General features: G+C 63.5%; 205 protein-coding genes (1 of these 205 cut by a window edge). 107 read left to right on the top strand and 98 right to left on the bottom strand.

Features of this window, described 5'->3' with window-relative positions; translation table 11 throughout:
• Nucleotides 1-118, bottom strand: partial view of a LysR family transcriptional regulator gene (locus tag QEN71_RS30705; protein WP_201646917.1) — the 5' end (the start) only. It extends 740 nt beyond the left edge of the window; the window shows 118 of its 858 coding nt (coding positions 1-118); it begins with the start codon at nt 116-118; its stop codon lies off the left edge, out of view.
• Nucleotides 119-222: 104 nt separating this feature from the next.
• Between QEN71_RS30705 and QEN71_RS30700 the strand changes: the two genes are divergently transcribed.
• On the top strand, nt 223-1524 hold the full coding sequence (locus QEN71_RS30700) for an aspartate aminotransferase family protein (RefSeq protein ID WP_201646916.1): 1302 nt from the start codon (nt 223-225) through the stop codon (nt 1522-1524).
• 212 nt (nt 1525-1736) lie between these two features.
• Entirely contained in the window at nt 1737-2657 is a 921-nt protein-coding gene (locus QEN71_RS30695; protein WP_201646915.1) for an AEC family transporter, read from the top strand.
• Between the two features lie 6 nt (nt 2658-2663).
• Here the strand turns inward: QEN71_RS30695 and QEN71_RS30690 are convergent, their stop codons facing one another.
• Both QEN71_RS30690 and QEN71_RS30685 read right to left on the bottom strand, forming a co-directional pair.
• Nucleotides 2664-3296 carry a DsbA family protein gene (locus QEN71_RS30690; RefSeq protein ID WP_201646914.1) on the bottom strand — a complete coding sequence of 211 codons (633 nt, stop codon included), beginning with the start codon at nt 3294-3296 and terminating at the stop codon, nt 2664-2666.
• 159 nt (nt 3297-3455) lie between these two features.
• Nucleotides 3456-4187: a FadR/GntR family transcriptional regulator gene (locus QEN71_RS30685; RefSeq protein ID WP_201646913.1), complete on the bottom strand. Its 732-nt coding sequence runs from the start codon at nt 4185-4187 to the stop codon at nt 3456-3458.
• Nucleotides 4188-4455: 268 nt separating this feature from the next.
• Here QEN71_RS30685 and QEN71_RS30680 point away from each other — a divergent pair, with 268 nt between their 5' ends.
• Both QEN71_RS30680 and QEN71_RS30675 read left to right on the top strand, forming a co-directional pair.
• Nucleotides 4456-5562 carry a mandelate racemase/muconate lactonizing enzyme family protein gene (locus QEN71_RS30680; protein WP_201646912.1) on the top strand — a complete coding sequence of 369 codons (1107 nt, stop codon included), beginning with the start codon at nt 4456-4458 and terminating at the stop codon, nt 5560-5562.
• 54 nt (nt 5563-5616) lie between these two features.
• The gene (locus tag QEN71_RS30675; RefSeq protein WP_201646911.1) at nt 5617-6558 is read left to right on the top strand and encodes an AEC family transporter; all 942 of its coding nucleotides are present in this window, start codon (nt 5617-5619) and stop codon (nt 6556-6558) included.
• 8 nt (nt 6559-6566) lie between these two features.
• Here the strand turns inward: QEN71_RS30675 and QEN71_RS30670 are convergent, their stop codons facing one another.
• From QEN71_RS30670 to QEN71_RS30640, 7 genes are all read right to left on the bottom strand, one after another.
• Complete coding sequence (locus QEN71_RS30670) at nt 6567-7097, bottom strand: GlcG/HbpS family heme-binding protein (protein WP_201646910.1); 531 nt, start codon at nt 7095-7097, stop codon at nt 6567-6569.
• 84 nt (nt 7098-7181) lie between these two features.
• Nucleotides 7182-7436 (bottom strand): hypothetical protein, encoded by a 255-nt coding sequence (locus QEN71_RS30665; RefSeq protein WP_201646909.1) that lies wholly within the window; start codon nt 7434-7436, stop codon nt 7182-7184.
• A gap of 162 nt (nt 7437-7598) precedes the next feature.
• Nucleotides 7599-8297 (bottom strand): response regulator transcription factor, encoded by a 699-nt coding sequence (locus QEN71_RS30660; RefSeq protein WP_233471602.1) that lies wholly within the window; start codon nt 8295-8297, stop codon nt 7599-7601.
• 327 nt (nt 8298-8624) lie between these two features.
• Nucleotides 8625-9527 (bottom strand): LysR family transcriptional regulator, encoded by a 903-nt coding sequence (locus tag QEN71_RS30655; protein WP_201648010.1) that lies wholly within the window; start codon nt 9525-9527, stop codon nt 8625-8627.
• Nucleotides 9528-9702: 175 nt separating this feature from the next.
• Nucleotides 9703-15657, bottom strand: a complete 5955-nt coding sequence (locus tag QEN71_RS30650; RefSeq protein ID WP_201646908.1) for a trifunctional serine/threonine-protein kinase/ATP-binding protein/sensor histidine kinase — start codon at nt 15655-15657, stop codon at nt 9703-9705.
• Nucleotides 15658-15835: 178 nt separating this feature from the next.
• Nucleotides 15836-16675: an enoyl-CoA hydratase/isomerase family protein gene (locus QEN71_RS30645; RefSeq protein ID WP_201646907.1), complete on the bottom strand. Its 840-nt coding sequence runs from the start codon at nt 16673-16675 to the stop codon at nt 15836-15838.
• A 31-nt stretch (nt 16676-16706) separates the two neighbouring features.
• Nucleotides 16707-17399, bottom strand: coding sequence for a type 1 glutamine amidotransferase domain-containing protein (locus tag QEN71_RS30640; RefSeq protein WP_201646906.1), 693 nt, complete (start codon nt 17397-17399; stop codon nt 16707-16709).
• A 216-nt stretch (nt 17400-17615) separates the two neighbouring features.
• Here QEN71_RS30640 and QEN71_RS30635 point away from each other — a divergent pair, with 216 nt between their 5' ends.
• Nucleotides 17616-17945, top strand: a complete 330-nt coding sequence (locus QEN71_RS30635) for a winged helix-turn-helix domain-containing protein (RefSeq protein WP_201646905.1) — start codon at nt 17616-17618, stop codon at nt 17943-17945.
• A 62-nt stretch (nt 17946-18007) separates the two neighbouring features.
• Here QEN71_RS30635 and QEN71_RS30630 read toward each other — a convergent pair whose 3' ends face one another.
• Complete coding sequence (locus QEN71_RS30630; protein WP_201646904.1) at nt 18008-18985, bottom strand: SDR family NAD(P)-dependent oxidoreductase; 978 nt, start codon at nt 18983-18985, stop codon at nt 18008-18010.
• Between the two features lie 117 nt (nt 18986-19102).
• Between QEN71_RS30630 and QEN71_RS30625 the strand changes: the two genes are divergently transcribed.
• The 4 genes from QEN71_RS30625 (at nt 19103) to QEN71_RS30610 (ending at nt 24073) form a co-directional block, all read left to right on the top strand.
• Complete coding sequence (locus tag QEN71_RS30625; RefSeq protein WP_201646903.1) at nt 19103-19681, top strand: TetR/AcrR family transcriptional regulator; 579 nt, start codon at nt 19103-19105, stop codon at nt 19679-19681.
• Nucleotides 19682-19793: 112 nt separating this feature from the next.
• Nucleotides 19794-20501 carry a GNAT family N-acetyltransferase gene (locus tag QEN71_RS30620; protein ID WP_201646902.1) on the top strand — a complete coding sequence of 236 codons (708 nt, stop codon included), beginning with the start codon at nt 19794-19796 and terminating at the stop codon, nt 20499-20501.
• Between the two features lie 218 nt (nt 20502-20719).
• Entirely contained in the window at nt 20720-22288 is a 1569-nt protein-coding gene (locus QEN71_RS30615) for a methyl-accepting chemotaxis protein (RefSeq protein WP_201646901.1), read from the top strand.
• Between the two features lie 390 nt (nt 22289-22678).
• Complete coding sequence (locus QEN71_RS30610; protein ID WP_201646900.1) at nt 22679-24073, top strand: TIGR00366 family protein; 1395 nt, start codon at nt 22679-22681, stop codon at nt 24071-24073.
• Nucleotides 24074-24165: 92 nt separating this feature from the next.
• Here QEN71_RS30610 and QEN71_RS30605 read toward each other — a convergent pair whose 3' ends face one another.
• Entirely contained in the window at nt 24166-25341 is a 1176-nt protein-coding gene (locus tag QEN71_RS30605) for a GGDEF domain-containing protein (protein ID WP_201646899.1), read from the bottom strand.
• A gap of 205 nt (nt 25342-25546) precedes the next feature.
• On the opposite strand from QEN71_RS30605, the gene QEN71_RS30600 reads away from it, so the two are divergent.
• The 4 genes from QEN71_RS30600 (at nt 25547) to QEN71_RS30585 (ending at nt 31208) form a co-directional block, all read left to right on the top strand.
• Nucleotides 25547-28213: a ligase-associated DNA damage response DEXH box helicase gene (locus QEN71_RS30600; RefSeq protein ID WP_201646898.1), complete on the top strand. Its 2667-nt coding sequence runs from the start codon at nt 25547-25549 to the stop codon at nt 28211-28213.
• The gene (gene pdeM / locus QEN71_RS30595; protein ID WP_201646897.1) at nt 28213-28881 is read left to right on the top strand and encodes a ligase-associated DNA damage response endonuclease PdeM; all 669 of its coding nucleotides are present in this window, start codon (nt 28213-28215) and stop codon (nt 28879-28881) included. The genes QEN71_RS30600 and pdeM overlap by 1 nt, the downstream gene beginning before the upstream one ends.
• 135 nt (nt 28882-29016) lie before the next feature.
• Complete coding sequence (locus tag QEN71_RS30590; protein ID WP_201646896.1) at nt 29017-29487, top strand: MaoC family dehydratase; 471 nt, start codon at nt 29017-29019, stop codon at nt 29485-29487.
• A gap of 14 nt (nt 29488-29501) precedes the next feature.
• Nucleotides 29502-31208 carry a PHA/PHB synthase family protein gene (locus tag QEN71_RS30585; protein WP_201646895.1) on the top strand — a complete coding sequence of 569 codons (1707 nt, stop codon included), beginning with the start codon at nt 29502-29504 and terminating at the stop codon, nt 31206-31208.
• A 12-nt stretch (nt 31209-31220) separates the two neighbouring features.
• Here the strand turns inward: QEN71_RS30585 and QEN71_RS30580 are convergent, their stop codons facing one another.
• The 6 genes from QEN71_RS30580 to QEN71_RS30555 form a co-directional block, all read right to left on the bottom strand.
• Nucleotides 31221-32843, bottom strand: coding sequence for an AAA family ATPase (locus QEN71_RS30580; RefSeq protein WP_201646894.1), 1623 nt, complete (start codon nt 32841-32843; stop codon nt 31221-31223).
• A gap of 54 nt (nt 32844-32897) precedes the next feature.
• Complete coding sequence (locus QEN71_RS30575; protein WP_201646893.1) at nt 32898-33575, bottom strand: alpha/beta hydrolase; 678 nt, start codon at nt 33573-33575, stop codon at nt 32898-32900.
• Between the two features lie 299 nt (nt 33576-33874).
• Nucleotides 33875-34093 (bottom strand): hypervirulence associated TUDOR domain-containing protein, encoded by a 219-nt coding sequence (locus QEN71_RS30570; protein WP_201646892.1) that lies wholly within the window; start codon nt 34091-34093, stop codon nt 33875-33877.
• Between the two features lie 68 nt (nt 34094-34161).
• Nucleotides 34162-34713, bottom strand: a complete 552-nt coding sequence (locus QEN71_RS30565) for a MarR family winged helix-turn-helix transcriptional regulator (RefSeq protein ID WP_201646891.1) — start codon at nt 34711-34713, stop codon at nt 34162-34164.
• A gap of 104 nt (nt 34714-34817) precedes the next feature.
• Nucleotides 34818-35204 carry a PaaI family thioesterase gene (locus QEN71_RS30560; protein WP_201646890.1) on the bottom strand — a complete coding sequence of 129 codons (387 nt, stop codon included), beginning with the start codon at nt 35202-35204 and terminating at the stop codon, nt 34818-34820.
• The gene (locus QEN71_RS30555) at nt 35201-36151 is read right to left on the bottom strand and encodes a hydroxymethylglutaryl-CoA lyase (RefSeq protein WP_201646889.1); all 951 of its coding nucleotides are present in this window, start codon (nt 36149-36151) and stop codon (nt 35201-35203) included. Before QEN71_RS30555 ends, QEN71_RS30560 begins: the two co-directional genes overlap by 4 nt.
• A gap of 344 nt (nt 36152-36495) precedes the next feature.
• Between QEN71_RS30555 and QEN71_RS30550 the strand changes: the two genes are divergently transcribed.
• From QEN71_RS30550 to QEN71_RS30520, 7 genes are all read left to right on the top strand, one after another.
• Nucleotides 36496-37260, top strand: coding sequence for an enoyl-CoA hydratase/isomerase family protein (locus QEN71_RS30550; protein WP_201646888.1), 765 nt, complete (start codon nt 36496-36498; stop codon nt 37258-37260).
• Nucleotides 37257-38456, top strand: a complete 1200-nt coding sequence (locus QEN71_RS30545; protein ID WP_233471600.1) for a CaiB/BaiF CoA transferase family protein — start codon at nt 37257-37259, stop codon at nt 38454-38456. Before QEN71_RS30550 ends, QEN71_RS30545 begins: the two co-directional genes overlap by 4 nt.
• 36 nt (nt 38457-38492) lie before the next feature.
• Nucleotides 38493-39266: an enoyl-CoA hydratase/isomerase family protein gene (locus QEN71_RS30540; protein ID WP_201646887.1), complete on the top strand. Its 774-nt coding sequence runs from the start codon at nt 38493-38495 to the stop codon at nt 39264-39266.
• Entirely contained in the window at nt 39259-40929 is a 1671-nt protein-coding gene (locus QEN71_RS30535; RefSeq protein ID WP_201646886.1) for an AMP-binding protein, read from the top strand. Before QEN71_RS30540 ends, QEN71_RS30535 begins: the two co-directional genes overlap by 8 nt.
• 60 nt (nt 40930-40989) lie before the next feature.
• Complete coding sequence (locus QEN71_RS30530; protein WP_201646885.1) at nt 40990-42327, top strand: MFS transporter; 1338 nt, start codon at nt 40990-40992, stop codon at nt 42325-42327.
• A 71-nt stretch (nt 42328-42398) separates the two neighbouring features.
• Nucleotides 42399-43349, top strand: a complete 951-nt coding sequence (locus QEN71_RS30525; RefSeq protein WP_201646884.1) for an NAD(P)H-dependent flavin oxidoreductase — start codon at nt 42399-42401, stop codon at nt 43347-43349.
• Between the two features lie 96 nt (nt 43350-43445).
• Complete coding sequence (locus QEN71_RS30520) at nt 43446-44570, top strand: porin (protein ID WP_201646883.1); 1125 nt, start codon at nt 43446-43448, stop codon at nt 44568-44570.
• Nucleotides 44571-44614: 44 nt separating this feature from the next.
• Here QEN71_RS30520 and flgM read toward each other — a convergent pair whose 3' ends face one another.
• The 3 genes from flgM to flhD all read right to left on the bottom strand — a co-directional run bounded on the left by flgM (nt 44615) and on the right by flhD (nt 46116).
• Nucleotides 44615-44917: a flagellar biosynthesis anti-sigma factor FlgM gene (gene flgM / locus QEN71_RS30515; RefSeq protein ID WP_201646882.1), complete on the bottom strand. Its 303-nt coding sequence runs from the start codon at nt 44915-44917 to the stop codon at nt 44615-44617.
• 208 nt (nt 44918-45125) lie between these two features.
• Nucleotides 45126-45782, bottom strand: coding sequence for a flagellar transcriptional regulator FlhC (gene flhC / locus QEN71_RS30510; RefSeq protein ID WP_201646881.1), 657 nt, complete (start codon nt 45780-45782; stop codon nt 45126-45128).
• Between the two features lie 13 nt (nt 45783-45795).
• A complete protein-coding gene (gene flhD, locus QEN71_RS30505; protein ID WP_201646880.1) occupies nt 45796-46116 on the bottom strand; it encodes a flagellar transcriptional regulator FlhD in 321 nt (106 codons plus the stop codon).
• A 379-nt stretch (nt 46117-46495) separates the two neighbouring features.
• Between flhD and QEN71_RS30500 the strand changes: the two genes are divergently transcribed.
• Nucleotides 46496-46822 carry a hypothetical protein gene (locus QEN71_RS30500; protein WP_201646879.1) on the top strand — a complete coding sequence of 109 codons (327 nt, stop codon included), beginning with the start codon at nt 46496-46498 and terminating at the stop codon, nt 46820-46822.
• Between the two features lie 12 nt (nt 46823-46834).
• Nucleotides 46835-47716 (top strand): 4-hydroxy-tetrahydrodipicolinate synthase, encoded by an 882-nt coding sequence (gene dapA / locus QEN71_RS30495; protein ID WP_201646878.1) that lies wholly within the window; start codon nt 46835-46837, stop codon nt 47714-47716.
• A gap of 25 nt (nt 47717-47741) precedes the next feature.
• On the opposite strand, the gene QEN71_RS30490 is transcribed toward dapA, so the two are convergent.
• Complete coding sequence (locus tag QEN71_RS30490; RefSeq protein WP_201646877.1) at nt 47742-48629, bottom strand: LysR family transcriptional regulator; 888 nt, start codon at nt 48627-48629, stop codon at nt 47742-47744.
• Between the two features lie 117 nt (nt 48630-48746).
• On the opposite strand from QEN71_RS30490, the gene QEN71_RS30485 reads away from it, so the two are divergent.
• Nucleotides 48747-49913 (top strand): MFS transporter, encoded by a 1167-nt coding sequence (locus QEN71_RS30485; protein WP_201646876.1) that lies wholly within the window; start codon nt 48747-48749, stop codon nt 49911-49913.
• An 18-nt stretch (nt 49914-49931) separates the two neighbouring features.
• On the opposite strand, the gene QEN71_RS30480 is transcribed toward QEN71_RS30485, so the two are convergent.
• Nucleotides 49932-50300 carry a DUF2784 domain-containing protein gene (locus QEN71_RS30480; protein WP_201646875.1) on the bottom strand — a complete coding sequence of 123 codons (369 nt, stop codon included), beginning with the start codon at nt 50298-50300 and terminating at the stop codon, nt 49932-49934.
• Nucleotides 50301-50472: 172 nt separating this feature from the next.
• Here QEN71_RS30480 and QEN71_RS30475 point away from each other — a divergent pair, with 172 nt between their 5' ends.
• Nucleotides 50473-51420, top strand: coding sequence for a LysR substrate-binding domain-containing protein (locus QEN71_RS30475; RefSeq protein ID WP_233471599.1), 948 nt, complete (start codon nt 50473-50475; stop codon nt 51418-51420).
• 70 nt (nt 51421-51490) lie between these two features.
• On the opposite strand, the gene QEN71_RS30470 is transcribed toward QEN71_RS30475, so the two are convergent.
• The 4 genes from QEN71_RS30470 to QEN71_RS30455 are packed head-to-tail and all read right to left on the bottom strand — an operon-like array spanning nt 51491 to nt 55103.
• Nucleotides 51491-52480, bottom strand: coding sequence for an NAD(P)H-dependent flavin oxidoreductase (locus QEN71_RS30470; protein ID WP_201646874.1), 990 nt, complete (start codon nt 52478-52480; stop codon nt 51491-51493).
• Between the two features lie 3 nt (nt 52481-52483).
• On the bottom strand, nt 52484-53068 hold the full coding sequence (locus tag QEN71_RS30465; RefSeq protein ID WP_377789309.1) for a cytochrome b: 585 nt from the start codon (nt 53066-53068) through the stop codon (nt 52484-52486).
• Between the two features lie 53 nt (nt 53069-53121).
• Entirely contained in the window at nt 53122-54792 is a 1671-nt protein-coding gene (gene actP, locus QEN71_RS30460) for a cation/acetate symporter ActP (RefSeq protein WP_201646872.1), read from the bottom strand.
• Nucleotides 54789-55103 carry a DUF485 domain-containing protein gene (locus QEN71_RS30455; protein WP_201646871.1) on the bottom strand — a complete coding sequence of 105 codons (315 nt, stop codon included), beginning with the start codon at nt 55101-55103 and terminating at the stop codon, nt 54789-54791. The genes actP and QEN71_RS30455 overlap by 4 nt, the downstream gene beginning before the upstream one ends.
• 272 nt (nt 55104-55375) lie before the next feature.
• Here QEN71_RS30455 and QEN71_RS30450 point away from each other — a divergent pair, with 272 nt between their 5' ends.
• From QEN71_RS30450 to QEN71_RS30440, 3 genes are all read left to right on the top strand, one after another.
• Nucleotides 55376-56398, top strand: a complete 1023-nt coding sequence (locus tag QEN71_RS30450) for a TIGR03571 family LLM class oxidoreductase (RefSeq protein WP_201646870.1) — start codon at nt 55376-55378, stop codon at nt 56396-56398.
• A 245-nt stretch (nt 56399-56643) separates the two neighbouring features.
• Nucleotides 56644-57354, top strand: coding sequence for an SDR family NAD(P)-dependent oxidoreductase (locus tag QEN71_RS30445; RefSeq protein ID WP_201646869.1), 711 nt, complete (start codon nt 56644-56646; stop codon nt 57352-57354).
• 70 nt (nt 57355-57424) lie between these two features.
• Nucleotides 57425-57661 carry a tautomerase family protein gene (locus QEN71_RS30440; RefSeq protein WP_201646868.1) on the top strand — a complete coding sequence of 79 codons (237 nt, stop codon included), beginning with the start codon at nt 57425-57427 and terminating at the stop codon, nt 57659-57661.
• A gap of 66 nt (nt 57662-57727) precedes the next feature.
• Here the strand turns inward: QEN71_RS30440 and QEN71_RS30435 are convergent, their stop codons facing one another.
• The 3 genes from QEN71_RS30435 to QEN71_RS30425 form a co-directional block, all read right to left on the bottom strand.
• Entirely contained in the window at nt 57728-58393 is a 666-nt protein-coding gene (locus QEN71_RS30435) for an MOSC domain-containing protein (RefSeq protein WP_201646867.1), read from the bottom strand.
• A gap of 22 nt (nt 58394-58415) precedes the next feature.
• Nucleotides 58416-59516 carry an NAD(P)H-dependent flavin oxidoreductase gene (locus QEN71_RS30430; RefSeq protein WP_201646866.1) on the bottom strand — a complete coding sequence of 367 codons (1101 nt, stop codon included), beginning with the start codon at nt 59514-59516 and terminating at the stop codon, nt 58416-58418.
• Nucleotides 59517-59676: 160 nt separating this feature from the next.
• Nucleotides 59677-60426, bottom strand: a complete 750-nt coding sequence (locus QEN71_RS30425; protein ID WP_201646865.1) for a creatininase family protein — start codon at nt 60424-60426, stop codon at nt 59677-59679.
• Nucleotides 60427-60794: 368 nt separating this feature from the next.
• Here QEN71_RS30425 and QEN71_RS30420 point away from each other — a divergent pair, with 368 nt between their 5' ends.
• The 4 genes from QEN71_RS30420 (at nt 60795) to QEN71_RS30405 (ending at nt 64553) form a co-directional block, all read left to right on the top strand.
• The gene (locus QEN71_RS30420) at nt 60795-62147 is read left to right on the top strand and encodes an acetamidase/formamidase family protein (protein WP_201646864.1); all 1353 of its coding nucleotides are present in this window, start codon (nt 60795-60797) and stop codon (nt 62145-62147) included.
• Between the two features lie 91 nt (nt 62148-62238).
• The gene (locus QEN71_RS30415) at nt 62239-63150 is read left to right on the top strand and encodes a LysR family transcriptional regulator (protein ID WP_201646863.1); all 912 of its coding nucleotides are present in this window, start codon (nt 62239-62241) and stop codon (nt 63148-63150) included.
• A gap of 53 nt (nt 63151-63203) precedes the next feature.
• The gene (locus tag QEN71_RS30410) at nt 63204-64121 is read left to right on the top strand and encodes a LysR family transcriptional regulator (protein WP_201648004.1); all 918 of its coding nucleotides are present in this window, start codon (nt 63204-63206) and stop codon (nt 64119-64121) included.
• Nucleotides 64122-64241: 120 nt separating this feature from the next.
• The gene (locus QEN71_RS30405) at nt 64242-64553 is read left to right on the top strand and encodes a hypothetical protein (protein WP_201646862.1); all 312 of its coding nucleotides are present in this window, start codon (nt 64242-64244) and stop codon (nt 64551-64553) included.
• Between the two features lie 12 nt (nt 64554-64565).
• Here QEN71_RS30405 and QEN71_RS30400 read toward each other — a convergent pair whose 3' ends face one another.
• On the bottom strand, nt 64566-64988 hold the full coding sequence (locus tag QEN71_RS30400) for a BspC domain-containing protein (RefSeq protein ID WP_201646861.1): 423 nt from the start codon (nt 64986-64988) through the stop codon (nt 64566-64568).
• Nucleotides 64989-65138: 150 nt separating this feature from the next.
• Between QEN71_RS30400 and QEN71_RS30395 the strand changes: the two genes are divergently transcribed.
• The gene (locus QEN71_RS30395) at nt 65139-65486 is read left to right on the top strand and encodes a hypothetical protein (RefSeq protein WP_201646860.1); all 348 of its coding nucleotides are present in this window, start codon (nt 65139-65141) and stop codon (nt 65484-65486) included.
• A 14-nt stretch (nt 65487-65500) separates the two neighbouring features.
• On the opposite strand, the gene QEN71_RS30390 is transcribed toward QEN71_RS30395, so the two are convergent.
• The 3 genes from QEN71_RS30390 to QEN71_RS30380 all read right to left on the bottom strand — a co-directional run bounded on the left by QEN71_RS30390 (nt 65501) and on the right by QEN71_RS30380 (nt 67861).
• On the bottom strand, nt 65501-65923 hold the full coding sequence (locus QEN71_RS30390) for a rubredoxin (protein ID WP_233471597.1): 423 nt from the start codon (nt 65921-65923) through the stop codon (nt 65501-65503).
• A 560-nt stretch (nt 65924-66483) separates the two neighbouring features.
• Nucleotides 66484-66684, bottom strand: a complete 201-nt coding sequence (locus QEN71_RS30385; RefSeq protein ID WP_201646859.1) for a hypothetical protein — start codon at nt 66682-66684, stop codon at nt 66484-66486.
• 124 nt (nt 66685-66808) lie between these two features.
• The gene (locus QEN71_RS30380; protein ID WP_201646858.1) at nt 66809-67861 is read right to left on the bottom strand and encodes an FUSC family protein; all 1053 of its coding nucleotides are present in this window, start codon (nt 67859-67861) and stop codon (nt 66809-66811) included.
• Between the two features lie 109 nt (nt 67862-67970).
• On the opposite strand from QEN71_RS30380, the gene treF reads away from it, so the two are divergent.
• The 3 genes from treF (at nt 67971) to QEN71_RS30365 (ending at nt 70899) form a co-directional block, all read left to right on the top strand.
• Complete coding sequence (treF, locus tag QEN71_RS30375) at nt 67971-69800, top strand: alpha,alpha-trehalase TreF (RefSeq protein WP_201646857.1); 1830 nt, start codon at nt 67971-67973, stop codon at nt 69798-69800.
• Between the two features lie 188 nt (nt 69801-69988).
• Nucleotides 69989-70228: a hypothetical protein gene (locus tag QEN71_RS30370; RefSeq protein WP_201646856.1), complete on the top strand. Its 240-nt coding sequence runs from the start codon at nt 69989-69991 to the stop codon at nt 70226-70228.
• A 194-nt stretch (nt 70229-70422) separates the two neighbouring features.
• Nucleotides 70423-70899, top strand: coding sequence for a hypothetical protein (locus tag QEN71_RS30365; RefSeq protein WP_201646855.1), 477 nt, complete (start codon nt 70423-70425; stop codon nt 70897-70899).
• A 42-nt stretch (nt 70900-70941) separates the two neighbouring features.
• On the opposite strand, the gene QEN71_RS30360 is transcribed toward QEN71_RS30365, so the two are convergent.
• The 3 genes from QEN71_RS30360 to QEN71_RS30350 form a co-directional block, all read right to left on the bottom strand.
• On the bottom strand, nt 70942-71652 hold the full coding sequence (locus QEN71_RS30360; RefSeq protein ID WP_201646854.1) for a lysophospholipid acyltransferase family protein: 711 nt from the start codon (nt 71650-71652) through the stop codon (nt 70942-70944).
• A 421-nt stretch (nt 71653-72073) separates the two neighbouring features.
• Nucleotides 72074-74161 carry a putative bifunctional diguanylate cyclase/phosphodiesterase gene (locus QEN71_RS30355; protein WP_201646853.1) on the bottom strand — a complete coding sequence of 696 codons (2088 nt, stop codon included), beginning with the start codon at nt 74159-74161 and terminating at the stop codon, nt 72074-72076.
• Between the two features lie 274 nt (nt 74162-74435).
• Nucleotides 74436-74669: a hypothetical protein gene (locus QEN71_RS30350; RefSeq protein WP_201646852.1), complete on the bottom strand. Its 234-nt coding sequence runs from the start codon at nt 74667-74669 to the stop codon at nt 74436-74438.
• A gap of 338 nt (nt 74670-75007) precedes the next feature.
• On the opposite strand from QEN71_RS30350, the gene QEN71_RS30345 reads away from it, so the two are divergent.
• Nucleotides 75008-75151, top strand: coding sequence for a hypothetical protein (locus QEN71_RS30345; RefSeq protein ID WP_201646851.1), 144 nt, complete (start codon nt 75008-75010; stop codon nt 75149-75151).
• Between the two features lie 89 nt (nt 75152-75240).
• On the opposite strand, the gene QEN71_RS30340 is transcribed toward QEN71_RS30345, so the two are convergent.
• Both QEN71_RS30340 and QEN71_RS30335 read right to left on the bottom strand, forming a co-directional pair.
• Nucleotides 75241-77220, bottom strand: a complete 1980-nt coding sequence (locus tag QEN71_RS30340) for a PhoX family protein (protein WP_201646850.1) — start codon at nt 77218-77220, stop codon at nt 75241-75243.
• A gap of 162 nt (nt 77221-77382) precedes the next feature.
• Nucleotides 77383-78084, bottom strand: a complete 702-nt coding sequence (locus tag QEN71_RS30335; protein WP_201646849.1) for an SDR family NAD(P)-dependent oxidoreductase — start codon at nt 78082-78084, stop codon at nt 77383-77385.
• A gap of 458 nt (nt 78085-78542) precedes the next feature.
• Here QEN71_RS30335 and QEN71_RS30330 point away from each other — a divergent pair, with 458 nt between their 5' ends.
• Complete coding sequence (locus QEN71_RS30330) at nt 78543-79049, top strand: hypothetical protein (protein ID WP_201646848.1); 507 nt, start codon at nt 78543-78545, stop codon at nt 79047-79049.
• Here the strand turns inward: QEN71_RS30330 and QEN71_RS30325 are convergent.
• From QEN71_RS30325 to QEN71_RS30310, 4 genes are all read right to left on the bottom strand, one after another.
• Nucleotides 79004-80011, bottom strand: a complete 1008-nt coding sequence (locus QEN71_RS30325; protein WP_201646847.1) for an AraC family transcriptional regulator — start codon at nt 80009-80011, stop codon at nt 79004-79006. The two genes, QEN71_RS30330 and QEN71_RS30325, sit on opposite strands and share 46 nt — an antisense overlap.
• Before the next feature lie 136 nt (nt 80012-80147).
• On the bottom strand, nt 80148-81275 hold the full coding sequence (locus QEN71_RS30320; protein WP_201646846.1) for a porin: 1128 nt from the start codon (nt 81273-81275) through the stop codon (nt 80148-80150).
• Between the two features lie 52 nt (nt 81276-81327).
• Complete coding sequence (locus tag QEN71_RS30315; RefSeq protein WP_201646845.1) at nt 81328-82989, bottom strand: fatty acid--CoA ligase; 1662 nt, start codon at nt 82987-82989, stop codon at nt 81328-81330.
• 155 nt (nt 82990-83144) lie between these two features.
• Entirely contained in the window at nt 83145-85850 is a 2706-nt protein-coding gene (locus QEN71_RS30310) for a LuxR C-terminal-related transcriptional regulator (protein WP_201646844.1), read from the bottom strand.
• Nucleotides 85851-86091: 241 nt separating this feature from the next.
• Between QEN71_RS30310 and QEN71_RS30305 the strand changes: the two genes are divergently transcribed.
• From QEN71_RS30305 to QEN71_RS30270, 8 genes are all read left to right on the top strand, one after another.
• Nucleotides 86092-87018 (top strand): hemerythrin domain-containing protein, encoded by a 927-nt coding sequence (locus tag QEN71_RS30305; protein WP_201646843.1) that lies wholly within the window; start codon nt 86092-86094, stop codon nt 87016-87018.
• A 12-nt stretch (nt 87019-87030) separates the two neighbouring features.
• Nucleotides 87031-88014, top strand: coding sequence for a quinone oxidoreductase family protein (locus tag QEN71_RS30300; protein ID WP_201646842.1), 984 nt, complete (start codon nt 87031-87033; stop codon nt 88012-88014).
• A gap of 1 nt (nt 88015) precedes the next feature.
• Complete coding sequence (locus QEN71_RS30295) at nt 88016-88864, top strand: TauD/TfdA dioxygenase family protein (RefSeq protein ID WP_201646841.1); 849 nt, start codon at nt 88016-88018, stop codon at nt 88862-88864.
• Nucleotides 88865-88952: 88 nt separating this feature from the next.
• On the top strand, nt 88953-90005 hold the full coding sequence (locus tag QEN71_RS30290) for a BKACE family enzyme (protein ID WP_201646840.1): 1053 nt from the start codon (nt 88953-88955) through the stop codon (nt 90003-90005).
• A gap of 169 nt (nt 90006-90174) precedes the next feature.
• Nucleotides 90175-91503: an MFS transporter gene (locus QEN71_RS30285; RefSeq protein WP_201646839.1), complete on the top strand. Its 1329-nt coding sequence runs from the start codon at nt 90175-90177 to the stop codon at nt 91501-91503.
• Nucleotides 91504-91515: 12 nt separating this feature from the next.
• Nucleotides 91516-92100 carry an RBBP9/YdeN family alpha/beta hydrolase gene (locus tag QEN71_RS30280; protein WP_201646838.1) on the top strand — a complete coding sequence of 195 codons (585 nt, stop codon included), beginning with the start codon at nt 91516-91518 and terminating at the stop codon, nt 92098-92100.
• Nucleotides 92094-92438 carry a Rieske (2Fe-2S) protein gene (locus QEN71_RS30275; protein WP_233471595.1) on the top strand — a complete coding sequence of 115 codons (345 nt, stop codon included), beginning with the start codon at nt 92094-92096 and terminating at the stop codon, nt 92436-92438. The genes QEN71_RS30280 and QEN71_RS30275 overlap by 7 nt, the downstream gene beginning before the upstream one ends.
• Nucleotides 92439-92511: 73 nt before the next feature.
• Nucleotides 92512-93114 (top strand): phosphatase PAP2 family protein, encoded by a 603-nt coding sequence (locus QEN71_RS30270; protein WP_201646837.1) that lies wholly within the window; start codon nt 92512-92514, stop codon nt 93112-93114.
• Between the two features lie 102 nt (nt 93115-93216).
• Here the strand turns inward: QEN71_RS30270 and QEN71_RS30265 are convergent, their stop codons facing one another.
• Together QEN71_RS30265 and QEN71_RS30260 are read right to left on the bottom strand one after the other, a co-directional pair.
• Entirely contained in the window at nt 93217-93528 is a 312-nt protein-coding gene (locus tag QEN71_RS30265; protein WP_201646836.1) for a DUF4148 domain-containing protein, read from the bottom strand.
• 196 nt (nt 93529-93724) lie between these two features.
• Complete coding sequence (locus QEN71_RS30260) at nt 93725-94513, bottom strand: transposase (RefSeq protein WP_201646835.1); 789 nt, start codon at nt 94511-94513, stop codon at nt 93725-93727.
• A gap of 171 nt (nt 94514-94684) precedes the next feature.
• Between QEN71_RS30260 and QEN71_RS30255 the strand changes: the two genes are divergently transcribed.
• From QEN71_RS30255 to QEN71_RS30240, 4 genes are all read left to right on the top strand, one after another.
• A complete protein-coding gene (locus QEN71_RS30255) occupies nt 94685-95029 on the top strand; it encodes a cupin domain-containing protein (RefSeq protein WP_201646834.1) in 345 nt (114 codons plus the stop codon).
• Nucleotides 95030-95154: 125 nt separating this feature from the next.
• Nucleotides 95155-95928 (top strand): glycine zipper 2TM domain-containing protein, encoded by a 774-nt coding sequence (locus tag QEN71_RS30250; RefSeq protein WP_201646833.1) that lies wholly within the window; start codon nt 95155-95157, stop codon nt 95926-95928.
• A 153-nt stretch (nt 95929-96081) separates the two neighbouring features.
• Nucleotides 96082-96363 (top strand): hypothetical protein, encoded by a 282-nt coding sequence (locus QEN71_RS30245; RefSeq protein WP_201646832.1) that lies wholly within the window; start codon nt 96082-96084, stop codon nt 96361-96363.
• A 154-nt stretch (nt 96364-96517) separates the two neighbouring features.
• Complete coding sequence (locus tag QEN71_RS30240) at nt 96518-96793, top strand: hypothetical protein (RefSeq protein WP_201646831.1); 276 nt, start codon at nt 96518-96520, stop codon at nt 96791-96793.
• Here the strand turns inward: QEN71_RS30240 and QEN71_RS30235 are convergent.
• Nucleotides 96762-97730 (bottom strand): alpha/beta fold hydrolase, encoded by a 969-nt coding sequence (locus QEN71_RS30235; RefSeq protein WP_201646830.1) that lies wholly within the window; start codon nt 97728-97730, stop codon nt 96762-96764. The two genes, QEN71_RS30240 and QEN71_RS30235, sit on opposite strands and share 32 nt — an antisense overlap.
• A 151-nt stretch (nt 97731-97881) precedes the next feature.
• On the opposite strand from QEN71_RS30235, the gene QEN71_RS30230 reads away from it, so the two are divergent.
• The gene (locus QEN71_RS30230) at nt 97882-99873 is read left to right on the top strand and encodes a sigma-54-dependent Fis family transcriptional regulator (protein WP_201646829.1); all 1992 of its coding nucleotides are present in this window, start codon (nt 97882-97884) and stop codon (nt 99871-99873) included.
• A gap of 295 nt (nt 99874-100168) precedes the next feature.
• Here the strand turns inward: QEN71_RS30230 and QEN71_RS30225 are convergent, their stop codons facing one another.
• Nucleotides 100169-100309 carry a hypothetical protein gene (locus tag QEN71_RS30225; RefSeq protein WP_201646828.1) on the bottom strand — a complete coding sequence of 47 codons (141 nt, stop codon included), beginning with the start codon at nt 100307-100309 and terminating at the stop codon, nt 100169-100171.
• Between the two features lie 1324 nt (nt 100310-101633).
• Between QEN71_RS30225 and QEN71_RS30220 the strand changes: the two genes are divergently transcribed.
• Nucleotides 101634-102161, top strand: coding sequence for a hypothetical protein (locus QEN71_RS30220; protein ID WP_290468268.1), 528 nt, complete (start codon nt 101634-101636; stop codon nt 102159-102161).
• 83 nt (nt 102162-102244) lie between these two features.
• On the opposite strand, the gene QEN71_RS30215 is transcribed toward QEN71_RS30220, so the two are convergent.
• On the bottom strand, nt 102245-103129 hold the full coding sequence (locus QEN71_RS30215) for a LysR family transcriptional regulator (protein WP_201662337.1): 885 nt from the start codon (nt 103127-103129) through the stop codon (nt 102245-102247).
• Nucleotides 103130-103345: 216 nt separating this feature from the next.
• Between QEN71_RS30215 and QEN71_RS30210 the strand changes: the two genes are divergently transcribed.
• The 6 genes from QEN71_RS30210 to pqqD all read left to right on the top strand — a co-directional run bounded on the left by QEN71_RS30210 (nt 103346) and on the right by pqqD (nt 106763).
• Nucleotides 103346-104092 carry an SDR family NAD(P)-dependent oxidoreductase gene (locus QEN71_RS30210; RefSeq protein ID WP_201662340.1) on the top strand — a complete coding sequence of 249 codons (747 nt, stop codon included), beginning with the start codon at nt 103346-103348 and terminating at the stop codon, nt 104090-104092.
• A gap of 75 nt (nt 104093-104167) precedes the next feature.
• On the top strand, nt 104168-104566 hold the full coding sequence (locus QEN71_RS30205) for a DUF427 domain-containing protein (protein WP_201662343.1): 399 nt from the start codon (nt 104168-104170) through the stop codon (nt 104564-104566).
• 9 nt (nt 104567-104575) lie between these two features.
• Nucleotides 104576-105319 carry an SDR family NAD(P)-dependent oxidoreductase gene (locus tag QEN71_RS30200; protein ID WP_201662346.1) on the top strand — a complete coding sequence of 248 codons (744 nt, stop codon included), beginning with the start codon at nt 104576-104578 and terminating at the stop codon, nt 105317-105319.
• Between the two features lie 40 nt (nt 105320-105359).
• Complete coding sequence (locus QEN71_RS30195; RefSeq protein ID WP_201662349.1) at nt 105360-106106, top strand: SDR family NAD(P)-dependent oxidoreductase; 747 nt, start codon at nt 105360-105362, stop codon at nt 106104-106106.
• Between the two features lie 224 nt (nt 106107-106330).
• Complete coding sequence (pqqA, locus tag QEN71_RS30190; protein ID WP_033379411.1) at nt 106331-106405, top strand: pyrroloquinoline quinone precursor peptide PqqA; 75 nt, start codon at nt 106331-106333, stop codon at nt 106403-106405.
• 76 nt (nt 106406-106481) lie between these two features.
• The gene (gene pqqD, locus QEN71_RS30185) at nt 106482-106763 is read left to right on the top strand and encodes a pyrroloquinoline quinone biosynthesis peptide chaperone PqqD (protein ID WP_201662352.1); all 282 of its coding nucleotides are present in this window, start codon (nt 106482-106484) and stop codon (nt 106761-106763) included.
• A gap of 28 nt (nt 106764-106791) precedes the next feature.
• Here the strand turns inward: pqqD and QEN71_RS30180 are convergent, their stop codons facing one another.
• On the bottom strand, nt 106792-107034 hold the full coding sequence (locus QEN71_RS30180; RefSeq protein ID WP_201662355.1) for a hypothetical protein: 243 nt from the start codon (nt 107032-107034) through the stop codon (nt 106792-106794).
• Nucleotides 107035-107414: 380 nt separating this feature from the next.
• Between QEN71_RS30180 and QEN71_RS30175 the strand changes: the two genes are divergently transcribed.
• The 6 genes from QEN71_RS30175 to QEN71_RS30150 all read left to right on the top strand — a co-directional run bounded on the left by QEN71_RS30175 (nt 107415) and on the right by QEN71_RS30150 (nt 114542).
• Nucleotides 107415-109142, top strand: coding sequence for a methanol/ethanol family PQQ-dependent dehydrogenase (locus tag QEN71_RS30175; RefSeq protein WP_201662358.1), 1728 nt, complete (start codon nt 107415-107417; stop codon nt 109140-109142).
• A 58-nt stretch (nt 109143-109200) separates the two neighbouring features.
• Nucleotides 109201-110427, top strand: a complete 1227-nt coding sequence (locus QEN71_RS30170; RefSeq protein ID WP_201662361.1) for a c-type cytochrome — start codon at nt 109201-109203, stop codon at nt 110425-110427.
• A gap of 327 nt (nt 110428-110754) precedes the next feature.
• Nucleotides 110755-112125 (top strand): DUF3300 domain-containing protein, encoded by a 1371-nt coding sequence (locus tag QEN71_RS30165; protein ID WP_201662364.1) that lies wholly within the window; start codon nt 110755-110757, stop codon nt 112123-112125.
• An 11-nt stretch (nt 112126-112136) separates the two neighbouring features.
• A complete protein-coding gene (locus tag QEN71_RS30160) occupies nt 112137-113057 on the top strand; it encodes a DUF2950 domain-containing protein (protein ID WP_201662367.1) in 921 nt (306 codons plus the stop codon).
• Between the two features lie 167 nt (nt 113058-113224).
• Nucleotides 113225-113986 carry a hypothetical protein gene (locus tag QEN71_RS30155; RefSeq protein ID WP_233472204.1) on the top strand — a complete coding sequence of 254 codons (762 nt, stop codon included), beginning with the start codon at nt 113225-113227 and terminating at the stop codon, nt 113984-113986.
• A gap of 115 nt (nt 113987-114101) precedes the next feature.
• Nucleotides 114102-114542: a zinc-finger-containing protein gene (locus tag QEN71_RS30150; RefSeq protein ID WP_201662373.1), complete on the top strand. Its 441-nt coding sequence runs from the start codon at nt 114102-114104 to the stop codon at nt 114540-114542.
• 3 nt (nt 114543-114545) lie between these two features.
• Here the strand turns inward: QEN71_RS30150 and QEN71_RS30145 are convergent, their stop codons facing one another.
• Complete coding sequence (locus QEN71_RS30145; protein ID WP_201662376.1) at nt 114546-115241, bottom strand: DNA-3-methyladenine glycosylase I; 696 nt, start codon at nt 115239-115241, stop codon at nt 114546-114548.
• A 320-nt stretch (nt 115242-115561) separates the two neighbouring features.
• On the opposite strand from QEN71_RS30145, the gene msrB reads away from it, so the two are divergent.
• On the top strand, nt 115562-116014 hold the full coding sequence (gene msrB / locus QEN71_RS30140; RefSeq protein ID WP_201662379.1) for a peptide-methionine (R)-S-oxide reductase MsrB: 453 nt from the start codon (nt 115562-115564) through the stop codon (nt 116012-116014).
• Between the two features lie 23 nt (nt 116015-116037).
• Here msrB and QEN71_RS30135 read toward each other — a convergent pair whose 3' ends face one another.
• Nucleotides 116038-116541 carry an MOSC domain-containing protein gene (locus QEN71_RS30135; protein ID WP_201662382.1) on the bottom strand — a complete coding sequence of 168 codons (504 nt, stop codon included), beginning with the start codon at nt 116539-116541 and terminating at the stop codon, nt 116038-116040.
• 112 nt (nt 116542-116653) lie between these two features.
• Here QEN71_RS30135 and QEN71_RS30130 point away from each other — a divergent pair, with 112 nt between their 5' ends.
• Nucleotides 116654-116977 carry a hypothetical protein gene (locus QEN71_RS30130; RefSeq protein ID WP_201662384.1) on the top strand — a complete coding sequence of 108 codons (324 nt, stop codon included), beginning with the start codon at nt 116654-116656 and terminating at the stop codon, nt 116975-116977.
• 7 nt (nt 116978-116984) lie between these two features.
• Here QEN71_RS30130 and QEN71_RS30125 read toward each other — a convergent pair whose 3' ends face one another.
• Nucleotides 116985-118265 carry a DUF445 domain-containing protein gene (locus tag QEN71_RS30125; RefSeq protein ID WP_201662387.1) on the bottom strand — a complete coding sequence of 427 codons (1281 nt, stop codon included), beginning with the start codon at nt 118263-118265 and terminating at the stop codon, nt 116985-116987.
• Between the two features lie 1030 nt (nt 118266-119295).
• Between QEN71_RS30125 and QEN71_RS30120 the strand changes: the two genes are divergently transcribed.
• Nucleotides 119296-120432 carry a hypothetical protein gene (locus QEN71_RS30120; RefSeq protein WP_290468267.1) on the top strand — a complete coding sequence of 379 codons (1137 nt, stop codon included), beginning with the start codon at nt 119296-119298 and terminating at the stop codon, nt 120430-120432.
• A 638-nt stretch (nt 120433-121070) separates the two neighbouring features.
• Here QEN71_RS30120 and QEN71_RS30115 read toward each other — a convergent pair.
• From QEN71_RS30115 to QEN71_RS30100, 4 genes are all read right to left on the bottom strand, one after another.
• Nucleotides 121071-122036, bottom strand: a complete 966-nt coding sequence (locus QEN71_RS30115) for a ParB/RepB/Spo0J family partition protein (protein ID WP_201649363.1) — start codon at nt 122034-122036, stop codon at nt 121071-121073.
• A gap of 13 nt (nt 122037-122049) precedes the next feature.
• The gene (locus QEN71_RS30110) at nt 122050-123201 is read right to left on the bottom strand and encodes a ParA family protein (RefSeq protein ID WP_201649364.1); all 1152 of its coding nucleotides are present in this window, start codon (nt 123199-123201) and stop codon (nt 122050-122052) included.
• 87 nt (nt 123202-123288) lie between these two features.
• A complete protein-coding gene (locus QEN71_RS30105) occupies nt 123289-124821 on the bottom strand; it encodes a replication initiation protein (RefSeq protein ID WP_233471740.1) in 1533 nt (510 codons plus the stop codon).
• 833 nt (nt 124822-125654) lie between these two features.
• Complete coding sequence (locus tag QEN71_RS30100) at nt 125655-126494, bottom strand: MipA/OmpV family protein (protein WP_201649365.1); 840 nt, start codon at nt 126492-126494, stop codon at nt 125655-125657.
• 205 nt (nt 126495-126699) lie between these two features.
• Between QEN71_RS30100 and QEN71_RS30095 the strand changes: the two genes are divergently transcribed.
• Both QEN71_RS30095 and QEN71_RS30090 read left to right on the top strand, forming a co-directional pair.
• Nucleotides 126700-127116, top strand: coding sequence for a MarR family winged helix-turn-helix transcriptional regulator (locus QEN71_RS30095; protein ID WP_201649366.1), 417 nt, complete (start codon nt 126700-126702; stop codon nt 127114-127116).
• Nucleotides 127117-127296: 180 nt separating this feature from the next.
• The gene (locus QEN71_RS30090) at nt 127297-128238 is read left to right on the top strand and encodes a LysR family transcriptional regulator (protein WP_201649367.1); all 942 of its coding nucleotides are present in this window, start codon (nt 127297-127299) and stop codon (nt 128236-128238) included.
• Nucleotides 128239-128248: 10 nt separating this feature from the next.
• Here the strand turns inward: QEN71_RS30090 and QEN71_RS30085 are convergent, their stop codons facing one another.
• The 5 genes from QEN71_RS30085 to QEN71_RS30065 all read right to left on the bottom strand — a co-directional run bounded on the left by QEN71_RS30085 (nt 128249) and on the right by QEN71_RS30065 (nt 137009).
• Nucleotides 128249-130132: an ABC transporter ATP-binding protein/permease gene (locus tag QEN71_RS30085; protein ID WP_201649368.1), complete on the bottom strand. Its 1884-nt coding sequence runs from the start codon at nt 130130-130132 to the stop codon at nt 128249-128251.
• Nucleotides 130129-131001 carry an extracellular solute-binding protein gene (locus QEN71_RS30080; RefSeq protein ID WP_377790409.1) on the bottom strand — a complete coding sequence of 291 codons (873 nt, stop codon included), beginning with the start codon at nt 130999-131001 and terminating at the stop codon, nt 130129-130131. Before QEN71_RS30080 ends, QEN71_RS30085 begins: the two co-directional genes overlap by 4 nt.
• Before the next feature lie 89 nt (nt 131002-131090).
• Nucleotides 131091-132551, bottom strand: a complete 1461-nt coding sequence (locus tag QEN71_RS30075; RefSeq protein ID WP_201649370.1) for an efflux transporter outer membrane subunit — start codon at nt 132549-132551, stop codon at nt 131091-131093.
• A 12-nt stretch (nt 132552-132563) separates the two neighbouring features.
• Nucleotides 132564-133802, bottom strand: a complete 1239-nt coding sequence (locus QEN71_RS30070) for an efflux RND transporter periplasmic adaptor subunit (protein WP_201649371.1) — start codon at nt 133800-133802, stop codon at nt 132564-132566.
• Nucleotides 133803-133811: 9 nt separating this feature from the next.
• Nucleotides 133812-137009, bottom strand: coding sequence for an efflux RND transporter permease subunit (locus QEN71_RS30065; protein WP_201649372.1), 3198 nt, complete (start codon nt 137007-137009; stop codon nt 133812-133814).
• Nucleotides 137010-137370: 361 nt separating this feature from the next.
• On the opposite strand from QEN71_RS30065, the gene QEN71_RS30060 reads away from it, so the two are divergent.
• The gene (locus QEN71_RS30060) at nt 137371-137694 is read left to right on the top strand and encodes a DUF4148 domain-containing protein (RefSeq protein WP_201649373.1); all 324 of its coding nucleotides are present in this window, start codon (nt 137371-137373) and stop codon (nt 137692-137694) included.
• A 67-nt stretch (nt 137695-137761) separates the two neighbouring features.
• Here QEN71_RS30060 and QEN71_RS30055 read toward each other — a convergent pair whose 3' ends face one another.
• Both QEN71_RS30055 and QEN71_RS30050 read right to left on the bottom strand, forming a co-directional pair.
• Nucleotides 137762-139954 carry a xanthine dehydrogenase family protein molybdopterin-binding subunit gene (locus QEN71_RS30055; protein WP_201649374.1) on the bottom strand — a complete coding sequence of 731 codons (2193 nt, stop codon included), beginning with the start codon at nt 139952-139954 and terminating at the stop codon, nt 137762-137764.
• Nucleotides 139955-139957: 3 nt separating this feature from the next.
• Nucleotides 139958-140419 (bottom strand): (2Fe-2S)-binding protein, encoded by a 462-nt coding sequence (locus QEN71_RS30050; protein ID WP_201649375.1) that lies wholly within the window; start codon nt 140417-140419, stop codon nt 139958-139960.
• Nucleotides 140420-140648: 229 nt separating this feature from the next.
• Here QEN71_RS30050 and QEN71_RS30045 point away from each other — a divergent pair, with 229 nt between their 5' ends.
• On the top strand, nt 140649-141305 hold the full coding sequence (locus QEN71_RS30045) for a DUF4410 domain-containing protein (protein ID WP_201649376.1): 657 nt from the start codon (nt 140649-140651) through the stop codon (nt 141303-141305).
• A gap of 24 nt (nt 141306-141329) precedes the next feature.
• On the opposite strand, the gene QEN71_RS30040 is transcribed toward QEN71_RS30045, so the two are convergent.
• The 3 genes from QEN71_RS30040 to QEN71_RS30030 all read right to left on the bottom strand — a co-directional run bounded on the left by QEN71_RS30040 (nt 141330) and on the right by QEN71_RS30030 (nt 147483).
• The gene (locus QEN71_RS30040) at nt 141330-144266 is read right to left on the bottom strand and encodes a bifunctional diguanylate cyclase/phosphodiesterase (RefSeq protein WP_201649377.1); all 2937 of its coding nucleotides are present in this window, start codon (nt 144264-144266) and stop codon (nt 141330-141332) included.
• A complete protein-coding gene (locus QEN71_RS30035) occupies nt 144263-145522 on the bottom strand; it encodes an extracellular solute-binding protein (RefSeq protein WP_233471742.1) in 1260 nt (419 codons plus the stop codon). The genes QEN71_RS30040 and QEN71_RS30035 overlap by 4 nt, the downstream gene beginning before the upstream one ends.
• Nucleotides 145523-145899: 377 nt before the next feature.
• Nucleotides 145900-147483, bottom strand: coding sequence for a Na+/H+ antiporter (locus QEN71_RS30030; RefSeq protein ID WP_201649378.1), 1584 nt, complete (start codon nt 147481-147483; stop codon nt 145900-145902).
• 196 nt (nt 147484-147679) lie between these two features.
• Between QEN71_RS30030 and QEN71_RS30025 the strand changes: the two genes are divergently transcribed.
• Nucleotides 147680-148102, top strand: a complete 423-nt coding sequence (locus QEN71_RS30025) for an ester cyclase (protein ID WP_201649379.1) — start codon at nt 147680-147682, stop codon at nt 148100-148102.
• A 1-nt stretch (nt 148103) separates the two neighbouring features.
• Nucleotides 148104-148724, top strand: coding sequence for a TetR/AcrR family transcriptional regulator (locus QEN71_RS30020; RefSeq protein WP_201649380.1), 621 nt, complete (start codon nt 148104-148106; stop codon nt 148722-148724).
• A 23-nt stretch (nt 148725-148747) separates the two neighbouring features.
• Here QEN71_RS30020 and QEN71_RS30015 read toward each other — a convergent pair whose 3' ends face one another.
• The 7 genes from QEN71_RS30015 to QEN71_RS29985 all read right to left on the bottom strand — a co-directional run bounded on the left by QEN71_RS30015 (nt 148748) and on the right by QEN71_RS29985 (nt 157576).
• On the bottom strand, nt 148748-149164 hold the full coding sequence (locus QEN71_RS30015) for an organic hydroperoxide resistance protein (RefSeq protein ID WP_201649381.1): 417 nt from the start codon (nt 149162-149164) through the stop codon (nt 148748-148750).
• A gap of 188 nt (nt 149165-149352) precedes the next feature.
• Nucleotides 149353-151122, bottom strand: coding sequence for an FAD-binding protein (locus QEN71_RS30010; protein WP_201649382.1), 1770 nt, complete (start codon nt 151120-151122; stop codon nt 149353-149355).
• 48 nt (nt 151123-151170) lie between these two features.
• Nucleotides 151171-151911 (bottom strand): SDR family oxidoreductase, encoded by a 741-nt coding sequence (locus tag QEN71_RS30005; RefSeq protein WP_201649383.1) that lies wholly within the window; start codon nt 151909-151911, stop codon nt 151171-151173.
• Nucleotides 151908-152750 (bottom strand): shikimate dehydrogenase family protein, encoded by an 843-nt coding sequence (locus tag QEN71_RS30000; protein ID WP_201649384.1) that lies wholly within the window; start codon nt 152748-152750, stop codon nt 151908-151910. Before QEN71_RS30000 ends, QEN71_RS30005 begins: the two co-directional genes overlap by 4 nt.
• Entirely contained in the window at nt 152747-155299 is a 2553-nt protein-coding gene (locus tag QEN71_RS29995) for a branched-chain amino acid ABC transporter ATP-binding protein/permease (protein ID WP_201649385.1), read from the bottom strand. Before QEN71_RS29995 ends, QEN71_RS30000 begins: the two co-directional genes overlap by 4 nt.
• Nucleotides 155296-156165: a branched-chain amino acid ABC transporter permease gene (locus QEN71_RS29990; protein WP_201649386.1), complete on the bottom strand. Its 870-nt coding sequence runs from the start codon at nt 156163-156165 to the stop codon at nt 155296-155298. The genes QEN71_RS29995 and QEN71_RS29990 overlap by 4 nt, the downstream gene beginning before the upstream one ends.
• A 91-nt stretch (nt 156166-156256) precedes the next feature.
• The gene (locus QEN71_RS29985; protein WP_201649387.1) at nt 156257-157576 is read right to left on the bottom strand and encodes an ABC transporter substrate-binding protein; all 1320 of its coding nucleotides are present in this window, start codon (nt 157574-157576) and stop codon (nt 156257-156259) included.
• A gap of 186 nt (nt 157577-157762) precedes the next feature.
• Here QEN71_RS29985 and QEN71_RS29980 point away from each other — a divergent pair, with 186 nt between their 5' ends.
• Nucleotides 157763-158800 (top strand): Gfo/Idh/MocA family protein, encoded by a 1038-nt coding sequence (locus QEN71_RS29980; RefSeq protein WP_201649388.1) that lies wholly within the window; start codon nt 157763-157765, stop codon nt 158798-158800.
• A gap of 7 nt (nt 158801-158807) precedes the next feature.
• On the opposite strand, the gene QEN71_RS29975 is transcribed toward QEN71_RS29980, so the two are convergent.
• On the bottom strand, nt 158808-159713 hold the full coding sequence (locus tag QEN71_RS29975; protein ID WP_201649389.1) for an NAD-dependent epimerase/dehydratase family protein: 906 nt from the start codon (nt 159711-159713) through the stop codon (nt 158808-158810).
• Between the two features lie 114 nt (nt 159714-159827).
• On the opposite strand from QEN71_RS29975, the gene QEN71_RS29970 reads away from it, so the two are divergent.
• From QEN71_RS29970 to QEN71_RS29955, 4 genes are all read left to right on the top strand, one after another.
• Nucleotides 159828-161579 carry an FAD-dependent oxidoreductase gene (locus QEN71_RS29970; protein ID WP_201649390.1) on the top strand — a complete coding sequence of 584 codons (1752 nt, stop codon included), beginning with the start codon at nt 159828-159830 and terminating at the stop codon, nt 161577-161579.
• Complete coding sequence (locus tag QEN71_RS29965; RefSeq protein ID WP_201649391.1) at nt 161576-162187, top strand: NIPSNAP family protein; 612 nt, start codon at nt 161576-161578, stop codon at nt 162185-162187. The genes QEN71_RS29970 and QEN71_RS29965 overlap by 4 nt, the downstream gene beginning before the upstream one ends.
• 49 nt (nt 162188-162236) lie before the next feature.
• Entirely contained in the window at nt 162237-163070 is an 834-nt protein-coding gene (locus tag QEN71_RS29960; RefSeq protein ID WP_201649392.1) for a sugar phosphate isomerase/epimerase family protein, read from the top strand.
• A gap of 129 nt (nt 163071-163199) precedes the next feature.
• On the top strand, nt 163200-164066 hold the full coding sequence (locus QEN71_RS29955) for an IclR family transcriptional regulator (protein ID WP_233471743.1): 867 nt from the start codon (nt 163200-163202) through the stop codon (nt 164064-164066).
• A 12-nt stretch (nt 164067-164078) separates the two neighbouring features.
• Here the strand turns inward: QEN71_RS29955 and QEN71_RS29950 are convergent, their stop codons facing one another.
• Entirely contained in the window at nt 164079-164996 is a 918-nt protein-coding gene (locus QEN71_RS29950; protein ID WP_201649393.1) for a LysR family transcriptional regulator, read from the bottom strand.
• A 123-nt stretch (nt 164997-165119) separates the two neighbouring features.
• Between QEN71_RS29950 and QEN71_RS29945 the strand changes: the two genes are divergently transcribed.
• Nucleotides 165120-167240 (top strand): 3-hydroxyacyl-CoA dehydrogenase NAD-binding domain-containing protein, encoded by a 2121-nt coding sequence (locus QEN71_RS29945; RefSeq protein ID WP_201649394.1) that lies wholly within the window; start codon nt 165120-165122, stop codon nt 167238-167240.
• A 183-nt stretch (nt 167241-167423) separates the two neighbouring features.
• On the opposite strand, the gene QEN71_RS29940 is transcribed toward QEN71_RS29945, so the two are convergent.
• Complete coding sequence (locus tag QEN71_RS29940; RefSeq protein WP_201649395.1) at nt 167424-167696, bottom strand: hypothetical protein; 273 nt, start codon at nt 167694-167696, stop codon at nt 167424-167426.
• A gap of 620 nt (nt 167697-168316) precedes the next feature.
• Between QEN71_RS29940 and QEN71_RS29935 the strand changes: the two genes are divergently transcribed.
• From QEN71_RS29935 to QEN71_RS29920, 4 genes are read left to right on the top strand one after another with little or no spacing between them, the layout of a single operon-like run.
• Nucleotides 168317-169015 (top strand): response regulator transcription factor, encoded by a 699-nt coding sequence (locus QEN71_RS29935; RefSeq protein ID WP_201649396.1) that lies wholly within the window; start codon nt 168317-168319, stop codon nt 169013-169015.
• Nucleotides 169012-170400: a FecR domain-containing protein gene (locus QEN71_RS29930; RefSeq protein ID WP_233471744.1), complete on the top strand. Its 1389-nt coding sequence runs from the start codon at nt 169012-169014 to the stop codon at nt 170398-170400. Before QEN71_RS29935 ends, QEN71_RS29930 begins: the two co-directional genes overlap by 4 nt.
• A complete protein-coding gene (locus QEN71_RS29925; protein ID WP_201649397.1) occupies nt 170400-172841 on the top strand; it encodes a CHASE2 domain-containing protein in 2442 nt (813 codons plus the stop codon). The genes QEN71_RS29930 and QEN71_RS29925 overlap by 1 nt, the downstream gene beginning before the upstream one ends.
• A gap of 40 nt (nt 172842-172881) precedes the next feature.
• Entirely contained in the window at nt 172882-173475 is a 594-nt protein-coding gene (locus QEN71_RS29920) for a DUF4136 domain-containing protein (RefSeq protein WP_233471763.1), read from the top strand.
• A gap of 27 nt (nt 173476-173502) precedes the next feature.
• Here QEN71_RS29920 and QEN71_RS29915 read toward each other — a convergent pair whose 3' ends face one another.
• Together QEN71_RS29915 and QEN71_RS29910 are read right to left on the bottom strand one after the other, a co-directional pair.
• Nucleotides 173503-174288 carry a DUF899 domain-containing protein gene (locus tag QEN71_RS29915; protein WP_201649399.1) on the bottom strand — a complete coding sequence of 262 codons (786 nt, stop codon included), beginning with the start codon at nt 174286-174288 and terminating at the stop codon, nt 173503-173505.
• Between the two features lie 203 nt (nt 174289-174491).
• Nucleotides 174492-175016 (bottom strand): DUF6622 family protein, encoded by a 525-nt coding sequence (locus QEN71_RS29910; protein WP_201649400.1) that lies wholly within the window; start codon nt 175014-175016, stop codon nt 174492-174494.
• Nucleotides 175017-175362: 346 nt separating this feature from the next.
• Between QEN71_RS29910 and QEN71_RS29905 the strand changes: the two genes are divergently transcribed.
• The 4 genes from QEN71_RS29905 to QEN71_RS29890 all read left to right on the top strand — a co-directional run bounded on the left by QEN71_RS29905 (nt 175363) and on the right by QEN71_RS29890 (nt 178017).
• Complete coding sequence (locus tag QEN71_RS29905; RefSeq protein ID WP_201649401.1) at nt 175363-175914, top strand: PAAR domain-containing protein; 552 nt, start codon at nt 175363-175365, stop codon at nt 175912-175914.
• Nucleotides 175911-176840, top strand: coding sequence for a glycine zipper family protein (locus QEN71_RS29900; RefSeq protein WP_201649402.1), 930 nt, complete (start codon nt 175911-175913; stop codon nt 176838-176840). Before QEN71_RS29905 ends, QEN71_RS29900 begins: the two co-directional genes overlap by 4 nt.
• Before the next feature lie 8 nt (nt 176841-176848).
• On the top strand, nt 176849-177511 hold the full coding sequence (locus QEN71_RS29895; RefSeq protein ID WP_201649403.1) for a hypothetical protein: 663 nt from the start codon (nt 176849-176851) through the stop codon (nt 177509-177511).
• Between the two features lie 101 nt (nt 177512-177612).
• Nucleotides 177613-178017, top strand: coding sequence for an RcnB family protein (locus tag QEN71_RS29890; protein WP_201649404.1), 405 nt, complete (start codon nt 177613-177615; stop codon nt 178015-178017).
• A 60-nt stretch (nt 178018-178077) separates the two neighbouring features.
• On the opposite strand, the gene QEN71_RS29885 is transcribed toward QEN71_RS29890, so the two are convergent.
• The 3 genes from QEN71_RS29885 to QEN71_RS29875 form a co-directional block, all read right to left on the bottom strand.
• Complete coding sequence (locus tag QEN71_RS29885) at nt 178078-179331, bottom strand: ATP-binding protein (RefSeq protein ID WP_201649405.1); 1254 nt, start codon at nt 179329-179331, stop codon at nt 178078-178080.
• Entirely contained in the window at nt 179328-180095 is a 768-nt protein-coding gene (locus tag QEN71_RS29880) for a response regulator (protein WP_201649406.1), read from the bottom strand. The genes QEN71_RS29885 and QEN71_RS29880 overlap by 4 nt, the downstream gene beginning before the upstream one ends.
• Before the next feature lie 184 nt (nt 180096-180279).
• Nucleotides 180280-180915 (bottom strand): TetR family transcriptional regulator, encoded by a 636-nt coding sequence (locus QEN71_RS29875; RefSeq protein ID WP_201649407.1) that lies wholly within the window; start codon nt 180913-180915, stop codon nt 180280-180282.
• A gap of 230 nt (nt 180916-181145) precedes the next feature.
• Here QEN71_RS29875 and QEN71_RS29870 point away from each other — a divergent pair, with 230 nt between their 5' ends.
• From QEN71_RS29870 to QEN71_RS29815, 12 genes are all read left to right on the top strand, one after another.
• Nucleotides 181146-182345, top strand: a complete 1200-nt coding sequence (locus QEN71_RS29870) for an efflux RND transporter periplasmic adaptor subunit (protein ID WP_290370818.1) — start codon at nt 181146-181148, stop codon at nt 182343-182345.
• 14 nt (nt 182346-182359) lie between these two features.
• Nucleotides 182360-185518 carry an efflux RND transporter permease subunit gene (locus QEN71_RS29865; protein WP_201649409.1) on the top strand — a complete coding sequence of 1053 codons (3159 nt, stop codon included), beginning with the start codon at nt 182360-182362 and terminating at the stop codon, nt 185516-185518.
• 14 nt (nt 185519-185532) lie between these two features.
• On the top strand, nt 185533-187044 hold the full coding sequence (locus QEN71_RS29860) for an efflux transporter outer membrane subunit (RefSeq protein WP_201649410.1): 1512 nt from the start codon (nt 185533-185535) through the stop codon (nt 187042-187044).
• Between the two features lie 189 nt (nt 187045-187233).
• Nucleotides 187234-188379: an efflux RND transporter periplasmic adaptor subunit gene (locus QEN71_RS29855; RefSeq protein ID WP_201649411.1), complete on the top strand. Its 1146-nt coding sequence runs from the start codon at nt 187234-187236 to the stop codon at nt 188377-188379.
• 24 nt (nt 188380-188403) lie between these two features.
• Nucleotides 188404-191517: an efflux RND transporter permease subunit gene (locus tag QEN71_RS29850; RefSeq protein ID WP_201649412.1), complete on the top strand. Its 3114-nt coding sequence runs from the start codon at nt 188404-188406 to the stop codon at nt 191515-191517.
• Nucleotides 191514-194606: an efflux RND transporter permease subunit gene (locus QEN71_RS29845; protein WP_201649413.1), complete on the top strand. Its 3093-nt coding sequence runs from the start codon at nt 191514-191516 to the stop codon at nt 194604-194606. Before QEN71_RS29850 ends, QEN71_RS29845 begins: the two co-directional genes overlap by 4 nt.
• Nucleotides 194603-196096, top strand: a complete 1494-nt coding sequence (locus tag QEN71_RS29840) for an efflux transporter outer membrane subunit (RefSeq protein WP_201649414.1) — start codon at nt 194603-194605, stop codon at nt 196094-196096. The genes QEN71_RS29845 and QEN71_RS29840 overlap by 4 nt, the downstream gene beginning before the upstream one ends.
• 128 nt (nt 196097-196224) lie before the next feature.
• Nucleotides 196225-197043 (top strand): ABC transporter substrate-binding protein, encoded by an 819-nt coding sequence (locus QEN71_RS29835; RefSeq protein WP_201649415.1) that lies wholly within the window; start codon nt 196225-196227, stop codon nt 197041-197043.
• Between the two features lie 7 nt (nt 197044-197050).
• On the top strand, nt 197051-197782 hold the full coding sequence (locus tag QEN71_RS29830) for an amino acid ABC transporter permease (protein ID WP_201649416.1): 732 nt from the start codon (nt 197051-197053) through the stop codon (nt 197780-197782).
• A complete protein-coding gene (locus QEN71_RS29825; protein WP_201649704.1) occupies nt 197779-198519 on the top strand; it encodes an amino acid ABC transporter permease in 741 nt (246 codons plus the stop codon). The genes QEN71_RS29830 and QEN71_RS29825 overlap by 4 nt, the downstream gene beginning before the upstream one ends.
• Nucleotides 198497-199774 carry a sulfite dehydrogenase gene (gene soxC / locus QEN71_RS29820; protein ID WP_201649417.1) on the top strand — a complete coding sequence of 426 codons (1278 nt, stop codon included), beginning with the start codon at nt 198497-198499 and terminating at the stop codon, nt 199772-199774. Before QEN71_RS29825 ends, soxC begins: the two co-directional genes overlap by 23 nt.
• Nucleotides 199767-200369 (top strand): c-type cytochrome, encoded by a 603-nt coding sequence (locus QEN71_RS29815; RefSeq protein WP_201649418.1) that lies wholly within the window; start codon nt 199767-199769, stop codon nt 200367-200369. The genes soxC and QEN71_RS29815 overlap by 8 nt, the downstream gene beginning before the upstream one ends.
• Before the next feature lie 61 nt (nt 200370-200430).
• Here the strand turns inward: QEN71_RS29815 and QEN71_RS29810 are convergent, their stop codons facing one another.
• The 8 genes from QEN71_RS29810 to phoU all read right to left on the bottom strand — a co-directional run bounded on the left by QEN71_RS29810 (nt 200431) and on the right by phoU (nt 208183).
• Nucleotides 200431-201801, bottom strand: a complete 1371-nt coding sequence (locus QEN71_RS29810) for an LLM class flavin-dependent oxidoreductase (RefSeq protein ID WP_267909480.1) — start codon at nt 201799-201801, stop codon at nt 200431-200433.
• Between the two features lie 37 nt (nt 201802-201838).
• Complete coding sequence (locus QEN71_RS29805) at nt 201839-202696, bottom strand: ABC transporter ATP-binding protein (protein ID WP_201649419.1); 858 nt, start codon at nt 202694-202696, stop codon at nt 201839-201841.
• Between the two features lie 26 nt (nt 202697-202722).
• Nucleotides 202723-203622 carry an ABC transporter permease gene (locus tag QEN71_RS29800; protein WP_201649421.1) on the bottom strand — a complete coding sequence of 300 codons (900 nt, stop codon included), beginning with the start codon at nt 203620-203622 and terminating at the stop codon, nt 202723-202725.
• Between the two features lie 23 nt (nt 203623-203645).
• Nucleotides 203646-204503: an ABC transporter permease gene (locus QEN71_RS29795; protein ID WP_201649422.1), complete on the bottom strand. Its 858-nt coding sequence runs from the start codon at nt 204501-204503 to the stop codon at nt 203646-203648.
• An 11-nt stretch (nt 204504-204514) separates the two neighbouring features.
• Nucleotides 204515-205597 (bottom strand): ABC transporter substrate-binding protein, encoded by a 1083-nt coding sequence (locus tag QEN71_RS29790; protein WP_201649424.1) that lies wholly within the window; start codon nt 205595-205597, stop codon nt 204515-204517.
• Between the two features lie 51 nt (nt 205598-205648).
• On the bottom strand, nt 205649-206458 hold the full coding sequence (locus QEN71_RS29785) for a class I SAM-dependent methyltransferase (RefSeq protein ID WP_201649425.1): 810 nt from the start codon (nt 206456-206458) through the stop codon (nt 205649-205651).
• A gap of 188 nt (nt 206459-206646) precedes the next feature.
• Nucleotides 206647-207273 (bottom strand): response regulator, encoded by a 627-nt coding sequence (locus QEN71_RS29780; protein WP_201649426.1) that lies wholly within the window; start codon nt 207271-207273, stop codon nt 206647-206649.
• A gap of 202 nt (nt 207274-207475) precedes the next feature.
• Complete coding sequence (gene phoU, locus QEN71_RS29775; protein WP_201649427.1) at nt 207476-208183, bottom strand: phosphate signaling complex protein PhoU; 708 nt, start codon at nt 208181-208183, stop codon at nt 207476-207478.
• A 329-nt stretch (nt 208184-208512) separates the two neighbouring features.
• Here phoU and QEN71_RS29770 point away from each other — a divergent pair, with 329 nt between their 5' ends.
• On the top strand, nt 208513-208788 hold the full coding sequence (locus tag QEN71_RS29770) for a hypothetical protein (RefSeq protein WP_223957208.1): 276 nt from the start codon (nt 208513-208515) through the stop codon (nt 208786-208788).
• Between the two features lie 20 nt (nt 208789-208808).
• On the opposite strand, the gene QEN71_RS29765 is transcribed toward QEN71_RS29770, so the two are convergent.
• The 6 genes from QEN71_RS29765 to katG form a co-directional block, all read right to left on the bottom strand.
• A complete protein-coding gene (locus tag QEN71_RS29765) occupies nt 208809-209825 on the bottom strand; it encodes an SDR family oxidoreductase (protein ID WP_233471745.1) in 1017 nt (338 codons plus the stop codon).
• Nucleotides 209826-209870: 45 nt separating this feature from the next.
• A complete protein-coding gene (locus QEN71_RS29760; protein WP_201649428.1) occupies nt 209871-211514 on the bottom strand; it encodes a GMC family oxidoreductase in 1644 nt (547 codons plus the stop codon).
• Complete coding sequence (locus tag QEN71_RS29755; RefSeq protein ID WP_201649429.1) at nt 211504-212160, bottom strand: gluconate 2-dehydrogenase subunit 3 family protein; 657 nt, start codon at nt 212158-212160, stop codon at nt 211504-211506. The genes QEN71_RS29760 and QEN71_RS29755 overlap by 11 nt, the downstream gene beginning before the upstream one ends.
• Nucleotides 212153-213094: a hypothetical protein gene (locus QEN71_RS29750; RefSeq protein ID WP_223957211.1), complete on the bottom strand. Its 942-nt coding sequence runs from the start codon at nt 213092-213094 to the stop codon at nt 212153-212155. The genes QEN71_RS29755 and QEN71_RS29750 overlap by 8 nt, the downstream gene beginning before the upstream one ends.
• Before the next feature lie 76 nt (nt 213095-213170).
• Nucleotides 213171-214316, bottom strand: a complete 1146-nt coding sequence (locus tag QEN71_RS29745) for an enolase C-terminal domain-like protein (RefSeq protein ID WP_201649432.1) — start codon at nt 214314-214316, stop codon at nt 213171-213173.
• A gap of 250 nt (nt 214317-214566) precedes the next feature.
• Nucleotides 214567-216831, bottom strand: a complete 2265-nt coding sequence (gene katG / locus QEN71_RS29740; protein ID WP_201649434.1) for a catalase/peroxidase HPI — start codon at nt 216829-216831, stop codon at nt 214567-214569.
• 333 nt (nt 216832-217164) lie between these two features.
• Between katG and QEN71_RS29735 the strand changes: the two genes are divergently transcribed.
• From QEN71_RS29735 to QEN71_RS29700, 8 genes are all read left to right on the top strand, one after another.
• Nucleotides 217165-218754 carry an FAD-dependent monooxygenase gene (locus QEN71_RS29735; RefSeq protein WP_201649436.1) on the top strand — a complete coding sequence of 530 codons (1590 nt, stop codon included), beginning with the start codon at nt 217165-217167 and terminating at the stop codon, nt 218752-218754.
• 133 nt (nt 218755-218887) lie between these two features.
• Complete coding sequence (locus QEN71_RS29730; protein ID WP_201649438.1) at nt 218888-220216, top strand: MFS transporter; 1329 nt, start codon at nt 218888-218890, stop codon at nt 220214-220216.
• A 30-nt stretch (nt 220217-220246) separates the two neighbouring features.
• Nucleotides 220247-221017, top strand: a complete 771-nt coding sequence (locus QEN71_RS29725) for an aldolase (RefSeq protein WP_201649440.1) — start codon at nt 220247-220249, stop codon at nt 221015-221017.
• Nucleotides 221018-221103: 86 nt separating this feature from the next.
• Nucleotides 221104-221640, top strand: coding sequence for an AraC-like ligand-binding domain-containing protein (locus QEN71_RS29720; RefSeq protein WP_233471746.1), 537 nt, complete (start codon nt 221104-221106; stop codon nt 221638-221640).
• Between the two features lie 83 nt (nt 221641-221723).
• The gene (locus tag QEN71_RS29715) at nt 221724-221951 is read left to right on the top strand and encodes a helix-turn-helix domain-containing protein (RefSeq protein ID WP_233471747.1); all 228 of its coding nucleotides are present in this window, start codon (nt 221724-221726) and stop codon (nt 221949-221951) included.
• Between the two features lie 90 nt (nt 221952-222041).
• Complete coding sequence (locus QEN71_RS29710) at nt 222042-222314, top strand: hypothetical protein (protein WP_201649442.1); 273 nt, start codon at nt 222042-222044, stop codon at nt 222312-222314.
• Nucleotides 222311-222625 carry a hypothetical protein gene (locus QEN71_RS29705; protein ID WP_233471748.1) on the top strand — a complete coding sequence of 105 codons (315 nt, stop codon included), beginning with the start codon at nt 222311-222313 and terminating at the stop codon, nt 222623-222625. Before QEN71_RS29710 ends, QEN71_RS29705 begins: the two co-directional genes overlap by 4 nt.
• A 4-nt stretch (nt 222626-222629) precedes the next feature.
• Nucleotides 222630-224264: a PepSY-associated TM helix domain-containing protein gene (locus tag QEN71_RS29700; protein ID WP_201649444.1), complete on the top strand. Its 1635-nt coding sequence runs from the start codon at nt 222630-222632 to the stop codon at nt 224262-224264.
• On the opposite strand, the gene QEN71_RS29695 is transcribed toward QEN71_RS29700, so the two are convergent.
• From QEN71_RS29695 to QEN71_RS29685, 3 genes are all read right to left on the bottom strand, one after another.
• On the bottom strand, nt 224216-226429 hold the full coding sequence (locus tag QEN71_RS29695) for a TonB-dependent receptor (RefSeq protein WP_201649446.1): 2214 nt from the start codon (nt 226427-226429) through the stop codon (nt 224216-224218). The genes QEN71_RS29700 and QEN71_RS29695 overlap by 49 nt on opposite strands.
• Before the next feature lie 415 nt (nt 226430-226844).
• Complete coding sequence (locus tag QEN71_RS29690; protein WP_201649447.1) at nt 226845-226988, bottom strand: hypothetical protein; 144 nt, start codon at nt 226986-226988, stop codon at nt 226845-226847.
• Nucleotides 226989-227092: 104 nt separating this feature from the next.
• Nucleotides 227093-230686: an indolepyruvate ferredoxin oxidoreductase family protein gene (locus QEN71_RS29685; RefSeq protein ID WP_201649449.1), complete on the bottom strand. Its 3594-nt coding sequence runs from the start codon at nt 230684-230686 to the stop codon at nt 227093-227095.

Raw genomic sequence — 230686 nt, 5'->3', positions numbered from 1 at the left:
TCTGCTGGCTCAGCGCCGATTGCGTCCGTCCTACGCGGCTCGCCGCGCGGCTCAGCGCCCGCACCTCGGCGATTACGGCGAACGACCGCAACAGATCGATTTCGAGCGACAGACTCAAGATATTAGATCCTCTTCTATCTCACATTAATACTATTCGTTTCTATAAAACCAGAGAGCCGCCTAGACTGCAAGCTGATCCGATCAATCGCGAGGAGAATCACGGTGTCCCGAAACAACGACGCAGCGTTCTGGCAGAACGCACGGCAGCACCTGATCCGCTACGGCGGCACGTTCGAGCCGATGATCATCGAGCGCGCGCAGGGCAGTTTCGTCTACGACGCGGATGGCCGCGCGATCCTCGACTTCACGTCCGGGCAGATGAGCGCCGTGCTGGGCCACAGCCACCCGGAAATCGTCTCGGTTATCAACGAATACGCGGGCAAGCTCGATCATCTGTTCAGCGGCATGCTCTCGCGCCCCGTCGTCGATCTCGCGACGCGCCTCGCCGACATCACGCCCGAAGGCCTCGACCGCGCGCTGCTGCTGAGCACGGGCGCGGAATCGAACGAGGCCGCGATTCGCATGGCTAAGCTCGTCACCGGGAAGTATGAAATTGTCGGCTTTGCGCAGTCATGGCACGGCATGACGGGCGCGGCAGCGTCGGCGACTTACAGCGCGGGCCGCAAAGGTGTCGGTCCCGCAGCCGTCGGCTCGTTCGCCATTCCCGCGCCGTTCACGTACCGGCCGCGTTTCGAGCGCAGCGGTCACTACGATTACCTCGCCGAACTCGACTACGCGTTCGATCTGATCGATCGCCAGTCGAGCGGCAATCTCGCCGCATTCATCGCGGAGCCGATCCTGAGTTCGGGCGGCATCATCGAGTTGCCGGAAGGCTATATGGCCGCGCTCAAGCGCAAATGCGAAGAGCGCGGCATGCTGCTGATTCTCGACGAAGCGCAAACGGGTGTTGGCCGCACAGGAACGATGTTCGCGTGCCAGCGCGACGGCGTCACGCCCGACATCCTCACGCTATCGAAGACGCTCGGCGCCGGCTTGCCGCTCGCCGCCATCGTCACGTCGGCAGAGATCGAGGAGCGCGCGCACGAACTCGGCTACCTGTTCTACACGACGCACGTGTCCGATCCGTTGCCCGCTGCGGTCGGTCTGCGTGTGCTCGATGTCGTCGAGCGCGAAGGACTCGTTGCGCGGGCAAACGTGATGGGCGACCGGCTCCGGCGCGGCTTGCTGGATCTGATGGAGCGCTTCGAGTGCATCGGCGATGTGCGCGGGCGCGGCCTGCTGCTCGGCATGGAGATCGTCAAGGATCGCCGCACGAAGGAACCCGCCGACGGACTCGGCGCGAAGATCACCCGCGAGTGCATGAATCTCGGCCTGAGCATGAACATCGTGCAGTTGCCCGGCATGGGCGGCGTGTTCCGGATCGCGCCGCCGTTGACGGTGAGCGAAGAGGAAATCGATCTCGGCCTGGAACTGCTTGGGCAGGCGATCCAGCGTTCGCTGTAAAGCGCCTGCATCGTTTCGACATGCTGCATGACGCGAGCGTCCCGCAGGGGACGCTCGCAGTCGAACGCCACGGATAACAACGCATTCGCGCGCATATCGGCTACTCTTTACTGGCGAGACCGCTTCTTCCGGCCGAAAGCCGGCCCGCCACACCACTCGCGAAACCTCACACAGCTGCATCCGGACGTCCCATCTGCCGACGGAGCGCCATCATGCATGTCGCGAGTCTGATTTTGCCGATCTTCGCCATCATCCTGACGGGCTGGCTGGCGGGCACAACGGGTTATCTCGCGCGCAGCGTCGCCGGGCCGCTGATGCAGTTCGCCTACTACGTCGCGATGCCCGCGCTCGTGTTCCTGACCGTCGCTAAAGAGCCGCTCGATTCGCTGCTGGAGTGGCGCTTTCTGGCCGCATTCGGCGGCGGCTCGATTCTCTGCTTCGTCGCCGTGCTGCTGGCCGCGCGCCTCGGGTTGCAGGCGAGCCTCGGGAAAAGCGCGATGCTCGGCGCCGTCGTGTCGATGACCAACACGGGTTTCGTCGCGCTGCCGATTCTCAGAGCGCTGCAAGGTCAGCATGGCGTGCTCGCCGCCGCCGTCGCGACGGTGTTTGTCGGCGCAATCATGTTTCCGGCGCTCGTCATCCTGCTCGAAGTCGATCAGCAGAGCGGCACGCACAAGATGCGTGCAAGCGCGCTCGCGCGGCAGATCGGCACGAACCCCGTGATTCTCGCGACGATTCTCGGCTTGCTGTGGTCCGTCAGCGGCGCGGCGCTGCCCGCGCCCGCCGCGACGTATCTCGGCATACTCGGCGAAGCACTGACGCCCTGTGCGTTGTTCGCCATCGGACTCGATCTTTCGATCGGCGAGTTGCGAGGTCATCTGAGCCGCTATGCGCTGCTGGCTGCGCTCAAGCTGGTGGCGATGCCGTTCGTCGTGTACGGGCTGTGCGTCGCGGCGGGACTGAACCGCACGCTCACACTCGCCGCCGTGATCTGCGCCGCCGTGCCGACGGCCAAAAGCGCCTACGTGCTGGCAAGCGAGTACGACGTCGAAAAGACCTCAACGGGCGCCGCCATTTCGATGACGACGCTCTTCTCTATCGTGACGCTGCTCGCGTGGCTCTACTGGATCTAGCTGCCTTTATGCGGCGAGCGGCTTGAGCGCCTGCGTGACCTGCTCGGCCGTCGTATAGCCCGAACTGAGCTGGCCGATCTTTCCGTCGATCTCGACGAACAGCGACGGAAAGCCTCGCACGCCCAACCGCCGCGTCAGTTCGAAATCACGCTGCGTGGCATCGATGACTTCATCGGACGTGAAGGCTTCGAAGAAGGCATCGGCCGTCGTCGCGATGCCTTGCTCCGCGATCGCCTTCGCGCCGACTTCGGCGAGCACGCTGCCGTCCGTCGTATCGAGTCCGTCGACATAAAAGGCCCGCTGGAAGGCGCGAAACACCTTCAGCACGTCGACGCCCGGCGCGATCGTGCGCGCAGTCACGACCGCGCGACATACGGGCTCGGTGTCGTACACGAAGTTCTCGCGCGCCATCAGCGCTTCGCGGTTGAACTCCGCGCCGCTCATCTGTTCGACGCGCGCCCAATGCGTGAGCCTGAACTGCTTGCCTGCGTCGTCGAGCACCTGCGTCGATCCCGCGGCCATGCCGCCCACGACGATCTGCACTTCGAGATCCGGCAGGCTCTGCGCAATCGCGCTCATTTCCTTACCGAAGCCATAGCACCACGAACACATCGGGTCGCCGACAAATATCAGTTTCATACGCTGTTCCATCTTCGTCTGAGAAGCGCGGCCCGGCGGGACGCGCGAATCAGCCGACTATACGTTCGACGCGCAGACGCATGAACGACGTGCGCGGCACATCAGTCGTTACACCGTGTAAAGCAGGCGTTGGACGAAGACACAGCGACTCAAAAGCGCTCAGAAAAACGAAATGTCGTAGCCGAAGCGCGACGCAGCGCTGACGATATGCTTGCCCATCAGTACGCGCGCAGCAGCGGCGTCCTTGTCGATGAAGGCCTGAATCAGCGTTTCGTGCTCCGCGCGCGCGGCGTTGGGAATGTTGCCGAACATCGGACCTTGCCGCGCGAAGTTCGCCGCGATCAGCGGACGCATCGGTTCGAGCACGGTGCGAATCATCGCGGCGAGATAGTCGTTGCCCGCCGCGGCCGCGACGGCGCGATGAAAGTCGAGATCGGCGTTGACGGTGTCGGCCGTCGGCGCGCCTTCGTAGCGCATCCGTTCGACGGCGTCCTGAATCGGCTTGAGCCTGCGCGGCGTCATGTGTGCTGCCGCGAGCGCAGCGGCCTGGCTTTCGAGCACGGCCCGCACTTCGAACATGTTGCGGATCGTGTTGTCGCCCTCCAGCCATTGCGAGTTCACTTGCCGCAGCGGCTCCGATGGCTGCGGCGTCGCCGCAACAAACGCGCCGATGCCCTGGCGCGACTCGATCAGCCCTTGCGCGCGCAAGCTCGCAATCGCCTCCCGCACGACATTGCGGCTGACGCCGAAGTTCTCGGAGAGAAAGTGTTCGGTGGGCAGACGATCGCCGGGCTTCAATCGTCCGGACGCGATCTCTTCGCTCAGCGACGCGGTGATGTGCTCCGCGAGATGGGGCCGCCGTTCGACGCGCCGCACATTCATTTCGCTCATGGTCGTTTCAGGGCAGTGGCTTGTCTTCTTATTCTACATCTGGACGGCCCCACGGCTCGGCCGCGCGCGCACGAATCTTCAGCCGATCCGACTCGAAATCGCAAGCGGAGCGTGGCTATCGAGCGTCGATGTTGCACGCGGCGCTCAACTCATTTGCACAAAAGGAACAAGTTGTTCACTTGAAGGACAACAGGATGTCTCCTACGATTCGGAGCATACGGCGGCCTTTCGTCCGTGCTCGTTGCAATCCGAATTGAGGTAGATCCAGATGAACATTGCCAGCATCGAAACCATCCCACTGCGCATTCCCTTCACGACGGGCGGACCGTCGGCGGGCGGTGTGTGGGGCCCTAAAGACCTGCAGGTGGTCGACTCGCTCGTCGTCAAAATTACGACCGACGACGGCACCGTCGGCTGGGGCGAAACCTTCGGCTTCACCGCGATTCCTTCCGTGAAGCTGGTGATCGACAGGATTCTTGCGCCTGAACTGATCGGCCGCGATATCGGGCTGCGCGAGAAGACGATGCTCGATCTGCAAAAGAAATTCCATGTGTTCGGCCGAAGCGGCGCGTTCATCTACGGACTGTCGGCGATCGACATCGCGCTGTGGGACATCGCAGGAAAGCAAGCGAACCAGTCTGTTCATCAGTTGCTTGGCGGCGCGGAGGCCACATCGCTGGCGTGTTACGCGAGCCTGATCCGCTACGCCGATCCCGAACTGGTCGCCGTCAACGTGCGGCGCGCGGTGGAAAGCGGCTACCGGCATCTGAAGCTGCATGAGATCACGGTGGAAACCGTGCGCGCCGCACGCGAAGCGGCGGGCCCCGACATCGAGATCACGCTCGACGTCAATTGCCCGTGGACGGTCCGCGAAGCGCTCGACATGACGGAACGGCTGCGTGAATTCAATCTGCGCTGGATCGAAGAACCCGTGTGGCCGCCCGAGAATTACGCGGGTCTCGCGACCGTGCGCAAGCAAGGCGGCATTCCCGTCGCGGCAGGCGAAAACGCATCGACGCTGATGGACTTCCAGCACTTGCTCGAAGCTGGTTCCGTCGATTTCATCCAGCCCAGCCCCGCAAAGATGGGCGGCATCACGGAACTGCAAAAGGTCTTCGCTCTTGCTAACGCGCACAACGTCACCGTCATGGTCCACACGTTCTACGACGGCCCCGGCCTGCTCGCGAGCGTGCATGCGAGCGCGGCGCTCGGCGGTCCGAAGGCGCTCGTCGAATGGCGTTACTTCGACCTCGAAGCGCAGCTCTACGGCGACGCGATCATTCCGCGCCATGGACGCATCGACGTGCCGCAAGGCCCCGGCCTCGGCCTCGAACCGAACCCCGATGTGATCCGCGACTATCGCATCGAGCTTTAAGCAGACACCTCTTCGGCATTGCATACGCATAACAAAACCTGGAGTCAGGAGAACATGTTAGACAGGATCGTTGGACCTCTTTTACCCGTGGCGTTCGTGATAGTGCTCGGTTTCATTGCGGGCAAGCGCGGACGTCTGAATCATTCGGACAGCCTGCTGATCAGCCGCCTCGTGCTCGGCTGGATTTTTCCGGCGCTGCTGCTGGTCGGCATGGCGAGCACGCCCCGTTCGCAGCTGTTCGACTTCCGGCTGATCGTCGCGACGTTCATCGGCATCATGGGGATGTACACGTTCGCGCTGCTGATCGGCTGGTGGCGCTATCGCGAACTCCGGGCAGCGACGCTCAAGGGCTTCGTCAACGGTTACCCCGACGCGGCCTTCATGGGCATCCCCATCCTGCAGGCGATGTTCGGTCCGGGCAGCATCTATTCCGTGCTGATCCTCAACCTGATCGCGAGCCTCTTCATGATTCCGCTGACAACCATGCTGCTCACGGTCGCAAGCGGTCAAGGAAGCGGCACGCAGGCGTTCCTGACGAGCATCAAGAGCGCCGTGCGGCGTCCGTTGATGTGGGCACCCGCGCTCGGCATCCTGTGTTCGCTGCTGCAGATCAAGTTTCCGCCTGTGCTCGCCGAAGCGTTCAATCTGCTCGGCAAGGCGACGCCCGGCGTGTCGCTGCTTTGTCTCGGGCTGATCATGTCGTCCGTCAAGCTGAAGCTGTCGAACGAAGTGTGGGCGAACCTCGGGCTCAAGCTGCTGATTCATCCGCTGCTGATGTTCGCGGCGACGGTCTTGCTCGGCGTTCATGGGCTCTACGCACAACAGATGATCCTGCTTTGCGCGCTGCCGTCGGCGACCATTCCCGCGATGTTCGCCAACGAAGCGGGCGCGTATCAGAGCGAAGCCGCAACGTCGATTCTCGTCAGCACGGTCCTGTCGATCATCACGTTCTCCGCGGCCATCTATCTCGTCGACGGCGGCCTCGCAGCCGCTTGAGATTTCGACTAGTGCGGCAGCCGGTTCACCACCTTCGCGACACCGGCCGCTGCACAGACTTCGTCCTTGTCGCCGCCCGGCGCGCCGCCGATCCCCAGCGCGCCCACCATCTCGTTCCCCGCCTTGAACGCAACAGCGCCCGGCAAAGCCATCACGTTATGAACCGTCGCGAGTTGCGGCGCGTAAGGACTGGTCTTGACCAGTTCGAAGAATCCGCTCGAACGGTCGAAGCCGAATTCAGGCCCGAGCGTCACGACGGTAAAGGCTTTTCTGAAACTGGATTCGCCCGTGTGCACCGTCGCGTGATCGCCGCGCATGACGACCTGCGGCACACCGTCCATATCGACGACTGTCGCCGTCACCCAGTAGCGCTTGTCTTCGCACACGCGAATCGCTTCTTCCGCCGCTTCGACGGCGAGATTGAGCGGCAGCGTGTAGTGATAACCGGGTGCCGGGGCCTGTTGTGCGTGAGCGGGAACGAACGCGACGGACATGCCGCACAGCAACGCAGCCGATGCGTGGAGCTTCGGGAATTTCATAGCACCTCCAGAACGAGATCAGTGAAAGACTGCTGAACGTCGAGCGCGGCACCAGCCGCGCTTCCAGTGCACAACCAGGCACAACTAGGCGAGTCGGAACACGTTGATGGTTGACTTGAGATCGCCCGCCTGCGATTCGAGCGCGCTCGCAGCAGACGCCTGATCGGCGAACGTCTTGATCACTGCGATGGCGAGTTCAGTCGTATGGACGAGACCGTCCTTGCGTTCCTGCACGCTGATTTCACGGATGCGCCAGGCATCGGAGACGGATAACGCAACCACACACAACAGGCTCAGAATCAAAGGGAGCCACAACTTTTGAGCGAAAGACAGCTTCATTCTTTTTTCAACCTCTTTATTTGCCGATCGGATGCAACTCAACGGAGTGCCAACTTGTTGCTCCGTTTACGGCATATATAGGATGAGATTTGACGAAAGAGATGAAACTGTCTTTTGAACGAATGGAAAAACGTAGCGGCGCGGTGTGGCTCGCGCCGCCAGTCAGTTCGAACTCGGCTGCTTCTGATCGATGCCGAGCGCTTCTGCCTTTCTGACGAGATCGGGCAACGAACGCGAACCCATCTTCTTCATCACCTGTCCGCGATGAATCTTCACGGTGATTTCACTCAGATGCAGTTCGTAGGCAATCTGCTTGTTCAGCATGCCCGCCACCACTAACTTCATCACTTCGCGCTCACGTTGCGTGAGCGTGTCATAGGCTTCGCGCAGCGTGGCCAGTGCATGCTCCGATTCGCGACGCTCGGCGTCGCGCTTCAAAGCATGAGCGATCGCATCGAGCATGTCCTGATCGCGGAAAGGCTTCGCGAAGAAATCGAGTGCGCCCGCCTTCATTGCCTTGACGGTCATCTCGATGTCGCCATGCGCCGTGATGAAGAGGATCGGCATGCGCACGCCACATTGCTGTGCTTCCTGCTGGAAGGCAAGGCCGCTCTCGCCGCGCAGCCTGACGTCGAGTATCAGACAGCTTGGCGCGTCATACTTTGGGAACGCCAGAAAATCTTTGGGTGACTCGAATGTCTCCACATGAAGACCGACCGAACGCACGAGGCCGTTCAGTACAAAACGGATCGATTCGTCGTCGTCGATGACATACACGACGGAACGTCCGCCGGGGAGCTTGCCGGGATGCATACCTTCTTCACTTCTTGTCGTCGACGTCGAACTCGGTCCTGAGACCATTCCGCCTCCTTGTGAACGAGTGAGAGATGCCTGTGCAAACCGTGGAGTGTGTGATGCAGATTCAGCAATACATACATTGTTGTACCAAACGGCGGCGAGCGCAAAGCAAAGTCGCGTGTTGAATGCCAGGAGAGGTGCTGAAATGAGGAACGCTTCAGGCAAAAGACGATCAGATGCTATCGCGTCACAAGCGCCGATTGCGGCCGATGACACGCATCGATAAACCGATATTTCATCGATTGGTTTTTAGCGGCGAACAAGACGCGCAAACCAGGCGATTTGTTCTCGCCTGGCGTTCCAGCGGAATGAGCAAACGCTCAGAAAAAATCAGGCCGGAAAGCGTGCATCTGCACTGTCCGAAATGAGTGCTTCGGAACTCGACACATCCAGAAAGGCGCGCATCGCATTCGACAGATACGCGTCGCGCCGCCGAATGAAAAGCGTCTCCATGCGCGCAGTGTCGGACGCCAGCGGATGCACCCCGACGCAATGCCTGTGCGCCGCGTTCGACACGACGCCTCGCGGCAACAAGGTAATGCCGATGCCCGCCGCGACGCACGAGAGTATCGCGTCGATCGATCCGAACGCCAGCGCCGTCACGGAGAGAATGCCCATTTCGGCAAGCAGCAGATCGAGGCGCTCGCGATACGAGCAACCCGGACTAAAGACAATCGCCTTGAGGTTTTCAATCGATCCGAGTTCCTTGAGCGAGCGCATGGTCGTCGGTGCGACGAGTACGAGTTCCTCGCTGAAAATGGTCTGAACGTCGAGGCCGGGATCGCTCTGCGGGCCGGCGACGAACGCGCCGTCCAGACGACAGTCCGCGACGGCCGCCGTCAGTCCGCTGCTCGTATCCGTCGTCAACGACAAGCCGACCTGCGGATACAGACCCGCGAAATGACTGAGCACGCGGCTCAACTGCAACGCGCCCGTCGTCCATAACGCGCCGATGGCGAGCGTGCCGCTCGGCGGACCATCGTCGAGCGCGGCAAGCCGCGCGTCGGCAACGAGGCGGGCAGCGCGCGCCGCATACGGTAGCATGCGCTGTCCGGCGGGCGTCATCTTCACGCCGCGCACGTGCCGCTCGAACAGCGCGACGCCCACTTCGCCTTCGAGCGAACGGATTCGCCCGGTGACGTTCGACTGCACCGTATGCAACTCGAGCGCTGCGCGGCTCATGCTTCCGAGGCGAGCGACTGCGTCGAATACTTTCAGATCCGCCACGTCCATGATGTGCACCCCGATGTCCGATGTCTTTCCCGACTTCACGCGACTAGCCTATCGGGCGCGCGGCGGGCGCACCAGCCTACTATTGCTTGCGATTTCACCCACCATCGCATGACGGCTTCATACCGTCGTATGTTCGATGCAGGCACGATCCCCGCTTGTCACTCTGCCCGTCGTTCTAGCGTGCGGCTTCGGCAGACGGCAGCGTGAACGAGAAACGCGCGCCGCCGTGCACCGAGCCGTTGTCGGCGCAGATGCGTCCGCCATGCGCCTCGATGATCGAGCGGCAGATCGGCAAGCCCATTCCCATGCCGTTTTCCTTGGTCGTGTAGAAGCTCTGGAACAGGCGGCTGATGGCTTCGGGCGCGATGCCGGGACCGCTGTCTTCCAGTGCGCAATTGACCGTCGCGCCATCGGGCGTCTGCGTGCGGATCGTGATCTTGCGTTCGGAACTGGCCGCCTGCTCCATCGCCTGCATCGCGTTGACGACGAGGTTGACGATCACCTGCTGAAGCTGGACGCGATCGGCGAGCACCATCGGAGCGACAACGGCGCGTTGGCGTAACACGATCACGCCGCGCGAGCGCACTTCGTGCTGCAGAAAAATCAGCGCCTCGTCGATCAGTTCGTCGAGTTGCGCGACAGCGCGCTTCGGGTCGCGGCGCAGCGCCATGCTCCGGATGCGATCGACGATATCGACCGCGCGCCGTGCATCGGCGGCCACGCGCTGGTTGATCAGCCGCGCTTCGGCAACGTCGGGGACGGCGCGGTCGAGCCAGCGGTTGCTGATCGCACTGTTCATCGCGATCGCAGAGAGCGGCTGGTTCAGTTCATGTGCGACGGACGCCGTCAGCTCGCCCAGCATCGAAATACGCGCCGCGTGCGCGAAGTCGGCCTGCAGCCGTTGCAGCATGTCCTGCGCGCGCACGCGCTCCGTCAGATCGACGAGACTGATCAGCGCAATGCCGAGATCTTCGGTCGAACTCGGACGCGCGATCGTAAAGAGAACGTCGATAATCCGCCCGTCGAGCGTAGGCAGCTTGGTGGTTTCCTGAAAAATCGCTTCCCCGCTATAGCGGCTTTCGAGCGCGCGCCGGAACGTGCCAGGACTTTCTCGCCAGACCCACGGCAGCGGACCGAGCAACGCGCTGCGGTCCGTCGCGCCGAACATCTGCGCCGCGTGGTGATTGATCTCTTCGACCACCAGCATCTCCATCGCGCGATTCAGCCAGCCCGGGTGATCGTCGATATACGCAGACAGATCGTCGACGCCTTGCGCACGCAGCTCCGTCAGCAAGGTCATCAACGGCTGCGCCTCGATCTGCCAGAGGCCAACGGGCATGTCGAAGAACAGGCTGCGGTAGCGATGTTCGCTGCGTTCGAGCGCCGCGTGCGCCTGCTTGCGCACGGTGATGTCTTTCAGCGCGCCGAGCACGCGCATCCGGCTCTCTTCATCGACCACGACATGCGCCAGCACTTGCAGATGGCGAATCGTTCCATCGGGCATCCACAGCCGGTGTTCGATGTCGAACGGTTGACGGTCGTGTGTCGCGCGATCGAAGGCGAGACGCACGAAGGTCACGTCGTCGGGATGCACGCGGCCGAACATCATGTCGACCGTCGGCGTGGTGTCGACGTCGTAACCGAAGATGCGGAAGCTCTCTTTCGACCAGACCAGCTCGCCGCTCGACACATGCCAGTCGAAGCTGCCTGTATGGCTCAGGCGCTGCGCGTCGGCGAGCAGCGCTTCCGCGTCCTGCAGGTCGGCGTAGAGGCGGGCCGTTTCGAGCGAGAGCGCCGCCTGCGATGCGAGCAGCCGCAGCAAGGCCGTGCGGGCAGGCGTGAACGCGTCGGTGGTCAGATTGTTTTCGAGGTACAGCACGCCGATCAGCCGCGTCTGCTTGACGAGCGGCAGGCACAGGATGGAGCGGCAATCGTGACGGCGAATGTACTCGTCCGACGAAAACGGACTGCGCGCCGATGCGTCGTCGAGCAGCAGACTGTCGCCCGTGCGGATCACGTAGCGCAGCACCGATTCGGGAAGCTCGTTGCCCGTCGCGCGCATTTTCGGCAAACGGACGTCCACGCCGTTCTGCGCCGTCGATGCTTCCGCTTCCACGCGCAAGTCGTTGCCGCGCCTGAAGATCAACAGGCCGCGGTTCGCGCCCGCATGTTCCAGCGCGAGCACCATCAGCGTATGAATCAGTTCGTTCAGGTCGATGCCGCTGAAGATCGCGCGCGACACCTGCACCACGGTCGCGAGGTCCAGTTGCTCGTTCGACGTGGCGATCGTGCCGTCGAGGCTCGCGGGATCGTGCCGCAATTGAGCGTACGTTCGTGCCAGTTGCCGCACCTTGCCTTTCGCACCCCAACGCTCGTAGCAGGAACGCGCGTTGAACAGGTACGTATCGGCGATGGTTTCGAGGCCGCGCGCGGCATGAAACTGTGCGGCGAGTTCGTGCGCCATCGCCTGATACTGGATGAAGCCGTGTTCACGCGCCGCGCGGATCGCTTCTTCGTAGAAATGCATCGCGTCGGAATCGCGCCCTTCGATGCGTGCGATTTCCGCCGCAAGCAGCGCATGCCGATGACGGAAATTCTCCGGGCAGTGCGTGCTCCACGACTCGAACCTGTCGAGCGTCTGCGCGAGTGTGCTTCGCCACGCCTGCTGCATTTCAATTCCGGCGCCGGGATAGCGCGCCGCGAGCGTCAACGCGTTGAAGAAGTGATACGTCGATTCGATCGGCAACGCCATGACTGCGCCCAGCATCGGTGCGGCATCGCTCGCGGCCTTCGACGCGTCCGCATGGCGGCCATCGAGATACGCGAGAATCATCTGCATGATGTGATGAAACACGATGCCGCAACCGAAGTTCGCTGTTTCGATGGCGTCGAAACAGGCGGCATCGTCGAACAGTGCGTCGCCGAGCTTGAGCGGCTCGGTCGTTATGCCGCGCAGACTCGCGATGAACTGCTGCTCCAGGCGGATCGTTTCGAACACGGCATCGTTGTGGCTCTGCCGCGCAAACGCAGCATGCTTCTCCGATACGGCCTGCACGTCGTCGAGCGCCGAGCCTTTTTCGATCGTCTGCCAGACGGTCGTAAAGGCGAGATAGCCGGCGAACACGAGGTCACCCACTTCGAGACACGCGGCGCTCGCGCGCTCCAGTATCGGCAGATCGGTCACGATGTGCCTCCGCCAGAAGTTGATGTGATTGCCGTGCAGATGCAGCAGTTTTCCGTAGAAGCGACGGTTGTCGAACTTCTCGTTCAGGCGCAGCGACATCTCGGAGAACTGCACGGCAGAAGGAATATCGCCGATGCTCGATACCAGCATCAGTGCGTAATTGCCGTACGCGAAACTCGAGTTGTCGGTATTGCCGTGCTGCAGCGACAGAAGGACCGCCTTCAGCGTGATGAGCGGATAGTACGCAGGCCGCGCGATAAACGCGCAAGGCATCGCCTCGACGAGCAGATCGATCACCGCGCGTATCGCCGGGTCTTGCGCGACGGGTGCATCGACCAGATCGCCGATGGCACGTCCCGCAAGACGATAAGGAATCTCCTGCAATGCCGCTGCGACGGCGGACTCGACTTCGCCATCGGTGTCGGGCAGAAGCAGGCCGAAATCGCGCAGCGCGAGCCGCGCGACCGCGAAGCTTTCGTCGAACCGCCCTGCCACCTGATACAGCGACATGCGCAAGCCGAACACCTTCGCGCGATCCAGACTCGAACGTGCGCGTTCGAGCAGCATGTCGAACAACGCGTCGGCGTCCGTGAAGTCGCCGGCCAGGTATTCGCATTCGCTGTAAGCCAGATACAGATCGAACGTGCTTTCGTAGCGTCGCGTCCACGCATCCGGTGACAGCAGCGCGACGCCTTGCGCCAGATAGCTGCGCGCCGCTGCATAGGCCGTCGAACGCATCGCGCGTCGACCTGCGATCAGATTCAATGCGACCGTCCGCTCACGTTCTTCGTCGGTATCGATCAGTTCCGCGCCACGATTCAGTTGATTGACGATGTCGAAAATGGATTCTTCGAGCGCATCGGGCGAAGTCCGCGACGCAAGCGCCCTGCCGATGCGCACATGCGTGGCTGCGCGGCGGTCTGCCGGAATCAGCGCGTAGGCGGCTTCCTGCACGCGGTCGTGCGCGAACCCGTAGGCTGCTTCCACTCGGAACACGAGTCCCGCGCGCACGGCGAGCCACAGCTTCGCGTGAATCGACGCTTCCGGTTCGCCGTGGACGAGCGTGAGCGTCGCGACGTCCGCGACGTTGCCGAGACTCGCGAGCTGGCCGAGCGCTTCGCGCGTCGCGTCGGGCAGACGCGTCAGCTTGGCCGCCATCAGATCGGCGACGTTCTCGGTGAAACCCTTCGCGCAGATGCGGGGCAAATCCCACGTCCAGCGCGACGTATCGCGATCGAAGGTCAGCAACGCTTCGTCGGCGAGCGCGCTCAGGAACTGGATCGCGAAGAACGGATTGCCGCCCGTCTTCTCGTGCACCAGTTGCGCGAGCGGCACGGCCGTCGTGGCCGGACAGTGCAAAGCATCGGCGACGAGTTGCGCGACGCTGTCCGCCGTCAACGGCGCGAGTTCGATCTGATGCACGGTTGCTTCCGTCTGCGCGATCGCGTCGAGCGTGCGCGCGAGCGGATGCGCGTCGTCGACTTCATTGCTGCGATACGCGCCGACCAGCAGCACATGCTGCACATCGGGATGCGTGACGAGATGTTGGAGCAGATCGAGTGTCGCAGCATCGAGCCATTGCAGATCGTCGATAAAGAGCGCGAGCGGATGCTCGCGCCGCGCGAATACGCCGAGGAAGCTGCGAAACACGAGCTGAAAGCGGTTTTGCGATTCCTGCGGCGGCAACGTCGGCACGGCCGGCTGCTCGCCGATGATCAGCGCAAGCTCGGGAATCAGATTGACGATCACCTGGCCGTTCGGCGCCAGCGCGTCCTGCAGCGCGCGGCGCCACGGTTCGATTTCTGCGTCGCTCTTGCTCAGCAGCTCGCGCACGAGCGACTGAAACGCCTGCGCGAGCGGCACATACGGAATGTCCCGTTTGTACTGATCGAATTTGCCGGACGCGAACAGGCCGCGCGGCGGCACCAGCACCTTGTGCAGCTCGTTCACCACCGACGATTTACCGATGCCAGCGTAACCCGAAATCAGCACAAGCTCGCTGCGCCCGCCGCCGACGATGCGATTGAACGCGGCCACGATCTCACCGATCTGCGCATCGCGGCCGTACAGTTTTTCAGGGATCAGCAGCCGGTCCGACGCGTCGCGCTCGCCGAGTGACAACGGTGCGATCGCACGCGTCGTTTCCCATGCCGCGAGGCACGCACGCAGATCGGCCTCGACGCCCGCCGCCGTCTGATAACGGCTTTCCGCAGTCTTCTCGAGGAGCTTGAGCACGATCTGTCCAACCGTCGGCGGAATGCTTTCGTTGCGCTCTTCAAGCGGCGTCGGCCTGCGCGCGATGTGGCAATGAATCCATTCCATCGCGTCCGCCGCCGCGAAAGGCAACCCGCCCGTCAGCATCTCGTACAGCGTCACGCCGAACGAATAGAGATCGCTGCGCGCGTCGATCGAGCGGTTCATACGGCCCGTCTGCTCGGGCGCCATGTAGGCAAAGGTGCCCGCGATGATCTCCGGCGGCGCGGGCGACTGATGCTCGAGCGGCAGTTGCGACGCGATGCCGAAGCCCGTCAGCCGCACGCCGTCGTTGCCGTCGACGAGCACGTTCGCCGGCTTGATGTCCTTATGGATCAGGCCGCGCTCGTGGACGTGCCCGATTGCGCGCGCCAGATTCGCCGCGATGCGCAGGCATCGCGCGAGATCGAGCGGCTGACCGAGCAGGCGAACGAGCGGGTCGCCGCCATCGTCGTCGAGCACGAGCATCGGCGGCACTCTGCCGAGATCGAGCGCAATCGGCTGCGCGGCCCAGCGCGGATCGAGCAGCGCGGCCAGTTCGTATTCACGTTCCAGCCGCGCGATGCTTTGCGCGGCGGGGCGGGTGGCGATCAACGCGAGCAACGAGACCGTCGTGTCGGGCCGCAACGCGCGGCACAACGACAGATCGCCATCGTCGTGGAGCAGCTCCAGCTGAAATCCAGTGAAGTCCATGACGACGCTCCCGGTTTCGCCTTCAGGTAACGAATCGGGAAAAGGCTAACACGCAAGGGTGGAATTGCGCCCTATAAGTGCCGACAGCGGTGCCGCACAACAATGCCGCACAACAATGCCGAACAACGAGCGCGACGGTTGCAGCCGCAACGACGGGATGCAACCGCCGCCGTGCAGGCTAACGTCCCAGCGTGCCCGTGTAATGCGCAAGACGTGCTTCCACATCGTGATTCTTCTGCAGGCCAAGCTGCATCAGTTGCGCGATTCGTTCCTGCGCCTGCGGCCGGCCGACGGACGCGATGAACGCATCCCATTCGGGCGCGACCAGGTCGTCGGATGGCAAGGTAACGAGATTCACCTGACGCTTGATCGCGACGATGCTCTCCTTGTCGAACGACGCGATACGCGACGCCAGCGCATCCACGAAGGCGTCGAGTTCGCTATCCGCGAACGAACGGTTGACGTAGCCGTAGCGCTCCGCCAGTTCGCCGCCGATATCGTCGCCGCTCAACAGCACTTCGAGCGCGCGCCCGCGTCCGATCAGACGCGACAGGCGCGTCATCGGCCCGCCGCCCGGCACCAGCGACGCGCCGATTTCCCATTGCGACAGCAGCGCTTTTTCGCGGCTCGCGAAGCGCATGTCGCTCGCGAGCGCCAGTTCGCTGCCGACGCCCGTCGCGCGGCCCCGGATCGACGCGATCGACACGACGGGCGCGCGCCCCAGCCGCGCGAGCATGTCGGGCAGCGGCGGCATGCCCGTCGGGCCCGGCGGCATGCTCGTGGTCTCCTGCAAAGGCGGAATGAAGTCGTAGTGCGTGAGAAAAAATCCCGGCACCGCGCTTTCGAACACGACTACCTTGACGTCAGGATCGGTTTCGAGCGCCGTTATCGCGGCATTCATCTGCGGGATCGAATCCGGTCCGAAGATATTGAAGGGCGGGTTATCGATGATCACTCGCCAGTAAGCCGGGCTGCGTTTTTCGATTCGAAACTGCTGATTCGCATTGGCGTTGCTCATATCAATCTCCATCCGTATTGGGCAAAGCCGGTTAGCGATTCGAATGCAGCTGATCGAGCACTTTCAGCAGATCGCGCGCGCCCGCCGTCGACGAAGCGGGATTCTGTCCGGTGACGAGGCGTCCGTCGATGATCGACAGAACCTGCCAGTCGTCGACTTTTTCGAAATGTCCGCCGAGCCGCTTCAGTTCGTCTTCGACGAGAAACGGCACGACCTTCGTGAGTTGAACGGCTTCCTCTTCCGAATTCGTGAAACCTGTCACGCGCTTGCCTTTGACGAGCGGTTCGCCGTTCACCTTCACGTGACGCAAAACGCCGGGTGCGTGGCAGACAAATGCTACCGGCTTGCCCGCGTTGTAGAAGCTCTCGATCAGCGCGATGGAGCGCGGGTCTTCTGCGAGATCCCACATCGGGCCGTGCCCGCCGGGATAGAACACGGCGTCGTAGTCGTCGGCTTTGACCGTGTCGAGCTTGACCGTATTGGCCAGCACTTTTTGCGCAGCGGGATCGCTCTTGAAACGCTCGGTCAGCTCTGTTTTGCCCTCGGGCGTGTCGCTCTTCGGATCGAGCGGCGGTTGTCCACCTTTAGGTGAGCTGACTGTTATGGTGACGCCGGCATCGAGAAACGTGAAGTACGGCGCCGCGAATTCTTCTAACCAGAAACCTGTCTTCTTGCCGGTATTGCCAAGTTGATCGTGAGACGTCAACACCATCAGGATCTTCATTGTCGCACTCGCATGATGAAAGGACGATGTACCTGCCGATTGGACGGACCATCCACGTAAAGTGGCAAGAGCACTATAGTCGCTGCCCATAGCGTCGACAAACGAAGCGCCGCGCGTTAATACCAAAGTATAGTGACCGATACATATGTGCTATCGACTCACTTCAGCACTTGCGGTTTCATCATCCCTGATGCATGACACTCGTGAGAATCGAACATGAAGGCCAGTAGCTTCGACGTCAATCTGTCGACCCGAGAAATCCAGGTGCGTGGAACCTCCGTCCCCGTCGGCAGCCGTGCATTCGACATCCTCGCCGTGCTGATGGCAGCGCACGGCCAGGTCGTGTCGATCGAGGATATTCTTCGCAAGGTGTGGCCCGACACCGTCGTCGAGGAATCGAACATACGCGTGCAGGTCTGCGCTTTACGCAAGGCGCTCGGCGAAGACCGGCGGCTGATCCAGAACATACCGGGCCGCGGCTATCGCCTGACGCCAAAAAGCGAAACGCCGGCTGCAAGAGCCGGCATTCCGTTGATGGGCGAATAAACAAGCGCGCTTCATGTGTCGGATGAAACTGGTTGCATCCGCAAAGAAGCTGCCGTCCGACGTCAGAAGGTTTCGCCCACCATTTCTTCCGTTTTGCGCCATAGCGCGTCGGCATTGGCCGTGTCGAGCGCGTACTGGCGCACGCCTTCGCTGATGGGCGTAATGACGACGTCGTCGGCGACAAGTTTGCTCACGTGACAGTTCTCGCAATACCGGCCGCCGACTTCTTCCGCCGATGCCACCACTGCCGTCCACACGGAAGTGGCCGCGCCCTGCGGAATGGTCTTGAACTGGAACGGCGGCTTGCCCTCGGACGCAAGCTGGCTGTTGATGCTGTCGAGCAGCCCGGCCATCTGCCCTTCGTCCATATGACGGGCCAGCTCCGTGTGAATACCGCCCGGATGCACGGCGGCCGCGCGGACGCCCCGCGCCCGATGCCGCTGATCGAACGCGACCGCGAACAGGATGTTCGCCGTCTTCGACCGGCCATACGCGACGAACGGGTCATACGGCGTGCGTTCGAAGTTCGGATCGTCGAGATCGACATTGGAGAAGCGATGTCCCGACGACGCCAGCGCGACCAGACGGCCGCCATCTCGCAGCAGCGACGCAAGCCGGTTCACGAAAACGAAATGCCCGATGTGGTTCGTGCCGAACTGCGTTTCGAAGCCATCGGCCGTTTTGCCGAAGGGCGTCGCCATCACGCCCGCATTCGCGATGATGACGTCGAACGGCTGGCCCTTTTCCAGCAGCTTGTCGGCGCATGCACGCACGCTCGTGAGATTGGCGAGGTCGAGCGAAACCAGATCGATGCTGCCGCCGCCCGAAGCCGCGTCGCGCCGCGCTTGGGCAATCGCGCGCGTCGCCTTGTCGAGATCGCGCGCCGCACCGACAACGTTTGCGCCACGTGCCGCCAACGCGCGCGCCGTCTCGACGCCGAGGCCCGCCGACACACCCGTGACGAGAATCCGCTTGCCATGCAGATCGACGCCCGCGAGCACGTCGTCCGTCGTTGAAGTTGCGCCAAATTTCTCAGCCATTTCCGTCCCTCTGTTTGCAGTAAGGTTGACGTTTCGTCCCATCGGGGATAAAACGGAGCCGCTCTCCGTTTTTAGATATTAAACGGAGTCACCCTCCGTTTGCAAGCAAAGAGATCAATGAATCACCCGACGCCAAAAGAACGAAAACCCAGAGCCGATGCGCTGCGCAACCGCGAGCGCATCCTCGACGAAGCCAAGAAGGCGTTCACGCGTGAAGGAGCGGACATCAGCCTGGAAGACGTCGCGCGTCAGGCGGGAGTCGGCGCGGGCACGCTGTACCGGCACTTCCCGACGCGCGATGCCTTGCTGGAAAGCGTCTATCGCGCGGAAGTGGAGAAGCTCGCGAAGGAAGAACGCCGGTTGCGCGACACGCTGCCGCCGCTCGAAGCACTACGCTCGTGGATGCTGCTCTTCGTCGACTACATCGCGACGAAGAAGATCATCGCGCCCGCGCTTAACTCGCTTGTGGGCGGCTCGACGAAGGTGTTCGAGTCGTCCGGCGCGCAGATCACGGACGCGATCCATGCGCTCGTCACGCGGGCCATCGAAAACGGCGACATTCGCGCCGATCTCGATCCGCTCGATCTCTTTCGGGCGCTCGTCGGCGTGTCGAACGTGGCGTCTGCGCCGGACTGGCAACAGAGCGCCCGGCGCCTGGTCGACATTCTGCTGCTCGGTTCGCGCCCGGTCGAATGACTCTGCTGAGGTTGGCGTAAACGATGTCAAAAATGGCATTTGCGGCAATAGCCGAAACGCCGCTTTCCATCTACATTGACCGCTTCCGATCAACTTCGCAGCTGGAGCCATCATGAATCACGCCGATCTCGACCGTCCGATCTGGACAGCGCTGACCACCCGCCAGGCGCACCTCGGGCAAGGCGATGCGCTGGCGCGTCGATATCATGCCGACGTCGCGCCCTTCGCCGCGCTGTCGAGCGAAACGCCCGCCGCGTACGAAGCGCTGCGCCAGCTCCTGCAGCCGCACGAACAGGCTGCGCTGCTGTCGCTGGCGCCGCTCGACGGAACGGAAGCGTTGCGGGTGGAGAACGTCGGCACGATTCATCAAATGGTCGCGACGCGCGCGGTTGCCGGAACGGCCGACGATCTCGACGTGATCCGTCTGGATAGCGCCGATTCCGCAGAGATGCTCGATCTCGCGCAGCGAACCAAGCCGGGGCCGTTCGGCAAACGGACGCACGAGATGGGCCGTTACATCGGCGTTCGCGATCACGGACGGCTGATCGCGATGGCAGGCGAACGGATGCGCATCGACGGATATGTCGAGATAAGCGCCGTGTGCGTCGACGATTCCTGGCGCGGTAAAGGACTCGCGGGCCGCCTGATCGACATCCTGCGAAACGAGATCGGGCAGCGCGGCGAAACGCCCTTCCTTCACGTGTTCAGCCACAACACGACGGCGATCCGTCTGTACGAACGACTCGGCTTCGAGTTGCGTCGCGCGTTCGTCCTCTCGCGAGTCGGCCATGCCGACGCGAGCGCCACGCAGCACGCCTGATTCGCTCACGGCCAAACCGCCAAGCGCGCCTCCCGATCCACTTCCACGCGCCGGTTTCCCGACCGGCATCGCGTCCGTGCGCACGCCCGTTCGCTTTCCGCGACCGTCAAGTTCTCAATTAAGTGACCGTTAACACAGCCGCAGCATCGTCCTGCGGCCATCGCTCTCGCCCCCGGCTGCGGGGGACAACATCGCGGCTCATTTAGCAAACGAAAACTATGAAACTGAAGAATCTGCCCGTGCGAACGGGCTTTATCGCGGTTCTCGCACTGTTTGGAATACTCGTTCTCGTCACCGCCCTGCTCGGTCTCTACTCGCTCTCGAAGAACAACGGGTTATCGGAGCAGATCAGCACGCTCAATGCGCAAACGGTCGATCTCAAGGATGTCTACATCAACAACCTGAAGGCCCGCAGCGCATTGAGCCGCGCCTTTATCGCGTTGTCGTCGAATCCCGCCGACAAGGACTCAGCCGTCGCCGCAGCGAGGGGCTACTACAACCAGGCGAAGAAGGCCTTCGCGGCATTCGACGGCATCCCCAAGGAAACGGCGGCTCAACAGGAAACAGCGAAGCTCGTCGGCGAAACGTTCCATGCGCACACCGACGCGATCGACCTGCTGTTCAACGCCATCGCTTCGGGCGATGTCACCGCATACGCCGCGACGAACGAAGGTCCGATGACGAAGACGAGCGCCGCCTTCGGTAAATCGGCGGATGCGTTCTTCGCCGTGGCTTCCGATGAAACGGACCAGCTCAAGGCCGAAAAGGCGCACTCCAAGTCGGTGCTGACAGGCACCTCGGTCGCTTTGCTCGCGCTGTCGTGCGCGCTGATTCTGCTCGTGTATTACACGCTCGAACAGAACGTCGTGCGCCCGCTCAACGAAGCGATGAGCGTGCTCGATCACGTCGCGCGCGGCGATCTGACGGTCCAGATCCGCCACGAATCGACGAATGAAATCGGCAAGCTGTTCGACTCGATGAAGGAAATGAAGCGCAGCCTCGCGGGTATCGTGCACTCGGTGTACGGCGGCACCGACACGATCGCGACGGGCGTGCATCAGATGGCGAGCGGCAACACGGACCTGTCGCAGCGCACCGAGGAACAGGCAGCGGCGTTGCAGGAAACGGCGTCGTCGATGGAGCAGCTGACCAGCACCGTGCGTCAGAACGCCGACAACGCGAAACAGGCGACGCAGCTCGTGATGAGCACGGCGGCCATCACGGAACAGGGCAACCGCGCCGCGCAGGAAGTCGTGTTGACGATGCAAGGACTGTCCGATCTGTCGGGCAAGATCGCGGACATCACGAATGTGATCGAAGGCATCGCGTTCCAGACCAACATTTTGTCGCTGAACGCGGCCGTCGAAGCGGCGCGCGCCGGCGACGAAGGCCGTGGCTTTGCGGTGGTGGCGAGCGAAGTGCGCTCGCTCGCGCAGCGCAGCGCGAGCGCCGCGAAGGAAATCAAGGAGCGCATCACCGATTCGCTCAGCCGCGTGGAAGCGGGCGCGGAACAGGTCGGCAAGGCGAGCCAGGTGATGGGCGAGATTCTGACTTCGGTGAATCGCGTGAGCGATCTGATGGGCGAGATCGCCGCCGCTTCGGAAGAGCAGTCGGAAGGCATCGAGCAGGTGAACCGCGCGATCACGCAGATGGATCAGGTCACGCAACAGAATGCCGCGCTCGTCGAGCAGGCATCGGCGGCGGCCCTCGCGCTCGAGGAACAGACCGTCGCGCTGAAGGGCGCGGTGTCGGTGTTCCGTGTCGATCGCGCTCTCGCGCACGCTTGAAGTCATTTCTTTCGGGCCGTCATCCACGACGGTCCTCTCTCTCCTCTCCAATTGCACACGCCGCACTCGCGGCGTGTCCCCCATTAAACGAACGCGCGCTGCCTTGACAGCCAATACGCATAAGACGAATAATGAAGCGTTCGTTTAACGAAACCATGTTCGAATAGCGAACTCTAGAAACAGAACACGAATCGCGCACAAAACCTTGATGGAACAAGGACTTGGCGCGCTCGAGCCTGAGCTTCACCCCGGAATTCCTGCCCCTACAGTCGCCTGACAGCCGGGTGACATCAAGCTTGCCGGCGGTGCATCCCTCGTGCACGGACACGCCGCGTGCCGGTTCTGTTCACGCCGCCCGTACGCGGGCGGATGCCACATCGAGCGAGAACCATGAAGCGAGACACATCACCCACCGCCGCCCTCCAGCCTGCCGCTCCGCGCGGCATCGTCGAAGGCCTTGTCTATGTTTTCGAGCGGGTCATGCCGGACCCGTTCATGCTGTCCATCTGCCTGACGTTTTTCGTCGCCGTGCTCGCGCTGCTGATCGCGCCGACGGGCAACGTGCCGACGCTGCTCGACTCCTGGTACACGGGCACGTTCGGCATTCTGGCGTTCGCGCTGCAGATGATCCTGATTCTCGCGACGGGCTACGCGATCGCCGAAGCGCCCATCGTCCAGCGCGGCCTGCGCGCGCTGGCGGCCAACGCGCAAACGCCCGCGCGCGCAGCGTTGCTGGTGTTCCCCGTCGTCGCGATCGCCGCGTGGCTCAACTGGGGACTCGGGCTGATCGTCGGCGCGTTGTTGTCGCGTGAAATTGCACGCCGCGTGCATGTCGATTTCGCGTGGCTCGTCGCCGGCAGCTATTCGGCGTGGTCGATCTGCAATAGCGGGCTGTCGAGTTCGATCGCGCTGTCGCAGGCCTCGCACGGCAATGCGCTCAATCTTGTCGAAAAGGCGACGGGCCACGTCGTGCCGCTCAGCGAGACGATCTTCGCGCCGTTCGTCGTCGTTCCGACGGTGCTGGTCGTCGTCGTGATGACCGCGATCTTCATCAGGATGCATCCGAAGTCGGAGAACGTGGTCGCGTTCCGCGATGCAGGCAACGACGACGCCGACGCATCGGACGCCGATCCGCACGCACGTCCCAGCGACGCGCCTGCGTCGTTTGCCTCGCGCCTCGAACAGTCGATGCTCGGCACGCTGCTGCTGCTCGCACTCGGCGTCGGTTATCTCGCGATGGAATGGCACGAGAACAAGTTCGATCTCGACATCAACACGACGATCCTGATCTTCCTGCTGATCGGTCTCGCGCTGCAGCGCACGCCGATCGCGTATGCAAACGCGATCCGCCGCGCCGCGCGTCAGACGGGTTCGATGCTGCTGCAATACCCTGTGTATGGCGGCATCATGGGCATCATGAAGGGCACGGGTCTCGCGTCGATGATCGCGAAGGCTTTTGTGACGATCGCTTCGCCCCTCTCGCTGCCGCTCTGGAGCTATCTGAGTTCGCTGATCATCACGTTGCTGGTGCCGAGCGCGGGCGGTCACTGGGCCGTGCAGGGGCCGTTCGTGCTGCCTGCGGCGATCAGCCTGCACGCATCGGTGCCGCGCACCGCGATGGGCGTGGCGATGGCCGAGAACGTATCGAACATGCTGCAGCCGTTCTGGGCTGTTCCTATCGTCGCGATTGCGGGTATCCGGATTCAGCGCGTGATGGGCTATACGGCTGTCACGTTCGCGGTGTCGCTCGTGATCTATGCGGCGGCGCTGTGGTTCGTGGGCTGATTTCCGCTGCGATCTGCTGACTGATCTGGAAACAAGGACGGCCGGTTCGGCATTCGATAACGAATGCTCAACCGGCCGCTTTTACATTGGAATCACGCGGCGGCGGAACGCGCGTCGGCGTGAGCCAGTTCGAGCCGGTTGCCGCCCAGCGATTTCGCGCGATAGAGCGCCTGATCGGCGGCTGCCAGCAGATCGGAAAGGGACGAAGCCTCGCTGCCGGACTGCGCAAGACCGATGCTGACCGTGGCCTGAACGCCGGCGCCGTTTCCACCGAGCGTCACCGTCTCGCCGAAACTCTTCACGACGGCTTCGCCCGCCTCTTTCGCACGGAGGCTGTCGTACTCCGGCAGCAAGACCGCAAATTCTTCTCCACCGATGCGGGCAAAAATCGCATCGCGCCCCAGCACGCTGCGCGCGATATCGGCGAATGATTTGAGGACGCGGTCGCCCGTCTCGTGACCGTATCGGTCGTTGATCTTCTTGAAGTGATCGAGGTCGATGGCGAGCAGCGCAACGGGCCGCGATTCACTGCTGTCGCGGATAATGCGCGCGCCCTCTTCGAAGAACCATCGACGATTGCCGAGGCCCGTCAGATAATCCGTCTGCGATTCCTGCAGCAGCTGTCCGTGTGTTTCCTCGCGAACCAGGCGCAGCAGAGTCATCGGCAGAACGACGGAATACAACACGCCTTCGTACATCGTGATCTTGCTCACGGTGATCAGGAAGTCGAGGCCGAACAGCGCCGTCAGCCACGGCAGCATGCATGCTCTGAATGCGTAGAAGACGGCGTGTCCACCCGACACCAGCATCGCGATACGCAGTGATTGCAGCGATTTCATTCCGTCGCAGCGCGCAAGTTCGCGCGCCGTCAGACCGCACGCGACGGCAATGGGAATCGCGCTCAGATACATCCACATGAAGTCCTGGCCGCGCACGCCGGCAATCGCCCACGCGATCGCGAGCAACACGAGCACTGCGGCCGACGTTCGCACGTGTTTGCGCCCGTTCAGCACAGCGACGCCGTGCAGGATCAGCAGATAACCGCTAACGATGATGAGATTGCTCAACGCGGAGCCGAGCACGCCGGGCAGTTCGCGACGCCACGACGCCACTGCGCAGCCGACTGCGAGCGTAGCGTAGGCCGCTGCCAGTATTCTCAATTCCTTGCCGCGCTTGGGATGAACGCGACACTCCCACAGCGTCATCACTGAGCTGGCAAGAAGAGTCCCGATCGCAAGGAGATAAAGCGTAATAAGATCGACATGCATCGCTGACGTAAGGGCTCTACGCCGGTACATCGCGGCGGCCATCGCATTTTACGCTGAAAATACAGCGAGTTCATGTTGCTCAGTAGTCGCTTCATTGCGCCGGATGGTGCAGGCATGCGCGATGCTGCGCTGTGCGATCTGCCGGGCGAGTTACCCGAAAAGCCCGGCTTCGAGTGTCTGTCACGGTTGTCACGTATAGGATCCCATGACCGATCCGACCGATCCTGAGCGCAACGCAGCGCGAGCCGGAATCGCCGCCGGGACGGATTCCAATGGCGATTCATCCGATGCATCGCGCATCGACGATGCAGCCAGCGGCGAAACGCGCCGCCGCGCGCCGCGTCCTCGTCGGATACCGAAGGCGCATGTCGAGCGGCCTCCGGAAGCGTTCACATCGGCGGCTTACGCGCCCGAGCCCGACAAGACCAACGTGCCGTTCGAAGCGCGCGTGCAGCAGTGGTTCGATGCGCGGCAATGGCAACCGTTCGAGTTCCAGCGTGAAGTGTGGCGCGAAATCGCGGCGGGATCGAGCGGCCTGCTGCATGCGACGACGGGCGCGGGCAAAACATGGGCCGTCTGGTTCGGCGCGATGGCGGCATACGGCGATCATGCGCCGCGTGCGCTCGCCGATCCGTTGACCGTGCTCTGGATTACGCCGATGCGCGCGCTCGCCGCCGACACCGCTCGCGCGTTACAAAGCGCGGCGCGCGAACTCGCGGTGCCGTGGACGATCGGCTTGCGCACGGGCGACACGAGTTCGACCGAGCGCGCGCGCCAGAGCCGCCGCATGCCGAGCGCGCTCGTCACGACGCCCGAAAGCCTGTCGCTGATGCTCACGCGCAGCGATGCGCGCGAAGAACTGAAGCATGTGCGCCTCGTGATCGTCGATGAGTGGCACGAACTGCTCGGCAACAAGCGCGGCACGCAGACACAACTCGCGCTCGCGCATCTCGCGCGCTGGCGCGCCGATTTGCAGGTTTGGGGACTGTCGGCGACGCTCGGCAATCTCTCGTTCGCCGCCGACGTCCTGCTCGCGCCCGTGCGCACACCGCGCGTGTCCGTGAGCGGCATGCAGCCGAAGACGCTGATCATCGACACGCTGATTCCCGAGACGATCGAACGCTTTCCGTGGGGCGGTCATCTCGGCACGCGTCAGGTCGAACCGGTTGCGGAAGGCATCGACGAAGCGCGCACGTCGCTCGTGTTCACCAATACGCGCTCGCAGGCGGAGATCTGGTATCAGGCGCTGCTCGCGCTGCGTCCCGACTGGGCGGGACTGATCGCGCTTCATCACGGCTCGCTCGCGCAGGAAGTGCGCGAATGGGTCGAGGACGGTTTGAAGAACGGCAAGCTGAAGGCCGTCGTGTGCACGTCGAGCCTCGATCTCGGCGTCGACTTTCTGCCCGTCGAGCGTGTGTTCCAGATCGGCTCGCCGAAAGGCGTCGCGCGGCTGATGCAGCGCGCGGGACGCTCGGGCCACGCACCAGGCCGCGCGTCGCGCATCACGATCGTGCCGACGCATGCGCTCGAACTCGTCGAAGCCGCGGCAGCGCGCCGTGCGGTGGAAGCGCGGCGCATCGAAGGCCGTGAAACGCCGCGCAAGCCCTTCGACGTGCTCGTCCAGCATCTCGTCACGGTCGCGGTCGGCGGCGGCTTCAAGGCGCCCGAACTGTTCGACGAAGTTCGCACGACCTTCGCGTATCGCGACCTGCCGCAGCAGGAATTCGACTGGGCGCTCGCGTTCGTCGAGCGCGGCGGTCCATCGCTGCGCGCGTATCCGGACTTTCATCGCGTCGTGCGCGACGAGGACGGCGTGTATCGCGTGCAGCGCGACGATCTGATCCGCCGACACCGCAACAACGTCGGCACCATCGTGGCGAACGCGACGCTGCACGTCGCGTGGCTCACGGGCGGCCGGATCGGCTCGATGGAAGAGTCGTTCATCTCGCGCCTCAAACCCGGCGACGTGTTCACGTTCGGCGGCCGGGCGCTCGAACTGGTGCGCGTGCGCGACATGACCGCCTATGTGCGTCGCGCGAGTTCGTCGCGAGGCGCGATGCCGCAATGGGCGGGCAGCAAGATGCCGTTGTCGTCGGAACTGGCGGACGCGGCGCTCGCGATACTCGCCGAAGCCGGGCGCGGCGACTACGTCGAACCGGAAATGATCGCGATCCGTCCGTTGCTGGAGTTGCAGGCGAACTGGTCGGCGTTGCCCGAAGCAGGCGTGCTGGTCGCCGAAATGCTGCGCACGCGCGAAGGCCATCACTTCTTCTGCTATCCGTTCGCGGGACGCATCGCGCATATCGGCCTTGCGTCGCTGCTCGGCTGGCGCGCGGCGCGCGAACAGCCCGGCACGTTCTCGATTGCCGCCAACGATTACGGCTTTGAACTGCTGTCGTCGCAGCCATTCGACTGGCCGACGCTGATCGAAGAAGGTCTCTTTTCCCCGACGCGTCTTGCCGGCGACATCATGGACAGCCTCAACGCGTCCGAACTCGCGATGCGGCGCTTTCGCGAAATCGCGCGCGTCGCGGGTCTGGTTTATCAGGCGCATCCGGGACAACAAAAAAGCGCGCGGCAGTTGCAGGCATCGAGCGGCCTGTTTTACGAGGTTTTTCGCAAGCACGACAGCGACAACCTGCTGCTCGCACAGGCCGATACGGAAGTGATGCTGCAGGAACTGGAACTCGATCGCATGAAGCGCGCGCTCGATGCGATGAGCACGAGCCGACTCGCGTTGACGCGCCCGAAAAAGCCGACGCCGTTTGCGTTTCCGCTGATCGTCGGGCGCATTCGCGAGAAGGTCAGCACCGAGAAGCTCGCGGACCGCATCGAGCGCATGCTCGCCGAACTCGACAAGGCCGCGCGCTGATGACATTCGAAACCGTCACCGTCGAAGCGGGTGGTCATCCGTTGCTGCTGTCGGCACAACGTGCCGCGTTCGATCCGCAACTGAAATGCCTGTTGATCGCCGATGCGCATTTCGGCAAGGACGCCGTGTTCCGCGCGCACGGTGTGCCCGTGCCCGCCGGCGCAACGACCGACGATCTCGCACGGCTCGATTCATTGATCCACGCGCATCGGCCGGAATCGATCGTGTTTCTCGGCGATCTGCTGCATGGCCGCGAATCGCTCGGCAGCGAGACGATGGATGCGCTCCACGCGTGGCGCGAGCGGCATGCGCCCGTTCGCGTCGTGATGGTCGAAGGCAATCACGATCGCAATGCCGGATTGTTGCCGCCGTCGTTCGGCGTCGAAACGGTGTTCGAGCCGTGGATGTTGGGGCCGTGGGCGTTGTGTCACTATCCGCAGGCCGTCGACGGCGCGTATGTGCTGGCGGGCCACCAGCATCCTGTCTATGTGATCGCGAGCCGCGCGGACACCGTACGCGTGCCCTGCTTCCGTTTCTCCGCGCGCTGCGGTGTGCTGCCTGCGTTCGGCGCATTCACGGGCGGCTTCGTCGTCAATCACTCCGCCGACGACGCGGCGATTTATGCCGTCGCACAGAATCGCGTGATCGCCGTGCGCGAGTGTCGTTAGGGCCTCACGCGCATACCCCCCGCGCCTGGGGGGAGCAGCCCGTTTTCGCCGTGCTACCTTGCTTTCTCACATCGGAAAGCCGCCAGACAGCGGCACATCATGCGTGCAATCGCGCGCCTGCTGCAAGGAAGAATCATGAACGAGCTGAACGGATACGACTTCGAAGACCTGCGTCCTGGCATGAGCGCCACGTTCGCCAAGACCATCACGGAGGCGGACATTCTGTTGTTCGCGGGTGCTTCGGGCGACATCAACGCGGTCCACATCAACGAACAATTCGCGCAAACCACACCCTTCAAGGGACGCATTGCGCACGGGATGCTGACGGCGAGCATCATCTCCGCGACGATCGCGGGCCGCCTGCCCGGTCCCGGCACCATCTATCTCGGACAAAACCTGCGCTTCAAGGCCCCCGTTCGTCCCGGCGATACGGTGCAGGCGGAAGTCACGATCAAGGAACTGATCGCCGAAAAACGCCGCGTGGTGTTGTCGACGGTATGCACGGTCGACGGTAAGGTTGTGATCGACGGCGATGCAGTGGTCATGCCCACGTCGCGCGATGCGCAGATCAAGGCAAGCGCCGGGCTTGCGGCAGCAAACGCGTAACAGCAGGACGCAACATGAAGATGCCATTTAGCATGCCCGACGAATTCGCGTCGGGCTGGGTCAAAGCCGGGTTCAATTTCTGGCGTGCGCTGCCGCTGTCGAATGAAGCGGGCAATGAAACGGGCAACACGCGCAAGACGCTCACACAGGCAAGCGCCGATTACTGGCGACAGCAGACCGCGCTGTTCACGAGCGTGTTGACGAGTACGGCGGGCGGCAAGTTCGCATCGCAGCCGGTGGTTCAGCCGGAGCAAGGCGACCGCCGCTTCCATGCCGAAGACTGGTCGAACAATGGCTGGTATAGCCTGCTCAAGCAGCACTACCTGATCACCGCGCGCATGCTCGAAGACATGGTCGAGGCGAGCACGCTCGATGAAAAAGAAAAGCACAAGCTGCGCTTTTACACGCGCCAGTTCATCGATCTCGCGAGTCCGACGAACTATGCCGCGACCAATCCCGAAGTCATCCGGCACGCGCTCGAATCGAACGGCAGCAGTCTCGTGTCGGGCGCGACCCGCTTGCTGGAGGACATGAAGGACGGCTGCATTTCGATCACCGATCGCAGCGCGTTCGAAGTGGGCCGCAGCGTGGCAGCGTCGGAAGGCTCGGTCGTGTTCGAGAATGAACTGTTTCAGCTGATCCAGTACGCGCCCCTCACACCGACCGTCGCGCGACGGCCGCTCGTGATCGTTCCGCCCTGCATCAACAAGTTCTACATTCTCGATCTGCAACCCGACAACTCGTTCGTGCGCTTCGCGTGTGAACAGGGCCTGACGGTCTTTCTGGTGTCGTGGCGGAATCCGGATGAAACGATGTCAGATACGCAATGGGACGCGTATCTCGAGAGCGGCGTGATGAAGGCACTCGAAGTCGCGCGGACGATCACCCGCGCGGACAAGGTCAATGCGTTGGGCTGGTGCGTCGGCGGCACGATGCTGTCGTCGGCGCTCGCCGTGATGCGCGCGAAGGGCGACGACACCGTCGCGAGCGCGACGCTGCTGACGGCGCTGCTCGACTTCAGCGAACCCGGCGATCTGGGCGTGTTCATCGACGAAACCGGCGTGTCGATGCGCGAGCACACGATCGGTCGCGGCGGCCTCTATCCGGGACGCGAACTCGGTTTCGTGTTTCAGACGCTGCGCGCCAACGATCTGATCTGGCCGTACGTCGTGAACAACTATCTGAAGGGCAAGACGCCCGCCGCGTTCGACCTGCTCTACTGGAACGCGGACACGACCAACCTGCCCGGCCCGATGTACAGCTGGTATCTGCGCAACATGTATCTGGAGAACAGCCTGCGCGTGCCGAACCGGCTGAGGATGTGCGGCACGCCCGTGGATCTCGGGCGCATCGACATGCCTGCGTATCTGCTCGCGACCGAGGAAGATCACATCGTGCCGTGGCGCTCCGCGTATCAGTCGACGCAATTGCTCGGCGGTGACACGGAGTTCGTGCTCGGTGCGAGCGGCCATATCGCCGGCGTCATCAATCCAGCGTCAAGAAACAAGCGCAGCTACTGGACGGGCGGCACGCCGGACAGCGATGCGGAGCAATGGCTGACGGGCGCGACGCGACAAGCGGGCAGCTGGTGGAATCACTGGATCCGCTGGGTCAAGCAGCATGCGGGCGACGAAGTGAAGGCGCGCACGACCCCCGGCAGCGCGAAGTACAAGCCCATCGAACCCGCGCCGGGCCGTTACGTCAAAGTGCGCGCCGACTGATTGCGCGCAGCGTTACGCGTGTCCGCGAAACGACGCGCAGATTCTGAACGCGTCTTCCGAGAGCGGAATCTCCTTGGCGCGGCAGTAGCGCGTGGTCAGCTTCAGCAGTTCCTTGATGTCTCGCCCGCTCGCTTGTGGCCACGCGTTCGTGAGGGCGTCGATCAGATCGTCGGAAAGATCGGCGCCCAGCTGTTCGGCGAGCAGCTTCCACAAACGCATCGCGTCGATGCGCGGCGGCGTTTCGTAGTGAATCTTCGCGATGCAGCGCGACAGGATCGCATCGTCGACATCGTCGATGCGGTTGGTCGTCATGAACAGCAAGCCGTTGAAGTACTCGAGCGTGCGCAGAAATTCCGCGACGATCGCGTTGTGTTCGAGGTCGTTGTCGCGGCGGCGAATATAGACGTCGGCTTCGTCGAGCAGCAGGATCGCGTCCCAGCGCGTCGCGCGTTGCAGGATGCCCGACAGCGCCGCGCCGACCGACGCCGCCGTCGTGCCGAGTTGCCCCGAATGCACGCGATACAGCGGCTTGCCGACCACTTCCGAATAGACTTCCGCCGTCAGCGTCTTGCCGAGTCCAGGCGCGCCCTGACAAAGAATCGTCGTGCCGCCCGATTTGCCCGGCACGAAGTCCTGCACGAACACATTCGTCTTCGACGTCAGAATGTCGATCAGATCGCGATGATTGTTCGGCAACACGAGCTTGTCGCGCAGTTCAGGCTGATAGCGATACTCGTCGATGTGCTGCACATGCACCCAGATATTGCTGTGCCATTCCAGATGAAACAGGCACACGTAGCAATGCAGCGGCACCTTGTCGAAGCCGCTGTCGATGCTCGCGCCGCGCCAGAACCCTGCGTCGGCCGTCGCCTGGAAACGGCGCTCCAGCGTCTCTTCATCATTCACGCATTTCGCGATCACGCCGTCGGGAATGCGGACCAGCTCCGCTCCGTTTTTCGGATCGACCGTGAACGCTGCCTTCGATACGACGAACTGTGCGCCAAAACGCGGCTGGAACTGCAGAAAGCGCTCCGCGTGCCGCTCGTATTCGTGCTTGAACTCGGCGCATTCCTTGTAGAAGCCGAATTCGGCGAGCAACTCCGGAATCGTGCGATCGACAATATCGTGCCGGTTGATCACGAGCGACGTCGTCATGCCCGAAAGCCGCAAGTGATGCTCGGTGCGCTCGGAGTTCGCGGATTGCATCGTGTTCGCGAGCATGTCGATCACGACATACGGCGTGCCCTGATCGGGTTCGACGAGCCGCATGCGGCGCACGAGCCACGGCAGCAGCGTGCCGTCCTTCGCGCGGCTGTACAGCCAGCCGTCGATCGGGTCGCGCGTCAGATACGCGATCAGGCCCGCCACCAGCTGTTCGAGGCTCGGTATCGTGCGCGCTTGCGGCGCGTTGTAGATGTTGTCGAGCGCGAGCATCTGGAACATCAGCGCACGTTCGTTGTTCGCCTTGCTCAGCGAATAGAGCGTGTTGAGCGCCCGGGAATCGAACAGCTTGCTCGACACGACCATGCTGCCGTGACATGCGCCGTGCTGATTGAGTTGTCTTGCGAGCGGCGATCCCGATTCGATCATCGCGAGCAGCGGATGCACCAGCGATTCCGGTATTTCAAAGTCCATAGACGCACTCGTATCTGATGGTGACGCGGCTTCACGGCAGCACCGCGCCGCCCGCTAGCCGAGAAAGAACTGCACGGCCATGCCGACGACGGCAGGCTGGATGGCATGCAGCCCATTGAATTCGATGTATTGCACGTCGTAGCCCGCCGCTTTCAGCTTGGTCGCGTTTGCGCGGCCGCTGGTTTCGATGGGCAACTGTTCGTCGCTCAAGCCGTGCGCGATGAAGACTCTGGGCGCGCCTTCCTGTGTGAACACCGACATGAAGCCGCCGGAAAACGCGATCACGTGGCTCGCGATGTCGCCGTTCGTGATGCCCATCGACAGCGCGTAGCTCGCGCCATCGGAGAATCCTGCGAAAGCGAGACGAGTGCGATCGATCGCATAGCGCGATGTTACTTCGACGAGCGCGCGGTCGAGCCGCTCCAGATCCGGGCCGCTGCCGCCGATTACGATGTCCCACGTTGGGTACAGCGAATGTGGCGCGAGGACGAGGAATTTGTCGCGTTCGGCGTGTTCTTCGATGTAGGGCAGAACCTTTTCCGGGAAACCGCCTGCGCCATGAAACATCACGAAGAGCGGCACGGGTCGATCCAGTTCGAGGCCGGCCGGCACATACAGGATCGCGTCACGTTCGCCAGCAATGCCTAGCCGGTTGCGGCCGGGCGGAAAGGGACCTTTGACGGCCTGCGCGGGCGTGAAGGACAGTCGGCCAAGCAGCGATGGATCGAACATGGTGGAACCCGGATGGAGCGCGGTGTGCGCATGAACGAATCTTCTGGCAGTAGCCGACCGCGCTGTCATTCAGAAGCAGAATGGCGGCGGATTGATATGTAATATATCACGAGAAATGGGGAGGATTGGGAAAAGATGGGGTGGGGGTGTGGTGACGAAGCCCAGCGACCAGACGGACGTCGCCGACGCGCCAATCCCGAGCCCGTTCGCGTGCGAGCGAAGCCTGATACCGGGACTGGCAACGGCGGTTATTCCAATGCCGACACCGCCACGAACGACGATGTCACTCAGGGTTCAGGTCAGTGCTTGTGCACCTTTTCCAGTCCCTCCGCGGACCGCACCGCGTGTTCACCGCTTTTCTCGCTTTCGACCTCGTAATGCGGGTCGTCCTTCGACGCGGCAACATTCTGACCGTCGAGTTCCGTATCCCGGATGATCCGGCGGACGACCGTGCCTGTCGTTGGGCCTTGCGGAGTGTTCCACGTGACGCGATCGCCTGTTTTGAGTCGATGGGACATGATTGTGCGCTCCGGTGGTTGAATCACCCTTCCGGGTCGCATTCGCCGTTCCTGAGTCAATCCCTGAGTCAATCCTCTTCCGACCGAAGCTCCGCTTCCTCGCGCTCCTGATCGAGCATCGCGCGCGCCTGATGCGTCAGCTTTTCCAGTATGCCCGGCAACATCTCCCGCTCCGCACGCGTGAGGCACGACAGCAAGCGCGCATTGCGCTCTTCCGCGACGGGGAACACTTCCGACACCAGCGCCTTGCCGCTTTTTGTCAACGTGATGATGACGCCGCGGCCGTCGGATGCATCGGCCTCGCGTGCGAGCAGACCTCGCTCTTCGAGGCCGCGCACCGTGCGGCTCGCGAGCCCGCGATCGAACTGCGCATGCTCCGCGAGTCGATTCATCGACATGCCGCGCTTGCCGTGCAGCAGCGCGATGCAGCGCCACTCATTCATCGTGAGACCGAAACGGAGTTCGTACGCGCTCGACGAGCCCTTCGTGTAGATGTTCGACAGCTGACGCAGCTGAAACGAGACCAGGTCGCGCAAATCGCCCAACGCGGGCAGGTCGTCTGCTTGCGCGGCCGCGCTACCGGCCGATTGCCCTTTTCCTTTTTTAACCGCCGTTCCCACATTTTCCTCCGCCGAATTCCGCTCGACGCGGCCGCGCGCAACTTGTATGACATCGTCACGCATTTTAGCAGAAGGATCTTACTGTTCCGTGCCCGCCGGGGCCGTTATTTATTGATGGGCGCCACTGCGAAAACGGCGCTCGCGGTCGCGACCACATCGTCGTCGGCGTTGCGCGCTTCGGCTTCGCAGAACGCGAGCGTGCGGCCGCATCGACGTACCTGTGCATGCACGACGATACGGCCGCGCGCCGGTTTCAGATAGTTGACAGTGAGACTCGCCGTGCCGAGATTCTCGACCCGCCCACTGGTTCGCACCGACATGCCCATAGACGTATCGAGCAGCGCCGCAAGCAGTCCGCCATGCGCATTACCGTGACGATTCGAATGACGCGGCCGAACCACGCACGCGAGCGTCGCCCAGTTGTCGCCGTGATCGACGAGTTCGAAACCCTGGTCGATGCAGAACTCCGATTCGATCGCGAGCGTGCTCATGCGATGCTCGCCTGTTCGCCGGCGCGCGTGAGCATCGGATTCAAACCGGTGCGCGCAACACGGCTCGCGAGCGTGCGGCCCAGCGCGTTCTCGCAGGCTTCGGAAGCTTCCATCATCGCTGCGAGATCGATGCCCGTGTTCACGCCCATCGTTTCGAGCACGTTCACGAAATCTTCCGTGCACACGTTGCCCGTCACCCCGCCGCCATACTTGACCTTGGCGGGATGGCCGCCTACGCCGCCGAACGCCACGTCGTAGTGGCGCACGCCCGCCTCGAACGCGGCGAGGTAATTGACGATGCCCGTGCCGCGCGTGTCGTGGAAATGCGCGATGGCGTGCACGTCGGGAAACGCGCGCAGCATCGCGCCGAAAAGACGCTGTGTCGACGCCTGCGTCGCCACGCCGATCGTGTCGCCGAGCGTCACGTGACGCACGCCCAGCGCGGCGAAACGTTCAACGTCGGCAAGCACGCTCGACTCCGCGATCTCGCCTTCGAACGGACACCCGAACGCAACGGAAATCGTGCCGATCAACCGGAAGCGCCCTTGCGCGGCAGCAGCCATTGCCTCGATGCGCTGCCATTGATCCTCGCGCGACTGCTTGAGATTGCGAAGCGAATGCGCGTCGCTCGCCGAGACCAGCAAGCTGATTTCGTTCGCACCGATGCCTGCATCGAGATCCGCCAGCGCGCGCTCGACGGCACGCACGTTCGCGCAGGTGGCCTTGTAGTACACGCCGTCGACGCGCGGCAACGTCTTCAGCACCTCGCTCGCGTCCGCGAACTGCGGAACGACGGCGGGATTGGAATACGACGTCGCCTCCACTCGCGCAAAACCTGCTCGCGCAAAGCGATCGATCAACGCAACCTTCTGCGCTGTCGGGATGAACTCGGTCTCGTGCTGAAGCCCGTCGCGGGCAAAACATTCACATAGGGTCAGGTCGGACATGATTCGCGGTGTGTCGCATAGATAGTTGACTTTCGATCTCATCAAACCATTATTGCGATGCAAAGTCAACTAAATGACGCGGCGCGAAACGCCGGTCGCAATGACCCTTACCACTTCGGATATGCTCACTAAATCGCTGTTTTTACGTGTATTTATTGATATCTACGCATCGGACGATCAGACCCATCATCGACAGTGATGACTGAAATCGACCACCAAAAAACGCCATAACTGATTGTCAAACTCACGCATCTTTGTTTGACTTTGTCACGCATCATGCTTTACTCTTGATCCATCGCGCCGCCCTGCAGGCGCATCCCACCCTCCTCTTCGCAAGGCTGTTCATGACTTCCTCCGCCTGCCTCATCGTTGAAGACCGCGCCGGCGTGCGCGTGCTGACGATGAATCGCCCCGACAAGCGCAACGCGCTCAACAACGAACTGACGCACGCGCTGCTCGCTGCATTGCAGGCAGCGGACCGCGACGCATCCGTCAAGGCGCTGGTGCTCGCGGGCGCGGGCAAGGCGTTTTGCGCGGGCGCCGACATCAACGAATTCGGCGGCTTCGTCAATTCCGGCGACTCCGCGAACGCCGCGCAAGCCGCGCTGGATCGCGCGCACCTCACCACGAACCTGCATCGCGTGTTCTCGCAGATCGGCAAGCCCGTCATCGGCGCTGCGCAAGGCTATGCGATGGGCGGCGGCGCGGGCCTCGCGCTCGCGTGCGACATGCTGGTCGCAGGCGACAGCTTGAAGCTCGGCTATCCGGAACTGAAGCACGGCATCGTCGCGGCCATCGTGATGGCGAATCTCGTGCGCCAGGTCGGACGCAAGACAGCGTTCGAACTGGTGTCGATGGGCGAGCCGGTGGATGCGCAGCGCGCGCTGTCGCTCGGGCTCGCCAATCGCGTCGTCGCGGACGATGCATTGATCGACACGGCCGTCGGTATCGCGGAACGTCTCGCGTCCTTCGATGCGCCCGCCATGGCCGCGACCAAGCGGCTGTTCCATCGCGTGGCCGATCTGCCGTTGCAGCAGGCGCTCGATGCATCGCTCGACACCAACATGATGATGCGCAGCTTCCGCCAGGACCGGGCGAAACAGTCATGACCACGACGCCGATCAAACCGCTCGCGAACGTCACTATCGTCGAGCTTGCGCGCGTGCTCGCCTGTCCGTTCGCGGACATGATCCTCGCCGAACTCGGCGCTAACGTCATCAAGATCGAGCAGCCCGGCAGCGGCGACGAAACGCGCACCTTCGAGCCGCAAGTCGGTGACGAATCCGCGTATTTCTTCGCGTGCAATCGCGGCAAGCAGTCGGTGACGGCGAATCTGAAGACTGACGCGGGACGGCGCATCGTGCGTGACCTCGCGCAGAGCGCGGACATCTTCATCGAGAACTTTCCGGTCGGCACACTCGCGCGCTACGGTCTCGACCACGCCGCATTGCGCGCCGCGAACGAAAGGCTCATCTACGTTTCATGCACAGGCTTCGGCCAGACGGGTCCCTACGCGAAGCGCAAAGGCTACGACACCGTGTTCCAGGCGATGGGCGGCCTGATGAGCCTGACGGGCGAGCGCGGAGGCGGCCCCGTCAAGCCCGGCCTGCCCATCGCGGATCTGACCTCGGGCATGTGGATCGCGATTGGCCTGCTGTCGGCGCTCAATGGGCGTGCAGTGACGGGCCAGGGCTGTCACATCGACTTCTCGATGCTCGACGGCCAGGTGAGCCTGCTCACGCTCGCGGCGGGCCGCTACTTCGCGCTGGGCGAAGTGCCGCCGCGGCTGGGCACCGAACATCCGGGACGCGTGCCGTCGGCCACGTTCGCATGCAGCGACGGCGCGTTCGTGCACATCACGTGCAGCGATCAGCACTGGCTGCCGCTTTGCAAGTTGCTCGGGCTCGAAGCGCTCGCCGGCGACACGACGCTCGCGACGAACGCAGGGCGCGTCGAGCATCGCGATCGCGTGATGAGCGCGCTGACGCAAGCCATTTCGGGCTGGACGCGGCAAGCATTGTGCGAAGCCTGCGACGCCGCAGGCGTGCCCGCTGGACCGATCCAGAACGTCGCGGAAGTGCTCGCCGATCCGCACGTGAACGCGCGCGGCATGGTGGGCTCGTTCGAGCATCCGACGGTCGGCACATTCGGCGCGCTGCCCTTGCCCTTCAAGTTCGATGGTTTCGCCGATCCGCAAGTCGAGCGGCCGCCGTTGCTCGGCGAACACACCGAGCAGGTGTTGCGCGAACGGCTCGGATACGACGAAGCACACATCGCGGCGCTGCGGCGCGACGGCGCAATCTGACGCCACGCACGAGAGATACGACATCAAGGGGACGTGATGACATTTGAAGAAACATTGATCGTCGAGCGCCGCGAAGGCGTGGCCGAGATCATCCTGAACCGGCCCGAGCAGCGCAACGCGCTCAACGCGGCCATGTGCGACGCGTTGCGCGCCGCCGCCGTCGCGCTGCGCGACGACGACACGATCCGCTGCGTGATCGTGCGTGCGAACGGTCCGGTCTTCTGCGCGGGCGCGGATCTGAAGGAACGCAAAGACATGAGCATCGACGAAGTGCGCGCGCGCCGCCTCAAGGCATTCGCCGCATACGACGCTCTCGAGAAAATCGGCAAGCCGTGTATCGCGCTGGTGGAAGGCGCGGCAGTGGGCTCCGGCGGCGAGATTGCGATGGCGTGCGATTTCATCGTCGCGACGGAGAACGCGAGCTTCCGCACGCCGGAAGCGCTGTGGGGCACGGTAGGCGCGACGCAACGCCTGCCGCGCATCGTCGGCAAGCGGCTCGCGAAAGACATGGCCTACACGGGCCGCACGCTGTCCGTGCAGGAAGCGCTGCAAGCGGGACTCGTGTCGCGCATCATGCCCGCGGCCGAAGCCGTGGTGAGAGTACGGCAGATGGCGAACGAGATCGCCGCCGCCCCGCCGCTCGCGATGCATCTCACGCGCGACTGCATCGACCGTGGCGTGGAAAGCGATCCGGCGGGCGCGCTCGCCATCGAAATGCTCGCCATCGATACCTTGCTGCAAACGTCAGACTGGAAGCAATCCATCTCGACCTTCGGCCAGAACAAGGACAACGGAGCCGGTCATGCGTGAAGACATCGCCCATGCTGACTGGGAAAAGTGGGTCGAATGCTTCGGCCTCGCGCAGCCGGTGACGCTGCCCGCCGTGCTCGCATCGCGCGCCGCCGCGACGCCCGACGCCGAAGCGCTCGTCATCGACGGACAGCGCATCGACTATCGAACGCTGCATGAGCGCGTGCAGAGCGCGGCGGCGCGCATGATCGCGGCGGGTGTCGAGCATGGCGAGCACGTCGGCATCCTGATGGGCAATTCCGTCGACTGGGTCGTGCTGTTTTATGCGGCGGCGTCGATTGGCGCAGTCACGGTTCCCGTGAACACGCGCTTCAAGCTCGACGAACTGAACTACTGCCTGAAGCAAGGCGACGTGCGCGTGCTGTTTTACGTCGATACGTTCCTCAACATCGACTACACGCAACTGCTGCGCGACGTCGAGCCCGCCTTCGACGCAAAGCTTCCCGGCGATGTGCTGCCGCTGTTGCGCCGCGCCGTGCTGATGGGCGAAACGGAGCGCAAGGTGCCCGCTGGCGTCGAACGTTTCGATGCGCTCGCGGACACGCCCGAAACACGCGCGGAAGCCGCTGCGCGCGCCCAACGCGTGACGCCCGACGACATCCTGCTGATTCAATACACGTCGGGCACGACGTCGTTTCCGAAGGGCGTGCTGCTGCGCCATCGAAACATGCTGATGAACGCGGCTGCCTCGGCGCTGCGCATCGGCGTGCAGCCCGACGACCGCTATTTCAGCGTGCGCCCGTTCTTTCACGTCGCAGGCACAACGATGTCGCTGCTCGTCGCGCTCGTGTCAGGCGCATGTCTGCTGTCGGTGCCGTCGTTCGACGTCGCCCGCGTGCTGACCATCCTCGACGAGGAACGCTGCACGCTCACGTCGGGCAACGACACGATCTTCCTGATGATGATGGGCCACCCCGAGTTCAAACGCGAGCGCATCCATCTGCGCGGCGGCTGGGCGGCGGCGGGACCGGAAATCATGCAGAAGATCCACGACGTGATGGGTGTGAAGTACATGGTCGGCGCGTACGGGCAATCCGAAGCGTCGCCGAACGTGGTGCTCAACGACTGGCGCGATCCGCTCGAACTGCGCGTCGCCGGTTGGGCTGCGCCACATCCGGGCCTCGACATCCGCACGGTATCGACGGAAACGGGCGACGTGCAGCCCGCCGATATGCCCGGCGAAATCCAGGTGCGCGGCTGGAGCGTGATGAAGGGCTACTACAACAAGCCGCAGGAAACCGCGAAAGCGTTCAGTGACGACGGCTGGCTGCGTACCGGCGACCTCGGCGTGATCGACGGCGAAGGACGCATGCGCATGCTCGGGCGGCTGAAGGACGTGTTCCGCGTCGGCGGTGAAAACGTCGCGCCCGCCGAGGTCGAGGAAACGCTGTTCGCGCATCCCGCCGTGCAGCTCGCACAAGTGGTCGGCGTACCCGATGCGCGGCTGGGCGAAGTGGCCGCCGCCTTCGTCGTGCTGCGCGCAGGCACGCAGGCGTCGAGCGAAGAACTGATCGACTGGTGCAAGAGCCGTTGCGCGAACTTCAAGGTGCCGCGTTATCTGCGGCTCGTGCAGTCGTTCGACGATATCGGCATGACAGGCAGTTCCAAGGTTCAGAAAAACAAGCTGCGCGATTACGCGATCCGCGAATTCGGCCTGGCGTGAATGTGCCGGCGACGGCGGCACGAATGAGCCGCTATCGCCGCAAACCACATGGAGGAGACAATGACAACGTGCGCATCCGACGCCGTCGGACTTTTGCGTCCCAATGAGGCCGTGAGCGAAACGACTTACCGCAAGATCAGCCGGCGCATTCTGCCGCTGCTGTTCCTGTGCTACATCATCAACTACATCGACCGCGTGAACATCGGTATCGCGCAGATCCAGTTCAAGGCCGATCTGCATTTCAGCGATCTCGTGTACGGCATCGGCGCGGGTCTGTTCTTCGTCGGCTTTCTGCTGTTCGAGGTGCCGAGCAATCTGCTGCTCGCGAAGATGGGCGCGCGCAAGACGCTGCTGCGCATCATGGTGCTGTGGGGCGCCGTCTCCAGCGCGACCATGTTCGTCCGCACGCCCGCCGAGTTCTATCTCGCGCGCATGCTGCTGGGCGTCGCGGAAGCGGGCTTCTTTCCGGGCATCATCCTGTATCTGAGCTACTGGTTTCCGGCGGCGCGGCGCGCGCGGGTCACGGCGCTCTCGTTCATCGCGATTCCCGTTGCAACGATGATCGGCGCGCCCATCTCGGGCTGGATCATGCGCAGCTTCCACAGCGTCAACGGGCTGGCGGGCTGGCAATGGATGTTTCTGCTCGAAGGGCTGCCCGCGATTCTGCTCGGCATCGTCGTGTACTTTCGTCTTGAGGATCGCCCCGAAAGCGCCGCGTGGCTCACGTCCGAAGAGAAAGCCGGTCTCGTTGCCGCGCTCGACGCCGAACGCCGCCAACGCGCGACGCACGGACACGGCGGCATGCTGTCGGCGCTGCGCGACTGGCGCGTGTTCGTCGCAGGCATGGTGTCGTTCTGCGCGTACATCCTCGCCAGCACCATCGCGTTCTTCGCACCGATGGTCATCCAGTCGAGCGGTGTGCACGATCCGTTTCGCGTCGGCCTGTATGCGGCGATTCCGCCCATCGCGGGCATCGTGATGATGGTCATCGTGAGCCGGCATTCGGACCGCACGCGGGAACGCCGCTGGCACGCCGCCATTCCGCTGATGCTCGCCGCCGCGAGTCTGATCGCACTGCCGTTCGCGCGCGGCGACCTAGCGCTTGCCGTCGCGTTGCTCGCGATCGCGACGTCCGGGCATCTGTCCAGTCTGTCGGTGTTCTGGACCATTCCATCGACCTATCTCGCGTCGTCCAGCGCAGCGGCGGGCATCGCGCTCGTGAGCAGCATCGGCTCGCTCGGCGGACTCGTGGGACCGAGCATGATCGGCTACGTGAAGTCGGTATGGGGCAGTCTGACGCTCGGCATCCAGCTCGCGGGATGCGTGATTCTGCTGGGCGGCATCGGATTGCTGATCGGCATTCCGGCACGCCTGCTCGCGGTCGACAAGACCAGCTGAATCGCTCGAATACAACGAACCCTCTGCGCTTCACGCGCGCCACACAGGAACAGGCAGGAAAGACAATGACGATGATGTCGACTCGACTCACCCGGATGCTGAATATCGAGTATCCAATCATTCAGGCCGGGATGAGCTGGGCGTCGTCCAACGCGGCGCTGCCCGCCGCCGTCAGCAATGCAGGCGGCCTCGGCGTGATCGCTGCGGGCCCGATGTATCTCGACGCGTTCCGCGATGCCGTGCGCGAGGTCAAGGCGGCGGTGAACGGCAAACCGTTCGGCGTGAATCTGCCGCTCTATCGCCCTGAAGCCGAACGCTTTCTCGACGTGATCGAGGAAGAGCGCGTGCCCGTCATCTTCGCGTCGCAAGGCGGACCGAAAGCGCATCTCGCGCGCTTTCAGGGCATCGGCACGCGCTGGATCCATGTGGTTTCCACGCTCGAACATGCGGGCAAGGCGGCGGCGGCCGGAGTCGATGCGCTCGTCGTCGTGGGCGCGGAAGCGGGCGGGCATCCGCCTGCCAACGGCGTGAGCACGCTGGTCGCCGTGCGCCGCGCGGTGCAGGCGTTTCCTTCGATGCCGATCGCAGCGGGCGGCGGTGTCGCCGACGGCTTCGGCGTCGCCGCCCTGCTCGCGCTCGGCGCCGACGCGGTGCAACTCGGTACGCGCTTCATCGCCACGCGCGAAGCGGGCGTCCACGACAACTACAAGCGCGCGGTGTTGCAAACGGAGATCGACGGCACGGTGCTCGTCGGCGTACGCAAGCTGCCCGTGCGCATGACGAAGAACCGCTTCGCCGACGACGTGCTTCACGCCGACGCGCACGAACCCGACGACGTCGCCTACAACGCGCTCTTCATGAGCAGCACGCTCAAGCAGGCCGCGCTCGACGGCGACATCGAGCGCGGCAAGGTCGAGCTGGGGCAATCGGCCGGTCTCATCGACGATCTGCCTGCTGCGGCGGACGTGGTGGCGCGCATCGTCGACGAATACCGGACTGCCGTCGGTCGCCTGACCGGCTGATTTTCCCGTAACGAATCCAGGCTTTCACTATTGAGCGCCGTTTCTGCGTTCGGTAATTATTTCGGATGTCTAATCACAACAAAGGAGACTCGAACGATGAAATACGTGTGCGTGCCTGCGGCTGCACTCCTCTTTTCCTGTGCGGCTCACGCGCAAAGCAGCGTGACGCTTTACGGCCTGATCGACACCGCCCTGTCCTGGCAAACGCATCAGGTCGGATCGACGGCCGCGAATGGACGCGCGACGTCGAGCGGAAGTTCGGTTGCGCTCGGCCCGGGGTTTTTTAACGGCTCACGCTGGGGTGTGTTCGGAACGGAAGACCTGGGCGGCGGCACGTCGGCGATCTTCCGCATCGAGTCGGGCTTCAATCCGACGACGGGCGTTTCACTGCAAGGCAGCCGTTTGTTCGGACGGCAGGCGTATGTCGGTATCAAGGGGAACTACGGACAGGTGACGCTCGGTCGGCAGTACAGCTTGCCGTTCGAAACGCTGTTGCCTTATGACACGATCGGCTGGGCCAACTCGGCGGCCTCCGATGTCTGGGTTCAGCAGTATGCGGGCTCGCGGCTCGACAACACCGCGAAGTACACGTTGAACGTGAACAAGTGGAAGTTCGCGGCAGCGTATTCGTTCGGCGGACAGGCGGGCAGCGTGACGGACGGCTCGACGTATTCGGTTGGCGTGAACTATCAGGGCGACATATTTTCCGCGGGCTTCACCGCGCAACAAGCGAGGGATATCGCGGGGAACAAGCAGTCGAACCTCGGCACGGGCGCGTTCTATGTGATCGGTCCTGTGACCGTGAACGCCTATTACCTGTACACGCGGCGCGATGGCCGTTTTACGCCGACGAGCGGACAGGACTTCTCGCCGACGTACGGCACCTATGCGCAGCTGTACACGAACCCCGGCAACACCAATATCGGCAGCAGCACTCAGGCGCGTACCGATCACGTGTTCCAGTTAGGCACGACGTGGCAGGCGACGCCCGCTGTGCAATTCAAGGCTGCCGCCATTTACGATCTCGCCCGACACGTCAATGCGAATGGCGAAGGCGGCAACAAGCTGTCGGCGTTCCTGACGGGCGATTATCTGCTGTCGAAGCGCACCGATGTCTATCTTGTCGGCGCGTACAGCACGGTGAGCAGCGCGTTCAACGACCCGTATGCGGGCCATGACGACAGCACGTCTGTGACGTTGGGGCTTCGTCACCGGTTCTGAAGCGGGACGCGGCGGTGGCACATGTCGCCGCCTTCAACCGCGGATCAAGCGACTCGCGTTTGCAGCAGGTCGCGCGCGTTGCTGAGCATACCGTCGGCGATCTTGCCCGAGTCGATGCTGTAGCTGCCGTCACGAAGCGCTGCCTTGATCGATTCGACTTTCGCGGTATCGATGTCGGCGCTATCCGACGCGTGCAGCATCGACAGGCTCACCGTCGAACTGCTCGCGTTGCCGGCGCTGACTTTTTCCACCGCGCCGGCTGTCGCCTGGGATTCGGCGTCGTTGGTGGCGCGGACCGTTGCGGGCCGGAGAATCGCGGACGTGCTATTGCTGGAATCGATCTTCATGGTGTGTGTTCCTCGACTGTTGAGTCCTTTAACGGTCTTCGGTTTGAAATCTTCACCATGAAGCAGGGGCTGCGATCGGTCCCCGCTCCCGCCGCAGCCTTCAGATCCTTGCTGGGCGGGCCTCTCAGCAAGATGCAACAATTTGAAACAAAGTGTGAGGAACCGCACACAGCGGCCCTCAACGCACAAAAAGCGACGTGATCGACGGTCAGGCTGCCAGCACCGCTTCTGCGAAAACGCCGGGCGCGATGCTCTCGACGGCTGCGACGATCTCGATCGATTCTTCGACGTCGTTGGCAGCATGGCGCACCTCGACGATCTGCGGCTGCGCGTCGCGTTTCGCGGCCGCGGCCTTCTTCGTCTTGCCGGCGCGCGACGGCGGCTGACACGCATCGCACACGACGTTGTGCTGCAAGTCGTGCTTGTGGCCGATGAATTTGCCGCTGCACCGACAACAAGGGGTCAGTTGCAATATGTCGGCGTCGAAGAAGCGCACCAGCGTCCACGCACGCGTCAGATCGAGCACGGCTTCCGTCTTGTTGTGATGACAATGTTCGAGATACAGCCGGTAGCCCTTCGTCAGCGCGTCCAGATGCGAGCAATGCGCTTCGTCCCTCAGAAAACGGTACGTGTTGTAGAACAGCGAAGCGTGAATGTTCGCGAGCCACGTCGTGTACCAGTCGGCTGAGAACGGCAGCATGCCCTTGGGCGGCGAGACGCCTTTCACTTCGCGATAAAGACGGATCATGCGGTCGCGTGAAAGCGTCAGTTCGCTTTCGAGCACCTGCATGCGCGCGCCCAGTTCGATCAGGGCAATCGCGCGGAACACTTCCTGTGCGTCTTCGCTGAGGCTTTTCTTCGACATGGGAGGCCCCTGTTCAACCGAATTGCGTCGCTGGCTGACCGGCCAGCAGGAGAGCGGCATGTGTGGCGGCCACTTCCGCGTGCTTCGAGGTGTGCGTCAAGGCCGCCAGGATCGCGTGGTCGTTGAAACGGAAAGAGCACAGAAGCTGCTCGGAACTGGCCAGCTTGACGATCTGCGCGAGCGACAGCCCGGAGAGAATCTCGGCCACCTGCGACGACAGCCCCAGGCGGAACATGCCGACCGCCTTGTCTTCGCGGAGCATTCGTTGCGCAAGCATGATGTACGACAGATTGATTTCGCGGATTTGTTCGATCACTTCGCTGCTACGGTCCATGTTTAGCTCCGAAGTCCCTATGCATTCCGCGTATTTGCCGGAATGCGATTTTGTTTCTCCTATCGCCGCGCCGGCCTGCGTAGGCGGGCGCATTCAAATTAATTGTATGAAGAGACCCTCCGGGCGACCATTTGTTTTTATCGAAGGCCGCGATAAAACGGAATTAAATTTAAATAAGAAAGCATTGCCGATTTTATGCGTAACGTTAATGCGCGGTAAATCGACGTTATTCAGCATGAATGCGCTTTCCGGTAGTCGATAAAAAATCGCGAACGAAATACCGCCTGTATGCTGAAACCGCGCGTTTTTTACACCACCTTTATACGAATCGCACTACGCTAGCTTCATCTCGACAACCGCCTCGCATGGCAATCAAAGCATGGGCTCTGCACAACCTCTCGCGCATCGAGACGTCGTCCCTGACGTCCCCGCTGCGCAAGTCCTCTCCAACGTCATTCCTCTGCGCGCTCGCCGCGTCCAACTCGAAGTCTTTCTCGCAGACACCTCGCCTGCCACCCGCCGCACCCATCTCGCGACGCTCTTCCATTCCCCGCTCGGCGTCTACATCTCGCACGCGCAGCTGTTGCGCAACAAGACCTGCGTGCAATTCAACATCGCGCCCGAAGACCTGGACTTCACGCTTCACACGCTGATCGGCACGATCTCCGAAGCGACGATCGGCAAGATTTCGCGCATCGCCAACTGAGAGGAAGAAGATATGTACTCGGGAATCTGGCTTCCGCTCGTCACGCCGTTCCGTTCGGGCGAAGTCGATATCGAAGCGCTGCAATCACTGGCCGATCACTACGCACGCACGGGCATCGCGGGCATCGTCGCGCTCGGTACGACGGGGGAAGCCGCGCTGCTCTCCGACATCGAGCGCGTGACGGTGCTGCAGGCGATCAGCGATGTCGTGGATGGCCGGTTGCCGCTGCTGGTCGGCATCGGCGGAATGGATACGCGTGAATTCGTGCGCGAAATCCGTCGCTTCGAACGATGGGACGTGGCGGGGTTTCTCGTCTCGGCGCCCGCATACGTGTGCCCCGACCAGGCGGGCATCGAATGGCATTTCGAACAGATCGCGCGCGAGACCGAACGGCCCATCGTGCTCTACGACGTGCCGCATCGAACGGGCGCACCGATCGAACCAGACACGGTTGCGCGGCTCGCCGAACATGACAACATCGTGGCCATCAAGGCGTGCGTGAGCCGTCACTTCGACGCGCTCTGCAAGCTGCCCATCAACGTCTTGTGCGGCACCGACGAGGCTTTCGTCGATTGCCTCGCGTCGGGCGGCCACGGCGGCATTCTTGCGAGCGCGCATGTCTGCGCGGATCTGCTTGTCGAGATTCAGTCGCTGATGCAGGCGCAGGACGAAGAGACAGCGCGTCTGATTTTCGAGCGGCTCAAGCCGGTTCTCAAGCTGCTGTTCGCGGCGCCGAATCCATCGGCGATCAAGGCGATGCTGTCGCTCGAAGGCCGTATCGCCGATGAAGTGCGCATGCCCATCACGCGAGCGTCGGAGGCACTCGTCGCACAACTCGCGCAAGCCCGCGAGACGCTGCACGCGTTGCGTGCGAAACTCGCGGCGACGGTCTGAACGCATACGCTTGCATGCGTTTGCTTCACATGCGACCCCAGTGATCGGCAAGATAATCGACGAAGGTTCTGATCTTCGGCGACGCCAGCTTCGAGCGTTCGAACAGCACATACACGGGCGTCGCGGGCGGCGCGAATCTGTCGAGGACGGGCTGCAAGCGTCCTGCCTCGATATGCGCCGCGACCTGCCACGCGGGCGCGCGCACGATGCCCGCACCTTCGAGCGCCGCCGACACCAGCGCATCGAGGCTGTTCATCCACAGACGCCCCGTCACGCTTACGCGCGTGCGCGTCGCACCCGACTGGAAACGCCAGTCCACCGGCCCGGACGCATCCGAGAACACCAGGCAATCGTGCTGGCGCAGATCGTCGGGCTTGCGAGGCGTGCCGCGCTGCGCCAGATACGACGGCGCGGCGCACACCACCATTTCGATGTCATCGAGCTTGCGCGCGACGAGGCTCGAATCCGGCAACCGGCCCACGCGCACGGCGAGATGCAGACCTTCCTCGACGAGATTGACGACGCGATCGACGAGCATCAGATCGACGGCGACATCCGGATGCTGTGCAAGAAAGCGCGGCAGCAGCGGCGCGATCAGCAGGCGGCCGAGCAGGTTCGGCGCGGCGATCCGCAGCCGTCCCGACAGCTTCCCCCGACCCGCGGATAGCGCGCTGCCAAGCTCGTCCACTTCGCCGAGAATCGACTTCGCGCGATCGTAGAGAATGCGGCCCTCGTCCGTCATCGCGAGGTTGCGCGTGGTGCGGCGGAGCAGTTGCGCGCCGAACTGCTCTTCGAGCGCCGAAATATGCCGGCTGACCGACGTCAACGACATCGGGATCGCGCGCGCCGCCGCGGACAGGCTGCCCGTCTCCACGACCCGCACGTAGACGCTCATCGCTTCAAAGCGGTCCATGATTCGACTCTTCCGGATTTGGCAAGGGTGCTTGCCGTTACGCAGGGATACCGGCGATTTTCGGAATAGTCTACATTCATCCATGTGGAGACGAAATCACGGGACCCTGCTATCCAGATGAAACGCTCGATCTACTGGCTCATGGCCGCCGCGGCCGGCATCGTGGTCGCGAACAACTACTACAACCAGCCTCTGCTCGCCGATTTCGCGCTGGCGTTTCACACCAGCGAACGGCAGGCGGGGACGGTATCGGTCGCGGCGCAAACGGGATATGCGCTCGGACTGCTGCTGTTCGTGCCGCTCGGCGACAAGCTCGAACGTCGTTCGATGCTGCGCACGCTGTTGTGCATCGCGAGCCTGTCGCTCGCCGCGATCGCGCTGTCGCCGACACTGAACTGGCTCGTGGCCGCCAGCTTTCTGACGGGCCTCGCCAGCGTCGCGCCGCAATTGCTGACGCCGTTCGCGGCGCAACTCGCCGGACCGCAGCAACGCGGCGAAGCTGTCGGCATCGTGATGTTCGGCTTGCTGTGCGGCATCCTCGTATCGCGCTCGATCTCCGGTTCGATCGCGCAGCATTTCGGCTGGCGCAGCGTCTATTGGGTCGCGGCGGCGGCGATGCTCGTCACGGCCGCCGTGCTGTCGCGGACCTTGCCGCGCGCGGAGCCGACGTACAAGGGCACCTACGGCCGCCTGATGGGCTCGCTGTGGACGCTGTTGCGTGAAGAGCCGCTCATCCGGCAAACGTCGGCGATCGCTGCGCTACAGTTCGCCGCTTTCAGCGCGTTCTGGGCGACGCTCGCCTTTCACCTGCGCGCCATGGATCCGCACTATGGAAGCGAAGTCGCGGGACTGTTCGGGCTCGTCGGCGTGGTCGGCGCGCTTGCGTCGACGAAAGCAGGCAAGCTGATCGACCAGCGCAATCCGCGGCTCGTCGTATTGGCGAGCGGCGTGATCTTCGTCATCGCTTTCGCGATTCTCGCGGCCGCAGGCCATACCATCGCCGGACTCGTGGCAGGTGTAATCGTGCTCGATCTCGGCTTGCAGAGCGGACACGTCGCGAACATGGCGCGCAACATGAGCATCAAGAGCGATGCGATGAGCCGCATCAACACGCTCTACATGACGATCCGTTTCGCGGGCGGCGCACTCGGTTCGTCGCTGGGCATCTGGGCGTGGAGCATCTGGCAGTGGCCGGGCGTGTGCGTGGTCGGTCTCGCGCTCGGCTGCATGTCGTTGGCGATGCAGGCAAGGCCGCGCATGTCGTGCGAAGCGCTGCGGGAATGATGCGATGCAAGCGCACTTCTATCGGCGCGGCGGAACACGGAACCACGTCAGCGCGACGATCAGCAGGAACACGACGTAGGCCACCGCGAACACCCAGGGCGGCAAATCGTAGTACATCCAGACGCTCACCCAGTGCTGGATGAAGCCTTGCGTGCCTGCCGCGCCCGTGCGCAGTTCGTCTTCGAGAACGGTGAGCGGACAAGGCACGTCGAGGGCCGCAAGCATCGCGACGACGCCGATTGCCGCCAGATGCACGATGCGAAACGCACGGTTGCGCACCCACGCTTGCCGCATCGCCGCGCCCGTCCAGATCGCCAGCAATCCGCCGACGATGAACAGCACGATCAGCGCATGCACCACGAGAACTGCATCGGCGAGCCCGATCATGACGCCCCTTGCGTGCAGAAACCTTCCCGCAGGATAGCGCGCATTCACGCGCAATCCGCTGCTTTTCCAACGCGTCAACGATGCCTGCGTTTGTGTCGCCGCGCGCCAGTCAATCACCAGATTTGATGTGCTAGCCTGAAAGTTCATCATCCGAAGTGATCCGGCGAGGCGCATGATGGAACTGAGGCATTTGAAAATGTTCTGTGCAGTGGCCGAATTCGGCAGCTTCACGGCAGCGGCTGAAAAAATCCACAACGTTCAGTCGAACGTGACGATGCGCATCAAGGAGCTTGAAAGCGAGCTGAATCAGCAGCTCTTCATCCGCCAGAAGAACGGCGTGATGCTCACGTCGGCCGGGCAGATCTTTCTCGGCTACGCGCAACGCATCCTTCAGTTGACGGACGAAAGCCGCAACGCGATGCTCGACAACGCGTCGCCGCGTGGACTGCTGCGGCTTGGGTCGATGGAAACGACGGCGGCTATTCGCTTGCCGAAAGTGCTCGCGAAGTATCACGAGCGCTATCCGCAGGTTCAGCTATCGTTGATGACGGGCACCACGGCCGAACTGATCAAGGCCGTCGAATGTCATCGGCTCGACGGCGCGTTCGTCGGCGGCTTTCATCAGAGTGCGTCGCTTCATCAGGAAGAGGTCTTTCATGAGGAGCTGGTGCTCGTCAGCGGGATCGGGTTCGAATCGCTGGACGCGCTCGCCAGCCAGATGTCCGGGCAAACCGTGCTCGCGTTCAGGACGGGCTGTTTCTATCGATCGACGCTCGAACACTGGTTCTATCAGGCAGGCATCATTCCCGGCCAGGTGATGGAGCTTGGCACGCTGGACGGCATCATGTCGTGCGTCGCAGCGGGAATGGGCGTGACGCTGTTGCCGCGATCGGTGGTGGAGGGTCATGGCACGCGGCAAGCCGTGCACTGCCATACGTTGCCGCCGGAGTTTTCGCACGTGAAGACGGTGTTCATCCGCAACAAGGACGCCATCGTCACGCCCGCGCTGACTGCATTGACCGAACTCGCGCATGCGCAGTTTGCCGTCGATGCCGACATTCGGCCATCAGGCGCTCAAAACATGCTGGCTTCCGCGCTGGCCTGTTTCGACGCTGCGTGATGTTGCTGCGATAGCTACAAAATGAAAAAGGCGGCGCATGAACTGCGCCGCCTTTTTGCTTCAGCGCACGTTACGCGTAGCGCAGCATCAGTCCATCAACGCGCCCGCCTGAGGCCCGCTCACGCTCGTCGGCAAGCCCTTTCGCCAGTTCTTCCACACGCTCGGCCGCCGACATCACGCGATCGATCTTGCCCACGCCCTGCCCCGCGTACAGCGACAGCTTTTGCGCCATCTTCGGCTTGTCGATCGCACGCGCGCCGCCGCCCATGAAACGCAACAGGTTCCACTTGTCGCGGTTCGGGATCACGCGATGCGGCGTGCCGTACTTCCAGCCAAACGAATAGCCGGTGCGGTATTCGGTGTCGTCGACGGTGGCATCGACGATCTTCTGCTTGTACAACGGATGCGCATTCGACTCTTCGCACGCGACGAACGCCGTGCCCGCCAGCACGCCGCCCGCGCCCATCCGCATCACCGTGCGAACGTCATCGCGATTCGTGATGCCGCCAGCGGCGAGCACGGGGCGTCCGCCCGCCACGTCGATCAGTGCCGGCAACAGCGACAGCAGTCCGATCGTGCCGCGATTCAGGTGGCCGCCGCTCTCGCTGCCCTGCGCGGTGATGATGTCTGCGCCGTGCGCGATGGCCTGGCGCGCAAGCTCGACGGAACCGACCTGAACCATGACGATCATCCCCGCATCCTTCGCCCGCGCGATCATCTGCGGATAGTGCTCCGCATAGAACAGCGACAACATGCGCGGCCTTTCCTGCAGCACGACCTGAAACTGCGCTTCGAATACATCCGGGCCGCCGAACGACGGCACGAGATTGACGCCGAACGGCTTGTCCGTCAACTCCTTCGTTTCGCGTAACCAGCGCCGCAATGCGAGCGGCGGCAAACGCAGCCCGCCGACCGTCCCCATCCCGCCCGCATTGGCGACAGCAGCCACCAGCTTCGGCCCGGAAATCGCCGCCATACCGGCGAGGAAAATCGGATAGTGGATGCCGCACAGCTTCGTGACGGCGTTTCCAGCAAACTCATTCTCTGTTGTTGTGCTCATGATTCAAAGCTCCACGCGTTTACCAAGCATGCGTTTCAACGCATCGTTCTTCAACACGAAATGGTTCTTGCAGGCACCGAAGATATGAAGCGCGAGGCCAAGCACGAACGGCGTCGCGCCGATCCTGAACAGGACTTCGAAGACGTGCGCGGCCTGCGCATCTGGCTGCATCGGCGAAGGGATGAACCAGCCGCCCGGCAACCCGACAACCTGACCAGCAGCCGATTTCGCGAACCACGCGGCGACGGGCAGCAGCACCATTGCAAGCGCAAGCGACGTGGCGACCGACCGGCTCACGATCACCTCGACGGGATTCGGCGTACCGACGGGCAGCGGGTGCCACGACGTCACGCGTGCCCAGAATCGATAGATCGAAACCGGAAACAGGATCGTGCCGAGCAGGTTCAGCACTCTGGCGAGCCCGGCATCGGGCGAGATCCACAACACGATTTCAATAGCGATGATTGCGAGCACCAGCGCCGCGACGATCCAGTGCAATGCGATCGTGACCGGCGAAAAGCCCAGACCGTTATCGCGCCACTGAAAGCGGCTTTGTGCGTGCGTGTCGGGCGATGGAGCATCGTTCATGGAGGACATATGCGAGTTCGACATTTGCATTCCCTTTCGATATCGACGGTTCACTAATGACTGGCCGCGCGCGACGCACCGATACCTGTCTGTGCGCGCACGAATTGATCGTCGAACTGTTCGCGCTCGTTCGCTGCGCGTGCGCCCTGATCGGTGACCGAGCCGATCCATGTGAAGAAGAACGCGATCGACATCGAAATGATCGCGGGGTAGTCGTAGGGAAAGATCGGCGCTGCATGCCCGAGCACCTTCACCCAGACCGCCGGCGACAGCACGACCAGACCGACCGCGCTGACGAGTCCCGCAATGCCGCCCATCAACGCACCGCGCGTCGTGAGGCCTTTCCAGTAGATCGAAAGCGTGAGGATCGGGAAGTTCACCGACGCGGCCACGCTGAACGTCAGCGCCACGAGGAACGCGACGTTCTGATCCTTGAAGAGAATGCCAAGCACGATCGCGACACCCGCAATCGCCACCGACGCGATTCTCGACACGCGCTTTTCCTTCGCTTGATCGGCCTGATTGCGCTTGATGACCATCGCGTAGAGATCGTGCGAAATGGCGGAAGTGCCTGCCATCGTGAGTCCCGCGACGACGGCGAGAATCGTTGCGAACGCGACCGCAGACAGAAAGCCCAGCACGAGATCGCCGCCCATCGCTTTCGCCAGATGCATGACAGGCATGTTGCCGCCGCCGATCAGCTTGCCGCCCGCCACGCCGCCCTCGAAGAACGCGGGGTTGCGATTCACGATCACGATCGCCGCCGTGCCGAGTACCGTCACGACGAGAAAGAAATAGCCGATAAAGCCCGTCGCGACGAACACGGATTTGCGCGCCGCTTTCGCGTCCGGCACCGTGAAAAAGCGCATCAGGATATGCGGCAGGCCCGAGGTGCCGAACACCAGTCCAACCGACAACGACAGCATCGCGAACGGATCGGCGACGAGCTTGCTGGGCAGCATGATGCCTGCGCCGCTCTTATGCGTAGCAATCGCCTGCGCGAACATGTCGTTCAACGAAAAGCCGAACTGACTCAGCGCGAGCAACGCCAGCAGGCTTGCGCCGAACAGCATCAGCACGGCCTTGATGATCTGCACCCACGTCGTCGCGACCATCCCGCCGAACGTCACATACACGGCCATCAACACGCCGACCACGACGACCGCGTAGTTGTATTGCAGCCCGAACAGAAGCTGGATCAACTGGCCCGCGCCCACCATCTGCACGACGAGATAGAAGCACACGACCGTCAGTGAGCCGAACGCCATCAGTGTGCGGATTCTCTGCTGGTCGAGCCTGAACGATGCGATATCGGCGATCGTGACCTGCCCGAGATTGCGGATGCGTTCCGCGAACAGAAACATCAGCAACGGCCACGCGACGAAGAAGCTCACCGCGTACAGCATGCCGTCGTATCCGTTGAAGAAGATCATGCTGGTCAGCCCGAGCAGCGCGGCCGCCGACATGTAATCGCCCGCCAGCGCCAGTCCGTTCTGAAAGCCGGAAATGCCGCCGCCCGCGTTGTAGAAGTCCTTCATCGACTTCGTCTTCGACGCGGACCAGTACGTGATGCCGAGCGTCGCGACGACGAATACGAGAAACATCGCGATGGCCGTGACGTTGAGCGGTTGCTTCTGAACCTTGCCGAAGGTTTCTGCTGCCGTGGCTGATTGTGCGATACACACGGCAAGCATAAAGCCGATGAACGAGACGTAGCGTTTCATTGCACGTCTCCCGCGAGAATGCGAGCAGTCAACTCGTCGAACTCGCCGTTCGCGCGGCGGATATAGATGCCCGTCAACACCCACGTGCCGACGATCAGCGCGACGCCCAACGGCCAGCCGATCGTCATCACGCTTCCCGGATACAGCTTCAACGCAAGCACCTTCGGCGCGAATCCCGCTATCAGCACGAACGCGTAGTAAGGCAGCAAAGTACCGAGTGTGAGCGATGCCACGAGCCTGCGACGGCGCGCGACGAGTCGAACGAACGCCGGCGACAGCCGCACGTCGTGATGTGCAGTCGTATGGACCACGATGTCTCCTGTATCTCGTTTGGAAGTGGGCGCATGTCGGGGGCTGCCCGCCGCGCTCTTCTGTTTTTTCCAACGATAGAAGCCAGCATCGATCAAGTAAAATGATGATTGGTGATGCGTACCATCATCGTGAGTGAGATGACGCCGGAGGGCGCCTCGTTCGCGTCATTCGTCTGTCCACCGCTCATGACGCCGTGTATCAAGTGTTGTTAGCGGCGCTGTGTTTTTCCCGTCGACGTGAATCCGTAATCTGACGTCACTGGAGGCACATCATGGACATGCAAATTCCCTTTCCCGAACCGCAAGTCGAACGCGCGCCGTTCCCTCTGCAACATCATCGCGGTTACGACCGCGTCTTTCGGCGCGACGCGCTCACAGTCGGCCTGATCCTGCCGCTCGAAACCCACGCGGCGTCGCCGCATCCGACGATGGCCGATCATCTGCAGATGGCGCAGCGCGCCGAGCAGGCCGGCGTCGCCGCCTTGTGGGCGCGCGACATTCCGTTCTACGACCCGCAATACGGCGATTCCGGCCAGATCTTCGAGCCGCTGATCTATATCGGGCATCTCGCCACCGCGACGCAGAACATCACGCTCGGCACGACAGGCATCGTTCTGCCGATGCGCGACCCGCTGATCCTCGCGAAGCAGATCAACTCGCTCGATCGTCTGACGGACGGGCGCGTCGTGATCGGCATGTCGTCGGGCGACCGGCCTTCCGAATATCCCGTCTTCGGCATCGACTTCGAGAGCCGCGGCGAGCGCTTCAGGGACGCCTACGAGGTGTATCGCAGCGTCAGCGAAAAGAACTTCCCACGCTTCGAATCGCAGCGCTTCGGGCGTGGCGACGGTTCGCTGACCATGCTGCCCAAGCCGCTATCCGGCAGGGTTCCGTCGATGGCCGTGGGGCGTTCGCAGCAAACGCTCGACTGGGTCGCGAACAACATGGACGCCTATCTCGGCTTCGTGCCCGAACCGGCGAAACTTTCAGCCTTCGCCGATGAATGGAAGACGGCGAATCGTCAGACGAACGGCGGCGAATCTGCGGCAGACGATGCGAAGCCGCTCGCATTCGGCGGGTTCCTGTATCTGCATCCACGGCGCGACTATCCGTTCAGACGTATCGGCGGCGGATTCGCGATCGGCAGCCGCACGCTGCGCGACTTTCTCGATCAGGCGCGCGAGCAAGGCGTATCGCACGTCGCGCTGAATCCGCGTGTGACGCCGCGCGATTACCGGGAGATTCTCGACGAGCTTCATCAGGACGTGCTCCCTTACTTCCCGCCGAACACGTAGCGCGATCCGCCTGACGTTCCGCGCCATTCGTCCATGCATGAAGCCGCATCCGGCCCGTCCGGTGCGGCTTTTTTCGCTTAGGCGTACCGTTTGCCCATTGCCTGCCGGACCACGCCGCATTTGTTCCTGCCGATCACAACTGTTTGTCCACTCCGTGTGTTCGCAAGCCGCTCGAGGAAGCCTAGATTTACGACCTAACGGCACGTCACTTTCGACGCAGGCCGAACAAACTTTAGAGGTCAATCATGAGCAATTCGCAAAAGGTCGCTATCGTCACGGGTGCATCGCAAGGCATCGGCGCAGAGATCGTCAAGGGCTTCCGTGAGCAAGGCTATAACGTCGTCGCCGTCGCGCGTTCGATCAAGCCTTCGGACGATCCGGGCGTCGTGGCGATCGCCGGCGACATCGGCGACCGCGAAGTCGCACAGCGCGCCGTATCGGAAGCCGTCAAGCGCTTCGGCCGCGTCGACACGCTGATCAACAACGCGGGCATCTTCATCGCCAAGCCGTTCACGCAATACACCGCCGAAGACTACGCGGCCATCCTGAACGTGAACGTGAACGGCTTCTTCCACATCACGCAGCTCGCCATCGCGGAGATGGAAAAGAACAACAGCGGTCACGTGCTGCAGATCACGACGAGCCTCGTCGATCACGCGATTGCAGGCGTGCCGTCGGTTCTCGCGTCGCTGACCAAGGGCGGCCTGAACGCAGCCACGAAGTCGCTTGCGATCGAATACGCGAAGTCGGGCATCCGCGCGAACGCCGTTGCGCCCGGCATCATCAAATCGCCGATGCACGCGCCGGAAACGCACGACGCGCTCGGCGCGCTGCACCCGGTCGGCCACATGGGCGAAATGAAGGACATCGTCAACGCCGTGCTGTATCTCGATTCGGCGTCGTTCGTGACGGGCGAAATCCTGCACGTCGACGGCGGCCAGAGCGCAGGTCACTAATCACGTATGACGAGGCGCTGGTAACGGCGTCTCGTCCCACCATCACAACCACTGCGTTACGGAGAATCTCATGCCTATCGTGACTATTCAGGTAACCCGCGAGGGCAACAAGCCCGGCACGAGCGCGGTCACGGCGGAAGAAAAGGCTCAGCTCATCAAGGGCGTGAGCGAACTGCTGCTGAACGTGCTGAACAAGCCGCTGGAAGCGACGTTCGTCGTGATTGAGGAAGTCGAGAAGGAGAACTGGGGCTGGGGCGGTTTGCCTGTCGACGAATATCGCAAGCTGAGAGCGGAGAAGAAGGGCTGAGCGCCTTCGTGTTTGTTGTTGTACATGGCGCGGGGAATCCGGCGTTCAAGTCTCCGCGCCCATGACTTACGGCTCGCGATGCGCCCTGCCGCGCCGCCAGTCGAGAATATTGCTGATCGATTCCTCTCTGCGCCCCGGCACCACTTCGATATGCGCGCCAGCCTGAATAAAGCCCGTTTGCACGACGCTCAGATAGACGCCCGCAAACCCGCTCAGGTACATATGCTTGACCGCCTTCCGGTAGCCCATCACGGCATTGAGCTTGAAACACGGATTGCGCGGCGCTTCCACGCGTAGCCTCACCTGATCGATGACGAGCGTATCGCCGATCCATAGATCCGTTTCGAGCAAGCCCTGCGTCGTCAGATTTTCGCCGAGCGTGCCGAATGCGAGCGGCTTGTCGGCGTCGGGCGCTTCGGCATCGATACGGCGTTGCTGCCACCATCCATAGTGTTCGACGGGATAGAGATAGACGGCCTTGTCGAGACCGCCGTGGACGCTCATATCCGCGTGCTCGTCGCCCGCAAGGCCGAGCTTCTGCACTTCGACCACCGCGCCTTCGCTTGCGCTGCTCACCGGGCACTTGCGAATCGCCGACTCGACCGTCAGCCCTTCGGACGCGCGTCCGATCTCGAGCGTCTGGCATACGCCGGTGTTGATCGACAGCAGCCGCGCGCCCTTCTTGTGTGCGCTGCTGTCGCCTGAGTCTGTCTGCGTGATCGTGTCGTCCATCGATTATGTTTGCTGTGACTGTTTAGCGCGCGAACTGCTGCAAACGGCGAATGGCTTCGTCGAGTTCCGTTTCGAGCCGCGCGACGAGTTCCGCAGCCGGCAGTGTACGCGCCAAAGCCGCCGCCTGGCCCGCCCATTGCGCGCCGAAGCCGAACTCGCCTTGGGCTTTCGCAGCGGCGTGCAGCGCCTTGCCTGCGTCGTACGTCACGGGATAATCCGGCGTCGCGGGACGATCCACGCCACGTCCGAGTTCCGTGAAGCGATTGACCATGCTGCGAGCAGGACGGCCCGAAATCGCCGACGTCAACGTGGTGTGAAGCGCGGCATCGCCGAGAATTGCGCGGCGATAGCCGTCGTCGATCGACGTCTCGGGACACGGCACGAACGCCGTGCCGAGCTGCGCGGCCTGCGCGCCGAGCGCGAGCACCGCCGCGATGCCCGCGCCGTCCATGATGCCGCCTGCGGCGATCACGGGCAGATCGAATTTCTCGACGAAAAGACGTGTGAGCGCGAACGTTCCGATGCCTTCATCGAAGACCTGCGTGTCGAACATGCCGCGATGCCCGCCCGCTTCGACGCCTTGCGCGACGATCGCATCGACGCCCGCATCGACGACCTGCTGCGCTTCTTCCAGATTCGTCGCCGACGCCAGCAACGTGATGCCCGTATCCTTCAACGCCTTGATGATTTCCTTCGACGGCAGCCCGAAGTGAAAACTGACGATAGCCGGTTTTTCTTCGAGGAACACGTCGAGCATCGGCTGATCTTCGACGAAGCTCGTGTAGATTTCGCCGAGTTTTTCGGGCGCGCTCGCGCCGTACTTCGCGAATTGCGGCGCGAGCCAGTTCAGCCATTCCTGTTCGACTTTCGCGTTGGCCGTTGCGGGCGCGTGGCAAAAGACGTTGATGTTGAACGGCGCGCCTGTCAACGCGCGCGTGTCGCGGATGGTCTTGCGCGCGGCGTCGGCTTTCATCGCGCCCACGCCGAGCGAGCCGAGTCCGCCTGCATTGGAAACCGCGGCCGCGAGCGCGGGCGTGGAGACGCCCGCCATCGGCGCCTGGATGATCGGCTTGCTGATGCCCAGCAGACTCAAAAGCGTCTTGCCTTCTGAACGCGTGCTCATGTCATGTCCTTATCGAAACGGTTTGCGCATGCCTGCGCCGCAAACGCTGGGCTTGCGGGCGCTCCCGACATGCTATCTATACCCCAGATCATCTTTTTCAGTGGACGACGGGTCAACCATTAAGCGGGCAATTCACTCTTGAGCGCGGGGAACAGGTGACTTACTTCGGCATCGGTTCGCTGGCGAAGGCGTTCAACTCGCGCACGAGGCTCGACGCTGCCAGCCGCACGAGTTCGCCGCCTTTTTCCGGCGATGCCAGCGCCGGGTCTGAACCCATGCGGCCGTCCGGGAAACGCGCGCGGAAATCGAGCGCCTCGCGGATCGGGCCGGACGGCGCGATCTTCGGCGAGTAGTCGGCGGTTTTGATCGCGTCGGGAAATGCCCATTGCGTAATGGCGATTTCGGACGGCGTGGCGTGCGAGCCGTGGCCTTCCGGGAACTGCTTGCGCGCGAGTTCACCCACGCCCTCCAGATCCCACCAGTTGCACAGCTTCATCGCAAAACCCGCGTGACGCTTCGCGAAGCTCGCTTCGACGTAGACCTCGGAGAACGCCGCTTCGATCGATGCAATGTTTCCGCCGTGTCCGTTCAGAAACAGGATTTTCTCGAAGCCGTGCGTCGCCAGCGAGCGGATCCAGTCGCCAATCGCGGCAATAAACGTGGACGGCCGCAGCGAAATCGTGCCCGGAAAGCCGAGATGATGCTGCGCCATGCCGATGTTGAAAGTGGGCGCGACGAGGATATCGGCCGACTTTTCCGCTTCACGCGCGATGATTTCCGGACACAGCCAGTCGGTGCCCAGCAGACCCGTCGGGCCGTGCTGTTCGTTCGAGCCGATGGGGACGACGATCGCGCGGCTTCGCTTCAGGTATTGCTCGATCTCGGCCCATGTCGATAGATGTAAAAGCATTGAAACTCCTGTGTTCTGCCTCGCGCTGCACGCAATGTGGCGCGCCGGTTGTGGGGAAAGGACCCGATCCGGACAAGCGTACAGGCAAACGGGCACGCCGACCAACAGCAACAAGGTTCACGACTCGTTGTTCTCAAGGCAACGACGTTTCGCATATCGACTGTTGAACGCTGTGCGCCAATTGGGCGGATCGATTCCAGACAGGAAAGATACCGCGAATGGGCTTTACCCTGCTGTGTCAGCGGATATTAATCGCATACGATTTCATCGCAAAGGATTGACGCAGCAGAAACTCCGCGTATGATCCGGCTTACACGCCTTAATCGCATGCGATTTATATGACGAACCTTTCCCGGCAGGAGACAAGCTTGAGCACGACGACCGCCCATTCCGACGTACAAGCCAACGCACAAACCAGTAGGCCGCCCGTCACGCAACTGCGCGTCGAGTCCTATACGAACGGCATCCTCGGCCCGAGCCAGACGATGCTCGGACCGCTCGCCGACGGCGGCACGCTGATCGCCGGCACGCCGCCCGGCTGCTGGGGGCCGATGATCACGCCCGCGTTCCAGGGCGGCCATGAAGTCACGCAGCCTGTCGCGATCGAAGGCGCGGAAGTCGGCGATGCCGTCGCGCTGAAAATCCAGCGCATGCGCGTGACGTCGCACGCGACGTCGTCGGGCGTGATGCAGTTCGTCGAAGGCCGCTATCACGGCGATCCATTCGTCGCGAAGTTCTGCTCGTCGTGCGGCACCGAGCATCCCGCCAGTCACGTCGAAGGCATCGGCGCCGAAGCGATCCGCTGCGATCACTGCGGCGCGGAAGTCAGCGCGTTCCGCTTCCGGCACGGCTACATCATCGTGCTCGATCAGGAAAACGGCGTGAGTCTCACGGTCAATCAGGAAGTCGGCAACCGGCTGGCGGGCAAGGCATCGGCGATGTCCGCGCTGCCCGAACTGGCCGCGCAACATTCGATTCTCTCGCTCGCCCGCGCCGACATGCCGGGCCTCGCCGCGCACATGCGGCCGTTCCTCGGCAACATCGGCACGACGCCCGCGCGCGATCTGCCCGACTCGCACAACTGCGCGGACTTCGGACAATATCTGGTCGGCGCGCCGCATCGATTCGGCATGACGACGGAAGAGCTGCACAGCGCGAAAACGGACGGACACATGGACACGAACTCGGTGCGCGAAGGCTGCATCGTGATTTGCCCCGTGAAGGTGCCGGGCGCGGGCGTCTATCTCGGCGACATGCACGCGCAGCAGGGCAACGGCGAAATCGCTGGGCACGCAACGGATGTGTCGGGCGAAACCGAGCTGACTGTCGAGGTCATCAAGCGGTTGTCGCTAGAAGGACCGATCCTGCTGCAAAACCTCGAAGACCTGCCGCCGATGGCGCGTCCGATGAGCGCCGAACAGCGCCGCAAAGTGGTCGAACTCGGTGCGCGCTATGGCCAGCATGACATCGAAGAGAACGGGCCGGTGACCTTCATCGGCAGCGGCGTCAACCTCAACGAAGCGACCGAAAACGGCTTGCGCCGCGCCGCCGCCGTCACGGGTCTGAGCTACGAGGAAGTGCTCAATCGCGCGACGATCGCGGGTTCGATCGAGATCAGCCGCTTGCCCGGCACTGTGCGCGTCACGCTGCTTTGCCCGCTGCCCATACTCGATCGCATCGGCATCGGTCATCTCGTGCGCGAGAAGTATCAGTTGGCGTGAGACCTGCTATTCTCTGCGGACGCGCGGCGCAGCCCCTTGCGCCGCGCCTTCGCAGCGTGCGCATTCGCGGCACGCCCATCACGGAAGCGCCATGCAGCGTCAATTCGAAGACCTACTCCTCGGCAGCATCGAACTCTTCTGCCTCGCCGCCGAACTCGAAAGCTTCACGCTGGCAGCGAACGCCGCGAGCGTGACGCCAGCGGCCGTGAGCCGCTCGGTTGCACGACTGGAGGAACGGCTCGGCGTCAGGCTCTTCGTACGCACGACGCGGCAAATCAGGCTCACCGACGCAGGCCGCCGCTACTTCGAACAATGCCGTCTCGCGCTCACCCAGCTCGCCGATGCCGAGCGCGAAGCGACGGGGCAGCAGAGCACGCCGTCGGGCGTGTTGCGCATCAGCATGCCGACGCCGTACAGCCACTATCGCGTGCTGCCGCTGCTCGCGGAATTTCGCGCGCTCTATCCCGATGTCACCGTCGAAACGCATCTGAGCAATCGCAACATCGATTTCGCCGAAGAAGGCTTCGACCTCGCGATTCGCGGCCGCGCGCCGGATGACTCCGGCCTCATCGCGCGCAATCTCGAAGATGCCGAACTCGTGGTGGTGGGCTCGCCCGCGTATCTGAAGTCGGCGGGCAAGCTCGACACACCCGACGATCTGGTCCATCACCAATGCATCCAGTTCGCGCTGCCGAGCACGGGCCGCAACATTCCGTGGATCTTCAGGCAGGGAGACGAAGACATCGAAATGATGACGCGCGGCGCGTACGGCACATCGGGCGACGTGCTCGCGGGTGCGACACTCGCGCGACACGACGCGGGGCTGTTCCAGACTTACCGGTTCGTCGTCGAACGTGACCTGAAAGACGGAACGCTGCGCGAAGTTCTCACACCGTACGGCGGACGCACGCGGCCATTCGTGCTGCTCTATCCGCATGCGCGGCATCTGTCGTCGCGCGTGCGCTGCTTCGTCGACTTTCTGGTGGACAAGCTCAGAGCGTAAAACGCTCGATACAATCGGCGCGATCCTGCAACTCTTCCCTCTTGTCTTCATCCATGCTGCCGAACGTCGATTCCATTGTCGCCCGTCTGCGGCTCAAGCAACTGCGCCTCCTGATCGCGCTCGACGAGCACGGCTCGCTGCATCGCGCCGCCGATCAGATGGCGCTCACGCAGCCCGGCGCAACCAAAGCGCTGCGCGAGATCGAAGCGACCTTCGGCGCGACGCTCTTCACGCGTTCGCCGCAAGGCATCCAGCCGAACGAACTGGGACGCTGCGTGATCCGTTACGCGCGGCTGATTCATATGGACGTCGCGCATCTGCGCGAAGAAATGGAAGGCATCCTGCAAGGCTCGGGCGGACGACTCGCGGTCGGCGCGATTACGGGCGCCGTGTCGGGCGTGCTGGTGGATGCGCTGACGCGTCTGCGCGAACGGCAGCCGACGCTGACCGTCGAAGTCGTCGAAGACACCAGCGCGCGGCTGCTGGCATTGCTCGATCAGGGCCGCCTCGATCTCGCCATCTGCCGCACGACCGTCGCGCAGCAGCCCGATCACTACGATTACGTCGAACTGCGCGACGAGCCGCTCGCGATCGTCGCGAGTCCGCTGCATCGGCTGGCGAAGGCGCGTAAGGTGAAGCTCGCCGATCTCGCGACGAGCCGGTGGATCGTGTATCCGAGCATCATGCCGCTGCGCGGCCTGTTCGAACGCGAGTTCAAGGAAGCGGGGCTTTCCGTGCCGCCGCATCCGATCGAAACGGCATCGACGATGACCACCGTGCTGATGCTGCAGCGCGACCCGACGCTCGTTTCGCTGATGCCGCGCGACATGGCCGCGCTGCTGGCCGAGCATGGTCTCGCGCGGCCGCTTGCGATCGATGTCCGCTCGCGCAACGAGCCATATGGCATCGTGACGCGGCGCGGCTCCGCGCTGTCGGCCGCCGCGCGGCTGATGATCGACGAGCTGACCTGACGCGCGCCCGCGGCCCGGCTTGCGTTGCCGTCATTGCGTGACTAATATCGATTCATGGCGGCGAACTGCGCGCATTGTGCGCGAACGACACGCCGAAATCGAAACGGCTGCCCGTCGCACATGAAGCCTTATGTCGTCCTGCTTGCAGCATGGATGGCCGCGTTCAGCGCAGCCAGCATGTATTCGGCCCACGCGGACGGCCCCGTCATCGTCGCGCTCGCCAATCCCTCGTCCGATCTCACTTCCGGTTTCGATTCGCCGCTCGTCGAGCAGGAACATCACGACCGGCACAAATCGTCTACGCCATCGCCCGCCATCATCCACGGACCGTCGTATCTTTCCGCGTTACGCGAGTACGATGTGCGTTCGCTCGCGCGGCGATTTTCATACAGCCCTTCGTCGGGATTCACGCTGAACAATCACGGCGAGTGAATCGTGCAAGGATCAATGCACGGCGGGCGTGCGGCTCTCGATCTGCTGCAGCGAAACACCGACGACATGCTCACGCCAGATCCCGCATTTCGCGATCACGGGAATCCACGCTTGACGCGCATGCACGCGTGCAAAGGCGCGCATCGATACCGTCGATTCGACCGGTTGCGAACCGTTGTTGCCCGCGAACATGCCCGTGCCCTGCTCGACCTTCGCTTTCAGCACGCGACGGTCCGGCGCGAGAAACATGTCATAACGTGAGGTAGTGCGAATCCAGCGGTCGAGTTCGGCGATACAGTTGATGACGGCAGGACGCACGTGAAGGCGCGAGAGATACGCGTAATCGTCGGGCACGTCGGCCCCGGTTTGCGAAAACGCGCTCGTGCAGAACCAGATGAGACTGAAGATGCCCAATAGGGCCGTGATACTTTTCATTGCGAAGAGGTGCCCGAAGGTGCAAATGTGTTGCAAACGTTCAAGGCGCGAAAGTATACCCTCTTCGCCGGGCTTTTATCGGTTGCGTCGTCTGCGCGTGTCGTCGCGCGGCCGTTCGCGTGACTTCAATCCTGCATAACGGATCGAAAATTGAATCTCGCTCATATCGCTGTGATCGCGGTGGCATGCGTGGCGCTCGTCGCCTGCACGCGCAAGGACAGCGTCTTTTCGCTCGCGCCGAACTACACGGGACGAACGGTGCAGACGGTATCGGATGTCGCCGGATGCATCGCGGAACGCTGGCGAACCAGCGCGCGCCATCTGCGCGAAGTGCACACGAACGACGCGGTCAGGCTCGAGGCGCAATCGCTGTTTCATGGCGTGCCTATCGGCGTGCGGCTCAGAACACATGATGGCGACACGCTGGTCGAATACTTCCAGCGCCGTGTCGCCGATCCGATCTATCGCGCGATGGTGAAGGAGTGCACGCGCTCGTAAGCGCATGCGAGCGCTCAGAATTCGACGAGCGCGAAGTCTTCCTTGCCGACGTCGCACAGTGGACAACGCCAGTCGTCGGGCACATCGGCCCAACGTGTGCCCGGCGCGAGGCCTTCATCCGGCAAGCCGGCTGCTTCGTCGTAGACCCAGCCGCAGATCACGCAGACCCACTGTTTGAAGTCGTCGGAAGATGTCTGTGTTTGCGCTGCGCCGTTCGAGCCGGTTGATTCCGGCGCGTCGGCGTTGTCGTCATGATCGATCGACACGACGAACGGCGCGGGACGTTCCGCGGCAGTCGTGTCGAGATAGCGTTGCAGCGCCTGATGCAGTTCGACGGCTTCGTTGTGGTTCAGGTCGATCCAGAACGGATCGCCGGCGCCGTCGTTGAGTCGATCAGGCGAAAACTGGAGTTCTACAGCAGTGGCTTTCTTGTACATGTGAAGTGACGTTGAGCGAACGCATGCTGCTGCCGTTCGCCGCGCAGATGACGTGGCGTCCGCTGCGCTCAGAAATAGTGGCGCAGCAGCGTGCTGACCAGCGCGGCGGCGATACCGATCAGACCGAGGGTTTCGAGGAGCGTCAGCGAGCGGCGAGCGTTGGCACGATTGGGTGTCGACATGGGGCTTGAACAGAATGAGTGACAGAAAGACCGGCGCGTTGCGTCCGGTCCGAAAAAAACGCGAGCCCGGATTTTAAACGCTCATTCGTTCGGCAGCTTTCTTTTCGCTGTCGGCTTGCGCGGATCGAGGTGCTGCATGCGGGAAGATTGACTTGCCTGGCGAGCGTGGATTATCGCTTGCGAGAGGGCCGCGATTAACTCCTGACGGTTGATAGAGTCTTTCGGGCTGGGGATTGCCGTTTGCGCCCCAATCATTCTCTGTTCGTTTCCGGCAAAACGCTGCCACGCGCTCGCCCTCGACGAACGCACGGCGTTCACGACGGATCGCAGCGGCGTCTTGCACGCGCACTGCGACAATTCACCACACAAAAAGCCGCTCTATCGATCGACGGGCGCACAGTTGCCGCGGCTCTGGCAGTTGCTCTGGCGTTTCGCCTCCTTCGTATCGCCGCCCGTTTCGCGCACACGGTCGTCGGCCCGATAGTATTCGGCGTTCTGATCGGCCTTCGCATACGAGGCCACGGGCGCGGCGAGTCCGGCCAAACCCACGAGAGCGAGAACAAACGCAAGCGTTTTCATTGTTCACCTCCTTGTTCGATCGTTTGCAAACGTTGACCACGGGCGTGATCCGGATCGACGGAACACGTAAAAAGCATAGTCGCTGCCTCGCGTGGGCGTTAGTTTTGCTGAGGCTGGTCGCGCGTCACATCGACTTGGCCTTGCCCGTCGGCGTCAGGACTTGCAGCAGGCCGTCGGTGTCCTTCACGATCAGGGCCATCACCAGCTCGATGCCCGGCGCAGGCGCCGCGTGCGAACCGTCGACGCGTTCGTTGATGCGCGTGAGCAAAGGGTCGAGCGCCTCGCGCGCTGCCTTCGCCTTGCTTGCGTTGACAGGTATCTGATTCACGGCATCGGCGAGCGCCGACAACGTGCGCGGCAAAGCCAGCCACACCTGATCGACATGCGGTTTCGCGCCGTCCGCGCAGGTGTGCGCGAGCGCCTGGCCGAACACCAGCACGTCGCGATGCAGGCGGCTCAGAAACGGCGGCACCTTGTCGATGGCATCGGAACTGTCGCGCAGGATCGGCACGAACACATGCTCGCGTCCCGCCTCTTGCAGCGCTTCAGCAAGCGCAGTCTGCGCAGCGAGACTGTTCTGTTCGAGCAGCGCGAGCGCCGTATCGTCGCGCGAGAACGCGAGCTTGTGTTCGATCATCTGTGCAAGCGCTTCCAGGCAATCGTGCGCGTTGCGATGTGCGCTCTTCAACGCGCGATTCGGCCACATCACCGTCGCGACGAACGCGGCCGCCGCGCCGATCAGGATTTCGGCCACGCGATGCAAGGGCCGCACGAACGCCGAGCCGGCGTCACCGGGCACGAGCAGCACGATCACGAGCGTCACGCACGCGAGCCGCAAGCCGGGCCGCGCCGCGGCGAGCGCCGCCAGCGGCAGCAGCGCGACGGAGAACACGGGCAGCGGATCGAAGCCGTGATCCATCACGACGAGCCCGATCCCGCCGACGATTCCACCGATGCACGCGCCGATGATCTGGTCGCGCGCGGTCGTGATGGCCTGCGTGAGACTCGGTTGCGTGACGACGATCATCGTCGTGATCAATGCCCAGTAGCCCTCGGGCAACGCGGCCAGCTTCGCCGCGCCATAGCTGAGCACGCAGCCCGTCAACGTGCGCCCGAAGCGGCGCGCTTCGGGTGCGCGAAGCAGGTTCCTGAGCCAGCTTTGGTCTTGTACTGTCATTCGGGTATATCCATCAAAACGCATGAACTGGCGTCATTGGGGAACATGCTTTGCTGCCGTGACTCCCTGTATTCGAAAGCCTTCATCGAACGCCTTCCTCAGGAGCGTCATGCCGATGCAGCAAGCCCATGCCCGCCGCATTCTTTCTGTCGCGCTCTGCGCCGCCGCGCTGCTCGTATCGAGTACGCAAAGGGTCGCCGCACAGACGTTGTCAGCCGATGCTTCATCCGTAGCCACAGCTTCTGCTGCATCTGCTGCATCGAACACCAGCGCTTCGCCTGTCGTGCCCGTGCCGCCGTCCGATCTGTACGGCGCGTTGTATCGCGATGTCGAACTCGCGCATCTCTATCCGGACAGCAAGACTTTCGCCGACATGGTGCCGAACGCGCCGCCGCAACAGATCGTCGCCGATTATGCCGGGCAGAAAGACGACCCGCAGTTCGCGCTCAAAGCGTTCGTCGAGCAGCACTTCACGTTGCCCGCGCGCCAGACGAAAGACTACGTGTCCGATCCGAACCAGAGCGTGACAGCGCACATCGACACGCTCTGGTCCGTACTCCGGCGCGATCCTGATGCGAGCGCGAGCCCGTGGTCGTCGCTGTTGCCGCTGCCGTATTCGTACATCGTGCCCGGCGACCGCTTCGACGAAATCTACTATTGGGACTCGTACTTCATCATGCTCGGCCTTCGTCAAAGCGGACGCGAAGATCTGCTGAAGAACGAACTCGATAACTTCGCGACCTTGATCGAACGATACGGCCACATTCCCAACGGCAACCGCACGTACTACCTGAGCCGTTCGCAGCCGCCGTTCTTCGCGCAGATGGTGCGGCTCGCCGCCGATCGCGAAGGCGACCAGGTCTATCTGCACTATCTGCCCGCGCTGCGCAAAGAATACGCGTACTGGATGGACGGTCACGACAAGGTTGCGCCGGGCGGCGCTTATCGGCACCTCGTGCGTCTGCCCGATGGCACGCTGCTGAATCGCTATTGGGACGAACGCGCCACGCCTCGCGACGAGTCGTATCGCGAAGACGTCGCCACTGCGCAGGCAACACCGCAGCTTAAGGCCGACGATCTGTGGCGCAATCTGCGCGCGGGCGGCGAAACAGGCTGGGACTTCAGCTCGCGCTGGTTCGCCGACGGCAAGACGCTCGCGACGATCGAAGTCACTTCCATCATTCCCGTCGATCTGAACAGCCTGCTCGTCGATCTCGAACGCACGCTCGCGAAGGCGTATCGCGTGCAAGGCGACGCGACGCATGCGGAAAACCTCGAACAGCGCGCCGCCGCGCGCGCCGATGCGATCCGGCGCGTGCTGTGGGATCCGCAGCTCAACGCATTCGGCGATTACGACTTCACGCGACATCAGCTCACGCATCGGCTGAGCGCGGCAACCGTCTATCCGCTGTACGCGGGCGTGGCGACGAAAACGCAGGCGGCTGCCGTCGCTGCAACGGTTCGTGCGCGTCTGCTGCGTCCCGGCGGACTCGCGACGACGACGGCTCAGACGGGTCAGCAGTGGGACGAGCCGAACGGCTGGGCGCCGCTGCAATATCTCGCCGTCACCGGTTTGCGTCGCTACGGTCAGGCGGACCTCGCGCAGCAGATCGCGACGCGCTGGATCACCACGAACGTCGCGTATTACCAGCACACGGGCAAGCTGGTCGAAAAATACGACGTCGATGCGAAGGCGGGCGCGACGGCAGCGGGCGGCGGCGAGTATCCGTTGCAGGATGGCTTCGGCTGGACCAATGGTGTGCTGCGTACGCTGATGGCGATGTATCCCGCCGCAGCCGGTCCGTCGACGCGTCCCGTTGATGTGCCTTCGGGTGCTGCGGGCGTATCGGAGGCGGCATCGGCTGCGGCGGCTGCGCCGAAGACGACGCATCGTCTTGAACAGACGCCTGCGCCTGCATCGGCTCCCGTTGCACCGTGACGCAATGAAGCGCGAATGAACCCACGCCGCCTAACTGCTTGTTACGAAACTCGCACACATGTTGCACCTTCGGCATGGGGCCGCGCGTAGACTGCGCTCACAGTAACCGGCGCGAATCGATGCAACACGCTATTGAAATCGGACGCGCCGGCGCAACATCGGTTCGATCAAAACAATCGGAAAACAGCATGACAGCTTTCGGGAAAGCCACACTCGCCGCCGCATCGCTCATTCTTGCCGTCAGCGGAACAGCGCACGCGGCGGGCTGCATCAAGGGAGCCGTGGTCGGCGGCGTCGCGGGACACTATGCGGGCCATCACGCCGTGGTCGGTGCAGTGGGCGGTTGCATCGTCGGACGTCATCTTGCGAAAAAGCACGCTGAAGAACAGGCCGCCCAACATCAGGCGCCTCACGCCCAGTATCAGTAATACGGGCAAGCCTGCGCGCCATGATTCGTAGGACGCTCGCGATTTAAGTCTGTCTTAATTGTCGCGGCTCAATATCCGTTCGCAGGCTTGTCATTGATCCCCTGTCGTGCCGCCAGAGCATCGGCGGCACCTTTTTCCGCGCAAGCACAAGCCGATTCACCCGCGCCGGAAACGAAGAAAAGAGGTACATCACCATGTCGAACAAGTCGAGAAACCGCAAACAGACCCGCCACGCTCCCGCCATGTCGCCGCTGCTGCGCGCGCTGACGTTCAGCCGCGCCGCGCACGAGCCGATTACGCAGGCCATGCTGTTGCAGGCGTACACGAGTCTCGATGCGTTCCGCCGCGGTCAGGGTTCGCGCGAACTGTTCACGACGCTCGGCCGGCAGCTGCTGGTGGCCGAAGAATTGAGCCGTATCGGTCACGTGCCCGAAGCAATCGACGATATCGCCGAAGCGCAGATCGCGATGACGGACATCGACACGACCGAAAAGGCGACGGGCAATTGGACGGTGGATGGCGACAACTACGCGTGGCTGACCATTGCGCTCGATGCGTTCGATCGCCAGCTCGCCGATGCATCGCTGGAAGACATCGCGAAGGCCGAAGCACGGATGATCGAAGGTCTGATGCGCACCGAGCAGCAACTGGCGCACGCCGTCGCTGCCTGAACGCGACCGCCGCGTCCCCTCGCGCGAGACGAGACGCTTGAGTTAAAGCTTGTGCAGTTCGGCCTGCATCCAGTCATGCACCTGATGGCTGAGTTCCTGCGGCGACCGCTCCACAGGCGACAGCGTAGGACCGATCACCACGCGGATATGTCCCGCGCCCGTCGGCCATCCTTTCGCGGGCCACACCTTGCCCGCGTTGTGCACCACGGGGACGATCAGCGCGCCCGTCGCGCAGGCGAGCCGCACGCCGCCCGACGTGAGCTTCACGGGCGCATCATGCGGCACGCGCGTGCCTTCCGGAAAAATCACGACCATATCGCCTTTCGCGAGCCGCTCGGCGGCTTCGCGCGTCACGGCGACGTGCGCCTGACGCGGCGAACCGCGATCGAGGCTCACCATATCGAGTCCCTTCAGCACCCAGCCGAAGAACGGAATGCGCAGCAGATCCTGCTTGAACACGAAGCTGACGCGGCGCGGAAACAGCGCGAGGAACGCGAGCGTTTCCCACGTCGATTCGTGACGGCACAGGATGATCGACGGTTCGTGCGGCAGATGTTCGAGACCTTCGATCGAGCAGCGAATGCCGAACGCGCCGCGCATCACGGCGACGAGCGCCCGGCACCAGAGCGCCGCGAGCCGGTAGCGCGCCGACCGGCTGATGAACGGATACAGCAGCAGCATCACCGTGGACCAGAGCGTCCCGCTGCCCAGCAGATACACAATGAACAGCCATTTAACGAGAACTGCGCGCATGGATTGTGGCATCGACGGAAAGTGAAAAGGCGCAAGCCAAACCCGAATACTACCGGCGATGAAAAGAAGCAGGCGCAAACGCTGCAGCGAGCACCATGAAGGCGCGCGGCGCGCCAAAAAGAAAACGCCGGCCAAAGCCGGCGTTCATGCTGTAGTTTTGAAGGCCCAGGTCGCCTGACGGCGCCGGAAGGCTAGACATTCAGCAAAGGTTCGCGCCGTTGAGCGCTCACACTTTGCAGACGGTTCAACCCTTCGCCTCTTTCGAATTATCGCGTACTGCGCAAACTTCCCCCGTGCGCAAGCAGAGTATCTCCGACCTGCGCACGCCGCTATGTGGCCAACCGAACATTCAGACAAAAGACACCCGAAGATTCGGCATCCGCGCAACACATCGCAGCGCGTCTTGCGCCAAACGCTTGCGTCACGACACGCTCGCCTGCGTGCATTCTCTCGAAAGCGCATCCAGTTCCGCAGCCGGAACCGGCCGCCCGAGCAGAAAGCCTTGCAGCGAATTGCATCCGAGCCGCGTCAGAAACTCCTTCTGCGTCGTGGTCTCGACGCCTTCCGCGACGATGTCGATGCCAAGCGTCTGCCCCAGCGCGACCACCGACGACACAATCGCAGCATCCTCCGCATCGTGCGCAAGCTCGCGCACGAAACCGCGGTCGATCTTCAGTTCGCTCGCAGGCAGCCGCTTCAGATACATCAGGCTCGAATAGCCGGTGCCGAAATCGTCGATGGAAATGCGCACGCCCATGTCATGCAGCGTTTGCAGAATCCGCAGACTGGCGTCGACATCGCGCATCGCGGCCGACTCGGTCACTTCGATCGTCAGATGGCGCGGCTCGACGCGATGCCGTTCGAGCGTATCGCGCACCAGCGCCGTCAGCTGCGGATGGCTGAACTGCACGGGCGACAGGTTCACGGCGACGTTCCAGTCGCACGTGCCCGAATCGAGCCATTCGCGAACCTGGCGGCACGCTTCGTCGAGCACCCATTCGCCGATCGGCACGATCAGCCCTGTCTTCTCGGCGAGCGGAATGAATTCGTCGGGACCGATCAGGCCGCGCTTCGGATGAATCCAGCGCACGAGCGCCTCGACGCCCCTGATCGGCCCGTCCGGCGCGGCGAACTGCGGCTGATAGTGCAGCAGCACCAGTTCGTTGCGTTCGATCGCCGCGCGCAGGTCTTGCGTCAGTTGCAGCTGGCCCTGCATGTTCTCGTTCATCGACGTGTCGAAGAAGCAATGCGCGTTGCGGCTCATCGACTTCGCGTGATACATCGCGGCGTCGGCGTGCATCAGCGCATCGTGGACGGACGCGCCGTCGGCGGGACACATTGCGATGCCGATGCTGGTCGAAATGCGCAGATCGTGGCCGTCGGCCTGGAACGGCGCGCTGATCGCCGCGAGCAACCGGCTGGCGACGGCCGTCGCACCCGCTTGATCTTCGTCGGGAACCAGCAGCACGAACTCGTCGCCGCCGACACGCGCCAACGTATCCTTGCCGCGCACGGCCGCCGCGAGCCGCTCCGCGACCTGTACCAGCAGACGGTCGCCAACCTGATGGCCGTAGGCGTCGTTGACCACCTTGAAGCCGTCGAGATCCATGAACATCAGCGCGAACTGGCCGCCGTCCTCGTGCGCCTTCGACAACGCGTTGTCGAGCCGGCACTCCAGCAGCACGCGATTCGGCAGCTTGGTCAACGCGTCGTGCAAGGCCAGATAGCCGAGTTCCTGATTGGCTTGCGCGAGCGAACGCGTGAGCGCCGCGTTCTCCGTTTCGAGCCGCAGGTCTTCGAGCACGGAAATCGTCAGTGCGACGGCCGTCACCGTGAGCGTCACGATGATGATCGCGACGGCGACCCATGCGCTGTGTCCGCCTTCCGTCGCGGCCACGCAAAAGCTCCCCGCCGGGAAGCCCGCCGCCGACATGCCCGTGTAGTGCATGCCGACGATCGCGAGTCCCATCACGATCGCGGCGCCCGCGCGCAGCGGCCGCATGCGGCGCGAGTTGTGGCGCAGGCTGAAGGCCGTCTTCAACGCGACGCCCGAAGCGGCAATGGCGATGACGATCGACGTCGCGAACAGCGGCACGTCGTAGACGATGCCCGGCTCCATGCGCATCGCGCTCATGCCCGTGTAGTGCATGCCCGCGACGCCGAGGCCCATCAGCACCGCGCCGCACGCGAGCCGCCCGGCGGGCAGCGCCTCCTGGCACACGAGCCAGAGCGCGAACGCCGACGACGCCACGGCAATCGACAGCGACGCCAGCGTGATCATCGGATCGTAGCCGAGCCGGATCGGCAGGCTGAACGCGAGCATGCCGACGAAGTGCATCGACCAGATGCCGAGTCCCATCGCGAACGCGCCGCCCGTCAGCCACCATCGCGCGGCCCGGCCGGTCGCCGTCATGATGCGGCCCGCCATTTCGAGCGATGTGTACGCAGCCAGTACCGCGACAAGGAGCGAGAACAGCACGAGAAGACTGTTGTAGCTGCCCTGTAACATAAGAGCCCCCAGGAATGTTCCCTCGACCGCTGCCGGACTTTGGTGAATGAAGCAGTCCGTTATCCGCGGAAAGAGGCAGGTGAAGTACGCTTTATCGACAGCTGAACGTAAATGTTAAGTGCGGAATGTCAAATTCCGAGCGTCCGCTCAGTTTTACGATTGCGTCCGGATGCGTCCGACTGGCCGGACTTTCGTATTCGGTGTAAGGCCGCGCCCCCGCCTGCTGATTCTGATTCTGGTTCGCAGCGGATCGGCGAAGCTGCGCGGCAACGCGCTAGTCGCTCGTCACGAGGATCCGCACCTTGCTATTCAGCGAGGGCATGACGAAATCGGATACGCGCCCCGCGCGGACATCGAAGAGTAGTTGTTCGAGCTTGTCGAGCAGCGATGGCCCCTGGCTGAGTGCGTAGGCGCCCGCGCTCGCGCCTTCCATCTCTCGCATGAGCGCGCGCCGGGCGAAGATCACGCGCTCGACGGCACTCGCTCTCGATACGAAATACTCTTCCACGTAAGCCGAATCCTTTTCGGCGCGTTCATCGTCGTTTGATTGCGCCGCATCGGCGTAAATAGTGACAGACGCGAGCGGCCTGCGCGCTCGCGTGAAAGACGCGGTGAGGAAGCGTGGAGAGGAAGTGTCCTTTCGAGGACTGCCTCCACGGCACGCCTGCGCGCTTCAAATCGAACAGCATGGATCGTCCTTCTGAATGCCGGCGCGCGAACTCCGCGCTTCGGCAAGGGCGAAATCTGGCTTTGGAACTTCCAGATTGTGACGAGGTGGCCGCGCACTTACTCTGCATCTGCGCGAGCCGTCACCCTCGCCTCGCCTCAGAAACAGGAGACACCCTCATGCTTTCCGCTTTGGTAGAAACGGTCGGCGCGCTCGGCATTCTGGCGAGCGTCGTCGCGAAGATCGCTGAATTGCGCAAGGAATATCGGCGCTGCAAGAGACTCTGCACGAATAAAAAAACCCCTCCGGAGAGGGGTCGATGAATCGCCAGCGAACCGTGCCTTCCGTCCAGCCCGAAGCGTCATCAAATTCCCCGCGATGAGATCGTTGGGGATCGCCGCAAGCCTGAGCGTTACACGAGCTTGATCGAGGTCGGGTCCGCCGTGAGATAGCCGACCGCCGAGCCGAAGCGATCCTTGTAGTTGGCGCGCACGAGGGGATCGAGCGTCGTCTGCACTTTCGCGTGCAGACTCGTCCAGTCGCCCGCGTGCTGGAAGTTGCTCATGATGTACGTCCAGCCGTTGATTTCATCGACAGCATGCAGGCCCGTCGATTCCGCGCCCGCCGGACACGACAGGATGCGCGCGAGCGTCTTCGTGTCGACGTTGTACGCCCACAGGAAGTTGTTCACGTGCATGCCGCTGTCTTCGCCGATGAAGAGCGTGCGCAGCTTCTCCGAGAACTTGAGGTTGTCGGGATTCGCGATCTTTTCAGGGTTCGCCGTATTGCCGAGGCTATCGGCCGTCGTCAGGTCTTCGCCGACGAGCGCGGCGGGCGCGCTCATGTCGACGGGCACCCATTCGCTGTTGATGGCCGCGCCGCTCAGGTCGCTCTGTCCCGCCTTCATGTTCAGCGCGTACACGGCACCCGACGAGATGCCCTTGTCGAGCGCGATATCCGTCGAATGCGCATTGCCGCGCACCATCGACGACGTGATCTGCGACATCGCCGAATACAGGATCTTGTCCTTCGCGTTGACCGTCGTGCCTTCGAGCTTCGTGAAGCCCATGCTCGCGCCGCGCAGCGCGGCGTAGCGGTGCGTTTCGAGGAACGCGGCGGCCTTTTCCATGCCCGTCTTGATGCGAATCCAGTTGAACTTGCCGCCGACGTGAATCTTCGTGTACGTCGGATCGGTCGGCGGATTCAGCTCGTCGGTGACGATGTCCATGATGTCGGTAATCGTCAGCGTGTTGGCGAGCGCTTCGATTTCGTCGCTGGTCGCGTGGCCGAGATTGAGCCACGTGAGCGTCGCGGCGCCCGCACTCGCCGACGATGTTTGCGCCCACTTCGCCACATACAGCGTGCCCGCCGACAGGTCCGCTTCCTTGTCGGCGACGAACATGAAGAGGCCGCCGTTGGTCGCGTCGTCGCCCATCAGCACGGTGCGCTTGTCGGGCATCACCTGAATCAGCTCGTGCGAAATGCGGCCGAGGCAGTAGTGCTTTTTCACGGTGCCCGTGCCGTCGGGATTCACGGTGACTTCGGGCAGATGGCCGTAGTGATACGGACGCGCCGTCGATGCATTGCCATATAGGTTCTGGCTATACGCCTGAAACTGCGTGTTCGTCGCGATGCTTGCGGCGTCCGGCTCGTACTCTTCGCTCGACAGATGCGTGTTCCACGGCGACAGACTCGCGCCGCACGTGATCCACAGACCATGCGCGCCCGACGTATCGACGTTCGAGTAGCTGACCAGCGCGAGCTTGCCCGTCGCCGGATCCTGATCGAGCGTGAGCACGGCGATCGGCGACGGCAGCTTGCCGTACATGTCGCCCGCCGCCGTCTGCGTCTGGTCGCGCGTCGTGTATTCGAACTGCACGACGGCGAACACCGGGTTGCCCTTCACGCCTTTCACGGTCGGCTTGTCGAGGCGGATCAGCGACGTGCCGTCCGGGCAATCGGAGAAGAACTGGCGCTCCTTGCCGGCCACCGAGCTGTCGATGATCGGCTGGTTGCTGATGTCGAAATAACCGCCCGCGACGATCGTGCCGCCCGTGGTGTTCGGCACCGTGTCGCCCGTGATGAAGAACGGCTGATACGCGAGCTTGTACGAGCGACTGCTGCCGTCGCTGAACTGCGCGGTGAGCGTGGAGGCGACCGTGGTCGTCGCCATCGCGGCGGGATCGGCCAGCGACGGCGCGGCCATGCCGCCGAACGACGCCGCCGTGAAAGCAGCCGTCGATGCCGCAGGCGTGGTGCTCGCCGGGTGATCGCTGGTGCCGCCGCATGCAGTGAGCAACGAAGCCGCTGCCGCGCTGCCGAGCGGCAGCATCGGTGCGCCGGCAATGATCTTGAGCGCCTTGCGGCGTGAGAAGTCGAGAGGCTGCGCCATGTTCTTGTGATCCATTGATGGGGATGGGTTGGTTGAATCAACAACCAGTCCACGCCAGGATCAGGCAGTCCACGGCGCGCCGGTATGACGCGCTACTTTAGGAAATGATTATGAAATATGTTTGACAGGCGTTTGTAATGTCTGAAAAACGCTGCTGAGCACTCAAACGCGACCCGCAACGGGAATCAATGCGCCCGTGATGCACTGCGCGTCCTTCGACAGCAGAAACGCAATCACCGCGCCGATCTGCTCCGATGTCACCCAGCGCGAGAAATCGGCGTCGGGCATGTCGGCGCGATTCTGCGGCGTGTCGATGATGCTCGGCAGGATCGCGTTGACGGTGGTGCCCTTGTCCTTGAGTTCTTCGGCAAGCGCTTCCGTGAGTCGCATCACGCCCGCCTTCGACGCGGCATACGCGCCCATTCCCATGCCCGCCTTCAACCCCGCCATCGCGCCGACATTGACGATCCGTCCGCCCGTCGCTCTCGTCAGATGCCAGAGCGCGGCCTTCGATGCGTTCAGCGTCGTCTTCACGTTCACGTCGAACATGCGTTCCCAGGTGTCGGCGCTGCCATCGGCGATCGTCTCCCAGCTGAAACCGCCCGCAACGTTCACGAGCGCATTCAATCCGCCGAGCTGACTCGCGATCGAATCGAGCGCGCGTTGCGCCGCGTCGCGTTCCGCGAGATCGATGCCGCCGACGACGCACGCCTGCGCGAGCGACGCGGGCAGACTCGACGGCGGCTTGCCTCTGCCGATCAGCGCGACCTTCGCGCCACGCTCCGCAAGCGCCTGCGCCGTCACGAGACCGAGATTGCCGAAGGCGCCTGTAATCGCGACGATCGTTCCGTCCAAGCTGTTCATGAAGTACGCGCTCCCAACGCAGGTCGAAGTTCAATTGAATGTGCGCGCCGTCACGCGATCACTCGCAGCGTACGGCGCGCACGAAAGACAGTGTTGTCGCAAGGCACGCGCGCGTCAATTGTCGATAGGACCGTTTGCCGTTCGTCGTGCATGTAGGCACTCCTTTTAATCGACGCAAGATCGCAAAGCAAGACGCACAACAAAATTGGACGATCGGATAAAGAGGCGCGACGCAAGGGCAAAGGTCATCGCCACACTTTGCCGCATAGTGAGTCATGAGACGGCATCGAGCACCATGAATCATCTGTTGCAGCAAGCGCGTTCTACAACGTCGGGCAGCAAGGTCTTGTGAAGTCAGGGTGTGCAGCCAGTTCCCTCGCCGTGGTCAGTCGCGATGCATCGTCGCGCGCCATCGGCTACGAGAGCCCGCGAACCCTTGCGTAACAGGAGGCCTTGTCATGCATCATCAGCCGGACTTGCACCGACGCTCCATCCATGACGATTCCCATGCCCGACTGCTCGAACACTTGCGCAGCGATCCGCTGATGCGCGAGAGTCTCGCGCTGCTGCCGCCCGTGCTGCTGTTCGCGTTGCTGCATGTGCATACGCATGTCGGATGGGATGTGTGCTTCGCGGTCGCGCGTCAGTTGAACAATGATCACGGCAGACACATGCGCGAACTCGGCACGGCCCTCTCGCTGATGAAGTCGCTGCGTGGCTCGCGAATGTTCGATCCGCTTGCATGGCATGCCGCGCTGCGTCGCCTGATCCATACGATCGCGAGCGAGCTTCATGCGCTGCATGCGACGCCCATGCAAACGTCAACGCGCGACTGCCTGATGCAAGCAACACGGAGCGGCGCGCGCAGCGAAGCGCTGCGCGTGCTGCGCGCCAGCCAGGTTCTGCTGAACGTCACGCGCTACTGGCTCGCAACCAGAGCTTCCGTACCCGTCACCTGGCTGTGACGCTTGCGCCAGGCAGCAGGCGGTTGACCGAACTCGCGTCTGAACGCGCGATGAAACGCCGACTCGGATTCGTAGCCGACCTCTTCGGCAATCGCTGCAATCGCCTTGCTGCTGTACGACAGTTCCTGCGCCGCGACGATAAGACGCCAGCGCGCGAGATATTGCATCGGCGGCTGGCCTAGCAGATCACTGAAGCGCTGCGCGAACGCGGAGCGCGACAGCCCGACCTTGCGCGCGAGTTCATCGACAGTCCAGTTGTACGCGGGCTGCGCATGCAGAATCGACAGCGCGCGGCCGACGAAGCGATCCTTCACGCCCGCGAGCCAGTTCTTGCGATCGGCAGGCAGTTCGTCGATACAGCGCCGCACGGCCCACACGAACAACAGCTCCGACAAACGCGACAGCACGATTGCGCTGCCTGCGCGCCGTTGCGCCGCCTCCTCGGCGGCATAGCGCAACGACGCCTCGATCCACGCCGATTGCGGATCGTTGCGCACGTCCACCTTGAAGAGCCGCGGCAGCGAGCCGAGCACGGGATTGCTCAGCGCATCGTCGCAGGCGAGAAAACCGCACAGGATGCGCGTCGGCGTGCCGCCGCCACCGTACGTGAGGTTTAGCACTTCGCCTCGCATGGTCGCGAGTTGCGTTTCGAGCAGCGGCCCGGCGGGCACAGGCGCCACATCGGGCGCGCTGCCCATGATGTGCGCCTCGCCCTGCGGCACGACGAGCAGTTCGCCCGCGCCGACGCAGATACCGGGATCGTTCGAGTCGGGCAGGCGCGCCCAGCACGTGCCTTCCGTGATCAGATGATAGGAAACGATGCGGTCCGACCTCGGCAGATACGCGGTGCACAACGCCTGATCCGCGTGCCCGATCAAGCCCCAGGGCGCCGTCAGTTCGGCGTGAAGATAAACCGCGCCGCCCAGGCGCACGACGCGCAGCACGTCGGAGACCGCATCCATGAGGCACCACCCTTCTTCGGCATTCTGCTAAAAAGACGGCACATGTACCGTCTTTTGCAAGTTCACCGAAAGAATACTCTCGCTGCGGGCGGGCGTCGCGCGGACTGCACACGCTGCGCGACGTGAAGTGCTTACGTCAGAAGTTGTGGCGCAGGCCGATCATGGCCGCCGTCGTGCCGACACCCGGCGCAACCGGCTGACCGTAGACGATCGTCTGGTTCATCGTGCCCGAGTTGCTGACATGGCCGACCTGGCCGTACACGACCGTGCGTCTGGACAGGCTGTATTCCGCGCCGACGGCGAATTCCGTCGAATGATTGCCCGAGTGGTTCGCGTCCTTCAGGTAATAGACGCCCGAGGTCACGCGCAGCGTCGGCGAAAAGACATAGCCGAGGCCGAACGAATACATGTCGAAGTCGGCCTGACTGCTGTGCGCCGGATTCTTGCCCTTGCCGTACGACGCGGACACGAGGAAGTCATGGAACGTGTACTTCGCGCCGAAATAGAAGAAGCGGTTGTTGTTCACGCCCGTCAACGGCGCGCCCGGCGCGGGGTTCGCGTCGTGTCCGTTGTAGTAGACAGCGGCCAGGTTCAGCCCGTAGTTCGAATACCTGAGCACCGCCGATTCGCGCGTGCCGCCCTGAAACTCGCCGGGCACGCCGCCCGGCGCATATTCGAGTGCGAGCGACACGCCCGCAAAACTCGGCGTCTGGTAGACGAGCGCATTGCTGTCGTACAGCGCGCCGATGGGCCCGTTGGTGCTCGTCCCTGCCCAGCCCGCCGCCTGATTCATGCCGAGCCACGCAGTCAGAATGCTGCCGAAGTACTGCGCGTTGCGCACATCGGTTTCGGCCATCGCGTAGATCATCGGCACGATCTGGCGACCCGCGTTGAACGTGCCGATCGGCCCCGACACGCCGACCGTCGCGAACTGGTTGAACGCGGCCGTGACACCGGGCGTGTCGCTGAGACCGGACTTGCCGGTGCCCGTATCGAAGGAACTCTGCAGCTTGAAATTGACGCGATACCCGCCGCCGATATCTTCGCTGCCCTTGATGCCCCACATGCTCGCGTAGATGCCGCCGTCCTTGAAGCGATACACCTTGCCGAGATTCTTCGCATTCGGCGCGAACGATGCCGCCGCCGTGCTCTGATACAGCAGCCCCGAATCGACGACGCCATACAGCGTCACCGAAGACGACTGCGCGCTCGCGACACTCGCCCATCCGAGAAGCGCCGCTGCGCCGACCAGTTTCGCGTTCATGGAGTCTCCGTCTATCGTGGCGATCCGGGGTGCTGCACGTACCGTTGCTTCGTTATTCGAAGCGTTGACGCAGCAGCTTCTTGTCGATCTTGCCGACGCTCGTCTTCGGTATCGCCGCGACGAAAATCACGCGTTCGGCCTCAGGCACTGCGTAGCGGCTGATGCGTTTGGCGTCGGCGTGGCCGAGCAGATGCGCGCGCACGGCCTGCGCATCGAGCGTCGCGTGCGGACGCAACACGATCAGCGCCTTTGGACGTTCGCCCCAGCGTTCGTCCTGCACGCCGATCACCGCGCTTTCCTCGACGCCATGCAGCTCGTTGATGAGCGCCTCGATCTCGATCGACGACACCCATTCGCCGCCCGTCTTGATCACGTCCTTGATGCGGTCGACGATCTGCACGTAGCCATCCGGCGTCATCACGGCGACGTCCTGCGTATGCAGATAACCGCCTTCCCACAGCGCTTCGGAGGCTTCCGGCTTGTTGTGATAGCCGGGCGTCAGATACGGCGAGCGCAGCACGATCTCGCCTTGCGCGCGGCCATCGCGCGGCACGTCGTTCATCTGCGCATCGACGACGCGCAGCTCGACCATCGGCACGGGCCGGCCCGTCATGCAGCGCTTGCGCACGGATTCGTCGATACCGGCCGTCGCCACATCGGGCGCGAACTGCGACAGCGCAGCAACAGGCCCCGTCTCCGACATGCCATAACCCGCGAACACGTCGATACCCTGTTCGAGCGCCGCGCGGCACATGCTCGGCGACAGCGCCGAACCGCCGATGATCATTGTCCAGCCCGACAGGTCGTGCGCGTCGCGCGCCGCCGCGTCGAGCAGCATTTGCAGAATGGTCGGCACGCAATGCGAAAAGGTGACGCGTTCCGTCTTCTTCAGATGCAGCAGCGTGTCCGGCTGATAGCGTCCAGGCAGCACGATCTTCAGCCCGAGCATCACGGCGATGTACGGCATGCCCCACGCGAGCACATGGAACATCGGCGTGATCGGCATGTAGACGTCGTCGCGATGCAGGCGCTGGCCGGTGCGCGGCGAACAGAGCGTCGTCGCCGTCGCGAGCGTGTGCAGCACGATCTGCCGATGGCTGTAGCACACGCCTTTCGGATCGCCCGTTGTGCCCGTCGTATAGAAGATCGCGGCGCGCGTGTTCTCGTCGAAGTCTTCGAAGGCGAAGTCTTCGGGCATCGACGAGACAAGCTGTTCGTACTCGCCAGCAATCGCGAACGACGTGGACGGCATCGGCGTGTCGTCGCTGGCGACGATCACCTCGCGTACGTGCTTCAACTCGCCGCGAATCGCTTCGAGCACGGGCAGAAACTCGCTGTTGACAATCAGCACGTCGGCGCGCGCGTCGTTGAGCGTGTACGCGATCTGCTGCGCCGATATGCGCACGTTCACGGTAAAGATGGTCGCGCCCATCATCGGAATCGCGAAGTAGCTTTCCAGATAGCGATGCGTGTCCCAGTCCATGACCGCGACCGTCGATCCCGCGCGCACGCCCAGCGAGGCGAGCGCGTTGGCAAGCTGGCCGACGCGTCGGTGGAAAGCGGCGAACGTGTAGCGCAGTTCGCCGCGATAGGTGATCTCCTGATCGGCGCGCACGCTCAGCGAATTGACGAGCAGTTGCTTGACGAGCAGCGGATAGGCGTATGCGGAGGCAGCCGCGGTAATCAGGTGGTCGGGCGTCTCGGTTTCTCGCACGAATGGCTCCCGTTGGTGGAAGTCGGCGCCGCACGGTTGAGCGGCGCGATGAAAGCGAGAGTACGAAACGCGCGATGTCCCTGCCCCCCCAGGCCGGAGGGGGAGGGTTCAGGAGAATGGAGCGGTGCTTTACGGCAGAGCGTTGAGATAGAGAACTACTGCGCGCCTTCCAGCAGACCGAGAACGAGCGCCCGGCGCACGGCGTGCTTGCGCGAACTGGCGTCGAGCTTGCCGAACAGGTTCTTCAGATGCCACTTGACGGTCTCTTCGCCAACCGACATCGCCAGCGCGATTTCCTTGTTCGACAGGCTGCGTCCGAGCAGTTCGAGTATTTGCCGCTCTTTCGGCGTCAGGACGACGCTCGGCACCGCGCGCGGCGCGCCGCTTGCCGCACGCGCCGGTACGGGGACGACGCGCGGCGCGGGCATCGCATGAACGGGCTGACCCGCGCTGGCTTCTTCTTCGCTCACGCGCCGCATCCAGTCAGCGATCGCGGGATGCGCGTCGGCGAGCGTGCGCGTCAGACTGAACGTCTTCGCCAGATTCATCGCTTCGAGCAGCAAAGGCCGGCCTTGCGCGCCCGTCTGTTCCAGTGCGAAGGCGCGCAGCACCATGATCTCGATCCGGTATCGGCCGAGCTTCATCGCGTTGGCGTGGTCGAGCGCGACATCGAGGGCATCGAGCGATTGCGGCCAGCGCCGCGCCGCAATCGCCGCATACCCATGCGAGAGCGTCTGCAGCATCGCGACATGCCGTTGCCACAACGGGCCGTGCCGCGAAGCCTCGTGCGCGACGATTTCGTCGATACGTTCCGCGAGCGCGTCGCATGTTTGCGCGCGATAGCGTGCGGCATGCATGCGCACCTGCTCCGCGAGACTCGCGACGCACAGGCGCGGCATGTCTCGGCCGACGCCCATCGCGTACATCGCCTCCAGCAGATCGAGCGCGCGATGCTCGACGCCCTGCACGGCCGCGATCTGCGCTGCCGTGCGATACGCGAGCATCGTCAATTCCGGCGTGCCGCCATGTTCGAGCACGTCCAGCCGGTTCGCCAGCAAGGCGGCCGCCTGCTCGACGCGATCGGTTTCGTAGCACAACGACGCGCACATCGCCGCGAACATGCAGGTCAGCGGATGCCGTCTGCCGAGGTCCGCTTCGGCGCTGGCGAGCGCGGGCATCAGCACGGATTCCGCGAGACTCAGTTGCCCTTCGAGCAGATAGCTGAAGCCGATCGTGTGATCGCCCCAGCGGATCACGTAGCCGGTGCCCGTCCCGTTGCCGTGACGCGGCGCGAGTTGCTGCTGAAAACGCCGCGCCTGCGCCGGTTCGCCCTGAAGAATGGCCAACGCAGAACGGCGGTTCGCGTGAATCTGCTCGAGCCACGATCCGGCGGGCGGCGCGGTGTCCAGCCACGGTTCGAACAGCGTCACGAAGCGGTCGATTTCATCGGCGTAATACGCGGCCGCGCTCAGGATCATCGCGCACTCGTAGCGCAGTTCGGGCGCGGCGCCGGGATCGGCGAGCACCTGTTCGACCTGGCGCTCCGCCTCGTCATGACGCTCGCCGAGTGCGAGCACCCACGCGGCGGCAAGACGCAGACGCGGCCTGCGTTCCAGTTCATCCTCGGGGAGCAATTCGAGCCAGTCGCGCACCGCCGACAAACTGCCGTTTTTCACGGCTTCGTACAGGCACCGTTCGGCGAGATCGTAAGCGGCCTGATGCTGCCCTGCCGCATGCGCGTGGCGCGCCGCCTCGTCGAGCATGCCGTGCGCGGCGAGCCACGTCGACGCGCGCGCATGCAGCTCGGCGCGCTCCGGCTCGGGCAACGCGTCGAGACGGCCTCGCAGCACGTCGCGCACCAGCACGTGAAGCCGGCACCACGCGCTGTCCTCGCTCGCGATGAAGACGGGCGTGTCGCGCACGAGACGCGCGAGGCGCTCCGGCGCGTCGCTGTCGCCCGTCAACGCTTCGCACAATTGCGGATGCAGCCGGTCGACGACACTGATGCGCGTCAGGAATGCGTCGTCGTCGGGCGACAGTTTGGCGATCAGCGCGACGACCAGGTGATCGCGCAAGCCGCCATGATCCGCCGACAACGCCTGCGCCGCGCGGCGCGGATCGTCGGCGCGCGCCATCGCCGCGAGCGCCAGTTGCAGGCCGAGCGGCCAGCCATCGGACAGTTCGAACAGCCGCGCGCACACGTCCGCTTCGACACGCGCGCCGAAGCGCTCGCCGACCAGCGCAATCGCCTCGTCGAGCCGGAAGCGCAGCAGGTCCGGGCCGATCAGTTCGCCCGCGCCGTAGGCGAGCAGATCGCCGGCGGCATCGTCGAGACCGCGCCGCGCCGCGACCGCCACGCGCAGGTTTTGCGGCGCGTTATGCAGCAGATAGGCGAGCGCAGCGAGCCCTTCGACGGGCAAACGGTCGGCTTCGTCGACGATCAGCACGACGTCGAGCGACAGCTGCGCGACTTCGGCGAGCCACGCGGTGATGCCTTCCAGTTCGCGCGACGGCGCCGCCGCACTGTTCAGCACGAGCCGCCCGAAGGTCGGACGCGCGCAACCGGCGCGCACCGCGTGTACGAGCCCGAGCAGAAAGCGCTGCGCATCGTCGCGTTCGTCGACGGACAGCCACGCGACGGCCACGCCGTGCGCGAGGTGCTCGCGCCGCCACTGCGCAAGCAGCGACGTCTTGCCATAGCCCGCGGGCGCCTGAACCAGCGCGATCTGCAGATTGCGCAGACGCGGCTCGTCGACGCCCAGGCGCGCGCGCGTCAGTAAATGCTGCGGCGCACGCGGCGCGATGGTCTTGAGGATCAGTTCGGTGGCGGCGTCGGCGTCGCTGTTGTTTGTCGTTGCCATCGGGGCCATGTCGGTCGGGATACAGAACAGCTTACGCGAGCACCGCGCGGGCGCAAAGCCGGGGAGTCCCGGCCCGCGCGGCACAGCGCCCCCCCTCTTGGCGAGTGGGGTTTCGAGTCCCCTACCTCACTACGATAGCCTTCAATAGATGTTGCGAGCGAGGCCAGATCATGCAGTTCACGTCGACGGCGGGCACCGCCCGCCCGCTTCATCGCCCCATTCAAGCAAGCTAGCGGACGCCATGTATCGTCATTTTTTCGTCCCCGTAGGCGGCACCGACCCGGCCATCGAAGCAGTCGGCCATGCGCTCGAATTCGCGAGGTCGATCGGCGCGCGCGTCACGTTTTTCGATGCGTGCGGTGAAGCGTCCGCCGAAAACCGCACAGCGGAACGGCTCGCCAAAGCCGAAGCGGCGGCCCGCGCGCATGGCGTGCCCTGCGAAAGCGCGTCGCGGGCTCCGGCGCACACGGCGAACCTGGCGCTCGAAGTCATCGTCGAGCTGGCGCGCGCTCAAGGCTGCGACCTGTTGTGCGCGCCGACCGACGCATCGTGGCTTATCCGCCGGCAGCACACCGGCGACGCGTTCGCCTCGTGCGGCATGCCCGTGCTGATGTGCGCTGCGCCGCGGCATCGGGTGGCCGATCTCGTGATCGCCAAGCTGCTCGGCCAGCATCGCGCGATTGGGGCGCTGCTGCACGATCTGCTCGGCGAAGTTCACTCGGCTGTTTCGCGCGGCCAGTCGTCGGGCGCAGTCGTGATGGATTCGCCCGTCGCCGCGTTGCGCAACGTGCAGTCCTTGCGCAACCGGCCCGGCAGGGACGCGTGCGTGTTTGCGCGGCTGCGCGAACGCACGTCCGCGTTCGACGCCGAACTTGCCGAACTCGAGCGCCAGCATCGGCATGAAAACCGCCTGCTAGGCGCGCTGATCGACAGCGCCCGCACAGTGGCGAAAGGCGAGCTTCCGCCCGCGTGCTTCGAACAGCAGTTGCAGACGTGCGCCCAGTTCATCTGGGAACACATGGGACGCGAGGAAGGCGTCATTCTGCCCGCCGCGCGCCGTTATCTGAGCGATGCGGACTGGCAGGAAATCGGCGCGGCACTTGCCGTTGCTGCGCCGTCCGCGAATCTTGAACACACCATCGGCGAGCCGCGTGGCTCGCGAGCATGACAGGAGACAAGCATGCCAAGTGCAGTCCGCTTTTATGAAACCGGCTCGCCGGAAGTCCTTCGCTGGGAACACGTCGAACGCGCCGAACCCGGTCCGGGCGAAGTGCGTGTGCGTCACGCGGCCGTGGGCCTGAACTTCGCGGACATCTATTTCCGCACCGGCCTCTATCCGGCGAAGCTGCCCTCGGGTATCGGCATGGAAGGCGCGGGCGTGGTGGAAGCCGTCGGCGATAACGTGACCGGTTTCAAGCCGGGCGATCGCGTGACCTACACGGGCAGCCCGCTTGGCGCCTACGCTTCGGAACGCGTGCTGCCCGCCGCATGCCTGATCCATCTGCCGGACGAGATTCCGTTCGAAACGGCTGCCGCGATGACGATGCGCGGCCTCACGTCCGCGTATCTGATGCGCCGCATCTATCAGTGGAAGCGCGGCGACACGTTCCTGCTGCACGCGGCGGCGGGCGGCGTCGGTCTGATCGTGAGCCAATGGGCGAAGCTGCTCGGGCTGAACGTGATCGGCACGGTATCGACGGAAGAAAAGGCTGAAGTTGCGCGCGCTCACGGTTGCGATCACATCATCTACTATCGACGTGAGGACGTCGCGAAACGCGTGCGCGAAATCACGGACGGCGTCGGCGTGCCCGTCGTGATCGACAGCGTCGGCAAGGACACGCTGACGGCATCGCTCGATTCGCTGAAGCGCCGCGGACTGCTGGTCGGCGTCGGCACGTCGTCGGGCGCGTTTCCGCCGATCGACGCGATGCAGCTGGCCATCAAGGGCTCGCTCTTCTTCACGCGCCCCGCGCTCGCCGACTATATCGCCGATCCTGCCGAGAAAGCGGAACTCGCGGGCGAGCTGTTCGGCCACGTGGCGTCGGGCCGGATCAAGATCGAGATCAACCAGCGCTACGAACTCAACGACGCCGTGCAGGCACATCGCGATCTCGAAGCGGGCAAGACCACGGGTTCGTCGATTTTCGTCGTGCAGGGAGAGTGACATGCGCATCGAACAGCTGACCTGTTCCATCGGCGCCGAACTGACGGGCGTCGATCTCGCGGACGCCGTGCATGACGACGGCCTGTTCGCTGAAATCCGCGCCGCGCTGCTGCGCCACCGCGTGCTGTTTCTGCGCGATCAGGAAATCACGCGCGCCCAGCATGTCGCGTTTGCGCGGCGTTTCGGCGAACTCGAAGATCACCCGATTGCGGGCAGCGATCCCGAGCATCCCGGCCTCGTGCGCATCTACAAGACGCCCGATCAACCGAACGACCGCTACGAGAACGCCTGGCACACGGACGCCACGTGGCGCGACGCGCCGCCGTTCGGTTGCGTGCTGCGCTGCGTGGAATGCCCGCCCGTCGGCGGCGACACGATGTGGGCGAATATGGTGCTCGCGTACGAGAACCTGCCCGACCACGTGAAGACGCAGATCGCCGATCTGCGCGCGCGTCACAGCATCGAAGCGAGCTTCGGCGCGGCCATGCCGATCGAAAAACGCCTCGCGCTTAAAGCGCAGTATCCGGACGCCGAGCATCCCGTCGTGCGCACGCATCCGGAAACCGGCGAGAAAGTGCTGTTCGTCAACGCCTTCACGACGCACTTCACCAACTATCACACGCCGTCGCGCGTGCGCTTCGGCCAGGACGCGAATCCCGGCGCGAGTCTGTTGCTCAACTATCTCGTGAGCCAGGCGCTCGTGCCCGAGTATCAGGTGCGCTGGCGCTGGCAGAAGAACAGCATCGCGATCTGGGACAACCGCAGCACGCAGCATTACGCCGTGATGGATTACCCGCCGTGCCACCGGAAGATGGAACGGGCCGGCATCGTCGGCGACGTGCCGTTCTAGACCGACGCGCCGCACATCAAACGCTTGACAGGAAGAAGCGCCAGTCATCGGCTGGCGGCTTGAACACGCCTATATCTGGAGAACGACAATGCAATTTCTCGACGACTCGCTGCACCCCGAGCACATGGACAAAGTGGTGATCACGGTCGCGCCGTATGGACCGGAATGGATGCCGGAAGATTTCCCCGAAGACATTCCCGTGACGATGGACGAGCAGATCCAGAAAGCCGTCGACTGCTATAACGCGGGCGCCACGGTGCTGCATCTGCATGTGCGCGAACTCGACGGCAAGGGCTCGAAGCGGCTGTCGAAGTTCAACGAACTGATCGCCGGCGTGCGCGCCGCCGTGCCCGACATGATCATCCAGGTCGGCGGCTCGATTTCGTTCGCGCCGGAAAGCGACGGCGAAGCGGCCAAGTGGCTCTCCGACGACACGCGTCACATGCTCGCCGAACTCGATCCGAAGCCGGATCAGGTCACTGTCGCGATCAACACGACGCAGATGAACATCATGGAGCTGCTGTATCCCGAGTATCTGCAAGGCACGTCGCTCGCGAATCCGGCTTTCCAGGCCGCGTACAGCGAGATGACCGTCCCCGCCGGTCCGGCATGGGTCGAAGAGCATCTGCGCCGTCTGCAGGCGTCGGGCATTCAGCCGCATTTCCAGTTGACGGGCATGCATGCGCTCGAGACGCTCGAACGTCTGGTGCGCAAGGGCGTGTACACGGGTCCGCTGAACCTCACGTGGATCGGTATCGGCGGCGGCTTCGACGGTCCGAATCCGTTCAACTTCTTCAACTTCATTCATCGCGCGCCGAACGGCTGCACGCTGACGGCCGAATCGCTGCTGAAGAACGTGCTGCCGTTCAACACGATGGCGCTGGCGATGGGTCTGCATCCGCGCTGCGGCATCGAAGACACGATCATCGATCAGCACGGCAACCGCATGACGTCGGTGCAGCAGATCGAGCAGACGGTGCGCATCGCGCGCGAACTCGGCCGCGAGATTGCGAGCGGCAAGGAAGCGCGCGACATTTACCGGATCGGCGTGCAATACCGCGATGCCGACGAGACGCTTGCGGCAAACGGCATGGCGCCGAATCGCCGGCAAGGCCAGAAGAACTTGCCGCTGGCCGCTTGACGCGTGCGCTGCTAAAGCAAAGCCCAGAAGACGCCGGATTGCGGCGTCCAACGTAACGAACCCATTCCAGGGCGGGGCCGGCGTCGCGTGATGCTCGGCCCAGACAAGACGGGCCCGCGCGTTTCGCGCGCGCGGAGCACCGCGACGCCCAGATTCGGAGGAGACAATCTTGCATATTCATCATGTCAATCTCGACGCGCGCGACGACGCTGCCGCGCGCACCGGCTCGCGCGCGTATGCGTGGATCGTTTTCGCGCTGACCTTCGGGCTGCTGCTGTCGGACTACATGTCGCGGCAGGTGCTCAATGCAGTATTCCCCTTGCTCAAGGCGACGTGGGGACTCAGCGACACGCAACTCGGCTCGCTGAGCGGCGTCGTCGCGCTGATGGTCGGCGTGCTGACCGTGCCGCTGTCCGTGCTGGCCGACCGCTGGGGTCGCGTGAAAAGCATCGTCGTGATGGCGGCGCTGTGGAGCGCGGCGACACTCGGCTGCGCGGTCGCCAGCAATTACGGCGAAATGCTCGTGGCGCGCGCACTCGTCGGTGTCGGCGAAGCAGCGTATGGCAGCGTGGGCATCGCGCTGATTCTCAGCATCTTTCCGTCGCATCTGCGTTCGACGCTCACGGGCGCGTTCATGGCGGGCGGCGCATTCGGCTCCGTGTTCGGCATGGCGCTCGGCGGCGTGGTGGCCGTGCATCTCGGCTGGCGTTGGTCGTTCGGCGCGATGGCGTGCTTCGGCATTCTGCTGGTGTTCGCCTACATGCTGATCGTTACGGAAAAGCGCGTTGCCTGCCGGCGCAACGACATCGCCGGATCGGCCCGCGCGAACAAGAGCACGCGCACGAGTTTTCGCGCCACATTGCGCGGACTGTTCTCGACGGTTTCAGTGGTGTGCGCGTATATCGGCAGCGCGTTGCAGCTGTTCATCATGGCGTCCGTGCTGGCGTGGATGCCGAGCTTCCTGAACCGCTACTACGGCATGCCCGCCGATAAAGCGGCCGTCACGGCGGCAGGCTTTCTGCTGCTCGGCGGCATCGGAATGATCGTGTGCGGCATCGTGACGGACCGTGTGAGCAAGTCGAAGCCGGAACGCAAATGGATGACGGCGATCGCCTATTGCGTGATCTCGCTCGTGCTGCTCGGCATCGGCTTCCAGTTGCAGCCAGGCACGCTTCAGTTCGTGCTGCTCGGCGCGGGCATCTTCGTCGTGGCGGGCACGTCGGGACCGGCGGGCGCGATGGTCGCCAATCTCACGCCGCCGTCGATTCACGCGCCCGCGTTTGCCACGTTGACGCTCGTGAACAATCTGCTGGGCATGGCGCCCGGTCCGCTCGTCACCGGCTATATCGCCGATCGCATCGGTTTGCCGGGCGCACTGCAACTCGTACCCGTCGCGGCGGCACTCGCAACCGTGATGTTCACGATCGGCAAGCGCAACTATGGACGCGGCCTGCAACGCGTCGATACCTCGCGCGCCGCCGCCATCGCAACCGAATAAGGACCAACGTACATGACATCATCGACCACGCCGACTGTATTGATCGTGCCCGGACTGCGCGATCACGTCGAAGATCACTGGCAAACGATTCTGCAACGCGCGCTGCCCAATGCGCGCTCCGTCGCGCCGCTGGAGCACGACAAGCTCAGTTGCGCCGCACGCGTCGCAGCGCTCGACGCCGCATTGCGTGCGATCAACGGCCCTGTCGTGCTGGTCGCGCACAGTGCCGGCGTGATGATTACCGTGCATTGGGCGCAGTTGCACCGGCGGCCCATTCACGGCGCGTTGCTCGCGACGCCCGCCGATCTGGAAACGCCGCTGCCCGAAGGCTATCCGACGCAAGACGCGCTGCGCGACAACGGCTGGCTGCCGATGCCGCGCGAGCGTCTGCCGTTTCCGAGCATCGTCGTCGCGAGCACCAACGATCCCCTCGCGCGTTTCGAGCGCGTGGCCGGCATGGCGCAGGCGTGGGGAAGCCGGCTGGTGCATGCGGGCGCCGTCGGTCATCTGAATCCTGCATCGGGATTCGGCGAATGGCCGCGCGCCGCCGAACTCGTCGCTGAACTGAGCCGTGAAGCGGCGAACGCGCCATGTTGACGGAAATGGAATCGTCGCTGGAACGCAAGGTCTGCAAGGCCGACGAACTCGCGCCAGGCCAGCGGAAAATCGTGTTCGTCGATGGCCGATGTATCGCGGTGTTCAATCTCGGCGGCGAACTGCGCGCCATCGACGACGCCTGTCCGCACAACGGCGCGTCGCTTTTCGCGGGACGTATCGACGGAAGCGTGCTGCGGTGTCCGGCGCATGGCCTCGCGTTCGATCTGCTCACCGGCTGTTCGCCCGCCAGCCGCGCGCTGTGCCTGACGACGTTTCCTGTTCGTCAGGTCGAAGGGAACATCGTTATCACGCTGAAAGCCGTCGATTCGACCGGCTAAGGGTGACATAAGGTTCAGCGGGTACGATCGGGCGACTCCTTGCTACAGGGCTCGAAGCCCGCACGATCGCCGCATGAACACACTCGAAGCGTTGAACCAGACGCTCTTTCTCACGATCAACGCGACGACGTCGACGCCTCACTGGCAAATCGCCATCGCGTCAGGTATCGCCGATTATGTGATCTACCTCGTTCCGCTCGTGCTCGCGGCGCTCTGGTTATCGGGCGACCGCGACAGCCGCGAAGCCGCGTTGCGCGCGTGTTGCGTCGCGATGCTCGCAATGGGATTCAATCAGATCATCGGTCTTGCGTGGATGCATCCGCGGCCGTTCATGATCGGCCTGGGTCATACGTTCGTCGAGCACGCGCCCGATTCTTCATTTCCCAGCGATCACGGCACCGTGTTCGCGAGCATCACGCTGACTCTGCTGCTCGCGCGCATGCATTGGACCGGCTTGCTCACGCTGATTGCAGGGCTGGCGGTCATGTGGGCGCGCGTGTTTATCGGCGTGCACTTTCCGTTCGATATGGCGGGCGCCGTCGTGATCGCGTGTGTTGCGTATATCGTCGTGACGCCGATGTGGTCGCGGGCAGGCGGCGCGGCGACGGACCTGACGGTGCTGCTGTATCGCAAGCTGCTGGCGTGGCCGATTGCGCGTGGATGGATGCGCACGTAGCGTGAAAGAACAAACCGCGACAGCATTCCGTCGATTGACGGTGCATGTCGCGGTCGATTACTTCAGCGTACTGCGCTGGCCTCGAAGCCAGCGCCCGTTGCATTAGTGGTGTTCGAAAATCGGTGCCGAGTACGAGCTGGCCGAGAACGAAGCGCGTTGCCCACCTTGCGACGAACCATCCGCCACGCCGCCGACACCGCTGTTATCTGCTGCGTTCACCTTCGCTTCGGCAGCCTGGATGTTGGCCGGATATTGCGTGTCGCTGCTATTCGAAGGAACGTAACCCGCCTTTTCCAGTTGCACCAGCTCGGCGCGGACTTGGGCACGGGTCACCGGCTGGCTGGATTGCGCGAATGACATGACGGGAACAGCGAGGACAGCAGCAACTGCGACAGCCTTGATGAGCGATTTCATGATCATTACCTCCAGAATTTGTTTTCGGATGCTTCGAACTGTTTTGTTCGTTGCGTTGAAAACAGTTTAGGAGCGTCGCCCATCCGGATAAACCCTCGATCGACCAACTCACAGTTTCAGGAAACGTTATAAACCGCCCGAAACTGGTGCCGAATGCGTTTTGGATCGCGCGAAACGGCTGCAATGGCTGCGTGCGTCAATCGGCCGCCCGATGCAGCAGTTCGAATTCGAAGCGCACGCCTTGTTGCTCGATCCAGCGACGCGCCCATGTCAGCGCGCATTGCATCGCCGCTTCGGGCGCGCCGAACTTCGGCCCGACGAGGCCGGATCGCGCGACACGTCGGCCTTCGCGCGTGATCTCCGTCCAGCCGCGAAACATCGCATCCGGTACGGGATCGGCCGCGACGTACACGACGTAGCCGCGTTCGTCGGCCACGCGCGCGCCCTTGGCCGCGAGGCCCATCCAGAACGCGCGATTCTGCGCGTCGCGGTCGCATAGCGGCTCGTGCATGGGCGCGTCGATCGCGGTGATCGCGCTGTGTTCCGGCCCGGCGTGCGCGAAACGAGCGCCTGTATCAGCCGTCGACGTCTGCCACGACGCCTGGCTTCTCCAGACCACGCGCGGCATTCCGCGCTCTTCCATCGCGCGCGTTTCGCGCTTCGGCTTCGCCTTCTGCACCGGACGCGGCGTGTCGGGCACGTACGAAAAGCGGCGCCCTCTGTCGGTGAGGATGCGGATCATCTCGGCGAGCTTGCCGTCGAGCCGCCACTCTTCGAAGCGGCATCGGCAGGTAGGCTGCGATGGATAGTGCGCAGGGAGCCGCGCCCACGATTCGCCCGTGGTCAACGCCCACAGCACCGCGTTGGCAAGCACGCGCGGCCGGATGCGCGGGCGACCGCGCTTCAGCATGCCCGCGGGCGGCGGCGCGCAAAGCGTCGGCGCGATCAGCGACCACTCCTCGTTGGAAAGCTCCTCGAACGGCATCCCCTCCTCCAGACCGCTGCGTGCAACGTGCACCGGCTAGCCATTGACCCATGACGTAATCTTTGATGCAGTCAGGATTCGGATCGGACTCGAAGCGGAGCCGGCTGAATCTCGTGTCAGGAAATCCCTGGCCGGTCCGACGCGATCACATACGAACGAACAGGAGACGAGATGAATCCGCAATCGGCCACACCGCGTTTCTCATCCGCCGATGCGCAGGCGCTACCGTGGACGCCATCGGCCTGCGCGAGCGGCGTGCAGATCAAGAATCTCGGCAAGGCCAACGGACGCGCGATGCAGCTCGTGCGATTCGAACCGGGAACCGTGTTCCCGACGCATCTGCATACGGGACCGGAGTTCATCTACATGCTCGAAGGTGAGGCCGTGCAGAACGGCCAGCGGCTGTCGCCGGGATGGGTCGGCATCGCGGAAACGGGAACGGTGGAGAACGGCTTCCGAAGCGATACAGGTTGTGTCTTCCTGCTGATCTACGATCTCGCGCAGCGCTTTTGCTGAGCACGAAAGTCGCGCCATGTAGTGCATGAGACGCGCTACAACTGCTTACAAAGCCGTTGCGGTCGCGCGTGCACCGCCGTCGTTCGGGCGACGTTATTGCAGGCACACACACCGTGGAGCCCGTCATGAACGCCAACGTCACGAACAGCATGCCGCAACGTAGCCGTATCCATCCTTTGATTGCGGGCGCTGCTGTGTCCGTGATCCTTGCCAGCGTCACGGGCGTCGCGGCGATCACGGGGATCTTGCCCGTGTCGCACGCGGTGCCTTCGTCCGCTGCGCAGACGGCGCAGATCGCACCGATTGCACCGATTGCACCGATTGCGCCCGTCACGCCCGTTGCCACACAAGCGGCCAGCGCGCCGCTCGCTGCCGTCGAGCCGACCAGCGCGGCCCAGCAAACGGGCGCGGTCCAGCAGGCGAACACCGCGCAGCCTGTCGCCCAGCAAACGGCGCCCGCTGCGCCGCGGCCCGTTCATCACGCGCGCAAACCACACGTCGCGCCCGCGCCGCAATACGCGGACAGCGGCAACGTGCAAGCGGCAGGCACACGCCAGGTCGCTGCCGATCCGTATGCGGGTGAAGTCGTCGCGATCAATCCTGTGCAGACGTCGGAACCGACCACAGGACTCGGCGCGGTCGGCGGCGCGGTCGCGGGCGGTTTGCTCGGCAACCAGTTCGGCGCGGGACGCGGACGCATTCTCGCGACCGTCGCGGGCGCAGTGGGCGGCGGTTTCGCGGGCAACGGCATCGAGCACGCCGTGCGCAAGCAGACGAGCTATCAGGTGCAGGTCCGCATGCAGGACGGCAGCTATCGCAACTTCACTTACACGACGCAGCCGCAAGTCCAGGTCGGACAACGCGTGCATGTATCGGGCGATACGCTCTCCGCTTCGTGATTTCAAGCACCCGGCGGGCTTTCGCTCGCCTGGTTACTACCCGTTACACACGCAACATGACGGATGCAACATGAGAACGGCTGCATTTCTACAATGCCCGTCACTTGCCATCGATTGGCATTCACCCGCACACGCCCATACCGGAGCCCTACGTTGAAACGCCTCACACTCATTTGCGCAGCAGGTCTCGTTGCCGCGAGCGCATCCACGGCGGCGCTCGCGCACGTCGATGTCGGCGTGACTTTCGGCGTGCCTGCGCCCGTTTATGTCGAGCCGGCGCCCGCCGTCGTGTACGAAGCGCCGCCGCCCGCCGTCTATGCGCCCGCGCCCGTCTACTACGGCTATGGATACGGCGGCTATCGCGATCCGCGCGAGTGGCACGATCATGGCCGTCATCGCGGCTGGCATCGTCATCACGATGACGACGACGATTGACGCCACCTTTAACGGGTAATTTTCAGCAGGGATAATCTGCATTCCTTGAGGACTCGATCGGCCCGAACCACACCTTCAGCAAAGAAAACAATTGCAATCCGACAGGGCTCCGTGGTAGAAGCACCGCGCAAAGTTTTATCGACAGGAGCACGCGGTGAAAAGAACCGCCGAGAACAAGCTGAAGGTAGTGGCAGTGCGGGTGGATCCCGCGATCGAGCGCAGGTTGAGACTATTGGCAGACGCCACAGGTCGCCGGCAGTCGTACTTTCTGCAACAGATGATCGAAAGCGGCATCGCCGCGATGGAAGAGAAATGGCTGCCGCCCGCCGTGCTCGCGCAGGTTCGCGACGGCACGTTGCCCGCGCCTGAATCCGAACGCGGCAACGCGCCAGATCTTTTCAGCGATCTGTTCGCCGATCAGGACAGTTAGCGTCGTCGCTTTCGCGAGCGGGGAACAGGGCTTCGATGGCCGCGGCGAGCGCTTGCGCGAGCCGCACGTCCGAAGCCAGATGACCCGCGTCGACGAACCGGCCCTGCACGGCAGGGACCGCACGCATCAGCCGATGCAGATTGTCGGGCGGACACACAGGGTCGCGCGAACCATGCACCGCGTGGATCGCGACGCCCGACGCGACGGCGCGCTTCGCGAGCGTCATCAGTCGCCGCTCGCCGAGCCAGCAGCCGTGCATCAGATAGTGAGCCTGGATACGGTACTTCGCTGTCGTTGTCCCGGCGCGATTCAATGCCTTTTTTCTGCGCGCAGAGATTGTTCGCGACGACGGCCGCATCAAGATCGCGTTCTCGTAGGTGCGCCACGCGTCGGCATGCGTTCGCGTTTGCGTCGTTCGGATACAGGCGGACGGCAACGATGACGCCCGTTCGCAATGCGTCGCGTGCATCAGTTCACGCCACGCCGAAGGCGCACGCGAGCGCGACGTGACGAACAAACGACGCACTTCGCGCTGCGTCGTCAGAAACAGTCCACGCAACACGACGCCGCTAACCGACGCGGGATGCGTTCCCGCATAAGCCAGCGCGAGCGCCGCACCCCACGATCCACCGACCACGCCCCAACGCACGATGCCCAGTTGCACGCGTATCGCTTCGAGATCGCGGATCAGATGCTGCGTGTCGTTATGGCGAAGGCTGCCACGCGGCGTCGATGCGCCGGTGCCGCGCTGATCGACCATCACGACGCGAAAGCGCACGAGATCGAAGAGACGCAACGCCGCTGGATTGCTGCCGCTTCCCGGTCCGCCGTGCAACACGACGACAGGCACGCCATGACGCTCGCCATGCACGGTATAGGCAGCCGTGTGGCCGTCGCGTGTGATCGTTCGATGATGCGCAGTGTCGTGCGTGCTCATGTGTTCATTCTCGCCGATCGTGTCCGCGGCCACGCATGCTTTCGTGAAGCTGACAGCGCAGAGCGTTGGAACCCAATGGCCCGCGTCTTGCTTTTGAACTCCGCGATGCCGGCACGACGACCGGCACGAGACACGATGAGCGGAGGAGACAATGCGCAACGATGCCCAGACTATCGGATCACTGACAGCCCGAGAGAGCGGCTGGCTCACTCCGTCGATTCAGAAAGCGCACGAGAGGTCGGAAACGTTCGGACTCAGTGCGTCGATGTGCCCCGACTACGACGTGCTCACGCACGGCGAATTGCGGATGAAGCTCGAACAGAACCGCGTGCTGTGCGCGCACGCGACGCCCGTGATGGAAACGCTGCGCGAGCAGATCGCGAATACGCAAAGCATGATCGTGCTGACGGACGCCGAAGGTCTGATTCTTCATTCGATCGGCGATGACGATTTCCTGCGCCGCGCCGAGAAGGTCGCGCTCAAGGCGGGCGCCAACTGGGCCGAAGAGCGGCAAGGTACGAATGCGATCGGCACCGCGATCGCCGAGCGCAGCGCCACCGTCGTGCACGGCGATCAGCACTATCTCGCCGCGAACCGTTTCCTGACCTGCTCCAGCGTGCCGATTCTCGATCCGTATGGCGATCTGGTCGGCGTGCTCGACGTGACGGGCGACCACCGCAGCTATCATCAGCACACGATGGCGCTCGCGAAAATGTCCGTGCAGATGATCGAAAACCATCTGTTTGCGAACACGTTCCGCAACACGCTGCAGATTGCCTTTCATGGCCGCGCTGAGTTTCTCGGCACGCTGATGGAAGGCATCATGGCCTTCACGTGCGACGGGCGCTTTCTGTCCGCGAATCGCAGCGCGCAGTTTCAGGTCGGGCTGCCGCTCGCCGCGATGCGCGCGCACACGCTGTCGTCGCTGTTCGGGCTGACCACGCCGCAACTGATCGACCGGCTGCGCGCGAGCCTCGGTCATCACATCACGCTCGATCTGAACAACGGCACGGTAGTTTGTGCGAACGTCGAGTTTCGGCGGCCAACGCTCGGCGGCGAAGGTTCGTGGCCGGGCGGCGAATCTGCCGTCGGCACGCGGCCTGCCACCGCGCGCACGCAGCCTGTGAGAAGCGCTCCCGTTGTCAACGCACCGTCGAGGCTCGACAGTCTCGACACAGGCGATCCGCAGATTTCCACCGTCATCGCCAAGGTGCGCAAGGTGCTTGGCAAGAACATTCCGATTCTGATCACAGGCGAAACGGGCACCGGCAAGGAACTGCTCGCGCAGGCCATCCACAACGATTCGCCGCGTCGCGCGGGCCCGTTCGTCGCGGTCAATTGCGCGTCGATCCCGGAGAATCTGATCGAGTCGGAACTGTTCGGTTACGAGGAAGGCGCGTTTACGGGCGCGCGCCGCAAGGGCGCGGTCGGCAAGCTGCTGCAGGCCAATGGCGGCACGCTGTTTCTCGATGAAATCGGCGACATGCCGTATCCGCTGCAGGTGCGTCTGCTGCGCGTGCTACAGGAACGCGTCGTCGATCCGCTCGGCTCCAGCAAATCCGTTCCCGTCGATATCGCGATCATTTGCGCGACGCACCGCAATCTGCGCGAAATGATCGTGCAGAACCGGTTCCGCGAGGATCTGTATTACCGTTTGAACGGTCTCGTCGTCAAACTGCCGCCGTTGCGCGAGCGCACGGACCTCGCCGTCGTGATCGAGCGGATGTTGCAGTCGATGCCATGCGACGAAACGGAGGGCGCGCCGCTGCGTGTCACGTCCGACGTCATGGCGCTGTTCGAGGAGTGCGCATGGCCCGGCAACTTCCGGCAACTCGGCAATCTGCTGCGCACGGCGGCCGCAATGGTCGACGACGACGGCGAACTCAGGCGCGAACATCTGCCCGAAGATTTCTTCGACGATCTGCGCAGCGGCGCGGCGCTCGGCGCACGGTCAGCGGGCGCGACGTTGCCGCTGATGAGCACGCGGCTTCAGGATGTGCAGGCTTCCGCGATTGCGGCGGCCGTCGCGCGGCACAACGGGAATGTGTCGGCGGCTGCGCGGGCGCTCGGTATTTCGCGCAATACGGTGTATCGGAAGATGCCTTCGTTGTGCGCTGGTGCAAACCCGCACGGCGATGATTAGCGTTGCGCTGTTGCACGGTGTTGAGTTTTGCAACACCTGTGCAGGCGGGTGCGCATAAAAATGACATGGACACAGCGGACGTTCGACAACGGTCCAGATACGCGAGCACCTGCGCGACAAGCAGTATCGGCATCAGTCTCCACGTGATGCGGCGATACACATCGGCCAACCGTCCATCGTCTTGCGCGCGGCTTTCGACAAGCTCGATACGCGTGGACTCGACGACGCTCGCGGTCGTGGAATTTCCATAGTCGGTCGTGTTCACTTCGGTCTCCTTTTTATGCTCAGGCGCTGCTCACGCGAGCGCCGCTGTCTGCACGGTCTTGATATAGGGCGAGCCGCTCGCATGGACGACCATCACCGCGCATTGCCACCAGCCGTCGATGCCCGCGCGCTCGATCGCTGCGCGCACGGCGTCGTGAATCAGTTGGCGCATCGCGCGCTTCGTTGTTTCGGTGCGTTTTTTCGTCAGCAGCAATTGCGAACGCCCGCATCTGGCTGGCACAGCGAATGCGCCATTTGCATCATGTCGTCGCGGAACGCCCGCAGGACAGCGACTCCCGCCACCCGTCCGTATCGGCCATGAAGATGGCGAGCGCGTTCATGGTTCAAAGACTTACGATAGAAAACCTGGTTGACCGCTCCCATTGCCGTGGCGGACCCGCGGGCGATCACTGAGAACGGTCCCGCGGCGCATTTCGTTGAGCACTCCGCAAGGAGACGGCACATGAACGTCGTGGATGGAAGGATCAGACGAAACGATCCGAAGCGAGTCGTAATGGCCCGCCAAGGCAAGTTTGCGCATTCGGCTGCGGGTAGTCCCGATGCCAGCACCAAGGGTGCGCCGCCTGTGCGGGGCAAACGCCTTGCACTTTGGGTCGCGTGGGCAAGCGCGTCACTGGCTGTCGGTGTCATCGGTATCGTCGCGTCCGGCGATCGGCTCGACTATGGTCGGGCGCTCGGGATCATCGGATCTACGTCCCCAGCGCCACATACGTCGTGGTCCGGTGATGTTGCGCTACCAGCGTCGCCTCCCGCTCGCAAACCAGCGGTTGCCAGTACTGAACCTGCCCCGCCGGTGTCGTCCGCATCACCCGATCTCCGCGCCGGACCACCCGTGGATTCTGCTGCACCGCAGCCAGTTACACGAGTACCCGGTCAGGCAAGCGATACCGCCATGCAGCATCGCCACCGTGCAGCGCCGCACGTGAGAGCAACCGCGCGGAATACGCCCACGATCACCCGGCCCATATCGCCGACGCAACAAGCGTATTCGTCCCGTCATCTCGCGAGTTCATCGTCACATCCGGCCAGCGGAACTGCAATTGGCAGTGCTGATGTCGCCCCGCCGGTGGCGTCGTTGCCGGCGGCGTCCTCTTCGTTCGCTCATCGCGATACACCTTCCCCGAATGCTGCTTCAGTGCGACTGGCGCAAGGACAGCCTGCTGGCAGTCGCGGCGGGAGCGGTTCGGGCGTAGGCGGTTCGGGTAGTTCCGGGGCGGGTAGTTCGGGGTCGGGTAGTTCGGGCTCGGGTAGTTCGGGCTCGGGTAGTTCGGGCTCGGGTAGTTCGGGCTCGGGTAGTTCGGGCTCGGGTAGTTCGGGCTCGGGTAGTTCGGGCTCAGGTAGTTCGGGGTCGGGTAGTTCGGGGGCAGGTAGTTCGGGGTCGGGTAGTTCGGGGGCAGGTAGTTCGGGGGCAGGTAGTTCGGGGGCGGGTAGTTCGGGGGCAGGCGGTCACGGCGGGGCCGGTTCGGGCGCAGGCGGTGCGGGCGCAGGCGGTGCGGGCGCAGGCGGTGCAGGCGCAGGCGGTGCAGGCGCAGGCGGTGCAGGCGCAGGCGGTGCAGGCGCAGGCGGTGCAGGCGCAGGCGGTGCAGGCGCAGGCGGTGCAGGCGCAGGCGGTGCAGGCGCAGGCGGTGCGGGTGCGGGTGCGGGTGCGGGTGCGGGTGCGGGTGCGGGTGCGGGTGCGGGTGCGGGTGCGGGTGCGGGTGCGGGTGCGGGTGCGGGTGCGGGTGCGGGTGCGGGTGCGGGTGCAGGTGCGGGTGCAGGTGCGGGTGCGGGTGCAGGTGCAGGTGCAGGTGCAGGTGCAGGTGCAGGCGGTCATGGTGCGGGTGCAAATGGCTCCGGCGGAAACGGCTCCGGTGGAAACGGCTCTGGCGGTCACGGCGGTGGTCACGGCGGTGGTCACGGCGGAGGCGGGAACGGCGGAGGAGGTAATGGCGGCGGCTCAAGATAAGCGGCCCCTGGTTCAATCCACCGACTCAAACGCACTTCCGTGCCCCACAGGCGAATGATATTCGTCCGCAACGGGTCAGCAAGCGCACACAGGCAGAAGCTTCGCAGCCGGTAGCGTCTGCCAGTACTCGATTCTCCTCACTCAGTTGGCGCCGATCAGTTCATCCGCTCTCGACAGAAACAGCTTCAGCACAGGCGACGCGTTCGATCGACTGTAGCCGATCGCGAGATCGACAGTCGGCGCCTCGCCTTCCAGCGGTCGGCTCACGACCGACCACGGCAGCAGATTGTTCGCGTACTCGGGCATCAGCGACAAACCGCGCGTGGAAGCGACAAGCGACATCGCCATTGCAAGGTTGTCGACGCCATGCGCGGGCTTCGGATCGAGCCCATTGTCGTGCAGATATCGCGCGACCACGTCATGCAGCACACGCGCCTTGTTCGACGCCATCACAAACGTCTCGCCTTGCAGGTCCGACGGATGGATCGTTGCCTTCGCCGTCAGCCGATGATCGCTCGGCATCAGCACGACGAGTTTCTCGCGATAGACGACGCGATAGTCGAGATCCAGCCCCGGCTCCGTGCGCACGAAGGCAAGGTCGAGTTTGCCGCGCGCGACGGCGTCGGCGAGATCGGGTGAATAGCCGCTCGACACCGTGACGTCGATGTTCGGCAACTCGTCGCGCAACACCTGCATCGCGCGCGGCAGCCACGTCATTTCCTGGCCCGTCAGAAAGCCGAGCGCAAACACCTGCTTCGTGGGGCTCGCGGCCCGGCGCGCGGCTTCGATCGCGGCATCGACCTGCGCGAGCGCAAGCCGTGCATGGTCGAGAAAAGCCTTGCCCGACGCTGTCAACTCGACACCGCGCGCGCTGCGACTGAACAGTTCCGTGCGCACTTCGTCTTCGAGATCGCGAATCTGACGGCTCAGCGATGGCTGTGAGGTGAACAGCCGCTGCTCGGCGGCGACGGTGAGGCTGCCCGTTTCCGCGACTGCAACGAAATAGCGCAGATGACGTAGCTCCATGCTTTCTCCTGTTTCTTCCATTCTGCCGCGTCGCTCGGGGCCATGCTTTCAAAGCATGACGGCAAGCCTACAAAGTCTTTTTCCGTTGCGCAAGCGAAGGCTAGATTACAAGCCAGCAGTCACATCGAGCAACGCGGAAGCCGTCAGCGCAGTCTTGAAGCCATACCTGCTTGCTATCGCTGAACGGGCCGCCGATCAATCCAACGGAGCTTTGCCATGAACGACCTCACAGGAAAAACCGCGCTCGTCACGGGCGCATCGCGCGGCATCGGGCGCGCCATCGCGCTCGCACTCGGCCGAGCCGGCGCGCAGGTGCTGGTGCACTACAGCAGCAACGAAGCGGCCGCCGATTCCGTCGTCGCCGAAATCATGGCGAGCGGCGGACATGCGCAGAAAATCGCCGCCAATCTGCGGATCGCCGACGGTCCGCACACGCTCGCCCGACATGTGCGCGCGATCGTCGGCGGAAGACTTGATGTGCTCGTCGCCAACGCGGGCATTGCCACTGCCGCGAGCATCGAAGAGACGACTGTCGACCAGTTCGACGACCTCTTCGCCGTCAACGTGCGCGCGCCCTTCTTCCTCGTGCAGCAGCTTCTGCCGATGCTATGCAAAGGCAGCAGCGTCGTGCTGCTGTCATCGCTGGCTTCGCGCGCTGCCGTTGGCGAGCTGGCCGCGTACGCCGCGACCAAGGGCGCCGTCGATACGCTCGTGCGCCACTTCGCTTCCGCGCTTGGCGAGCGCGGCGTGCGTGTGAACGCCGTCGCGCCCGGCGTCGTCGCGACCGACATGTCGAGCTTCGTGACCACCGACGCAGGCCGCGATTACGCGCTGAGCCTTCAGGCGTTGAAGCGCGTGGCGCAGCCCGACGATATCGCCGGCGCCGTAACGTTCCTTGCGTCTGACAGCGCGAACTGGATCACGGGCGACACGCTGCGCGTCGACGGCGGGTCGAAGCTCTGACGACGACGTATCAACCGCAACGAACGCACATACACCGGCTTTTCCACTACGCCGCCTGATTCAAGGAGTCACATCATGTCCAACAACACCGCGCCGAACACGGCAAAAACCGTGAAGATTCCCGGCCCCGATCACCCCATCACGATCGAGCGCAATCCATCGCGCGTCGTGGTCATTGTCGCCGGCCGCACAGTCGCCGACACGCGAAGCGCGCTGACGCTGCGTGAAGCGCACTACCCGCCCGTGTTCTACGTCCCGAGAAAAGACGTCGACATGACGCTGCTCGAACGCACCGATCATTCGACGTACTGCCCGTACAAGGGCGATGCCGCGTACTTCTCGATTCCGTCGGGCGGCGAGCGCGCCGTCAATGCGATCTGGACCTACGAGTCGCCCTTTCCCGCCGTCGAGCCGATTCGCGATCACCTCGCGTTCTACCACGATCGTGTCGATTCGATCGAAGAACGTGCATAAGGAACCGACATGAACGAACAGACAGTCGTGCTCGTCACCGGCGCGTTGAGCGGCATCGGTCGCGCGACCGCGCTCGCCTTCGCGCGCTCGAAAGCCCGCCTCGTGATTTCCGGCCGACGCACCGACGAAGGTCACGCACTTGCCGACACGCTGCGCGCGCTCGGCGCAGAAGCAGAGTTCATCGAGGCCGACGTGCGCTTCGAAGACAGCGTGCAATCGCTCGTCGAGCGCACGATCGCGCGCTTCGGCAGGCTGGACATCGCCGTGAACGCGGCAGGCACGGAAGGCGAAAGCGCGCCCGTCGTCGAACAGACGATTGAGCGCTACGCAGCCGTGTTCGACGCGAACGTGCTCGGCACCCTGCTCGCGATGAAGCACGAGCTGCGCGCGATGTCGGCGCAACGCAGCGGCAGCATCGTCAATGTGTCGTCGACGATGGGCGCGCGCGGTGCTGCGGGCGCGTCGCTGTATGTCGCCAGCAAGCACGCCGTCGAAGGACTGACGAAGTCGGCGGCGCTCGAAGCTGCGGCGTTCGGCGTGCGTGTCAACGCCGTCGCGCCCGGCCCCGTGCAAACGCCGATGCTCGACCGGCTCACGCAGACGTCCGAACGCAAGGCCGCGTTTATCGACACCGTGCCGCTCAAACGCGCCGGCACGCCCGACGAGATTGCGGAAGCCATCGTGTACGTGGCGTCGGCCAGCTTCATGACGGGCGAAGTGCTGCGCGTGAACGGCGGCCGGACTGCGTCGTAAGGCAAACCCCTCGCAACTGATCATCAAACGGAATTTCATCATGACCAATCTGACAGGCAAAACCGCGCTCGTGACGGGCGCATCTCGCGGCATCGGCCGCGCCACGGCCATCGCACTCGCCAAAGCAGGCGCGCGCGTGCTGGTCCACTACAGCAGCGCGGAGCAGGCCGCCGATTCCGTCGTTGCAGCCATCCGCGCGGCAGGCGGACAGGCGGACAAGGTCGCCGCCGATCTGCGCGACGCGCACGGACCGCATGAACTGGCGAAGCGCGTGCGCTCGCTGACAGGCGAACGGCTCGACATTCTCGTCGCGAACGCGGGCATCTCGAAGGCCGCGCTGATCGAAGAAACGACCGTCGAGGATTTCGACGACCTGTTCGCCGTCAACGTGCGCGCGCCGTTCTTCCTCGTGCAGCAATTGCTGCCCGTGCTGGGCGACGGCAGCAGCGTGGTGTTGCTGTCGTCGCTTGCGGCACGCGCGTCCGTGAACAATCTGTCGGCGTACGCTGCGACCAAGGGTGCCGTCGATACGCTCGTGCGCCACTTCGCGTCCGCGCTCGGCGAGCGTGGCATTCGCGTCAACGCGATTGCGCCGGGCGTCGTAGAAACGGATATGTCGAACTTCGCGAAGACAGACGCGGGCCGCGATTTCACGCTCGGCATGCAGGCGCTCCAACGCGTCGCGCAGCCCGACGATATCGCCGCCGCCGCCGTCTTCCTCGCCTCCGACGACGCGCGCTGGATCACGGGCGACACGTTGCGCGTCGACGGCGGATCGAAGCTCTGATGCGTTGCCGATCGCGCGCCGCTTTCCGGATAGCGGCGGCGCGGTCGTTGAAGGGATGGGTGTCAACGTCCCGTATATGCGCACCTGTGCTCCAAATCAGCACAGTCTCTTCACTGCGAAGCTTTCGCACATCGCTCGATTCTTCACCGGCATGGAGTTTGCGTTGAATCGCCCCGACCGCGATCCGATCGCGGTCGTTCAGCAAACCATCCAGGAGACATGCCATGCAGTGGACGACGCCCGCTTACACCGATCTGCGTTTCGGTTTCGAAATCACGATGTATATCGCCACCCGCTAACGTCGCGTTGAAGCGCCGTCGCGTGCTGTGCCCAGCGCGCGACGGCTTGCCCGTCACATCGATGAAACCTTCCGCCATGATTCCGACGCCAGCGAACGCCGGTGCGAACGAGCGCCCGCGGCTACGTGACCGATTCAGCCTGCAACGGGTGCCCGCGCAGGACGCGTATGTACTGCTGTATCCCGAGGGTGCGGTGAAGCTCAATCCGAGCGCGGGCGAAATTCTCACGCGCTGCGACGGCACGCGCGAACTCGACGACATCATCGGCGAACTGGAAATGCTCTTCAACGATTCGGGTCTCGCGACTGACGTGTATCAGTTCATCGATCACGCGCGGCAGCGCGGCTGGATCGATTGACCCGGATTTGCATTTACGAGCGAACAGCTCAGTCGTCGATGCCTGCCGTGAGGACTCGCATCGCAACCGGTACGGACGTGGGCGGAAACACGCGCCACATGCCGTCGCGATGTCGAAAGAAGTGAATCGCGAGATCGCCTTCCGGGCGATGCACGTCGACACGCACATGACAGCGGCGTCCGCTGCCCTCGCTTCCGAATCTGGCAAAGCTCACTTCACACGGCGGCATATGCGCCAGCCATCGCTCGACCATCGCCCGCAAACTGTTCATGACCTTCGCACTCGCTGATTGACGACGCTGCACGTCCGCTTCGATTAGCGATGCAATGTGCGAGAAGCATGCCATTGCATCGACGGCACATCGTCATCGCACATCGCGATCCCGGAAACGTCGCGGTGTCACATACGGCAACAGCCGGACTGTCCCCTGCTCCACGATGCAACACGTCGCATGCGTCCTCGTCATGCGCGATCGCAGCAGGCGCATATCGCTCCGACAGCGCACACGCCGATTCGCAAGGATAGCCAAACAATGGCATGCGATTTGCCTTTACGAGCCCGCCGCCTTCACACGCGCCGACGAAGCGCTGCTGACAAGGCGTCGCACCGATAACTCACCCACAACCATCTTGAATGGGACAGGAGACAACGATGAAGACAAGTCCGGCTTCGGCCACGCGGCTCGCGATACTCGTCGCGGGCGTCGTGGCGGCAATCGGTATGAAGCCCGCGACGGCAGCCGCCGCGGCCGACTATCCCGCCGTGAGCTACGACCGGCTCACATCGGCGCAAAGCGATCCTGGCTGGCTCACGTACTACCGCACGTACAACGGCCAGGCGCATTCGCCGCTCAAGCAGATCGATACGTCGAACGTGAAAAATCTGAAGCAGGCGTGGGCCTACAAGTTTCCCGCCGATCTTCAGCAAGGTTTCGAAGCGACGCCGATCATCAACGGTCGCTATCTGTTCGTGACGACGCCCAAAGACAACGTCTACGCATTCGATGCCGCGACGGGCAAACAACTGTGGAAGTTCGAACCGAAGCTCGGCGCGGAAGCCTTCAAGAACGCGTGTTGCGATGTCGTGAATCGCGGCGTCGCGCTGTACGGCAAGAACGTGTATGTCGCGATGCTGAACGGCGAAGTGGCCGCGCTCGATGCGCAAAGCGGTTCGGTCGTGTGGAAGAAGGCGATGTTCGAGCCTGGCACGGGCTACGCGTTTTCGCTGGCGCCGCTCGCGCTGGACGGCGCGCTCGTGGTCGGCAGTTCGGGCGGCGAGTATGGCGCGCGCGGCTTCATCGCGGCGCTCGATCCCGAGAACGGCAACGTGCAGTGGAAGCGCTACACCGTGCCCGGCGCGAAGGAGCCGAACGGCAATACGTGGCCCGACGGCATGCAGGAACACGGCGGCGCGCCCGCATGGCTGACGGGCACCTACGATCCCGACAGCAAGACGCTTTATTGGGGCGTCGGCAATCCGGGACCGTGGCTCGCCGACCTTCGTCCCGGCGACAACCTCTATTCGGACTCGCTGCTCGCGCTCGATCCGAAAACGGGCAATCTCAAATGGCACTATCAATACACGCGTCACGACACGTGGGATTACGACGGCGTCAACACGCCCGTCCTCGCCAACATCAAATACGACGGCAAGGACTATGACGCGATCATTCACGCGGACCGCAACGGCTATTTTCACGCGATCGACCGTAGCAACGGCAAGCTGATCTATGCGCGTCCGTTCGTGAAGGCCACGTCCGTCACAGGCTATACCGCCGACGGCAAGCCCGTGCAGGACGAATCGAAATATCCGAAAACGGGCACGACGATCGAGACCTGTCCGAGCTTCCTCGGCGGCAAGAACTGGTGGTCGGTTTCCTACGACGCGGACAAGCACATCGCGATCATTCCGACGCTGCACGCGTGCATGTCGCTGTCGGGCAAATCGGTCACGTACATGGAAGGCTTGCCGTATCTCGGCGAAGGCTTCGAGATCAAACCCGAACCGGGCAGCAAGGGTTACGGCGAATTGCAGGCCATCGACGTGAATACGGGCAAGAAGCTCTGGAGTCACTGGAGCAAGCTGCCGTGGAACGGCGGCGTCGCGACGACGGCGAGCGGCCTCGCGTTCAGCGGCTCGCTCGACGGACACCTGTACGCATTCGATGTCACGAGCGGCAAGGTCTTGTGGCAAAGCCCGAAGCTCGCGAGCGGGATCATCGCGCAGCCGTCGGTGTTCGAGATCGACGGCAAGGAATATGTCGCGGTGCTGGCGGGCTACGGCGGCGCGAATCCGATCTGGGGCGGCCCGATGGCCAAGGCCGCCGACAAGGTGCCGCGCGGGGGAACGCTGTACGTGTTCGCCCTCAACCATTCGTGATCTTTGCAGAAGCGGGACGCGCGGCTGCGCACGTCCCGCTCTTTCCGGACGCCTTGAAATGAACCACTCTCTCAATCGAATTCCGGCGGCAAGCGTACTTGCTGCCTGTGTCGCGCTCACGTCCGTTCACGCGGCGGCGGCCGTCAAGGTCTGTACGTTTCCCGGCAGTCCCTCGGCGTCGCTCGACGAAGCCGTCGCGCGCGACGCGTTTGCGCAGGCGGGCATCGCCGCGACGATCGTCAGGCACGGTATCGGCGAAGGCGACGACGACGGCGTGTCGCTGAAGGAACTCGACCGGACGCTCGCGCGCGAATGCGACGTGATCGCAGGCTTTCCGCGCTCCGCCGTCGCCGACGGCTCCAGCAGCAAGCTGCACTTCTCGCGCGGTTATCTGCGCGCGGGGTATGTGAGCATCGAAGCGCCCGACGCCAATCCGCAGGGCGCGGCCAGAAACACCGTTGCCGCAACGTACGCGAGCCCCGCGCAACTCATCGCCGTGCAACAGCCGAGCGTCACGCTCGATCTGGAGAACACGTCGGCGTTGACCGTCGAAGCCGTCGCGAAGGGGCAGGCGCAGCGCGCGATCGTCTGGTATCCGGCTGTCGTCGCGTATCGGCAAGCGCATCCGCAGCGTCAATTTACGATTGCCGCCGCACGCTCGCCGTATGCCGACTGGCAACTCGTATTCGCGTTCGGGCCGCGCACGGCTGCGATGCGTCCGAGGATCGACGCGGCGCTCGACAAGCTGTCGGGCAATGGCCGCCTCGTCGCCCTGACGCACGACTGGGCGATGCCCGCGCACGCGCTCGACGCGGCAGCCAGCGACGACGCCGCGCGCTTTCGCGACGGTCCGGTTGCATCGCGTGCCGTCGCACAACCCGCGTTGCTGGCGACAGCGAATGCACGCAACGCCGGCGGCTTCGTGAAGGTCGCCGCCGACGCCGCCGGCGCGCCGTCATTCGATCAGGCGCAAGCGACGCACGGCAAGATGCTCTACTCGTCGGTGTGCGCGAAATGCCACGGCGCGCAGTTGCAGGGCGTGACGGCGCCGGCGCTGCAAGGGCCCGCGTTCGCGCCGGCATCGAATGCGCATCTGACGATCGGCGGCGTGTTCACCTACCTGTCGACGAACATGCCCGCCGACAAGCCGGGCAAGATGAAAGATCAGGATTACGCAGACATCATGGCGTTCCTGCTCTATTCGAACGGCTATCGCGCGAGCGGCGCGAAGATGACGGCCGACGACGCGCGCGCCTCGACGCTGAAGCTCAACGCGGGCAAGTAAAGTTCGTCTGATTGTTCGCATCGAGTGCGCGGCGCGTGGCGACTTCCGTCGACACGCGCCGCGCGTACGCATTGATGCAAGACATGCAATGCACTCGTCCATCGATTCGCTGCGTGCGTGACTCGCGCAGTTCTTAACTACTTCATCCGATATCGGCTCCTGTATAGATGCCAGGCGGGCCGAGTATTTGCATCACTTCAGGCGTGGATGTCCTAACATCCTTATAGAGTCGATGCCGCATTCCAATACAAGCCATTTCCGTTTTTCCGTCAGTCACGGTGGGGCCGAACCGTTCGGATCCCTGCCATTCCGTCTGAAGGAGCGGCCATGTCCCCATGCCACCTGCAACGGGCCTTCACGCTATGCCTGTGGATCGTTGTCGCGCTCACGTTCGGCATAGGCGGCGCGCGCGCTCAAACCCAGCAACCTGCGTCTGCGCCTGCCCCCGCTGAACCGTTCAAGCCAGAGGAAATCGAGGCGCTCGTCGCGCCGATCGCGCTGTATCCCGATTCCGTGTTGTCGCAAGTGCTGATGGCGTCGACGTATCCGCTGGAAATCGTGCACGCGGCGCGCTGGGTCAAGGCCAATCCGAACGTCAAGGGCGATGCCGCCGTGAAGGCCGTCGAGAATCAGCCGTGGGACGTCAGCGTGAAATCGATGGTCGCGTTCCCGCAAATTCTCGAACCGATGAACGACAAGCTCGAATGGACGCAGAAGCTCGGCGATGCCTTTCTTGCGCAGCAGAAGGACGTGTTTGCCGCCGTGCAGCGGCTGCGTGCGCGCGCGAAGGATTCCGGCAATCTGAAATCGAACGAGCAGCAGAACGTGGTCGTCGAACAGCCGCCCGCGGGCGGCGGGCAGACCATCATCAAGGTCGAGCCGACGAATCCACAGGTGATCTACGTGCCCGCGTACAACCCGACCGTCGTGTATGGCGCGTGGAGTTATCCGACCTATCCGCCGACCTATTGGCCGCCGTACCCGGCCTACTATCCGGGCGCGGCGCTGATGACAGGCTTCGCGTGGGGCATCGGCCTCGCCGCCGCAGGCGCGATCTTCAGCAACTGCAACTGGGGCGGCGGCGACGTCAATATCAACGTCAACAAGGCCGCGAACATCGATCGCAACTTCGACCGCACCAAGGTTGAGGGAGGCCGCTGGCAGCACGACGGCAGCCATCGCCAGGGCGTCGCGTATCGGGACAACGCGACGCGCGAGAAGTATTCGCGCAATGTGCCCGGTGCCGAGGGACGTTCCGATTTCCGTGGCCGCGATTCGGGTGCGGGCGGCGGACGTGTGAACACGGCTGATCGTGCGGGTGCAGGTGCTGGCGCAGGCAATCGCGCGGGAACCGCCGATCGCGGCAATGCAGGCAACCGTGCGTCGGCGACGGATCGTTCGAATACGGGCAACAGGGCGAGCACGGCGGACCGCTCGGCGGCTGGCGACCGCGGCGGCGTGTCGAACCGCGCAGGCGCCGGCTCAGGCGACGTCACGCGCGCCAGCGATCGCGTGGGCGGCAGCGCCGGAGGCGGCAATTTCAGCGGCGGACGCGACAACGCGTTTCAGGGCGTAGGTTCGGGTGGCGCGTCGCAGCGCAACTACGATCGGGGACGCTCCAGCATGCAGGGCTCCGGCTTCAACCGGCCGAGCGGCGGCGGTATGCGAGCCGGTGGCGGTGGGCGCGGAAGACGCTAGGAGACCAGAACATGACCACATCGTCAGGATTGCGTCCGGGTTCGGCGGCAGGCGCACTGCGCGCGTTGACGCTCGCGTGCGCGCTGTGCGTCGCTGCTGTGTCGACGGCGCATGCGCAGAAGAACTTCAGTTCGCCCGATGCCGCGATGAACGCGTTCGGCGAAGCCATCGCCGACAACGAGGAAGCGACGCTGCAATCGCTCTTCGGCCGCGACTTCCGCGACTGGATTCCGCCCGTCGGTGCCGAAGTGCGAAGCCGTTTCGTCGACGAGTGGGGCAAGTCGCATGAAATAGAGCAGAAAGACGCCAGTCACGCGCACATCGCGGTGGGCGGCGACGGCTGGACGTTCCCTATTCCGCTCGTGAAATCCGCCGAAGGATGGCACTTCGATACCCGCGCGGGTGCCGAAGAAATGCGGCTGCGCCGCATCGGCCGCAACGAGCTGGCCGTCATCCAGACGATGCTCGCAATCTACGACGCGCAGCGCGAATACGCGCTCACCGATCACGACGGCGACGGCCTGCTGTCGTATGCATCGAAGCTGTCGAGTTCGCCCGGCAAACAGGACGGCCTGTACTGGCCGACGCAGGCCGATGCGCCGCCGAGTCCGCTCGGACCGGCCTTCATCCGCGCGGCGAGTATGCGCAGTGCCGGCGACACCGGCTATCACGGCTATCACTACAAGCTGCTCACGTCGCAAGGGCCGCACGCGCCCGGCGGCGCATACGACTATCTCGCGCACGGCAAGCTGTTCGGCGGCTTCGCCGTGATCGCGTGGCCCGCGCGCTATGGGGACACGGGCATCAAGAGCTTCATGGTGAGTCACGCCGGACAGGTCTACGAGCGCGACCTCGGGCCCGACAGCGCGGAGAAAGCGAAGGCGATGACATCGTTCGATCCCGGGCCCGGCTGGACGAAGGAGCAGCCCTGAAACGCGCTCGCGGCGCAATTGCACACTGAGGCAACATGAGACGTTCCGCCTCTATTCTCGTTCTGCTCGTAGCGGCACTGATTTTCGCGGCATTGGCTCAAGCCGCGATACGCCGCGAGTCTGACGCCGCACCGCAGTCTGTTGCGCCAGGCTCAGCCGTGAGCGGCATGAATACGGAACCAAACGATCTCGAGCAGCTATTGCGCAAGCACGGCATCGAGACGAACTCGAACAAGTCGCGGATCATCCTGCGTTGGGTCGAAAAGATTCAACAGGATCCCGTGATAGCTCAAGACATTCAGAACGGCGGGCAGCATGTCGGGCAGATTTTTCTCGATCCAAGGGCGCGCGAAGATCTGATGTCGAACGGGCTTGCGCATCTGACGCCTTCCGACCGGCTTCAATACGTGAAGCTGCTGACCCGTTTTCTCGATGAACTGGTTCCCGTCAACTGCTTCGGTCTCGACGACATGAGCGCGGTGATGAATCACGTGTCGCTGCGCGAGATGTCGGACGCCGACGTCGACCAGTATTTCGGGCTGCTTTACAAAGTGCTGGTCGGCGACGTGTCGAATGCGCCCGTCCCCACGCCGACGCCGCAGCAGTACGCGGCGGCGGAGAACCAGCTGACGCGCACGCTGATCGCCGAGCTTCGCGGCGACCAGAAGAACCTTGAGCGGTTTGCGTTCTATACGTCGAACCCGAAACTGGCGACGCCGTCGGATGTCTGCTGGACGACGCGCGTGACCTTGCACGCGATCATCGCCATGCCCGATCCCGAACGCGATCTCGTCCTGCTTCGGACGATGGCGCCGCGCAGCATGCGAGGCGCGTCGTCCGCAACGCGTCTGGGCACGCCGGCGACCGCGATTCCGCCGCCGGCGTCGTCGGCGCCTGGGGTGGTGCCTGGAAGCGTCGGCGGGCCTTAGCGCACCGACTCGCCTCTCGTACGAAGAACGGTCAACTGGTATCGTTGGGTAACGTCACCCATCTTCGAACCGTCATTTTCCGTATGAAGCCAGTGAAACCCGCCGAGGCGCTGCAATGCGCGTAGGCAAACCCGTCAAGGCGTTGCCGCAGCCGCTATGCGACTACTGCGGCGCGAAAGCCGTGCTTGCGCGCGCCGGAGACGAAATCTATCCGTATCGCGACGATCACGGCCCCGTCTGGGTCTGCGCGCCGTGTCAGGCGTGGATCGGCATTCCTGCGCGCAGCACGCGGCATGTGCCGCTCGGCCGTCTCGCCGACGCCGCGTTGCGCGACGCGAAAAGCCGCTTGCACGACGCGCTCGAACCGCTCGTCGCGGGCAAGGTGCGGCGCGACGGCGTCAACGCCTTCGAAGCGCGCGCGAAGGCGATCCGCTGGGTCGCGACCGAACTGGGCTTCGATCCGCTGCCCAATTCGATTCACATGCTGTCGCTCGATCAATGCGAGCAGGCGCTTCGCTATGTCGAGGCGTTCATGGCCGCGCGCCGCGCCAGTTGAGATTCAGTCGCGCGGCCAGACGCCCGAACTGCCGCGCCGATGACTGTCGACGAGATGCGTATCGACGATGCCCGTCGCTTCCATCAACGCATGCATCGTCGTTGGCCCGACGAACACGAAGCCGCGCTTGCGCAGCGCCTTGCTCAGCGCGATGGATTCGTCGGAAGTCGTCGGGATTTCGGCGATCGTGCGGGGCGCGGGCGTCGTGTGCGGCTGGAACGACCAGATCAGCGCCACAAGCCCGCCCTCGTCGCGCAAGCGGATCGTCGCGGCTGCGTTCGCGATCGTCGCGAGAATTTTCGCGCGATTGCGGATGATGCGTTCGTCCGCGAGCAGGCGTTCGACGTCCTTGTCGCCGAATGTCGCGACCACATCGGGATCGAAGCCCGCGAACGCCTCGCGAAACGCATCGCGCTTGCGCAGAATGGTCGCCCACGACAATCCCGACTGAAACGCCTCCAGACTCAGCCGCTCGAACAGGCCGCGCTCGTCGCGCACGGGCATGCCCCATTCGGTGTCGTAGTAGTGCTTGAGCAGCGGATCGACGGCGGCCCACGGCGGACGCGCGAGTCCGTCCGCGCCGACGATCGCGTCGAGCGGCTGCGGTTTCTTCGGGCGCGCCGCTTTCTTTGCTGCGGCGCGGGCGGTTCTGGTGGCGGGCTTCGTGGCGCGCTTCGTGGCGGGAGCGGTTTTCTTCATCGTCGGTTGCCGTGGCTGGCGGTGGATCGGCGGCGTGGTTTTCGGCGCGCTTATTGTCGTCTTCCTCGCCGTCGTGTCGCAAGCGCGTGCGAATGATTCCGTCCACGCATCAATCGACCGCCGCGCGCTCTGAATCGCGACCTTCGCCTGAAAAGCGAGCTGGCGCGCGCACTGCAAGCCGCGGGACATTTGCGTATGCTTGTGCGTATCCACAGTGCCCATATATACGAGCAGCCGCCAGCGGCAATACCGGAAAGCTGGCCGTCAGACTCGAGCGGCGGGCGTCTTCGCCCGCTGCGCCATCAAGGAGAGACTCACACATGTCCGCGTACGAAAAAACACCGGAAGCATTGGCCCGACTCACCGCCGAACAGCGTCGCGTAACGCAGGAAAGCGGGACGGAACGTCCGTTTTACAACGAGTTCTGGGACAGCAAGGAAGCAGGTTTGTACGTCGACGTCGTATCCGGCGAGCCGCTGTTCACGTCGATGGACAAGTTCGACAGCGGCTGCGGCTGGCCGAGCTTCACGAAACCGCTGGAAGACGAGCATGTCGTCGAACTGCGTGACATGACCCACGGCATGATCCGCACGGAAGTGCGCTCAAAGCACGGCGACAGCCATCTCGGCCACGTATTTCCGGATGGTCCGCGCGAAACGGGCGGGCTGCGTTATTGCATCAACTCGGCGTCGCTGCGTTTTATCCCCGTTTCGCAGCTGGAAGCAGAGGGCTACGGGCAGTATCGCAATCTCTTCGAAGTCGCGAAGAAGTAAGCAGCACGATGCGATCGTACGCGCTAGCCCTCGACGGGCAGCGCTTCGATCGCGTCGCCGAGCCTGATTGCGCCGCCTCTCACGACGCGTGCCGTAATCCCGCCGAAGCCGCGCACCGCGTTGTAGCCGCCCACACCCAGCACGTCTTCCATGCGCGAACACGGGTGACATTCGCCCGTCGTTTGCAACACGGCTTCGCCGATGCGAAATTGCCGGTCTTTCAGCGCCATCAGATTGATGCCTTCCGTCACGATGTTGCGGCGCAGGTCGTGCGCGGCAACATTGCTGCGTCCCAGATGACTCGCAATGCTCCGCAGACTCTCGGCCTGAATCAGCGTCACCTGACGCGCGCCGTTGCGACTCGCGTAGTGATCGCCGACAAGACCCGCGTCGATATCGATCGTCGCGGTTTCGGTGGCCGACATCGCGTCTTTTCGCCGCGGCCTCAAGCCGATCCAGACGATCTTGCCGGGATGAACGGGACCGTTGAGCAGGCGGGCGAGCGGCGATGACGGATTGAGCGGCATGAGCGTGTTGCGGATGTACGGGGTCGATGTGGATCAGTGGCAGTGCATGCCCGTCTGCGGCGCAGCGGCGCGCGTCTTTATACTATCGCCCATCTGACCACAGGAACCGGAAATGAAACGAGCAGTAGCCGTGGCGGCGCTTGCCGTCTGCCTCGCGCAACCATCGACGCAGGCGTTCGCGCAGACCGTCGCCGACCAGTGTTTCGCGATCGGCGATATCGCGGGACAGGTCGCCTCCTGGCGACGTCACAAGAAAACCAAGGCTCAGGCGCTGAGCCAGGCGCAGAAGTACTACAAGGACGATTCGGATCGTCAGGCGGTCACGGCGATGATCGAGCGCATCTACAGCAGCCCGGAAGCCATGACGCCCGATCAGGCGAGCATGCTCTTCACGAACGAATGCGCGCAGCAGAAGAAGCCGTCGTCGACGCAGTAATCACGCGCTAGCCGAGGTGCAGGCGCACCAGCGCAAAAATCTGCGAGCTGGCGTAAAGCAGCAAACCGATACATCCGCCGACGAGCGTCCCGTTGATGCGGATGTACTGCAAATCCTTGCCAATATTCAGCTCGATCTGTTGCGACATATCGCGCGAATCCCAGTTCTTGACCGTGTCGCTGATGTGCCGCGTCAGATAGCCGGCAAAATCAGGCGCCATCGCGCGCGCCGCTTCCTCCATATGATCGTTCAGCGAACGGCGCAGCGATTCGTCCTGTGCCAGTTCGCGTCCGATCCATTGCCCCATCGCGGCCACTTTTGCATGCAGCACAGAGTCGTCGCGTGCGAGATCGCGCCGCAGCCAGTCGCGCAACTGCGCCCACAGATCCTTCACGTATAGCGCGAGATTCTCGCTCTCCTTCACATAGCGCTTGATCTCCTCGCCTTTCTGAAGAAACGCGGGATCGGACTTCAGCTTGACGACGAGACGCGCGGCCGCCTCATCGAACTTGTGACGCAGCTTGTGGCCGGGATCTTCGCTCACGCGCAGCAGCATGTTGTTCACCGTATCGGCGACGATATTCGCGCCGCTTTCACCGAGCCATTCGGACGGCATGATCTTTTCGAGCGTCGGATATTCGCGCTTGAACCAGTCGACGATCTGCTCGGCGATGAACGTGCGCACGCCCGGTTCGCGCAGCAGCGCCATCAGATGCTCGATGCCTTCGTCGAGCAGTTCCTGATGACGTCCGTCGCGCGTGAGCGTGTCGAGGATCGAGCCCGTCGCTTTCGACAGATCGATCTTGTCGAGCATCGCGTCGAGCGCGTCCTTGATGAAGGTCTGGATGCGCGCATCGTCGAGCAATTCGAGGATGCCGCCCGTCAGCTTGAGCACGTAGTCGCCGAGACGCCGCGTGTTCGCGTCGACGCACAGCCAGTTCGTGATGCTCTGCGCCGGATCGTGCTTGCGGATCAGGCCGACGATCGACGATTCGTCGAGAAACTTCTCGCGCACGAAGACCGCGAGGTTGTCGGCGATCTTGTCCTTGTTCTGCGGAATGATCGCGGTATGCGCGGCGACGCCGGGAATCGGCACGCGGCGAAACAGCGCGACGACGGCGAACCAGTCGGCGAGCGCGCCGACCATCGCGGCTTCCGCAACGGCCTTGATGCCGTCGATCCACATGTTTCGCTGCATGAAGGCGGTCGCGATGAAGATGGCGGTGGCGATCAGCAGCAGGAGCGTCGCGCGACGCTTGGCGCGTTTGAGTTCGGCTTCCTTGTTCATTGGGATGGTGTGTTGGATCGGATCGGTGTTCTGTTCGTCGACGTGGGCGGTGCTCTTTTGCTTTTGTGTTGGGTCGAACGGCTGATGAGCTGCTTGTGCTCGTGATATTGCCTGAAGATGCGGCGAGGTCCGGCGCGCGTTTGATTTAGAGCGCGGTGGTGTGGTTTTGGGGGCGCTGCGTTGCGTTACGTCGTAGCGAATACCACGAACTACGTAACAGACGATACGAATGTATCGATTTGCGGCGGAAATTCGGCGATCAGGCCGGTTGACGCGAAATATCTCACTCGAAGCTGCGGATTGCGTGAAACATTCGGCGGGTGGATAGCTAACTCATTGCATTATAAAGGTTTCTTTTCGTCCGTGGTTTTCTTAAGGTTGTTTCACGGATTGCGGTGCAAGTCGTTGGCGGGAAATGGGTTTTGCGTAAACTTTGAGTTTTGGGGTCGGTTTAAGGGCGTTTGGCGGGTTTGTGGGGTGTGATGGGGTGCGAGGCTCTGCTGAATGCGTTGGGGCCGTTTGGGAGGGTTTTGGGGCTTTTGGAATTGATGTCGCGTTTACGTGGCCGGTGTTGTCGTGGCTTCCGTGTCTATTTATATGGATTGCTTAGTATTTTTTGAGATAGTGGCTGGTGAGCGGGATCGGCGATGAATTCGGGCTACGGCTATTTGTCGTCGAGCTCGAAACATCGCCAGGTCCGGTGCCGACGCATGCGTCACCCTCGGCGCCATGTCGACCGGCGACCGAGGTGATGTTGTCTAGTGATGGACTCGGGGCACCGGCTTGTATGGCGTGCGGTTAGGTAGCGATCGGGTTTTGGTCAAGTGTGCTCGATCGCGCGCGTGCCGGGATCACGCCACCGCTGCCGCATGGGAGTCTTCCTTCCCATTTTCGTGGTCCTGGATTTGACGGCGGATCGGGTTATCCCGCCGCCCTATTCTTCCATACGCTGCCGTCTAGTCGACCGGCATCAACCTTATTGAATTGCGCGCCGCGAGAAATGCCGGCGGCAAATCTGTGGACGTGGTGAGTGCCTCGCTTCGGTCGCTTCGGTCGCTTCGGTCGCTTCGGTCGCTTCGGTCGCTTCGGTCGCTTCGGTCGCTTCGGTCGCTTCGGTCGCTTCGGTCGCTTCGGTCGCTTCGGTCGCTTCGGTCGCTTCGGTCGCTTCGGTCGCTTCGGTCGCTTCGGTCGCTTCGGTCGCTTCGGTCGCTTCGGTCGCTTCGGTCGCTTCGGTCGCTTCGGTCGCTTCGGTCGCTTCGGTCGCTTCGGTCGCTTCGGTCGCTTCGGTCGCTTCGGTCGCTTCGGTCGCTTCGGTCGCTTCGGTCGCTTCGGTCGCTTCGGTCGCTTCGGTCGCTTCGGTCGCTTCGGTCGCTTCGGTCGCTTCGGTCGGCTGGTCGGCTGGGTCGGCTGGGTCGGCTGGGTCGGCTGGGTCGGCTGGGTCGGCTGGGTCGGCTGGGTCGGCTGGGTCGGCTGGGTCGGCTGGGTCGGCTGGGTCGGCTGGGTCGGCTGGGTCGGCTGGGTCGGCTGGGTCGGCTGGGTCGGCTGGGTCGGCTGGGTCGGCTGGGTCGGCTGGGTCGGCTGGGTCGGCTGGGTCGGCTGGGTCGGCTGGGTCGGCTGGGTCGGCTGGGTCGGCTGGGTCGGCTGGGTCGGCTGGGTCGGCTGGGTCGGCTGGGTCGGCTGGGTCGGCTGGGTCGGCTGGGTCGGCTGGGTCGGCTGGGTCGGCTGGGTCGGCTGGGTCGGCTGGGTCGGCTGGGTCGGCTGGGTCGCGCAGTTTGGCTGTGGCGTTGCGAGCCGACGTTCTCGTCGACGCATCCGAGCCTTATCCGCCGGTTCATCGTCGCAATACGCGCCCTTCACATCCACAAGTTCGGGCGCAGATCCATATTTCCGGTTCGGCCAAAATGCCTCTGCGGATTGGGACGTTAGCTGCGTTTTCCCGGTCAAGGCGGCGGACGTGATTCGCTCATTGGGCCGCGATCAAAGGAATGGTTGGACGGGCATCGACCTCGGAGGCCGCCGACGTTTGTTCGAATTCGGTGATCTCCCATGTCAAAAAGCCCTCGATGAAATCGACCTGCGATGCAACGTTGATTCCTTGCGGTCGTCGGAGGCGGGAGACAGTAGATGCATTTCAGAGCCGCCCTTGCGACAAGTGCCACCGAACTAGCCCAACACGCCGTAATTGGCGAACGCCTATTTACCGTAAATAGCGCGGGGAAGAATGGAGGTGTCCCATGCTGATCGAACGGCGGGCTATTTACCGTAAATAGGCGGGCGGATTGATTGATGGTGGATCGTTTGATTTCAGAGGGCGCCCGAGTGCACAACCTTCCTCGAAGAGCGATCTATCCCGCCGAGGAACGACCGGGATTTGATGGCCACTGTGGCCCCAGGTGCGCAGACTAGGCCGAATCGCGGCGCGCGTCTCGCACTCGAACTTGCGCCCGTAACACCGTTTCGCGCCTTCCGGCACGGACGGAACGCGACCGCCTTATTTACCGTAAATAACCCAGCCACCCCACAACGCACAGACTACCTGCGACCCACGCCACTTCCCAATCGAGCAACGTATTCACGTCTCAGACCCGATCTGCCGCCACGCGGGACGTACGCACCCGAAAGCGAAACGATTCGCTCGAAGCGAAGGGCTTGGACAACAGGGGGAGAGAAAAAACGGCCAACCAGTTACAGCGCAGAGGAGAGACCTAGACGTCAACGAACGCAACGCCGGAAAGAAACAACCAACAGCCAGATAACACAAATCAAACCGGTGCCCGCCAACCCACAACAGGCACCGACAAATCCTCAATCCCCCGACGACTGCACGTCCTCAAGAAACCCGGTGATCAACTGCCTCAACTCTTCGACGCGATCCTGCGGCACCCCGCTGGCACGCAGCCGAATCACCAGCAGATCGCCTTTCCGCTCAATGCCCACTTCCTCTTCCTTGCGCACAGGCGCAGCCGCCCGACCCGCACCCAACAGCGCGGCCAACACTTCCGCCGAGGTCCGCGACGAATCCTCCGCCAGTTCGATCGCACGCTGCACGATCTCATCGCCCGACTTCTTGAGCGCCACCGACAGCTTCCGTGCCGCCTGAAACTGGATCTCATGCGGCGACGGAAACGCGCTAATCACCTCGGTCGGAAGCTCCGCCACCAGCAGCGCGCTCGAAATATTCCCCTGCGACAACCCACACGCCTTCGCCATCGCGTTCTGCGAAGGCCACAACTGATCATCCAGCGCGCGCTTGTACCAGACGCCCTGCTCCCACGGACTCAGGTTTTTCCGCGCCCGGTTTTCCTGATCCATCTGGACGAACTGCCCTTGCTCCGTAATCTCGCGATCGACGATCGCGTTCACAGGCAAATCCAGCTCCAGACACGCGCGATGCCGACGATGCCCGAATACAATCTCGTAGCCTTCGCCCTCAGTTGCCGGCCGCACCTTGATCGGCTGCGTATTGCCGCCCGCCTCGGCGATCAGCATCTTCAACTCGGCGAAACTCTCATCGCCGAAATCCTGCCGGTTCGCCCACTTCGACGCCTGAATCGACTTCGGATCCAACGAACGAATCGGCACCGAGCCGTCATATTCCTTGAGCTGCGCCTCCAGCTGCGAAACACGATCAGAGCTTTCGCGCATCGCGCTACGAAACGCGAGCATCTGCCCGGGCGCCGTCCGCGGAGACGCCGCGCGTCCGGCTTCCTGTGCCGGAGCCGGCACCATCAGGTCGCCCGTCTTCTTTGCAAGCCTGTCCTTGATCGACATCTATCGCTCCCCCTTATTCCGACTTCGCCCAGAAGGCGACAATGGATTGCTCGACGATTTCCGTCACCCGGTCATATGCCTCACGCGCGCGCCGGTACGTCTTCGCGTTGCCGTCGTAGCGCGAAATGTCATACACCGTGCCGAACTCGGCCGAGCTCGCTGCCGTGACCGCCGTCTTCGGAATTTCCACCGGCAACACCTTTTCGGCATACGTCGCGGAAATCCATTCCCGCACGACGCCCGCAGCGGCATCGGCCGGATCGACGCGCGAAAGCAGCACGTGGATAAATTCGAACGATTTGTCCGTGTTCGTTTCCGCCGTCAGATTCGACGCAAGATCGCTGAAGAGCGTCCAGAATTGTGCCGAACTGGCGAAGTCCAGCGCGTTCGGCGGCGTCGGGACGATCAGGCCATCGGCAGCCATGAACGCGTTGACAGTGCCGTAACTCAGCGCCGGCGGCGTATCGATGATGATCACGTCGTAGTTGCTACGCGCCTGCTCGAGACTCGTGTTCAAGACGTTCCAGAATTCGAAGTCCGGTTCCTTCATCTGACGGCTCGGCAAGATGAATTCCACGTTGAACAGCGACGACGACGCCGGGACAAGATCGATGCCGTCCCAGTACGTTTCGCGAATCGCGTATTCAATGCTCGATTGATCGCCCGTCGCGAGTGCCGTGATCGTCGAATCTTCTTCGACTTCCGTGTCGGGAAGAATGCCGAACAGCGTCGTCAGCGAGCCCTGCGGATCGGTGTCGATCACGAGCACGCGATGCCCGCGCAAGCTCAAGCCTTGTGCGAGCGTCATCGCGGTCGTCGTCTTGCTCACGCCGCCCTTGAAGTTACCGATCGCCACCGTCATCGCCGGCGCCTTCTCCGGACGCAGCGCGTTGGCGCGATACGCGCGAACCCATTCGCGCGCTTCAAGCAGCGAGAATTCGCGCCGCGAACCCGTCGCGTTGACGGTGCCAGGCGGCAAGTCGCCCTTCGAAGTGCGGTAGGTGATTTGGCTTTTGTCGACTTCACAGAGTGCGGCAAGCTGTGAAGCGTTGAAAACAGGCGGGTTTTTGCGGGCATTCGGCGCCAGCATGCGACCCCGAACCTGCGAGACGATGTCAGTCGCGCGAGCGGCCTGATCGACGATGTCTTGAATAGTGATGTTCATTAGCTGATCCGCAAGAGACGATGCAGTCAGCTTATATCAGATGGCTCCACAGAAAGCCATTAATTCAACGGAAATTTGGATTTTTGGTCAATTCCGTTGCAACGCAATGTCCTGGTGATTTTGCGATAACCACGCGTCGAACTTGGGTGCGTCGAATTCAGGGCGAACGCGGTTTCTGAGCCAGGAAGCGAAGTTCACGCGGCCGACCGAGCCCGAGAAGAGGCCCGGGCTGTCCGGACGAAACTCGCGCGCGTACTTTGCGCCGTCGCCTTCAACGAACTGACGCGCGAACGCCCGCTTCTCATCCTGCGTCAGCGCCTTGACGGCCGCTGCGCACTGAAGACGGTCGAAATCGATCCGCAATTCCTGCATGCGTGCATCGAGCGTCCGCGAACGCGCCGCTGCGGCCTGCTTCTGGGCCTTCTCGCGCTTGTCCTTCTCGTATTCCGGCTCGGATACGTCTGCCTTGTTCTCAATGAGCGTACGGATAAAACCAGCTGTCGAGCGCTTGATCTGCCCTTTTCTGTCTTTCTCTTCGGCAAGCTGCACGACGAGCCGCGCGCGCTCTTCGTCTTCGATGACAAAGCTCAGCGCCAGCTTGTCGCCGATGCCATGCGCCCGGAGTTTCCGGTAGATCTCGCTGTCGCGAACATGGGCGAACTCGTCTTCCGTCTCCGGCGTAAGAAGCGATTGCTGCGCGCCCTGGCGGATAAGAAATTTCACGCCAGTCACGGAGCGGCCCATGCGCTGATATTCGACGTCGACGTTGATGTCCGAGACGTCGTTGATCTCCTTCACAGCCTTCTGGATCACCTTGCTGTTCAGCCGGCGAAAATCGTCGTAGTACTCTTGCGTGGCGCCCAGAAGCTTCCGAAGGACGGGCAACTCGATCCAGCCCGTCGAGCCAACCTTCTGAAAACGCAGGCAATTTTCGTAAAGCGTCAACGCGTGCGACTTTGAGAATTTGCGCTGCACGCCGAGATTGACGGTCGCGTAGATCGACGGGTCGTAGAGCTTTTCGGCCAGCGCCTCGTCGTAGCGGTACGAGCACACGCCTGCGCGAATTTCCGCGAACGACAGGATCGGCATGACGCTCCAGCGCTCGCGGCCGTCATCCATCACGTTGAATTCGACCGCAGTCGTCGCGAGTTGCCTGAGCGCCTCCCGAAGCTTTTCGGTATTTTCGCTTTCAGTCCAGCCGAGCACGAGCATGAGCGTCCGCACCGGCAGGCGGTGGGTTCTCGTGGTCAGAAGGTTGTCGTACGAATGCAGCAACAGCACGTTGGACAGCTTTCGCTCCAGCAGCGAAAGCTCGCCGCTCGTATGAATGGCGGCCACGTGCTTTTTGACGCTTTCGGTACGTACCTCAGTCGGCAAAGGTCTGGGCATGCCGGGATTGTGCTCTAAATGACCCCACGATGCAATCACCGTCTGGGACATCAGTTGCACGCGCGGAGCGAAATGTCCCGAGTCTCGTTGCTCGACGAAGCGTATCACCACCCGTCTGAGTGAATTCACCGCAGACGGGGACAATTCCACCGCATCTGGGGGCGCGAAAAGCCCCAAACGGGGACGTTTGGTAGTAAATGACACCCCGACCAGGGTCGGTTGCCACCCCAAACGGAGACGTTTACCGCTGGAAAGCCTTATTGGATAAGGTTCTTAGATGTGTAAACGCTGTAAACGTTGTTTACCAAACGGTATACAAACCTCAATACACCCCAGACGGGGACACAAAAGCCGTTCTTGTTGCTGCTTTTTCTCTAACGCATCGAGTTAACGAAAACGAGTCGCGAGATTTCGGCCGTTTAACAAAACTCGAAGCGTTACCAACAACCTTCGCTAACTCTATGAACCTAAATCGTAAAATCATGAATCGGCGTTGGCCGTCCTGCGAGCGCAGGTGTATTTATCATAAATAAGTGGTTCACACTACGAGGCGCCCTGAAAGAGCCACCCTGACTGGGGACAATAGCCACGGAGTACTTTCCGAGCCTCTAAGCCGCCCCAGATGGGGACAATCAGTCACAACTCGCGGCGCGGAAGCCTTAAGAAGCCTCCTCAGACCATCGGACGCGCCGCAAGCCAGCGCACAGCCCGTGTCCTCATGAATCGCCCACCCTAGATGGGGACATCAGACACAGCATCGACGCCCGCGCAGCGGGGTTCAACTGGTAGCCGCCCCAAGTGGGGACATCAGCCCAAGACATTGCTTATTTACGATAAATAGACTGCTGGCCGTCATGCAAATCGCCCGCACGTCTCGAAAACCCGCAATGCAATGAGCACCATTCCGGAATAATTCCGCGCGCTTCGCCCTCGCGAAATCAACTCGTCGCCCAACCCACGGCGCAGATTTCCCGACGGATCACGCAACGGTCCAAAAAAACAAGTAAGGAACTCCAGGTAATATACGCATCGAGGTGAGCAAAAAACCTCGCCCGATCAACAACTTAAAACTGGTAATTGATCGACACGTCGCAAACCCCGTTCGTCTTCGTTTGCGTGATCGGGCTATTGGCAGCGCTGCCGAGCAGCCGTTTCAGCGCGCCGTCAGCCGTGACGAACCAGTGCTTATTGACGAACCAGATAAGCGTCACCCCGAATCCAGCCGATTTGAGTCCCGCACTAGCGTCGTACTGTGAATATCGAGACGACGCAGCCTGCGTCGAATTCACACCGAACCAGCTATTCATATACTTGGAATCCGCGAACGTCACCGACGGTCCCGCGAACCAGAAGAAGCTCTCCGAACTGCCCGGCAGCGGCATATACGCGCCCAGATCCGCGACCCAGCCATTCGATCCGCCGAAGCTGCGCGTCACGGCCGCCCGGAAGACGAGCGGAAATTCCTTCGAGACCACGTACTCGCCAGCCAGCTTCGCCTCGGGCGCCGGATTGATGTTGCCCATGCCTTCGAGTCGCGTCGGATCGTCGTGCGCACGCCTGCCGAGGTCGTAGACAGCCGCGATACTCACGCGCCAGTTCGGCCCCTGAAGCACGTTGACGCCAAGACCTTCGCCCGTTGAAAGAAAAGCCAGATCCTTGTAGCGGATGTCGGTGCTCGGTCCGACCAGCGTGTGATAACGATCGGAGCCGTCATAGCGCGGTTCGAAGGTCGAGCCGATGCCGATTCGCGCTTCCCAGGTCGGTCGATTGGGCTGAAACAGCTTTTCGAGCGGGATGCCCGCGGAGTATTGCCATTCGCCAAGCGGCGAGGGTGTTTGCGCCAGGGCTGCCGGTGCATTGCAGATCAGATAGGCGAGGCTGGCGTAGACGGGTAACTTGGTCATGTCGACGAACGTCTTGGGTTGCGGAACCGCGGTCGCGGCGCGTTGCTGCCATGTACAACGTTGTTCTAATAACGACGCAGAATCGGCGGCAATGCAGCAAACGCCATACCTGCCCGCCAACGCCATCCTGAACCCGACAACGATTCTCGAACCAGTGCCTATCTATATAGTTGTCTTGCTAATCAATTCATGCTCGAATCGATTCATGTTCGATCAATGCCTGTATTTCAACGCGTCCGCGCTGGCCCGTCTGGTCGAGCGTGAATGGGCCGCCGTCTACGCCGATCTCGGCTTGACGCCCGCTCAAGGCTACGTGCTGCGCGTCGTCCTGTCGGCGCCGGGTTGTCTGGGCAGCGAGATCGCGGACAGACTGGGCATCGCGCGTCCGACTGCGACGCGGTTGATCGATAGCCTTTCGAGGAAGAAGCTCGTCGAACGACGGCAAGGCACGTCCGACGCCCGCGAGTGGGGCGTGTATCCGACGCGCTCAGGCAAGGCACTCGACGCCACGATCAACGACGCAAGCGCGCAAATCAGCCGACGCCTCAAGGCGAAGATCGGCTCGGAAGTCTTCGAGAGCACGATTGCCGGCATGCGCAAGATTCGCAAGGCGCTCAGGTAACCCACACACATGCTGACCGTCGCGCGCACCTGACGATTTCATTCGATGAAATTGTCGGAGCGGCATGAACAGTCAATTCAGCTGCGGGTGCTTTATCCCGGCGCGCCGCGTTTGTACAGTCCACAGTCGATATCTGACCTTCGTCGATCTCACGGTCGACGCTTCTACAGAAGCGCAACGATGGACTATCTGCAGTCACTCAGAATGTTTGTAAAGGTCGCGGAGCTTGGCAGCTTCACGGGCGCAGCGGATCAGCTGAAAGTATCGAGCGCGGTCGCGACACGCAGCGTCGCTTCGCTTGAAGAGCGTCTCGACGCGCGCCTGCTTCAGCGCACGACGCGCAGCGTGACGCTGACGGAAGCAGGGCGGCTCTTTCTGGATCGCGTCAGAACGATCGTCGACGATATCGACGACGTCGAAGGCGGCCTGCTCGCGGCGACGGGTGTGCCGTCGGGCACCTTGCGTATCGCGGTGCAGGGCAGCGTGGGTGCGGGCTATCTCGCGAAACTACTGAGCGCCTATACCGAACGCTATCCGCTCGTCGTGCCGCAGGTCATCTTCGCGGACGGTCCCATCAGTCTCGTCGAAGGACGTTTCGATGCGGCGTTGACGAACGACACCTATCCGCATCCCGGTTCGGTCGTCGCGCGCGCATTCGCGCATCTCGAGATGACGCTCGTCGCGTCGCCGCGCTATGTGCCGGCTCTGCGCGGCGTCGCGCAACTGACGGACATCGATCCGCTCGTGCTGCTCTCGCACGACGACGGCACGACCGGCTCAGAACATGATCCCGTGCGCCGATGGCTCGACGCGAACGCTGCGCACGCGACGCATATCCGCGCAAACAATAGCGACATGCTGCGTCGTATGGCCATCGAAGGGATGGGCGTCGCGCTGGTCCCCGCCGTGCTCGTCGAAGAGGATCTGGACGATCGCTTGCTCGTGCAGGTGATGCCGGATGAGCCGTTGCCTTCGATGGGGTTATCCGTCGCGTATGGCAGCCGCCGCAATCTCGCGCCGAACGTGCGTGCGCTCGTCGATTTGCTGGTCGAGCAGTCGAAATACGATCGGCTGCCCGTCGCGCTCAGGCATGACGATGCCGCGCTCGTATCGGGCGACTAGGCGCTGTACGCTACGCGTGCGAAGAAACCGGGCTTTCGTTCCCCACCGCGCTCACGCTCACGCCGCTGAGCCAGGCGCTGACTCCACGCGCATCGATTGAGAAACGCGCGGGCCCGCACGCGAGCGCGTTGTCGGGCTCGCCATCGCATGCAATGTCGAAACGCATTCCGCCGATATTCGCGACCGCATAAAGATCGCCGTGCCGCAATTCGACGGAATCGATGACGCCGGGATATGCGCCATCGCGCGCAATCCGGATCGACGACGGCGCGACCCGCCACATCACATTCTCTCCAACCGGAACAGAGTGGTCCGCGATTTCGATCGAGAGGCCCGACGCTGTGTCGATCGTGCCCGGCGCGCCTATCGTTCCGACGCCGACGTTGTGCAACCCAAGCAGCGCCGCGACCTGCAATGAAGCCGGCTGCCGGAAAACCTGATCGACGGTTCCCGCCTGCAGCACGCGTCCGCGTTCGATGACAAGCACTTCGTCCGCGAGCAACGCAGCCTCGTCGGGATCGTGCGTGACGAGCACGGTGACGGCTGAAATCTCGCGTTGCAACGCGCGTAGCGACTGTTGCAGGCGGCGACGGCGCGGCGTATCGAGTGCGGAAAACGGCTCGTCGAACAGCAGAAGCTGGCTGTGCCGCGACAACGCGCGCGCGAGCGCGACACGCTGGCGCTGACCGAACGACAACTGGCGCGGCAAACGCGCCGTCAGCGCGGACAGCCCGAGATGCTCGACCCAGTAACGCGCGCTTGCGGCATCGGCATCGACGGGAAACGACAGCTGGCGGGCAACCGTCATGTGCGGAAACAGCCCGTAATCCTGCGGCACGTAGCCGACATGACGCTGTTCGGGCGGCAGCGTATCGAGTTGCTTGTCGCCGAAACGCACGAAGCCCGCTTCGTTACGTTCGAGCCCCGCGATCAACTTCAATGCGAGCGATTTGCCCGAACCCGACGGACCGATGATCGCCAGCCGCCGGGTCGAGGGCATCCATTCGATGTCGAGATCGAACGCGCCGAGATGGCGCTTCAATGCGAAGGCGAGTCGAGGATTCGGCAGGGCAGGGCGCGCCGCTTCAGCAACGGGTTGATCCGCTGCATCGCCGTTGTCGGCGATCTCGAACAACCGCGGACGATCGCCGCGCCACGCCACGGAAAGCGCCGCGCACAACACGGCGATCACGAGCGTCGGCAGCAGCAGCGGCATCATCGCGGGCAGCCCCTGGCCGCCGAACACGACGTACGTATAAACAGGCAGCGAATAGGGGTGATAGGCGACCATCACCGTCGCGCCGAATTCGCCGAACGCGCGCAGCCATGCAAGCACCAGACCGGCGCGGATCGACGGCCAAGCGATCGGCAGCATCACGCGAAAGAAGCGACTCACCGCGCGATGTCCGAGCGTCGCGGCGACGTCGTCGTAGACGGGATCGATCGCGGCGAACGCGGAGCGCGCCGCGACGACGAGGAAGGGCGCGGCCACGAACGTTTCCGCGAGCACGATGCCCGTGAACGAGTCCGTAAGCGCGCCGTTCGTCAGTCGCCCGAGCCAGCTATACGGCCCGAGCAGAAACAGCAGCAGGATGCCGCTCGTGAGCGGCGGCAGCGCGAGCGGCAATTGCACGATGAAACCGAGCAACGCCATGCCGCGCGAGCGTGAGCGCGCGAGCCAATAGCCGAGCGGCACACCGCCGATCAGAATCGCGAGCGCCGCGACGCTCGCGCTTCCCGCCGACACACCCACCGCCGACCACGTGCCGCGCCAGTCGACGCCCGCCCAGTCCGCGTGGTCGATCTGCGGAATGCTCGCGACGAACGGCGCGCACAGATAGACGGCGAGCAGGCAGGCGAGCCACAGCAGAGGCCGGGCGGTGGGGCGTGTCATTGCGCGGCGTCGAGGACGGCTTGCACGGAAGACGGCACGGCCTGCGCGTTACCCGTCACGACGGGCTTCACGATATCGACGCCATGCTGCTTCAGCAGCGCACGGCCCGACGCGCTCAGCAGGAAGTCGACGAAGCGCACGGCGCCCGCGTTGTTCGGCGCATCGGTGAGGATCGTCAGCGTGTAGCTGGCCTTGGCCTGAAGTTCAGGCGCCGGGCGAATCGCGGGAATCTTCAGGTCCGACGTTTCCGTCGAATAGAAGAAGCCCGCATCGAGCTGACCCGATTGCAGACGGCCGACGAGCGTCTCTTCCGGCAACACCTGCGCCGGATTCTCCGGATCGCCGAGCGTCTTCTCAACGAGATCCGGCTGCTTATAGAGCGCGGCCGCCTTCGTCATCATCTCGACCGTGAAAGCGCCCTTCGGATCGAGCTTCGGATCCGTGCGACCGACGCGAATGCCCGGCTCCTGCAGGACTTCATCCCAGCGCTTCTTCTTGAAGTCGGCGGCGAAGCGGCTTTGCGGGTTGTAGCCGATCATCAGCGGCGATTCGGCGAAATTGACGTACCACGTCACGTGATCGCCGTTCGCCGCGCCCATCAGGCCCGTATTGACCTTTGGGCTCGCGCTGATGAACACGTCGCCGCGCCGCAGCTTGCCCTTGATCTCGTTGGCGATCTTGTTCGAGCCTGCCGCATAGCCCTGAAAATGCAGGCCCGTTTCCTTTTCGAAAGCCGGACCGACGCTGCGTTCCATCAGATTCACCAGCGAACCCGCGTACAGCACTTCGACCTTGCCTTCATCGGCGGACGCGGCGCCCGTGAAAAGAAGGCCCGTCAACACGATTCCCGACAACAACAGCTTGCGCATCACATTTCCCCGTTGGCGTTATGAACGGGCATATATTACGACGTCCATGGACGTGATTGCAGCCGAGACAACGCGTGGGCCGTCCGATGTCAGTCCGTTGCTGCCGCATCCGTCAGCGCGCTGCGGTCCCAGCCGCCGCCGAGCGCTTTCAGCAGTTGCACGCTCGCGTCGATGCGCCGCGCGCCGATCTGTTCCGCTGTGCGTTCGTTCGATAGCGCGATGGTCTGCGCCGTCACGACGTCGAGATAATTGACGGCGCCCGCCTGATAGCGGTTTGTCGTAAGTTTGAGCGACAGGTCCGCTGCGGCCGTCGCGCGTTGCTGGCTGTCGGCTTCGCTCGCGAGCGTGTTCAGCGAAGACAGTTGGTCCTCGACCTGCTGGAAGGCGACCAGCACGGTTTGCCGATAATCGGCGACAGTGCCGTCATATTGCGCGGTCGCGTTCTTCAGCACGGCATCGCGGCGGCCGCCGTCGAACAGCGTCCCCGCGATCTGCGAGCCGAGCGACCAGAACAGACTCGACGCCGTGAGCCACGGCGCGAAGTACGAGCTTTCGAGACCCGCCGTCGCCGACAGCGTCAGGTTCGGATAAAACGCCGCACGTGCCTGACCGATCTGCGCATTCGCGGCCGCGACCCGCCGCTCGGCGGCGGCGATGTCGGGACGGCGTTCGAGCAATTGCGACGGCACGCCTGCGGGAATCTGCGGCAGTGCGGTGGTCTGCACCTTCGGCGGCAGTGAGAACGACGAAGCCGGTTTGCCGATCAGCGTCGCGATCGCGTGTTCGAGTTGCGCGCGCTGCACGTCGATGTCGCTGTCCTGCGTGCGGGTGCTTTCGAGTTGCGTCTGCGCCTGCGCAACCGCCGATGCATCGATTGCGCCGTCCTTCAGTTGCTGCTGCACGATCCGCAGCGCGGCGGTGTACGCGGTCACGGTATCGTCGAGCAGCTTCTTCTGGCGGTCGAGCGAGCGCAGATTGAAGTAATCGATCGCGAGGTCCGTAGCGACGGAGAGGCGCACCGATTGCAGATCGGCTTCGCTGGCCTGCGCGTTATCGCGTGCATTAACGGCTGCATCCTTCACGCGGCCGAACAGATCGGGTTCCCAACTCGCCGCGAGTCCCGCCGAGAAATCCGGCACGGTATGACCCGCCAAACCCTTGTGCACCACATTCTGCGACGTGCGATAGCGCTGCGCCGACGCGCCCGCCGTCACGACGGGCGCATAACCCGCGCGCTGATAGTCGACCAGCGCGCGCGCCGCTTCGAGTTGCGCGACGGCCTTCTGCACGGTCTGATTCGACACATCGACTTGCGCTTCGAGTTGATTCAGCTCGTCGTCGCCGAAGAGCGTCCACCACGGGCCGCGCGTTTGCGCATCGGCGGGTGCGGCGAGTGACCAGCCGGCGGAAGCCTGCGGCGTGCTCGCGAAGTGATCGGGCACAGCCGTTTGCGGCTGCGAGTAATGCGGCAGCGTCGAACATGCAGTCAACGCGAATGCCACCGCGACGGCAATCGCTTTCCGAACCAGCGATCCACGGATAGTGAACATGAGAACCTCTGCTTAACCGCGTTTCGCGGACGTCGTGTCGGGCGCGACGCGCACCGTTTCGCCGCTGCTGATCGCATCGCCGGGATTGTTGATGACGCGGTCGGTAGCCGCGAGTCCCGTCGCGACTTCGACATACGTGCCGAAATCGCGGCCGATGGTCACGGTCTTCAACTGCACCTTGTCGCCGTTGCCGATCACCGCGACGGTCACGCCATCCGGCCGGAACAGCAACGCGCTGACAGGCACTTCGAGCGCGGGATGCGCCGTTTCCAGCGCGAGATGCACCTGCGAATACGCGCCCGGCAGCAACGTGCCGTCGCGATTGTCGACGTCGACTTCGACGCGCAGCGTGCGGCTAACGGGATCGATCGAATTCGTGCTGCGCGCGACCGTCGCGTCGAACTTGCGCCCCGGATACTGCTGCGTCGTCAGATAGACCTTCGTGCCAGGCGTCACGCCTTGCGCGTCGTTTTGCGGCACGTCGACGTAGACGCGCAGCCTGTCCGTCTGTTCGATATGAAAGAGTTCTCCGCCATTAGCCGCTGCGATGCCCGGCGAGCCGCCCGCCGTCACGAGCGCACCGACGTCGACGTTGCGCGCGGTGATCACGCCATCGAACGGCGCGGTCACTTTCTCGTACGAGACCAACTCGGAAAGCCGCGCCACGTTCGCTTGCGCCGCTTGCCACGCGGCGAGCTTCGCCGCGCTGTCGCTCGTCTTCGCGTCGGCGTCCTGCTGTGAGACGGATTGCGTTTGCAACATCGTCTGCCAGCGCTGCGCGGTGCTGTTCGCGAACGTGTAGTTGGCTTTCGCGGTCGCTTCGTCGGCGCGTGTCTGACGAAGCTGCGCATCGAGTTCCGGCGTGTCGATGTCGGCGAGCGTTTGACCCGCCTTGACCTTCGCGCCGATATCCGCGTACCAGTGCTGGATGTAGCCGCTCGTGCGCGCGTAGATCGACGCATCGGCGAATGGCATCACGTTGCCGGGCAACAGCAGTTCCTGCGATGCGGGAGCGCGCGTCGGCGTGAGCGTTTCGACGGTGAGATAGCGCTGCGCGTCGACCTGCTTCGTCAACTCGGTGCTCGCTTGCAGACGAGGCGCGATGCCGATGACGAGCAGCGCGGCAGCGACGGCGGCAAGCGCAAAGGGCAGCACGTAGCGCCGCTTTCGACGTGTGGATGCAGGTTCAGCCGGAACGAGATCGGTGCGTGCGGCAGGTTCGCCATCGTTCGGCAGATTGGGCGTGGTCATGGCAAGTCCTTATTGAGCGTGTGTGGTCACGTCGGTCTGATCGGAGACATCGGCGGCCTTCTTCGCGCGACGCTTTGCGAGCCACGCGTGCACCAGGCCGAACACGACGGGCACGAACATCAGCGTCGACACCGTGCCGATCGCCAGCCCGCCGATCACCGCGCGGCCGAGCGGCGCGTTCTGTTCGCCGCAGTCGCCGAGGCCGAGCGCCATCGGCAGCATGCCGATCAGCATCGCGAGCGCCGTCATCAAGACAGGGCGGAAACGGTTGAAGCCTGCATCGAGCGCGGCGGCGAGCGGCTCCATGCCGTTCGCGAGCGATTCGCGCGCCGTGTTGATGACGAGAATGCTGTTCGCCGTCGCGATGCCGATACACAGAATCGTGCCCGTCAGCGCGGGCACGCTGAGTGTTGTGTGCGTGGCGAACAGCATCCATGCGATGCCGGCAAGCGAACCCGGCAAGCCGCTGATGATGATCAGCGGATCGAGCCACGACTGAAAATTCACGACCATCAGCAGATAAACGAGCGCGATTGCAAAAACGAGACCCGCGCCGAGACCCGCGAACGATTCGTTCATCGACTGCACCTGTCCGCGAATCACGATCGACGAACCGGGCGGCAACTGCGCACGCGCGTTATCGACGAGCTTCGTCACGTCGCTGGCGACGCTGCCCAGATCGCGACCTTGCGTCGACGCGAAAATGTCGAGCACGGGCTGCACGTTGTAGTGCGAGACAACGGCCTGCTGCGTGGCGCGCGACGTCGTGCCGAGCTGATTCTGCGGATTGACGCTGACCTTGTCGGTCGTCAACGGAATGTTGGTGAGCGTTTGCAGCGAGTGAATGTCGTACTGCGGCACTTCCGTCACCAGCGGATAACTCACGCCGTTCTTCGGATCGAGCCAGAAATTCGGCGTCGTCTGCGAACTGCCCGACAGCGCGATCAGCATGTTCTGCGCGACATCTTTTTGCGTGAGCCCAGCCTGAATCGCTTTCGTGCGATCGACGTTGATATCGATGGTCGGTTCGTCACCGGGTTGTTGGATGCGCGCATCGACGAGACCGCGCACGCCGCGCATCTGCGCGAGCAGCTTGTTCGCGACGACGCGATTCTGTTCGAGCTTGTTGCCGACGATCTGCACGTCGATCGGCGCGGGCAAACCGAAGTTCAGAATCTGGCTGACGATATCGGCGGGCAGGAACGCGAAGGTCACGCTCGGGAACGCTTGCGTGAGCACGTTGCGCAACTGCGCGACATATTGCGCCGTCGGCTTGTGATTTGGGGTGAGCGTAATGAGGATGTCGGCGTCTTCGGAACCGATCGGGTCCGACGAGTCGTACGTCAGGTTGATGCCGCTAACAGGCACGCCGATGTTGTCGAGCACGGCCGCCTGTTCCGACTTCGGAATCACGCTGCGAATTTTCGCTTCGACTTCATCGGTGATACGCGCCGTCTGTTCGATACGCGTGCCCGTCGGCGCGCGCAGATGCAGCTTGATTTCGCCCGTATCGACAGCGGGGAAGAAGTCGCGGCCCGCAAACGGAATCAGCGCGAGCGACGCGAAACACAGCGCGAGATAAACGGGGATGAAGCGCCGGCGGCTCGCGATCGCGCGTTGCAGCACGTTGTGATAGCCGTGGCGCAACGCTTCGAAGTGCTGTTCGAAACGCGCCTGAAAGTGCGCGAAAATCGCAAAGCGGCCTTGCGCGTTGTGACCGTTTTTCGACGGCGCGCGCATCAGATACATCGCGAGCGTCGGAATCAGCGTGCGCGAGAAAAAGTATGAAGCGCACATCGCGAACACCACCGCTTCCGCGAGCGGCACGAACAGATAACGCGCGACGCCCGACAGCAAAAACATCGGCACGAACACGATGCAGATCGACAGCGTCGAGACGAACGTCGGCACGGCGATTTCACCGGAGCCGTTCAAAATCGCATCGTGCAGCGCCTCGCCTTTTTCGAGGTGATGCGTGATGTTTTCGATGGCCACGGTCGCATCGTCGACGAGTATGCCGACCGCGAGCGCGAGTCCGCCGAGCGTCATGATGTTGATCGTCTGCCCGAGCGCGGCCAGCGCAATCAATGACGTCAGCACGGCAAGCGGAATCGACACGGCGATGATCAACGTCGCGCGCCAGCTACCGAGAAACAGCAGGATCATCGCGGCCGTGAGGCACGCGGCAATCAACGCCTCGCGCACCACGCCCGAAACCGCCGACTTCACGAACACGGACTGATCGGAGAGCGGCGTGATCTTCAGCGCGCCCGGCAGACCGGCGGCGATCTTCGGCAGCATCGCCTTGACCTGCTGGATGATCGTGAGCGTCGACGCGCTGCCCGTTTTTTCGATTTGCAGCAGCGCCGCGCGCTTGCCGTCGCTGCGCACGATATTCGTTTGCGGCGCATAGCCGTCGATCACATGCGCGACGTCGCGCACATAGACCACGCTGCCGTTCACCGTCTTGATGGGCAGATTGTTGAGCGCCGCGACCGTGCTCGTGCTGCCGTTCATTTCGACGTTGTATTCGCGCGAGCCGATCTTCGCGGTGCCGCCTGGCAGAATCAGGTTTTGCGCGTTGACGGCGTTGACGACATCGGCGGGAGCGAGGCCTTTTGCCTGCAGCGCTTTCGGATCGAGTTCAACGACGATCTGGCGAATCTTGCCGCCGTACGGCAGCGGCACGGCGGCGCCCTGAATCGTCGCGAGCTGCGTGCGGATGAAGCTGTTGCCGAGATCGTAGAGCGTCTGTTCTGGCAGCGTATTGCTCGACAAACCCAGTTGCAGCACAGGCACCGTCGATGCGTTGTACGTGATGATGTTCGGCGGCAGCGTGCCTGGCGGCAGCACGCGCAGGATCGACGCGGAGTTCGACGCGGCCTGGGCGATTGCGCGGTTGATGTCCGCGCCCGGATGGAAGAACACCTTCACGACGGCCACGCCGTTCAGCGATTGCGATTCGATGTGTTCGATATCGTCGACGTCGGTGGTGAGCGCGCGCTCGTAGTTCGACGTGATCCGGTGCGCCATGTCTTCGGCGGAAAAGCCGTTATACGACCAGACGATGCTGACGACGGGAATATTGATGTTCGGGAAGATGTCCGTCGGCGTGCGCAGGATCGCGAGCGGCCCGATGATGAAGAGCAGCACGGCCAGCACGACGAACGTGTAAGGCCGCCGCAGCGCGAGTTTGACGATCCACATGACGTTTCCTTGGACGATGATCTGCCGGATTGCCCGAACGCGGATCGCGCCCGAACCTTTCATGGGATCGCAGTGTGGCGGCGGGGCACTTACTCGTCGGTGACTGTGACATTACGAATTTGACATCTGGCGCCGAGCATAAAGGGCTCGAAACGATGTCGTTTGCGTAAATGACCGATTTGTCATGTGAGAGACAGGGTTAGGTCAGCACTCAGTGCACACAATGGCGTTAACCCTTTGCGAACGGCAGCCGCACGGCTGACGGGACCGAAACCGACAAGCAGGGAAAGGCGGCGAAGGGCATTGGGGCCACATCTGTGGATGTGGCGCTGGTCGAGGACTCACATGCAGGTGAACCATCATGAAAGCACTGATTCAAGCCGTAGTCGTATCGTGTGCGCTGGCTGCGCCGGCACTTTCCTTCGCTCAGGCCGACCAGGGCCAGGCCACGCGCGCGCAGGTTCGCGATGATCTGCAACGCGTCGAACAGGCGGGCTATCGTCCCGTAGGCGATGACGCTTCCTATCCCGCGGATATCCAGGCAGCCGAAGCCAGGGTGTCGGGCGGGCAACCGATGGAACAGACAGCCGTAGGCGGCGTCTCGCCGAGCGGCACGATGCAGATGGGCGCGCCGGCGTCGCCGTCGACGGACGGCAATCCGAAGCCGGTTTTCTTCGGGCAGTAATGAAGTGCGATGCGGCGGGCTTGCTGCCCGCCGCATCATCGCCGGTTGAAGGCGTTGGCGAGCCTCCTTAGGCGAGGTTCTCCGTCGAGAACGGCAGCGCATAGACCCGCTTGCCCGTCGCCGCAAAAATCGCATTCGCGACAGCGGGACCGACAGGCGCGACACCCGGCTCGCCGATACCCGTCGGTGGCAACGTCGACTGAACGATGTGCACCTCGACTTTCGGCATCGCGTCGATTCGCAGCACGCGATAGCCGTCGAAGTTGTTCTGCTCGATGCGGCCGTCCTTCAGCGTGATCGCGCCGTACAGTGCTGCGCCCAGACCGAAGCCGATACCGCCTTCGACCTGTGCCGCAATCACGTCCGGATTGATCGCCGTCCCGCAATCCACCGCACAAACCACGCGATCGACCTTCACCTTGCCATCCTTGTCGACGGACACTTCGGCGACCTGCGCGACGAAGGTCTTGAACGCTTCGGCTACGGCAATGCCGCGTCCCTTTCCAGACGGCAGCGGCGCATTGCTCCAGCCTGCTTTCTGCGCGGCGAGATCGAGCACGCCGCGCATGCGCGGCTCGTGTTCGAGCAGATCGCGCCGGAACTGATACGGGTCTTTTCCAGCCGCGTGAGCCGCTTCGTCGATGAACGCTTCCACCGCGAACGCCGTGTGCGAACTGCCCACGACGCGCCACCAGAGAACGGGCACGCCTGTGCGCATCGTCGACAGTTCGACGGAGAGGTTCGGAATCGCATACGCGATGTTCGCCGCGCCTTCCACCGACGTCCCGTCGATCCCGTTCTTGATCAACCCCGAGAACGGCGTATCGGCGACGATCGACTGCCCGACGATCCGATGCTGCCAGCCGACGAGCTTGCCATCGCGCGACAGGCCCGCTTCGAGCTTGTGAAAATACATCGGGCGATACAGGCCGCCGTGGATGTCGTCTTCGCGCGTCCATTGCAGCTTGACGGGCGTGCCGTTCGCGCCGAGCGCCTTCGCGATCGACACGGCTTCGGCGATGTAGTCCGAACCCGGATTCGCGCGCCGTCCGAAGCTGCCGCCCGCATACAGCGTGTGGATGCTGACCTGCTGCGGCTGCAGACCCGCGACGCGAGCGGCGTTCGCCTGATCGACGGTCTGGAACTGGTCGCCTGCCCAGATTTCGCAGCTATTGGCCGTCAGCTTGACGACGGCGTCGAGCGGTTCCATCGGCGCGTGCGCGAGGTACGGGAATTCGTAGCTCGCGCAGATCTTGCGCGCCGCGCCCTGGATCGCCTTCGCCGCGTCGCCTTCCGTGCGTGCGGGCAGACCGGGCTTGTCGGCGGCCTTGCGATACTCGGCCATGATGTCCGCCGAACTGCGCTTCTCGGCGTTCGTATCGTCCCAGTCCACCTTCAACGCATCGCGGCCCTGTTTCGCGGCCCAGAAGCTCTTCCCGACGACCGCGACGCCGCGCGGCACCTGCACGACCTTCACGACGCCGGGCACCGCTTTCGCCGCCGATGCATCGAACGAACGGACCGTCGCGCCGAATTGCGGCGGCCGCTGGATCACGGCGACGAGCATGCCGGGGAACGTCACGTCGAGCGTGAACTGCGCGGTGCCGTCGGTCTTGGGCGGCACGTCGACGCGCGGCGCCTGGCTGCCGATCAGCTTGAAGTTCTTCGGATCCTTCAGCGTTACGTTATCCGGTACAGGCAACGACGCTGCCGCCGAAGTCAGCGAGCCATACGTCGCATGCTTTCCGCTCGCATCGTGATAGACGACGCCGCGCTCGGTTCGCAAGTCTGACGCGGGCACTTTCCATTGCTGTGCCGCCGCCGTCACGAGCATCGCACGCGCTTTCGCGCCGGCTTCGCGCAGCTGCATCCACGAATTGGCCATCGCCGAACTGCCGCCCGTGCCCTGGATCGTGCCGAACGCGAGATTCGCGTAGCGCTTCGCATCGGCGGGCGCGCTTTCGACGCGCACGTGCGACCAGTCCGCATCGAGTTCTTCCGCGACGATCGTCGCGATCCCGGTGTAAGCGCCCTGGCCCATTTCGACGTGCTTCGCGATCACGGTCACGCTGTCGTCGGGGCCGACGCGCAGGAAGGCGTTCGGTGCGAACGCAGCGCCTGGCGCTTGCGCCGCGATCGCGCGCCGGGACGTCACGGTCCATTCGAAGCCGATGGTCAGCGCAACTGCGGCCACCGTGCCCGCGCCTTTCAGAAACGAGCGCCGCGCCGGGCGCTGGATGTCAACGGTATCGGTCGTCATCGCTCACCCCTGAATCGTGCCGGCGGCGTCGTGGATCGCTGCGCGAATCCGCGTGTAGGTCGCACAGCGGCAGATGTTGCCGCTCATCGCGGCGTCGATGTCGGCGTCCGTCGGCTTGGGGTTTTGCGCGAGCAGCGCGGCTGCGGACATGATCTGTCCGGACTGACAGTAGCCGCACTGCGGGACTTGCAGCTTCACCCACGCGGCCTGCACGGCTTTCGCGGGTTTGCCCTGCAAGCCTTCGATCGTCGTGATGTGGCGGCCTTCTACCGCCGACAGCGGCGTGACGCACGAGCGGATAGGCTGTCCTTCCAGATGCACCGTGCACGCGCCGCACTGCGCCATGCCGCAGCCGAATTTCGTGCCGTGCAGGCCCGCGACTTCGCGGATGGCCCAGAGCAGCGGCATGTTGGGATCGGCGTCCAGCGTCGTGGACTTCCCGTTGAGAATCAGAGTGGTGGACATCGATAACTCCGAGTTGGTTCTGGTTATGCGCGCGCGCTGCACAGCGTTGCGCGGCTGCGTGTCGGAGTGTGGCGCAAAGCGGGCCGCTTCTGTTGTCCAGAAACTCTGAAAGTCTTGCCTGATTCTGCGGATGTGAAGCGCGGCTTTGTCGGTGATTTCAGCGCAGCCGGCGTATATTCGTCGATGGCGCAAACAGTTTCCGCATGATCGCCACGATCAGGAGACAGCGATGAACAATCGACGGTGGAAGGGCTTTGTTGCAGCGTTGTGGTTCGCTGCGTTCGCGTCCGCTGCTTCGGGCCAGCAGAGCGGCTTAGCGTCAGGGCCAGCGCCCGTCGTCTACGTGTCGGATTTCGAACTCGACGCCGCCAACATCACGCCCGATCAAAGCCGCTTGAGCCGCGCGCGTCGCCTTGCGGGCAGTCTGTCGCCGCTGCATCTGTCGGAGCAGGATCCGCAGAAGAAGTCGCAGGCGCTGGTCGCGAGCATGTCGGAAACGCTGATCGGCGATCTGCAGCGCGGCGGCATCGATGCGCGCCGTCTTCCCGCCGGCGCGCCGCTGCCCGCGCAAGGCTGGCTGGTGCGCGGCGTGTTTCTGGCCGTCGACGAAGGCAATCGCGTGCGGCGCGCCGTCGTGGGTTTCGGCGCGGGACAGGGCAAGATCGAACTGGCCGTCGCCATCGATACGTTGCCCGTCGAATCGCCCGCGCCGCTTTATCAGACCATCGAAGGTCAGTCCGACAAGCACGCGCCCGGCGCGATCATCAAGCTGAATCCGTATGTCGCGGCGGCGCGCTACGTGATGGCCGGCAACGACGAACAGGCCGACATCAAACAGGCTGCGTCTCAGGTCGCCGACACCGTGGTCGCGCGCGTCAAGCAATAAAGCGCGACCACGCCGTCTCGTTCGTCAAATGCTTGCCTCGATACGCGGCCACACGAGCGCCTCGAACTGATCGGCCGGAACCGGTTGTGAATACAGATAGCCTTGCGCAAAGTCGCAACCGACAGCCGTCAGAAAGTCACGCTGCTCGACCGTTTCGACGCCTTCCGCGATCACCTTCAACCCGAGCTTGTGCGCGAGCACGACCATCGCTTCGCACAGCGCCTGATTGTCCGCGTCGAAACCCAGGTTCTGCACGAAAGACCGGTCGATCTTCAGGAAGTCGATGTCGAAGCGTTTCAGATACGCGAGCGACGAATACCCCGTGCCGAAGTCGTCGATCGAAATGCGGATGCCCGCGTTGCGGAACGTCGCGAGGCGCTCGTCGATGTCCGGGTCGGCGTGCAGCAACAGGCCTTCCGTGATTTCAATCGCCACGCTCTGTCCCGGCATCCCTTCGCGCGTCAGATAGTCGGACCATTGCGTGCCGAGCTGATTGTCCTGGCGAATCTGTACGGGCGACATGTTCACGCTGATCTGGAACGACGGATGAAAACGCGTGCGCCACAGCTTCGCCTGCTGCACGGCTTGCCTGAACACCCAGTCGCCGATCGGCACGATCAGGCCCGTGTCTTCCGCGAGCGGGATGAAGTCGAGCGGGCTGACCATGCCGCGCTCGGGATGCAGCCAGCGGATCAGCGCCTCGGCCTTGAAGATGTCGCCCGTCGCAAGATCGACGATCGGCTGGTAGTAGAGGCGGAACTGTTCGTGCGGCAACGCGGTGCGCAGATCGCTCGTCAGACGCAGGCGCTTTTCCGCCGCGACCTGCAAGTCAGGCGTGAAGTAGTTCAGGCGATTGCGGCCCGCGTTCTTCGCCGCGTACATCGCCTGATCGGCGTTCTTGAAGAGCACATCGAGTTCGCGCGCGTCGTCGGGATACACCGTGACGCCGATGCTCGCCGAAATGAACGCTTCGTCCGGTCCGAGCGCGAACGGCTCGCACAGCGTGGCGATGATCGAACGCGCGATCCGCTCGATGCTGCCCGCGTTGTCGATATCCGGCAGGATCACGGTGAACTCGTCGCCACCCAGACGCGCGACCGTGTCCGTTTCACGCACGCACGAGGTGATGCGCCGCGCGGCTTCGATCAGCAGCGTGTCGCCCGTGTCGTGTCCGAGCGAGTCGTTGACTTCCTTGAAGCGGTCCAGATCGATCAGCATCAAGGCCATCCGATGTCCGGAGCGCTGTGCGATCTTCGCTTCCTGTTCGAGACGGTTCTGGAACATCTGCCGGTTCGGCAGTTGCGTCAGCGTGTCGAAGTTGGCCTGCTGCCAGATCGCGGCTTCGAACGCCATCCGGTCCGACAGGTCGCGTCCCACGGCGAGCACCGAATTCACGTTGCCCGACGGATCGATCTCCGGCGTGAGGCGGATATGCGAGCACTGCTCCTGGCCGTCCTTGCTGAGCCAGCGCAGTTCGAACTGCCCGCTCTTGCCGCTCGAAATCGCCTCGTTGATCTTGCGCTCGTAGATCAGCGCGTTCGTGCCGCCGGGTATCTCCGAAGGCCGCTTGCCGAGCGCTTCGCTGAGGCTGCGTCCCGCCGACGCGCAGAACGCCGGGTTCGCATACGTGCGGCGCAGGTCGCGGTCGTAGCGCGTGATCGTGTCCGGCGAATTTTCGATCAGCGTGCGCGACTCCAGCTCACGGCTGACGAGTTCTGCCGTGCGTTCGGCCACGGTCTGTTCGAGCGACGCGTTGATCTCGTTGATCTTGTGGATCTTCTGCCGGATGGCCGCGCGCATTCTTTCGAAACGCGCTTCGAGCCGGCCCAGTTCGTCCTGGCCGTTGCCGTCGACAGTCGCTTCTTCGGCGAGCGCGTCGGCTTCGGCGCCTGCATCGCTGCCCGTGTCGTGCATCTTGCGCACGAGGTTTTTCAGCGGCGCCGAAATGCTGTGCGAGATGAAGTACGCGAAGAAGATGGACAGCAGGAAACCCGAAATGCCGACCAGCACGATCTGGTTGCGCACGGATTGCGCTTCGGCCGTCAGCTTCTTTTCCGGGATCGTGCTGACGACGAACCACGTCGTGCCGGGAATCCGCGTGTACGCCGCGAAATAGCCCGCGCGGTCCTTGCCCTCGTAACTGACGAAGCCGTTCGGCTCGCCGAGCGCCTCGTTGTTGTGCGTGATCCTGTCGATCAGGCTGGGCGCGACTGTCGTGTCCGCACTGGCGGACGTGTCGTCGGCGCGCACGATCAGCTTGTTGGTGCGCATGTCGACCACGCAGATCTGTGTGCCCGTGCCCGATGCGACGTCGTTGAAAATCGTCGAGAAATGTTCGGGGCGAATCACCAGCACCAGATTGCCGAGCCGCCGGTTGTTGCTCTTGCCGATGACGGCGCGCACCATCCCCAGATTCTGCTGGCCGACGCCGTTGTCGTAGCTGCCCCAGTAAGGGCGTCCGTTGTGATCGGGCGCCTGCCTGACGAAGCGCATCACGCCGCGCGTCAGTTGCGAGAACGCCTGCGTGTCCATGATCCGGTCGTGGTCGTCGAGCAGGTACTTCTCGTTGATGAAATCGACCGAGCCGTAGTGATCGAGAAGCAGCCGCGTCATGTCCTGGCGCGCTTCGCTCTGTTCCTTCGCGTTGCCATTCGCGACTTTCATCAGCGCGGCCTGAACCTGATCGGACAGCACGAGCAGGCTGCTTTCCGTCTCGATCTGCTCCATGCGCAGCACGACGTTGCGCGACACCTGCTTGACCACTTCCTTCGAAAAGATCTCGGCCTTCTCTTTGATGGCCGCTGTCGACTCCGCGTACGATATGTAGCCCGAAATGAGAACGGGCAGCAGCGACAGCAGGATGAACGCGGTAATCAGCCGGTAGCGGATTTCGACACGGCGCAACAGATCCTGCGACAGATATTCAAAAGCACGTTGCAGTGAAGCGATGATCGAGCTCATTTGTAATGCATCTTTGCTTCATTCTTGACGGACGCGTCGAGCTGCTGGGCGGCCTGCTTCGGCGTGATCCGCTTCAAGAGGACATCCTGCATCAGACGATGCAGGCGCTCGATAGAGTTCGACGGAAGCTCCGAATAGTACGGGCTCGCCGTGACGGGAAAACGACTGACCATGCGCGTGTATTCGACGATCTGCGGATCGCCCGCAATCGCGCCCGCGCTCTGTTTGAACGGCGAGATGTTCTGGCGCTTCGCCTGGAGAATGCTGAAACCCTTGCCGGCGATGAATTCCAGGAAGCGCAAGGCGGCCGCCTTGTTCGGGGTTTCGCACACCGCAAAGCCCGTTTCGCTGCCGATCACGGGCACGACGCGCTTGCCGGGCGCATTCCACGGCGGAATGAAAACGCCCGCCCGGAACGGATTGCCGTGCAGCAGCAGACCGGCCGCCCAGCTGCCGTGGAACGCCATCGCGACCTTGCCTTCCTTGAACAGGCGGATGCCGCCGTCGTAGTCCGTCGCCATGTATCCATCCTGCACGTAGCCGCGATCCGCGATCAGCGACATCTTCGCAAATATATCGGCGACTGCCGGCGTGTTCAGATTCAGCGTGCCGTCGTCGATCTTCTTTTTCCACTCGGGCTCGCGCGCGACTACGTTGTTCGCGAAGCCGAAGCTGAACGGGCCGTTGCCCAGCATGTTCGGAAACCCGCCGTTCCACATGACAGGCGTGAAACCCGCGCGCTTGAGCTGCTCGCAGACGGCCAGGAATTCGCGGAAATTGGTCGGCAGCGTCTTGATGCCGGCTTTCTCGAACATGTCCTGGTTGTAGTACATCAACACCGTCGCCACGCCGCCCGAAATGCCGAACGCCTTCGACTGCCGACGGCTCGTCCAGTCGTCCTTGAGCGGATCGAGCATGTTGTTCCATGCCGACGTTTTGCCGGCGTCGGCCAGAATGCCCTGATCGGCCAGTTCGGCCGAGTACGCATTCGGGTTCACACTGACGAGGTCCGGCAGGTTGCCGGAGGCGATGCGCGGCTTGATGTTCGCCTCGACGGAATTGCCGACCATGAACTGCACATTCACGCCGATGTCCGGATTTTCCTTGCTGAACGCGGCGGCGATCTGAAGCATTTCTTCCGGCCAGTCCGGCGCCCAGACCAGCGCGGTGATGACCGTCTTCGCGGGCGCGGCCGCGCCCGGCGAAGCGGAATCCTTCTGATGACAACCGTACAACGACAAAAAAAGGACAGTCACCAGGCCGGATAGCAGGGAGGCAAAGGCAAGTCGTCGCACGTGAGAATCACTGTCAGGTTCGGAGTGGAGAAAGTCCGTCGCGGCGCCAGGTCCGCGCAACGCACCGGCGAGCGGAAGCGGCGTCCCGAATGGACGCGCGATGCGCTCTGAGCGATGAATCGGCGGAAGGCAAACGATTGCCGGTCAACCAGGGCCCGATTACATGACGTGACGAGGTGATCGAAGCATGCAATGAAACGCTTGCGGCGGATGCGACGCGCATATCGGGGCCCTGACGGCGGCTAGGAGTATCAGACGGGGCGGTGCCTCAACTGCATATCGGCATGCGTCGTCATTTACTTGAGGCGGCTTACGGCCGTGCGCGAGGCCGCTCCGGGTCATCCCTGAGCGTGGCGCGAAGCCATTTCCTGCAGATCGAGATCGCGCTCCAGCACGTGCAGCAGTTCGTCGTGAATCAGGCCGCGCCGATGCATGCGCAACAGTTCCGCGCGTCCCGCCGCGATGGCGGCGAGCACGACGTCGTAATGCGCTTTGCGCGCCTCCTGCGGAAAGCTCTCGGCGTCCTGAAACTCGTGTGTCAGGCGCGCGCGATAGCTGTACTGTTCGAGCAGCCGCGGATGTAGCACGCTGCCGTCGGGCGCATGGACGAGCGGCTTGATCGCTTCGAACTGCGCGGCTTCGAGGCGCGCCCATGCCTGCGGTTCGGTCAGATAGGTCGACGCGTGGGCGTCGGCGGCGGGCCGGATGATGCGGATCGCCAGGCCGATCGTGGTTCCTTGCAGCAGCACCGTAAAAAGAATCACGACGAACGCCGAGAACTGGATCAGGTCGCGGCCTGGCATCGTTTCGGGCAGCGACAGCGCGATCGCCAGCGTCACGACGCCGCGCATGCCCGCCCAGCTCACGACGGATGCCGAGCGCCAGTCGGCGGGCGGCGCGGCGCGACGCGAGATGCGGTGCAGCACGGCGTTGATCGCTTCCAGCCCGAAAGTCCACACGCCGCGCGACACGACGACGGTTGCCACGGTCGCCAGCGCCGCCGGGCCGAGCAGCGCGAGTGCGTTGTCGATGCCGCCGAGCCGCAGCATCACGCCGCGCAGCGACAGCCCGATCAGCACGAACACGAGCGCTTCGAACACGAACACGATGACTTGCCAGAACGCCGTGCCGCGCATGCGCACAGTCGCCGAAAAAATTTCATGCTGATGCCAGCCGAGCACCATGCCGCACGTCACCGTCGAAATGACGCTCGACACGTCCAGCATTTCGCCCGCGATATAACTGATCCAGCACGAAATCACCGACGTCGTGATGATCAGATAGTCGCCGTCGAGCAGGCGCAGCAGCCACACGACGACAAAGCCGACCACGCATCCGACAGCGACGCCGCCCACCGCGAGTCCCGCGAAACTCAGCGCGGCGTGCGACGCGCTGAACGCGCCTGTCAGCGCGGCGGCGACGGCGAAGCGGAACAGCACGAGGCCGGCGGCGTCGTTGAGCAGGCTTTCGCCTTCGAGCAGCACCATCAGGCGGCGCGGCAGCGCGACCCGTTCCAGCACCGCTTTGGCCGCGACGGCATCGGGCGGCGAGACGACGGCGCCGAGCGCGAAGCAGGCGGCCCACGGCAGCGACGGCACGACCCAATGCACGACGACGCCGACGATCCACGTCGTGAACGCGACCGCGCCGATCGCGAACAGCAGAATCGGCTTGATATGCCGCTTGAAATCGGTCCAGACGAAGAAGTACGCGCCGTCCATCAGCAAGGGCGGCAGGAAGACGATCAGCACGAGATCGGGATCGAGGACGACAGGCGGCAGGCCGGGCGCGAAGGCCATCGCAGCGCCGCCGACCAGCAACGCCGCAGCGGGCGGCAAGCGCAGACGCCTGGCGATCAGTTCGAGCGCGATGATCGCAATCAGCGAAAGCAGCACCAGCTTGAATGCCGACACGGCCGACATGACATCTCCTGTTGAGCGCTCGCGGGGAGCCAGAAGCGTGCAGTATGCCGGGGTTGAAAACAAGGCGCCGCCGATGGGCGGTGCGGCGTCCCGGAACACTCGCGCAAGTCGATACATTACTATCTTGTAATGAGACTGAAGTCTCACTAGAATGAATTGGCGAACGGCGCGAACGCAATCGCGCGAGGAGCCAATCATGACGCTGACAGCGGTGCAGATGGACGGGAAAATCGAAGAGCATTTCGGTTTCGAGCGACGCGACGACGTAGACGGCGTGCTCGCCACGCTTGCGCCGGATGTCGAGCATGATGTGATCGGCTGGCCTGCGGGGCCGGTGCGTGGCCGCGATGAAGTAAGGCCGTTTTACGAGGCGCTGTTCGCGGATCTGTCGGAGAGCAGGGTGGAATGCCTGCGGCGTCTCTATGGCGAAGGCTTTGTGATCGACGAATCACTATGGCGCGGCAAGGCGTCGGGCAGGCCGTTCGGACTCGAAGGCCGTGGACGTCCGCTCGAATTCCGCATGCTGCATGTGCTGGAATTCGCGGAGAACGGGCAAATCAGGCGCGAGAACGTGTGGGTCGATCTCGCCGCCATCATTCAACAGTTACCGCAAGCGTGATATGGCAGACGTGACGATCAACGGGCGTGCGAACCAGAAGCGGCGCACGCGCAAGGACTTGCTGCAGGCGGCATCGCGATTGATGCAGCAGGGGCGCAAGCCGAGCCTCGAAGATATCGCCGAAGAAGCGATGGTGTCGCGTGCCACCGCGTATCGTCATTTTCCGAGCATGGATGCGCTGATGCTCGAAGCGTCGCTCGATGTCGCCACGCCGGATGCGTCGAAGCTGTTCGGCGCGCGCGCGTCGGATGATCCCGTGGCGCGGCTCACGCGTGTGGACACGGCGCTGCACGAGATGATTCTCGCCAACGAAGCGCCGCTTCGCATGATGCTCGCTCATTCGCTGGAACGTGCCGCGAAGGGCGATAACGGCGATGACGCACCGCTGCGGCAGAACCGGCGGACGGCGCTGATCGAAGCCGCGCTGGAACCCATGCAGGACGAATTCAAGCCCGCTGCATACGAAACCTTGACGCAGGCGCTCGCCCTCGTGATCGGCACGGAAGCGATGATCGTGTTCAAGGACGTGCTGCAACTCGACGACGCGCGGGCTCGCAAGGTGAAGCGCTGGGCAATCCGCGCGCTGGTCGAGGCGGCGAAACGGAGCAGGGCAGACACGTAGCCGCGCTGCCCTTTATCGACCGTTTAAACGAGCGTGACCGTCACGTCGATATTGCCGCGCGTCGCCTTCGAGTACGGGCAGGTCTGATGCGCGCGGTCGACCACTTGCTGCGCGACGTCGCGCGGCAGGCCGGGCAGGCTCACGCTCAGACGCGCCTGAATAAAGTACGCGCCGTCGGTCGTGCCGAGATCGACTTCCGTATCGACGCTGGTGTCAGCCGGCAGCGAGACGTTCAGCGCACGCGCCGCACCGCCCATCGCGCCGATGAAACATGCCGACCAGCCCGCGCCGAGCAGTTGCTCCGGGTTCGTGCCTGCGCCTGCGCCGCCGGGCGTCGACAGCTTGATGTCGAGACGGCCATCCGAGCTGCGCGCGGCGCCTTCGCGGCCGCCCGTCGTGTGAACCTTGCCTGTGTACAGTACTTTTTCGATCTGGGCCATGATGCGTGCTCCGGTTGAGTGGTTGGGGGCAAACAATCGATGACCGTATTGAAGCGTGCCGATGTATCCCGCTTGTGTCGAGGTGCGCGGTCTATGTATGCGTATGTATCCGCGCACGGTGCGGATACATTGCGCTACAAAAAAGAAGGGCCTCGCGGCCCTTTTGCTGTCGATCTATAGAGCGCCTGTTATGGTGTGTCGTGCAGGCACGCTTGAGGACGTGTCTGCCTGACTGCCGAATTGCCGACTTCCTTGCCCGCGACGAACTTGGCAATCCGCCATCCGAAGACGATCGCGGGCCCGAGTGTCGTGCCCGGTCCCGGGTACGTGCCGCGAAAGATCGAAGCCAGATCGTTGCCGCATGCAAAAAGGCCTGGAATCACCGCGCCGTGTGCATCGAGCACTTCGCCGTTCGCGGTGCCCGCGAGTCCCGCGCTGCACGCGAGATCCGCGGGCCAGACGGTGACGGCGTAGTAGGGTCCATCGCCTAACGGTCGAATGCACGGATTGGGCTTTTGCGCTGCATCGCCGTTGAAGCGGCTCATCGGACTGGAGCCACGGCCGAATGCCGGATCTTCGCCCGATGCGGCGTGACGGTTGTACGTTTCCACTGTTCGCGCGAGTCCTGCCGCGTCGACATCGAGTTTCTTCGCCAACTCGGCGAGCGTCGCGCCTTTCACCAGATAACCGGCGCGCTCGAATTCGGCGATACGCGCGCGGCTGCGTCCCGGCATCAGCAAGCCCAAACCGTAATCGCGGATGAACGCTGCATCGACGATCAGATGCGCGGGCACGCTCGTGCCTTGGTCTTCATCGCGCAGCATGCCCATCACGAAATCGTGATACGAGTTCGATTCATTCACGAAGCGCTCGCCGCGCCGGTTGACGGCGATCAGCCCCGGCTTCGCGCGATCGAGAATGATGTGCGGCCACACATGATCGTCTCCGTTGCCCGAACGACGGATCGAGCACGGCATCCACAGGCCGGGGCTGTCGCCGCCGTTTTCGAGCCGCGCGTCGAGCTTGAGCGCACTGCCGACGCCGTCGCCCGTATGCGTTTCGGGCGATAACGACAGCGGTTGCGCACCAACGGGAAACAGCTGCTTGCGCAGCGTGGGATGGCGCGTGACGCCGCCCGTCGCGAGCACGACGCCACGGCGCGCGCCGATACGCTTCGTTGCGCCGTTCTTCGATCCGACCACCGCGCCCGTCACTTTGCCGTTCTCGCGCACGAGTTCGACGAGCGGCGCGTCGAAACGCACATCGACGCCGCGCTTGCGCAGGCTGTAGAAAAGCCGTGCCGCGAGCGCATTGCCCATCACGAGTTGCGTGCCGCGCGAAAAGCGCAAGCGATCGACGAAATAGCGACCCACGACGGCCAGCGTCCGCTTGAAATTGCCAACGGACGCAAACGGAAACAGCAGCGAGTTCAGATCGCTGCGATTCACCATCATGCCGCCCAGTCCCATGAATTCCTTGCGCGGCGGCCTGACTCGCGCGAAATCCGCGCCGAGCACGCGAGCGTCGAACGGAACGGGCGCGAGCGCACGGCCACCGAACGCCGCGCCTGGGCCCGTCACGTAATCGGGATGCGCGGCTGCCGCGACGAAGCGCACGTCGCTGATGCGCTGCAATTCGTCGATGGCGAGCGGCCCGCTTTGCAGAAACGCTTCGCGCGCTTCGTCGCCGCCACGGTCGCCGACGACCGATTGCAGAAAGCGCCGCGCGTCGTCGATGCTGTCGGGCACGCCCGCATCGACGCTCAGTTGCGTGCCGGGCACCCATGTCGTGCCGCCCGAGGTCGATGTAATGCCGCCGACGGCGTCCGTCTTTTCGCACACGAGCACGTTGAGTCCCTCGTGATGCGCGATCAGTGCCGCCGTCATGCCGGCTGCGCCCGCGCCGAAGATCAGCAGATCGACTTCTTCGTCCCAGCGCGATTCCTGCTTCGCTTGCATGCGTTGTCTCCTTCGTTCCGTCATGTCCATTACGCGCTCATGGCACGCTCAATACGTCGCGCGTCCGCCGGAAAGATCGAAGGTCGCGCCGCACGAAAACGAGCATTCGTCCGACGCGAGCCACGCGGCCAGATTCGCGACTTCGTCGGCGGTTCCCGGACGCTGCATCGGAATCTTCGCGAGGCTCGCGGCGAGCGCTTCCGATGTCATCTGTTGCAGCAGCGGCGTTTCGATGACAGCGGGCGCGATGCAGTTCACGCGCACCGGCGTGAGCGCGAGTTCCTTGCCCATCGACTTCGTGAACGCGATCACACCCGCCTTCGCCGCCGAATACGCGGACATCGACGGATTGCCTTCCTTGCCCGCAATCGACGCGAGATTCACGATGCGTCCGAAGCCCGCCGCGAGCATCGGCGCGACGGCGGCGCGCGAGCAGAGAAACACGCTGCGCAGATTGACGTCGATGCAGCGCTGCCAGGCATCGAGCGCGCTGTCGGCGACGGGCGCGATCGGGCCTGTCGTGCCTGCGCTGTTGATCAGCACTTGGAGCGTGCCGAAGCGGTCGAGCGTGGTTTGCAGCGCGGCGGTGACGGATGCTTCATCTGTCACGTCGACGTGTACGCCGATCGCCGTGCCGTCCGGCAATGCGGCAGCCGCTTCGCGCGCCGCGTGTGCATCGAGATCCCACAGCGCGACGCGCAAGCCGTCACGCTGCAACCGCGCTGCAATCGCACGACCGATGCCGCCCGCGCCACCCGTGACGATGGGGACCCGCTGTGTCGCATTCATGCTTGCGCGTCCAGCAGAAACTCGACCATGCGGTCGCAGACACGCGCGAACATCTGCGTGCCCGTCACCGTCTTGCAGCCGCGCGCACGCGCGGCTTCGATGAACGGCGTGAGCGGCGGCTTCGTGACCACATCGCCGACAAATGTCGATGCGGGCAGACGCGAGACATCGACGGGCAGCGGATCGTCCGCGCGCATGCCCATCGGCGATGCATTGACGACGACATCGAACGATTCGGCCGCGACGTCCTTCGACGCCGTGTGCACCGCGCCGCGTTGCAGCGCGGCGAGCCGCGTCACCAGCGATCCGGTGCGCGACGTATCGTTGTCGAGCACATCGAGCGACGCGACGCCTGCCTGAACGAGCGCGTGCCCGATCGCCGAGCCCGCACCGCCCGCGCCGACCAGCAGCGCGCGCTTGCCTTGCAGATCGCAGCCCGCATCGACGAGCGCCGCAACGAAGCCTGTGCCGTCGAACATGCCGCCGTGCCACGCGCCGTCGGGCGTGCGGCGCAGCGTATTCACCGCGCCGAGAAACGCGGCCTCTTCGGAAAAGCTCTTGCAGTACGCGGCGGCGCTGAACTTGTGCGGCACCGTGATGATCACGCCGTCGACGTTGCGCATCGGCGCGACGCCCGCGAAGAATGCGGGGAGATCGTTGGCAGCGACGTGCGCGGGCACCACGATTGCATCGCGTCCCGCTTCGCGCAGCGCGGCCGTTACGCCTTTCGGCGATCGCACCTGCGCAATCGGATCGCCGACGATAAAGACCACGCGCGTCGCGCCGCTGAGTCCTTCGTCGAGCGATACGGCGACGTTCGTTGCATTGGATTCGGTCATGCTGATTTCACCTCCAGAGTAGAACTGGCATCGTCGTGGACGATGCCGAGCAGTTTGGCTTGCGTCGCGGCGTCCTGAGCGAGCGCATCGGCCGTGTTCTCATACGCGACGCGTCCGTTGACGAGCACGTACACGCGATCGGCAATGGGCAGCACCATGTCCGCCTGATGCTCGACGATCACGACGCTCGCGCGCTCGCGCAGCTTCACGACGGCGTCGAGCACTTCCTGCACGACGGCGGGCGCGAGCCCTTCGAACGGTTCGTCGAGCAGGATCGCTTTCGCAGGCGCCATCAATGCGCGCGCAATCGCCACCATCTGCCGCTCGCCGCCCGACAGATGCTCGGCGCGCACGTCCTTGCGATTCGCGAGCCGCGGAAAGAGCGCATACATCTCATCGACGCTGGCGCCGCCTTTACGCGCGGCAAGCCGCAGGTTTTCGTAGACGGTCAGGTTCGGAAACAGGCGGCGGCCTTCGGGCACCATCGCGAGACCGAGGCGGTTGATCTCATGCGGCGCGCGCGATGTGATGTCGTGACCGTCGAAAGTAATCGTACCCCCGCTGACCTGCGCGACGCCCGTCGCTGCGCGCAAAGCAGTCGTTTTGCCGACGCCGTTCCGTCCGAGTATCGCGATGACTTCGCCTTCGTGCAGCGTCAGGTCGATGCCGTCGAGAATCGTGTTGCCCGCGTAACCGGCGTTCACCCGTTCGAGTCGCAGCAACGGGCGCTTCTGTTGCGGCGTGTCGCGCTTCGCGTCGATGCGTTGTGCGAGGCGGGCGTCGACGGCGCGTTCGCCCTTCGCGTGACCCATGTACGCCTCGATCACTTCGGGATGCGCGGCAACGGTAGCGGGCGAACCATCCGCAATCAGATGACCGCGATGCAACACGCTGACACGATCGGAAATGGTCAGCACGCGGTCGATGTCGTGTTCGATCAGCAACACGGCATGATGATTCGCAAGTTCGCGCACGATGCGCGCGACGGTCGCGCGATCCGCTTCGGCGAGTCCGGCAAGTGGTTCGTCGAGCAGCAGAAGCCGCGCTTGCGTTGCCAGCGACAGCGCGATTTCGAGCAGCCGCTGCTCGCCGTGCGAGAGGCTTTCGCACGATGCCGCCGCGCGTTCGACGAGACCGACGGCGGAAAGCAGCGACCACGTCTGCGCATTCTGCTTGTCGAGCGTGTGCGCATCGCGCCAGAGACCGAGGCGCTCGCGCTGCGCCGCCTGCACCGCGACGCGCACGTTCTCGAACACGGTGAGATTGCGAAACACGCTGAGAATCTGGAACGAGCGGCTCATGCCAAGCCGCACGCGACGGAACATCGCGAGCTTCGTCACGTCCTTGCCGTCGAACGTGATCGTGCCCGACGAAGGCGGCAGCACGCCCGTCAGCATGTTGAAGAACGTCGTCTTGCCCGCGCCGTTCGGTCCGATGAAGCTGTGCAGCTTGTACGGATACACATCGAGGTCGATCTTGTCGGCGGTGACGAGCGAACCGAACTGCTTCGACAGGCCGCGCACGCTGAGAATCGGCGTGTCGGGGTCCATGTCGATGCGGCTCGCGCGATACGGCGCGATCACTTCGGGACGCGCCGGAATCGTGTCGCGCACGAGCGTCCAGCGAGGCCGGCGCAGCAGACGTTGCGCAAGCCCTTGAATGCCTTCCGGCGAGAAGAACGCGAACGCGATGATGATCGGCGCGAACATCAGCCACCAGTGCTCCGTCAGGCTGCTGAGTTTGTCTTCGAGCAGGATGAACGCGATAGCGCCCCACAGCGGTCCGAGGAATTGATGCACGCCGCCGAGCACCGTCATCAGCAGACTGTCGCCCGCGTGTTCCCAGCTGAGGTTGTTCGCGTATGCGCCTTGCAGCATCAGGCAGAGCAGGCCGCCCGCATAACCGATCACGGCAGCCGAGATCACGAACGCATAGAGCTTCAGCCGATACGTGTCGTAGCCGAGGCTCGCGGCGCGCTGTTCGTTGTCGCGCAGCGCCTGAAGCGCGCGTCCGAACGGCGCATGCACGAGCCGCCACAAGCCGTACGCGACGGCGACCACGGTGACGCACGCAAAGACGTGGAAGCCTGTCGTCGTGGCGAAGGTCGGGCGCGGCACGTTTTGCAGACCGTTTTCGCCGCCCGTCACGTCCGTCCACTTGAACGCGATTTCAAACGCGATCTGCGAGCACGCGAGCGTCAGCAGCGAAAAGTACAGGCCGCGTCGCTTCAACACGACAGCGCCGATCAGCGCCGCCATCAAGCCGGTGACAATCACGCTTGCCGCGAGCGCGACGATCTCGTTGCCGATCAGACGTTGCAGCGAAATCGCGACCAGATACGTCGACGTGCCGAAGAACACCGACGCGCCGAACGGCACGAGGCCCGTGTACGCGACGAGCAGATTCACGCCCATGCCGTAGAGCGTGTAGATGGCGATCTGCGTCGCGCGTTCGAGCGGCGTGCCCGTCGCGGTCAACGCGATCGAGACGATGAACAGGCACGTCGCCAGCAGCGCGACGGGGTGCCGCGTGAGAAGTTTGAGATTCATTCGAAACGCTCCCAGCGTTCGCCGAACAACCCGCGCGGACGCACGAGCAGAACAAGTGCCATCAGCACATACATCGCCACCGACGACCCTTCGGGGAAGAACTGCACGGCCAGGGCAGTGACGATGCCGACCAGCAGGCCCGCGACGACAGCGCCCGCGAACGAGCCGAGACCACCGATCGTGACGATCACGAAGGCGGGCATCACGGCGGCCGTCGCCATGCTCGGCGTGACGGTCAGCAGCGGCGCGGCCAGCACGCCCGCCGCGCCCGCGAGCAGCGCGCCGAGCCCGAATGCGCCCGTCAGCACGCGCGGCAGATTGATGCCAAGCAGACCGACCATTTCGGGGTCACGGCTGCCCGCGCGCAGGATGCGTCCGTACGGCGTGAACTTCATGAACCACCACAGCGCGAGCAGGATCGCGACCGTCGCGGCGAGCACGAACAGGCGGTACTTCGTGATCAGCAGCGGCCCATAAACGAGAAAGCCGTTGAGCGCGGCAGGCGGACTGAACGGCAAGCCGCCCGCGCCCCATACGAGCCGGATCAACGCCGTCAGCAGCAGCGACAGCGCGAACGTGACGATCAGGCCGAGCAACGGCTCCTTGCCGTACAGCCGCCGGATGAAGATCACTTCGATCAGCATGCCGACCAGCGCGACGAGAACGGGCGCGACGATCACGGCCGCCCAGCCGAACTGCATCGACAGCGCGATCGCGAAGTACGCGCCCAGCGCGAACAGCGCGCCGTGCGCGAAATTGACGATGCCAAGCAGCCCGCAGATGATCGACAGACCGATCGCGAGCAGCACGTAGAGAAAGCCCAGTACCAGTCCATTGGCGATCTGGGACAACACCATTTCTGCCATGCCGTACTCCAGGTGTCGACGGCGTTACGCGTTATGCCGCGCAAACGGCCGTCGTGAAGATCAGGTTTCGCGGGAAACCGTCGAGCGCATATCAGCGCGCGGCCATCGTGCAGCCGATTTCCTGGCGCGTGCCGTACAGCTTGTCGAGTTCCGACGGGTTCTGCGGCACAGCCGAGACCTGGTTGAGCCAGTCCCACTTGTCGGTGATGTGGTCCTTCACCTTGAACACGGTCCAGCGGCGCAGCATCTGGTGATCCCACGGACGGAAATACGCGGGTCCGCTGCTGTCGCCGAATTGCACCGTCTCCAGGCTTTGCACGATGTCCGCGCCCGATGTGCTCTTCGCCTGATTGACGCCCGCAAGCAGCGCGCGCGTCGTGAACCAGCCGATCCACGCCTTGTCGGCGGGCGGCTTGCCGTATTTCGCGGTGTACTTCTTGATGAACGCGACTTCTTCGGGCGAATGGCCGGGCGAGCTGAAGTGCCACGGCTTGCCGTAGTAGCCCGTCGCGGCATCGACGTTGATCGACCACAAATCCGAATCGCCGATGATCGGGCACGCGACGGGAATCTTGTCCTTCATGCCCATTTCCGCGTACTGCTTGAGGAAGGTCGACAGATCGCCGCCGGGCAGGCCGAGCAGCACGACGTCGGGCTTCGACTGGCGGATCTTGAGAATGAACGAGCTGAAGTCGGTGGTGTTGAGGGGCGTGACGTCGGCGCCCGTCATCGTGCCGCCTGACTGCTTCAGCAGATCGGACATCGAACGCTGGATGTCCTGCCCATACGCGTAGTTCGCGACGAGGAAATGCCACTTCTTGCCGATCGCGAGCAGCGACGGCGCGAGCGCGCGGCAGGTCACAGGCGTCGGGCTCAGCACGCGGAACGTGTACGGATTGCAGCTGCTGCCCGTCAGTTCGCGCGCGGCTGCATTCGGCGCGATGTAGGGCGTCTTCGTGCGATTCGCGACGGACGACATTGCCAGCGACGTGCCGCTGTTCGTCCCGCCGATCACCGCAATCACCTTGTCCTGTTCGACCAGCTTCTGCATGTTCTGCTGTGCCGATTGCGGATTCGGTTCGTCGTACCAGACGAGATCGAGGCGGCGGCCGCGCGCCTGGTTGTTCGCGTCGTCGAGCGCCATCTTCACGCCGTTCGCGATCACTTCGCCCTGTTCGGTCCACACGCCCTGCTTGGCCATCAGCAGGCCGAGCTTGAGCGGCTGCTCGCCCTGCGCGCGCACGATCGCGGGCGCCGCGAGCACGGCCGCGCCGCTCGCGATCGTCTTGCCCGCCGTCGCGAGCCAGTCGCGGCGCGTCATGCGCGTGCCGCTGCCGGCGCTTGCGTCGGCGTCGGCCGCTTGCGTGTCGTGGCTGAAAAGTTCATCCGTCTGCTTGTGCTTGTCGTTCATCTGTCTCTCCGCTCCTTTCGTATCCCGTGGATCGCGCGATGTCGTGCAGCACGCCGCGCATCAAAAACTTTTGGTGAACTCTAGTTCGAATTGGAATAGTATTCAACAATTAAAGCGAATTTCAGAGTATCCGGGTATTCACCTGGTACGCGGAAACGAACGGTGTTCAACCAAGGAGAAGAGACGATGGCTAGGAGACGTCTGGCGGTGATCGGCGCGGGCGCGATTGGACGCATGCATGTGGAGCGGGCGCGTCTGCATCCGCAGGCGGAGGTGGTGGCGATTGCGGACCCGTCGCCCGCTGCGCGTGAGTTCGCGCAGCAGGAAGGGCTGCGCTGGTTCGAAGGCTACGAGGCGATGCTGGACGACGTGCGCCCGGAAGGCGCGATCGTCGCGACGCCGAATGCGACGCACGTCGACGTCGGGCTCGCGTGCATTGCGCGCGGCATTCCTGCGCTGATCGAAAAGCCGATCGCCGATAACGTCGACGAAGCGCTGCGGCTGGCTCGCGCAGCGGATGAGGCGAACGTGCCGCTGCTGGTCGGTCATCATCGGCGGCACAATCCGATCTTGCGGCGCGCGCGGGAAATCGTGCAGTCGGGACGTCTCGGCAAGCCTGTCACGGCGAATGCGCTCGCAACGTTCTACAAGCCGGACGCGTATTTCGACGTCGAATGGCGGCGTCGCGCGGGCGGTGGTCCTGTGCTGATCAACCTGATCCACGACGTCGACATCATGCGTTTCCTGCTCGGCGATATCGTCGAAGTGCAGGCGTTGACGTCGAATGCGGTGCGCGGTTTCGAAGTCGAGGATACGGCCGCCGTGCTGTTGCGCTTCGCCAACGGCGCGCTCGGCACGCTCGCCGTCTCCGATTGCGCGGTCTCGCCGTGGAACTGGGATCTCGCCGCGGGCGAAGCGGCGCACTATCCGCGTCAGCAGGTGAACACGCATTTTCTGATCGGCACGGATGCATCGCTGACGCTGCCGCAACTCGACGTGTGGGAATACCGCGCGCGCAAGGGCTGGCACGAGCCGTTGACGGTCGAGCGCAGCACGCCGCACAGCGGCGATCCGTATCACGAGCAGTTGGGCCATTTCGCCGCCGTGATCGCGCGCGAAGAAACGCCGCTGTGTTCCGCCGACGATGCCGCGCGCACGCTCGCCGCGACGCTTGCCGTGCATCGGGCGGTGGCGGCGCGCGGGCCGGTGGCGCCCGCGCGTTGATGGCGTCTTATTGCGTCTGCAACGCGCGACGATAGAACGCCACGGTCTGCCGCAAGCCTTCGTCGAGCGAAGTGTGCGGCAGATCGGGCAGCAGTCGATCGAGCGCAGGGTCATGCGGAAATGCCGTCGCGATCGGCAGCGGCGCACCGGCGGCATCGATGCGCGCGTCGGGGACGAGCGTCGAGATTCTGTCGATCACGCTCGCGACGGACGCAATCTCGCCTGCCAGCGTGAATGCGTGTGCGCCTTCGATATCGCGCAGCAACGCCGCTTCATACGCGGCGGCGACATCGTCGGCGAATACGAAGCCTGTCGAGCCCGTGAACGGCATCGTGTAGCGCTCGCCGCGCGCGGCGGCGCGGCACGCGAGACTCGGCGCCGCGCTCGATCCCGTTTCGCGGCCCGCGCCATACACGACGAGCGGACGAAAGCCGACGCTCGCGATTCCGTGGTTGTTCCAGTACGCGCGCGCTGAGCCTTCGCACGCGAGCTTGAAGGCGCCGTAGTGCGTTTGCGGATGCGGCGTCGCGCCGTCGTCGGGTCCGAACACGCCTGCGCTGCTGGCGTACAGCACGCGTTTGAGGCCCGCTGCGCGCGCTGCGTCGAAGATGTTCAGCGTGCCGATCAGGTTGATCTGCGCGCCGCGCACCGGGTTCGCCGCGCAGTCCGGCGTGAGGATGCCCGCGAGATGAATCACGGCGTCGCAGTCTTGCAGCGCGCGCGTCACGTCGTCGGTTTGCGCGATGTCGCCTGTGCGCCATTGCACGGATGCCGCGTGTTCGGGCGCAAGCGCGTGCAGCAGTTGCGGCTTCGCGTGCAGATCGAACGCGACGCAATCGATGCCGCGCGCCAGCAGCCGCCGCATGATCCACGCGCCCAGAAAACCGCTGCCGCCTGTTACCAGTACCCGCATGTCTTTCCTCCTCGTCGTCACAAAATCTTTGCAAGATCGCATTTTGTGGAATAGTATTCCAGAAAGAAAGTTAGTTCCATAGTTGGTGAATTCCCCGGACGAGCAGAACCGAAGATGAAACGTGAACCGATTCTCGAATGCGATGTGCTGGTGCTGGGTTCCGGCGCGGGCGGGCTGTCGGCGGCCGTCACGGCGGCGGCCCAGGGCTTGCGCGTGATCGTCGCGGAGAAAGAGGACGTGTTCGGCGGCACGACCGCGTGGTCGGGTGGCTGGATGTGGATTCCGCGCAATCTGCTCGCGACGGCGGCGGGTATTCGCGAAGACATCGACGCGCCGCGCGGCTATCTGAAGAACGAACTCGGCACGCAGTTCGATGCGGCGAAGGCAGATGCGCTGCTCGAACGCGGCCCGGAGATGATCGAGTTTTTCGAGCGCAACACGGCGATGCGTTTTATCGACGGCAATCGCATCCCCGATTTCCACACGACGCCGGGCGCGGGAACGGGTGGCCGTTCCGTGTGCGCGATGCCGTTCGATGGGCGCGAACTCGGCGCGCTGATTCACAAGCTGCGCGAGCCGCTGGGCGTCGTCACGCTGAAGGGAATGGCCATTGCGTCGGGGCAAGACCTCGCGCATTTTTATCGCGCGACGCGCTCACTGAAATCGGCGCTGTATGTGACGCGCAGGCTCGCGACGTTCGCGTGGCAGAAGCTGCGCTACGGACGCTCGATGCATCTCGTCAACGGCAACGCGCTCGTCGCGCGGCTGTTGAAGTCGGCGGCTGATCGCAATGTCGATCTGCGCACGCGCGCCAAAGCGATCGGTTTGCTGCGCGACGATGCGCGCGTCACGGGTGCGCGTGTGGAGATCGAAGGTGTCGTGCATGAAGTGCGTGCGGCGCGCGGCGTCGTGCTCGCCTGCGGCGGCTTTCCGCACGACGTCGAACGGCGCGCACGCGAGTTCGCTTATACGCCGTCGGGGCGTGAGCACTGGTCGGCGGCGCCGCTCAGCAATACGGGCGACGGCATTCGGCTCGGCGAATCGATCGGCGGAATGTTCGACGGGTCGCTCGATGCGCCCGCTGCGTGGGCGCCTGTGTCGCTCGTGCCGCAACGTGGCGGCGCGCCGGATGTCGCGTTTCCGCATCTGATCGAACGCGCGAAGCCCGGCGTGATTGCCGTCACGCGCGCAGGGCAGCGCTTCGTCAACGAAGCGTCGTCGTATCACGATTTCATTTCGGCTTTGCTCGGCACCACGCCTGCGGGCCAGGAAGTGTGCGCGTGGCTGATCTGCGATCAGCGTTTTCAGCGGCGTTATGGGCTGGGTTTTTCGAAGCCGTTTCCGTTCCCGGTTACGCCGTATGTCCGCTCCGGCTACCTGAAGCGCGGCGCGACACTCGCCGAACTCGCTACGGCATGCGGCATCAACCCTCAAGGTTTGGAGAACACCGTCTCGGCCTACAACACCTACGCGAAAGACGGCTTCGATCCGCAATTCCACAAAGGCTCGACGCCGTATAACCGCGTGCAAGGCGACATGGAACACAAGCCCAATCCGTGCAACGCGCCGATCGAAAGTGGCCCGTTCTACGCGGTGAAATTGCTGCCCGGCAGTCTCGGCACCTTCTCGGGCCTCGCCACCGATGCGAACGCGCGCGTGCTCGACCGCAACGACCGCGCGATTCCCGGCCTTTACGCAGTCGGCAACGACAGCGCGAGCATGATGGGCGGCTGCTATCCGAGCGGAGGCATCACGCTCGGACCGGCGATGACGTTCGGCTATCTCGCGGGACTTTTTCTCGCTGGCGCGACGCATGACGAGACGCGCGCCTGCTCATCCATTCACATCAAAGGAACACTGCAATGACACTGTATGACACGGTCATGCTGGCGGTGAAAATCGGCACGAACGCGCAGGTTTTCGAAAGCATCAAGGCGAACGGCAATCAGGCGGGCGCGACGCTGCTCGGCTGCTGGTATTCGGATATCGGCGCGCTCGGCAAGGTGATGGTGCTGCGCGGCTTCGAATCGGAAGCGGCGCTGGTGAACGAGCGCAAGCGTCTGTTGCTCGAAGGCAATCCGTTCGGATGCGGCGAGTTCGTCGTTGATGTGAAGGTGGAAAGCTACGCGCTCTTCCCGTTTTTGCCGCCGATCGAACCCGCCGTGCATGGCGGCATCTATGAAATGCGCGTGTACGGCACGAAGCTCGCCAGCCTTCAACATACGATCGACGCATGGGAACAAGCCGTTCCCGAGCGCACGAAGCGTTCGCCGCTGATCGGCGCGATGTATTCGCTCGACGGCACCGTGCCGCGCTTTCTGAACATCTGGCCGTACGCGAGCGTCGACGAGCGTTCGCGGATTCGCGCGGAAGCCGTGAAAGACGGCATCTGGCCGCCGAAGGGCGGACCCGCGCATCTGACGACGATGGAATCGACGATCTACATGCCCGCGCCTTTCTCGCCGCTGCGCTGAACGGACTGAACACGAAACGCGAAACACGAAAACGGATAAAGGAGACACCATGAGCCAGGCTCAATCGCGGGCGCTGTCGCTGTCGGCGCTGACGGCACTCGAACTCGCTCCGCCGCAGATGGTTCAATGCGCAGTCGACGCGGGCTACGACTTCGTCGGCCTGCGTCTGTTGCCCGCGACGGATCATGAAGTGCGGCACGACATCGTCGGCGATACGCCGCTCCGGCGCGAAACGCTCGCGGTGCTGAAGGACACGGGCATGCGCGTGCTCGACGTCGAGATCATCCGCCTCAAGCCGGAGACGGATGTCGCGTCGTTCAAACCGATGCTCGAAACGGCCGCCGAACTCGGCGCGCGCTACGTGCTCGTAGCGGGCAACGATCCCGACGAAGCGCGCACCGTCGACAACCTCGGCAAGCTGTGCGATCTTGCGGCGCCGCTCGGCCTTTCGCCTTCGCTCGAACCGATGCCATGGACGGACGTGAAGAACATCACGCAGGGCGCGCGCGTCGTGAAGGCGAGCGGCAAGCGCAATACGGGGCTCATCATCGATCCGCTGCATTTCGATCGCGCGGCCTGTTCGCTGGATGAATTGCGCTCGCTGCCGCGCGACTACTTCGGCTACGTGCAGTTCTGCGACGCGCCCGCCGAGCGTCCCACGGACCTCGACACGTTGCTCTTCCAGGCGCGCTGCGAACGGATGATTCCGGGCGAAGGCGGTCTCGATCTCGCGGGCATTCTGCGAGCGTTGCCGGATCATCTGCCCGTCAGCATCGAAGTGCCGACCGAGCAGTGGGCGAAGACGACACCCGCAGTCGAACGCGCGCGCCGCTTGCGCGAAGCGACGCTTGCCGTCATCGAACAGGCTTACGCGACGACCTGAGCGACAAACTGAGCGTTTATCGCCACTCACGCGATGACCTGTCATGCGGCCTGAAGCACGAATCCGCTTGAATTCCAGTGTGGAATCGTGTTCTCATTTGCGCATGACTGATTGAATGAGACTACCCACATGGCAGGCAATCTGGAGCGGGCGCTGGCAGTGCTCGAACTGCTGGCGAAGAACGGCGGCCGCATGCCGCTCGCGGCGATCGCCGATACGCTCAACATTCCGCGCAGCGGCACGCATCGGCTGCTGTCGATGCTGATCGAAGAAGGCTTCGTGCGTCAGGACGAAGACCATGGCGAATACATGCTCGCGCTGAAGCTGGTGTCGCTCGCGCTGATCTATCTGTCGACGAGCGGCGTGTTCGACATTTCGCAGCCGGTGCTCGACCGGCTCGCGGAAACGTCCGGCGAACTGGCGCGGCTGGGCGTCGTCGAGGACGATCATCTGACCTTCGTTGGCAAGGCACAGGGCGCGAAGTCCGGTTTGCGCTACGACCCGGACATGGGCAGCCAGCCGCCGCTGCATTGCACGGCAAGCGGCCAGGCGTGGCTGTCGACGCTGTCGGACGAACGCGCGATCGAACTCGTCTCGAAGCAGGGCGGACTCGCCGCGAAGTCGCTGAACGCGCCGCGCGCACCGAAAACGATCCAGCAGTTCCTCAAGGATCTGAACGGCGCGCGTCAGCGCGGCTACGGCGTCGCGATCGAAACGTACGAAGCGGGCACGACGTCGATTGCCGCGCCCGTGCGCAATCCCGTCACGAACGAAGTCGTGGGGATCGTCAGTCTTGCCGGGCCGACCAGCCGGTTGCCGGAATCGCGATTGAAGGAACTCGCGCCGTCGCTGCTGAGCGCCGCGTCGGACATGGGCGCAGCGACGCTGAGTTCGCCGTACTTCAAGCGCGCGGGCATTGTTGCCGCGACGCCTGAAAAAGCGGAGAAGCCCGCGAGCGAAGGTAAGAAACGCGCCAAAGCTGTCGCGAAGGTGTAGCGGGAAGCGTGCTTACGCGCGCGTTGACGGCAAGCCGCGTCCTGCCTTGCGCGCTTCGTCGAGCATGAACTCGATGAACTGCGCCGTCGCGCGCGTGTGGTGCAGGTTCGGCATGTAGAGCATGTACATGTTCGTGCCGAAGATGCTGAGCCGCCACGTATCCAGCGCGGTGACGACGTCGCCGCGCCGGATGTCGTCATGCACCACGTAGTCGGGCACGAGTCCGACGCCCAGTCCTGCCAGAACCGCTTCGCGCAAGAACAGAAAATTCTCGGAGATCACGCCGGGCTCGAGCATCACCTCGTGTCGCTCGTCGTTCAGATAGGCAGCGAGACGCAGTTGCCTGCCGACTACCGCCGACGTAATCAGCGGCGCGGTGCGCAGGGCTTCGAGTTCGGCGGGCATGCCGTGCTGCGCGGCATACGCCGTCGACGCGCACGCCACCCAGCGCACCGGTCCCATATCGCGCGCGACGAGATTTTGCGGCGGCTCCGACATCACGCGCACGGCAATGTCCACTTCATCGCGCAGCAGGTCTTCGACGCGGTTTTCGAACATCACGTCGAGCACGATGCCGGGATACGCGCGTTTGAACGCGATCAGCCACGCCGACATCACCAGTTGGCCGTAGCCGCTCGGCACGGATAAACGCACACGGCCCTGCAGACTTTCGCCGAGTGTCGACACGGACTCTTGCGCGGCCAGCAGCGAATTGCGGATCGCGCGGCCATGCTCGTAGAGTTTCAGCCCGATCTCGGTCGGCTCGACGCGACGCGTTGTGCGCCTGACCAGTTGCAGGCCGAGCGACTTCTCGAACTGATTGAGGTGATAGCTGACATTGGCGCGAGTCATCTTGAGCCGCCGTGCAGCCTCGCTGAGGTTGCCGGCATCGATGATCTCGACCAGCAGCGTGAGCGCGTTGACGTCCAAGGCGGCGTTACTGTCAAAGATGACTTGACACTCTGTCAATCCGTGCTGAGATTGTCAATTGTGTTTATCGCCAGGACAATCGTCTGCGATTCCGCTCATCTGCCGCACGAGGAGACACAGACCGTGACGCCGACCCCCACTACCGCGCCCGTTTCGCATGAATTGCGCGGCAACATCCTGCTCGTTACCGTCGATAACCCGCCCGTCAACGCGCTGGGCGTCGATGTCCCGCGCGGTCTCGTCGCGGCCATCGAGGCCGCCGAAGCGAACGCGGCGGCGCGGGCGGTGCTGATCCTCGGCGCGGGGCGCAATTTCATCGCGGGCGCGGATATCCGCGAATTCGGCAAGCCGCCGCAAATGCCGACGCTGCCCGACGTGTGCAACCGCATCGAAGCGTGCAGCAAGCCGGTCGTCGTCGCGATTCATGGCGCGGCGCTGGGCGGTGGGCTCGAAATTGCGCTCGCGGCGCATTACCGGCTCGCGGTGGCGGGCGCGAAACTCGGCTTGCCCGAAGTGCTGCTCGGCCTGTTGCCGGGCGCGGGCGGCACACAGCGCGCGTCGCGTCTGATCGGCGCAGAAGCGGCGTTGTCGCTGATGCTGAGCGGCAAGCATATCGGCGAGCAGCAGGCGCTGAAGCTCGGACTCGTCGATCGCGTCGGACAGAGCGATGACGTGCTCGCCGAAGGCCTCGCGTACACGCAGCAACTGTTGGTCGATCATGCGCCGGTGCGCCGCACGCGCGATGCGCAGGCGCTCGCCGACAAGGACGCGAGCGCAGCCGCGATTGCCGCCGCGCGCGCCGATGCCGCGAAGAAATCGCGCGGTCTGCTGTCGCCGCTGAAGATCGTCGATTGTGTCGAAGCTGCGCTGACGTTGCCGTTCGAAGATGGTCTGCGTTTCGAGCGTGCGCAGTTTCTCGAATGTCTCGACAGTCCGCAGCGCTCGGCGCTCGTCCACGCGTTCCAGGCTGAACGTGAAGTGCAGAAAGCGCCGGAAACGCGCAGCGCGCAACCGAGGCCGGTCGCTTCCGTCGGCGTGGTCGGCGGCGGCACGATGGGCGCGGGCATCGCCGTCGCGCTGCTCGACGCTGGTTTGCCGGTGACGATGGTCGAGCGCGACGACGCATCGCTCGCACGCGGCCGTGCGCACGTCGAAAAAGTGTATGACGGCCTGATCGCGAAAGGACGTCTCACCGACGACGCCAAGGCGAAGAAGCTCGCGCGATTCAGCGGCAGCACGTCGTATGAAGCGCTTGCCGAAGTCGATGTCGTGATCGAAGCCGTGTTCGAAGACATGGCAGTGAAGCAGGCCGTGTTCGCGGAACTCGACCGCGTGTGCAAGCAGGGCGCCGTGCTCGCGACCAACACGTCGTATCTCGACATCGATGCGATCGCGGCGAGCATCTCGCGTCCGCAGGATGTGATCGGCCTGCACTTCTTCTCGCCCGCGCACATCATGAAGCTGCTGGAAGTCGTCGTGCCCGCGCGCGTGAGCGCCGACGTCGTCGCGACGGCCTTCGATCTCGCGAAGAAACTGCGCAAGGTGCCCGTGCGCGCGGGCGTGTGCGACGGCTTCATCGGCAACCGGATGCTCGCGGTGTATCGCGCGGCGGCGGATCATCTGATGGAAGACGGCGCGTCGCCGTATCAGATCGACAAGGCGGTGCGCGAGTTGGGCTTTCCGATGGGACCGTATCAGGTGATCGACCTCGCGGGCGGCGACATCGGCTGGGCGACGCGCAAGCGCCGCGCGGCCACGCGCAATCCCGACGCGCGCTATGTGCAGATTCCCGATCGACTGTGCGAGCGCGGCTGGTTCGGTCAGAAGACGGCGCGTGGTTTCTACCGGTATGAAGAAGGCAAGCGCGGTGGCATGCCCGATCCCGAAGTCGAAGCGATCATCGACACAGAACGCGAGCGCGCGGGCGTGACGCCGCGCGCATTCACCGACGAGCAGATCGTGCGCCGTTACATGGCCGCGATGATCAACGAAGGCGCGAACGTGATTCACGAGCGCATTGCGCTGCGACCGCTCGATGTGGATGTGACGCTGATGAACGGCTTCGGTTTCCCCGCGTATCGCGGCGGTCCGATGCATTACGCCGATACGATCGGCTTGCCTGCGTTGCTTGCGGATATCCGCGAGTTTGAAAAGGAAGATCCGATCTTCTGGAAGCCGTCGCCGCTGCTGGTGGAACTCGTCGAACGCGGTGCGACTTTTGCGAGCCTGAATCAGGCTGCGTGATGAGCGAGTGGCTGTGAGCGGCGGGTGTTAAAGATAGTCAAATCGACGGAATCGCCGTTGATGCAGTCGGCGCAAAGTCCGAGAATGAATCTGCGGTGACCGTACCGCAAGTGGCATTGTTAGAGCCGCAGCGATTGATGCTGCGGCTTTTTTTTGCGCCGTGAATAACGCTGTCCATGAATGCTATTGCGCGGCGCTCAGCCGCGGGCCCGGCCGCGACGGTTGCGACGATTCCTGCTGTCCTTTGCGCTGATCGGATACGGCTTCGATGCCCTGTCGTGTGACATCTTCGAGAAAGAGCAAACGGGCGCGAAAATATTCGGCGCGCAACTGTGCGTCCATGACCTGCTGTTCCGCGCGGAACAGTTCCATGCGCAACTCATTCAGCGCGCGCTCGGCTTGCTTCTCGGGAGTCGGAGCGTGGCGTGCTGCCCAGTTTGCAATCCACATCAGCATGATGAACCTCGCATTGTCAGGTGGCATTGCTCAAGCTGCGATCAGTTGCAGCGCTTTTCATCGACGACCTTGCTTGTCCGACATCGGCAGACTAACAAAACTGCGTCTGTCAGTTTGCTAAATAATGTTAGTGAAGTTTTGAATGCGTGCAGCGTATTTTTCAGTGGCGAGTGTTTTCATCACTTGACAATTGCTAAAAGATTTCAAGCGATGAATCTCATATAGTACGGGCACGGTTTCAAAACGAAGGCTGTCCGTCATTCAAAAAGGCAGAATCAGGGAGAAACTGCGATTGCGCATTTCTTTTCGAATGCGCCACACGCAGGGCTTACAAAGGCTTACCTGCCCACTCATACGATCGCACGGGGCGATATACGACAGTCATATGTCAGCGCAAGGGGACCACCCGATGTCGAAAAGAGGCGTACCGCACGATCTGACAATCTTTAAATGATTTTATTGCGCCCTCTTTTTATACTGTCCCCTCGATTGTGAAAAACAGGCGGTTGCCGGATGACGATTCGCGGGCAAACGGGGCAAGTTGGCGCATAGCGATCTGAATCGTCGTTGTTTTACCTGCGCGCCATTGGCTTGATGAACGTTTTCGCGTGCGGGGTTCTATGAGAATTGCAGTCCTGGACGATGATGTGGCGCAAGCCGATCTGGTCTGTCAATCGCTGGCGGTCGACGGACACGATTGTCATGCGTTCGCCGAAGGCACCGCGCTCGTGAAGCAGTTGCGCCGTCAGACATTCGATCTGCTGGTGCTCGACTGGAACGTGCCCGACATGTCGGGCGAAGAGGTGCTGAAGTGGGTGCGTCAGAGCCTCTCCGACCGTCTGCCCGTGCTGTTCATGACGAGCCGCAGCCGCGAGACGGACATCGCATCGATGCTGAACAAGGGCGCCGACGATTACGTCGTGAAGCCGGTGGCGACGAGCGTGCTGCTCGCGCGCGTCCGGTCGCTCCTGCGCCGCGCGTATCAGCTCAATCACGCGGCGACGAAAGAAAGCTTCGGCGAGTTCGAGTTCGAACTGGGCGCGAAGCAGGTCGTCGCGCGCGGCACGCCCGTCACGCTCACGCAAAAGGAATTCGAACTGGCGTTGCTGCTGTTCCGGCATCTGAGCCAGCCGCTGTCGCGCGCACATATTCTCGAAGCCATCTGGCGGCAGGACGTCGACATTCCGTCGCGCACGATGGACACGCACGTGTCGATGCTGCGCGCCAAGCTCGGGTTGCGCCCGGAACACGGTTATCGTTTGACGCCAATCTATGGATACGGCTATCGGCTGGAGCGGCTCGAAAAGGGGGATGCGTGACGGGGGTTGTACCGCGCAGAAGGTTGCCGCGCATCATTCCATTTCTTTTTGCAGCACTGGGCCTGCTTCCTACGGTTTCTCACGCGCAGTCATCCAATCCGCATGCATCCGGCGCGACTGCCATCTACACGACCCGGACAGGCGACACGCTGTACGACGTCGCCGATCGCTATCTGCGCGATCCGCGCGACTGGACCGTGCTGCGCGCGCTGAATCATGTCGCTGATCCTTTGCATCTGCAGCCTGGCGCGCAGTTGCGCTTGCCCGTCGCGTTGCTGAAGCAGGAGCCACGCGACGCGCGCGTCGTCGCCGTGAGCGGACCGGCGGCGCACGCGTTCCGACAGAATCCGTTTGTGCCCGTTACGGTCGGCATGGTGCTCGTCGAAGGCGACCGCGTGCGCACGGGGCACAACGGCTTCATGACGCTGGAACTCGACGACGGCTCGCACGTGTCCGTGCCGCAAGACAGCACGATCGAAATCGGCACGTTGCGGCAGACCGTGCTGACGGGCTCGAAGGATCGCGTGATCGAACTGAAGCAGGGCGAAGTCGACAGCGAGGTCAATCACGCGACGAAGAAAGACGACCGGTTCCAGATCCGCTCGCCATCCGTCGTCGCGGGCGTGCGCGGCACGCGCTTTCGCGTGAGCTATGACGGCGACGAGCAATCGACGGCTGTCGGCGTGCTCGACGGCGCAGTCGGCGTCGATGCAGCGCGCATGCGACCGCGCGCGCCGGGCGTGCCGTTGCAGGCATCGACGCAACTGATCGGCGCGCATTACGGCAGCGTGACGCGTTCGACGGGCGGCGTCGGCGGCCCGGTGGCCTTGCTGCCCGCGCCCGCGTTGGCCGATCCGGGCAAGGTGCAGGACGAGAAAGACGTCGCCTTCGATCTTGTGCCCGACGCGAATGCACGCGCGTATCGCGTGCAGATTGCGCGCGACGCCGATCTGTTCGACCTGATCCGCGATCAGCGCGTGAGCATGACGCACGCATCGTTCGGCGATTTGCCCGACGGCAACTACTTCGTGCGCATTGCATCGATCGACGGCATCGGCCTGGAAGGCTTGCCGCAGACCTATGCGTTCGAGCGCCGCCAGTTCGGGCTCGATGTGTCGGCGGGACCGCGCGCGGGGAGCCGCGACTTCGAGTTCCGCTGGCTCGCGAGCCGCACGGGCGTCGAAACGCGCTTTCGCTTCGTGCTCGCCACCACGGCCGATCTGCGCGAGCCGCTCGTCGATCGCACGGACCTGGCGGCTGGGCAGATCGTGGTGTCCGACTTGCCGCCCGGCGTCTACTACTGGACCGTGATCGCCGAGCAGTTCGACAACGGCAAGCTCTACCAGAAAGGCAGTTCCATCCGCTCGTTCACGCTGGCCCGGTGATGACCACCCGCGGCCCGCGTATGAGTTTCGATCCGCGCATCCGTCTCGGGCGGCCGGTTGGACGCCGCTTTCTGTTCGAATGGCTGTGCATAGGCTGCCTCGGCATCGCGGTGATTCTGGCGGGCTCGCTCGGCAGGCTGACGGCGAGCGTCGATCATCTCGTCTACGATGCCTTGCTGCGCTTTCACACGCATCCTGTGCTGTCCGATATCGCCGTCGTCGAAATCGATAATGCGAGCATCGCGCAACTCGGCCGCTGGCCCTGGCCGCGCGCCGTGCATGCGCGGCTGCTCGAACAGATCGCGAAAGCGAGTCCCGCAGCTGTCGTCTACGACGTGCTCTTCACGGAACCTTCTGCCGACGACGCGCAACTGGCGCGCGCGATCGCCGCAACGCCGACCTATCTGCCGATTCTCCTGTCGCCCGAACAGCCGAACGGCGAGCGCATCGCCGTCAAGCCCGTCGAGCCGCTCGCCGATGCAGCCGCAGGGCTCGGGCATATCAACCTCGAAGTGGATGCGGACGGCATCGTGCGCAGCGTCGCGCTGTTCGAAGGCGACGCGCACATGCGCTGGCCGCAGCTGACGGTGCCCGTCTGGCGCGCGATCCTGAAAGGCGAGGCGAAGCTCACGCACGGCGCGAGTGCGGCGGCGCAGGCGTCGGACGCAAGCGTCGCGCCGGAGCACGGCGAAACGCGCGTGCTGATCCCGTTCAGTCCGCTTGCGCAGACCTATCCGAAAGTCTCATTCGCCAGCGTGCTGTCGGGCGACGTGCCGCCCGACATGCTGCGCGGCAAGATCGTCGTAATCGGCGTGACGGCGTCCGGCTTGTACGACCGGTTCTCGACGCCCGTCTCCGGCCGGCTCGGCCCGCTGCCCGGCGTCTACATTCATGCGAACGTGCTCGATACGCTGGTGACGGGACGCGCGATCGATCCCGCGAGCGGCGTGTGGGTGTGTGTCGTGTCGCTGGTCCCGCTCGGCGTGCTGCTCGCGGGTCTGCTCGTGTTGTCGCCGCTGCGCTCGCTGCTGATGACGACCGTGCTGTGCGCGGCGATGCTCGCCGTCAGTGCCGCGCTGCTGTACGGCATGCGGCTGTGGATGTCGCCCGTGCCCGCGATTGTCGGACTGGCTGCGGTGTATCCGATCTGGAACTGGCGGCGGCTCGAAATGACGATGTCTTATCTGCGCAAGGAACTGCAGCGCCTCGCCGACGAACCGTATCTGCTGCCCGAAGCGCCGCAGCGTACGCGCGAATTTCGCGGCGATGCGCTCGCGCAGCAGATGGCGCTGATGGCGCAGGCGGCGCGGCGCGTGCAGGACATGAAGCGCTTCGTGTGGAGCAGCCTCGATAGCGTGCCGGAACCGATTCTCGTCAGCGACGTGCGTGGCGACGTGCTGATCGCGAATCACGCGGCGAAGACCTATTTCGAGCGGCTCGGCGCGGCGGCGCCCGAGGGCAGGCAGATGCGTCACGTGCTCGGCGAGCTTGGTTTCGTGAAGGCGATCGGCTCCAGTGCGGAAGCCGATGGTTTCGGACGCACGCATTGGCCCGCGATACTCGATCCGGGGCGAATCGCGTTTGCCGACATGATGGAGCAGGGCATCGAGGTGCGCGACCGCAATCAGCGCGATCATCTGTTGCGCTATGCGAAGTGCACGGATGCGCAAGGCGCGGTGATCGGCTGGATCGCCGGTCTCGTCGACGTGACGGCCGTGCATGCCGCCGAACGTCTGCGCGAAGATGCGCTGCGTCTGTTGTCGCACGATATGCGCTCGCCGCAGGCGTCGATTCTCGCGCTCGTCGAACTCGAACGCGCACGCGCGCCGGAATCCGAACGGATGCGAGATCTGCTGGGCCGCGTTGAACGTTATGCGCAGCGCGCGTTGATGCTCGCCGATGATTTCGTGCAACTGGCGCGCGCCGAATCGCAGGCTTATTCGCTTGAACCTGTGAGTCTCGTCGAACTGATGATCGACGCAAGCGATGAAGTGTGGCCGCAGGCGCAAGCGCGGCACATTCGCCTCGAAGCGGCCTACGACGAACAGGGCGATGGCCACTGGATCAACGCGGACCGTTCGCTGATGACGCGCGCGCTCGTCAACGTGCTGAACAACGCGGTGAAATATAGTCCGCCCGACACGCGCATTACGTGCACGGTCGCGCAGGAAAGGAGCGCGACGGCTGAACTGCCGCCGCGCGTGCGCTGCACGGTCCGCGACGAGGGCTATGGCATGTCCGCCGAAAACCAGGCGCATCTCTTCGAGCGCTTTCAGCGTTTTCACGAAGTCGAACGTCCCGAAGCGACGGGCACGGGGCTCGGCATGGCGTTCGTGAAAGCCGTCGTGACGCGGCATGGCGGCGACGTGCAGGTGGAGAGCGCGCCCGGCAAAGGGACGGCGTTGACGATCACGTTGCCGGGACTCGATGAAGCAGCGTGAGCGAACTGGTTTCGACCGAAGCGAGAAGAACGTGAAGAAAATGCTGGGTGGTGCTGTCGTTGTCGTTGCGAGCGTGGCCGGACTCGCGGGATGTGCGGGCGTGACGACGGACGTTCAGGTGTCGGGGACGCCGCTCGTGCTCCAAGGCGAGCGCACGTACGCAATCGTTCCGACGCCGTCGCAGGAAGCAAACGCCACGCGCGAACAGTACGAGGCGCTGATTCACAGCGAGCTTGGCAATTACGGGCTGGTGGATCGTGCGGCGGATCGCGCGAGCTACATGCTGTCGCTTGCCTACGATACACGGCCGTCGGGCGTCGGCGTGATCGTCGATGACTGCGCGGACGCGGCGTGCGGCAGCGCGACGAAGCCAGGCTTTGCGCTGTTCGGGCGCGAGTACCGGCATTCGATGACGCTGCGTCTGTTCGATTCGTCGACGGGCAAGGAAGTGTACAAAGTCACGGCCACGAGCCTGGATCGCAATGCGGACACGCTGCATCCGATTCCGTGGCTCGTCAAAAGCGCGTTCGCGCAGTTTCCCTTTACGGACTACGGCAACTGGCGCGTGAAGCTGCGCGGCGGCGAAGCGGGCGGCAGGCCGGAAGTCGTGACGATGAAGCAGGTTGGCAGATGACTTTCTGCCGCCTGACCTCACGGCTTATTACGGGTTCTCCTTGTTCCTGAACGCCGCCTCGCCCGCATCCGATACTTCGACCCATTTCCTGTCGGGCGGCGCATCTTCGACGTAACTGTCGTGCCAGTTCCACCATTTGTAGGTCGGCGTCTGCGGATAGCCTTCGGGCGAGTCTTCCCACAGCTCTTGGCGGCCTAACGGCGTGATGTCGAGATAATTCCACGTGCCGCCCATCTGTTCATCGCCGCGATTGTTGATGAAGTATGTGCGGAAAACGCGCTCGCCGTCGCGATAGAACACATTCGTGCCGTGCCATTCGCTGACGCCGAAATCGCTGTCGAAGCTGTCGGTGATCGTGAACCACGGCATCTGCCAGCCCATGTGCGCCTTCAGTCGCGCGATGTCCGCTTGCGGCGCGCGCGAGACGAACACGAGCGTCGTATCGCGTGCATTGAGATGCGCAAGATGCGCGACCTGATCCGCGACCATCGAGCAGCCCCGGCACGCATGCTCCGGCCAGCCAAATACGCCAGGCTCGAAGAACGCTCGATAGACGATCAACTGACTTCTGCCGTCGAACAGGTCGGGCAGACTCAGCTTGCCCGCCGGGCCTTCGAATGCGTATGACTTATCGACGGCAGTCCATGGCATGCGGCGGCGCTCGGCGGCGAGCGCATCGCGTGCGCGGGAGTGGGCCTTTTCCTTGACGAGCAGCTGCTGGCGCGCTGCCTCCCAATCCTGCTGCGAGACAACGGGCGGCGTGCGCATCGCGGGCTGTTCGCGCTTCGTTCCGTTCTGGTCTGATGATGACATGGCTCGTGCGACCTCCTGATTTGAACAAGCTGCCGCGCTCCGTGGATGGGGCGCGGCTTTATCGCTTGCTGATTGTCGAGAGACAGTGTGGACCTGGAACGGAAGCGCCGGGAGTAACAAGTCTGACGACATTTCCTGAGAACCGTGGGTCGCAACGGACGTGCCTGATTGATGCGTGCGGCTTCCTGCTTTTCAGTTCGCGCTTACACGCCTTGCGAACATGCCCGGAGGACTCGGCGTGCGCTCATCGCTCTCCAGTACGTGAGGAAGCGCCCGCCGAACACACCCGCGACCACGCCCGACACTGCCGCGCTCAGCAACACGTATCCGCCGAGCGCCGCGAGACTCGTCGCGGTCGCCAGTTCGACGCCGAGCCAGAACTTGGCCGCGAACGTGATGACGATCAGCACGAGCGGCACCATGGAGCCTGGCAGCATGACCGTGTTCGCAGCGGGATCGACGATGAAGCGCGTCCGGCTCGCGATGAAGACGCCACCCGCGATGCCGATCAGCGCGCCGACCACCCAGACGATGACGGACGACCAGCCGGCCAGCGGATCGGTGATCAGATGCAGGATGCCCCACGCCGTGAAGATGAGCGGCACGATGGCGAGTTTCGAAAGCGGCGCGGTGCCGCTGTTCATGGCCTTGAACCCGCGCGAGAGCAGGTAGACGAGCAGCACCCAAACCCAGATTGGCGTGCCTTGAATGATGGCTGCGAGCGGCATGATGACCTCCTTCAGACGGAATGTGGATCAGCGAATGAGGTGCATCGTAGCGGTGGGGAATTAGAGAAGAATGAGGAGGGGTGTTGGCCGGTTCCCTCGGGGAGATCGCGTTGACCGGAAAGAGATATGGCCTTGCTGGCACACGCCACCGCAAATGAGCGAAGCACGATCTTATCTGGCTGACGTCGCCTTCAAACATTTCTGAGATCGGCGCTCCGCGAGGTGTGTTTGAATCCGTGAGGAAGATTCGTCAGATATAAAGTTCGGATACCAAAGTAAATAGATCGAAAGAATTGCGTGATAGGGACTGGATCGGACGACGGACGCATCAAGCAGGGAGGTTGATATGCGACGGTACAACATCAAGCTGGGTGACAAGACAACGAATGGAGGGGTAGTAATCGAGGGAGACAGAACGACGACGCATCACGGAACGCCGCTAAGTTATCTGGGCGCGAAGGTCATGTGCTCCGCGTGTGGGTCGGTTGGTGTGATCGTCGCGACTGGTCCCAGACGTCCGTTTTCATTTATGGGTAAGGATGCCGCACTGGACGGCGATATCTGCGTGTGCAACTGCCATCCTTCACCGGAACTTCTCGCGTCTCAGAACACCATGAGCGAGTCCTTTGAAACGGGTGAACTGGAGGCCATGGGTTTTGGCGCGAGCGGTAAGCCACTGGCGCGCGCCCCGACAGGCGACTTCGACGAACAGATTCGAGTGGTCGATCACGACGGGAGGCCGTTGTCCGGTGTTCCGTACCACATTCGTACAGCGTCGGGCGCGATCTACAAGGGCCTGACAGACGAGCACGGACGTTGCTCGCGTGTGTACACGACAGAGGCGCAACAATTGGACGTTGCGCTGGGAGTCAAGGCATTGCAGCGCTGGAAATCATGAGCACATACACATATCGGGCGTCGACGAACCAGCGAAAAGACTCCCTGAAGGACGTCGTTGGACCGCTGATGCCTGCGCGGATGTTCTTTTTTGTCGTTGTGGAGGAGCCGGGCAGGGACGGATTTCTTGTCAGGCGCACTTACGCGACCGTGAATGACCCGTATCTTGTGGATCTGAACCTTGGTCCGCTTGGGAACGCAAGGCAGGCATTTCCGGAGCGATACGGGCTATGGCCACGAGGTGCTGCAGACTCGCCGGCGACTATCGCGGAGCATGTCCTTCAGTTCGAACAGATCACTTCATACGCTTCGACCAGCGCCAACTATCCGGGCGGCGCCGGACGCTTCACGGGAAAGACCGTCTACGTAGATATCGCCGCAGCGAAGCGGTCCGGCGCCAGGCTGGTAACGACGGCGGAGATCGTTCAGGCCATCGACCAATACGCAGAGTCTGGCATCAATTCGGAGAGACGGCGTTGGGCGGGGCATATCAAGCGTAAGGTCGAAGCGCTCGATAGCGAGGTACTTGTACAACCAAAACCGTCGGTGCCTGCCACCGGCATATTTTCGCAACGAGGGCTTGGCATATCGCTTGGTCTGATCAAATACGCCCGTGTCGTCCAGGTGTTTGGCCTGGCGCTTACGGCTTACGATGTCGCCGTGTCCGTTGACGAGGGGATCACGCTGAGGAGCATACGGCCGATCGAAAAGGAGGCTATCCGGCAGATCGGCGGATGGGGCGGCGGCGCAGCGGGGAGTTGGGCGGGTGCGGTTGCGGCCGCACGCATCGGTGCAGCAACGGGCTCGGTCGTCGGCATCGAACTGGGGCCGGGCGCCGTTATCACCGGTATGATCGGCGGCATCCTGTTCGGCGCAATCGGCTATTTTGCTGGCGCAGAGATTGCCGGACATGTTCAAGACAGGTAGGAGGACAGGTGTTCTTCGGGAAAGAGAATCAGGAACAGAAGCAACGCAAGCGGGCGGAAAAAGAAACGATCACCTCGCTTGAAAATACGTTTGGACGCACGTTCGAACAGTTGCGGGCACTTTTCGAAGGTGGCCCGTCACAGCTCGAGTCGGAATCGTTTGGCGACTATCCGGGCGCCTCGTATCAAGGCGGATTGGGTATCAACGTGTGGAGCCTCGTGTTCGACATCGAGTCGCACCAGTTCCCGCGCTTTCTGAATCTTGTTCGCGAAGGGAGTGAACAAACCGATTGGCTGTGTTTTCGACGCATAGAAAATCGCAACGTCTCGACGCTGCTGGCAACCGAATCGCGTTTCCGTGGCGTGGCAGTGCGCATGCTATCGAATGATGCCCAGCTTATCCGCCGAATCGAAACTTCCGATTTCAATCCAGCCCCGCCGTGGATTGCGATGTACGAGCATGGGCCGTTCATGCATCTGACTCAGGGCGCAGAAGAGTATTGGGACATTTACATCTGGCGACGTTTCTGGCGTGGCCGGACCCTGGAACAACAACGAGCGTTCCTGAGCAAGGCGCGCGAAGAAACGATCGGCTACATCGCCGACGAGCAGTGGGCCGACTGGATGCTGGAGATCAGGATGAGCGACCCGCGCACACGGACACTCGATTGAGAGTGCCGCGCCTCGGTTCCCCAACCACAGTAAGGCCCAGTAAGAACCCCATTTGAATCGTTGCGCCCGAAAACACTCTGACCTTATTTGGGGAGTGTTCTATGAAAAAAGCTGTACCTGTATTGCTGTTGGCTGTTTCGTGTGTCGTCGCGCAGAGCCAGGCGTTCGCGCAATACGCCCCGGGCGATGATGGCGGCCCGGGCCGTCATCCCGTCGCCGACGAGCGTGGCGGCCCTGATGGCCCCGGCGGTCCGCAAGGGCCTCAAGGTCCTCAAGGTCCGCAAGGCCCCGACGCGCATCGCCCCGTGCCGCATCGCGACTGGCATCGCGGCGACCGCTTGCCGCCCGACTATCGCCGTTCGCAATATGTCGTCGATGACTGGCGCGCGCATGATCTGCAGCCGCCGCCTTCGGGTTATCAGTGGGTTCAGGTCAACGGCGACTTCGTCCTCGCCGCGATCGCAACGGGCGTGATCTCGAGCATCCTGCTCGCGCCGCATCGCTGATCCATGAAAAATGCCGCCCGTGAAGGGCGGCATTTTCAACGCGCGCAGGCAACGAAGACGCTAACCCTCACGACGAAACGTCAGCGTCACGCGAAACCCGCCTTCCGGCGCGTTATCGCATTCGAACTGTCCGCCGTTATACCGCGTGAGCCGTCGCACGATCGCGAGACCCAAACCGCAATGCGCGTCGCCGCCACGCGCCGGGTCGAGTCGCGTGAAAGGCTGCAACGCGCGTTCGAGGTGTTCGCGCGGAATCCCCACGCCATGATCGCGCACGGTGAGCGTGTAGACGCCGTTATGCGCGGACGTCGAAATCTCGACGGGCGGCTCGCCGTAGTTCATCGCGTTTTCGATCAGGTTCGACAGTATCCGGTCGAGATCCACGAGCGGCAGATTGAAGCCATCGCCCGCATTCAGATGCAGACGCACGAGCGCTTCGTCGTCGAGTCCGTCGCCATAGTGACGCCGGCAATGCGCATCGACGTTCGCTTGCGGCGATGGATCGGCGGTATCGCGTGCATAGTCGAGAAACTGCGTGACGATGCGCGACAGCGACTCGGCATCGCGCAGAAAGCCGCTGCGATTGGCTGCATCCGGCAACAGGTCTGCGCGCACCTGCATGCGCGTGATCGGCGCGCGCAGATCGTGCGCGACGCCCGCGAGCATCACCGCGCGCTCCTGCTCGGCCTTGCCGAGTTCGCTCATCATCTCGTTGAAATCGCCGATCAGCGAACGCATTTCGGCGGGACCGCTTTCCGGCACGGGCGGCACGCGTCGTCCGATTCTGAATTCGCGCGCCGCGCCCGCGAGCCGGTGCAACGGACGCTGAAACTGCCATGCGGCGAGCAGCGCCGCGCACACGGCCAGCACCAGCATCACCAGCGACGATCCGAGAAAGCGCATGCCAGGCAGATTGGCGTTGCGCATATACATCCAATACGGCTCGCTTCCATAACGTATCCACAGCGACCCCGTGCGCGGATCGAACACGACGCGGCTGCCGGGCGGCAGGCGCGGCAGCAGATCGTGTTCGAACGGCGCATTGGTGCCCGTGCACGGCGTGGGACAGCCGGAACTGAGCACATCGGCATCGGCGATATATTCGATGCCGAGCGTCTGCGCGACGTGCCGTGCGCTCGCTTCGCCATCGTGCTTCGCCTGCACCGCGAGCATCACGTCGCGGCGCGCATGTTCGGCATCGATCTGGCCGCGCTCGCGATCCACGACGAACAGCGACGTCACATGCACGGCCACGATCAGCCCGACCGTCATCGTCGCGAGACGGCCCAACAGCGTATTGAACGGATTCTTCATTGCGATGCGTCGCTGCCTTCGCTGCTGCTTTCGCCACCATCGCTGTCGCCTGTTTCGCCCGGCACGAACATATAGCCGATACCGCGCATCGTCTGGATACGTCGTGGCGCAGCGGGATCGTCTTCGAGCAGCCGACGCAGACGCCACACGGGGACATCGATACCGCGCTCCGTCACTTCGGAATCGGGACCATGCAACAGATCGACGATACGCGTGCGCGACAGCGTTTCCATCGGATGCTGCGCGAACACTTCGAGCAGCGCGTATTCGCTGCCCGTCAGCTTGATCGGCTCGCTGTCGCGAAAGAGCGTGCGCGACGCGAAGTCGAGCCGGAAGCGTCCGAACACGAGCGCCTCGCGATGCTCGGCGGGCGGCGCTTCGGGATGCAGCGCGTGACGGCGCAGCACGGCATGAATGCGCGCAAGCAGTTCCTGCGGCATGAACGGCTTGCCGAGATAATCGTCCGCGCCGAGTTCGAGGCCGATCACGCGATCGACGCCATCCGCGCGCGCCGTCAGCATGACGACGGGAATCGTGTCGCCGCTCGCGCGCAGCTGCTTGAGCGCGGTGAGTCCGTCGACGCCGGGCATCATCAGATCGAGCACGACGATCGACGGACGCTCGCGTTCGAGTCTGCGCGCAAGATGCGTGGCGTCGTGCAGCACCGAAAATTCGATGCCGCGTTGCTGGAAGAAATCGCGAAGCAGGTCGCGCAGGTCGGCGTCGTCGTCGACGAGCAGCACCTGAATGGGCGTGTCGGGCATGGTGTGAGCAGGCTGCGCCGGGCTGTGCCGCTTGGGACGGGCAGCGCCCTTGCCGCCGGGTATCGGATCTGCGTATGACTATAGCGCAACGCGGTGCGGCCCCGGTTCTGGGGACTTAGCAAGTCTTACGAAGTCTTAGCGGATTGCAACGACTCTGCAACGTCTGTTTGCAGGGCCTTTCAGGTCAGGCGCGGGCGGGTTCGAATGCAGCTTGTGCGCCCACGCATTTCAACGCCGACGCAAGCGTGTGATCGGCCTCCACATCCGCGCGCGATTCCGCCGACATCAACAGCCGCTTGTGCAAAAACCCCGTCAATGCCGCGTGAATGAATCCGGCGGCGGCGCGCGTGTCGACGTCGGGCGGCAACTGTCCGCGCGCGGACGCCGCGCGTAACGCCGCGTCGATCTGCGCTTCGGCGCGCAACGCGGCCATCGACACGCGCTCGTAAAACGCCGCCGTTTCCGCCGTCACTTCGCACTTCGTCAACGCGATGCTGTACAGACGCCGCGCGCGCCGCAGATGCAGCGCGTCGCGCAGACGCTGCCGCAACTGCGCATGCAGATGTTGCAACGGATCGGCGTCCTGATCGCAGGCTTGCACGACGAACGGATCGAGCGGCATGTCCGCGCATTCGTAGATCGCCTGAAACACGGCCTCCTTGTTCCTGAAGTGCCCGTACACGGCGCCACGCGTGACGCCCGCTTCCGACGCGATGTCTTCCAGCGATGCGCGCGCAAAGCCTCGCACGAAAAACACGCGCTCGGCGGCTTCGATGATCTTCGCCCGCGTGTCGAGCGCCTGTTGCTTCGTTCGTCCCATGACGGGTGCCTCTCAAGAATCTCGCGGCCATCGTAGTCGGCGCGACGTCGCATTGGATTAACAAGTCTTACGGCAGCCTGGCGCCTGTAACCTGCGCAAGGCGAACAACGCCTATCGTCACGCACTTATCGTGTCGGTGCGTGTTGGATCAACGCTCGTTGCGCGCCGGCCCCGTTCAATACAAACAAGGTTGTACGATGCCTGCGCTATTAAAGAACCGTAACTTTCGAATGATCGCGGCGACCGCTGCGATCTCCGCCGTGTTGCCATTGCTCGCCGCGTGCGGCGACCAGCACGCAGCCCCGCCGCAACAGACGCCCGAAGTCGGCGTCGTCACCATCCAGCCTTCCGCCGTGCCCGTCACCGTCGAGTTGCCGGGCCGCGTGAGCGCGCATCTCGTCGCCGAAGTGCGTGCGCGCGTCGACGGCATCGTGCAGAAGCGCCTCTATACGGAAGGCAGCGAAGTGAAGGCGGGGCAGATGCTCTACAAGATCGATCCCGCGCCGTATGTCGCGTCGCTGAACAGCGCGAAGGCGACGCTTGCGAAGGCGCAGGCGACGCTCGTGTCAGCGCATGCCGAGGCCGAACGCTACAAGGTGCTCGTCGCATCGAACGCGATCAGCAAGCAGGACTACGACAACGCCGTGGCCTCCGAAGGTCAGGCCGCCGCCGATGTCGCAGCAGGCAAGGCCGCCGTCGAAACGGCGCAGATCAACGTCGGCTATACGGACGTGACGTCGCCGATTTCGGGGCGCATCGGCAAGTCGTCGGTGACGGAAGGCGCGTACGTGCAGTCGAGCGCGGCCACGCTGCTCGCGACCGTGCAGCAACTGGACCCCGTCTACGTGGATCTCACGCAATCGAGTCTCGTCGGCCTCAAGCTGCGCCGCGACGCGCAGGAAGGGCGTCTCAAGACGAGCGGTCCGAACGCCGCGAAAGTGACGCTGATTCTCGAAGACGGCCGTCCGTATCCCGGCACGGGCAAGCTCGAATTCTCTGACGTCACCGTCGACCAGACGACGGGCTCCGTCACCGTGCGCGCGCTGTTCGACAACGCGCAGCGCGTGCTGCTGCCGGGCATGTATGTGCGCGCGAAGATCGAAGAAGGCGTCAACGAACAGGCGTTCGTCGTGCCGCAGCAAGGCATCACGCATGACCAGAAGGGCGATCCGACGGCGCTCGTCGTCGGCGCGGACGGCAAGGTTGTCACGCGCCAACTCGTGACGTCGGGCACGTACGGCGCGAACTGGGTTGTCGAAAGCGGCCTGCAAACGGGCGATCGCGTGATCGTGCAAGGCGTCGACAAGGTGCGTCCCGGCATGAGCGTGAAGACGGTCGCAGCGCAACTGCCGGGTGCCGACACGACGGCGACGCAGACGGCCGCGCAGACAGCAGCAGCGCCCGCGTCCGACGCGCACAGCGCGCAGTAACGAGGGCGCGCGCAATGGCAAAGTTCTTTATCGACCGGCCCATTTTTGCATGGGTCATTGCAATCATCCTGATGCTCGCGGGCATCGCTTCGATCTTCAATCTGCCTATCGCGCAGTATCCGACGATCGCGCCGCCTGCCGTGCAGATCAGCGCGACCTATCCGGGCGCGTCGGCGAAAACCGTTGAAAACACGGTCACGCAGGTGATCGAACAGCAGATGAGCGGCCTCGACCATCTGCTCTACATGTCGTCGTCGAGCGACGACTCCGGCAACGCGACGATCACGCTGACCTTCGCGGCGGGCACGAATCCCGACATCGCGCAGGTGCAGGTGCAGAACAAGCTGCAACTCGCGACGCCGCTGCTGCCCGAATCCGTGCAGCAACAAGGCACGAAGGTCACGAAATCGAGCAGCAGCTTCCTGCTGGTGATGGCGTTCGTGTCGACGGACGGCAGCATGGACCGCTACGATCTCGCGAACTATGTCGCGTCGCACGTGGAAGACCCCGTGAGCCGCGTCAACGGCGTCGGCACGGTGCAGCTGTTCGGCTCGCAGTTCGCAATGCGCGTGTGGCTCGACGCGAACAAGCTGAACCAGTACAGCCTCACGCCCGTCGATGTCGAAACGGCATTGAGCAACCAGAACGTGCAGGTTGCGGCGGGCTCGCTCGGCGGCACGCCTGCCGTGCCCGGCCAGGTGTTGCAGGCGACCATCACGCAGGCCACGTTGCTGCAAACGCCCGAGCAGTTCGGCAACGTGCTGCTGAAGGTGAACCAGGACGGCTCGCAGGTGCGCGTGAAGGACGTGGCGCGCATCGATCTCGGCGGTGAAAACTACAACTTCGACACCAAGTACAACGGTCAGCCGACTGCCGGCTTCGGCATTCAGCTCGCGACGGGCGCGAACGCGCTTGAAACCGCGAAGCTGGTGCGCGCGAAGATCGATCAGTTGTCGAAGAACTTCCCGCACGGTCTGGTCGTCAAGTATCCGTACGACACGACGCCGTTCGTGAAGATGTCGATCGAGGAAGTGGTGAAGACGCTGCTCGAAGGCATCGTGCTCGTATTCCTCGTGATGTACCTGTTCTTGCAGAACCTGCGCGCGACGCTGATTCCGACGATCGCCGTGCCCGTCGTGCTGCTCGGCACGTTCGCGATCATGAGCGCGGCGGGTTTCTCGATCAACACGCTGTCGATGTTCGGTCTCGTGCTCGCCATCGGTCTGCTGGTCGACGACGCGATCGTGGTCGTCGAAAACGTCGAGCGCGTGATGTCCGAGGAAGGACTGTCGCCGAGAGAAGCGACGCGCAAGGCGATGGGCCAGATTACGGGCGCACTGGTCGGCGTGGCGCTGGTGCTGTCGGCCGTGTTCGTGCCGGTGGCGTTTTCGGGCGGCTCGGTGGGCGCGATCTATCGTCAGTTCTCGCTGACGATCGTCGCCGCGATGGTGTTGTCCGTGCTGGTCGCATTGGTTCTCACGCCCGCGCTGTGCGCAACGATTCTCAAGCCGATTCCGAAGGGCCATCACGGCGCGAAGACGGGCTTTTTCGGCTGGTTTAACCGTACTTTCGATAACGGCCGCGATCGGTATCACAGCGGCGTGCAGCATGTGATCCGCCGCTCTGGGCGCTGGCTCGTGCTGTATCTCGTCGTGATCGTCGCGGTCGGGTTCCTGTTCATGCGTCTGCCGAAGTCGTTCCTGCCCGATGAAGATCAGGGCACGATGTTCGTGCTCGTGCAGACGCCGCCCGGCTCGACGCAGGAGACCACGGCGCGCACGCTGAAGAACGTCACCGACTATCTGCTCAACGACGAGAAGGACATCGTCGAATCCGTGTTCACCGTGAACGGCTTCAGCTTCGCGGGACGCGGACAGAACGCGGGTATCGTGTTCGTGCGGATGAAGGATTACTCGGCGCGTCAGCACGCGAACCAGAAGGTGCAGGCGCTGGTGGGCCGCGTGTTCGGTCACTACGCGTCGTACAAGGACGCGACCGTGATCGCCGTGAATCCGCCGTCCATTCCGGAACTCGGCACGGCGTCGGGCTTCGACTTCGAACTGACGGACAACGCCGCGCTCGGTCACGAAGCGCTGATGGCGGCGCGCAACCAGTTGCTCGGCATGGCCGCGAAAGATCCGTCGCTCGCGCTCGTGCGTCCGAACGGTCTGTCGGACACGCCGCAGTTCAAGGTCGATATCGACCGCGAGAAGGCGCAGGCGCTCGGCGTCACGGTGTCGGACATCGACCAGACGTTCTCGATTGCGTGGGCGTCGGCGTATGTGAACAACTTCCTCGACACCGATGGCCGCATCAAGAAGGTCTATCTGCAAGGCGATTCGCAATTCCGCATGAACCCCGAGGACATGAGCAAGTGGTATGTGCGCGGCAGTTCGGGAACGATGATGCCGCTGACGTCGGTGGCGTCGGGACACTGGATTTACGGCTCGCCGAAGCTCGAACGCTACAACGGCATCTCGTCGCTCGAAATCCAGGGGCAGGCGGCGCAAGGCAAGAGTACGGGCCAGGCGATGTCCGCGATGGAAGCGCTCGCCGCGAAGCTGCCGCAAGGCATCGGCTACGAATGGACGGGACTGTCGTTCCAGGAGCGGCAGTCGGGTTCGCAGGCGCCGATTCTGTACGGCATTTCGATTCTCGTCGTGTTCCTGTGTCTCGCCGCGTTGTACGAAAGCTGGTCGATTCCGTTCGCGGTGATTCTCGTCGTGCCGCTCGGCGTGATCGGCGCGTTGCTCGCCGTGACGATGCGCGGGCTCGAAAACGACGTGTTCTTCCAGGTCGGCTTGCTGACCACGGTTGGTTTGTCGGCGAAGAACGCGATTCTGATCGTCGAGTTTGCGCGCGAATTGCAGATCAACGAAGGCATGACGGCCGTGCAGGCCGCGCTCGAAGCGGCGCGTCTGCGGCTTCGTCCGATTTTGATGACGTCGCTTGCGTTCGTGCTCGGCGTGCTGCCGCTCGCGATCAGCAACGGCGCGGGTTCGTCGAGCCAGCACGCGATCGGCACGGGCGTGATCGGCGGGATGCTGACGGCCACGTTCCTCGCCGTTTTCATGATCCCGATGTTCTACGTTGTGATCCGCTCGAAGTTCTCGCGCGATGGCGCGGCGCCCGGCAGCACCGAGCAGGACGTCGAAGAGGAAACGGCACAGTGATGAAGGCAATACATATGAACAGAACGATACTGACGGCGCTCGCTGCCGCGCTCTTCGCGAGCGGCTGCACGCTCGCGCCGACTTATGAACGGCCCGCCGCGCCCGTCGCGGCGACCTATCCGAAAGGCGGCGTCTACGACAACCAGCCCGCGAAAGGCACGGCCACGCGGACCGCAAACGATCAAGCCGCCACCGACATCGGCTGGCGCGAATTCTTCGTCGATCCGCGTCTGCAACGCCTGATCGAACTCGCGTTGCAGAACAATCGCGATCTGCGCGTGTCGGCGTTGAAGGTCGACGAAGCGCGTGCGCAATACCGCGTTCAGCGCGCTGACCTGATGCCGTCGCTGTCCGTCGACGGTACGGGCACGCGGACTCGCACGCCGAAGGATCTGTCGTATTCGGGGCGCGCGACGGTCGGCAGCGACTATCAGGTTGCGGCGAGCGCTTCGTGGGAACTCGACTTCTTCGGCAAGGTGCGCAGCCTCACGCAACAGGCGTTGCAGACGTATTTCTCGACGGCGCAAGCGCGCAAGGCCGAAGAAATCCTGCTGGTGTCGCAGGTCGCGGATCAATATCTGACGCTCGTCGCCTACGACGAAATGCTTCAGAGCACGAAGAACACGTACGACACGGCGCGCCGTTCGTACGAACTGACGAAGCTCCAGTACGACACGGGCACCGGTTCCGAACTCGATCTGCGCGAAGCGGCGGGCACGATGCAGCAGGCGCAGGCGAACTACGAAAGTCAGCAGCGTTCGCGCGCGCAGGCCGAGAACGCGCTCGTGCTGCTGGTCGGCGCGCCGTTGCCAGCGGACTTGCCGCAAGGCTTGCCGCTCGCGAGCCAGCAACTGCTCGCGGATATTCCGGCGGGCCTGCCGTCCGATCTGCTGACGCGCCGTCCCGACATCATGGAAGCGGAAGCGACGCTGATCGGCGCGAACGCGAACATCGGCGCGGCGCGCGCGGCGTTTTTCCCGAGCATCTCGCTGACGGGCGACTTCGGCACGGCGAGCGCGAGCCTCGGCACGCTCTTCAAACCGGGACAGCTCGCATGGAGTTTCGGCCCGACGATTTCCGTGCCGATCTTCAAGGGCGGCGAAAACCGCGCGAATCTCGATCTCGCGAAGCTCGAAACGAACGTTGCTGTCGCGCAGTACGAAAAGGCGATCCAGACGGCGTTCCGCGAAGTCGCCGACGGCCTCGCGGCGCGCGGCACGTACGACCGGCAGATCAAGGCGTTGCAGGAGAACGTCGAGTCGCAGCAGCGTCGCTATGACCTGTCGGACTTGCGGTATCGCAATGGCGTCGACAGCTATCTGAACGTGCTGACGGCGCAGAACGATCTGTATTCGGCGCAGCAATCGCTGATTACGGCATCGCTCAATCGCCTCACGAATCTTGTCGATCTGTATCAGTACCTGGGCGGCGGCTGGATCGAACATTCGGGCGATACCCCGCGTGCCGCCGATGCGCCCTACGCGCAGCAAAGCGAACAGAACACGCACGTCGCTTCGCAACCGTAACGCGCCGAAACATCTGCTAAGCGCGCTAAACCTGGTCGCGCTTTCGCGTTGCTACATTTCTCCTCACCTGCATGGCACTTGCCGTTTCTCCGATCGGCGCAGTGCCGTTTTCCTGCGACGCCTTCGGGCGTCGCCCTTTTATTTCCTTCCGCTTCCTGTTCAGCGCCTGAGCGCCGATAAATCAATCGCGTGAAATTCAATCGTTCATCCCGTCGTGTTCTGCTTGTTGCTGGTGTGGCCGCTGTCGGCGTGATCGTGTGGCAGGCATACGCTGCGTTCCACAAACCGGCGCATCCTCCCGCGCAGGAAACGCCCGTTACGATCGGCACGGTCAAGCGCGCCGACGTGCCGCTGCAACTCGATGCACTCGGCACGGTCACGCCGCGTGCGACCGTCACGGTGAAAACGCAGGTCAACGGCACGCTCGAAGCCGTGCTTGTGAAGGAAGGCCAGCGCGTGAAAGCGGGGCAGCCGATCGCGCGGATCGATTCGCGCGCGCTGCGTGCGCAACTGCTCGAAGCGCAAGGCACGCTCGAACACGACGAAGCCTTGCTCGCGAATGCGCAAGCCGATCTGAAGCGCTATGAAACGCTGATCGATGGCGGCTCGATTTCGCGTCAGACGCTCGATACGCAGCGCGCCACGCTGCGCCAGTACCAGGGCACGGTGAAAGCGGATCAGGGCAGTGTCGCGAATCTTCAGGTGCAGGTCGGCTATTGCGACATCGTCGCGCCGATGGACGGCACGATCGGCCTGCTTTCCACCGACGCCGGCAACTACGTGACGACGAGCGACACGACGGGCATCGCGACCATCACCAGCGACTCGCCTACGACTGTCGTCTATGCGCTGCCCGAAGACAGGATGGGTGATGTCGTCGATGCATTCCACGACAAGGGCGCGTTGCCCGTCGAGATTTTCGCGCGCGACAAGCGCACCGTGCTCGATCACGCGACGCTCGCCGCGATCGATAACCAGGCCGACACGACGACGGGCACCGTCAAGCTCAAGGCGAGTGCGCCGAACGCTGGCGGCAAGCTGTTCCCGAACCGCTTCGTCAATGTGCGGATGACGGTTGGCACATTGAACGACGCGTTGACAGTGCCCACTGTCGCGATCCAGCACGGCGCTTCCGGCGACTTCGTACTGACGTTGGCCAGCACTGACGTAACCAAAGGCGCAGGCAAGGTCGCGTTGCGCCGCGTGACCGCGGGCGTCGCGTACAACGACGCCACCGTGATCGCGCAAGGCAACCTGAAAGCGGGCGACGCGATCGTGCTCGACGGCGCGGACAAGCTCGACGACGGCAGCGCCGTGAAGATCGTTCGCAACTGACGCGCGCTTCCCGAATAGAAACCGATGGATATTTCCCGCCCGTTCATTCGCCGTCCCGTCGCAACGGGTTTGATGACGCTCGCGTTGCTCCTGATCGGCCTGATCGCGTACCGGCTGATGCCTGTGTCCGCGCTGCCCGAAATCGACTATCCGACGATTCAGGTCTACACGCAGTATCCGGGCGCATCGCCCGATGTGATCAGCACGTCCGTTACCGCGCCGCTCGAAAAGCAGTTCGGGCAGATGGCGGGCCTCAAGCGCATGAATTCGACGAGTTCGCTCGGCGTGTCGCTTGTGACGTTGCAGTTTCAGACCTCGACGAATCTCGACGAAGCCGAGCAGGAAGTGCAGGCCGCGATCAACAGCGCGAACAGCACGTTGCCGTCGAGCCTTCCTTATCCACCCGTCTACAGCAAGGTCAATCCCGCCGATACGGCCGTGCTCACGCTGGCCGTGACATCGAGTGCATTGCCGTTGACGCGCGTCGAAGACCTGACGGACACGCGTATTGCACAGAAGCTCTCGCAGGTGTCGGGTGTCGGGCTCGTCACGCTGTCGGGCGGCATGCGGCCCGCCGTGCGCGTGCAAACCGACACGCGCGCACTGAACGCGATGGGTCTGTCGCTCGAAGACGTGCGCACGGCTGTCGGCGATGCCAACGTGAACAGCGCGAAGGGCACGATCGACGGTCCGTTGCAGGCCTTCACGATCGACGCGAACGATCAACTCACCTCGTCCGCCGATTACGCGGACCTCGTGCTGTCGTATCGCAATGGCGCGCCTGTGCGGCTCTCGGATGTCGCGAAGCTGTCGGAGACGGCGGAGAACCCGCGACAGGCCGCATGGAGCGGCGCGACGCCCGCGATCATCATCAACGTGCAGCGTCAGCCGGGCGCGAACGTGATCGAGGTCGTCAACCGGATCGAAGCGCTGTTGCCGCAACTGCGCGCGTCGCTGCCCGCGACCGTGAAAATCAGCGTGTTGAGCGACCGCACGCAGACGATCCGCGCGTCGGTGCATGACGTGAAGATGGAACTGGCCGCATCGATTGCACTCGTCGTGATGGTCGTGTTCGTGTTTCTGCGCCGCCTCGAATTCACGCTGATTCCTGCCGTGACGGTGCCGTTCGCGCTTGTCGGCACGGTCGCGGGCATCTACCTGTTGGGCTTTTCCGTCAACAACCTCACGCTGATGGCGCTGACGGTGGCGACCGGTTTCGTGGTCGACGATGCGATCGTGATGCTCGAAAACGTGATGCGTCACATCGAAAACGGCGAGACGCCGCTCGATGCCGCGTTAAAGGGCGCGCGGCAGATCGGCTTCACGATTCTGTCGATCTCCGTCGCGCTCGTCGCCGTGCTGATTCCGCTGTTCTTCATGCCGGATGTAATCGGCAGACTGTTCCGCGAATTCGCGTTGACGCTGGCGATTGCGATCGTGATTTCCGCGTGGGTCTCGCTGACGCTGACGCCGATGATGGCCGCCCGCATGCTGCGCGCCGATCACGCCGCAAGCGACAGCGATGCCAACGCGAACGACTGGCTCGCGCGTTTGAATCGCGGCTATCTGCGAGCGCTTGACTGGGCGTTTGCGCATCGTTTGACCGTGCTTGCGCTGGTGGCGATTGCAACGTTGCTGACGGCCGTGCTGTTCGTGCTGCTGCCGAAGGGTTTGTTTCCCGAGCAGGACACGGGTTTGGTCGAAGGGATTTCGCTCGGCTCGCCGCGTGCGTCGTTCGAACGGATGGCGGCATCGACGCGCACATTGGCAGGGCGCATCGCGAGCGATAGCGCAGTGGCGAGCGTGTCGTCGTTCGTCGGCATCGACCAGAACAATCCGACGATCAATCAGGGGCGCATGCTGATCAGCCTGAAAGACAGCGGCGATGCGTCGAGCCGCGATGTGATCGACAGGCTCACGCGCGACGCGGCGCAGCGCGCGGACCTCAAGTTGTATCTGCATCCCGTGCAGGATCTGACGCTCGACGATCAGATCAACGCGAACAGTTACCGCATCGGTGTGCAGGCGACCGATCGCACTGAACTCGCCGAATGGACGCAGCGTTTGCTCGCCGCATTGCGCGCCGATCCGCTTTTCACCGACGTGCAAAGCCAGGCGCAGCAGCAGGGCAATGTGCTGAAGTTCGACTTCGATCGTGCGACGGCGTCGCGCCTTGGGCTGTCCGCGCAGGACATCGACAACGCGCTTTACGATGCATTCGGCGACCGGCAGATTTCGACCATCTATACGCACGTGAACCAGTATCACGTGACGTTGGGTGCCGATGTGCGGCTGGTCGGCGAGTCGCCGCTTGCGTTGCTCGATGGAATGTATGTGGGGACGTCGAGCAGTTCATCGTCTTCTACTTCTTCATCGACAAATACAACCACGTCGTCTACGCTCGCACCGCTGTCGAGTATCGCGAGCGCATCAGTCGGCTCCGCGCCGTTGACCATTCAACGCCAGGCGCAGTTTCCCTACGCCGATGTGTCGTTCAATCTCGCGCAAGGCGTGACGCTCGGCACGGCGATCGACCGCATCGAAGCGATCGAAGCAAAGCTGAATGCACCCGCGAGCGTGCAGATGAATCTCGAAGGCGCGGCGCAGCTGTACAGCGCATCGCTAGGGAACGAAGCATTGCTGCTGGTCGGCGCGCTGATCGCCGTCTACATCCTGCTCGGCATGCTGTACGAAAGCCTCATCCATCCGCTGACGATTCTCTCGACGTTGCCGTCCGCCGCGTGTGGCGCGCTTGCCGCGTTGCTGCTGTGCGGCGGCGAACTCGACATCATCGGTTTGATCGGCATCGTGCTGCTGGTCGGGATCGTGATGAAGAACGCGATCATGATGGTCGACTTCGCGCTCGAACAGGAACGCACACTGGGTCTCGCCGCGCGCGATGCGATGCGCCGCGCGTGTGAACTTCGCTTCCGTCCGATCCTGATGACGACCTGCGCTTCGCTGTTCGGAGCGCTGCCCCTCGCGCTCGGCACAGGCATGGGACATGAGTTGCGGCAGCCGCTCGGCATTGCGATCGTCGGCGGGCTGGTGGTGAGCCAGCTGCTCACGCTGTTCTCGACGCCCGTGATCTTTCTCGCGCTGCATCGCTTCGCGACACGGGCCAAGGACGCGCGATGAACCTGTCCGCTCCGTTCATCCGTCGTCCGATCGGCACGATGCTACTGGCGCTCGGCCTCGCGCTGTTCGGCATCGTCGCGTTCCGGCTGTTGCCTGTGGCCGCGCTGCCGTCGGTGGATTTTCCTGTGGTGATGGTCAGCGCGACGCTGTCGGGCGCGAATCCCGATACCGTCGCGAAGACCGTGACGGCGCCGCTCGAGCGCGCGTTCGGCTCGATTGCGGGCCTGACGCAGATGACGTCGCAAAGCTCGTCGGGCTCGTCGCAGATCGTGTTGCAGTTCGATCTGAATCGCGATATCGACGGCGCCGCGCGTGACGTGCAGGCGGCCATCAACGCCGCGCGCAGCAATCTGCCGACGACGCTCACGCAAACGCCGACGTATCGCAAGATGAATCCTGCGGCGGCGCCCGTGATGATCGTAGGTCTCACGTCGGATACGGTCGGCGTCGGGCAGATGTACGACTATGCGTCGTCGGTGCTGCAGCAGAAGCTGTTGCAGGTGCCGGGCGTCGGCGATGTGACGGTCGGCGGCGGCGCGCTTCCCGCAGTGCGCATTGAGCTGAATCCCGATCAGCTGAGCCACTACGGCATCGCGCTCGATACCGTGCGTACGTCGCTGGCGAATGCGAGCGTCGATCTGCCGAAGGGCGCCGTCAGCGTGAACGGCCAGCATTACGTGGTGGCCGCGAACGACCAGTTGCCGAACCCCGACGACTACAAGCCGCTCGTGATCCGCACGCATGACGGCACGGTCGTGCATGTGTCGGATGTCGCGCAAGTGGTGAAGTCGACGGAAGACCTGCGCAATTACGGGCTCGCGAACGGCAAGCCCGCCGTGCTGCTGATCGTGTCGAAGCAACCGAACGCGAACGTCATCAAGACCGTCGATGCAATTCGCGCCGCGCTGCCTCAGTTGTCCGCGAGCCTGCCGTCGACGGTGAAGCTCGGCGTCGTGCTCGACGGCACGCAGACGATTCGTTCGTCGGTACTCGACGTGGAAATCTCGCTGCTCGCGGCGGTGCTGCTGGTGACGGCCGTGTCGTACGCATTCTTTCGCGACTGGCGCAGCACGCTGATTCCCGCGATCACCGTGCCGCTCGCGCTGGCGGGCACGTTCACGGCGATGTACTTCCTCGGCTACAGCCTGAATAACCTGTCGCTGATGGCGCTGACGATTTCAACGGGTTTCGTGGTCGACGATGCGATCGTCGTCGTCGAAAACATCATGCGGCATCTGGATCAGGGCAAGACGCCGCTCGCCGCTGCGCTCGACGGCACGCGCGAAGTCGGCTTTACCGTGCTGACGATCAGCGTGTCGCTCGTGGTCGTGTTTCTGCCGCTGATCATGATGAGCGGCATCGTCGGAAGGTTGTTTCGCGAGTTCTCCGTGTCGCTGGCGATCGCGATCATGATTTCGATGGTGATTTCGCTGACGCTCGCGCCCACGCTTGGCCGTTTGCTGCTGCGTCACGCACCTCCGAAGCATGATGAAGCGGCGTTCGGGCAGCGCGTCGAACGCGCGTATGGCAAGAGTCTGCGCTGGGCGCTGCGTCATCCGAAGACGATGCTCGCCGTCACCGTGCTGCTGCTGTTCGCGAACGTCGGCATGGTCGCCGTGATGCCGAAGGGCTTCTTTCCGATCGAGGACACGGGCCGTTTGATGGGCATGATTCAGGCGTCGCAGAGCATTTCGTTTCAGGCGATGAAGCAGAAGTTCGACGAGATCAATCGACGCATGCTGCAAAACCCGAACGTGCAATCGGTGGCGGGCTATGTCGGCGGACGCAATGCCGTCAGCAATAGCATGATGTTTGTCACGCTCAAGCCGCTGTCCGAACGCACGCAGAGCGCGGATCAGGTCATTGCCGATCTGAGCCGCCGAACGGCCGATCTGCCCGGCGTGCGCCTGCTGCTGCAATCCGCGCAGGATCTGATGTTCGGCGCGCGGCAAAGCGCGGCGCAGTTTCAATACACGGTGACGGCGGAAAACCAGAGCGAACTGGATACGTGGCTGCCGCGCATCGAAGCGAAGCTGCGCGCGTTGCCGCAACTGCGCGACGTGAATGCCGACGTGCAAAGCGCGAGTCTTTCGATGATGCTGCAAGTGAACCGCGATGCGGCGGCGCGCATGGGCGTGCCGTTCGAATCGATCGACGATACGTTGAATGACGCATTCAGCCAGCGGCAAATCGCAACGATCTACGGGCCAGCGAATCAGTACCACGTTGTGATGGAAGTCGCGCCGCAATACTGGCAGGATCCGAAGACGCTGGACACGCTATACGTGCCTGCGACCAAAGCAAGCACGAGCACCACGACGAGTACGACTACTTCGACTCTCGTGCCGCTTTCCGCACTCGCGACCCGCACGTTGTCGCACGCACCCGTCACGATCGCGCACGACAACCAGTTTCCCGCTGTAACGCTGTCGTACAACCTGCGCGAAGGCGTATCGATGAGCGATGCGAATGCCGCGATCAAAACGGCCGTCGCTTCGCTGAATCTGCCGAACACGGTACTGCCTTCGTTCGCGGGACAAGGCGCGCAGATGCAGCAATCGGGCGGCAGCGAACTGTTGTTGATCATCGGCGCACTGGTGGCCGTTTATATCGCGCTCGGCATTCTGTACGAGAACCTCGTCCATCCGCTGACGATCCTCTCGACGCTGCCTTCAGCCGGTCTCGGCGCGCTGATCGCGCTGTACGTCTGCGGCTACGAACTGTCGATCATCGCGTTGATCGGCATCGTTCTGCTGATCGGCATCGTGAAGAAGAACGCGATCATGATGGTCGATTTCGCCGTCACGTACGAACGCGACCATGCGGCGAGCGCGCAGGAATCGATTTATCAGGCGTGCCTCACACGCTTCCGGCCGATCATGATGACGACGCTCGCCGCGTTGCTCGGCGCAGTGCCGCTGATTGTCAGCTCGGGTTACGGACATGAATTCAGACATCCGCTCGGCGTCTCGATTCTCGGCGGCTTGATGGTCAGCCAGGCGCTGACGCTCTTCACGACGCCCGTGATCTATCTCTGGCTCGACCGCTTCAAATTGCGGCGCGCTTCACGTAACGGAACTTCCTCATGATGGACACATCAGCGCGCACGATGCGGCGTCTGCATCGAACGATCGTGGCTGCGGCGATTGCAGCGCTGTGCGCGGGCTGCGCGGTCGGCCCCGACTACAAGCGGCCCGACGTCGCTGTGCCCGCAACGTTCAAGGAAATGAACAGCCCCGACGCGAGCGGTTTGTGGCAGCAGGCGCAACCCGATCCCGCTGCATCGCTCGACAGCCGCTGGTGGACGATGTTCAACGACGATACGCTGAGCGCATTGTGCGAGCGCGCGTTGAAAGCGAACCAGACGCTCGCGCAGTACGACGCGGCGTATCGTGCGGCGCGCGCACAGGTTGCATCGGCGCGCGCGAGTCTGTTTCCGACGGTGTCGTTCGCCGGTTCGGGCACGCGCTCGGGCAGCGGGAGCACGACGCAGGTGTCGTCGAGCGGCAGTGTGAGCAGCTATGCGTCGAAGAGCGTGTCGGCGCAACTCGAAGCGAGTTGGGAGCCGGACCTGTGGGGCAGCGTACGGCGCTCCGTCGAAGCGAGCGAAGCGAGCGCGCAGGCATCCGATGCGCAGCTTGCGGGCGAACGCCTGAGCGTCCTCGCCACGCTCGCCGTCGATTACTTCACCGTCCGTGCCGCCGATGCCGATCTCACGCTTCTCGCGGAAGAGCACCGCATCGACGCGGAATTGCTCGCGCTGACGGAGGCGAAGTACAAGCAAGGCGTGTCCTCTTACGACGATGTGCGGACGGCGCACAACACGCTGCAAACCATCGACGAAAGCATTGCGACCGCGCAACTCACGCGGCGTCAGTACGAGCATGCGATTGCCGTTCTGGTCGGCGAAGCGCCTGCTGCGTTTTCGTTACCGGTTCTGGCCGACTATCGTTTCGATCTGCCGACGCTGCCGGCGGCGTTGCCGTCCACGCTGCTGCAACGGCGTCCCGACGTCGTGCAGGCCGAGCGCACAGTCGCGCAGTACAACGCGAAAATCGGCGTTGCGAAGGCAGGCTATTTCCCGACGCTTACGCTTTCCGCCGATGGCGGCTGGAGCGGCACGTCGCTCGCGCACCTCGTGTCGCTGCCGACTCGCTTCTGGTCGCTCGGACTCGACGTTGCGCAGACCGTGTTCGACGCGGGCGCGACGAGCGCTTCTGTGCGCAACGCGAAGGCCAACTACGATCAGGAAGTGGCCGCGTATCGTCAAACAGTGTTGAGCGCGTTTCAGGACGTCGAAGACTACTTGAGCGCAGTGCAGATCACATCGCGCCAGGCGGCGGCATCGGATGAAGTCGCGCAACGCAGCGGCGAACTCGCCGCGAGCCAGCAGCGCAATTTCGCGGCGGGCACGTCGAGCCGCATCGACATGCTCGATACGCAACTGACGCAAGTGCAGGATCGCAAGATCGCGCTCGACTACAGCAGCACGGCGCTGCAAAACTCCGTCATGCTGGTGAAAGCGCTCGGCGGCGGCTGGGACGGCAAACTGACGACGGCGGAATCTTCCGGGAGGTAATGCGCTGCACAGACAGCGCATATGACGTGTACCGCTTTGCTCGTGACGATTTATTGGTTCGTCGCGCGCAAGCGCGTTGCTAAAGTCGCGGCAACTCGCTACACGCATAACCATCAGAAGGTTCGAACATGAAAATCCGCTTTGCTGGCGCAGTCATCATGGGGTTGATGCTCGCCGTTTCCGGCGCGGCGCACGCCGACCGTCTCGACGACATCAAGAAAGCAGGCGTGCTGCGCGTCGCGACGTTCGACAGCAATCCGCCGTTCGGTTTCGTCGATTCGAAGAGCAATCAGATCGTCGGGCTCGACGTCGACTATGCGCGCGCCGTGGCGAACAAGCTGGGCGTGAAGCTCGAAATCCAGCCGACCAATCCTGCCAACCGTATCGCGTTTCTGAAGTCGGGCAAGGTCGATCTCGTGTTCGCGAACTTCACGATCACCGACGAACGCAAGAAGGAAGTCGATTTCAGCACGCCGTATTTCGCGTCGGGCACGCAGTTCATCGCGAAGAAGGGCGTGCTGAAAACGCCGCAGCAACTCAACAGCCTGCGCGTCGGCGCGGACAAGGGCACGACGAACGAACAACAGGTTCGCGCGCAATTTCCCGGCGCCACGATCGTTGCTTACGACGACACGCCGTTCGCATTCGCCGCGCTGCGCACGGGCAACGTGCAGGCAATCACGCAGGACGGCCCGAAGCTCGTCGCGCTACTCGCGAACGTGCCGGACAAGAGCAACTACGAAATCTCGCCGTTCACGATTTCCAACGACTACGAAGGCGTCGGCGTGCCGAAGGGCGAGACGCGTCTGCTGAACGTGGTCGACGATACGCTCAAGGGTCTCGAAGCGAACGGCACGGCAGGCAAGATCTACGACGAGTGGTTCGGCCCATCGAGCCGCGCGCCGCTGCCGCGTCTGTTCAAGATCGGCGATCCGCAGAAGAGCTGATCGCGCGATGAACGGCTGGCTGGAACCGAAGTACGTCGCGTGGCTGGCGCACGGCTTTCTGCTGACGTTGGTGCTTTCTGCGTGCGTGATCGTGACGGCGACGCTGCTGGGTTTTGTGCTCGCGCTGGCGCGCAATGCGCGCAGCGGCGTCGTGTGTCGCGCGGCATCGCTTTACGTGCTCGTGTTCCGTAACTCGCCGCTGCTGGTGCAACTGCTGTTCTGGTACTTCGGCGCGGCGACGCTGCTTCCTCAATCAGCGATGGAATGGCTCAACGCGCCGCATGCGCTTTCGCTGGGTGCGTTGACGCTCGCGTGGCCGCCGTTCGAATTCGTCGCGGGCTGGGTTGGGCTGACGTGCTACGCGACGACGTTCATTGGCGAAGAGTTTCGCGCGGGTATGCGCGGCGTCAAAGCCGGGCAGTATCAGGCAGCGGCTGCGTTGGGTCTTACTCCGTTTGCCACCTTCCGCCATGTGATCCTGCCGCAGGCGATCCGCATCGCTACGCCGCCGCTCGCGGGGCAATACATGAACATCGTCAAGAACTCGTCGCTGACGATGGCGATCGGTCTCGCTGAACTCTCGTACACGTCACGACAGGTCGACACCGAAACGTTCAAGACCTTCCAGGCGTTCGGCGCGGCCACCGTCCTCTACATCGCGACGATTGCGGCGATCGAAGTCGCATTGCTGCTCTGGAAGCGCCGCAGCGCGCATGCATGGCAGCGGGGGACGGCATGAGCGAAATCGACTGGCTGCCGACACTGCGGTATCTGCTGCTCGGCACGTTTCCGAATGGCCCGCTCGGCGGTGCGGGTTTGACACTCGTGATGTCCGTTGCGTCGGCGCTGTTGTCGGCAGTTCTTGGGCTTGCGGGCGGCGTCGCCTTGTCGATGACACGCGGCGCTGTGCATCTCGCGCTGATCGCGATTGTCGGCTTTTTCCGCGCGATTCCCGTCCTGATGCTGATCTTCTGGACGTTCTTCCTGATGCCGATGCTGCTGCATATCGACGTGCCTGGACTCGCAACGGTCGTCTGCGCACTGGCGCTGATCGGCGGCGCGTATCTGTCGCATTCGGTGCATGCGGGCATCGCTGCTGTCGGCGCAGGGCAAGAGCAGGCGGCGGCATCGCTCGGGCTGACGCGCTGGCAGGCGCTGCGCTACGTGCTGTTGCCTCAGGCCGTGCGGATCATGACGCCGTCGTTCGTGAACCAGTGGGTGTCGCTGATCAAGGACACGTCGCTCGCGTATATCGTCGGCGTGCCCGAGTTCACCTTTCTCGCCAACCAGATCAACAACCGCCTGATGGTCTATCCCGTGCAGATCTTCCTGTTCGTCGGTCTGGTTTATCTGTTGCTGTGCTCGGCGCTGCAATTCGTTGCGACGCGATTGCTCGAAAGCGGGCGGCGTCGCGATACCTCCGGCGCTCAATCGCGAATCACCCGGTTCTCTCATGTCCAATCCGCCGATTCCTGATCCGAAGACCGCTCCCGCTTCGCCGCGCCGCAGAATGCTCGGCGGGCTGGCGCTCTCCGCGCTCGTCGCACCGAACGTGAAGGCGGCGACGCTGTTGCGGCCGTTGAGCGTCGATCCGTGGACGCAAACGCCTGGCGCGCCGATACTCGATCATCCTTATGGTCAGCCTTCGCCGCGCGAAGCCAACGTCGTGCGGCGTGCAGCGCGCGCATGGCCGATGCCGGGCGCAGCGTCGTCGCTGACGCCTTTGGCGGATCTGCACGGCACGATCACGCCGAACGGGCTTGTCTATGAGCGTCATCACGCGGGCGTGCCCGACATCGATCCCGACGAACACCGGCTCGCCGTGCACGGACTCGTGCGCGAACCGAAGCTGTTCACTATGGACGATCTGGTGCGTCTGCCGTCCGAGTCGCGCATTCATTTTCTCGAATGCTCGGGCAACACCGCGAGCGAATGGAAAGGGCCGAGCGGTCTGCCCGTGCAGATCACGCACGGACTGTTGTCGTGCTGCGAATGGACGGGCGTGCGTCTTTCGACACTGCTCGAAGCGACGGGCGGACTCGCGGCGTCATCGGATGGACGCGCGCCGAAATGGTTGCTTGCCGAAGGCGCCGATGCGTCGTCGATGACGCGCAGTCTGCCGCTCGAACGCATTCTCGACCGCGCGCTTGTCGTCTATGCGCAAAACGGCGAGCGTCTGCGGCCTGAAAACGGTTATCCGTTGCGGCTGATCGTGCCGGGTTTCGAAGGCAATACGAACGTGAAGTGGCTGCGTCGTCTGAAGCTCGTCGATGCGCCGCTGGAAACGCGCGAGGAAACGTCGAAATATACGGGCTTGCTGCCCGATGGACGCGCGCGCCAGTTCGTGTTCGAGATGGATGCGAAGTCGGTGATTACGCGGCCTTCGGCGGGGCATCGGCTGACGGTGCAAGGGTTTTATCCGATCGTCGGTCTCGCGTGGTCGGGGCGCGGCGCGATTCGGCGGGTCGAGGTGTCGACGGATGGTGGCACCACATGGCAAGACGCAACGCTCGACGAACCGGCACGCGATCGCGCGTTGACGCGCTTTCACTCGGGTTGGGTCTGGAACGGCGAGCCTACCGTGATTCTGTCGCGTGCAACGGATTCGACCGGCTACGTGCAGCCGACGCGCGAGGCTCTCGTGCAGGCGCGCGGCCTCAATTCGAACTACCACTACAACGGCATTCACCAATGGCGCGTCGGCGCCGATGGAAGCGTGAAAAATGCATAAGCCTGGTTTTCGCGGACCGCGGTCAATACATCGGGTCGTGTGTGCGTCGTTGTCGGCGGCTTTGCTTGCGGCCTGCTCGGCATCATTGACGACATCGAAGCAAGCCGCGCTCGATGAAACGCTGCGCAAATCCGCCGATGCGATCGGCACGCGCGTCAACGAAACGGACCTCGCCGCATGGAACATCGACGTCGCGCCCGATGGCCGCGGCTTGCCCGCAGGCAGCGGCGATGTCGCGATGGGCGGCAAAGTCTTCGCGGCGAAATGCGCGGCGTGTCATGGTGCGAAAGGGGAAGGGCTGATCGGCGATCAACTGATAGGCGGACGCGGCACGCTCGCGAGTGCGAATCCGAAGCGCACGGTCGGCAGCTACTGGCCGTATGCGACGACGCTCTTCGACTACATCCGACGCGCCATGCCGTACAACGCGCCGCAATCGCTCAGCGCCGACGAGGTGTATGCCGTCAGCGCGTGGATTCTGAACCAGAACGGCATCGTGCCCGACGATGCACGGCTCGATGCGCATTCTCTGGCGGCCGTCCGCATGCCGAATCGCGATGGCTTCGTTTCCGATCCGCGTCCGGGGCGGCTCTAGATAAGCCGGCTTCCAACGTGACGAAAGGCGACCCGCGTCGCCTTTCGTTGCAAATGGAGAATCAGGCTGTCTGCGCGACCTGCGCCTCTCGAACCGCAAACTGATTAACCGGTCGCGGCAACCCCAGATGATCGCGCAGCGTATTCCCCGAATACTCAGTGCGAAAAAGCCCGCGACGCTGTAACTCCGGCACGACGAGTTCCGCGAATTCGCTCAGTCCGCCGGGCAGCCACGGCGACATGATGTTGAAGCCATCGGCGCCTTCTTCCTCGAACCACTGCTGCAACTGATCCGCGATGCTCTCCGGCGTGCCGATCACCTGCTGATGTCCGCGAGCGCCTGCAATGCGCAGATACAGTTCCCGTATCGTCAGATTGTCGCGCCGGGCGAGATCGAGCAGCAGCCGCTGCCGGCTCTTGCCGCCATTCGTTTCGGGCAGTTCGGGCACAGGACCATCGACGGGATACTTCGACAGATCGACACCGCCCGACATGTTCGACAGCAGCGCGAGGCCGACGGTCGGATGAATCAGATTCTGCAAATTATCGAACTTGTCGCGCGCTTCCTGCTGCGTCCTGCCGATCACGGGAAAAATGCCGGGCATGATCTTCAGATGTTCGGGGCGGCGTCCATAGCGCGCGAGCCGGCCTTTGACATCCCGATAGAACGCCTTCGCTTCGTCGAGCGTCTGATGGGCAACGAAGATCACCTCAGCCGTTTGCGCGGCGAGTTCCTTGCCCGCATCCGATGCGCCCGCCTGAATGACGACGGGACGCCCCTGCGGCGAGCGCGCGACGTTCAACGGTCCGCGCACCTTGAAGTGCTTGCCGCGATGTTCGAGCACGTGCAGCTTGTCGGCATCGAAATAGACGCCGCTAGTCTTGTCGCGGACGAATGCGTCGTCGTCCCAGCTGTCCCACAGGCCCGTCACCACGTCGTGAAACTCTTTCGCGCGCTCGTAGCGCACCGCGTGGTCCGGATGCTGATCGAAGCCGAAGTTGTGCGCTTCCGTTTCCGTGCTCGACGTGACGAGATTCCAGCCCGAACGCCCGCCGCTCAGATGATCGAGCGACGCGAACTTGCGCGCGACGTTGTATGGCTCGTTGAACGTCGTGGAAACGGTGGCAACGAGGCCGATGTGCTGCGTGACGACGGAGAGCGCGGACAGCAGCGTTAACGGCTCGAAGTGATCGGCGCGCGCCGTGCGCGACAGCGAAGGCAGGTTTGTGTCGCGCACGCTGACGCTGTCGGCGAAAAAGATCGCGTCGAACTTCGCGCGCTCCGCGATCTGCGCGAGTTCCGCGTAGTGCTTGAAGTCAAGGCCACCGGCCGCGTGCGTGTCGGGATGACGCCACGCGGCGATGTGGTGCCCCGTTTCCATCAGGAACGCGCCGAGGCTGATCTGTCGTTGGTGTGGTCGTGCTTCGCTCACTTTGGTTTCCTTGATCGACGTCGAGAGAATGTGGGTTTCACCATGCGAGGCGCCATTCGCCGATGCGCGGTTCTTGCACCTTCACGCGATGACCGCCGTCAGGCGTGTTGTCAGCGTCAGACGCAGGCAGTTCGCTGAAATCCGCGAGTATCCGGTTGCGCAGCTGCACGAAACGCGCGTCGCTGCGCTCGCGCGGACGCGGCAGATCCACTTGTGCAATGCGCTTCACACGTCCAGGACGCGGCGCCATCGTCACGACGCGGTCGCCGAGATAGATCGCTTCGTCGACATCGTGTGTGACGAGAATCATCGTGATCCGCTCGTGCTGCCAGATACGCTGCAGTTCGTTTTGCAGACGGCCGCGTGTGAGCGCATCGAGCGCGCCGAACGGTTCGTCGAGCAACAGCACGCGCGGACGATTCACGAGCCCGCGCGCAATCGCGACACGCTGCGCCATCCCGCCCGACAACTGATGCGGATACGCATGCTCGAATCCTTCGAGTCCAACCAGCGCGACATGCTCCGCGACAGCCTCGCGCTTCTGCTGCTGCGAAAGCGGCGCATTGCGCAACGCGGCGAGAATGTTCTGCGACGCCGTGAGCCACGGAAACAGCCGGTGATCCTGAAAGACGATGCCGCGCTCAAGCGACGTATCGCGCACGCGTTCGCCATCGACGCTGATTTCGCCGCGATAGTCTGTATCGAGTCCGGCGATCAGGCGCAGCAGTGTCGACTTGCCGCAACCGCTCGCGCCGAGCACGCTGACGAATTCGCCTTGCGCGATATCGAGTGAAATGTCGTCGAGCACGAGCAGCGCGCCGTCTGCTTCGCCTTGCTGCGCGTAGCGTTTGCTGACGCCGCGGATGCGGATGCCTTCGGAAACTGTCGTCGTCATATGCGTTGCCTGTGATGTTGGTTGTGTCATGCAGCAGCGCTTTCGTGCGATGAACGCGTGCGCCGCGCGAACACGCGCCGCTCGATGCCGCGAGCGAACGCATTGAGTGCCCAGCCCGTAATACCCACGACGATGATCCCGAACAGCACCAGGTCCATCCTGAACTGTTCGCTTCCGTCGATCAGCGTATTGCCGATCCCGCTTCCCGCGACGAGCAGATATTCGGCGCCGAGCGTCGCGAGCCACGAATAGATCAACGCGAGATAGATGCCCGTGAAGATCGACGGTAGCGCGGCGGGCAGAATCACGAAACGCGCCATCTGCAAGCGCGAATAACGGAACGCGCGCGCCACTTCGACATAGCGCGGCGGCACCGCGTGAATGCCGTCGCACGTATGCGCGGCGACGGGCAGCAGTGCGGCGAGCGACAGGAACACGACCTTCGCCATATCGCCGAGTCCGAACCACACGGAGATCAGCGGAATCCACGCGAACAGCGAGATTTGCTTGAACGTGTCGAAGGTCGGGCCGATCAGGCGCGTGGCGATGCGCGAAAAGCCGAGCGCCGCGCCGAGCAGCAGGCCGCTTACCGTGCCAATCAGGAAACCGCTTGCTTCACGCGCGAGCGATGCCGACAGCGCACGCAACAGCGCCCCGCTTTGAATCTGCTGCCACGCCGTATGCGCGACATCGACGGGACTGACGAGCAAGCCGCTCTTCGCGACATGCAACGCCGACACGAGCCACCACAACGCAAACGCCGCGAGCGGCAAGACGAGACCGCGCCAGTTGAATGCGGCAAGACGTTTTCTGAATGACGACGTGCGCGGCGATTCAAACGAAGCGTCGCAACTGCACGGCGGCGGCCCGCTCGCCTTGCGCGGCGCGAAGAGACGTGACGGCGACAACGAACGCGTGAGAGACATGACGTGTTCCTCGATCGAAAGATTCACTCGCGGAATGCGGACGGTTGGCCGCGCCGCAGCCGTGCTTCGAGTGCGTCGAGCAGACGGTTGATCGCAAAGCCGATGGCGCCGACGATCACGACGGATGCCATCACGAGATCGAGCTGAAAGAGCTGGCGTCCGTACACGATCAGATAACCCAGGCCTTCCGACGAAGCGACCAGTTCGACCACGACAAGCGCGAGCCATGCCTTCGTGAACGCGAGCCGCACGCCCGTGGCGAGCGTTGGCACGGCGGCGGGGAGCACGACATACGCGACGCGTTGCCAGCGGCTGTAGCCGAATACGCGCGCGGCTTCATCGAGCGGCGCAGGCGTGTTGCGCACGCCTTGCATCGTGCTCAAAGTGACAGGGACGAGCGCCGCATGCGCGATCAGGATGTACTTGAGCGGCTCGCCGACACCGACGAGCAGCAGCAGAAACGGCAACCAGCCCAGCACGGGAATCTGCACGAGCGCGTTGAACGCGGGCAGCACGCAGGCTTCGACGGTGCGCGACAGGCCCAGCGCCGCGCCGATCAGCAGACCGGCGAGCGTGCCGACACCGAAGCCCACGAGCACGCGTTGCAGACTGACCAGCGTGTGATGCGCGAGATCGCCGCTCGTTGCGAGCTCGCGCAACGTGTCGAATACCTGTTGCGGCGGCGGAAGAATCTGCGGCGCGATCCAGCCGCGCGCACAGCCGACGCTCCACAGCGTGAACAATACGGCGGGCAGCAGCCACGGCGCGAGATGCCACGCGACGGCCCGTACGCGGCGCCGCGCTGTCTCCGATGCTTCGCTTGCGGTGTTCTGCGTGGCGCGCTTCGAAAGCGGCTGCCACTGGTCTATCGCCTTGCTCATGGCGGCCTCCGTCAGCTGAGCGGTTTGCCTTGCGCGTCGTAACGCGTCCAGTAGTGTTCGAGCGATTGCGTGCGCAGCGCATTGTCGAGATAACGCGTCTCGAACCATCCGTCGACTTCGACGGGCTGACGAATCAGCTTGAGCTTGAGCGCGTCGTTCGCGACGGCCTTGTAGCGCGCGACGATGAACGGATCGACGAGCGGCGAATTGCGCGACTTCAACGGCTGATTCGCAAACTCGGCCTGCCACGACGCATAGCTCACGCCGCTCTTCGCCCACAGCTTGAAGAGCGCGTCGCGGTTCGCTTCGTCGGACGACCACTGCGCGCCCTTGACGAACGCATTCACCACGCGCTGCACGATGTCGGGATGCGCGCGATCGAAGTCGTCGAGCACGAGCAGATGCGACTGGCGCGTGAACTGCGGCCCGTCCGTCTGCGATTCGTAGATGATCTTGGCCAAGCCCTGATCGCGCAGCTTGTAGAGGTGATAGTCGTTGACGGACGCGTCGATGCCCTTCGACGACAACGCGGCCAGCGAACTCGCGGAATCGAGATTGATCACGCGCAGATCGCGTTCGTCGAGCTGATTGGCGGCGAGCACGTTGTCCGCGACGAGTTGCAGATTGGTGCCGCGAAAGATCGACACGCGCTTGCCTTTGAGATCTTTCACCGACTGCACCGACGAGTCGGGCGGCACGGCGATTTTCACGCCGACGCGCACGCCCGATTCGAGCAGGATGCGTGTCTTCAGTCCGTTCGCGCGGCCGAGCACGGAGGGCAGATCGCCCTGAAACGCGAAGTCGAGCGATTTGTCGGCGATCGCTTCGTTGACGGCGGGGCCCGCGCCCTTGAAGAAGAGCCATTCGACCTTGATGCCGTCGGCGGCGAATTCCTTTTCGACGAGTTGCAACTGCTGCACGGTCGCCGCGGGCGAGCCGCCGAACGTGGGCGGATCGCCTGCGCCCTGCTGCGCAACGCCGATGCGGATCACGGCGGGTTTGTCGGCATGCGCTTGCGGCACGGTGAAAGCGAGCGCGGTCGCGAGCAGAACGGACTTCACGAGCGTGAAGGTTCGTCGGAGTCGGTTGTTCATGAATGAGTGCGAGGTGCGGTCAGGAGTGGTCGAAGAGGGGCGCGCGGAATGTCAGTGCGCAAGCGGTTTGCGTGCGGTCACGAAGATCAGGCGGCGCGCGAGTTGCAGACCACGCGGACCGCGATGCGCTTCGAGTGCATCAGCGAGGCGCTCTCGCAATTGCGCGATTTGCGGCTCGGCCAGTGACGACAGGAAGTTGCCGAAGGAACTCGCGCGGCTAAACGTCAGCACGTCGTCGACGTTATCGAAGGCATCGTCGAATTCGCGTATTTCGTTGAGCGTGACGTCGAAGCCCAACGTCGACAGCAAACTCGCCGCGCTGTCGCGCGTGAGCTTGTTCGGCGCGCCGATTTCCGCGCGCTGCGAGTCCGTGTCTTTGGCAATCAGCGTGTGCAGCACGCGATGCAGATCGTGTGGCACGTCGGCGGGCATCGTCGTGAAGCCGAGACGGCCGCCCGGTTTGAGCACGCGCCACGCTTCGCGCAACGCTTTGGGCTGATCCGGTATCCAGTGAATCACGCTGTTCAGATAGACGACGTCGTAGTGCGAATCGGCGATACCGGCGAGCTCTTCCGCCCGGCCGACACGCGCTGCAAAACGTCCTTGTGCACGCTGCAATGCGCGTTCGACGCGCAGCGGCAGCGGATCGAGACCGAGCACGTCGCCTTGCGTACCGACGCGCTGCGCAGCGGACTCCGTCAAACGACCTGTGCCGCAGCCGACGTCGAGCACGCGCTCGCCTTCGCGCAGTGCGAGCGCGTCGAGCAGTTGCAGACCGTGATTGAACTGGCGAATGCCGAGGCGATCGTATTCGTCGGCGAGCGTGGCGGAATCGAGTTGCAGGCTGGGTGCTTTCGACATGGAATGAGCGCGGAGTCGTCGTGGAGCGCTCATTCTTGTCGACGCAACACGTCAGGACAAGAAAGCAATCGAGCTATTCATATGCGCCACGGTGCTTTCCTGCAAGGCACGCGAGCGCGATGTTCGCTATCGCGGATAGATCGATGCATGGATGAAGAATGCCGACGCTGGGCGTGTCGATCTGCTGCTTACATGCGCACATTCGACGGCTTTGCCCGCGCGCGCTGCGGCGTCGCGCTGCAATGACACGTGCGCTTGAACCGCACGAGCGCGGCGACGCTTCCCTTCATGCAGTCGTGCAATTGTTCGGCGAGACGCGTATCGAAACCGAGGCGTTGCAGCCTTTGAATGCGCTCTTCCTGATCGTCGGCGAGTTCGATGCCTCGTCGGATGCGTGCTTCACATGCGCCCACAGGACAGGCGCTTTCTTCGTCGTTGGTCTTTGCCTGTTCCTTCGCTTGCTCGACGATGATCGCGCCGAGTTTGTCGAGCACTTCCAGCAACGTCGCGGGCGCGAATGGCTTGCGGAGCATCGCCGCGACGGGGACAGATGGCGTCGTGATCAGCGCGGACATCAGAATGACAGGCACCTGCCGAAAATCAGGCATGGATCTGATTTTGCGCACCATATCGGGGCCGTCCATCGTGGGCATCATCACGTCGGACACAATAACTTGAGGATGAGCGACGGGCGCGAGTCGCACCGCTTCCGCACCGTCATGCGCGATCGTGACGTCGTGCCCCGCGCCGTCGAGCACGGCGCTGAGTGCATCGCGCACGTTCGCATCGTCTTCGACCAGTAATACGCGGCTCATCGAAAGTGTTCCCTGTATTCGATGAGTACCTATGTGCATCGCGTATTCCCGCCCGCGCCTTCTTTCTGCGCAGCCGTGGCCGTGCCGCCGTCACACGCGGCCTGTAGCGGGTAGCGGTAATTTGTAGGCTTTACCGGCCAAACATGCGCCATGCGCGCGCGATAACGCGCGCGCGGTATGAGAAATGCTTGCGCGCCCGCGTTTAGCTGGTCAACGCCTCGCGTTCGAGTTCGCCAAGTGGAATGTGGCGCACATCGCGGCCTTTGACGACGAACACGACGAATTCGGCGATATTTTTCGCATGATCGCCGATGCGTTCGAGCGCTTTGGCAATGAAAAGATATTCGAGCGCGACGGAAACGGTTTGAGGCGTCTCGCTCATCTGCGCCACGAGTCTGCGGACGAACGCGCGAAAAGCTTCGTCGATGGCCTTGTCGTCGCGCACGATCTGCGCAGCGGCGACGGCATCCATGCGCGCGAACGCGTCGAGCACGCGATGCAGTACGGACGCCGCCATTTCGCCCGAACTTCGCAATTCGGTCAGCGGAATGGTCGAACTTGAGCCGCTTTCGTCGATGCGCCGCAAGCGCTTCGAGATCTTGCGCGCTTCATCGCCCATGCGTTCGAGATTGGTCACGCACTTCGACATCGCCATCAACAGACGCAGGTCGCGTGCGGCAGGCTGCCGGCGCGCAATCACGCGATGTATTTCTTCGTCTATCTCGATCTCGAGTGCGTTGAGTTCGCGTTCGCTGTCGCGGATTTCCTGCACGAGCGCGGGATCGTAGTCGTCGATCAGCGTCAGACAGCGGGTGATCTGTCTTTCGACCATGCCGCCCATTGCCAGAAGATGAGTGGACAGCATATTGAGCGCAGCGTCGAACTGACTTGAGAGATGCTTGTCGGACATGATGCGCCCCCTTTGCCGCGCAGCTTGAACGATGTGATGCGGTTTGGTCTCTGTTCGGCCTGTTCCGCGCGCATCCGCGAAATCGGAAACCGTATATATGGTTTCATGGTAACGGTGCAAAAATGCATGTGCAAGCGAGGAGACCCTTACTCGCAATGTCCCGTTGCCCGCAGACCACTATCCGATGGACGGAACGGGTCCTTTCCGGACAGAAGCGCTTTCGCCGGTTTGGAACGCCGCATGCGCTGGTGACGTTTTCACATGAGCATCCGGCGAGGCGAAGTTGACGCAACCGATCACGCAACCGGTTCAAGCCGTCGCGGAACGGCATGCTGATTGCTGAAGCGTCGGCCAGAGAAACATCATTGACGAACCAAGGGAGCAGCAACATGGAATTAACCTATTCGTCTTGCACCCTCGGCGTGACAGCTGGTGTCGCGGATGGAAACGTGGTCGCGAACGTGCGCATCTATCGACCCGGCGCTGAAGATATTTCCGCAGAGACGTACGAGTTCCAGGTGCCCGGTCACTTCGTGGATGGAAAAGAAGCGATCACCTTCGCGACGGAATGGGCCAAGGAGTGGATCGACGAGCATTGCGTCTAGGCGTCGCGTCTGGGGCATCGTTACCACCGGCGACGGGCCGCGCCCACGCACAGCGCCGCGAGGCCCGCCACTGCGAGCATCGCGAGCCCGCGATGCGTATCGAGCCAGAGAGCGGGACTCGTCGGGGAAGCCTGCGCATCGAAGCGCCCGTGCATGCGATGCAGATCGCTGACGGGCCGCCACAGGTTCGACGGCTGCGCGGGACGTGCAGGGCGCGAGTCGTCCTGCTGTGCGTCGATTCCTGTGCGTCCGAGATAGCGATCGAGCCAGCCCGGTATCCACTGGTTCGCGACGATCGCCTTGATCGACGATGAACCGACCCACACTTCGCGGCGCCGATGCGTGGCGGCCCAGTAAATGGCGCGCGCCGCGACCTCCGGCTGAAAAATCGGCGCAACGGGTTTCGGCGCATGCGGCATCTGGTTCGCCGCCCAGTCGAACTGAGGCGTGTTGAGCGCCGGCATCTGAACCATCGTCACGTGAATACGGCTTTTCCGGTGATACAGCTCGCAGCGCAGCGCGTCGGTGAAGCCGCGTATCGCGTGCTTCGCGCCGCAGTACGCCGATTGCAGTGGAATCGAGCGATACGCGAGCGCCGAGCCGACCTGGACGATCACGCCACGATCGCGTGCCGTCATGCGTTTCAACGCGGCCATCGTGCCCCACACGTAGCCGTGATACGTGACGTCGGTGATGCGCGCGAAATCCTTGTGCGCCAGTTCGTCGATGGGCGCGAATGCGGTGACCATCGCGTTGTTCACCCATACGTCGATGGGTCCAAGGCGCGATTCGACCGATGCCGCCGCTGCCTCGACTGCGTCGGCGTCGCTCACGTCGACCTTGATCGACAGCACGCGCACGCCCGTTGCCCTGATCTCCTGAGCGGTGTCCTGAAGCGCGTCGGGGTCGCGTGCGAGCAGCGCGACATCGGCGCCATGCCGCGCGAACTCCATCGCCGCGGCGCGGCCCACGCCCGCCGTCGCGCCTGTGATGACGACCGTTCCGGGTTTGCCGGATTTGCGTATTGATGAGCGCACGGTGATGCCCTCCAGATCGAATGATTCGGTTTGTCGCGTGTCTACCTACAACTCGCCGCGCGCGGCCAGCGCCGCAATCCTGTCGGCCGTGCGGCAGGCGATGGCCTGGATCGTCAGCGACGGGTTCACGCCGCCCACGGTCGGAAACACCGAACCGTCGCAAATCCACAGATTGGGTATGTCCCAGCTTCGGCAATCCGCGTTGACGACGCTCGTCGCGGGCTCGTCGCCCATGCGCGCCGTGCCGTTCAGGTGGCACGTATCGTCGTGCTGCGCCCAGATTTGCCGGCCGCCCGCGGCGTCGAGCGCATCCGTCATGAAGCGCAGCGCATGCGCAATCAGCCGACGGTCGTTGTCGCAATAGCTCCACGTGACGCGCGCGACGGGCAAGCCGTACTGGTCCTTTTCGTCGGCGAGCGTGACGCGGTTGCGTTCCTGCGGCAATGTTTCGCCGACGATCTTCAGCCCGGCCTGATGGTTGTACCGCTGCATTTCGTCGAGCAGCGGCTGTCCCCAGAGTCCGCGCCCGATCTGCGTCTGCGCCCAGACGACGGGCAGCGGTCCCTGGCTCATGTACGCGTAACCGCCGAAGAAGTCCTTGCCCTTGTCCGTGTAGTTCCAGTGCTCGGTAATGGCCAGCGACGGCGGCCCCTTGTACCAGCGTATCTCGTCGTCGAGCGTGCCCCACACGGCCTGATTCGACTGCACCATCAGGTTTTTACCGACGAGTCCCGAACTGTTCGCGAGGCCATCGGGAAAGCGCTCGTTGGCCGACATCAGCAGGAGACGCGGCGTTTCGATCGCGTAACCGGCCACGACCACATGACGCGCGCGCTGGAACTGCCAGCGTCCTTCGCGGAAATACTCGACGCCCGTCGCGCGACCGGCCGGATTCACGTCGATGCGGCCGACCATCGCCAGATCGCGGATTTCGGCGCCTGCGTGCACGGCGCGTGGAATCCACGTGACGAGCGCACTCTGCTTCGCGTTGGTCGCGCAACCGGACACGCAGAAGCCGCGATAGACGCACGGATGCGCGTTGCCGCGCGGCGCGGAAATCGTGGCGAGCGGCGTCGGACACCAGTCGATGCCGAGCGCATCGGCGCCTTTCGCCAGCACGAGCGCCGCCGCGTTCATCTCGTGCGCGCGATACGGATAACGTGGCCGCTTCGGTCCCCACGGATAACGCACGGGACCGGAAATCTTCAGCGCATCTTCGACGTACGCGTAGTAGCGCCACATCTCCTGCCAGTCGAGCGGCCAGTCCGCGCCGTAGCCGAGCAGCGAACGCGACTTGAACCACTCGGGCCGAAAGCGCAGCGACACCATCGCGAAGTGCACGGTGCTGCCGCCGACCGCTTTGCCGCTATTGTTCGCGCCGAGCACGAGCGGATCGTCGCCATCGACGATGCGTTCGTCGGTCCAGTACAGCTTCGATTGATGCGTTTCGTCGGACGCGAATTCTTCGAGCGGACGCCACCACGCGCCGGCATCGAACGCGACCACCTTGAAGCCCTGTTCCGCGAGCCGGCATGCGAGCGTGCCGCCGCCCGCGCCTGTCCCGACGATCGCGAAGTCGACTTCTTCATGCTGCGGATATTCGCGCATGGGCAGCCAGCCGCCGCGCGTGAAGACGTCGGGTGCGCGGCCCTGCCGGCCACGCGGATGACGGAGCGCATCATCGAGCACGCTGCTTCTCCTTCATCGTCTGGACGTTGTTTGCGTTGCCCGTCTCGCGCGCTTCCCACGGATCGCGTCGATTGAATGTCATGCGCACATAGCCGCGCGGATTCGCCGGGCCGCCGAAGCCGATGGCACTCCACGTCGACGGATGCGAGTAGTACGTCGTGCAGATGTCGTGCAGCACGCGCTGCGTGAAGAACAGCTTCGACGGCATGCCCTGCCATGCGTCGCGCGACAGGGTGCCGTGCTCCAGCGCCTGCACGAGAGCGACGCGCTCGCGTTCGCCGAGATCGGCAAAGACGGCGCGGTGTCGATGCACGCTTTCGTCGTCGATTGCAGCGAGGCCGATGCGCCACGCGTCCTGCAACGCAGGCAGGCGCGCGTTGCGATACCCGTCGCTCTTGCCCTTCGCGATCTTGCGGTCGACCAGCGCCGCGAGCGGCACCGGTTTGCTGTCGTCGTGCTGCGGAACGATCACATCGCACAGCGCGCGCAACGTGCGCCACTGTTCGGGCGTACACCACGCGGGTTCATCGGACGTACCGATGCGATCGTCGATGACGGTGCGCGTGGCGTCGTCCCATGAAGGCGTGTCGCGTTTGTCGAGCACGTCGTAGCCTTCGTAGACGGGAAGCGAGCGGGCGTCATTCATCTTCGGTCTCCCTCAAGCGCAGCGCCGCGAGGCCCGCCAGCGCGAGCGCGGTGAAGCTCGGCGGCGCGGGCAGCGGCGGGCCGCCGAGAATGTTCTGCGACCAGTTGCGCCAGCCGCCCTGGCTGCGCGCGATACCGCGTGCATGAAACAGCGTCCCGACGACGCCCAGCGCCGCCGTCACGCGCAACCAGACGCGCGTGAGCCAGTGCTCGCGCGGCGCGGAGAGCGCGACATGCGCGAGCATCGCGGCGGCGACGGGCGGAATGGTGACGGGCGCATACATCGCGCGATGCTGGAAGGCACCTCTGAAATGCAGCAGCCCGACTTCGGCGATCGTGCCTGCGAGCCCGACACCGGCGGCGAGCGCGAGCGCCTTTCCCGCGGGCATGCCGGCGAGCCGGGGATCGACGGCGGGCTCGTTGCGCAGGCGCTCGCCGATTGCGCCCAGCGCGCCCGACAGCAGCAGCGCCATCGGCGCGCCCAACGGAGCGCCGTAAAAGAGGTTGTGCCAGCTGAATCCGCCGGGACGCTTCGTGACGTTGTAGAGATGGAATGCCGTACCGGCGACGCCGGCCGCCGCCGCCGTGAAATAGACGGCATGCCGCACGGAATGCGCGGCGGGCGTGCGGTCGGCGCCGCCATGCAATCCCGCCACCAGCGAGCATGTGGCGGAAACGAGCGGCGTGTACATCGCAGGGTTCTCGAACGAACCCCGGTAGTGCTCCACCGCGCTATCCGCGAGCGCGGAAAACGCGAGTAACGCCGAGCTGTGATTGAAGCCGCGCGCGGCGTCGATATGAACGAGCGATGCGCTGTCCCGCAAGGCACGCGGCGTGATCGGGTGGCGAGAAGGGCGGCGGTGCGGTCGCGCCAATGCGCCGTTGCGATTGGCCAGCGCGATCGCACCGGAAGCGGCGCAGAGCGCGCCTAGCATGCATAGGGTCGTTCTTGTCATCGTCAGCGGATTGGGTGATCGGGAATCTCGTGCAACTTCACGTGCGTCGTTGCATTCAGGACGTATCGACGGCGAAGCGGCGCGCATCCGCGCGCTTCAGTTCGAGGCCGCAGCCGGGACGCGAGAGATCCGGCGCAATGCAGCCATCGGCGAGACGCGGCGCGCCGTCGAATAGCATCGACTCGATGCGCGCGTGGTCATGAAACCATTCCTGGTGATACAGACCGGGCACGGCGGCTGTGACATGCAGGTGCAACGCGGGCGCGCAATGCGCGGACAGCGGCACATGGAAGGCATTCGCGAGGTGCGCGGCCTGGATGAATCCCGTGATACCGCCGCAACGGCTCGCATCCGCTTGCAGCACGTCCACTGCGCCGGCTTCGAGCATTTGCCGGAAATAGTCGGTGGTGTAGCCATATTCGCCCGCGGTGATGTTCATGCCGGCGGGCGCTGCGCGGCGGATTGCGTGGAGACCAGCGAGATCGTCGGAAGAGACGGGTTCTTCGAACCATTGCACGTCGTGCTGCGCAAATTCCATCGCGTATCGCAGCGCGGTCTTTCTGTCGAATGCGCCGTTCGCATCGACGAACAGGCCGACGTCGGCGCCGATCGCTTCGCGCGCGGTATGCACACGCGCCACATCGCGCTCAGGCTCGCTGCCGATCTTGATCTTCACCCAGCGGCAGCCGTCGTTGTGCGCCCACGCGCCCAGCTGTTCGCGCATCTGCGCATCCGTGTAGGTCGTAAAGCCGCCGCTGCCATAGACGGGGACGGCATCGCGCGCCTGGCCGAGCAGCTTCACCAGCGGCACATTCAGCCGTTTGGCGTGCAGATCCCACAGCGCGCAGTCGAGCGCGGATATTGCCGTCGCTGCCACGCCGTCACGGCCGATGTTGCGCACGCGTTGCTGCATCCGACGCCAGAGACGCTGCAACTGCGACGCATCTTCACCGAGCAGCGTATCGGCAAGCGTGTTGCGTATCAGCGTCGCGACGCAGGCGTCGCTGTACGTGTAGCCGAGACCTGTGACGCCCGCCGCTTCGACTTCGACGACGATCAGCGTGGTCGAATGCCACGCGAACGTGCCGTCGGCTTCGGGGGCGTCGGTCGGAATCGTGTAGGCGTCAGCCGTGATCCCGGTGATGGGCGCGGCAAAACTATCCGTAGCATCCGGCGTGGATGGAGGGGCGACATCGTGCATGACTGATGCTCGTGAGAAACGACTGGGGCAGGGCTTGTCCTGCCTACGAGCAGCAGCAATGGATGTACCTTACAGCGCGGTTTCGAGCGTGCGGAACGACGCACGGATTCTCGACGGAGTTAGCGGCGGGTCCACGTTGCGATACACGGTAAATATCACAACATGAGGTAATCGATGCGCGGCAGCGGCGAACTTCGCGCCGCCGCGCGCTTCCTTCAAGCTTGCTTCACGCCAGTTTTCAAGCCAGACTTCAGGCCAGATCGAACCGGTCCAGATTCATCACTTTCACCCACGCCGCAACAAAATCGCGGACGAATTTCTGCTGTGTATCCTCGCTTGCATAGACTTCGCACAACGCACGCAGTTGCGCATGCGAACCGAAGATCAGATCGACGCGCGTACCCGTCCACCTGATTTCGCCCGTCCTGCGGTCCGCGCCTTCGAACACGTCGCGACCCGGCGAGGTCGGTGTCCATTCCGTGCCCATGTCGAGCAGATTGACGAAGAAGTCGTTGGTCAGCGTTTCAGGCCGCTTCGTGAAGACGCCGTGCGCATCGCTATCCGCATGGACATTGAGCACGCGCAATCCGCCGATCAGCACCGTCATTTCCGGCGCCGTCAACGTCAGCAATTGCGCCTTGTCGATCAGCAGGACTTCGGCGGGCACGCGGAACTTGCCTTTGAGGAAGTTGCGGAAGCCATCGGCGAGGGGTTCGAGCGCGCTGACGGATTCCACGTCGGTCTGTTCCTGCGACGCGTCCATGCGACCCGGCGTGAACGGCACGCTGACGAGATGACCGGCGCTCTTTGCGGCCTGCTCGATGCCCGCGCCGCCCGCCAGCACGATCAGATCGGCGAGCGAGATTTTCTTGCCGCCCGATGCCGCGCCATTGAACTCAGCCTGAATGCCTTCCAACGTGCTCAGCACCTTTGCGAGTTGATCGGGCTGATTGGCGGCCCAATCCTTCTGCGGCGCGAGCCGGATGCGCGCGCCGTTCGCGCCGCCGCGCTTGTCCGAGCCGCGGAACGTCGACGCCGACGCCCACGCCGTCGACACCAGTTGCGACACCGAAAGTCCCGACGCCAGAATCTTCTGCTTCAACGCCGCGATGTCGTTCTCGTCGACCAGTGGATGATTCACAGCGGGAATCGGATCCTGCCACACGAGTTCTTCGGCCGGCACTTCCGCCCCGAGATAGCGTGCGCGCGGTCCCATGTCGCGATGCGTCAGCTTGAACCACGCACGCGCGAAGGCATCGGCGAATTCGTCGGGGTTCTGCATGAAGCGCCGCGAAATCTTCTCGTATGCGGGATCGAAGCGCAGCGAGAGATCGGTGGTGAGCATCGTCGGCAGCAGCTTCTTTGATGGATCGTGCGCATGTGGGATCGTTGCCTGCGCACCCTTGGCGACCCACTGGTTGGCGCCCGCGGGACTCTTCGTCAGCTCCCATTCGTGGCCGAACAGGTTCTGGAAGAAGCCCATGCCCCATTGCGTCGGCGTGCTGGTCCACGTGACTTCGAGACCGCTCGTGATCGTGTCGCCGCCTCTGCCCGTGCCGAAACTGCTCTTCCAGCCGAGGCCCTGGTTTTCGAGTTCGGCGGCTTCGGGTTCGGCGCCGACGTTATCGGCGGGACCGGCGCCGTGCGTCTTGCCGAACGTATGGCCGCCCGCGATCAGCGCGACCGTTTCTTCATCGTTCATCGCCATGCGGCCGAAGGTTTCGCGGATATCGTGCGCGGCCGCGAGCGGATCGGGATTGCCGTCGGGGCCTTCGGGGTTCACATAGATCAGGCCCATCTGCACGGCGCCGAGCGGATTCTCCAGATTGCGCCCGCTATCCGTGCGGCTGGCTTCTTCGCCATGTATTTCTTCATCGGCGACGAGCACGCCTTCATCACTTTCGTCGCGCGGCGCGGCACCTTTGCCGTAGCGGACATCGCCGCCCAGCCACGTTTTTTCGTTGCCCCAGTAGACGTCCTGATCCGGTTCCCACGTGTCTTCGCGGCCACCCGCGAAACCGAACGTCTTGAAGCCCATCGTTTCGAGCGCGACGTTGCCGGACAGTATCAGCAGATCGGCCCACGAAATCTTCTGGCCATATTTCTGCTTGACGGGCCATAGCAGGCGGCGCGCTTTGTCGAGACTGACATTGTCCGGCCAACTGTTGAGAGGCGCGAAACGCTGCTGGCCGCGTCCGCCGCCTCCGCGTCCGTCGCCCGTACGGTAGGTGCCGGCGCTATGCCACGCCATGCGGATGAAGAGCGGACCGTAGTGGCCGAAGTCGGCGGGCCACCAGTCCTGCGAATTCGTCATCAGCGCCGCGAGGTCTTTCTTCACCGCCGCGAGATCGAGGCTCTTGAATGCCTCGGCGTAACTGAAATCCTTGTCCAATGGATTGGACCTGTTTGAATGCTGGCTGAGCAGATCCACTCGAAGCTGCTTCGGCCACCAGTCGCGATTGGTCGTTCCGCCGCCGGCGGAATGAATGAAGGGGCACTTTGCATCGTTCGACATGCGTCGTCTCCTTGGAGGATGTCTCCACTCTGTGCTTTGCGATGGTGTGAGGCTTCTGTGACAGCGTACCGGCTCGATACGGCGCGCACCACCTGGCCATTCGGCATATAGCCGCGAGTCGGCGCAACTGTTCAAATTCACTATATGCGACAGCGCAGGGCAACTGAATTCGAATGCGGCAATCTCGTCAATAGATCGCCGCTATAGCTGCGCCGCGCGTTCACGGTGGGCTTTCTGCTGCTGTGCAATGTCGGATCGCCTATGCTTTTTGAGTTCGTGCGGTGGTTCGCTTCGATTCGCTTTCGATATGCAATGTCCCGCAAGGAGCAGAACATGGAAGACGTGGATGTGCTCGTCGTCGGCGCCGGTCCGGTGGGGCTGCTGCTTGGAACTGAATTGCAGCGTGACGGCATCGGCGTGAGCGTGATCGACCGGATGCCGTCTAGAGGGTTCTTCTGCAAGGCACTGGGCATCACGCCGCGCACGCTGGAAATCTTCGACGATCTGGGCATCGTCGATCGCGCCATCGAGGCGGGCGTGTGGCTCACGGGCGTCGAGACGTGGGTCGACGGGGCGATGGTGCCCGCGCGCAGCATGCATCTGCCCGAGCAGGGCTTGCCGTACGGATCGCTATCGCTTGCGCAGTACGAGACGGAGCGGTTGCTCGAAGCGGCTTTCGCGGAGCATGGCGGGCGTGTGAACTATGGCTTCGCGCTCGACGGATTTACCGAAACGGACAACGCGATCGAAGCGCATGTGACGGCCTCCGATGGCGAGACGCAGACGGTGCGCTGCCGTTGGCTCGTCGGCTGTGACGGCGCGCATAGCAAGGTGCGTTCGGCGTTGGGTCTGTCGTACGAAGGCGCGCAGTTTCCGCAGACTTTTGCCCTCGCCGATCTCGATGTCGACTGGGCGCAGCCGCGCGGGCCGATGTATCGCTTCGAATGGACGGATGCTGCTCGTGCGAAGACCAGCGTTGCGGCGGTGCCCGTGCGTGGATCGGCGCGTCGGTATCGCCTGTCGATGATCGTGCCGGAAGAGCGCGCGGCGTCGCTTGCAGGCATCGCTGCGCCCGACTTCGACACGATGTGCGAACTGCTGATGCCCTCGCTGCCCGAAGGCACGCAGTTGTCGTCGATGCGCTGGTCGTCGGTGTATCGCGTGAGTCATCGCATTGCGTCCGCGTATGGACGCGGGCGCGTGTTCATTGCGGGCGACGCCGCGCATATTCATCCACCTGTCGGCGGGCAGGGCATGAACACGGGCTTGCAGGACGCGCACAACCTCGCGTGGAAACTGGCGCATGTGGCGAAGGGCTTTGCGCATCCGGCGTTGCTCGACAGCTATTCGGCCGAACGGCATCCCGTCGGCGTGGACGTCGTTCAATCGACGCGTGCCGCACTCAATGCCGTGCTCGCGCGGCAGGCCGCCAATCCCGCGATGCGCGAGACGCAGTTGCTGATCACCTATCGCGGCAGTCCGATCGTCGCGGACAACTGGACCGATGCCGATGCGGAATCGCCTGCGCCCGGCGACCGGCTGCCGGACGCAGGCGGCTTGTCGCAGCGCTTTGTGGGGCATCCACGACGGCTGCACGAGTACATCGGTCATGGACGGCATGTCCTGCTCGGTTATATCGATGCGCTTGATGGGCAATACGAAGCCTTCACGGCTGCGTGTCGCGCGTTTGGCGCGCTGCTGCCAGGCGCGGCATCGGCGGTGCTCGTCGCGTCGCCCGGCTGCAATGCGCCCGACGACGAACTGATGACCGTCGTAACGGACGCACGCGGCGAGTTCGCAGCGGCGTTTCGTGCGCCAGGCGGCGCGCTGTGGATCGTGCGTCCGGATGGGCATATCGGATGGCGAAGCCGCGATGGCTCGGGCGAGACCTTCAGCGACTGGGGACGGATTCTTCGCGGCTGACGTGAAAGCACGTAGAGGATCAGCCGACACAAAAAGTACACGCGCAAACAAGACATCGGTTCACGCGCAGACAAGTTCTCGAGCGTGTCAAAAACGATACTGCAGACATCGCACCCCACGCCCGAGGTTTCTCATGTCCACGCCCGCCCGCGCCCGCTGGCCGTATGTGTTCGTCTCCGCGTTTCTCGGAACGGCAATCGAGCAGTACGATTTTCTTCTCTATGGCACGGCCTCGGCGCTGGTGTTCAACCGGCTCTTTTTCCCGAATCTGGATCCGCTCGTCGGCACGATCGCGTCGCTCGGCACTTACGCAGCCGGCTATTTCGCGCGCGGCGCGGGGGCGCTGATCTGCGGGCATTTCGGCGACCGGATCGGCCGCAAGACCTTGCTGATGGTCACGCTACTGGTGATGGGCGTGGCGTCGACGCTCGTCGGCTGTCTGCCGACTTACGCGCAAATCGGCATCTGGGCGCCGATCCTGCTGACGACGCTGCGCGTGCTGCAGGGCTTTGCGATCGGCGGCGAGCAGAGCGGGGCGATCGTGCTCGGCGTCGAGAGCGCGCCCGCGCATCGGCGCGCGCTGTACGGCAGCTGGAGCAACGCGGGCAGCTACGGCGGCGTGCTGCTGTCGACAGGCGCGTTGCTGCTGACTTCCCTGCTGCCCGAGCCCGCGTTTCTTTCGTGGGGATGGCGTTTGCCGTTTCTGTTCAGCGCCGTGCTGGTCGTCATCGGGCTGGTTGGCCGCGCGCGTTTGCCGGAGACCGTGGAGTTCGCGCAGTTGCAGGCGCGTCACGGCGTCGCCCGCTTTCCGCTTGGCGTCTTGCTGCGTGAGCACACGCGCGCCGTGGCGATCGTTTTCATGGCGCGGCTCGGTGAAATCACGTGGTCCGTGTTCGTCGTGCTGTTCGCCGTCGCGTATGTCACGGTGCAACTGAAGCTGCCGAAATCCGTGATTCTCGGCGCGATCATGAGCGGCGCGGCGCTCGGCGTGTTCATGGTGCCGCTGTTCGCGGCGCTGTCGGATCGCATCGGACGCAAGCCGATCTATCTTGCCGGGCTGATCGCGTGCGCGCTCTATGTGTGGCCGTTCTTCGCGCTGCTCGATACGCGCGACACGCTGTGGATCAGCGTTGCCGTGGTGATTGCGCTGGGCGTCGTGCATCCGATGATGTACGGGCCGCAAGGCGGCTTTTTCGCCGACATGTTCGACGTGCGCGTGCGCTTTTCGGGTGTGTCGATCGGCGCGATCGGGGCGATTGTCGGCGGCGGGATCAATCCGCTGATCTGCTCGTCGTTGCTCGCGCAAGGACACGGCAATCCGCACGGCGTGGCGACCTACATCACCGCGAGCGCGCTCGTGGCCGCGTGCTTCACGCTGTTCGCGCCGCGACGTCCGGACGATTCCGCGCATCGTGCGCAGGACATGAGCGCGAACCCGCTAAGCGACGCGCACTCCGCGTAATGCCGCGAACCCTTTCCAATGGAGCAGTTGATGAGTGAACAGGACCCCAACAAAGTGAACGACGGTCTCGTCGACGAAATGGCGCGCAAGCTCGATCAGGGCGCGTGGGACTCGCGTCAGAAAATCGCGCTGACGTGCCGGATGCTCGCGCACGAAGGACATTCGGAAACGCTCGCCGGTCAGATCACGGTGCGCGAGTCCGACGGCACGTTTCTGACCACGGCGATGGCGTACGGCTTCGACGAGGCGACGCGCAGCAACGTGATTCGAATCGACGACGAGATGAACGTGATCGAAGGGCGCGGCATGGCGAACCCGGCGATCCGCTTTCATCTGTGGATCTACCGGCGGCGGCCCGACGTCAATTGCATCGTGCACACGCATCCGCCGTATGTGAACGCGCTGTCGATGACGGGACGTCCGCTCGAAGTCGCGCACATGGACGCCACGCCGTTCCACGACGACTGCGCGTTTCTGCGCGAATGGCCCGGCTTGCCGATCGGCGATAGCGAAGGCGAGATCATTTCGTCGGCGCTCGGCAACAAGCGCGTGATTCTGCTCGCCAATCACGGCTTTCTGGCCGCGACGTCGTCGCTCGAAGAGTCGGCGTATCTGTCGGTGCTGATCGAACGCGCGGCGCGCGGCCAGATTCTGGCGCAGTCGCTTGGAGAGTTGCAGCCGATCGATCCCGAACGCGCGAAGGAATCGCACGACTTCCTGCTGCTGCCGAGCATCGTCAAGTCGAGCTTTGCGCTCTTCGCGCGACGTGTCGTCAAACGGGAGCCGGACGTGCTTTTCTGAGCGCCGCGTGTGGCGGAACAAGTGCGAGAATGGGCGGCTGCAACACTCTGAGTTTCCAGCGGCGTTCAAGCCGGGAGGACTTCGCCATGCCCGACAGTTCCGCGTTTCGTCTGCCGTTTCGTCTGCCTTATGCGCCGAAGCTGTTCCCGATGCCGACGAGCGGCATCGACGAACTGAAGCGTTCGCTCGATTACATCGTGATGCCGGGCGAGCTGCTGTTCGACGGCGCTGCCGCGCAGGACGAATTGCGCGCCTGCCGTCTGACGGGCGGCGGCGTGCTGGCGACGGCGCACATGGGCCGTCAGGAAGTGCGGCACGACAACGATCATCTGCGCTGGCTGACGGGCGACGATGTGGTCGTGCTGCTGGCGCTCGCCGGGTGCGGCGCCGTTACGCAGCAAGGCTGCACGCTGCCGTTCGCTAAAGGCGACATTACGTTTCGGCGTGTGCGTGTGCCGTCCGTCGCACGTATCGACGAACCGACGCATCTGCTGATCGTTCGTCTGCCTATCGCGCGATTTCTGGGTCAGGCGGTGTCGCGGCATGCTGCGTTTCGTCCGCAACGCGCCGACGCGTCGTCGGGCATCGTCAGCGCGCGCAGCCGCTGCGCTGGGTTCAACTGACGCGCTATATCGAAGCCAACCTGTGCGATCCCGAACTCGATGTCGAAGCGTGCGCGCTGGCGCTCGGCGTTTCGAAGCGCTATGTGCACAAGCTGTTCGAAGCGCTCGATCTGCCATTCGGCAAGTACGTACTGCAGCAACGGCTCGCGCGATGCCGCGATGAATTGCTCAACCCGATTCTGTCCGGTTTGTCGATCGAGCAGATTGCGTATCACAACGGCTTCAACGACGCCGCGCATTTCAGCCGACGCTTTCGGGATTGCTACGGCGTGTCGCCGCGCGCGTACCGGAAGCGCGAAAGCGACGCCTGAATGCAGCAGTGCCCTTCACGAGCGCCTGGGCGTGTCCTGATGTATGATAATGATTCTCATTAAGACATTCTATCGTCCAGCGTTCCGCCTATGCGCGAGTTCTTGCCGGTTGCGCTCGCGTTCGTCAGCGCGCTTTTCTTTTATCTCGGATCGCCGGGTCAGCAATGGCGCGCCGCGCCACTGTGGCCACGCTTCAGCCGACGCGCGTCGCTCGTTGCGCTTATAGCCGCAGTGATTCCCGGCGTCACTTCGGGACATCTGGCTTCGACGCTCTCCATCGTCGTTACGACCTTGATGGCGAGCTTCGTCGCGTTTCCATTCGTCGCGGCTCTGCGTCGACGCGCGGCGGGAACGGCACGATGAGCGATGCAACCCGGGACCCAACCCGCGACGCAGCGAAGAAAGCGAAAGTGGAAGGCCACTGGATCGGCAAGACGTCGGCGGGTGTGATCTGCGGATTTATCGTTGCGCTCGCGTTGAGCGGGCTGCTCGTGCGGCTTGCGCCGAGCGCGAGCATCGACGCCGCTAAAGCCGAAACCGCGATGCTGTTCGTGCCGCTCGTCTGGACGGGCATTTTCTCCGTCGCGTATCTGTTCCGCAGCGGCCTGCTCGCGTGGCTCTGGCTTGGCGCCGCGAGTCTCGCGACGCTGGCGCTCTTCGAAATCTGCAAGTAATTCCATGCGTACCGATCTCCTACGCGTCTACAAGACCGTGCATACGTGGACGGGCGTGATCTGCGGTCTCGCGCTGTTCATCTGTTTCTACGCGGGCGCGATCACGATGTTCAAGGATCAGCTGATCGACTGGACGACGCCGCCCGCGCGCGTCGGTCAGCTGATTCGCGTCGACGATTCGCCGAAGCTGATCGAGCAGGTGCTCGCGACGCAACCCGATGCGCGCAAGATGCTGTCGCTGCGTTTTCACGACCGCGATCACGCGTGGCTCACATGGCCGACGCACGGCCGCACAGAGCGCGCGACGGCCACGTTCGATGCGAACGGCCAGCTTCACGTCGAAACCACTCATCCGTCCGATGTCGCGCAGTTCGTCAACGTGCTGCACATGACGGCGGGCGTGCCGGGCGGCTTCAACGTCGGCATGGGCGTGATGGGCGTGGTGTCGCTGCTGTACGGGCTGGCGCTGGTGTCGGGCGTGATCGTGCTGCTGCCGACGCTCATCAAGGATCTGTTCGTGCTGCGCATCGGCAAGAACCTGAAGCGGATGTGGCTCGACGCGCACAATGTGGTCGGCATTCTGAGTCTGCCGTTTCATCTGGTGATGGCGCTGTCGGTGGTGGGCTTCGGCTTGCACGATTACATCTACAGCGCGCAGGACAAGCTGATCTACGACGGCAAGCTGCAACCGATGCTCGTCGCGCAGAATCCGTTCTTCGGCAAAGCGCCCGCCAGGCCCGATGAGGACGCGTCGACACTGCTCGCGCCCGTCGCACTGATCGACAAGGTGCGGGCGCAGGCACCCGGCTTCGAGCCGGAAGAGTTGACATGGCGGCGCGCGGGACAGCCCGGCGCGACGGTATTCGTGCGCGGCGACGATCCGCATTACCTCGCGCGCAGCGGCGGCTTCGCGCTGATGGACCCGGTGAGCGGCGAGTTCGTGAACCGCAAGTTCCTGCCCGGCGACGGCAACGGCGACAACTGGTCAGCAACGACGAGCGCAATCTACGCGCTGCATTTCGGCAGCTACGGCGGTGCGCCGATTCAATGGGGCTACTTCCTGCTCGGGCTCGCAGGCGCGTTCCTGTTCTATTCGGGCAATCTGCTGTGGATCGAGAGTCGGCGCAAGACGCAGCGCGCGGAGAACCAGAGCGTCGCGCAGCGGCGGTCGGCGTATTTTCTGGCGTCGCTGACGGTGGGCGTGGCGCTGGGCTGCATCAACGGCATTGCGTTGAGCCTCGTGGCCGCGAAGTGGCTAAACGGCCATGTCGCCGATATGCACGCGTGGCACGCGTCGATCTACTACACGGTGTTTCTCGCGTGCATCGCGTGGGCGTTCGTGCGCGGCGCGCCGCGCGCAGCCGTCGAACTGTTGATGCTCGCTACGTTGACGACGCTTGCGTTGCCGCTGACGAGCCTCGCCGGCTGGCTCTTTCCGTCGACGAACGGGTGGGCGGGCGGCAGCGAAGGCGCGCTTGCCGTCGATATCGTCGCGACGCTGGGCGCCGCGTGCTACGCGTGGATGTGGCGCGCGACGGCCAGACGCGTGTCGATGGGGCGCACCGACAGCGTCTGGTTCGACCGCTCGCGTCAGAAGTCCGTGGTCAACGACATCAGGAACGTGCGCGGCTTGCCCTGAGTCAGGTAAGCGCCCGTCGTCGACGACCAGTAGGCCTTGTTGGTCACGTTCTCGACGGTCGCGCGGAACGTCGTCGTGTGCTTGAGCACGCTGGTCGTGTAGCGCGCGCCGAGATCGAAGCGGTCCCAGGCCGGAATCGACAGCTTGTTCGCTGCGTCCAGGTACTGGTTGCCCGTGTGGATCCAGGCAGCCGTGAACGTCAGGCCCTGCACCCACGGCAGATCGTATTCGCCGCCCAGATTGAACAGATACGACGGCACGCCGATCGGACGATAGCCGTCCGTCAGACCGCCGTTCGTGTCGAGCTGCTTCGCGTTGAGCAGCGTCGCGCCCGCCAGCACGCGCACGCCCTTGACCGGCTCGCCATACACCGACAACTCGATCCCGCGATGACGCTGCGTGCCGTTCGTGCCGAACACGTTGGTCGTGCTGTCCGTGTAGGCCGTCGGCTGCTCGATCTGGAACAGCGCGAGTTCGCCGCCGAAGTGGTTCGTGTCGTACTTCGCGCCCACTTCGTATTGCTTCGAGCGGCGCGGCGACAACGTCTGGCCGACGTTGGCCGCGCCGAACGGCGCCGTCTGACCCGCAGCGAGCGATTCCGCGCGGTTCGCGAACAGCGAGATCTCGTTGGTCGGCTTCACGACGAGACCGAAGATCGGCGTGTTGATCGACTGGTCGAACGTGCTCGAAATCTGGTCCGTGCCGACCGTGTAGTTGTTCTGATGCAGCTGCTGGTGACGCGCGCCGATCGTGAACAGCACGCGGTCGTTCAGGAATCCGAGCGTGTCGGACAGGGCGACGCTGCGCGTCAGGATATGATCCGCGAGGCCGGGATCCGAGAAGCTGCCGGCGACGAAGCCGTTCGTCGCCGGCTCGGGCACGATGCCGCCGCCGTACAGGCTGGTCGGGAAGGAGGTGCTGAAGGCGAACGCTTCGCGATCGACGAGGCTCGTGATCGCCGCGCCCGCCGACACCATATGCGTCACAGGGCCCGTCGCGAAGCGCCCGCGCACGCCGACTTCCGCCGATTGCGCGTTGGTCGTGCGCAGGATGTCGCCGCGCGACGCCGTCGTGCCCGTCACCGCATTGAACGTCGGCGACGAATACGTGCCGTCTTCGTGCGAGCGATGCACGCCGCCGCTCGCGTAGGCCGTCCAGCCCGGCAGGAAGTCGTACTCGGCGCGCAGGATGCCGACCGTGTCTTCGAGCGTGCTCTGCGTCCACGGCTGCGCGAAGTTGTGCGTGGCCGACGGCGGTTCGGGGACGATGTCGCCCGTCACGGAAACGGTCGAGCGGCCCTGGTCGATGTTCTTGCGCTGATACAGGAAGTCGCCGTACAGACGCAGCTTGTCGCCGCGCCAGTCGAGCGAAACGGCCGTCGTCTGGTTGTGGCGGAATTCGTCGTCGATGCTGGTTTCGCCGCCGTCGATCGAACCGTTCACACGAATACCGAACTGGCCTTCGCTGCCGAAGCGGCGGCCCACGTCCACATGCGTGCCGATCTGGCCGGATGCGCTGCCGTCGACGGTCACGCGCGTGAGCGGTTTGTCGTCGGCACGCTTGAGTTCGAGATTGATGCCGCCGCCGATCGACGAGCCCGTCGGCGATGCGCCGTTCAGGAAGGCATTCGCGCCCTTGAACACATCGACGCGTTCGAGCACGTCGACGGAGACGAGCTGGCGCGGCGTGATGCCGTACAGACCGTTCAGCGACACGTCGTCGCCGTTCAGCTGGAAGCCGCGAATCACGAACACTTCCGAAAAGTTGCCGAAGCCGTAAGCGGGACGCACAGCGGGATCGTGCGCGAGCAGATCGCCGACCGACTGCGCCTGCGAGTCTTCGATCGCCTTCGACGTGTAGCTGGTCATGCTGAACGGCACGTCGCTGAGCTTCTGGTTGCCGAGCACGCCGAACTGCCCGCCGCGCGCGATCTGACCGCCCGAATAGGTCGGCGCGAAATCGCCGGGCAGCGTGTCGGCCGTGCCTTGCACCTTGACGGCGGGCAGCGTGTTCGCAGCGGCGCCATTCGACGGCGCGGCATCGGACTGTGCGTGAGCGGTGACGGCGAAACCCATCGTCAGCGGCACGGCTGCGCAGGCAAAGAGATGACGGACAGCGGCAGGCAGCGGCCGCACGCGCGGGCGCGACGAATCGGTGGTGGGCATATTGACCAGTCCCTGAGGTGTAACTGTTTTTGGGAGTGACGGCGGACGTCAGCTACTTGTTGTTGGCGCGAAGCGGTCGTCGCAAGGACGGATGCAGGCGGGTTGGGGGATTTTATTCAAATAAGAATGATTCGCATATGCGAATTCAATACTTACCCCAGGAAGAATTGGAAAGCGTTGTCTGGATGCAACACGGCGGAAAGCAGGCGGGGAGCCGCTCGGGATAGGCGTGGGCGGGTTTCGGAAGGATGAGCGGCGAATCGATGTTGCTGTTGCGACACGTCGCGCTTGCATTATTGAGATAGGGGTTTATACTTAGAACTGTCTCCTCCATGTCTCCTCTTGATATGGATTCAGCCCGCCGCCTTGGTGGGCTTTTCTTTTTGTCCCCTCGGTTTTTGCGCGAACGGCTGTTTTAAGGGCCGAAGAACGTCTCGCAGAAGTGGCCCGGCGTGCTGCACGAAGGCGTTTCCGTACGTCCCGCTACCGTCGGCTGGCTCATCGCCGAACAGCCTGCGATCACGCAAGCCAGCAAACCGATCAGGCCCAATCGAAACATGCTGCACCTCGCGAAGCGCGTGTAAACGCAAAAAACCGGAGCGGCTGCCCGTTAAGCAACCCACTCCGGTTCGACTTCCGAAGCCGGAAGTCATTCAACTTACGTCACGCGCTTGCTGTCAGTTGCTCCGGCGTTTTCCGGTACTCGCCGACCAGCCGTTCCTTCTTCGTCGCCGCTGCCAGCAGATTGCGCTCCTTCACGTGGCCGAAGCCGCGGATATCGTCGGGCAGGCTGGCCAGTTGCAGCGCCACGGGCAGACGTTCGAAATCGAGCGTCGCGCAAAACTCGTCGACGAGCGCGATGTAGTCCGCAATCAGTTGCCGCTCGCCACGACGCTCGGCCGTTTTACCGAACACGTCGAGCGCCGTGCCGCGCAGTCCTTTCATGCGTGCGAGAACACGGAACGCGGACAGCATCCACGGACCGAAACGCTTCTTCTGCAGATGTCCGCGTTCGTCGCGCTTCGCGAACATCGGCGGCGCGAGGTAGAAGCTCAGCTTGTAATCGCGGCCCGGTTCGCCCTCGAACTGCTGACGCAATTTCTCCAGATAAGCGGGATCGGCGTAAAGGCGCGCGACTTCGTACTCGTCCTTGTACGCCATCAGCTTCGCGAGATTCGTCGCGACGGCGCGCGTCAGCGGCAGCTTCGAATGCCCGCCGATTTCCATTTCCTTCGCGCGAATCCCGTCGACAACCCGCCGATAACGCCGCGCATACGCGTCATTCTGATAAGCCGTCAGCAGCACTTCGCGCGACGCGATCAGCTTGTCGAGCGACTCGGGCATCTGCATGACGATCGCCTGCGGCGCGGCAGCCGGTTTGACGAGCGCGCGAACGGCGGCGTCGCCATGCTGCGCGATGTAGCGGCCCCAGTTGAACGCCTGCTGATTCTTCTCGACGGCCACGGCGTTCAGTTCGATCGCGCGCAGCAGGCTCGACAGCTGTAGCGGCAGCCAGCCCTTTTGCCACGCAAAACCCAGCAGCAGCGGATTGCTGTAGATCGTGTCGCCGAGCAGCGTCAGCGCGAGCGCGTTGGCATCGATGAACGCGCATCCTTCGCCGATGCTGTCGCGCAGTTCCGCTTCCGTCTGCGTGCCGGGGAAAGTCCACTTCGGGTTTTTGACGAACTCGGCTGTCGGCGTCGCGCCGCTGTTGATCGCGGCCACCGTCACGCCGTGCTGCGTGCGCGACAGCACATCGTTCGATGCCGACACGATCGCATCGCAGCCGATCACGAGCCGCGCTTCGCCCGTCGCGATGCGCGTCGCATGCAGCGCGTCGGGTGCGGACGCGAGCTGCACGTGGCTCAGCACTGCGCCGCCTTTCTGCGCGAGGCCCGCCATGTCGAGCACGGTGACGCCCTTGCGCTCGATATGCGCCGCCATGCCGATCAGTCCGCCGATCGTCACGACACCCGTTCCGCCGACGCCCGTCACGAGAATGCCGTACGGTTTGGCGAGCGCGGGCAGCGAAGGCATCGGCAGCGCGTCGAAATCCGGCTTGCCTGCGCTCTTATCGCCGCTGGCAGCTTTAGGCTTACGAAGCTGCGCCCCTTCCGCCGTGACGAAGCTCGGACAGAAGCCGTTCACGCACGAAAAATCCTTGTTGCACGACGACTGATTGATCTTGCGCTTCGTGCCGAGCGGCGTATCGAGCGGCTCGACGGACAGGCAGTTCGATTTCACCGAGCAATCGCCGCAGCCTTCGCACACGGCGTCGTTGATGAACGCGCGGCGCGCCGGATCGGGATACGTGCCGCGCTTGCGACGGCGGCGCTTCTCCGTTGCGCACGTCTGGTCATAGATCAGCACGGTGGTGCCGGGCATGTCGCGCAGCGTGCGCTGAACGGTATCCAGCTGATCGCGATGATGCACGTCGACACCATTCGGCAGCACGATGCCCGAGTGATACTTCTCAGGCTCGTCGGTGACAATGACGATGCGTTTCGCGCCTTCCGCATGCACCTGATGCGCGATCTGCGGCACGGTCAGCACGCCGTCGACGGGCTGGCCGCCCGTCATCGCGACGGCGTCGTTGTAGAGAACCTTGTACGTGATGTTGGCGTTCGCCGCGATGGCCGCGCGAATCGCGAGCAGACCCGAATGGAAATACGTGCCGTCGCCGAGATTCACGAACACGTGCTTGTCACCGGAAAAATGCATCTGGCCAATCCACGCGACGCCTTCGCCGCCCATCTGGCTGAACGTCTCCGTCTTGCGGTCCATCCACATCGACATGTAGTGACAACCGATACCCGCGAGCGCGCGCGAACCTTCCGGCACGTTCGTCGACGTGTTGTGCGGACAGCCCGAGCAGAACCACGGCTTGCGCTCGACGGCGACGCGCGGCTTCGCCGCTTCGCGCTCTTTCGCCTCGATGATCGCGACGCGCGCGAGCATGCGTGCGCGCACGTCTTCGGGCAGATCGGCGCGCGCGAGGCGGCGCGCGATCGCCTTCGCGATCAGCGCGGGCGACAGTTCGTAATGCGCGGGCAGCAGCCAGTCGCCGCGCGGCACCGACCATTCGCCGCCTTCGTTGTCGCGTTCGTCGAACTTGCCGTAGATCTTCGGGCGCACGTCCTCGCGCCAGTTGTACAGCTCTTCCTTCAGCGCATATTCGAGAATCTGGCGCTTTTCTTCGACGACGAGAATCTCTTCCAGACCCGTCGCGAATGCGCGCGCGTCCTGCGCATCGAGCGGCCACACGCAGCCCACCTTCAGCACGCGCAGACCGATCTTCGCGCAGGTCTCGTCGTCGAGACCGAGATCGCTCAGCGCCTGACGCACGTCGAGATACGCCTTGCCCGCAGTGATAATGCCGAAGCGCGGCTTGTCGGAATCGATCACGACGCGGTTCAGCTTGTTCGCGCGGATATAGGCGAGCGCCGCGTACCACTTCTCGTCGAGCAGCCGCGCTTCCTGCGCGAGCGGCGAGTCGGGCCAGCGGATATTTAGGCCGCCTTCGGGCATCGCGTAGTCGGTCGGCGTGACGATTTCGACGCGGTCGGGATCGAGATCGATCGATGCCGTCGATTCGATCACGTCCGTCACGCACTTCATCGCGACCCACAGGCCCGAGTAGCGACTCATCGCCCAGCCGTGCAGGCCGTAGTCGAGATACTCCTGCACGTTCGCGGGATACAGCACGGGAATGCCCGCCGCGATAAACGCGTGCTCCGACTGATGCGCAACCGACGACGACTTCGCCGCGTGATCGTCGCCCGCCAGCACGAGCACGCCGCCGCGCGCGTCGCTCCCCGCGGAGTTCGCGTGCTTGAACACGTCGCCTGTGCGGTCGACGCCCGGGCCTTTGCCGTACCACATGCCGAACACGCCGTCGCGCGTCGCGCCCGGCCACAGGTTGATCTGCTGCGTGCCCCAGACGGCCGTCGCGGCGAGGTCTTCGTTGACGCCCGGCTGAAAGACGACGTCGTTGGCCTGCAGATGCTTTTTCGCTTTCCACAGCGACTGATCGAGCGCGCCGAGCGGCGAGCCGCGATAGCCGGAAATGAAGCCCGCCGTGTTCAGGCCCGCCTTGAGATCGCGCGCCTTTTGCAGCATCGGCAGACGCACCAGCGCCTGCGTGCCGCTGATGTACACGCGGCCTTTTTCCAGCGTGTACTTGTCCTCCAGCGTGACGCTGGATAGTTCGGATAGCTCGGATACTTCGGACGAAACGGCTCGATCGGGCGCATTCAT

Origin of the sequence: Paraburkholderia sabiae (assembly GCF_030412785.1) — a bacterium.
GTDB lineage: Bacteria > Pseudomonadota > Gammaproteobacteria > Burkholderiales > Burkholderiaceae > Paraburkholderia > Paraburkholderia sabiae.
Note: the sequence above shows the minus strand (reverse complement) of the source record. Positions and strands in the feature narration are given on the sequence as shown.

Coding starts and splice junctions, on each gene's coding strand:
- QEN71_RS29845 (WP_201649413.1), top strand. CDS start 191,514: ATGAACCTGTCCGCTCCGTTCATCCGTCGTCCGATCGGCACGATGCTA.
- QEN71_RS30100 (WP_201649365.1), bottom strand. CDS start 126,494: ATGACCAAGTTACCCGTCTACGCCAGCCTCGCCTATCTGATCTGCAAT.
- QEN71_RS30405 (WP_201646862.1), top strand. CDS start 64,242: ATGAAGCCTTATGTCGTCCTGCTTGCAGCATGGATGGCCGCGTTCAGC.
- QEN71_RS30275 (WP_233471595.1), top strand. CDS start 92,094: ATGTTGACGGAAATGGAATCGTCGCTGGAACGCAAGGTCTGCAAGGCC.
- QEN71_RS30200 (WP_201662346.1), top strand. CDS start 104,576: ATGAACGAACAGACAGTCGTGCTCGTCACCGGCGCGTTGAGCGGCATC.
- QEN71_RS30690 (WP_201646914.1), bottom strand. CDS start 3,296: ATGAAACTGATATTTGTCGGCGACCCGATGTGTTCGTGGTGCTATGGC.
- QEN71_RS30095 (WP_201649366.1), top strand. CDS start 126,700: ATGTTCGATCAATGCCTGTATTTCAACGCGTCCGCGCTGGCCCGTCTG.
- QEN71_RS29745 (WP_201649432.1), bottom strand. CDS start 214,316: ATGCACGATGTCGCCCCTCCATCCACGCCGGATGCTACGGATAGTTTT.
- QEN71_RS30530 (WP_201646885.1), top strand. CDS start 40,990: ATGACAACGTGCGCATCCGACGCCGTCGGACTTTTGCGTCCCAATGAG.
- QEN71_RS30145 (WP_201662376.1), bottom strand. CDS start 115,241: ATGAAGAAAACCGCTCCCGCCACGAAGCGCGCCACGAAGCCCGCCACC.
- QEN71_RS30435 (WP_201646867.1), bottom strand. CDS start 58,393: ATGGACGACACGATCACGCAGACAGACTCAGGCGACAGCAGCGCACAC.
- QEN71_RS30135 (WP_201662382.1), bottom strand. CDS start 116,541: ATGCCGCTCAATCCGTCATCGCCGCTCGCCCGCCTGCTCAACGGTCCC.
- QEN71_RS30645 (WP_201646907.1), bottom strand. CDS start 16,675: ATGAGCAACGCCAATGCGAATCAGCAGTTTCGAATCGAAAAACGCAGC.
- QEN71_RS29900 (WP_201649402.1), top strand. CDS start 175,911: ATGAGCACATACACATATCGGGCGTCGACGAACCAGCGAAAAGACTCC.
- QEN71_RS30610 (WP_201646900.1), top strand. CDS start 22,679: ATGAAGCGAGACACATCACCCACCGCCGCCCTCCAGCCTGCCGCTCCG.
- QEN71_RS30260 (WP_201646835.1), bottom strand. CDS start 94,513: ATGCCGTTCGAGGAGCTTTCCAACGAGGAGTGGTCGCTGATCGCGCCG.
- QEN71_RS30450 (WP_201646870.1), top strand. CDS start 55,376: ATGGACATGCAAATTCCCTTTCCCGAACCGCAAGTCGAACGCGCGCCG.
- QEN71_RS29815 (WP_201649418.1), top strand. CDS start 199,767: ATGCATAAGCCTGGTTTTCGCGGACCGCGGTCAATACATCGGGTCGTG.
- QEN71_RS29725 (WP_201649440.1), top strand. CDS start 220,247: ATGAGTGAACAGGACCCCAACAAAGTGAACGACGGTCTCGTCGACGAA.
- QEN71_RS30170 (WP_201662361.1), top strand. CDS start 109,201: ATGAACCACTCTCTCAATCGAATTCCGGCGGCAAGCGTACTTGCTGCC.
- QEN71_RS30295 (WP_201646841.1), top strand. CDS start 88,016: ATGCGCATCGAACAGCTGACCTGTTCCATCGGCGCCGAACTGACGGGC.
- QEN71_RS30235 (WP_201646830.1), bottom strand. CDS start 97,730: ATGAGCACGCACGACACTGCGCATCATCGAACGATCACACGCGACGGC.
- QEN71_RS30630 (WP_201646904.1), bottom strand. CDS start 18,985: ATGGCTGAGAAATTTGGCGCAACTTCAACGACGGACGACGTGCTCGCG.
- QEN71_RS30230 (WP_201646829.1), top strand. CDS start 97,882: ATGCGCAACGATGCCCAGACTATCGGATCACTGACAGCCCGAGAGAGC.
- QEN71_RS30340 (WP_201646850.1), bottom strand. CDS start 77,220: ATGGCGCAGCCTCTCGACTTCTCACGCCGCAAGGCGCTCAAGATCATT.
- flhD (WP_201646880.1), bottom strand. CDS start 46,116: ATGGACCGTAGCAGCGAAGTGATCGAACAAATCCGCGAAATCAATCTG.
- QEN71_RS29905 (WP_201649401.1), top strand. CDS start 175,363: ATGCGACGGTACAACATCAAGCTGGGTGACAAGACAACGAATGGAGGG.
- QEN71_RS29910 (WP_201649400.1), bottom strand. CDS start 175,016: ATGCCGCTCGCAGCCATCATTCAAGGCACGCCAATCTGGGTTTGGGTG.
- QEN71_RS29960 (WP_201649392.1), top strand. CDS start 162,237: ATGAGCCAGGCTCAATCGCGGGCGCTGTCGCTGTCGGCGCTGACGGCA.
- QEN71_RS30550 (WP_201646888.1), top strand. CDS start 36,496: ATGACTTCCTCCGCCTGCCTCATCGTTGAAGACCGCGCCGGCGTGCGC.
- QEN71_RS29915 (WP_201649399.1), bottom strand. CDS start 174,288: ATGTCATCATCAGACCAGAACGGAACGAAGCGCGAACAGCCCGCGATG.
- QEN71_RS29970 (WP_201649390.1), top strand. CDS start 159,828: ATGAAACGTGAACCGATTCTCGAATGCGATGTGCTGGTGCTGGGTTCC.
- QEN71_RS29990 (WP_201649386.1), bottom strand. CDS start 156,165: ATGGCAGAAATGGTGTTGTCCCAGATCGCCAATGGACTGGTACTGGGC.
- QEN71_RS29780 (WP_201649426.1), bottom strand. CDS start 207,273: ATGAGCCGCGTATTACTGGTCGAAGACGATGCGAACGTGCGCGATGCA.
- QEN71_RS29710 (WP_201649442.1), top strand. CDS start 222,042: ATGCGCGAGTTCTTGCCGGTTGCGCTCGCGTTCGTCAGCGCGCTTTTC.
- QEN71_RS29995 (WP_201649385.1), bottom strand. CDS start 155,299: ATGAATCTCAAACTTCTCACGCGGCACCCCGTCGCGCTGCTGGCGACG.
- QEN71_RS30110 (WP_201649364.1), bottom strand. CDS start 123,201: ATGAACATCACTATTCAAGACATCGTCGATCAGGCCGCTCGCGCGACT.
- QEN71_RS30590 (WP_201646896.1), top strand. CDS start 29,017: ATGAACGAGCTGAACGGATACGACTTCGAAGACCTGCGTCCTGGCATG.
- QEN71_RS30080 (WP_377790409.1), bottom strand. CDS start 131,001: ATGCGCAAGCTGTTGTTGTCGGGAATCGTGTTGACGGGCCTTCTTTTC.
- QEN71_RS30320 (WP_201646846.1), bottom strand. CDS start 81,275: ATGAACGCGAAACTGGTCGGCGCAGCGGCGCTTCTCGGATGGGCGAGT.
- QEN71_RS30465 (WP_377789309.1), bottom strand. CDS start 53,068: ATGAACGATGCTCCATCGCCCGACACGCACGCACAAAGCCGCTTTCAG.
- QEN71_RS29695 (WP_201649446.1), bottom strand. CDS start 226,429: ATGCCCACCACCGATTCGTCGCGCCCGCGCGTGCGGCCGCTGCCTGCC.
- QEN71_RS30585 (WP_201646895.1), top strand. CDS start 29,502: ATGAAGATGCCATTTAGCATGCCCGACGAATTCGCGTCGGGCTGGGTC.
- QEN71_RS30490 (WP_201646877.1), bottom strand. CDS start 48,629: ATGGACCGCTTTGAAGCGATGAGCGTCTACGTGCGGGTCGTGGAGACG.
- QEN71_RS29825 (WP_201649704.1), top strand. CDS start 197,779: ATGAGCGAAATCGACTGGCTGCCGACACTGCGGTATCTGCTGCTCGGC.
- QEN71_RS30155 (WP_233472204.1), top strand. CDS start 113,225: ATGAATACGGAACCAAACGATCTCGAGCAGCTATTGCGCAAGCACGGC.
- QEN71_RS29875 (WP_201649407.1), bottom strand. CDS start 180,915: ATGGGACGAACGAAGCAACAGGCGCTCGACACGCGGGCGAAGATCATC.
- QEN71_RS30025 (WP_201649379.1), top strand. CDS start 147,680: ATGACGCTGACAGCGGTGCAGATGGACGGGAAAATCGAAGAGCATTTC.
- QEN71_RS30085 (WP_201649368.1), bottom strand. CDS start 130,132: ATGACACGCCCCACCGCCCGGCCTCTGCTGTGGCTCGCCTGCCTGCTC.
- QEN71_RS29920 (WP_233471763.1), top strand. CDS start 172,882: ATGCTGGGTGGTGCTGTCGTTGTCGTTGCGAGCGTGGCCGGACTCGCG.
- QEN71_RS30430 (WP_201646866.1), bottom strand. CDS start 59,516: ATGAGCACGCGTTCAGAAGGCAAGACGCTTTTGAGTCTGCTGGGCATC.
- QEN71_RS30015 (WP_201649381.1), bottom strand. CDS start 149,164: ATGGCCCAGATCGAAAAAGTACTGTACACAGGCAAGGTTCACACGACG.
- QEN71_RS29955 (WP_233471743.1), top strand. CDS start 163,200: ATGGCAGGCAATCTGGAGCGGGCGCTGGCAGTGCTCGAACTGCTGGCG.
- QEN71_RS29685 (WP_201649449.1), bottom strand. CDS start 230,686: ATGAATGCGCCCGATCGAGCCGTTTCGTCCGAAGTATCCGAGCTATCC.
- QEN71_RS29785 (WP_201649425.1), bottom strand. CDS start 206,458: ATGTCGAAAGCACCCAGCCTGCAACTCGATTCCGCCACGCTCGCCGAC.
- QEN71_RS29870 (WP_290370818.1), top strand. CDS start 181,146: ATGATCGCGGCGACCGCTGCGATCTCCGCCGTGTTGCCATTGCTCGCC.
- QEN71_RS30580 (WP_201646894.1), bottom strand. CDS start 32,843: ATGGACTTTGAAATACCGGAATCGCTGGTGCATCCGCTGCTCGCGATG.
- dapA (WP_201646878.1), top strand. CDS start 46,835: ATGTACTCGGGAATCTGGCTTCCGCTCGTCACGCCGTTCCGTTCGGGC.
- QEN71_RS30695 (WP_201646915.1), top strand. CDS start 1,737: ATGCATGTCGCGAGTCTGATTTTGCCGATCTTCGCCATCATCCTGACG.
- QEN71_RS30570 (WP_201646892.1), bottom strand. CDS start 34,093: ATGTCCCATCGACTCAAAACAGGCGATCGCGTCACGTGGAACACTCCG.
- QEN71_RS30360 (WP_201646854.1), bottom strand. CDS start 71,652: ATGCGCGCAGTTCTCGTTAAATGGCTGTTCATTGTGTATCTGCTGGGC.
- QEN71_RS30175 (WP_201662358.1), top strand. CDS start 107,415: ATGAAGACAAGTCCGGCTTCGGCCACGCGGCTCGCGATACTCGTCGCG.
- QEN71_RS30270 (WP_201646837.1), top strand. CDS start 92,512: ATGAACACACTCGAAGCGTTGAACCAGACGCTCTTTCTCACGATCAAC.
- QEN71_RS30425 (WP_201646865.1), bottom strand. CDS start 60,426: ATGCTTTTACATCTATCGACATGGGCCGAGATCGAGCAATACCTGAAG.
- QEN71_RS30400 (WP_201646861.1), bottom strand. CDS start 64,988: ATGAAAAGTATCACGGCCCTATTGGGCATCTTCAGTCTCATCTGGTTC.
- QEN71_RS30020 (WP_201649380.1), top strand. CDS start 148,104: ATGGCAGACGTGACGATCAACGGGCGTGCGAACCAGAAGCGGCGCACG.
- QEN71_RS30010 (WP_201649382.1), bottom strand. CDS start 151,122: ATGCAAGCGAAGCAGGAATCGCGCTGGGACGAAGAAGTCGATCTGCTG.
- QEN71_RS30470 (WP_201646874.1), bottom strand. CDS start 52,480: ATGAGCACAACAACAGAGAATGAGTTTGCTGGAAACGCCGTCACGAAG.
- QEN71_RS30525 (WP_201646884.1), top strand. CDS start 42,399: ATGATGTCGACTCGACTCACCCGGATGCTGAATATCGAGTATCCAATC.
- QEN71_RS30335 (WP_201646849.1), bottom strand. CDS start 78,084: ATGAACAGCTTGGACGGAACGATCGTCGCGATTACAGGCGCCTTCGGC.
- QEN71_RS30535 (WP_201646886.1), top strand. CDS start 39,259: ATGCGTGAAGACATCGCCCATGCTGACTGGGAAAAGTGGGTCGAATGC.
- QEN71_RS30615 (WP_201646901.1), top strand. CDS start 20,720: ATGAAACTGAAGAATCTGCCCGTGCGAACGGGCTTTATCGCGGTTCTC.
- QEN71_RS30620 (WP_201646902.1), top strand. CDS start 19,794: ATGAATCACGCCGATCTCGACCGTCCGATCTGGACAGCGCTGACCACC.
- QEN71_RS29865 (WP_201649409.1), top strand. CDS start 182,360: ATGGCAAAGTTCTTTATCGACCGGCCCATTTTTGCATGGGTCATTGCA.
- QEN71_RS30685 (WP_201646913.1), bottom strand. CDS start 4,187: ATGAGCGAAATGAATGTGCGGCGCGTCGAACGGCGGCCCCATCTCGCG.
- QEN71_RS30305 (WP_201646843.1), top strand. CDS start 86,092: ATGTATCGTCATTTTTTCGTCCCCGTAGGCGGCACCGACCCGGCCATC.
- QEN71_RS30065 (WP_201649372.1), bottom strand. CDS start 137,009: ATGTGGATCGTCAAACTCGCGCTGCGGCGGCCTTACACGTTCGTCGTG.
- QEN71_RS30385 (WP_201646859.1), bottom strand. CDS start 66,684: ATGAAAACGCTTGCGTTTGTTCTCGCTCTCGTGGGTTTGGCCGGACTC.
- QEN71_RS30045 (WP_201649376.1), top strand. CDS start 140,649: ATGAACAATCGACGGTGGAAGGGCTTTGTTGCAGCGTTGTGGTTCGCT.
- QEN71_RS30215 (WP_201662337.1), bottom strand. CDS start 103,129: ATGGAGCTACGTCATCTGCGCTATTTCGTTGCAGTCGCGGAAACGGGC.
- QEN71_RS30310 (WP_201646844.1), bottom strand. CDS start 85,850: ATGGCAACGACAAACAACAGCGACGCCGACGCCGCCACCGAACTGATC.
- QEN71_RS29880 (WP_201649406.1), bottom strand. CDS start 180,095: ATGCCCGACACGCCCATTCAGGTGCTGCTCGTCGACGACGACGCCGAC.
- QEN71_RS30075 (WP_201649370.1), bottom strand. CDS start 132,551: ATGTTCACTATCCGTGGATCGCTGGTTCGGAAAGCGATTGCCGTCGCG.
- QEN71_RS29750 (WP_223957211.1), bottom strand. CDS start 213,094: ATGCTAGGCGCGCTCTGCGCCGCTTCCGGTGCGATCGCGCTGGCCAAT.
- treF (WP_201646857.1), top strand. CDS start 67,971: ATGCCGATGCAGCAAGCCCATGCCCGCCGCATTCTTTCTGTCGCGCTC.
- QEN71_RS29940 (WP_201649395.1), bottom strand. CDS start 167,696: ATGCTGATGTGGATTGCAAACTGGGCAGCACGCCACGCTCCGACTCCC.
- QEN71_RS30325 (WP_201646847.1), bottom strand. CDS start 80,011: ATGGATGCGGTCTCCGACGTGCTGCGCGTCGTGCGCCTGGGCGGCGCG.
- QEN71_RS30290 (WP_201646840.1), top strand. CDS start 88,953: ATGCAATTTCTCGACGACTCGCTGCACCCCGAGCACATGGACAAAGTG.
- QEN71_RS30165 (WP_201662364.1), top strand. CDS start 110,755: ATGTCCCCATGCCACCTGCAACGGGCCTTCACGCTATGCCTGTGGATC.
- QEN71_RS30600 (WP_201646898.1), top strand. CDS start 25,547: ATGACCGATCCGACCGATCCTGAGCGCAACGCAGCGCGAGCCGGAATC.
- QEN71_RS30060 (WP_201649373.1), top strand. CDS start 137,371: ATGAAAGCACTGATTCAAGCCGTAGTCGTATCGTGTGCGCTGGCTGCG.
- QEN71_RS30115 (WP_201649363.1), bottom strand. CDS start 122,036: ATGTCGATCAAGGACAGGCTTGCAAAGAAGACGGGCGACCTGATGGTG.
- QEN71_RS29965 (WP_201649391.1), top strand. CDS start 161,576: ATGACACTGTATGACACGGTCATGCTGGCGGTGAAAATCGGCACGAAC.
- QEN71_RS30675 (WP_201646911.1), top strand. CDS start 5,617: ATGTTAGACAGGATCGTTGGACCTCTTTTACCCGTGGCGTTCGTGATA.
- QEN71_RS30680 (WP_201646912.1), top strand. CDS start 4,456: ATGAACATTGCCAGCATCGAAACCATCCCACTGCGCATTCCCTTCACG.
- QEN71_RS29770 (WP_223957208.1), top strand. CDS start 208,513: ATGCTGATTGCTGAAGCGTCGGCCAGAGAAACATCATTGACGAACCAA.
- QEN71_RS30005 (WP_201649383.1), bottom strand. CDS start 151,911: ATGAATGCGACACAGCGGGTCCCCATCGTCACGGGTGGCGCGGGCGGC.
- QEN71_RS29690 (WP_201649447.1), bottom strand. CDS start 226,988: ATGTTTCGATTGGGCCTGATCGGTTTGCTGGCTTGCGTGATCGCAGGC.
- QEN71_RS30380 (WP_201646858.1), bottom strand. CDS start 67,861: ATGACAGTACAAGACCAAAGCTGGCTCAGGAACCTGCTTCGCGCACCC.
- QEN71_RS30000 (WP_201649384.1), bottom strand. CDS start 152,750: ATGACCGAATCCAATGCAACGAACGTCGCCGTATCGCTCGACGAAGGA.
- QEN71_RS29985 (WP_201649387.1), bottom strand. CDS start 157,576: ATGAACGACAAGCACAAGCAGACGGATGAACTTTTCAGCCACGACACG.
- QEN71_RS30160 (WP_201662367.1), top strand. CDS start 112,137: ATGACCACATCGTCAGGATTGCGTCCGGGTTCGGCGGCAGGCGCACTG.
- QEN71_RS30300 (WP_201646842.1), top strand. CDS start 87,031: ATGCCAAGTGCAGTCCGCTTTTATGAAACCGGCTCGCCGGAAGTCCTT.
- soxC (WP_201649417.1), top strand. CDS start 198,497: ATGTCCAATCCGCCGATTCCTGATCCGAAGACCGCTCCCGCTTCGCCG.
- QEN71_RS30280 (WP_201646838.1), top strand. CDS start 91,516: ATGACATCATCGACCACGCCGACTGTATTGATCGTGCCCGGACTGCGC.
- QEN71_RS30055 (WP_201649374.1), bottom strand. CDS start 139,954: ATGACGACCGATACCGTTGACATCCAGCGCCCGGCGCGGCGCTCGTTT.
- QEN71_RS30485 (WP_201646876.1), top strand. CDS start 48,747: ATGAAACGCTCGATCTACTGGCTCATGGCCGCCGCGGCCGGCATCGTG.
- QEN71_RS29790 (WP_201649424.1), bottom strand. CDS start 205,597: ATGAACAACCGACTCCGACGAACCTTCACGCTCGTGAAGTCCGTTCTG.
- QEN71_RS30655 (WP_201648010.1), bottom strand. CDS start 9,527: ATGGACGTGGCGGATCTGAAAGTATTCGACGCAGTCGCTCGCCTCGGA.
- QEN71_RS29925 (WP_201649397.1), top strand. CDS start 170,400: ATGACCACCCGCGGCCCGCGTATGAGTTTCGATCCGCGCATCCGTCTC.
- QEN71_RS30545 (WP_233471600.1), top strand. CDS start 37,257: ATGACCACGACGCCGATCAAACCGCTCGCGAACGTCACTATCGTCGAG.
- phoU (WP_201649427.1), bottom strand. CDS start 208,183: ATGTCCGACAAGCATCTCTCAAGTCAGTTCGACGCTGCGCTCAATATG.
- QEN71_RS30540 (WP_201646887.1), top strand. CDS start 38,493: ATGACATTTGAAGAAACATTGATCGTCGAGCGCCGCGAAGGCGTGGCC.
- QEN71_RS30410 (WP_201648004.1), top strand. CDS start 63,204: ATGCTGCCGAACGTCGATTCCATTGTCGCCCGTCTGCGGCTCAAGCAA.
- QEN71_RS30130 (WP_201662384.1), top strand. CDS start 116,654: ATGAAACGAGCAGTAGCCGTGGCGGCGCTTGCCGTCTGCCTCGCGCAA.
- QEN71_RS30070 (WP_201649371.1), bottom strand. CDS start 133,802: ATGACCACGCCCAATCTGCCGAACGATGGCGAACCTGCCGCACGCACC.
- QEN71_RS30355 (WP_201646853.1), bottom strand. CDS start 74,161: ATGTTACAGGGCAGCTACAACAGTCTTCTCGTGCTGTTCTCGCTCCTT.
- QEN71_RS29805 (WP_201649419.1), bottom strand. CDS start 202,696: ATGACGACGACAGTTTCCGAAGGCATCCGCATCCGCGGCGTCAGCAAA.
- QEN71_RS30445 (WP_201646869.1), top strand. CDS start 56,644: ATGAGCAATTCGCAAAAGGTCGCTATCGTCACGGGTGCATCGCAAGGC.
- QEN71_RS30560 (WP_201646890.1), bottom strand. CDS start 35,204: ATGAGCACGCTCGCGATCGAATCGGAGTTCTGCATCGACCAGGGTTTC.
- QEN71_RS30180 (WP_201662355.1), bottom strand. CDS start 107,034: ATGAACAGTTTGCGGGCGATGGTCGAGCGATGGCTGGCGCATATGCCG.
- QEN71_RS29795 (WP_201649422.1), bottom strand. CDS start 204,503: ATGAGCAAGGCGATAGACCAGTGGCAGCCGCTTTCGAAGCGCGCCACG.
- QEN71_RS29700 (WP_201649444.1), top strand. CDS start 222,630: ATGCGTACCGATCTCCTACGCGTCTACAAGACCGTGCATACGTGGACG.
- actP (WP_201646872.1), bottom strand. CDS start 54,792: ATGAAACGCTACGTCTCGTTCATCGGCTTTATGCTTGCCGTGTGTATC.
- flgM (WP_201646882.1), bottom strand. CDS start 44,917: ATGAAGATCGATTCCAGCAATAGCACGTCCGCGATTCTCCGGCCCGCA.
- QEN71_RS30605 (WP_201646899.1), bottom strand. CDS start 25,341: ATGCATGTCGATCTTATTACGCTTTATCTCCTTGCGATCGGGACTCTT.
- QEN71_RS30440 (WP_201646868.1), top strand. CDS start 57,425: ATGCCTATCGTGACTATTCAGGTAACCCGCGAGGGCAACAAGCCCGGC.
- QEN71_RS30555 (WP_201646889.1), bottom strand. CDS start 36,151: ATGTCCGACCTGACCCTATGTGAATGTTTTGCCCGCGACGGGCTTCAG.
- QEN71_RS30635 (WP_201646905.1), top strand. CDS start 17,616: ATGAAGGCCAGTAGCTTCGACGTCAATCTGTCGACCCGAGAAATCCAG.
- QEN71_RS30390 (WP_233471597.1), bottom strand. CDS start 65,923: ATGTACAAGAAAGCCACTGCTGTAGAACTCCAGTTTTCGCCTGATCGA.
- QEN71_RS30650 (WP_201646908.1), bottom strand. CDS start 15,657: ATGGACTTCACTGGATTTCAGCTGGAGCTGCTCCACGACGATGGCGAT.
- pqqD (WP_201662352.1), top strand. CDS start 106,482: ATGATTCCGACGCCAGCGAACGCCGGTGCGAACGAGCGCCCGCGGCTA.
- QEN71_RS30575 (WP_201646893.1), bottom strand. CDS start 33,575: ATGTTCGATCCATCGCTGCTTGGCCGACTGTCCTTCACGCCCGCGCAG.
- QEN71_RS30225 (WP_201646828.1), bottom strand. CDS start 100,309: ATGCGCCAACTGATTCACGACGCCGTGCGCGCAGCGATCGAGCGCGCG.
- QEN71_RS30250 (WP_201646833.1), top strand. CDS start 95,155: ATGAACGCCAACGTCACGAACAGCATGCCGCAACGTAGCCGTATCCAT.
- QEN71_RS29935 (WP_201649396.1), top strand. CDS start 168,317: ATGAGAATTGCAGTCCTGGACGATGATGTGGCGCAAGCCGATCTGGTC.
- QEN71_RS30415 (WP_201646863.1), top strand. CDS start 62,239: ATGCAGCGTCAATTCGAAGACCTACTCCTCGGCAGCATCGAACTCTTC.
- QEN71_RS30345 (WP_201646851.1), top strand. CDS start 75,008: ATGCTTTCCGCTTTGGTAGAAACGGTCGGCGCGCTCGGCATTCTGGCG.
- QEN71_RS30265 (WP_201646836.1), bottom strand. CDS start 93,528: ATGAAATCGCTCATCAAGGCTGTCGCAGTTGCTGCTGTCCTCGCTGTT.
- QEN71_RS30370 (WP_201646856.1), top strand. CDS start 69,989: ATGACAGCTTTCGGGAAAGCCACACTCGCCGCCGCATCGCTCATTCTT.
- QEN71_RS30480 (WP_201646875.1), bottom strand. CDS start 50,300: ATGATCGGGCTCGCCGATGCAGTTCTCGTGGTGCATGCGCTGATCGTG.
- QEN71_RS30050 (WP_201649375.1), bottom strand. CDS start 140,419: ATGTCCACCACTCTGATTCTCAACGGGAAGTCCACGACGCTGGACGCC.
- QEN71_RS30500 (WP_201646879.1), top strand. CDS start 46,496: ATGGGCTCTGCACAACCTCTCGCGCATCGAGACGTCGTCCCTGACGTC.
- QEN71_RS29830 (WP_201649416.1), top strand. CDS start 197,051: ATGAACGGCTGGCTGGAACCGAAGTACGTCGCGTGGCTGGCGCACGGC.
- msrB (WP_201662379.1), top strand. CDS start 115,562: ATGTCCGCGTACGAAAAAACACCGGAAGCATTGGCCCGACTCACCGCC.
- QEN71_RS30520 (WP_201646883.1), top strand. CDS start 43,446: ATGAAATACGTGTGCGTGCCTGCGGCTGCACTCCTCTTTTCCTGTGCG.
- QEN71_RS30150 (WP_201662373.1), top strand. CDS start 114,102: ATGCGCGTAGGCAAACCCGTCAAGGCGTTGCCGCAGCCGCTATGCGAC.
- QEN71_RS30365 (WP_201646855.1), top strand. CDS start 70,423: ATGTCGAACAAGTCGAGAAACCGCAAACAGACCCGCCACGCTCCCGCC.
- QEN71_RS30660 (WP_233471602.1), bottom strand. CDS start 8,297: ATGGTCTCAGGACCGAGTTCGACGTCGACGACAAGAAGTGAAGAAGGT.
- QEN71_RS29800 (WP_201649421.1), bottom strand. CDS start 203,622: ATGTCTCTCACGCGTTCGTTGTCGCCGTCACGTCTCTTCGCGCCGCGC.
- QEN71_RS29720 (WP_233471746.1), top strand. CDS start 221,104: ATGCCCGACAGTTCCGCGTTTCGTCTGCCGTTTCGTCTGCCTTATGCG.
- QEN71_RS29885 (WP_201649405.1), bottom strand. CDS start 179,331: ATGAAGAATCCGTTCAATACGCTGTTGGGCCGTCTCGCGACGATGACG.
- QEN71_RS29755 (WP_201649429.1), bottom strand. CDS start 212,160: ATGAATGACGCCCGCTCGCTTCCCGTCTACGAAGGCTACGACGTGCTC.
- flhC (WP_201646881.1), bottom strand. CDS start 45,782: ATGTCGAAGAAAAGCCTCAGCGAAGACGCACAGGAAGTGTTCCGCGCG.
- QEN71_RS30125 (WP_201662387.1), bottom strand. CDS start 118,265: ATGAACAAGGAAGCCGAACTCAAACGCGCCAAGCGTCGCGCGACGCTC.
- QEN71_RS30255 (WP_201646834.1), top strand. CDS start 94,685: ATGAATCCGCAATCGGCCACACCGCGTTTCTCATCCGCCGATGCGCAG.
- pdeM (WP_201646897.1), top strand. CDS start 28,213: ATGACATTCGAAACCGTCACCGTCGAAGCGGGTGGTCATCCGTTGCTG.
- QEN71_RS30625 (WP_201646903.1), top strand. CDS start 19,103: ATGAATCACCCGACGCCAAAAGAACGAAAACCCAGAGCCGATGCGCTG.
- QEN71_RS29980 (WP_201649388.1), top strand. CDS start 157,763: ATGGCTAGGAGACGTCTGGCGGTGATCGGCGCGGGCGCGATTGGACGC.
- QEN71_RS30040 (WP_201649377.1), bottom strand. CDS start 144,266: ATGAGCTCGATCATCGCTTCACTGCAACGTGCTTTTGAATATCTGTCG.
- QEN71_RS29840 (WP_201649414.1), top strand. CDS start 194,603: ATGATGGACACATCAGCGCGCACGATGCGGCGTCTGCATCGAACGATC.
- QEN71_RS30475 (WP_233471599.1), top strand. CDS start 50,473: ATGATGGAACTGAGGCATTTGAAAATGTTCTGTGCAGTGGCCGAATTC.
- katG (WP_201649434.1), bottom strand. CDS start 216,831: ATGTCGAACGATGCAAAGTGCCCCTTCATTCATTCCGCCGGCGGCGGA.
- QEN71_RS29705 (WP_233471748.1), top strand. CDS start 222,311: ATGAGCGATGCAACCCGGGACCCAACCCGCGACGCAGCGAAGAAAGCG.
- QEN71_RS30090 (WP_201649367.1), top strand. CDS start 127,297: ATGGACTATCTGCAGTCACTCAGAATGTTTGTAAAGGTCGCGGAGCTT.
- QEN71_RS30205 (WP_201662343.1), top strand. CDS start 104,168: ATGTCCAACAACACCGCGCCGAACACGGCAAAAACCGTGAAGATTCCC.
- QEN71_RS30195 (WP_201662349.1), top strand. CDS start 105,360: ATGACCAATCTGACAGGCAAAACCGCGCTCGTGACGGGCGCATCTCGC.
- QEN71_RS29730 (WP_201649438.1), top strand. CDS start 218,888: ATGTCCACGCCCGCCCGCGCCCGCTGGCCGTATGTGTTCGTCTCCGCG.
- QEN71_RS29975 (WP_201649389.1), bottom strand. CDS start 159,713: ATGCGGGTACTGGTAACAGGCGGCAGCGGTTTTCTGGGCGCGTGGATC.
- QEN71_RS29835 (WP_201649415.1), top strand. CDS start 196,225: ATGAAAATCCGCTTTGCTGGCGCAGTCATCATGGGGTTGATGCTCGCC.
- QEN71_RS30665 (WP_201646909.1), bottom strand. CDS start 7,436: ATGAAGCTGTCTTTCGCTCAAAAGTTGTGGCTCCCTTTGATTCTGAGC.
- QEN71_RS30640 (WP_201646906.1), bottom strand. CDS start 17,399: ATGAAGATCCTGATGGTGTTGACGTCTCACGATCAACTTGGCAATACC.
- QEN71_RS30330 (WP_201646848.1), top strand. CDS start 78,543: ATGCATCATCAGCCGGACTTGCACCGACGCTCCATCCATGACGATTCC.
- QEN71_RS29735 (WP_201649436.1), top strand. CDS start 217,165: ATGGAAGACGTGGATGTGCTCGTCGTCGGCGCCGGTCCGGTGGGGCTG.
- QEN71_RS30210 (WP_201662340.1), top strand. CDS start 103,346: ATGAACGACCTCACAGGAAAAACCGCGCTCGTCACGGGCGCATCGCGC.
- QEN71_RS29850 (WP_201649412.1), top strand. CDS start 188,404: ATGGATATTTCCCGCCCGTTCATTCGCCGTCCCGTCGCAACGGGTTTG.
- QEN71_RS29890 (WP_201649404.1), top strand. CDS start 177,613: ATGAAAAAAGCTGTACCTGTATTGCTGTTGGCTGTTTCGTGTGTCGTC.
- QEN71_RS29860 (WP_201649410.1), top strand. CDS start 185,533: ATGAACAGAACGATACTGACGGCGCTCGCTGCCGCGCTCTTCGCGAGC.
- QEN71_RS30670 (WP_201646910.1), bottom strand. CDS start 7,097: ATGAAATTCCCGAAGCTCCACGCATCGGCTGCGTTGCTGTGCGGCATG.
- QEN71_RS30030 (WP_201649378.1), bottom strand. CDS start 147,483: ATGTCGGCCGTGTCGGCATTCAAGCTGGTGCTGCTTTCGCTGATTGCG.